This window comes from Thermus sp. KWY1, from assembly GCF_057547025.1.
In genome coordinates this window covers 1-182,391 of the sequence record NZ_BAAJPG010000017.1, presented here as the reverse complement: position 1 = coordinate 182,391, position 182,391 = coordinate 1, and the positions used below count along the sequence as shown (strand labels likewise).

The window sequence follows — 182,391 nt, the reverse complement described above, 5'->3', positions numbered from 1 at the left end:
TTTGGGTACGGGACGTTCTCCTCCACGAGGATGCCTGCCAGGTGCGGGGGGTGGGGGCACAGGTCTTGGCGGCCCTCCGGGCCTTTCTGGTCTCCATGCTTCACCGCCAAGGGGTCAGGGAGAAGAAGGCGGCCTTGGAGGCCTTCTCCTTCAACCCCCTCTCCGCCCTGCGCTTCCTGGGGCTCTATGCGGCATAGCGGTCAAGTCTGAATCGGTCAATACATCTGAGACTGGGGGACCGACTCCGCTTGCATTTTAGCCAAGAACTCCAGGGGCGCCAGCCCCCCCAGGGCCATGTGGGGCCTGCGGTGGTTGTAGTACGCCAGATAAGCGTCCAGCTCGGCCTGCAGGCGCACAAGCCCCCTTGGCAAGGGCAGGGTATAAAACTCGTCGCGGAAGGTGCGCTGCATCCGCTCCACGTGCCCGTTGAGCTTCGGGCTCCGTGGGGGCAGCACAAAGAGCCGGATTCCCAGGCTCCGGCAGGCTTCCTCAAACTCGGCCATGAACTCGCTCCCCCCGTCCACCTGGACGGCCCGGATGGGGAAGGGGGCCTTGGTCACGAGGGCGGAGAGGAATCCCGCCGCCAGGTTGGCCGTGGCCCTGGTGTGCACCTGGGCCAGGGAGAAGCGCGTGACCAGGTCCAGGGCCGAGAAGTGCTTGACCACCTCCCCGGGCCCTAGGGTCACGGTGAGGGTGTCCAACTGCACCAGGTCCCCGGGCGCCCTGGCCTCGTATCCCCGGGGCTTCCTCTGGGCGTAGGGCCTCTGGGGTCTTGGCCTCCCCTTGCCCCGCCTCGCCCGGGCCAGGAAGGCGGCCACCCTTTCCACCCGCCCCCTGGCTTCCAGATGGGCGAGGATGCGGCCCACGGTGCGCTCGCTGACCTCAAAACCTCCCTTCCTCAAGCTCCACCAGATGGGCCAGCGGCCCCAGGTGGGGTTTTGTCTCCGCAAGTCCTCGGTGGCGATGAGGAGTTCGGAGGTCCAGTGCACCTTCCGCCGTAGGCGTTTGGGGCGTTTGGGTTTCGGAAGAAGGCCTTTAAGTCCTTCGTCCTTGAGCCTGCTCCGCCAGCGGTGATAGGTGGCCCGGCTGATCCCCACCAGGGCCTGGATCTCGGGCCAGCTCACCCCGTGCTTCCTGAACGCCTCCACCTGCTTGAGCTTGCGCAGCCGTTCCTGGACCAGGGGGTCGCCGGCCCCCGCCATCTCCAGCTCCTGGGCCTTCCTCGCTCCTCGCCAGATCGCTTTGCCAACCGTGGTAAGCTGCACTCGGGGGGCCTCCTTCCGGAGTCGGTCCCCCTCTTTTTATCCCAGCCCAGAGTCTCACATGTGTTTGTCCGGGTTCAGGATCGGGATGGGAATGTGCATAGACCCCCTTTACTCTCACTCGCTCAAGGGTATCTTGTGGGCGGGAGGTGAGGTATGGGCTACGCGCATCCCGAGGTTCTGGTGAGCACGGACTGGGTCCAGGAGCACTTGGAGGATCCCAAGGTGAGGATCCTCGAGGTGGACGAGGACATCCTGCTCTACGAAACCGGCCACATTCCCGGGGCACAGAAGGTGGACTGGCAACGGGATTTCTGGGATCCGGTGGTGCGGGACTTTGTGGACGAGGAAGGGTTTGCCAACCTCATGGAAAGGCTTGGGATCTCCAACGACACCACCGTGGTCCTTTACGGGGACAAGAACAACTGGTGGGCCGCCTATGCTTTCTGGTTCTTCAAATATAACGGCCACCAGGACGTGCGCCTCATGAACGGGGGGCGGCAAAAGTGGGTGGAGGAAGGCCGTCCCCTTTCCACCGAGGTTCCAACCTACCCCAAGGGGAGCTACCGGGTACCCTACCGGGACGAGTCCATCCGCGCCTACCGGGATGAGGTCCTCAAGCACATCCTCAAGGTTAAGGAGGGCAGGGGTGCCCTGGTGGACGTGCGGAGCCCTGAGGAGTACCGGGGGGAGCTCACCCACATGCCCAACTACCCTCAGGAGGGCGCCCTGCGGGCTGGCCACATCCCCGGGGCCAAAAACATCCCCTGGGCCAAGGCGGTGAACCCCGATGGCACCTTCAAAACGGCAGAAGAACTTCAGGCTCTTTACCAGTCCTTGGGCATCACCCCGGATAAGGACGTGGTGGTCTACTGCCGCATCGCCGAGCGCTCCAGCCACTCCTGGTTTGTCCTCAAGTACCTCCTCGGCTACCCCCACGTGAAGAACTACGACGGCTCCTGGACGGAGTGGGGCAACCTGGTGGGGGTTCCGGTAGCCAAAGGGGAGGAATAGCTCAATCCTCGGAAGCCTCCCCCAGGGCCTGGGCGGCCAGCCGACGCCCCGTGGGGGTGTCCGCCAACCCCCCCAGGCCTGTTTCCTTGAGCTCCAAGGGCAGGAGGCGGCCGATGCCCGCCATGGCCAGGATCACCTCGTCGGGGGGGATCACGCTCCTTATCCCCGCTAAGGCCATGGAGGCGGCGCTCACCGCATGCACCGCATAAAAACCATTGCGCATCACGCAGGGGACCTCCACAAACCCCCCCACGGGATCGCAAACCAGGCCCAGGGTGTTCTGCAGGGCCAAGGCCGCCGCATGGGCAGAGGCCTCCGCACTCCCCCCGAGAAGCTCGGTAACGGCGGCCGCCGCCATGGCCGCCGAGGAACCGATTTCCGCCTGGCACCCCCCGCTGGCCCCGGCGATGTAGATCTGGCGGTTGATGATCTTGGCCACGCCGGCGGCCAGGACCATGGGCATGAGGAGGTCCTCATCGGGGATGCCCAGGTGATCCGCCACTCCCAGCAAGGCCCCAGGAAGCGTTCCGGCGCTGCCCGCAGTGGGCGCGGCTACGATCCGGCCCATGCGGGCATTTTCCTCGTTGACCGCCATGGCGTAGGCCTGGACCCGCTTTAAAAGCGGATCCCGCAAGGGATCCGGGGCTTCCCACAAGGTCTTGGCATTCTTCCCCACCATTCCCGCCACGCTGGGGGCATCCGAGGCGAGACCCCTCCGGATGGAATCCCGCATGATGCCAAGGCGCTCCCGAAGCTTATCCAGGATGGTCTCGGGAGCCAGCCCGGTTTCCTCCACCTCCTCGCGGAGCAGGGCCTCCGACGCCCGGCCGGGAAGGGCGGCAAGGTCGTTCAGGGTCAAGGGCATAGCCTAAGTATAGGCTTTGGCCTCGTTTTCACACCGCAGGCCTATGCTAAAGGCCAGGATGGGCAACCCTGGATCCCGCCTCCGCGTGCTGATCGCCGACGACCACCCCCTCTTCCGCCTGGGGCTTAGGGCGGGCCTCGAGGGGGAAGGGCTCGTGGTGGTGGCCGAGGCCCAGGATGGAAAGGAGGCCTTGGAAAAGACCCTGGCCCTGAACCCGGAGGCAGTCCTCCTGGACCTGAGGATGCCCGTATTGGATGGGCTAGAGTGCACCCGTATGCTCCGGAAGAAGGGGTATTCCGGTCTCGTCGCCCTCCTCACCACCTACCAGGAGCCCGCCCTGGTGCGGGAAGCGTTTTTGGCCGGGGCTGACGCCTACTTTTCCAAGGAGCTCTCCGCTCCCGAGCTCAAAAGGCGCCTTCTCCGCGTGGCCCAGGGGGAGGAAAAACTGAAGCCCCCCGACCTGCCCAGCCTCACCTCGAGGGAGGAGGAAGTCCTCCGCCTCCTGGCCCAAGGGCTTTCCGTGAAGGAGATGGCCAAGGCCCTGGGCCTTTCCCCGGACACGGTGAAGGACCACCTGGAAAGCCTCTACGGCAAGCTTCTGGCCCGAAACCGGGTGGAAGCCCTGGAAAAGGCAAGGTCCCTGGGATTCCTGGCGAAGAAATAAGGAAGGGCGGGCAAACCCACCCTTCCCATAGCCCCCGGTTTACTCGGCGGAGGGTTCCCCTTCGGAAGCCGCCTCTGTAGCGCCCTGGGCAGCTTCCGCCTCCTCCTTGGCCACCCGGGCCCTTTCCTGGTCCTGGCCGATGCGCTTGCGGTCGGCGCGGAGCTTGCGGCGGATCTCCCTTTCGGAAAGCTCGCGGATGAAGTAGAGCTTGGCCCGCCGGGCCCGGCCCCGCTGGACGATCTCGATCTTCTCGATGAGGGGGGAGTTCAGGGGGAAGATGCGCTCCACCCCCACGCCGTAGCTCACCTTGCGCACGGTGAAGCTGGTGTTGTACCCGTTCCGCTTGATCTTGATGACGATGCCCTCAAAGTTCTGCACCCGGGTGCGGTTGCCTTCCTTTACCCGGTAGGCCACCCGCACGGTGTCGCCGGGCCGGAACTCCGGGAGATCGGTGCGGGTATACTTGGCCTCCACTACCTTAAGCAGCGCTCCTCGGTTCATGTTCTCCTCCCTCCCAGAGGAACCCCGAGGGGTTCATGGGCAACAGACCTAAGTCTAGCCCTCGCGGTCCATTTCCGCAAGCCAGGCCACCTCGAGGGGCCCAAGCCTGGCCTCCCGCACCAGCTCCGGCCTCACGGCAAGGGTCTTCCTCAAGGCTTCCTGCCTGCGCCACCGGTCCACCTCCGGGTGGTTCCCCGAAAGGAGAACCTCCGGCACCCGAAGCCCGCGGAACTCCGGGGGGCGGGTGTAGTGGGGGTGGTCCAGGAGCCCGCGGACAAAGGAATCCTTCCGGTGACTTTCCGGATCCCCGATCACCCCCGGAATAAGCCGGGCGGTGGCCTCCAGCACCGCCAAGGTCGCCACCTCCCCCCCCATGAGCACGTAATCCCCGATGGAAAGGGAGCGGGTCACAAAGGCCTCCACCCGGGCGTCAAACCCCTCGTAGCGCCCGGAAAGAAGGACCAGGTGATCCCTTTGGGCCAGCTCCTCCGCCACCCGTTGGGTGAAGGGTTCCCCCGCCGGGGAAAGGAGGATCACCTCATCCGCAGGCAAAACGGCCTCCAAGGCCGCCACCGCCACATCCGGGCGGATCACCATCCCCGCCCCGCCGCCATAGGGAGTGTCGTCCACGGTGCGGTGCCGCCCCAGGCCATAGGCCCTGAGGTCCACCACCTCCACCTGGATGAGACCCCGCTCCTGGGCCTTCTTCAGGAGGGATTCCGAAAGCCAGGGGCGTATGAGACCGGGGAAAAGGGTGAGGATAGTGTAGCGCATTCAGTCAAAGAGGCCGGGGATGGGCTCCACGTGGATGCCCTCCTCCTCCACCCGCACGTAGGGCGCCTGCAGGGGTACCAGGCGTTCCGTCTGGTCGCGAAGCCTTTCCCCCACGCCCCTGATCACCAGGACATCCTGGGCTCCTGCGTCCAGGATGTCCACCACCTCCCCCATCTTCAAGCCCCCCACGTAAACGGGTAGGCCAATCAGGGCAAAGTAGTAGTACCGGCCCTCCTCGAGGGGGGGAAGTTCCTCCACCTCGGCATACACCCGGAGGCCCACCAAGGGCTCGGCCAGCTCCCGGCTGGAAACCCCCGCCAGGTGAACCACCAGGTCATCCCCCACCTGGTAGAGATCCTCCACCGCCCGCCAGCCATGCCCTTCCACGTAGACCCGCTCCAGGTGAGCCACCACCGGCTCACCCCGGAACTTCAGACCCCCGCGCAGGGCATAGGGGGCACCGAACCGACCGATTTCCACCAGGCGCATCCCTAATCCATTATGCCAAAGCCCCACGGGCCTAGCGCACCTCCACCCCCACCTTGCGCTTGGCGTAGGCCCTTACCAAGGTGCGGATGGACTCAATGACCCGACCCTGCTTGCCGATGAGCCGACCCTTATCCTCCGGGGCCACCTCCACCACGTAAAGGGGACCTTCCCGGGTACGCCTTTCCTGCACCCGGACCCGCTCCGGCTGGTCCACCACGCTCTTGGCCAAATATTCCACCAAGTCCTTCATGGCCCCATGTTAAGGCAAAGGCGCCGGGTGGGTACACCCACCGGCGCCCTCAGGGGCCCTAACCCCTAGCCTTCCTTCCGGAAAACCCCCGCCTGCCGGAGAAGCCTCCGGGCGGTGTCCGTGGGCTGGGCCCCCACGGAAAGCCAGTACTTGGCCCGCTCCACGTCCACCTTCAGCCACTCGGGAGTGGTCTTGCGGGGATCGTAGTACCCGATCTTTTCGATGTAGGCGCCGTCGCGCTTTCTGCGGCTATCGGTGACCACGATGCGGTAGTGAGGGTTGTGCTTGGAGCCGAAACGAGAAAGTCGGATCTTTACCATTCTTTCCTACCTCCTGAACATTCCCATGAGTCCCCGGCCCTTGTTCTTCTCCAGGGACTTCATTAGGGCCTTGGTTTCCTCGAAGGCCTTGATGAAGCGGTTGATCTCCTGCACGCTGGTGCCGCTTCCCCTGGCGATGCGCTTGCGCCGGGAGGCGTTTAGGATGCGGGGGTCCTTTCGCTCCTCGGGGGTCATGGAAAGAACGATGGCCTCCAGGCGCTTGATGGCCTTATCGTCCACCTGGACCCCAGCGGGCAAGGCCTTACCCACCCCGGGAAGCATGGCGAGGATCTCCGAGAAGGAGCCCAGGCGCTTCAAGTTCTGCATCTGCTTGAGGAAGTCCTCCAGGGTGAGCTCCTTGGCGGACTTGGGGGTTTCGGCCTCGAGGCCCGCAGCCCGAACCTTCTCCGCCAGGGTGGCCACATCCCCCATGCCCAGGATGCGGCTCGCCAGCCGGTCGGGGTAGAAGAGTTCCAGGCCCTCGGGGCGCTCGGAAACCCCGGCGAAGTAGATGGGCTTCCCCGTCACGTGCCGGGCAGAGAGGGCCGCCCCACCCCGGGCATCCCCATCCAGCTTGGTGAGGATGAGCCCCGTGACCCCCACCCGCTCGTCGAAGGCCTTGGCCACCGAAAGGGCCTCCTGGCCCGTCATGGCATCCAGGACCAGGAGCACCTCGTCAGGGTTCATGGCCTCCTTGAGGCGGGCAAGCTCCGCCATCAAAGGCTCGTCGATCTGCAGGCGCCCGGCGGTGTCCACCAGGATGAGGTCGCGAACCTCCTGCCTGGCCCTCTCCTCCACCCGGCGGCGGATGGACTCGGGGCTCTCCCCATCCTGCACCTCCAGGACCGGGACCCCGATCTTTTCCCCCAGGATGCGAAGCTGCTCCCGGGCTGCCGGGCGCTGGGTGTCGGCCGCCACCAGCAGGGGCCTCCTTCCCTTCCCCTTGTAGAAAAGAGCCAGCTTGGCCGCGGTGGTGGTTTTGCCGGAGCCCTGGAGGCCCACCAGGAACCACAGGTTCTGGTTCTTCAGGGTGGGGAAGCGGGGTTCCCCGCCCAAGGCCTCCTTCAGGGCCTCGTAGACCGTGGCCAGCACCACTTCGGCCGGGGTAAGACTTTCCAGGACCTTCTGGCCCAGGGCCTTCTCCCGGACGCTTTCCACAAAGGCCCTCGCCACCTCCAGGTTCACGTCAGCGTCCATCAGGGCCCGACGGATCTCCCTCAGGGTGGCCTTCAGGTCCTCCTCGGTGATACGGCCCCGTCCCCTTAAGCGGTCTATGGCCTCCTGCAGTCTTCCCGCCAGCTTCGCAAACATGAGCCTCCCGGCCGCCAGGCCGGGCTTTAGAATAGGCCAGACCCCTTGAGCGTGTCAACCTCAATTTTTCCCACATTTCTAGTGGGCACGGTTGACGGCCCCGACCGGGAACCCTAGGCTAAGGAAGGTATGCTAGGGGCTTTGCCCTCGAGTCCTAGGCCCTGAAGGCCGCCCAGCAGGCGGCCTTCGGGTGAAAGGAGGCCGCCTGTGGAGACGACCCTTTCCCCTCTGCGCCAAGCCCTGCAAGAAGGCGACACCCTGAAGCTACAGAGGCTCCTGGAGGAAACCCATCCCCAGGACCTTTTGGCCGTGTGGGATGACCTCGAGGGGGAGCACCGCTACGTGGTCCTCACCCTCCTTCCCAAGGACCGGGCCGCGGAGGTCTTCGCCAACCTCCCTGCGGAGGAGCAGGCGGAGTACTTGAAGACCCTTCCCCCCTGGCGGGTGCGGGAGCTCTTGGAGGAGCTCTCCCTGGACGACCTAGCCGACGCCCTCCAGGCGGTGGAGGAGGAAAACCCCGACCTGGCCCGCCGCCTTAAGGAGGCCCTGGACCCCGAGACCCGGGCCGAGGTGGAGGAGCTCACCCAGTACGAGGAGGACGAGGCGGGCGGCCTCATGACCCCCGAGTACGTGGCGGTGCGGGAGGGCATGACCGTGGAGGAGGTCATCCGCTTCCTGCGCCGGGCCGCCCCCGATGCGGAAACCATTTACTACATTTACGTGGTGGACGAGGCGGGCCGCCTCAAGGGGGTCCTGTCCTTAAGAGACCTCATCGTGGCCGACCCGAAGACCAAGGTGGCGGAGATCATGAACCCCAAGGTGGTCTTCGCCCGCACGGACACCGACCAGGAAGAGGTAGCCCGCCTCATGGCCGACTACGACTTCACCGTCTTGCCCGTGGTGGACGAGGACGGGGTGCTGGTGGGCATCGTCACGGTGGACGACGTGCTGGATGTTTTAGAAGAGGAAGCCACCGAGGACATCCACCGCATGGCGGCGGTGGACGTGCCGGACTTGGTATACAGCCAAGCCTCCCCCATCGCCCTCTGGATGGCCCGGGTGCGCTGGCTGGTGATCCTCATCCTCACGGGCATGGTGACCAGTTCCATCCTCCAGGGGTTTGAAAACCTCCTGGAGGCCGCCACCGCCTTGGCCTTCTATGTGCCTGTACTCCTGGGCACGGGGGGCAATACCGGCAACCAGTCCGCCACCCTCATCATCCGGGCCCTGGCCACCCGGGACCTGGACCTCAGGGACTGGCGCCGGGTAATGGCCAAGGAAACCCTGGTGGGTAGCCTTCTCGGCCTCACCCTGGCCACTTTGCTCCTGGGCAAGGTTTTTCTGGACGGGCACGCCGCCTTGGCCCCGGCGGTGGGTTTGGCCCTTTTCCTCCTGGTGCTCTTCGCCAACCTGGTGGGGGCCATGCTCCCCGTGGTGTTAAGGCGCCTTGGCGTGGACCCGGCCTTGGTTTCCAACCCCCTGGTGGCCACCCTTTCCGATATCTCGGGCCTCCTCATCTACCTCTCGGTGGCCCGGCTCCTCTTGGATCTGGGATGATGCGGCTTCGCATGGTGGTGGAGTGGAGCAAAGGGAGCCCCTTCCGCTATGCCTGGAAGGAAGGGCACCTGGCCCTGGTGGCCGTGGACCAGCCGGCGCCGGTGAACTATGGCCTCATCCCTGGCCTCATCAACCCCGCCGACGGGGAAGAGGTGGATGCGGTTTTCCTGGGACCTCCCCTTTCCCCGGGAACCGAGGTGGAGGGGGAAGTGGTGGGCATGGTGTGGCTGGCGGATGGGGACCACAAGATCCTCCTCGAGGCCCAGGGGCAAGGGCCAAGCCAAAGGGAAGCCCAAGAACTCCTCGCCTGGTTCCACCGAAGTCGCAAACCCCTTGTCCTTGGCCCACAGGAGGCCAGGGACTGGCTGAAGGCGTTGCTCAGAGGATAAGCATAGCGTCCCCCAAAGAGTAAAACCGGTACCGCTCCGCCACCGCAAGCCGGTACGCCTCCATGGTCTTTTCGTAGCCCAGGAAGGCGGCCACCAGCATGAGCAGGGTGGAACGGGGCAGGTGGAAGTTGGTGAAAAGAGCGTCTATGACCTGGAAGGCATAGGGCGGGCGGATGAAAAGCCGGGTCTCCCCCATCCCCGGCACCACCCCTATCCCCTCCCGGAAGGCGCTCTCCAGGGCCCGGACCACGGTGGTGCCCACCGCCACCACCCTCCGGCCCTCCTTCTTGGCCCGGTTGATGGCTTCTGCGGTTTCCTCAGGGATTTCGTAGGGCTCAGGGTGCATCTCGTGCTTCTCGGGATCCCCCTTCACCGGGCGGAAGGTGCCGGGGCCCACGTGCAGGGTCAGGAAGCGGAGCTCCACCCCCATGCCCCTCAGGCGGGCCAGAAGCTCCGGGGTGAAGTGGAGCCCAGCAGTGGGGGCGGCCACGGAGCCCGGGCGCCTGGCGTACACGGTCTGGTAGCGTTCCGGAGGGATTTTGGCCTTGATGTAGGGGGGCAGGGGCACCTCCCCCACCTCCTCCAGGTGGGCCATCAGATCCCCCTGGAAGCGGAGAAGCCGCACCCCATCCTCCTCCACCCCCACCACCTCCGCCTCGAGGTCCGGAACCACGCGGAGGTCCCGGGGAGATAGAAAGCGGAGCCTGGTGCCGGGCTTGGCCTTGCGGCCAGGCCCCACCAGGGCTTCCCAAAGCCCCGGAGCCCGCTCCCGCACCAAGAGCACCTCCACCCTTCCCCCCATGGGCCTTTGGGCCAAGAGCCGGGCGGGGATCACCTTGCTCTCGTTAAACACCAGTACATCCCCGGGGTGAAGGTATTCGGGAAGGTCCCTGACCTGGCGGTGCTCGGCACGAAAAGGCCCTTTCCGATGGACCACCAGCATCCGGGCCCTATCCCGGGGTTCCACCCCCTCCTGGGCGATGAGTTCTTGGGGCAGGAAGTAGTCGTAGGCCTCGAGGCTCATCGCTCGGTGTTCTTGGGCTCCATGAAGGCATTGGGGATATCGGGAAGGTGCACGAAGCGGTCCACGGCATCGATGAGCTTCTGGGCGGTGGTCTCCCGGAAGGCGATCACCTCCACCCGGATGCCCCGTTCCATGAGGACCTCGAGGATCTCCACAAAGTCCCCATCCCCGCTTCCCAGGACCACCACGTCCAGGTGAGGCATAAGCCTCACCATGTCCGCGGCGATGCCCATGTCCCAGTTCCCCTCGTAGATGGGCTTGCCGCCCTCACCCAGCTCCTTCACCGTGAGGTACATGCGCCGCACCCGGTAGCCGATGGTGGAAAGCTTGTAGATGAAGGGCCAGGCGGAGGTGTCCCCTTCCTTTTCCACCACGTAGGCGGTGGCCCGCACCAGACGCCTCCCCCCCACGGCAAAGCGCAGGAGGCTTTCAAAGTTCACGTTGCGCTCGTAGTAGTCCCGAGCGGAGTGGTAAAGGTTCTGGGTGTCCACGAAAACGCCCACCCGCTGGTCAGGATGCTGGCCAAGCTCCATCGGCCTCCATCTTAACCCGCATTTCTAAGGCCCGCCGCCACCCCCAGGATGGAGAGGAGAAGGGCCTTCTTCAAGGCTTCATCCTCCCGGCCCCCAGGAGCGCGGTAGCGGCGGAGAAGCTCCACCTGCACGAAGTTGATGGGGTCCACGTAGGGGTTGCGCAAGGCGATCTGCCTTTCCAAGGTCCTCTGGTTGTGAAGGAGGGGGGCCTGGAAGATGCTTTCCAGAAGCGTCACCGTCTTTTGGTACTCCTGGGCAAGGCCGTGGAAGAGGGAGTGTAGCTTTTCCGGAACCAGGCGCAGGTAAAGCTCCGCCACCCCCAGGTCCGCCTTGGCCAAGGCCATGGCGGCATTCTCCAAGGTGGTGGCGAAGAAGGGCCACTCCCGGTACATCCGCCTGAGAAGATCCAGGGGCAAGGCCTCCAGGGCCGTAAGCCCGTACCAGCCAGGCAAAAGCAAGCGCACCTGGGTCCAGGCCATCACCCAGGGAATGGCCCTGAGGTCGCGGATCTCCCGCACCCGGCCGTGGCGGTACACAGGGCGGCTAGCGATGGGGAGTTCCCCGATCTCCCGGATGGGGGTGAAGGCCTCGAAAAAGGGGAAGAAACCCTCCTGGGCCAAAAGGGCCCGGTAGCGGCGCATGCTTTCCTCCCCCGCCTGCCACAAAGCCTCCCGCCACTCAGGTCTGGGCTCCACCCCCTCGCCCAAGGCCGCCTGGGCGAAGTGAAAGAGAAGTTGCTCCAGGTGGCGCACGGCCAGCTCAGGATGGCTGTAGCGGTCCGCCAGAGCCTCCCCCTGCTCCGTGAGGCGGATGCGGTGCCCCACGCTCCTGGGAGGCAGGCTGGCGATGGCCCGGCCCGCAGGCCCCCCGCCCCGGGCGGTGGAGGTACCCCGGCCGTGGAAGAAGAAAACCGGCAGGCCGAAGCTCTGCCCCACCTTGGCCAAGGCCTCCTGGGCCTCGTAAAGGGCCAGGTTGGCGGCCAGGAAGCCAGCATCCTTATTGGAGTCGGAGTAGCCGATCATGATCTCCACCCCGCCCCGGCCCCGGGCGTGGGCCAGGAAGACGGGGTTTTGCAGAAGGCGGGTGAGCACCTCCGGGGCCCGGTGCAGGTCCTCGAGGGTCTCAAAGAGGGGCACCACATCCAGGGGCAAAGGGGCTCCCGGCCGGTAAAGCCCCACCTCCCGGGCGAGAAGGAACACGGCAAGGAGATCCCCGGGGTGGTGGGTCATGGACACCACGTGGGCCCCCTTGTCCCGCCAGGCCCGAAAGGCCCCTAGCGCCACCCGCAGGGCCTCCCCCTGGGGCTCATGGCCCACGGGCAGGAGGGGACGGGCGCTTCTCAGCTCCTCGGTGAGGAGGGCCTCCTGGGCCTCGGGGGGCAAGGAAAGGAAATCGGGGTGGCCCCCCCCAACCCTGAGGAGTTCCGCCGCTGCCTCCAGGAGTTTCCCGGACTCCTCCCTCAGGTCCAAGGGTGCAAGCTCCAGGCCGAAGGCGAAAAGGCGGGCCTCGAGGGGACGGAGGAAGGAGGCCGCCACCTGTTCCAGGCCCACGGAGGCCAGGCCCTCCTCCGCCACCCTCAGGGCCCGCAAAAGCTCCTCCGTGCTCGCCTCACCCTTCTCCAGGCGGGTATAAAGCCTGGCGAAGAACCGCCGGTAGGGCTCCCCGGGGAAGCGCTCCGTTCCCTCCCCTCCCTCCCGCACCCCCCTGGGCACGGGAACTTTAGTTTCGGAAAGGGAAAGGTCCCGCACCAGGTTTTCCAGTTCCAGCAAAAATCGCTCCCGGGCCACCTGGCGGGCATACCGGGCGGCAAAGGCGGTCACCTCAGGGGTGACGAAGGGGTTGCCATCCCGGTCCCCTCCGATCCAGCTCCTGAAGCGCACCGGGCTCTTCAGGCGGGGCCGCCTGCCATAGACCTTCTCCAGGGCGGCCTCGAGGCCCTCCACCACCCGGGGTACCGCCTGCCAGAGGGTGGTAGGCAGGTAGTAAAGCCCGCCCTTAATCTCGTCCTCCACCGTGGGCCTGGCCTTGCGCACCTCCTCGGTGGCATAGAGCAGGGCCACCCTAGCCGCCAAGCGGGAACGGTCTTGGGCCTCCAGCTCCTCCTGTAACTTTTCCAGATGGTGCCTTAGGGTTCGCCTGCGGGTCTCTGTAGGATGGGCAGTAAAGGTGAGCCATAGCTCCAGGCGGTTCAGGTGGGCCTCCACCTCCTCCAGGGAAAGCCCCCTTTCCTTCAAGGCCCTGGCCAGGGCCAAGAAGCCCTCGGGCCTCGGGCTCTCCGGGGTTTCCGCCTGGGCCCTAAGGCGGTTCACCCGTACCCGGTGCCTCTCCTCCGCCAGGTTCACCAGGTGGAAGTAATGGGTAAAGGCCCGCACCAGGGCCTCGGCCTCCTCGAGGGAAAGCCCCTCCACCCGCTTCAAAAGGGTGGCCCTCGCTCCTTCGTCCCCCTGTCGTCGGGCCTTGGATAGGAGGCGCACCTCCTCCACCAAGGCGAAAAAACGCTCCCCCGAAACCGCCCGGATGGCCTCGCCCAGAAGGCGGCCTAAAAGGTCCACCTCCGCCCGCAAAAGGTCAAAGGTATCCTCCTTCGCAGGCTTCACGGCTCCTCCCACACGTAAGGGCCTATGGAAACCCCTTTGCCGCCCTCCACAACCAGCTCGGTGGCGTGGAAGCGCGCCCTTCCCTGGGCAGCCCGAAAAGGCTGGGGCCTGCCCGTAAGGAAGCGGGCCAGGAAGGTCTCCACCTCCCCGCCGATGATGGATGCATACGTGCCGGTCATGCCCACGTCGGTCTGGTACAGGGTGCCCTTCGGCAGGCGCATGGCATCCAGGGTGGGCACATGGGTGTGGGTGCCCAGCACGGCCGTGACCCGCCCATCCAGGTAGTGGGCCAGGGCCATCTTCTCGCTGGTGGCCTCGGCATGCACCTCCACCAGAATGTAATCCGCCTTCTCCTGGGCTAAAAGGGCATCCAGGGTGCGGAAGGGATCGTCCAGGGGATCCATGAAGATCCGGCCCATCACCTGCACGAAGAGAAGGCTCTCCCCACCTGCGCTAAGCCGCCACCACCCCCGCCCTGGGGTGCCAGGAGGGTAGTTGAGGGCCCGCACCACGGGCTCCCGTTCCAAGAGCTCGTAGACCTCCTTGTGATCCCAAGCGTGGTTTCCCAGGGACACCAGGTCCACCCCCGCCTCGCGTAGGAGGCGGTAGGAACGCCGGTCCAGACCCTTACCCCGGGCGGCGTTCTCCCCGTTGGCTATGACCAGGTCGTACTGGTCCCGGATGTCCGGCAGGTGGAGGCTCACCGCCCTCAGGCCGGGCTCGGCCATCACGTCGCCGATGAAGAGAACCCGCATGGGGGCATTATACGCACCCATGCAGGTCCTTTCAGGTTCAGCCTACCTTGATGTACGCGTACCCCTTGGCCTGAAGTTCTCCCAAAGCCCCCACCCCGGAAGGCACCCACTTGAGGAACTCATCCGGACGAAGTTTGTCCTTGGGAATGTTGTTCCGGCTAAAGGTGATCTCGCAGAGGTAGTACTCCACTCCAAGCTGGGCAAGTTGCTTCACCCGGCTGAACAGGGCCTCCCGGTCGTACTGGGCCGAGGCCCAGGGGGTACCCTCAAGATCCTTGAGGAAAAACTGCACCCCGGCTCCATGGGCCACCACCACGATCTTGATCTTGAAGGGGTCGTTGTCGTACACGGACAGGTGGTTGCTGATATTGGTCAACATCTGTCCAAAGCGGTTGGGATCCCCGAAGTCCAGGTGGTAAACCACAGCCACAGGGGTTTCCTTCTTGAAGTCCTTGTAGGCCACCCGCTCGTTGGCCCGGGCCCCCAGCAGGGAACCCGCCCCCAGAAAAGCTCCTAACCTCAGCAGAAACCTGCGGTCCATGCTCCCTCCCTTCTATTGGGGGAAAGCCTACACCCCCCACATCTCCTCCGTCAAGGGTATAAAACACCCTAAGGATAAGCCCAGCCCCTTAAACGGAGGCTGGGCGCTTATTCCAGGTTATCCCCAGGCTTTCCTCGAGCCGCTACCCTATGCGGTGCGCTTCTGCAATAGATAAACCACCCCGTAGCCGATGGCCGCCAGGATCAGCAAGGGGATGGCGAACCGCAAAAGCTCCCAGATGAGGCCGGAAAGGGCCAGAAGCACCCGGCCCAAGAAGGTGAAGACCCATCCCCCCACCCAGAGGGCCAAAAGCACCCCCACCACCACCAAGAGGCCCAAAACCACCCATTCCAGGATGTCGCGCAGGCTCCGTTCCATACTCTCAGCATACACTGGAATGGTGGAGCGGTACCGCCTGGAGGAAGGCATTGTGGTGGGCCGGAAGACCCTGCTTCAAGGGGACCTCCTTCTACGGTTCCTTACTCCCAAAGGAAGCCTCGAGGCCGTGGCCCGCAAGGGGGTGCGCCCTTCGGGGCGCTCGGGCAGGCTCTCCCTGTTCCACCATGTGCGCTTCCAGCTTTACACCAAGGGGGAGGGCCTTCCCACCCTTACCCAGGCGGAGCTCCTCGGGAGGCTACACGGCCTGGAGGAACCCCAGCGCTTCCTTCTGGCCTCTTTTCTGGCGGAGCTCTCCTACCGCCTGGCCTCCCCGGAGGCCGCCCCCAGGATCTACCCGGTCTTCATCTCCGGCCTGAGGGGCATCGCCAAGCACCCCAGGCCCCTTCTGCCCCTGGTATGGGCGGGATGGCGGGTGGTGAAGGCGGGGGGCTTAAGCCCAAACCTTCTGGGGCCTGGCCTCTACCTGAAGGCAGGCCGCCTGGTTCACGGGTCCGGCCCGTACGGGGAGGAGGGCATCTACCTGGGGGAAAAGGGCGTGGAGGCCCTCAGGGCCATCCTCCATCTCCCGGGTAGCGAGGCCCTTCCCTACCTGGAAGACGCTCCCCTGGAAAGGCTATTCCTCGCCTTGAAACACCATGCGGAAGAGGCCCTAGGCCCCCTCAAGGCCACACCTGGGCTCACCGCCGAACTATAGGGGCTTGATCTCCAGGATGGTGTAGACCTGGGCTCCCTTCTTGCCCCTTATCTCCACCACGTCCCCCACCTTCTTACCCAAAAGGGCCTGGCCCAGGGGGGACTCGTCCGAGATCTTGCCGCTGAAGATATCCGCCTCGTGGCTACCCACGATGGCCAAGGAAAGCCTTTCCCCGGATTCGGTTTCCAGCTCCACCTGGCAGCCCAGGGCCACCTGGTCGTAGGAGCCATTCCCCTCCACCACCACCGCCCGGGCCAAGAGGTCTTCCAGCTGGGCGATGCGGGCCTCGTTCTGCCACATGGCCCGGCGCGCCTCGTCGTAACCGGCGTTCTCCCTTAAATCCCCTTCCTCCAGGGCCTGTTCAAAGTCGGCGGAAATCTCCTGCCGCTTGGTGGTCTTCAGGTGATGCAGCTCCTCCTGAAGGCGCCTAAAGCCTTCTGGGGTGAGGTAAACCGGCTTCTTCATTCCTTCCCTCCGTGTAAAAAGGGCACCAGCCCATGGCCATGGGCTGGAGGTACCGCTATTCAGTATAGCAGGCGGGAAGGAAACGCTCCACCAGGGGAAGGAGCTCCTTGGGGGCCGGCCCCACGGGCAAAAGCCCCACCCCGCTTCCCGCCAGGAGCAACACCCCCTTCGCTCCCTCCCGCTCCCCTCCCCGGCGGCGCACGGCCTGGTGGGGGGGAAGAGGAGGGGGCGCAGCCAGGGGAAGCTCCCAGGGGTAAAGCCGGGCCCGCTCCACCCGAAGGCCCAGCTCCCGGGCTGCTTGGGCCACCATTTCCCGGGTGATGCCCTCGAGGCCCCCCTCCAGCAGGAAGAGCGCTCCCTCCCGGTAAAGAAGGGGGCTGGTGCGGCTTCCATCCACCACGTACCCCTCGCTGTCCTGCAAAAGCCCTTCAAAGGCTCCCTGTCCTTCCGCTTCCTTCTGGGCCAGGCGGTAGGGCAGGTAGTTTCCGGTCTTGAAGCGGCCAAGGTCCGGATGCACCCGGTAAGGGGTGAGGAGAACCCGAACCCCCTCCTCGTAAGCGGTCAAGGGAGGTGGCGAGTAGGGACGGGCCTCGGAAAGCCACACCCCCTCCCCCACGGTGAAGCGGAGGCGGAAACAGGGAAGGTGGGCGAACTCCTTGGCCAGGGCCTCGAGGTCCTTTAAAAACACTTCATTCCCTGGGTAGGGAAGCCCCAAGGCCAAAGCATGCCGGCGCAGGCGAAAAAGATGCTCTTCCAGCCAAAGGGGTCGGCCCCTTTCCACCCGCAAGGTGGTGAAGACGCTCATCCCGTGGTACAAAAAGCCCTCGGGCAAGGGTTCGCGGAAGGGCTCCCCCTTCAGGAGCACCTGCCTCATGCTTCCTCCAAGAACCGGGCCAGAAGCTCCATCCCCCATGGGGAAAGGATACTCTCCGGATGGAACTGCACGCCGTAGGCCCGCCTGCCATCCCAGATGGCCATGGGCACCCCATCCCCCGTCCAGGCCAGGAGGCGCACCCCTCTGGGAAGGTTCCGTATGGCCAAGGAGTGGTAGCGGGCAAAGGGAAGGGGGTTGGGCAGGCCCCGAAAGAGGCCTTCTCCCCGGTGGTGGATGGCATGGGCCTCCCCGTGCACGGGGGCTTCCCGGTAGAGTTCAGCCCCCAAGGCCACCCCCAGGGCCTGGTGGCCCAGGCAAACCCCGAGGAAGGGAACGCCCTCCTCCAGGGCCCTTCGGGTCCACTCCAAGACCCTTCCCGCCGTAAAGGGGTCCTTGGGCCCTGGCCCCACCACCAGGTGGCTGAATCCCCGGAGGTTCGGAGGCTCCTCCTGGTCTACCACGGCCACCTCCGCCCCCAGGGCCCGCAGGTAGTCCACCAGGTTGTAGCTGAAGGAATCGCGGTTTTCCAGGAAAAGCACCCGGGCCCTCACCCTCCTTGGAGGAGGGGGCGGGACCCAGGAAGCCATGGACTTGGGAGGCAAGGGCTTGACCCCAGGCCGGCCCCGGTTCAGGGCCAGAAGGAGGCTTTCCGCCTTGTAGAGGGTTTCCTGGTACTCCGCTTCCGCTTCCGAGGCGATGACGATGCCCGCCCCCGCAGAGAAATACACCTCCTCCCCCACCCTCTGGAAGGAGCGGATGAGGATGTTGAAATCCACCCCTCGGCCCGACACGTACCCCAGGCTTCCCGTGTAAGCCCCCCTTGGTACAGGCTCCAGCTCCCGAATGGCCTCCATCACCGTTCCCTTGGGAGCCCCGGTGACGGTGCCTCCCGGGAATAGGCTGGCAAAGACCTGACCCAGGGAGGCCCGGGTGTAGCCTTCCACCTGGGAAACCAAGTGCATCACGTGGGCGTAGCGCTCCACGGTGAAAAGCTCCTGCACCCTCACCGTGCCCGGCAGGGCCACCCTGGCCAGGTCGTTGCGGAGAAGATCCACCAGCATGGCGTGCTCGGCCCGCTCCTTGGGGGAGGCAAGGAGGTCCTTTTCCAAAGCCAGGTCCTCCGCCTCCGTCCGCCCCCGAGGCCGGGTTCCCGCAATGGGCCGGGCCAGGACCCGGCTACCCACCTTCTTAAAAAGCCTCTCCGGGCTACCCGAGACCACCGCCCAACCCTCCCCCTCCACAAGCCCCATAAAGGGGGAAGGGTTCAAGGAGCGGAGACGGGCGTAGAGGAGGAGGGGATCCACACTCCCGAGGAGCCGGAAACGATGGGAGAGGTTCACCTGGTAGACCACCCCGGCCCGGATCCTCTCCTGGACTGAAAAAACCCCCTCTAGGAAAGCCTCCCTAGGGAAGTCGGACGCCAAAGGGTGGTGGGGCAAGGGAGGGGGGTTGTAGGGAAGGGGCCTCAAGGGGAAGGAAGGGGTTTCCAGAAGCCGCCCCTCGAGGAGGGCGAATCCCTCGGGGTAGTAGAAAAAAGCGGCCTCGGGAAGGCCAGGAAGGGGCTTGTGGGTGGAGAGGCCCAGGTGCCGGGCAAACTCGTAGGCGAAAAACCCTATCCAGGCAGGAAAATACCCTCTCCCTAGGCCTTTCTCCAGGTAGGCGAAGATGTCCAGGGCCTCTCCCACCCGCCTCCCATCCAGGTAAAGCCAGCCCTCCCACACCTCGAGGCGGTGCGCTGGCCTTAAGCCCAAAAGGGAAAGCCGGGAAAAGGGCGCCCTTATCCCCAAGGACTCCAGCAGGGCTGGCCGTAGGCCCAGGCTCCTGGCGGCGTGGTAAAGGCCCAGCACGGGGCCAAGTATACCGGGCTTGGGGGGATGGCCAGATTCCGCTTCCCCAGGGAGGCCTACCTCAAGGCCGGGAGCAGGCTCTCCTTTAATCCACGTTGAAATACCGCGCCTCCGGGTGGTGGACCACGATGGCGCTGGTGGCGTGTTCGGGATCCAGCTGGAAGTTCTCCGTGAGGCGCACCCCAACCCTGCTGAAGTCCATGAGCCGGTCCAGCTTGGCCTGGTCCGCCAGGTCCGGGCAGGCGGGATAACCAAAGGAGTAGCGGGCTCCCTGGTAGCCCTGCTGGAAGAGCTTGCGGATCTCCGTGGCATCCTTCCCGGCGATGCCCCACATCTGGCGCATCCTTTTGTGCCAGTACTCCGCCAGGGCCTCGGTCATCTCCACGCTGAAGCCATGCACGAAAAGGTAATCCTGGTAGGCCCCAGCCTCAAAAAGCGCCTTGGCCTTCCTGGAAGGCTCCTCCCCCATGGTTACGAGCTGCACCCCCAGGACATCCCTGGCCCCCGCTTCATAAGCGGGAAGCCACCTTTCTTCATCTCCCAAAGGAGGAGCGAAGCGGGGACGGAAGTAGTCCACCAGGCTGAGGCCCCCGCCCTTCTGCCGGGGGAAGGCAAAGCGTTCCAAAACCTCCCCGGTCTTGGGGGAGAACACCAAAAGCTCCCCCCCTTCCCGGGCCACGGGAAAGAAGCCGTAGAGGACCTTGGGCCTGAGCCACCCTTCCTCTATGGCCTCCCTAAGAAGCTTCCGGAAGACCGGCTCAGCTTCCCGCTCCACCAAAGCCTGCCACTCTTCCCGGGTGAGGCCCCTGCGGCTATACCCCCACTGGCCGCGGAAAAGGGCCAGCTTGTTCACATAGTGGGCGATGGTGGCCAGGTCCAGGTTCTCCTCCACCCGCACCCCGAAGAAGGGGGGGCGGGGAACGGAAGGAGCCTCCCCCACAGGCTTAGCCTTGGGTACCGCCTTGGGAGCCTCCACCCTGGGCTTTTGGGCCTCCTTCCTCACCGAGGTGGCCTCCCCGCTGGTGAGGGCTTCCATGAGCCTAAGGCCTTCGAAGGCATCCTCCGCGTAGTAGACGTTGGGGTAGATGGCCTTAAGCTCCTCCACATAGGAGCGGGTGAGGGCCGCCCCCCCCAGGATCACCGGCAGGGTATACCCCCTATCCCGCATGTACTCCAGGTTCTCCTTCATGACCACGGTGCTCTTAACCAGGAGGCCGGACATGCCCACCGCATGGGGCTTGTGCTCCTCCACCGCCTTCAGGATCTCCTCGATGGGCACCTTGATGCCCAGGTTGATCACCTGGTAGCCGTTGTTGGTGAGGATGATATCCACCAGGTTCTTGCCGATATCGTGCACATCCCCCTTCACCGTGGCCAAGACCATCTTGCCCCGGCCCTCACCCCGCCGTTCCATGTGGGGTTCGAGGTGGGCCACCGCCCGCTTCATCACCTCGGCAGCCTGGAGGACAAAGGGAAGCTGCATCTTTCCTGCCCCGAAAAGCTCCCCCACCTCCTTCATGCCCGAAAGAAGAGGGCCGTTGATGAGGTCCAGGGGTTTATGGCCTTCCCGCAAGGCCTCGTCCAGATCCGCCTCGAGGCCCCCTTTCCTTCCCTCCACCACCCGGCGCTTCAGCCTCTCCAGAACGGGCAGGGCCTGGAAGGCATCCTCCTTGAGGGCCGGGTCCTCCCGGTGGGTTTCAAAGTAGCCCATGAAGGCCAAGAGGGGGTCGAACCCCTCCCGCCTCCGGTCATAGATCAGGTCCAGGGCCAGGGCATAGGCCTCCTCGGGAATCTGGCTTATGGGAAGGATCTTGCCCGCATCCACAATGGCGGCGGTGAGACCCTTTTTGCGGGCTTCGTCCAGGAAGACCGAGTTGAGAACCCGCCTGGCCCGGGGCTTCAGGCCAAAGGACACGTTGGACACCCCCAGGACGAACCCCACCCCGGGAAGCCTCTCCCGTAGCTCCTCCATGGCCAAAAGGGTTTCCCTGGCCAAAGGGCGGCTTTCCTCGTCCCCTTGGGTGATGGGGAAGGTGAGGAGGTCGAAAAGGAGGTCCTCCGGGCGGAAACCGTGGTGCTCGGTGAGGCGCTCGTACATGCGCAAGGCCACCCGCACCTTCTCCTCCTGGGTTTTGGCCATGCCCTTTTCGTCGATGGTGAGGACCACCAAGGCCGCCCCGTGGGCCTTGGCCAGGGAGGCCACCCGGTCAAACTTCTCCAGGCCGTCTTCCAGGTTAGCGGAGTTCAAAAGGGCCCGGCCCGGAAGGTGTTTAAGGGCAAACTCCATGGCCAAAGGGGAGGTGGAGTCCACCATGAAGGGCACGGTGACCGCGGTGGCCAAGTGAGGAAGGAGCCAGGCGAGATCCTGAAGCTCATCCCTTCCCGTCCAGGCCACGGAAAGGTCCAGGGCGTGGGCCCCCTCCTCCACTTGCTCCCGGGCCAGGGCCAGGATGCCCTCGAGGTCCCGGGCAAAGAGCATCTCGCGAAACCGTTTGCTCCCCGTGGCGTTCAAGCGCTCCCCCACCAGGAAAACGCTTGCCTCCTGGCGCAGGGGAACCGCCTGGTAGAGGGAGGCCACCTGAGGGGGGAAGGCTTCCTTCCGCTTGGGAGCAGGTTTTCCCTTCACCACCTCCGCCACCTTGCGGATGTGCTCCGGCCCCGTGCCGCAACACCCCCCCACGGCGTTCACTCCGTACTCGGTCACGAACTTGAGGTGCCACTTGGCCAGCTCCTCCGGGGTGAGGTCGTAGACCACCTTCCCCCCCTCGTTCCGGGGCAGGCCGGCGTTGGGCAGGCAGCTCACGAAGCGGGTGGCGTTCTCGGCGAAGTAGCGGATCTTGGCGTCCATGAGATCGGGGCCCGTGGCGCAGTTCATGCCCACCACGTCGATGGGCAGGCTCTCCAACGCCGCCAGGGCCGCCTGCTCGTCCGTGCCCACCAGCATGGTGCCCGTGGCCTCCATGGTCACCTGGACCTGCAAGGGCACTTCCCTGCCCACCTCGGCCATGGCCTCCCGGGCTGCCAGGACCGCACAGCGCACCTGCAGGATGTCCTGGGCGGTTTCCAGAAGGATCAGGTCCACCCCGCCCCGAAGAAGCCCCCGCACCGCCTCCTTATAGGCGGTAAAAAGCTCATCCCAGGAGATCTGTCCCAGGGAGATGAGCTTGGTGCCCGGCCCCAAGGCCCCTGCCACGAAGGCCCCGTAGGGCTCGGCCACCTCCTTGGCGATCCTGGCCCCCAGGTAGGCCAGCTCCTCCGCCTTCTCGCCCAAACCGTACTCGGCCAGCACATGGCGCAGAGCACCGAAGGTGTTGGTCTCGATCACCTCCGCCCCGGCCTCGAGGTACGCCCGGTGGATCTCCTGGATCACCTCGGGGCGGGTTAGGTTCAGCACCTCGGGGCAACCGTAGTAGGCCTCTCCCCCGTAGTCCTCCGGGGTGAGGTGGCGCTTTTGCAGCTCGGTACCCATGGCCCCGTCAAAGACCAGGGGTCTCTGCAAGAGGGCCTTGAGGTAAGGGAACTTCTCCGCCCGGGCCTCCTTGTTGTAACCCAGCCGCACCAAGGGGGCATCCCCAAACCCCGCCCCTCCGAGGTGGTGGCGGCAACCAGGGCTACAGGTGTGGACCTCCACCATATCCCGCTAGTGTAGCGAAAAAAGGCGGGCTATGCTAGGCCCATGGACCCCTTCGGCATCCTCTACACGGACCTTTACCAGCTCACCATGGGCCAGGTTTACTTTAGGCTTGGCCTTCACGAGAAGGAGGCCCTCTTTGAAGCCTTCTACCGCAAGAACCCCGACTACGGAGCCCACCAGGCGGGTTACACCATCTTCGCCGGGCTAGATCCCCTCCTGACCTGGATGGAGGAAGCCCGCTTCGGCGAGGAGGAGCTCGCCGCCCTGAGCGCCCTGAAAAGCCGGAGCGGGAAACCCCTTTTCGCCGAAGACTACCTGCGCTACCTAAAGGGGATAGGGGGCTTCCAGGGCCTGACCCTTAGGGCCCTTCCCGAGGGCCGGGTGGCCCACCCCCAGGTGCCCCTCATCAGCGTGGAAGGCCCCCTCCTGCAGGCCCAGCTCCTGGAAACCGCCCTCTTAAACCGCATCAACTACGAAACCCTCATCGCCACCAAGGCGAGCCGGGTGCGGGAAGCCGCGGGGGAGGCCCTGGTGCTGGAATTCGGCCTCCGCCGCGCCCCCGCCAAGGGAGGGGAGGCCGCCACCCGGGCGAGCCTCATCGGGGGGGCCAACCGGTCCAGCGCCGTGAGCCTTTCCCACCTCCTCGGGCTTCCCTCCTCGGGTACCCATGCCCACAGCATGGTCCAGGCCTTCCTGGCCCTGGGCCACTCCGAGGAGGAGGCCTTCCAGGCCTTCGCCGAGGTCTTCCCCGACGACACCATCCTCCTTTTGGATACCGTGGACACCTTGGACTCGGGTCTTCCCAACGCCGTCCGGGTCTTTGAGCGGTTGCGGCGCAAGGGGCACAAACCGGTGGGGGTGCGCATAGACTCCGGGGACCTCGCTTACCTGGCCATACAGGTGGCCAGGGAGCTGGACAAGGCGGGCTTCCCCGACACCCTCATCGTCCTTTCCGGGGACCTGGACGAGCTGGTCATCTGGCAGATCAAAAGCCAGATTCAGGAGGAGGCCCCCCGCTACGGGGTGGACCCGGACCGCCTCCTCAAGCGCCTGGTCTACGGGGTGGGGACCCGGATGGTGGTTTCCTGGGGTTATCCGGCCCTGGGAGGAGTCTACAAACTGGTGGCCATCCGGGAAAACGGCACCTGGGCCCCGGCCATCAAGATCTCCGATTCCCTGGAGAAGGTGCTGAACCCCGGGCACAAGAAGGTCTACCGGGTATACGATCACCGGGGCCTGGCCACCGCTGACCTTTTGACGGCCCACGATGAGGAGGTACGGGAGAACCAGGCCCTTTGCCTACGCCACCCCACGGACCCCACCAAGCGCCGCACCCTCCGCCCGGGGGAGTTCACCCTCGAGCCCCTATTGGAGGAAGCCTATCGGGGCAAGCGCCTCTTTCCACCGTTACCCCTGGAAGTGCTACAGGAAAGGCGGCGAAGGGACGTGGAACGCCTGGACCCCGGGGTGCGCCGCCTGGTAAACCCCCACGTCTACCATGTCTCCCTCAGCGAGAGGCTCTTCGCCCTGAAGGAGGAGCTGGTGGCCCGCCTGGGCCAGGGGTAGCTCCCTAGGAGGCCTGGCGGAGTTTGGCCTCCTCGAGGGCCTTCAGGGGCTGGTCCAGGTGGGGAAGGTCGATCACCAGCTCGCGGACCCCGCTTCCCGGGGCCTCAAACATGAGGTCCACCATGGTCTTCTCCAGGATGGCCCTAAGACCCCGGGCCCCCGTGCCCCGCTTCAGCGCCCGGCGGGCGATCTCCTTCAGGGCCGCCTGGGTAAAGCGAAGCTCGATCCCCTCCAGGCGCATGAGTTCCTGGTACTGCTTCACCAAGGCGTTCTTCGGCTCGGTGAGGATGCGCACCAGGTCGTCTTCCGTAAGGGGATGAAGCTGGACGATGAGGGGGGCCCGCCCCACAAACTCTGGAATCATGCCGAACTTCACCAGGTCCTCGGGGATGACCTCTAAGGGCTCCTCGTGGGCTTCCTTGGCCTTGCCACGGGTAAAGCCAATGGTGGTGCGCTCGGTGCGGGCCTTGACGATGTTCTCCAGCCCCTCAAAGGCCCCGCCCAGGATGAAGAGGATGTTCTTGGTGTTCACGGGAATGAACTCCTGGTGCGGGTGCTTGCGCCCTCCCTGAGGAGGCACGTTGGCGATGGTACCCTCAATGATCTTCAACAGAGCCTGCTGCACCCCTTCCCCGGAAACATCCCGGGTCAAGGAGGGGTTTTCCGACTTGCGGGCGATCTTGTCGATCTCGTCAATGTAGACGATGCCCATCTCCGCCCGCTCCACATCAAAGTCGGCGTTCTGCAGAAGGCGGAGGATGACGTTTTCCACGTCCTCCCCCACGTACCCCGCCTCGGTCAGGGTGGTGGCGTCGGCGATGGCAAAGGGCACATCCAGGAAACGGGCCAGGGTTTCCGCCAGGAGGGTCTTACCCGTACCCGTGGGGCCGATGAGGAGGATATTGGACTTACCGATCTCCGCCTCCGGATGGAGGAGGCGCTTGTAGTGGTTGTAGACGGCCACGCTCAAGGCCCTCTTGGCCGCCTCCTGCCCCACCACGTACTGGTCCAGGTGGGCCTTGATCTCCTGGGGTTTGGGAAGGCGTGTTGGCCCCTTGGGCCCCCGCTTCTCCTGGCGCAAGAGCTCCTGGGCCCGCTCCACGCAGTCCTCGCAGATGTAGACCTCGGCGATGGGGCTTTCCAGAAGCCGCCCCGTTTCCGGCGGACGCAGGCCGCAAAAGTTGCAGTAGGGTCTAGGCTTCCTCACGGGTCACCACCTGGTCGATCAGGCCGTACTCCAGGGCCTCCTGGGCGGAAAGGTAATAGTCCCGGTCGGTGTCCTTCTCCACCTTCTCCAGGGGTTGGCCGGTGTGCTTGGCCAGGATCTCGTTCAAAAGCTTCTTGGCCTTGAGGATCTCCTGGGCCTGGATGGCGATGTCGCTGGCCGTGCCCCGGACCCCGCCCCAGGGCTGGTGGATCATCACCTTGGAGTGGGGCAGGGCGTAGCGCCGGCCCTTCTCCCCGGCGGCCAGGATCACCGCGGCCATGCTGGCCGCCATGCCGATGACGATGGTGGAAACCGGGGCCCGGACGAACTGCATGGTGTCGTAGATGGCAAGCCCAGCATCCACCTCGCCCCCGGGGGAGTTGATGTAGAGGCGGATCTCCTGATTGGGATTCTGGGCATCCAGGAAAAGTAGCTGGGCCACGATGATGTTGGCCACCTGGGAGTCTATGGGGGTGCCCAGGAAGATGATGCGATCCTTGAGAAGCCGGGAGTAAATGTCGTAGACCCGCTCGCCGCGGGCGGTCTGCTCTATGACGTAGGGTATGACCATACCAGTCCCCATTGTAGCGGCAAGCCCAGGGGGAAAAGCCCCCTGGGCCACCATGACGCTCCTACAGGAGCTTGGCCAAGGCCTCCTTCACGGCCTTATCCTGGATGTAGGCCGCCCGCAAGCGGGCAAGGCCCCTCTCCCCAAACTCCCGCCTCAGCTCCTGCAAGGAGATTCCGTAGGAGCGGGCCACCGCCTGCAGGTAGGCCTGCCACTCCTCCTCGCTCACCTCCGGCTTGAGCTCCTCCGCCAGGCGCTCCTCGGCCAAGGACCGCTTCACCCGCTTCAAGGCCTCCTGCCTCAGCTCCTCCCGGAACTTCTCAAACTCCCCCTTCTCCTCCAGGGCCTTGAGGTAGGCCTCGAGGGGAATCCCCTGCCGGGCAAGGTCCTCCGCCAGGTGCTCCAGGAGGTGGCGCTCCTCCGCCTCCAGCATGGAAGGGGGTATTTCCGCCTCCAACCCCTCGGCGAGCTTCTCCAGGAAGGCCCGCTCCCGCGCCTCCTGGTACCGGGCTTCCGCCTGGCGCTTTAGGCTTTCCCGCACCTTCTCCCTCAGTTCCTCCAGGCTCTCCGCCTCGAGGGTCTTGGCAAACTCCTCATCCAGCTCGGGAAGCTCGAGGGTCTTCACCTCCAGGATCTCGGTGCGCACCTCCCGCACCTTCTCCCCCTTCTCGTTCAAGACGGGGACCATGACCACCTCCCCTGCCCGCTTGCCCAAAAGGGCCTCCCGCACGTGGGGAAGGGCCTTGGAGAGGTCAATGGGGAACTCCGCCCCCTCCTCGGTGCGCACGAAGACGTGGTCCTTCTCCTGGGCCTCCCGGTCCACAGGCACCAGCTCGGCGTAGCGATGGCGGAGCTCCTCCAAGGCCTTGTCCACCATCTCTTCCGTGACCTCCTCCTGGGCCACCTGGAGGTCAAAGCTCCGCCAGTCGGGAAGCTGCACCTCGGGGTAGTTCTCCACCTCGGCCACGTAGCGAAAACCCTCCCCCTCGCTCAGCTCCTCCTCCACCACCCTCGCCGCCACGGGCAAGAGGCCCAGCTCCTGCACCGCAAGGGGATAGGTCTCCTCCACCAGGCGCTCCTTGAGGTCGGACAGGAGCTCCTCCCGCCCGATGCGGGCCTCCACCACCTTCAAGGGGGCCTTTCCCGGGCGGAACCCCGGGATCCTCACCCGCTTGGCCACGTCCCTAAGGAGGGCCTGGTACCTTTCCTCCACCTTCTCCTTAGGTACCTCCACCCGGACCTTTACCAGATAGCCGGAACGTTCCAGGATTTCCGCCACGCCTCACCTCGCGCTTCAAAAAGGGGCCCCGCCCTTGTGGTGCGAGGAGCGGGACTTGAACCCGCACGGGTTACCCCACCGGATCCTAAGTCCGGCGCGTCTACCGGTTCCGCCATCCTCGCAAAAGGAGGGCGAGGCCCCCCTTTAAAATACCACCCCTTGCGGGGTGGCGGGATTGGGGTGAGCGATGGGACTTGAACCCACGACCCCCGGATCCACAGTCCGGTGCTCTAACCAGCTGAGCTACGCTCACCACGCTCAGCATCCGCCATTCTAAGGGCCTAACTACCCTCCGTCAAGGCCTGCAACCCGCCCTCCAGGCTCATGGCCTCGTACCCTTCCGCCTCCAGATACAGGGCCGCCACCTGGCTGATGAGCCCCTTTTCGCACACCAAGAGCAAGGGAACCTTGGGCAGGTGGTGCTCCCCCGCCTGGATTTTCTCCAGGGGCACCCACTCCGCGGGAAAGGGCAAGGGGGTATGGCGCTTGTCCGCCGGGCGGACGTCCACCACCTTCACCCCCTGGTTCAGGAGGGCCGGGAGTTCCTCGGGTTTGACCCTGCGCATACCCTTGATTGTACCAGGCGAAGGCAGGGCCTCTGCGCAAAGTTATGCAGTTAAGCCCGGGTACTTTGCATAAGAAGTGGCATTCTCCTTGGACAACCCGGGCCAAGTATGTTATCCTCGCCCATTGGGTACGCGATGCCGCCGAGAAGAGACCTCAAGAAAATCCTCATCATCGGTTCCGGGCCCATCACCATCGGCCAGGCTGCGGAGTTCGACTACTCGGGCACCCAGGCGGTGAAGGCCCTCAGGGGGGCGGGGTACGAGGCCATCCTGGTGAACTCCAACCCCGCCACCATCATGACCGATCCCGAGCTGGCCGAACGCACCTACCTGGAGCCCCTCACCCTGGAGTACCTGGAAAGGGTGATCGCCAAGGAGCGCCCGGATGCCCTTCTCCCCACCTTGGGGGGGCAGACGGCCTTGAACCTCTCCATGGCCCTTCACGAGGAAGGGGTACTTGCCCGCTACGGGGTGGAGCTCATCGGGGCCAAGGCCGAGGCCATCAAAAAGGGAGAGGACCGGGAGGAGTTCCAAAAGGCCATGCGCAAGATCGGCCTCGAGGTGCCTCGAGGCCAGATGGTGTCCAGCGTGGAGGAGGGCCTCCACTTCGCCCGCGAGGTGGGCTACCCGGTGGTGGTCCGCCCCTCCTTTACCCTGGGGGGCACCGGGGGCGGTATCGCCCGGAACGAGGCCGAGCTGAGGGAGGTCCTCGGCCGGGGCCTTCTCCTCTCCCCGGTGCACACCGCCTTGGTGGAGGAATCGGTTTTGGGCTGGAAGGAGTTTGAGCTGGAGGTGATGCGGGACCATGCGGACACCGTGGTCATCATCACCAGCATCGAAAACGTGGACCCCATGGGGGTCCACACCGGGGACTCCATCACCGTGGCCCCTGCTCAAACCCTCTCCGATGCGGAGTACCAGCGAATGCGGGACGCCGCCAAGGCGGTGATCCGGGAGATCGGGGTGGACACCGGGGGTTCCAACATCCAGTTCGCCGTGGACCCCAAGACGGGCCGCCAGGTGGTCATCGAGATGAACCCCCGGGTCTCCCGTTCCAGCGCCCTCGCCTCCAAGGCCACGGGCTTCCCCATCGCCAAGATCGCGGCCCTTCTGGCGGTGGGCTACCGCCTGGACGAGCTTCCCAACGACATCACCCGCAAGACCCCGGCCTCCTTTGAGCCCACCATCGACTACGTGGTGGTGAAAATCCCCCGCTTCGCCTTTGAGAAGTTCAAGGACCTCCCCAACACCCTGGGGGAGCTTAAGGACGAGCTCGGCACCCAGATGAAGTCCGTGGGGGAGGTGATGGCCATCGGCCGCACCTTCAAGGAAGCCCTCATGAAGGCCCTGAGGGGTCTGGAACGGGACGTCAGGGCCCTGGCCCAGGTGCGCACGGAGGACCTGGAGAAGAAGCTCTACCCCAACCCCGACCGCATCTATGCGGTCATGGAGCTCCTGCGGCGGGGGATGCCCATAGAGGATCTGTACCAGGCCACCCGCATCGACCCGTGGTTCCTGTACCAAATACAGGAAATCGTCCAGGCCGAGGGGTGGCTCCAGCTTCATCCCCCCAAGGACCGGGAGGACTGGCGCTTCTATAAGGGCCTGGGGCTCACCGATGCCCGCATGGGCGAGCTCCTGGGCAAGGGGGAAAAGGAGGTCCGCCAGGAGCGGAAGGCCCTGGGGGTGGTGCCCGTGTACAAGACCGTGGACACCTGCGCCGCGGAGTTCGAGGCCTACACCCCCTACCACTACTCCACCTACGAGGTGGAGGACGAGGTCTGGCCCTCCAGCAAACCCAAGGTGGTGATCCTGGGCTCAGGGCCCATAAGGATCGGCCAGGGGGTGGAGTTTGACTACGCCACGGTGCATGCCGTCTGGGCCCTACGGGAGGCAGGGTACGAAACCATCATGGTGAACTCCAACCCCGAAACGGTGTCCACCGATTACGACACCGCCGACCGCCTTTACTTTGAACCCCTGACCCTCGAGGATGTCCTGAACCTGGTGGAGCATGAGAAGCCCATCGGGGTCATCGCCACCCTGGGCGGCCAAACCCCCCTGAAGCTGGCCAAGGGCCTCGAGGAAGCCGGGGTAAAGCTCCTCGGCACTCCCTTCGCCGCCATCCACAAGGCGGAGGACCGCCACGAGTTCAACCGGCTTTGCCGGGAGCTGGGTATCCCTCAGCCTGAGGGCCGGGTGGCGGCCACCCCCGGGGAAGCCCTGGAGCTTGCCGAGGAAGTGGGCTACCCCCTCCTGGCCCGGCCCAGCTACGTCCTGGGGGGGCGGGCCATGCGGGTACTCCAGAGCCGTGAGGAGCTAAAGCACTACCTGGAGGAGGTCTACGAGCCCCTTCAGGACAAGCCCTCCATCCTCCTGGACCGGTACCTGGAAGGGGCCTTGGAGCTGGATGTGGACGCCCTTTCCGACGGGGAGGAGGTGATGATCGCCGGGGTGATGGAGCATGTGGAGCGCGCTGGAGTGCACTCGGGAGACTCCGCCACGGTGCTGCCCCCGGTGCACCTTTCCCCGGGTGCTCTGGACAAGGTCAGGGCCTACACCCGGAAGCTGGCCTTGGCCCTGGGGGTGAAGGGCCTTTTGAACGTGCAGTATGCCGTTTTGGGGGAGGAGGTGTACATCCTCGAGGCCAACCCCCGGGCAAGCCGCACCGTCCCCTTCGTTTCCAAAGCCATCGGGATACCCCTGGCCAAGCTGGCCGCCCTCATCGCCGTGGGGAAAACCCTGAGGGACCTGGGGATCCGGGACCTGGACCCCATACCCCCCTACTACGCGGTGAAAGAGGTGGTCATCCCCTGGCTCAAGTTCCCCGGGGTCATCCCGGTTTTGGGTCCCGAGATGCGCTCCACCGGGGAAAGCATGGGCCTGGACGAGGACCCTTACCTGGCCTACTACAAGGCAGAGCTGGGCGCAGGCCAGAGGCTTCCCCTAGAGGGGCGGGTGCGCTTCATCCAAGAAGGGCTTCCCCCCAAGGAAGCCCGTCGGCTGGAAGAACTCCGGCAAGCCTACCTCGAGGCGGGCTTTACCCTCTCCGAAGGGGAATATGACCTCCTTATCAGCCCTGTCCCCCACCCCGAGTTGAGGCGGGCGGTGGAAAAGGGCCTTCCCTTCATCACCACCTTAGAGGGTGCTTGGTGGAGCTTAAAGGCCATTCTGAAGGCCAGGGAAAAAGGCCCCGAGGCCAGAAGCCTGCAGGAATGGCACGGCATCTTGCAGAAAGCCTGAGGGCAAGGAGGCCCAGCAGTGTACAATGAAGGCCAATGAAGCTCATCGTGGCCATCGTGCAGGATACCGACGCCCCCGGGCTCACCAAAGCCCTGTTGGAGCGGGGCTTGCAGTCCACCAAGCTGGCCTCCACCGGCGGCTTTCTGCGGGAGGGGAACACCACCTTGCTGATCGGGGTAGAGGACGAAAGGGTCCAAGAAGTGCTGGAGCTGATCCGGGAAAAATGCCGCACCCGCACCCGCCTGGTCACCCGGGGCTTTCCCCTTTCCGAGGCCCCCGACCCGTTCCTGGCCCAGCCGGTGGAGGTGCAGGTGGGCGGGGCGGTGGTCTTCGTCCTGCCGGTGGAAGGGTTTTTCAAGGTGTGAGGGGCTAGGCCCTGCGCTTGGGCCTCTGGGTACCCTTCGTACCTTTGCGGGATCCCAGAGGGCTCCCAACCCCTGTGAGCTGGAGAGGGTCCTGGACTCCAGGGCCCTGGCCCGCTAAAGTGTTTGGGATGGAAGGTGAGCTCTTTCTTCTCAAGGACGCCAAAGGCCGAGCCTTCCTGATTCGCCTTAAGGAGGGTGGAGTCTTCCACCACCACCGGGGCACCGTGCCTCACGAGGAAATCCGCAAGGCCGGCCCGGGGGGAAGGGTGTGGACCCACCTGGGGGAGGAGCTTTCCGTCCACCACCCCACCCTGGAGGAGTACCTCCTCCACATGCGACGTAGCGCCACCCCCACGTACCCCAAGGACGCCAGCGCCATGGTGACCCTTTTGGATCTGGCCCCGGGGATGCGGGTCCTCGAGGCGGGCACGGGCTCCGGGGGACTCACCCTCTTCCTGGCCCGGGCAGTGGGGCCCACGGGGCTCGTGGAAAGCTACGAGAAACGGCCCCAGCACCTGGCCCAGGCAGAGGCCAATGTGAAGGCCTTCTGGCAGGTGGAAAACGTGCGCTTCCACTTGGGCAACCTGGAGGAAGCCTCCTTGGAGCCGGAAAGCGTTCACGGGGTGGCCCTGGACCTCATGGAACCCTGGAAGGTCCTGGCCAAGGCCACGGGGGCTCTTAGGCCCGATCGTTTCCTGGTGGCCTACCTCCCCAACATCACCCAGGTGCTGGAGCTGGTACAGAGGGCTGAGGGCCTGCCCCTCACGTTGGAGCGGGTCCTGGAGGTAGCCTGGCGGGAGTGGGAGATCCGGCTTCCCGTGGCCCATCCTCGCTTCCAGCAGGTGGGGCATACCGCCTTTCTGGTGGTCTTTAGAAAATGGAAGGATTGCTGATCCACGCCTTCCTGCGGGAGCTACGAAAGGAGCTTCCCGCTTTAAACCTGGGCCTGGCCTTTCCCGAGGAAGGTAGCCTGGCCATCCTCCTCAAGGGTCAATCGGGCCGCATCTTCAACCTGGTGGCCCGCTACCGCCCCCCGTCTCCCAGCCTGGCCCTGGAGGAGGGAACCCTCTTGGGAGAGCCCAAGACCCCTTTCCAGCGGCAGGTCCAGGCCCGGGTAAAGGGCCCCCTGCTGGAGGCGGAACAGATCAAGCTGGACCGGGTGGTCCTCTTCCGCTTTGCCGGGGAAAAGGGGTTCGTGGATACCCCACCCGCCACCTTGGTCCTCGAGGCCACAGGGCGGAACGCCAACCTCATCCTTTTGGATGAAGAAGGCGTTATCCTCGGGGTGGATCGCCCCATCACCCGCGAGGTGAACCGCTACCGCCAGGTGAAGCCCGGCCTGCCTTACGTGCCCCCACCCCCTTACGAGAAGCTGGATCCCAGGACCCTGACCCTGGAGGAACTCCGGGTCCTTCTGGAAAAACCCCTTAAGGAAGTGGTGCGCCACGTGGATGGGATAGGGCTGGAACTCCTGCGGGAGCTGGCCAAAAGGGCTGCCCTCACCCCGGAAACCCCCTTGGACGAGGCTGGCCTGGCCAGGGTTTTCGAGGCGCTAAAGGCCCTTGTGGAGAATCCCTCCCTGGGCACCGCTCTTTCCCAGGAGCTCCGGGAAAAGTGGGCCGAGGAGGAGAAAGAGGCCTTGAGGAAGCCGCTCCTCGAGGCTCTAAAGCAGGAGCAGAAGACCCTTTCGGCAAGGCTTTCCGACTACCACCGGGCCCTCGAGCGCCTGGAGGAAGCGGAAAGCTTGCGGCAGAAAGCCGATCTCCTCCTGGCCCGGCTTAAGGAGGTACCCCGGGGTGCGGAAAAGGCGGTTCTGGAAGGGTTTGACGGCAAGCCGGTGGAGATCCCCTTGGATCCCACCCTATCCCCCCAGGAAAACGCCAGGAAGCTTTACGACCGGGCCCGCCGCCTGGAGGAGCTGGCGGAAAGGGCCCTAGAGCTCATCCCGCAAACGGAGGAGAAGCTAAAGGCCCTGGAGAGGGAGATGGAGCGGGTCAGGCAGGCGGACCTCCAGGAGCTCTTGGACCTTTCCCGAAAACCCAAGGAGGGAAAGGGGCCTAGGCTTGGCCTCAGGTACACCTCCCCCTCGGGCTACCCCGTCCTGGTGGGCAGAAACGCCAAGGAAAACGACCTCCTCACCCGCATGGCCCACTCCGAGGACCTGTGGTTCCACGCCCAAGGGGTGCCGGGAAGCCACGTGATCCTTAAGGCGGAGGGGAAAAATCCCCCCCTGGACGACCTCCTCTTTGCCGCCAGGCTCGCCGCCTACTACTCCAAGGCCAGGGGGGAAACCCAGGTCCCCGTGGACTACACCCGCAAAAAGCACGTGTGGCGCCCCAGGAAGGCGGCACCCGGCCAGGTGCTCTACACCCACGCCAAGACCCTCTTCGTGGAGGGGACGCTTCCTCAGGAAGGAGGCGAAGGGTAAACTTGACCTTTGTGAAAAGGGTCATGTTCCACGCCAAGATCCACCGGGCCACGGTAACCCACGCAGACCTGCACTATGTGGGCTCGGTCACCGTGGACCAGGATCTTTTGGATGTCGCCGGCATCCTGCCCTACGAACAGGTGGACATCTACGACATCACCAACGGGGCCCGGCTCACCACCTACGCCCTACCCGGGGCGAGGGGGTCAGGGGTGGTGCAGATCAACGGGGCCGCCGCCCATTTGGTGCGCCCAGGGGACCTGGTGATCCTGGTGGCCTACGGGATCTTTGAGGAGGAGGAGGCAAGGAACCTCAAACCCACCGTGGTCCTGGTGGACGATACAAACCGGATTCTTGAGGTGCGACGGGGATGAGGCGGCTTCGGCTTTATCTAGACCTAATCCGCTTCGAGCACACCCTCTTCGCCCTTCCCTTTGCCTACGGGGGGATGCTTCTTGCGGCGGGGGGCTGGCCGGGCCTTCGCACCTTCCTCCTGGTCACCCTGGCCATGGTGGGGGCCCGGACCATGGCCATGGCCTTAAACCGCCTCATAGACTGGAAGATCGACGCCTTAAACCCCAGGACCCAGAACCGGCATCTGCCCAAAGGGCTGGTCAAACCCTGGGAAACCCTTTTTTTGGCCCTGGTGGGCCTCCTCCTTCTGACCCTCGCCGGGCTATCCCTTAATCCCCTCACCGCCCGTCTCCTTCCGGTGGCGGTCTTCTTCCTCACCATCTACAGCTACACCAAGCGCTTCACCTGGCTTTGCCACTACGTGCTGGGCCTCACCATCGGGGCTGCCGCCGCAGGTGGCTGGATCGCCGTCACGGGAAGCTTCCACCCCACCGCCTACTGGCTCTGGGCGGCGGTGGGGCTTTGGATCGCTGGGTTCGACATCCTCTACGCCACGCAGGACTACACCTTCGACCGCGCTTACGGGGTAAAGAGCATCCCGGCCCGCTTCGGCATCCCCTTGGCCCTCTGGATTGCCCGGGCCACGCACCTTACCGCCTGGCTGGCCTTCCTCCTGGCCGGCCTTAGCTACGGGGCGGGAAGCCTCTACTTTTTAGGTCTCCTCTTGGTGGGAGGGCTCCTCTTCTACGAGCACCGCCTGGTGAGCCCCAAGGATCTAAGCCGGGTGGACCTGGCCTTCTTCCAGGCCAACGTGGGGGTGAGCCTGGGGATGTTCCTCTTTATCGTGCTGGATCTTCTTTGGGGTTAAGGGAAATTGACGGCCAAGGCCTGGGCGCCTATCCTGGTACCATCTGGCCTAAGCCTGGGCTTGGAGGCGAAGCAACCCTGGACGCAAAGGCCCACGCTTGGAACGGGCCATACCCCTAGCCTACCTTGGAATCTCCTTGGCCCCCTGGAAAGGCTAGGGGGACTAGGGGTGAAGGGAGCTAAAGGAGGAAAGGGCAAGTGAACGACAGGGAGGAGGCCCTCTTACACTGCCAGCTCCTACGCATGGCCCGTGGAGAAGAAGAAGCGTTAGAGGCCCTGTATCAGACCCTCGCTCCCTGGGTGTTCGCCTTGATCCATAGAATTCTGAAAAATCCGGAAGTGGCAAAAGAGGTTTTACAGGATACTTTCTTGAGGGTCTACCAGCAGGCCTGGCGCTACGACCCCAAGCGGGGCAAGCCCACAACCTTTGTCTATGCCATAGCCCGCAATCTCGCCCTCTCCCGCCTGCGGGGAGAACGGCGGCAACCCCTTAAAGACCCCACCCTGGATCCCCACGACCCCGAGGGGGATCGGGAGGCCACCTGGGGAACCGAGCGGGAAGACCGGGAGGACAGGGTCCGGGTGGTGCAAGCTCTAGAAGACCTCTCCCCTCAAGAGCGCCTCCTTTTGGAAGAGGCCTTCTACCTTGGACTAACCCACCGGGAACTGGCGGAACGCCACGGGTTGCCCCTGGGAACCGTTAAGGCCCGCATCCGCCGGGCTCTGGCCAAGCTAAGGGGAAAGCTGGGGGAGGCGTAGATGGAACACGTGGAGGAACTGCTGACCGACTACCTTACGGGGAGCCTCGAGGCGAAGGACCGAGCCCAGGTGGAGGCCCACCTCCGAACGTGCCGCCGTTGCCAAGAGGAATTGCGGGCCTTGGAGGAAACCTTCTACGCCTTGACCCACACCCTAATCCCGGTTCCACCGCCCCCGGAAAGCCTAGATCGGATCAGGTCGCAGCTCCGCTGGAACAGGCGGAAGCGAGACGCCATCCGGACCCTTTTCCTTGCCGCCGCCCTGGGAGTGGCCTTCGCCCTGGGGATCTACTTGGGCGGGAAAACGCCCATCCAGGAAACAGCCTTGGAAAAAGTGGCGTATTGGGCCAGCGATCCAGGGGCCCATTGGCGCCTACTTCGTACTGAGGAAGAAAGCCTGGGCCTCCTCCTGTGGCGGGAAGACGGACGCTGCCTGGTGCTGTTCCGGGAACCCCCTCCCCGTGGCACGGTTTACCAGCTTTGGGGAGAAGAAGGCGGTCAGCTTTTTCCCTTGGCTGGGGGGCCAACGCGCATCCTGGAAGCCGACTACGGCCACTTCCGTACCCTAGTCCTCAGCCTGGAGTCCCGGCCGGAAAATGCGGTCTCCGGAAAGCCCAGGCCATCCCCCCCAGCCCGCTTCCTTACCCGCTTGAACCTGCCCTGAGGCCAGGCCCCTTTTTGCCCGGCGAGAACAAGTCCCCTGAAGATCTACCGCATCACCTAACCTCAATCTCCCCCTGCATGCCAGGATGGATGCGGCAGAAATAGGGGTAGGTTCCTGGCTGATTCAAAACGATGCGGGCAGAGGTCTGGCCCTGGCTCAGGGTGCCCGTGTCAAAGGCCCCACCCTCGGCGGTGGCGGTGTGGGGTGCGGCATCCTGGTTCTCAAAGCTCAGGCTACCCCCCGAGGCCACGAAGCACCGGGCCGGATGAAAGGCAAAGCCTTGAATCCGGATGACCGAAGGACAGGGCTCCACACCCCCACCCCCTCCCGTCCGGGGGTAGCATCCCGCCAGCGTCAGGGCGGCCAGCATGCCTATCCACATGGAACGCATGCCCACCTCCTCAGTAGCGAACCTCGGTGGCCTGAAGATCGCCGCAGGCCAGGGTTCCACCCACCGGTGTCGGGGTGTTGGCATGAACGTTCACATAGGTGCTACCCCCCGGCAAAGAGGCGGCGGGCAACCGGGTATAGGCCACCGCACGGCCGTTGGCATCCGCCACCAGGGAGGTTAAGCCCAGGATCTGATCCCCGTTCTGCTCCTTACACGTGGCGTTACCCCCGCGGTTGAAGTGGATGTGGTTGGCATAGGCCCCGGATCCCGGCCTCAGGCCCTCCAAATAGACAAAGACCTCCAGCCCCCCTTGGGAACCAACCAAAACCACCGCCCGCCCTTTGAGCCCCTGCCCCGCCAGCTCTGCCAGGTAAACCTCCGGCTTCTTCCCACCCTGGCCCAAGGCCAAGACCACCCAAGCCACCAACGATAAAACCCCCAACCCGAACGCCAACCGCCAGCGCATACCACACACCTCCCCTCACCCCTTACTACGCTCACCTGGATCCAAATGGATGCAGCGCTCCTGCGGGGAGGAGTAGGCTTGAGGTATGGAGGGCATCCGCAAGGCGGCGGAAAAAGCGATTTTGGAGTTTCTGGACCTCTTCCCCATGCCCAGGGGAAGCCTCTTCGTCCTGGGGGGGTCCACCAGCGAGGTCTTGGGGGAAAAGGTGGGAACGAAGCCCAGCCTCGAGGTGGCCGAGGCCATCCTCGAGGGGCTCCTTCCCCCTCTCCTCGAACGGGGGATATGGGTAGCCGTCCAGGGATGCGAGCACCTGAACCGGGCCCTGGTGGTGGAAAGGGAGGCAGCCCGGACCTACAGCCTGGAGGAGGTCACCGTCTTTCCCCATCCCAAGGCGGGAGGAAGCCTGGCCATGGCCGCCTTTCTCCGCCTCCAGGACCCCGTGATGGTGGAATCCCTAAAGGCCCAAGCCCACGGGGGAATGGACATCGGGGGCGTTCTCATCGGCATGCACCTGCGGCCCGTGGCCGTACCCCTCAGGCTTTCCCTGCGCAGGATTGGCGAGGCAGTACTCATCGCCGCCAAAACCCGCCCCAAGCTGGTGGGCGGGGCCAGGGCGGTCTACACCCGGGAGGAGATGCTCAGGAAGCTGGAAGAATATCGGCAAAAGCTTCCCTGAAAAGGGCCGCCACCCCGAGGGCCTCGTAGCGGTTGTAATAACCCATGAGGGAAAGGCGGAATACCCTGCCCTTCAAGGGCCCCTGGCCCCCGGCGATCACCGCCTGCCTTCGGGCAAAGGCCTCCTTCACCGCCCGGTAGGAAACCCCTTCGGGCAGGTAAAAGGCGGCCACCGCCGGGCTTGGCACCTCGGGCACAGGGCTTAACCCCAGCTCCGCCCCAACCCGGTACAGAAGGTCGTTCTGCCAGGCCTTTAAGGCCAGGTGTTCGGGAAGCTTGGGCAACACCTTCTCCAGCACCGCCGCCACCGCCCCCACCAGGTTGATGGCCGGGGTCCAGGCGCTTTCCCCTTCCCTCTGGGCTTTGAGCTCCCGGGAGAGGTTCAGGTAGTAGCCCCGGGGGCGCAAACGTTCCAAGGCCCAGGGGCTTAGGGCCACAAAACCCAGCCCCGGGGGGCACATGAGACCCTTCTGGCTACCGGAGGCCGCGGCATCCACTCCCCAGGCCTCGAGGGCCACCTCCCGTACCAGCAAGCTGGTCACCATGTCGGCCCCCACCAGACCTTTGGGATTGGCCTCCTTAAAGGCTCTCGCCAGGGCGGGAAGGTCCACCATGGCCCCGGTGGAGGTCTCCGAGTGAACCAGCAGTAGCCCTTGGTAACCGGGCCTTGCCACCTGGTCCGGGCTTGGTACCCGCCCGTAAGGGAGCTCCAACCGGTCCACCTCGAGGCCCGCGCTTTCCGCAATCTCGGCGAAGCGCTCGGAGAACTTGCCGTAAACCGGCACCAAAACCCTTTCCCCGGGGGCGAAGAGATTCCACACCAGGGCCTCCATGGCCAGGGTGCCGCTTCCCGTGAGGATGAGCACCTCGCCCTGGGTGCGGAAGGCTTCCCGAAGAAGGCTTCGGGCCTTAAGGAAAAGTGCCCTGGCGGGCTCAGTCCGGTGGTGAAGCTGAGGGCGGGAAAAAGCCTCTAGCGCCTTGGGATGAAGCCGCACAGGACCCGGAGTGAGGAGCCAGTCCATGGCAAGAGCTTAGCGCAAAACCCCCCCTACCAGCCGCTGGGTCATGCGGCCCACCAAAAGCATCAAGCCGTGGAGGATGGCTCCGGGCCTCGGTGGATCCCCAGGCACGTACACGTCCACAGGTACCACTTGGTCCACGCCGGACAGAACCTGGGGACTTCCCGCAAACACCCCACCCGAAATGGCCTCGTTCCCCACAGCCACCACCCCTTTGGGCTCCGGCATGGCCTCGTAGGTGCGCCTTAGGGCCTCGGCCATGTTGCGGCTCACGGGGCCCGTGACCAGAAGGGCGTCCGCGTGCCGGGGCGAAGCCACCACCTGGAACCCGAAGCGGCCCATGTCGTTAAAAGGATTGCCAAGAAGGGCGATCTCCGAGTCGGCAAGGCCCGTGTCCCCGGCGCTCACCTCGCGAAAGGCCAGGGTGGGCAGGCGAAGCTCTGTCCGAGGGGAAGGGGGAGGGCCCGGGTCCAGAAACCCTCCCCTTTCCAGGTCCACCCGCTGGACCAGGTCCTCCTTGCGGGTCACGGCCACCTCCAGGGACCTCATCTCCCCCACGGCCTCCGGGTATGCCAGGGCACACCGCCCGCATCCCACGCACCGGGCGAGGTCCAGGCTGAAAACCCCCTCCGTCTCGGCAAAAGCCCCGCTGGGGCAAAGATGGATAAGCCCCTCGCGAACCCTTGGGGTCAAGCCCGCCGGCTTCAGCAAGGGGTAGCCAAAAGCGTGCTGGGGAACCTTCAGGATCTCCTCCAGCTTGCGCGCCAACCTTCCCACCTTAAGCGTGTGCATCAAGCTCATGGCACCCCCTAGAGGTCGCTTCCCGCATAGGAGAGGTCAAAGGACTTGTTGCAAAGGGGGAAATCCGGCAAGCCTTCCCCCCGGACCGCAAGCTCCAAAGCCCGCCAGTTCTTGAAGCTCGGGTCCACCCCCTCGGCCATGACCACCTTCCCAGCCTCCACCCGGACGAACCACACCACCTCACCCCTTCCCGCCTCCACCCGGGCCAAGGCCTCACCCTCCCCCAGAGGGGGGTCCAGGGCCAGAGGCCCGGCGGGAAGATGGCGAAGGAAGAAAAGGGCGTAATCCAGGGCCTTAAGGCTCTCCTCGGCATACACCTGGGCCCGGGACAGCACATCCCCTCCCTGGCGCACCACGGGGGTAAAGTCGGGGTAAAGGGGGTCGTCCTGCCTGAGGTCCCTCCCCACCCCGCTGGCCCGGGCCGTGGGGCCCACGAAGCCCAGGGCCAAGGCTTCGGCCCGGCGCACCTCCCCCACATAGCGCATGCGGTCCAGCACCTGGGGATTTTTGAGAAGCCTGGGTAGCAGGCGGGCCAGCTCCTCCCGGTAGGCGGCGATGGCCTCGAGGTCCGGCTGGCCCTCCCGCCACACCCCCCCAACCCTTAGGAAGTTTCTCCCGTAGCGGTGGCCGGTTAACCGGTCCAGTTCCCCCTGCAGAAGAGCCCGTATCCGCCCCACCTGGGTGGCCCCGTAGGCGTAGCCGATATCGGTGAAGAGCCCGGCCAGATGACCCAGATGGCCAAAGGCCCGCTCCAACTCCAGGGCTGCCCGGCGAAGGTACTGCGCCCGAGAAGGGGCCTCCCAGCCCAAGGCCCTTTCCCAGGCCTCGGCGAAGGCCATGGCGTGGGCCACGGGCTCACTCCCCGCCCGCTCCACCAGAAGGAGCGCAGCCTCAGCCCCTTTGCCCGGCATGAGGGAGAGCAAGCCCCGGTGCTGGTAGCCCAGGCGGATCTCCAGGTTCACGATCCGCTCGCCCAAAACGCTAAACCGGAAGTGCCCGGGTTCGATGATCCCTGCATGCACGGGTCCCACAGGCACCTCATGGAAGAGGGGAAACTCCCGGAAGGTGTAGGGAAGGTCGTGGCGCCTGAGGGGTTTCAACCCGGGGTGCCCCACCGGCTCAAAACCCCTCTCCCAAAGGGCCCGTTCAAACCAATCCAGAGCGGGAAACTCGGCAGCCAGGCTGGGAAAGCGCCTCCTCTCACCGAAGAGGAAGGCTTCGGTGAGGCCTAACGCACCCTTCTGGCCCCCCGGATGCTCTACCCACAGAAGCACCCGGTCTCCATAAGGAAAAAGCGCCACAGGCCTCCCCTCGCGCAGGGCCTCCATCACTTTCTCCACAGCACCACCTCCAACCCCTTAAACACGTCCACCCCCGGGAACACGCCGAGGATCACCAGGATGCCCAGGAGCAACCACAAAATCCAGAGATCCAGGCCCTGCCCCCTAAGGGGTTTCCCCCTGCCGAAGCCCATCTGGGCCATGGGAGGAAGGAGGCCAGCAAACGCCATACCCAGACCCAAAAGGTAGAGCCCCGCCAGCCCAGGCCAGCGCATGGCCGCCTCCACCGCCTTAAACTCGGCGAAGAAGAGGGGGAAAGGAGGCAGGCCCCCCAGGGCCGCCAAGGCCAGGACGTAGGGGATCCCCAAGGCTGGCAGGTGGAAGACCAGCCCGCCCACCCGCCCCACCTCCTTGGCGTGCGTGAGGGACAGGATACCGCTGGCCCCCAAAAAGGCCAAGGTTTTGGCCAGGGAGTGGGCCAGGGTATGGTAAAGGGCCAGCCAGGGCAATCCCAGGCCCAGGGCGAAGACCGCAAGACCCATGTGCTCCATGCTGGAGTAGGCGAGAAGCCTCTTGTATTCCTTCTGTCCAAAGAGAAAGAGGGCCGCAAACAAAAGGGTAAGCAGGCCAAAGGTAAGGAGCAGGCTGGAGGCAAAGGCGAAAAGCCCCGCCGCCTGCATGATGGCGGCGTAGCGGAGAAGGGCGTAAAAGGCCACGTTGAGGAGGGTTCCCGAAAGCAAGGCCGAAGCCGGCCCCGGGGCCTCGGCGTGGGCATCGGGAAGCCAGGCCTGCAAGGGGAATAGCCCCACCTTGGTCCCAAAGCCCACCAAAAGAAGGGCGAAGGCCACCTTAAGCCCCTCGGGATCGGCCTCCCCCACCAGGGACCGAACCTCTCCCCAGTCCAGGGTGGCCCCGCCCACCAGGGCGTAGACCAGGATGACCCCGATGAGCCCCATGGCGATGCCCACGCTGCCCAGCATGAGGTATTTCCAGGTGGCCTCGAGGGGACGGGCTCCACCCTTGTGGTAGACCAGAAGGGCCGAGGCCAGGGTGCTACCCTCCACGAAAACCCAGAGCATGCCCAGGTTGTGGGCCAGGTAGGCCCCATGGGCCGAGGCCAGGAAAAGGGCACCCGCCCAGTAGAAGCGCCAGGCTTCCTCCCGGGCAAAGTAGCCCCGGGCAAAAAGCGCCACCAGGGCGTAGATCAGGTCGGTCAGAAGGAGATAAAAAAGCCCCACCCCATCCAACCGGAAAGGACCCGCTGCCGTACCCAGCAGAAACGGAGCCAGAAGAAAGCTGAAAAGGGGCACCAAAACGGAAAGCCGCACCAGCCGACCGGCCTCCTTGCGGGCCAGGAAGACCACCAAGGGTAAGAGGACCAGAAGATACAGCACCGTTACCCCCTTAGAGAGCGCATCCTCGCGGTATCCACATGCCCCATTTCCCCCTTGATGCGGAAGATGAGGATTCCCGCCAAGAACACGGCGGCGAAGGCATCCAAGGCCACCCCCAACTCCACGAAGAGGGGCAAGCCGTGGCTCTCGGAAAGGGCCATGAGGAAAACCCCGTTCTCCAGCGCCAGGAAGCCCAGAACCTGGCTTATTGCCTTTTTGCGGCTCACCATGGAAAGGATTCCCAGAAGCACCAAGGAGAGGGCCACGGGCACCCCCTGGGGCAAGGGGGCCTCGGGAAGCACAAAGGCCTTCCCCACCCGGAAGGCCAAGGCGGTGAGGAGCCCTGCCAGAAGGAGGGAGAGGGAAACGGACAGGTACCCCTCCACCTCGTGGCTCACCTCGAGGCGGTCGATCAGCCAGAACAGGTACCAGGGTATGAGCACCCCCTTAACCGCGAAGAGGGCCAGGCCGGCCAGCACGAAGTGCAACTCCCCTCCCGCAAGCCCGAAGGAAACCAGGGCCAAAAGGATGTTCTGCAGGGCGTAGAGCCGGATGATGGCGTCCAGGCTGCGGCGGCTCACCATCAGGAAACCTGTGGCCAGAATGGCCAGGACCAAGGTGTTTAAAAGCGCCATATCGCCCCCAAAAGCGCCAGCACCCCGAAAAGGGTGTTGTACGAAAGAAAGTCCGGAAGCCTCAGGTAGCGGAGCTTTACCCCGTAGGTTTCCAGGTAGGCCAGCGCCAAAACCCAGGCCGCCCCCACCCCCAGGAAGACCAGGGGCTTGAACCCCGGCAACAACAAGGCCATCAACCCCGCATAGAAGAGCATCTTGAGCGACCCGGCAAGCTCGTACAGGGCCAGAAGAGGGCCGCTATGGTCCAGAATCTGCGCCTCGTGGATCATGGTGAGCTCCAGGTGGGTGGTGGGATCGTCCACCGGCATCCTGGCTCCCTCGGCCAGAAGGCCAAGGGCGAGGGAGGCCAGGGCCAGCAACAGCACCAAGCTGTTCTCCACCCCAAGCTCGGGGAGACCGCTCAGGGAAAACCCTTCCCCCAGGAGGACTGCCCCGGCCAAGGCCATAAGGGTACCGGGCTCCGCCAACACCGTGACCACACCCTCCCGGTAACTTCCCTGAGCCCCAAAACTGCTACCCGCATCCAGGGCCGCCAGCATTTGAACAAAGCGCCCGAGGCCCAGGAGGTAAAGGGCGAGGAGAAAGTCCCCCTTGAAGGTTGGGCCAGGGAGGATGGGCAAGAGGGCCAAGGCTCCCAGGGTTCCCAAAAGAGCCAGGATGGGCCCGAGGAGGAAAAGGGGGGTGGTGGGATGGGGCACTATCCAGACCTTCCGCCAGAGCTTGAACGGGTTTCGGTATTCCACCAGCGGGCTAAGCCCCTGCCGGTGGGTAAGCCTAGCCTTCAGCCACTTGACGCTTCCCGAAAAAAGCGGAGCCAACACCAGGGCCAAGAGCGCCGTCATAGCAAGACCACCCCCAGAACCACCACCAAGGTGAGGAGTTGCAGGAGAAGGTAAAGGTGCAGGCTTCCTGACTGCAGGGTTTGCACCCAAGCCGCAAGGCGGGCGTAGATCCGCCCCACCCCGGGGTACACCTCGGCCAAGGGTTCCTCCAGACGGGGATGCTCCCCCACCTGGAGGCGAAGGAAGGGGAAAAGGCGAAGGGCCGGTTCGGCGAAGCCCAGGCCGTTGGGTTGCATCCTGGGGGTGAGGGGCTGGAAACCGCAGTCCCAGGTACCGTAGGCCCGCATGGGCATCCGGAGAAGGCCCCGGTAAAACACCCCAGCCAGAACCCCAAGAAGGATCAAGAGTAGCCAGTTGGGGTAGGTGCGAACCCCAAGGGGGTCCAGGACCAACCCGGGCACCAAGGCCAGAAGGAGGAGGAGCCCCGCCAGCACCCCAAGACTGAGGCGCATCCCCTGGGTCCAGTGCAGGGCAGCCTCGCCTCGAGGCAGGCCCAAGAAGGCTAGCCCGAATAGGCGCACGTAGAAGTAGAGGGCCAAGGCCCCCACCAGGGCCAAGGCCCCGGCGGCCAGGGGCACCAGGAAAGGCCCCTGCAAAAAGCCTTGGTAAAGCTGCCACTCCGCAAGAAACACCGGGCCAGGAGGGAGGCCCGCCCCCACCCCCATTCCCCACAAGGCGAGGGCTCCAAGTCCGGGAGCCTTGCGGAAAAGCCCACCCAGGTGGGAAATCCGCCGCTCCTCCAGGGCTCCTGCCCCCAGGAAAAGGAGCCCCTTGAACAGGGCATGGGCCACCTGATGGAGGAAAAAGGCCCCCAGGAGCAAGGGCATGGGCTTCAGGAAATAGGCCCCCAAGGCGGCAAGCATAAGGCCCAGGTTCTCCACGCTGGAATAGGCCAAAGCCCCCTTTAGGTCCTCTTCCCCAAGGCCCCGCACCAGGGCGTACACCGCACCCAGAAGGCCCAGGAGGAGCAAAACCCACCCCACCCAGGGCGGGGGTGGACCGAACCAGTACTGGGACTGGTACAGGCCAAGAAGGCCCAGCTTGGTCATGGCCCCGGAAAGCAGGGCCGAAACCGGGCTTATGGCCACCGGGTGGGCCTGGGGCAACCAGGCGTGGAAGGGGAAGAGGGCTGCCTTCACCCCAAAGCCCAAAAGAAGCCCGGCCCAGACCCAGTCAGCTCCCACATGTCCGTGCCCCAGGAAGGCCAGGTAAAGCCCAGCCCCCGAAAGGCGGCTCGCCAGGAAAAAGGCCCGGGCCCCTGCCAGGGCGTTTGGCCCCTCGAGGGCGATGAGAAAATAGCCCAAAAGGGCCATGCCCTCCCACAAAAAGAGGAAGCCAAGCCCAGGGGAAGCCAAGGCTACCCCCGCCATGCTGGCCAAGAAAAGGGGAAGCAGAAGGCCGTAAAGGTGCGCCTCACGGGGGTGATGGGCCAGGTAGGCAGGAAGGTAGGGAGCAAGGCCCAGGGTCAAGGCTCCGAGGAGAAAGAGGTAAAGGTACGGAGCACCCAAACCCGAAGCCCAGCCCATACCCCCCAGCACCCCCCAAGCCAGGCCCGCCATGCCCAGGAAGAGGGAAAGCCCCCGGAAACGCCAGGGGGTCCCGGCGGATAGAAGCGCCAGGGCCAAGGGCAAAAAGGTCCAAAGGGGGCTCATTCCTCCTCCCTCAGGGCTTCCAGGCGCTCCCTTTCCGCCTCGAGGTGCCGCTCAAAGATCCGCCGCCCCAGGTCCAGGAAGGCGTAGACCTCCGGGTCCCGGGTGCGGTAGTAGACCATCTGCCCTTCCCTTCTGGCCTCCACCAGGCCCCGCTCCCGCAGGAGGGAAAGCTGCCTGGAAAGCACCGACTGTTCCACCCCGAGCTCCCGTTGCAGGGCGGAAACCGAGCGCTCTCCCCCCCGCAGGGCATCCAGGATGGCCAGGCGCAAGGGATGGCCCAGGGCCTTGAAGAACTCCGCCTTGTAGCGGTGGAGGGTGCTAGGCATACTTCCTCCTTTGGCTATATGCATATAGCCACATACTTTCAACGTTAGGCCTCTTCGCCCCCCCTGTCAACATCCCCACGTGGTATCATGTCCCGCCGGCGGCCCCTTTATGCCAGAGCCCATGTTTCGCCTCCGCTACCGAAGCCCAGGGCAGGAAACCCTCCTGCTTCCCCTGCCCCAAAGCCTTCCCGGGCAGAAAGTGGGGGACCTCTTCCTCTCCCGGCGGCCCGAGGAGGTGTACGAGGCCCAGGGGAACCTCCTGGCCCGCTTTTCCCTCTCCGAGGGGGAGATCCTCGAGGTGCGCTTTCCCCTGAAAACCGAACCCCTGAAGCACCTCCCCCCCTGGGGGAAAACCCTGCTCTTTGAACCCCCGGAGGCCTGGCCCGGCATCCTAGCCCACAAGGGACACAAGGTGGAAAGGGCCTTTGGCTTTCTCCTCTCCGGCCAGCCCCACGCCTGGTACCTGGTGGACGGGCTTCCCCTGGACCCCCTCCTCTACCAAACCCTTCAGGAAAACCCCACCCACCTCCTCCCCCTAGGGGTAGCCCCTGAGCCCCACCTCTACCTGGGGGGGCACGAGGGGAAAAGGCTTCTCCTTTTAAGAACCCCCTGGCCAGGAGGGGAGGAACCCCTGTGGCAACAGCTCCACCCCCTGGGGTTCCAACCCCTGCCCTTCCTTCGGGGCCTGGCCTTCGCCAGCCTGGGGGTTTCCGCCCTGGGTCTGGCCACCGGCCCTTGGTTCTACCTTCCCTACCTGGGGGCGCTGATCCTACAGCAGGGGCCTGCCCTCAAAAAGCTTTTCCTGCGTACCCCGCGCCACGTTTTGGAAAGCCTTTTCTTCCACGCCTTCGCCCTTTCCGTAACGGTAAACCCCAGGCCGGAGCTCGGCCTGGGGTACCTGGCGCTCTTCCTCTGGAACCGGCTTAGGCCTTCCGCCGCAACTCCGAAAGAATCTCCCGAAGAAGCTTGACCTCCTCTGGTGGCTCGGGAGGAGGGGGCGGGGCCGCCTCCTCCGCCTTCTTGCGCCGCTTTTCAATCTCCTGCATGGGCACCACGATCAAGAAGTAGATGGCCGCCCCCACCACCAGGAAGTTCACCACGGTGTTGATAAACTTCCCCAAGGCGATGGGCCCCAGCTTGATGGCGGAAAAATCCGGCGCCCCTCCCAAAGCCCCGATCAAGGGGGTGAGGACATCCGCCACCAAGGAGTTCACCACCTGGCCGAAGGCCCCACCGATGACCACGGCCACCGCCAGGTCCACCACGTTGCCCCGCATGATGAAATCCCTAAAACCCTTCAACATACGTACCTCCTTGCACGTTACCTAACGCCAAACCCGGTCCGAGTTCCTGGACCGATGGTCAGCCTACCCGCTCCCTTTGAAAATCTTGTGAAAAGAACCCCCGCCTGAAAGGCCAACCCCGCCCTCCCCCTGCATTCCAGACCTGGCCCGCTTTGGGAAAGATCCTCCCCGAAGGGAGTAGCCCAGGCGGTATATAATGCCCCCGAACCCCCGATGGGCCAAGGTCAGCCCAAAGGGCTACCTTGCGGGCTCAAAGCGCGGGGCCTAGGAGGTAAAGCATGGCCAAGGTTAGGCTGGAGCACGTTTGGAAGCGCTTCGGCAAGGTGGTGGCGGTCAAGGACTTCAACCTGGAAACCGAGGACGGGGAGTTCGTGGTCTTCGTGGGGCCTTCGGGCTGCGGCAAGACCACCACCCTGCGGATGATCGCTGGCCTCGAGGAGGTTTCCGAGGGCCGCATCTACATCGGCGACCGCCTGGTGAACGACGTGCCTCCCAAGGACCGGGACATCGCCATGGTCTTCCAGAACTACGCCCTATACCCCCACATGAACGTCTACGAGAACATGGCCTTCGGCCTGCGCTTAAGGCGCTACCCCAAGGACGAGATTGACCGCCGGGTGAAGGAGGCCGCCCGCATCCTCAAGATCGAACACCTTCTAAACCGCAAGCCCCGGGAGCTTTCCGGCGGCCAGCGCCAGCGGGTGGCCATGGGCCGGGCCATCGTGCGGGAGCCCAAGGTCTTCCTCATGGACGAGCCCCTTTCCAACCTGGACGCCAAGCTCAGGGTGGAGATGCGGGCGGAGATCGCCAAGCTGCAAAGGCGGCTTGGGGTCACCACCATCTACGTGACCCACGACCAGGTGGAGGCCATGACCCTGGGCCACCGCATCGTGGTCATGAAGGATGGGGAGATCCAGCAGGTGGACACTCCCCTAAACCTCTACGACTTCCCCGCCAACCGGTTCGTGGCGGGCTTCATCGGTAGCCCCTCCATGAACTTCATCCGGGCTGGGGTGGAAGCGCAGGGGGAAAAGGTATACCTGGTGGCCCCGGGCTTCCGGGTCCGGGCCAACCCCATCCTGGCCCAGGCCCTGAGGCCCTATGCGGGCAAGGAGGTTTGGATGGGCATCCGCCCCGAGCACCTGGGCCTGAAGGGCTACACGGTGATTCCCGAGGAGGAAAACGTCATCCGGGGCGAGGTGGAGGTGGCCGAGCCCCTGGGGGCGGAAACCGAGATCCACGTGAGCGTGGACGGCACGGTCCTGGTGGCCAAGGTGGACGGCCACGCTCCGGTGAAGCCCGGGGATAGGGTGGAGCTTCTGGCCGACACCTCCCGCCTCCATGCCTTTGACGTGGAAAGCGACCAGACCATCGGCCACGCCCAGGAACGGGAAGCGGTGGCCCGCTAGGAATAGGCCTTTGGGCGGGGGATGCCCTCCCCCGCCCTTATCATGGAAGGGTGAGCCGGCGGGATAAGCCCTTCATCATAGGTATCGCTGGGGGAAGCGCCAGCGGCAAAACCACCCTGGCCCGCTCCCTGGCCAAGGCCTTGGGGGAGCGGGTGGCCCTGCTCCCCATGGACCACTACTACCGGGATCTTTCCCACGTGGCCTTCCCGGAGCGCCTCCAAGCCAACTACGACCACCCGGAGGCCTTTGACCTTCCCCTCTATCTTGAGCACGTGCACGCCCTCCTTTCCGGGCAGGCGGTGGAAATGCCCCTTTACGACTTCCGGGCCTATACCCGAAGCCCGAAGACGGAAAGGGTCCTGCCCGCTCCCGTGGTGATCCTCGAGGGCATCCTGGTCCTCTACCCCGAGCCCCTCAGGGCCCTTATGGACCTCAAGGTCTTCGTGGATGCGGACGCCGACGAGCGTTTCATCCGGCGGTTGGAGCGGGACGTCCAGGAACGAGGGCGTAGCCTGGAAAGCGTGGTGCGCCAGTACTTGGAAAAGGTAAAACCCATGCACCTGGCCTTCGTGGAACCCACCAAGCGGCATGCGGACGTGATCCTGCCCGGTGGCGGGCAAAACCCGGTGGCCTTGGAGATGCTCAAGGCCAAAGCCTTGGCCCGCCTGGCGGAGATGGGGGTGGCATGAAAAGGTTCCTCCACCTTCTCCTCCTCCTGGCCCTGGTGCCCTCCCTCCTGGCCCTTCCACCCCGCCTGCGGGCGGAGCGGCCAGGTCCCGTGGTGCTCCTCCTGGATGCGGAGGCCCTGCGGGAGGAGGCCCAAAGCCAAGGGAAAAGCCTTTTAGAGGTGCTGGAGTCCTACCGCCCCCTGGGGGTCAGAGGGGTGGCCTTCCCGGAACGGCTTGTGAAGGACTGGGTGGGGCAAGGGGAGCTTCTTTACCGGAGCGGGAGGGAGCTTTTGGAAGCGGGGCTACCCGCCAAACCCAGCTGGTACTACCTCCGGGGCAACCGGGAGCTTCTGGAGCTCTTACAGACGGCCTATGACCTTCCCCACGAATGGGTGGGTCCCTGGCTGGGCTTCCCCCTGGATGTCCAGGCCTTCCCTGCCTTTTATCCCCTGGAGGAGGTCCGGGCCGCCAAGGAAGCTGGCTTTTTCGTGGCGGTCCGCCCCATCAACCAGCGTTACCGCCGCCTGGATGCTTCCCTGCCCATCGTTCCCAAGGAGGCGGACGCCGTGGTCTTCGCTGGCCTCGAGGCCCTGGGTTACCCCTACCGCCTGGAGGAAGCCCAAGAGCGGGTCCCGGTACCCGTGGCCCTCATTGAGGGCACGCCCCAGCCCGGGCTTGCCGCCTACCGGGAAAAGGGCATCCTGAGGCTTTTTAGCCTGCGGTACGAGTGGCAGCTCACCCTGACCCCCGAGGAAGCCGCGGACAAGTATGTGCTGGCCGCCCGGGAACGGGGCCACCAGCTCCTCTACCTCCGGCCCTATCCTTACCGCCAGGACACGGAACACCTCCTTAGGCGGATCCAGGAGGGCCTAGAGGCCAGCCACATTCCCCTGGGCCACCCCGTGGTCCGGGAGTTCACGCCAAGCTCCCTCCGCCTGGCCGCCTGGGTGGGGGTGGTATCGGGGCTAGGGCTTTTGGCCCTGGGGCTATCCGTGTACGGGCCGGGGGTGGCCTTCCTCCTTCTTCTCCTGGCCCTGGGGTATGCGGGAAGCCAGGCGGGAGCCCTTCTAGCTGCTTTGGTCTTTCCCGTGCTGGGCTTCCTGGGTCCCAGGAATGGCCTCTGGATGTGGCTTCGCACCCTGGGCTACGCCCTGGCCGGGACGGTTTTCCTCTCGGCCCTGGGCTCCACCCCGGAGACCATCCTGGGGCTTCAGGCCTTCAAGGGCGTTTCCCTCACCCTCCTGGTGCCTCCCCTCCTGGTGGCCCTCAGCTTCCTGGACAGGAACTACAAGGAAACCCTGACCCGGCTTTTCCTGCACCCCCTGCGCCTGGGGGAGGTGGCCCTGGCAGGGATGGCCCTCGCCCTTCTCCTCCTGGCCCTGCTGCGCCGGGGCAACGAGGCCCCCTTGGTCCCGGATCTGGAGCTGAAGCTTAGGAGCTTCCTCCAGGACCTCATGGTGCGCCCCCGCTTCAAGGAGGTCTTCGGCCACGCCCTCTTCCCCCTGGCCCTCCTCCTTCCCTGGCCGAGGTGGGTGCAAAACAGCCTCCTCTTCCTTGCCGCTCTCGGGGTGGCCTCCATCCTGAACACCTTCAGCCACTTCCACACCCCCCTTCCCATCTCCTTCTTCCGGGTGGTGAACGGGGCGCTTTTGGGCGTTTCCCTCGGGTTTCTCGGGGTTATGCTGGTAAGGAGGCTTCGGGCATGGTGGTTGGGGTAGCGGGGTACTACGGGTTTAAAAACGCCGGGGACGAGGCCATCCTCGAGGCCATCGCCCGGGAGCTGAAGGCCCGGGGGCACCAGGTTCTCGCCCTTTCCGGCGATCCCAGGCAGACCGCTAAGGAGCACGGGATCCGGGCCGCCCATCGCCTAAACCCCTTGGCCCTTCTCCAGGCGGACCTCTGGCTTTTGGGGGGCGGAGGGCTTTTGCAGGACGCCACCAGCTCCCTAAGCCTTCTTTACTACCTGTCCGTGCTCCGGGCTGCCCGCTTCTTCCGCAAGAGGGTGGTGGTATTCAACCAGTCCCTCGGCCCCCTCACCCCCTGGGGGGAAAAGCAGGTGAAACGGGCCTTGCGGAGCGTGCCCATAATCCTTCGCGACCAGGATTCCTGGGAGTACGCCAAGAATCTGGGCCTTTCCCCCGCCTTGGGTGCCGACCCTGCCCTCCTCCTCACCCCGCCCCCCGTAAAGCGGGAAGAGGACCTGGTTCTCGTCATTCCCCGGGCTGGGGTGGACCAGGAAGCCCTCACCAACCTCTACATCACCGCCAACCACCTGGTGCACGAGGGAAGAAGGGTGCTGGTCCTCCTCCTCCAGCCGGGATACGACGACGAGGTCATCGAGATCTTCCGCCTGCACCGGGTGGAGAAGACCGCCGATCCCAGGCGGGTCCTCTACCTGGCCGCCCAGGCGGGATACGTGATCTCCATGCGCCTGCACGGCCTCATCCTGGCCGCGGCCGCCGGCACCCCCTTCGCCGCCCTTTCCTACGACCCTAAGGTGGCCGCCTTCGCCAAGGAAACCGGGGCCTACTACCAGGAACTCCCCGGCGACCCCATCAAGCTTTCCAAGGCCGCCATGTACGGCCGCTACCCCGACTGGGAAAAGGTGGCGGCCCTGAAGGAGAGGGCCCGGCAGAGCTTTGACCTGGCCCTGGGGGAGGCCAGCCTGGTCAAAAAGACCCACGGACGCGGCTCAAGCGGCTCCTAAGTCCCTGGGCGAAGGCCTCGAGGTCGGAAAGGGCTTCCTCCACCCCCTGCCTCAAGAGGAACTCCCCTGGGGAAAGGCGCTTGAGCACGAGGAAGGGAGGCTGGGAGAGCACCTCCACCCCCTGGCGCACCACCTCGGGGATGAGGCCTTCCTCCAAGGCCTCCGCCTCCAGATCCGCCAGCAAAAACACCTCCCCCATGGACTTGCGGGAAAGCAAGAGGAGGAAGGCGGCGAAGGCCCCGCGCTCGGAAAGCTCGGCCACCAGCCGGTCCTCCAGGGACTCCACCGCCTCGAGGTCCACAAAACCTTCCCGAAGAAGGTCCTCCAGGTCCAAAGGCGAAAGGGGAAAGCGGGCCTTAAGGCGCACCAGGCGGCTCACCGCCTCCGGGGAAAGGTATCCCACTCCCTCCGGCACCCCTTCCTTCTGGGATTCCGGCGCCAGGATGGCCACGTACGCCCCTTGCTGGCGGTAGGACTTGAGCAGGCTGGGCTCCCCTTCCCCCGGACGCAGCAACACCAAAAGCACTTGGCGGCGCCCCAAGGGGGCTTTGTACACCCACGGCGGGCCGCCTTCCAGGAGGAAGCCAAGCCGCCTCAAGTCCTCGGTAACCCCGGGGGGCTCCAAGGCCCTTTGCGGCTCGTTGGGGAAAAGCACCTCCTTGGGATAGGGTGTCACCCGTACCCGCCGCTTCTCCGGCCTGGGATCCCCTGCCTCCTTGGATTCCTTCCCGGAAGCAGCCGGCCTCGCCTCCCGCCTCTCGGGCTGGACAGGCTCCCTGGACTCCGCCTGCCCAAGCCGGGGGAGGCCCCTAGGGGTGGCCTTAAGCTCCACTTCCTCCCCACGGAAGTGGAGAAGGATGGTCTCGTTCACGGCAAGGCGGCGCTTTTGATAGTAGGGCAGAAGCCCCCGCACCACCCCCTGTTTCCAGTCCACCTCCACCTCGTACACCTCCCCATCCTCGTCCACGAAGCGCACCCGCTCCTTGCCGAGGAGATGCTGGCGGAGGGAGACGGTTAAGGTCATGGTTCCCGTTTGAATACAGGTGCTGGTCAGCACATAGCGTGCGGTCATATCACCTCCCGAGGTCCACCAAGGGACGGGGAATCCCTGAAGTGAGCATATAATACACCTCGTAGGCCACGGCAAGGGTACGCTCCACATCCCCAAGGGCCCGGTGGGCTTCCCTGGGAGGAAGCTCCAGGACCTGGGAAAGAGCGTCCAGGCCGTAGCGCCTGAGGCCAGGCATGGCCCTTTTGGCCAGGCGGAGGGTGTCCACCACCGGGTTCTCCAGGGAATAGCCCATGCCCTCCAGGGCGGGCCGCAGGAACCCCAGGTCAAAGCTGGCGTTTTGGATGACCAAGGTGGCCCCCCGCAAGAGGGGGTAGGCCTTCTCCAGAACCTCCTCGAGGGAAGGAGCCTCCTCCAGCTCCCAAGCGCGAATCCCCGTAAGCCTCTCGATAAAGGGGCTGGGAGGGCGGCTCGGGCGCACCAGGCTCTGAAAGCTCCTGCGCTCTCCTTGCTCCAGCCGCACCAAGCCCACTTCGATCACCTCGTTGAGGCCGGGGGAAAGCCCGGTGGTCTCCAGGTCCAAGACCACCACCGCCTCCCCGGGATAGGGGAAAGGGTAGTGCCACTCCCAAAGCCCCACCTCCTCCCCCAAGCGGAAGCGCCCGTCCAAGAGGGGCCGCACCACGGGCTCCACCGGACCCCTTAGCCCCAGGGCCTCCCCCAGGGCGGGAAGGGGCAAGGGCCTGCCCTCGGCCCTAAGCCTTCGGGCCAGGCGGGTGGCCAGGCGGTGGCGGAAAAAGGCCTCCACTACAAAGCCTCGCCCAAGGGGGTACGAAGGAAAGCCCGGTCGGTAGCCTCCTCAAAAGCCAAGGCCGCCTGCAGGAGGAGTTCATCCCTCGCCCAGGGAGCGAAAAGCTGAAGGCCCACGGGAAGGCCATCCTCAAAGCCGGCGGGGAAGGATAGGGCGGGAAGGCCCGCCAGGTTCGCCCCCACGGTGTAGAGGTCCTCCCGGTACATGGCCAAGGGATCGGGCCTGCCTCCCAGGGGAAAGGCGGGATGGGGGGTGGTGGGGAGGAGGAGGAGGTCCACCTCCTGGAAAAGGGCCTGGGCCTCCGCCTTAAGCCGCCTGCGGAAGGCTTGGGCCCGGCCGTAATAGGCCTCGTAGTACCCGCTGGAAAGCACAAAGGTGCCCACCAGGATGCGGCGCTTCACCTCGAGGCCAAATCGGGCCCGCGTCTCCTCCACCACCCGCCACAGCTCCTCCCCTTCGGCCCGATAGCCGAAAAGGGTCCCGTCGTAACGGGCCAGGTTGGAGCTGGCCTCCGCAGGGGCCAGGATGTAGTAGGCGTTTAGGGCCAGGGGCAGGGAAGGCCAGGACACCTCCTTCACCTGAAGGCCAAGCCCCCGGAAAACCTCCAAGGCCTGCCGCAAAGCCTCCTCCACCCCGGGGCTATTCCCGGAAAGGGCCTCCCGCACCACCCCAAGCCGCAAGGAGGGCAGGGGCTCCGCCAGGGCCTCCTGAAACCGGGGCTTCAGGTCCAGGCTAGTGGCGTCCAGGGGATCGGGACCGGAGATGGCATCCATGATCAGGGCGAGATCCCGCACCGAGCGGGCCATGGGGCCGATCTGGTCCAGGCTCGAGGCGTAGGCGATAAGGCCATAGCGGCTTATCCGGCCATAGGTGGGCTTAAGGCCATAGATCCCGCAGAAGGTCGCAGGCTGCCGCACGCTTCCCCCGGTATCCGACCCCAAGGCCAAAGGCGCTAGATCCGCCGCCACCGCCACCGCGCTTCCCCCGCTGGACCCCCCGGGCACCCGGGTGGGGTCAAAGGGATTCCGGCTGGGGAAAAAGGCGGAGTGCTCGGTGGAGGAACCCATCCCGAACTCGTCCAGGTTGGTCTTGCCTATGACCAGGGCGCCAAGGGCCTTTAGCCGGGCCACCGCCGTGGCCTCGTAAGGGGGCAGGAAACCCTCCAGAAGCCGGCTTCCCGCCGTGGTAGGGATTCCCTTGGTGACGATGTTGTCCTTAACGGCCACGACAAGCCCCGCAAGGGGAAGGGTAGGGTCCAGGGAACGGGCCTCCTCCAGCACCCCCTCGTTTACCGTGAGGAAGGCTCCAAGGCCTGGGTCCAAGGAGCGGATCCGCTCCAGGTAAACCTGGGCCACCTCCAGGGGAGATACCTCCCCTTGCGCCACCTTGGCGCGGATCTCGTGGGCCAACATGCCCCTACTATAGCCCGAAGTGGAGATCAAGCCAGTCCCGAAAGCCCCAGTAAGCCTCCTCGCCTCCCCTCGGCAAATAGGTGACGTCCCCGGGTTCGTGGCGGAACCAGGTGTACTGCCTTTTGGCGTAGGCCTTCACCGCCCGGATATCCCGGGCCAGCGCTTCCTCCAGGCTGTACGCACCCTGGAGGTATCCCACCACCTCCTTGTAGCCGATGGCCTGAAGGGCGGTCGGCATGGCGGGGTACCGCTCCAACAGGCGCTTCACCTCCTCCACCAGACCCCGGGCGAACTGGCTCCTGGCCCTTTCCTCCAGCTTGGGGAAAAGCCAGGTGCGCTCAGGCCAGAGAACCAGTTTCCTGTAGGCGAACCGGGGTGGGCGAAGGGGAAAGCGGGCAGGGGGCGTTCCCGTGCGCCTTACCACCTCCAAAGCCCGCACCAGCCGCCTGGGGTTCCTATCCACCCGTAGGGCATCCTCCGGGCTGACCCGGGAAAGCTCGGCCACCAAGGCCTCAAGACCCCTTTCCTCGAGCTCCCGCCAAAGGGCCTCCTGGACCTCTGGATCAGGTGGGGGCAGGGTGGGAAGCCCCTGGGAAAGAGCCCGGATGTAGTACCCCGTCCCCCCGACCACCAAAGGCACCTTTCCCCGGGCCAGGATATCGGCGATGGCCGCCTCCGCCAGCTCCACCCAGCGCACCACGCTCAGGGCCTCGGAGGGCTCCAGGATGTCCACCAGGTGGTGGGGAACCCTTTGCCTTTCCTCCGGACTGGGCTTGTCCGTGCCGATGTCCAGGCCCCGATAGACCATGGTGGCGTCGGCGGAAACCACCTCGAGGGGAAGCTCCTCCCCAAGCCTCAAGGCCAGGAGGGTCTTCCCGCTCCCCGTGGGGCCCGCCAGGACCGGGATCGCCTTCACATCCCTTATGCTAAGGGCATGCTGGAGCGCTTAGACCGCCTGGAGACCTTGCGCAAGCTGAAAGAGCTACAGGAGCGCATCGCCGAGCTGGCCTACCAGCTCACAGGGGAGGAACCCGCCGCCTGGACCCCCAAGGTGGACCTCCTCGAGGACGAGGACCACTACGTCCTCCTCGTGGACCTCCCCGGGGTGCGCCCCGAGGATTTGGAGCTTCTGGAGGAGGGAAGCCGCATCACCCTGGCCGGGATCCGCCATCCCCTGCCCGGGGTCTACCTCCTGGAGGAACGGCCCATGGGCACCTTCCGCCGCACCCTGGACCTGCCCGGCCCCATCGAGGAGGGCACCGCCCAGGCAAGCCTGCGCCAGGGGGTACTGGAGGTACGGTTCAAGAAGCGCAAAGGGGCTCCCCTGCCCCTCTCTCAGTAGCGCACCTGGTGGCAGGCCCGGCAACGGGGCTCGTAGTGCTCCTTGGCTCCCACCAGGATCACGGGGTCCGTGTAGCGGGCAGGCTTTCCGTTCACCAGGCGCTGGGTGCGGGTGGCAGGGGCCCCGCACTGGGCGCAGATGGCCGTAAGCTTCTCCACGAACTCCGCCCGGGCCAAAAGCTCGGGCATGAGGCCGAAGGGCTCACCCCGGAAGTCCAAATCCAGCCCTGCCAGGATCACCCGTACGCCCTGGCGGGCCAGATCCTCCGCCAGGGAGAGAAGGCCGGCATCCAAAAACTGGACCTCGTCCACCGCCACCACCTGGGGCAAGGGGGATAGGTACGCCTCGATTTCCCTGGCCTCGCCCACGGGGATGGCCTCCACCCGCTGGCCGTCGTGGCTCACCACCTGGCTTTCGTGGTAGCGGGTGTCCAGCCGGGGCTTGAACACCAAAACCCGCTGCCGGGCGATGAGGGCCCGCTTGACCCTGCGGATGAGTTCCTCGCTCTTGCCCGAGAACATGGGACCGGTGATAACCTCAATCCAACCCTGACGATGCAGTACCGGGGGCATCCTGGCCCAGATTCTACCCGGGCATAGGGTATACTTTCTCCAAAATGGGGGCCTTGGACCGGGTTCGGAGGATGTTGGAGGAAGGCTCTGAGGGGAAGGCCCTGGTCTTTCTTTGCCAACTCCCCTCAACCCCCACGAAGAGGCCCTGGCCCGCGCTTATGACGGGTAGCTAGCGGAGGGAGCGATCTTGGGGAAGAGGGGACAATAAAAGCACACCTGCCCCACTCCCCATAGAAGTGCTGGGAATAAGCCGAAGGGAGCCGCCACGGGAAACCCTGTTCCTGACCCTAACCACAGAAGCGGCGAGGCCCTTTAAGGCCTCGCCGGAGACCAAAAACCTGCCCTTACCGTCCCTTGCGGTAGGAATCCCCGTAGCGGCGTTGGAAGCGCTCCACGCGGCCTTCCGTGTCCACGAAGCGCTGCTGCCCCGTGTAGAAGGGGTGGCAGTTGCTGCACACTTCCACGTGGATCTCCGGGCGGGTGGAATAGGTGTGGATGACGTTGCCGCAACCGCAGATGATGCGGGCGGGAACCAGCTTGGGGTGGATGCCTTCCTTCACGTTTCGCCTCCTTTCGCACGGTCTTGGCCGTGCGCAAAACCATCTCCTACTCTACCAGGACCCCGGGGCATCCCGCAACCTCAAGGCGGGGGCAGGCGACGCCACCTGGGGCCGAAGAGGCGGCGGCGTAGCCGCTCCCAGGCCATCCAGAACACCCCTACCCCCACGCCCAAAACCGCCAGGAGCCAGAGAATCCCCAAAACCCCAAGCCCCACCAGGGCGAAAAAGAGGAGGAGAAGGGGCAGGTACCAGGGAAGCCTCACGCCTTCACTTTACTCCCTAGCTGGACTAGAATAAAGGATGCCCCAGGACAGGGGGGCGGTCGCGCCCGGGAGCCGAACCTCCCGGGTGAGGAAAGTCCGGGCACCATAGGGCAGGGTGCCAGCTAACGGCTGGGCGGGGTAACCCGACGGAAAGTGCCACAGAGAAAAGACCGCCAGCGGCCAGGCCAAGGCCTGGTGCGGGCAAGGGTGAAACGGTGGGGTAAGAGCCCACCGCGCCTCCTGGAAACAGGGGCGGCACGGCAAACCCCACCCGGTGCAAGGCCCAGTAGAGGGGAAGGGCTTGCCCGGCCCGCCACAACCCCTGGGATGGGCCGCTTGAGGCCGGCGGCGACGCCGGCCCCAGAGAGATGACCGCCAAAAACAGAACCCGGCTTACGCCCTGTCCTGGGGCTCCCCAAGCTTCGGCTTGGGGTTTTTCTTTGCATCAGGGGTGGGAACTGGGTGGGACAGAGGTGGGAGGTAGTGGAAAACTGTGGGGAATCCGTGCTATACTCCTGGGCAAGAACTCCTCTGCGGGTAAGGCTCCAAACCGGACGCCCAGGCCCAGCCAGCCCCAGAGGGTGGGACCAGGTGGGAAATGCCCTTCGGCGAGTATCAGTACAGCCTGGACGACAAGGGGAGGGTGGTGATCCCCGGCCCCTTCCGGGATTTCCTCGAGGACGGCCTGGTGCTCACCCGCGGAATGGAGGGCTGCCTCTACGTCTTTCCCTCGGACCGCTGGCGCAAGATTGAGGAGCAGCTGGTCAACCTCCCCCTCACCGACGCCCAGGCCCGGGCCTTCGTGCGCTTCTTCTACTCCGGGGCCCACAAAACCCGCATGGACAACGCCTCCCGGGTCCTGATTCCCCCACCCCTCCGCCAGTTCGCTGGTCTTCAGGAAGGTGGGGAGGTGGTGATCGCCGGCGCCCCGGGACGGCTGGAGATCTGGAGCCAGGAACGCTGGTGGAAGACCATTGAGGAGATCATGCAAAACCCCCCGGCCCCCGAGGCCCTCAAGGGGCTTATCGGATAGGAGACTATGGACGCCATTACCGAGCACATTCCCGTTCTTTACGAAGAAGTTCTAAACCTCCTGCAAGTCCGCCCGGGGCAGGTGTACGTGGACGCCACCTTGGGGGGGGCTGGGCACACCAAGGGCATCCTGGAACGCGGAGGCCTGGTCATCGGCCTGGACCAGGACCCCGAGGCCGTGGCCCGGGCAAGGGCCCTGGGACTCCCTGGGCTTAGGGTTTTTCAGCGGAACTTTCGCCATCTAAAGGAAGTCCTCCAGGAGGCCGGGGTTAGCCAGGTGGCGGGCATCCTGGCGGATCTAGGGGTGAGCAGCTTCCACCTGGAGGATCCCAAGCGGGGCTTCAGCTACCAGAGGGAAGGCCCCCTGGACATGCGCATGGGGGAGGAGGGCCCCACCGCCTACGAGGTGGTGAACACCCTTCCCTTGGAAGACCTCCGGCGGATCCTGTTGGACCTGGGGGAGGAGAAGCAGGCCCATCGCATCGCCAAGGCCATCGTGGAGAGAAGGCAGAAAGCCCCCATCCGCACCACCCTGGAGCTGGCCGAGGTGGTGCGGCGGGCGGTGGGCTTCCGGAAGGCAGGACACCCCGCCCGTAAAACCTTCCAGGCCATCCGGATGTACGTGAACAACGAGCTGGGTGCCCTGGAGGAGTTCCTCAGGCAAGCCGAGGAGGTTTTGGCCCCTGGAGGAAGGCTTCTGGTCATCACCTTCCACTCCCTGGAAGACCGGGTGGTGAAGCGCTTCCTGAAGGAAAGCAGCCTCAAGATACTCACCAAAAAGCCCATCACCCCAAGCCCAGAGGAGGTAGCGAAGAACCCCAGGTCCCGTAGCGCCAAGCTCAGGGCGGCGGAGAAGGAGGTGGCCTGATGCACCGCCAGGGAAGCCTGGGCACAACCCTTCGCTTCGGCCTCCTCTACCTCCTAGCCCTCCTTCTGGTCTTCGCCGTGGGCCACCGCAACCAAGTGGAGAAGGCGCACCTGGCCAAGATGGAAGAGGAGCTCGCCAGGTTCAAAGCCCGGGAGGAAGCCTTGCTCAAGGAGAGGTGGCAGGCCAACGAGCCCCACCGGGTGCTCTCCTGGGCCAAGGAAAAGGGCTTCGTGCCCATGAGCCAAGGGAGGTGGGGGGAGTGACCGTAGGGGTAAGCCGGGTCTCCTGGGTTTTTCTGGGATTCGCCCTCTGGGTGGCCCTCTTCGGCTTGGGCCTTTACAGCCTGATCGCCCGCCCTCCAAGGCTCTCCGCTCCCTTGCCTCCCGCCGCTCCCCCTCGAGGCACCCTGTATGCCCAGGATGGCACCCCCTTGGCCCTGGATCTCAAGGAAGGGCGCTACTACCCCTTGGGGAAAAGCGCCAGTCAGCTCCTGGGCTTCGGGGAACGGGGCACGGGGAAGGGGCTTGAGGGGCTGGAACGGGATTTGAACGGGGCCCTGGAGGCGGGCCGCTCCTTCACACTCACCCTGGACCCCTGGATCCAGGCCCTTGCGGAGAAGGCCCTCTGGGAGGGCCTGGCGGGAAGCCGGGGAACCTTTGGCACCCTGCTGGTCATGGACCGGGAGGGCAACCTCAGGGCCGTGGCCAACGGGCCAGCCTTTGATCCCCTAGCCCCCAGGGGGGATCCCAACCGGGACATCTCCTGGCGGAACCACGCCTTTCTGGTACCCCTGGAGCCTGGCTCCACCATGAAGGCCCTCACCGCCGCCATGCTCATAGAGGAAGGAGCGGCCAGCCTCACCACCCGCGTGGAAGCCCCCATGCAACGAGTGGTGGATGAATGGACCATCCGGGACGTGATTCCCCACCCTTCCGTCCTCACCCTGGCCGAGGTGCTTCGCTACTCCTCCAACGTGGGCATCAGCTTGCTGGCCGAGGCCCTGCCCAAGCAGGTGTTTTACCGTTATATGGAACGCCTACACCTCACCGATCCCACCCCCCTGCCCGGGGTCAGGGTGGCTAGCCCAATCGTTACCCCTCCCCGTACCTGGAGCCCCGCCGCCTACGCCAACCACACCTTCGGCCAGGGTTTCCTTATCACTCCCCTTCACCTCACCGCTGCCTTCAACACCCTGGTGGACGGCCTCTACCGCCCACCCAGGCTCTTCGCCCAGCAAGAAGGCCAGCCTGAGCGGGTCTTCTCCCCCGCCACCGCCAGGGCCATCCGCCAGGCCCTGCAGGAAGGCCTTGCTCCCCGTGCCTCCCTGGCAGGGTACCCCTTGGCGGGCAAGACCGGAACCGCCCAGGTGGTGGTAAACGGAAGATATTCCAAGGAAGTTTTTACCGCTTGGTTCGCCGGCTTCGTGCCCGGGGATGAACCCCTCTACACCGTGGTGGTGGCCGTCCACCATCCCAAAGGAGAGATCCACGGTAGCCTGGTGGCCGCCCCCATCTTCCGGGAGGTGGCCGCCGGGCTCTTGGCGTACCGGGGCGTACCCCCCTATGCTGAAGGGCGGTGAGTGGCTTGTGTATCTTCATCATGTTAGGGAAGTAACGCCGGAGTGGGTGGCCAGGGCCACCGGGGGAAGGCTTCACCCCGGGGGGAAACCCGTGCGCGACCTCCACTGGGATAGCCGCGAGACCACCCCCGGCAGCCTCTTCGTGGCCTTGCCCGGGAAACGGGCCCACGGACGGGAGTACGTGGACGAAGCCCGGGCCAAAGGAGCCCACCTGGTCCTCTCCGACCGTCCGGGACCCGCCACGGTGGAGGTGGTGGACACCCACCAAGCCCTTCTCCGCCTGGGAAGGGCCTTGCGGGAGCTTTTCCCCGGCCAGGTGGTGGCGGTGGGAGGCAGCTCGGGTAAAACCACCACCAAGGAAGCCCTGGCCCAAGGCCTGGGATTCCCCGCTCCTCCGGGCAACCAGAACACGGCTCCGCCTCTCGCCCGCTTTCTCCTGAGGCTGGATCCCCAGGCCCTGGGCTGCGTGGTGGAGCTCGGGGTGGATCGGGTGGGCGAGATGGCCGAGCTCATGGGCCTGGCCAGGCCGCACCTTGCGGTGCTTACCGCCTTGGGAGAGGAACACCTGGAAGCCTTCGGCAGCCTCGAGGGAGTGGTGGAGGAGGAAGCCGGCCTGCTCTCCGCCCCCCAGGCCCTGGTGAGCCTCCAGGCGGCGGAGGTCCTGGAGCGCTTTGGCCTGGGCCGGGGCCTCCCCACTTACGGCTTTGGCGAGGCCACCTTCCGGGGAGAGGACCTGAGGCTTCTCCTTCACGAAAGCCGCTTCCGCTACGGGGCCCTCGAGGTCCATATCCCCTACCCCGGCATGGGCCCGGCCCTGGCCGCCTTGGCCGCCTTGGGGGTGGCGGAGATGCTGGGCCTGGATCCCAAGGAAGTGGCGGAGAGGCTAGCCCACCTGGTGCTTCCCCCGGGGCGGATGGAGCGGCGGGAAAAGGATGGGGTGGTGTTCTTGAACGACGCGTACAACGCCAACCCCCTTTCGGTTAAAGCGGGCCTGGCCTGGCTGGCCCTGCAACCCGGCAGGAAGTGGGTGGTCCTGGGGGAGATGCGGGAACTGGGGGAGGAAGCCCTAAGGCTTCACCTGGAAGTGGCCCAGGAAGCAGCCCGGCTGGGCCTTAAGCCCCTGTACCTGGGTCCCTACGCCAAGGACCAGGCCTCCTTAGACGGGGAAGCAGCAGAGGGCCTCGAGGAAGCCGTAGGTTGGCTCAAGGAACGGGTTCAGCCTGGGGACCTGGTCTACCTGAAGGCCTCGAGGAGCGTGGGCCTGGAAAGGATTCTGGAGCTATGGGACGCCTGAACGCCCTGGCCCTTCTCGCCCTCCTCAGCGCCTGTGCTCCCCTCCAGGCCACTGCCCCTGTGCTTTCCTACCCAGGCGGCTTTGCTGAGGGAGGATGGGTGACGGGCCGCTTCTTTGTGGCCCTGCCAGGACCTCCCCTCTTGCTGGATGCTGACCAGCAAAGCCTCTACGCCGCCTACCCGTACCAGCTTCTCATCTACCGGGACGGCCATTGGCAAAGCCTTCCCCTGCCGGGCATCCCACGATTTCTTAGGGCCTCTTCAGGGAAAGTGGTCGTGGGGCTAGGAGAAGGCGTGTACATGGGGGAAGAATTTCTCCCCTACCCTGCCCGGGACGCCACCTGGGGCCAAGAAGGGCTCTTCTGGGTAGGAGAAAAGGGGCTTTACCGGGAAGCCACCCTTCTCCGCCCGGGGGCTTTCTCCCAGGTGGTGGCCTTGGACACCGGGGTGGTGGCCCTGGGCCAGGAAGCCTACTTCTACCCGGAAGGCCTCCTCCTCCCCCTGCCCCACGTTGTCCGCAAAGCCCAGGCCGGGGCGTGCGGGGTGGTGGCCCTCATGGAGGGCTGGGTCTACTTGGTGCGGCCCGAGGGAGCCAAACCGGTGGCGGAGGCCCAGGACTTTGCCGCCTGGGGAGAAACCCTTTACCTCATCCCGGGCAGGCGGGTGGTTTCCTGCAAGGAGGTGGTATGGCCCTAGCCCTTCTCCTCTCCTGGTTCCTCACCGCAGTCTGGATCGTGTTCATGAGAAGCCTGGGCCTGGGCAAAAAGGTGCGTACCGACGGGCCTCAAAGCCACCTGGCCAAGCAGGGTACCCCCAGCATGGGGGGTGTGGCCTTCCTCCTGGCGGGCTTTCTGGCCTACAGCCTGATAGGGCGGGACGGGTTCGCCGGCCTTTGGCTCCTGGGCCTGGGCTTCGCCCTCCTGGGGCTTTTGGACGACCTAGCGGGAAGCCTCGCCCGGCCCCTAAGGGCCCGCGAGAAACTCGCCCTGCAGACCCTCATGGCCCTGATCTTTGCCCTTTGGGCGGTGCGGGAGGTGGCCTACACTCCCTGGCCCCTTGCGGATGTGCTCCTCATCCTCGTGGCGGTGGTGGGCGCGGCCAATGCCTTCAACTTCACGGATGGCCTGGATGGGCTTTTAGCCAGCATCGCCGCCGTGCTCCTCCTTCCCTTTTACCCTTACCCCTTTGCCCAAACCCTCCTGGGCGCCCTCCTGGGATTCCTCTGGCACAACGCCCCCCGGGCCAAGGTCTTCATGGGGGACACGGGAAGCCAAGCCCTGGGGGCCATGCTGGCCGGGCTTTTCACCCTTACGGGAAAGCTTTGGCTTCTGCCCTTGGCGGGCATCATCCCCGTACTGGAGGTGCTCTCCGTGGTGGTTCAGGTCCTCTACTTCCGGAGGACGGGGAAGCGCCTTCTGCGCATGAGCCCCCTGCACCACCACCTGGAGCTTTCCGGATGGGAAGAAAGCAAGATCGTCTTCCGCTTCACCGTCCTCACCGCCTTGGCCACGGCCTTGGCCTTCAGCCTGGGGGGAGGAGCATGATCCTGGTCTATGGGCTGGGACGAAGCGGACTTGGGGTTCTGCGCTTCTTGAGGAAGCGGGGACTCCCCGCCCGCTTCTACGACGACCGTCCCAAGGAAATAGAGGTGCAGGAGGCTTTGAGCCTGGGCTTTACTCCGGACTGGAACCTGGAGGGGGACTACCCGGAGGTGGTGGCCGCCCCTGGGGTACCCCTCTCCCACCCCCACCTCGAGGCCCTGAAGGCCCGCGGGGCCCTGATCCTTGGGGAAGCCGAGCTGGCCTATCGTCTCTCCTCCACCCCCATCATCGGCATCACCGGCACCGCCGGCAAAACCTCCACCACCCTCTTCACCGCCCATCTCCTTAAGGGGCAGGGGCTTAAGGCCCTCGAGGGGGGCAATGTGGATCCCCCCTTGGTGAGCGTGGTGGACGAGGCTGAGGTGGCGGTGGCCGAGCTTTCCAGCTTCCAACTGGAAAGGATCCACACCTTCCACCCCCGGGTGGCGGTCCTCCTCAACCTGGGGGTGGACCACCTGGACCGGCACGGGAGCGTGGAGGCCTACCACCAGGCCAAGCTGAACCTCCTCAAGAACCTCACCCACGAGGACGCCCTGGTCTACAACGAAGGGGACCCCAAGGTGCGGCGGGCGGCCCTGGCCTCCCCCGCCCGGCTCTACCCCTTTACCCCGGGGAACTCCCCCAGGGAAACCAACCTGAGGGCGGCCCTCGAGGCGACCCGGGCCTACCTGGAACTCCTGGGCCGCCCCTTGAACACCGATCTTCTTCAAGAAAGCTTAAAAACCCTCCCCTCCCCTCCCCATCGCTTCCAGATCTTTGCCCGCAAGGGGGAGGTGGTTTTCATCGATGATTCCATCGCCACCCGCACTCCCTCGGTGGCCGCTGCCCTGGAGGCCGCCCCAGCCCCCATCGCCTGGATCCTGGGCGGGGAGGACAAGGGAGCCGACCTCGAGGCCCTACGCCCTCTCCTTTCCCGGGTACGGGTGGTTTTGGCCATCGGCCGGGATGGCCCCAAGATGGCCGAGGCCTTAGGGGGTGGGGTGGAGGTGGTGGTCCTCCCCCAGACCGACGGGCGGGCCGCCCTACGGCAGGCGGTGGCCGAGGCCTTAAAGCGCCTGGAACGGGGAAGCGTCCTCCTGGCTCCCCTGGCCGCCAGCTTCGATCAGTTCAGGGACTACCAGGACCGCGCCCAAGCCTTCCGGGAAGCGGTCTACGCCCTAGGAGGTGAGCCATGGATCCCATCCTCCTCCTAAGCGCCCTTCTCCTCATGGCCTTCGGCCTCCTGGGGGTGGGGGTGGCCGAGCCAACCCTCCTTCCCAACCATCTCCTTCGCATCAGCGTGGCGCTTGGGGCCATGATCCTGGGCCTTCTCCTGGCTCCCGCAAGGCTCCTTCGCCACGCCCGCTTCCTGCTTGCCGCCACCTTCGTTCTCCTCGCGTTGGTCCTCCTGGTGGGAAGCGGCCCGGGAGGGGTGCGGCGGTGGTTTTACCTGGGGCCCTTAGCCTTCCAACCCTCGGAACTCGCCAAGGTGGTGCTGGTTTATTACCTGGCTTCCTTCGTGGGGCGGAAGGGAAACGACTACCCCATCGTGGGGGCCGCAGCCCTGGTGGGCCTCACCGCAGGGCTGGTGCTGGTGGAACCCGACTTCGCCACCGCCCTCTTCCTGGTAACCCTGGCCGGCCTCCTCTTCATCCTGGCGGGGGTACCCTGGCGGAGGCTCATCATGGTGAGCCTGGCAGGGACCATGGTCCTAGCCCCCTTTTCCGGGATCTACTTCGCCCGCTTCCGCTATGTGTCCGAGCGCTTTACGGGCTTTCTGGATTACCTTCAAGGTGAAGCCAGCCCCTCCCAGACCGCCTACCAGGTTCTCCAGGCCCAGAAGGCCTTGATCCTGGCCGGTCCCCTTGGCCAGGGTCCTTCGGGCAACCTGCCGCACCTGCCCGAGGCCCACAACGACATGGTCTTTGCCAGCGTGGTCTTCGCCACCGGCTGGCTGGGAGGGTTCATGGTGCTCTTGCTCTATTTTCTGATCTTCGCCCGGGGGCTCTCCCTGGCCCTCAGGCTCCCTGGACCCTTGGGGTTGGTGGCCCTGGGCCTTACCCTTTACCTCACCCTGCAGGCTGCCCTGAACATCGGGGTGACCGTGGGGTTCCTGCCGGTCACGGGGGTACCCCTTCCCCTGGTTTCCTATGGGGGAAGCTCCCTTTTGGTTTCCGGCTTCGCCGTAGGCGCCCTGATGCGCCTGGCCCGGGAAGCGTCCAGGAAGGGGGTGGAGCCATGGTCCTCCTGACTGGGGGCGGAACCGGGGGGCACCTTTTTCCCGCCTTGGCGGTGGCGGAGGAGCTCAGGAAGCGGGGCCTCGAGGTCTTCTACCTGGGAAGCCAAGGGGGCCTCGAGGCCCGCCTCCTCCCCGAGACCTCCATTCCCCACGCCTTGATCCCCGCAGGCAAGCTGGACCGGAGTGCCTTCAAACCAAAGGAAGCCCAGAAACTCCTCCTAGGCCTTAGGGCCGCCTGGCGCCTTCTTGTTGGGACAAGGCCCAGGGCCATCCTCTCCACGGGAGGGTATGCCGGGTTTCCCGGGGCCATGGTGGGGGAACTCAAGGGGATTCCCGTCCTCCTCCACGAGCAAAACGCCAAGCTGGGTCTGGCCATAAGGCTCCTCGCCCCCATGGCCCGGGGTCTCGCCCTCTCCGTGCCGGTAACCCTTTCCCCTGGGCTTGCCCGCAAGGCCCGGGTCACCGGTTACCCCGTGCGGGAGGTACGCTACCCCAAGGCCGAGGCCAAGGCCAGGCTGGGCTTCCCCCCGGACAAGCCCTTGCTCCTCATTCTCGGGGGAAGCCAGGGCAGCCTGGAACTCAACGAGAAGCTCCCTCCCCTGCTGAAACCCCTACGCCTCCCTGTCCTTCACCAGGTGGGGGAGCGCTGGCTGGAACGCTACCGGCATCTGGAGGAAGAGGACTACCGGGTTGCGGGGTTCGTGGACGCCCCCCTGGCCATGAGCGCCGCGGATCTCCTCCTCGCCCGGGCCGGGGCGGGCACCCTGGCGGAAGCCGCCTACCACCGCCTGCCCGCCTTGCTGTTTCCCCTTTCCCCCAGCCTGGACGGAGGTGCCCAGGCGGCCAACGCCCAAGCCTACCGGCAGGCAGGCGGAGCGGAGCTTGGGGATCTGGCGAGGCTTGCCAAGCAGGTGGAAGGGATCCTGGCCCACCCCGAGCCCTACCGGGAGGGTATGGCCCGCCTTTCCCCTGAGGGCGCCGCGGGCAGGCTGGCGGATTGGCTGGAGGAATTCCTATGACACGGGTACACATCATGGGCCTCGAGGGAGTGGGCATGAGCGCCTTGGCCCGCCTCCTACTGGGAGCAGGAATAGAGGTAACCGGGTGCGACCTAGCCCCTGGCCGGCGGGCGGAAAGCCTGGGGGTCCCGGTCCATAGGGGCCATGATCCCGCCCATCTCCAGGAGGAGGACACCCTGGTGGTTCCCACCCCCATCCCCCTGGACCACCCCGAGGTGGAGGAAGCCAGGCGCAAGGGGATGCGGGTGCTGAGGAGGATGGAGCTTCTTGCCCATCTGCTAAGGCAAAGACCCTCCTTGGGGGTTACCGGTACCCACGGCAAGACCACCACCACGGGGATGCTGGCCAGCATCCTCCTGGCCGCGGGCCTGGATCCCTGGGTGCTCCTCGGGGGCGAGCTTTCCCTCCTACCTGGAAACGCCCGCTTCGGCCTCGGCCCCCGCCTGGCGGAGGTGGACGAGTCCGATCCCCTCTTCCAGGAGGTGGAGGTGGAGGTGGCGGTGGCCACCAACCTCGAGGCGGACCACATCGCCCCCGCCGGGCAAAGGGCCCCCAACTACCATGCGAGCCTGGAGGAGTTGGAAAAAGCCATGCGGGGCTTTTTGAGCAGGGCCAAGACGGTGGTGGTGCCCACCTTCGACCCCAGGCTTCTAAGGCTTTCCCAGGGACTCCCCAGGAAGCTTTTCGGGGAGGGAGGGGACCTTTGGGCCGAGGAAACCGAGCTTGGACCCACGGGAAGCCGTTTCCAACTCGTGTACCAAGGCCGGACCCTGGGGGAGGCCAGGCTCCAGGTCCCGGGCGCTCACAACGTGCAAAACGCCCTGGCTGCCGCCTTAGCCGCCCTAAGCTTCGGGGTGGAACCCAAGGCCATCCTCGAGGGCCTGGCCCGTTTCCCGGGGGTGGGGCGCCGGTTCCAAAAAATCGGGGAAGTGCGGGGTGCGTGGGTGGTGGACGATTACGCCCACCACCCCACGGAGGTGAAGGCCACCCTGGCCACCGCCAAGCTCCTGGGCCGCCGGGTTCGGGTGCTCTTCCAGCCCCACCGCCTCCTCCGTACCCAGGAGCTTTGGGAAGGCTTTGCCGAGGCCCTAGCCTCCGCACACGAGGTGGTGGTTCTTCCCGTGTACACCGCAGGGGAAAAGGCGGGTATCTCCCCCGAAGCCCTTTCCCGAAGGATCGCCGAACGGCTTCTGGCCCTGGGAAAACCTGCCCGTTTTCTCGACAAGGAGGAGGCCTTGGCCTACGCCAGGGCCTCCGCCGCCCCAGAGGACCTCTGGCTCACCCTGGGGGCCGGGGACGTGACGGAGCTCGCCTGGAGGCTCGTCCATGAGGGTTGAGCGGGTGCTTCTCAAGGACTACACCACCTTAGGGGTGGGAGGCCCGGCGGAGCTTTGGACCGTGGAAACCCAGGAGGACCTCCTTAAGGCCACGGAGGCTCCTTACCGGGTCCTGGGAAATGGCTCCAACCTTCTGGTAATGGACGAGGGGGTGCCCGAAAGGGTGATCCGCCTTGCAGGAGAGTTCGCCACCTATGACCTAAGGGGCTGGGTGGGAGCGGGGGTCCTCCTTCCCCTCTTGGTACAGGAGGCTGCCCGCCAAGGGCTTTCCGGCCTCGAGGGCCTCCTCGGCATCCCCGCCCAGGTGGGAGGTGCGGTCAAGATGAATGCGGGCACCCGGTTCGGGGAGATGGCGGATGCCCTCGAGGCGGTGGAGATCTTCCACGAGGGCCGTTTTCACATCTACCTCCCCCAGGAACTGGGCTTCGGCTACCGCCAAAGCCGCCTCCCCCCCGGGGGCATCGTGACCCGGGTCCGCCTGAAGCTGAAAGAGCGCCCCCTGGAGGAAATCCGCCGGCGCATGGCCGAGGTGGACGCCGCCAGGAAGGGCCAGCCCAAGCGGAAAAGCGCCGGCTGCGCCTTCAAAAACCCCCCGGGCCACTCCGCGGGAAGGCTCATAGACGAACGGGGCCTCAAGGGCCTCAGGGTGGGCGACGCCATGGTATCCCTAGAACATGGAAACTTTATCGTTAATCTGGGACAGGCCACGGCCAAGGACGTGCTGGAACTCCTAAAGCGGATCCAGGAAGAACTGCCCCTGGAGCTGGAGTGGGAGGTGTGGCCTTGAGGTTTAGTCGCTTTTTCACAGGTGGGGATTAAGATGTGGGGGATGAGGCTTCTGCTGGCCTTGCTCCTCGCCGCCACCTTATATGTGGCCAGCCTGGTGCTCTTCCCCGTGGAACACATCGTGGTGATGGGCAACCAGCATCTGAAAACCGAGGAGATCCTCGCCCGCACCCAGCTCTATGCGGGTGAGCCCTGGCTTTGGATTCGCTCCGACCGCCTCCAAGGCCTTCTGCGGGATCCCTGGGTGGCGGAAGCCCGGCTGGAGAAGCCCCGAGTAGGAGAGGTTCGCCTGATCCTGAGGGAACGGGAGCCCTTCCTTCCCCTGGCGGACGGCAACGCCTTGGCCACCGACGGGACCGTGCTTCCCGGAGGGGCCCCCATGGCCAAGGGCCCCCGGGTGGAGGGCGAAGGTCCCCTGCCGATCCAAGACCTCCTGGCCTTAGCCCGCGCCTACCCCGAGGCCACCCGGCTTCGCTACACGCCCGCCGGGTTCTGGGTGGAAACACCCCAGGGCGTGGCCTTTGCCCCGGAAGCCCAGCTTCTAGTAAAGTATGCCCAGGCGGGCGTACCAAAGGGCAGGGTTTACCTGTATTCTTGGGGGGTGAGTGTAAGCCCATGATTATCGCTGGATTGGACGTCGGCACCAGCAAGGTCACCACCGTGATCGGGGAACTGGCCCCCGATGGCGTGCTGGATATCATCGGCGAGGGCAGCGTGCCCTCCCAGGGCTTGAAGCGGGGCGTGGTGGTCAACCTGGAGCGCACCACGGAGGCCATCCGCCAAAGTGTCCACCAGGCGGAGAGGGTGGCCGGGGTGAAGGTGGAGCGGGTCATCCTGGGGGTGGGAGGACCCCATCTCAAGAGCGTGACCAGCCATGGCCTGGCCGCCATCCGCCGGGGCCAGAGCATCAGCGCCGCCGACGTGGAGCGGGCCATCGAGCAGGCCAAGGCCTACCCCTTTGATGCCGACCTGGAGCTCCTGCACGCCCTGCCTCTGGAGTTCAAGGTGGACGGCCAGGAGGGCATCCGCGATCCCGTGGGCATGGCGGGAGTGCGCCTCGAGGTGGACGTGCACCTGGTGGCCGCAGGCCGTGGGCCTTTGGCCAACCTGCGCCGGGCGGTGGGGGAAGCGGGTCTGGAGATCGAGGCCCTGGTGGCCCAACCCCTGGCCAGCGGTCTCGGCGTGCTGTCCCCCGAGGAGGAACACATGACCGTACTCCTCCTGGACGTGGGTGGGGGCACCACCGAGGTGGCGGTCTTCCGGGAAGGCCGTCTGGCCCACTCCTCCGTTCTGCCCTTGGGTGGGGATCACGTGACCCAGGACATCGCCCAGCTCCTCAAGATCCCCTTCGAGGAGGCAGAAAGGGTGAAGCGCAAGTACGGGGCAGCCTTGCCGGAGCTGGCGGATCCCGAGCTGGTTCTGGAGATCAACCAGGAAGGAGGGTCCTTGGGCGAGGTGCCCGCCCCCGAGCTCGCCCGCATCATCCGCCCCCGCCTGCGGGAGATCCTGCACCTGGCCCGCCAGTCGGTGGACGAGGCCCTAGGACCCTTGGAGATCAAGGTCAATCGGGTCATCCTCACCGGGGGAAGCGCCCTTCTTAAGGGCTTTGACCTCCTGGCAAGGCAGCAGTACGGCCTTCCCGTGCGGGTGGGTAAGCCCCATGGGGTTTCCGGGCTCACCGACGTGGTGGCCACCCCCGCCCACGCCACCGCCGTGGGCTTGGTCCGGTACGCCACCACCTTGCCCCTCACCGCACCCGAGCCCCGGAGGGCCCGGGAAAGGAGGGAACGGCGTGAGGAAAAGGCTAAGGGTGAGGGTCTTTGGGCGAGGATCAAGGAGATTCTGAATAACCTGTTCTAGTTCTGGATCTATTTGGGGAGAGGAGGCAGAGATGGAGGGAGCGGTTATCAAGGTCATCGGTCTCGGGGGAGCGGGGAACAACGCGGTGAACCGCATGATTGAGGCGGGGCTTTTGGGGGTGGAGTTCATCGCCGCCAACACCGACGCCCAGGTGCTGGCCAAGAGCCTGGCCGACCAGCGCATTCAGCTTGGGGAGAAGCTCACCCGGGGCCTTGGGGCCGGGGCCAACCCCGAGATCGGGGAGAAGGCGGCCCTCGAGGCCGAGGACCTCATCGCCGAAGCCTTGGACGGGGCCGACCTGGTCTTTATCACCGCCGGCATGGGGGGAGGTACCGGAACGGGAAGCGCCCCGGTGGTGGCGGATATCGCCAAGCGGCTTGGAGCCCTCACCGTGGCCGTGGTGACCCGCCCCTTCAGCTTCGAAGGCCCGAAACGCCTCAAGGCGGCGGAAGAGGGTATCAAGCGCCTTAAGGAGCGGGTGGACGCCATGGTGGTGGTGCAAAACGACCGCCTCCTCTCTGCCGTGGACAAGAAGGTAAGCCTCAAGGATGCCTTCCTCATCGCCGACCGGGTCCTCTACCACGGGGTCAAGGGCATCACCGACGTCATCAATCTCCCGGGCCTCATCAACGTGGACTTCGCCGACGTGAAAACCCTTTTGGAGGGGGCAGGCCAGGTGCTCATGGGCATCGGGGCGGGACGGGGGGAAAACCGGGTGGAGGAAGCCGCCAAGACCGCCACCCACAGCCCCCTCCTGGAACGCTCCATTGAGGGAGCCAAGCGGCTTCTCCTCAACGTGGTGGGCTCCGAGGACCTCTCCCTTATGGAGGCGGCGGAGGTGGTGGAGCGGGTGCGGGAGGCCACGGGCAACGAGGATGTGGACATCCTCTACGGGGTCACCTACGATGAACGGGCCCAGGATGAACTGCGGGTGATCCTCATCGCCGCAGGTTTCGGCGAGAGTACCGTGGTCCCCAAGCCCCTGCGCCCTGTGGATTTCCCGACCCACGCCGATCCCTATAACTTCGACATCCCCGCCTTTATCCGCTACGGGGATGCGGACTACCCCCCTAGAAAGGGAAACTAGGAACCTCGAGGCATGGTGGTTTTGGGCATAGACCCCGGCATCACCCACATGGGCCTGGGGGTGGTGGAGGTGGAGCCCAAGGGCACCCTAAAAGCCCGCCTCCTCCACGGGGAGGTGGTGAGGACCTCCCGCAAGGAACCCGCCCAGGAACGGGTGGGGCGCATCCACGCCCGGGTAAAGGAGGCCCTTGCCCGCTTCCACCCCGAGGCCCTGGCGGTGGAGGAGCAGTTCTTCTACCGGCAGAACGAACTGGCCTACAAGGTGGGCTGGGCCCTGGGGGCGGTGCTGGTGGCGGCCTTTGAGGCCGGGGTTCCCGTTTACGCCTACGGCCCCATGCAGGTGAAGCAGGCCCTGGCCGGGCACGGGCACGCCGGTAAGGAAGAGGTGGCCTTGATGGTCCGGGGCATCCTGGGTTTGAAGGAGGCTCCCAAGCCCAGCCACCTGGCCGATGCCCTGGCCATCGCCTTGACCCACGCCTTTTACGCCAAAATGCAAGCCGCCAAACCCCTCTAGCCTCCCATGGCCGCTTCATCGGAGAGGAGGCCAAGAGGTGCTTGCAAGAGCCGCCGCTTCGGGCAGAAGCTGGGTTGTCGCCGCCAGCATGCCGTCACCCACATCGCAGGGTAGATACGCATAAAGCAAACCCTTGGGTTAGCCCCGTAGCCAACCCCTCTTGACCGCATATCTCAGAAGGTCGCTGCGGCTTTTCAGCCCCAGCTTCTCCATACCCCGCTCCCGGTAAGTGGCCACGGTTTTTTCCGATATGGAAAGGTGCTCCGCCACCTCCTTGTGGGAAAGACCCTTGGCCAAAAGGCGAAGTACCTCCTCCTCCCGCGGGGAGAGGGGTTCTTCTTCCCCTTCCTCTCGGACGATCTCCATGGCCAGGCGCATGGCCAGGGCCGGATTCAGGTACCGTTCCCCCCGGGCTAGGGCCAAAACCGCATCCAAGAGCTCCTGATCCACCGCTGCCTTGCTCACGTAACCCTGGCCTCCCGCTTGCAGGAAACCCCGCACATACTCCAGGTCCTCGTGCATGGAAAGGGCGAGAAGCCTAAGCTTGGGAAAGCGCTCCCGCAGGGTGCGGCAGAGTTCAATCCCCGTGCAGTCGGGAAGGGAAACGTCCAGTATGGCCACATCCGCCTCCACGGCCTCTAGCAGGGCCAAGGCCTCCTGCCCGGTACCCACTTCCCCCACCACCTGGATGGGCCCTCGAGCCTCTAGAAGATGCCGTAGCCCCGACCGCACCAACCCATGGTCCTCCACCAGCACCACCCGGATCACCCCGGCACCTCCAAGGGAAGCCGTACTTGGATACGGGTACCCTCCCCGAGAGCGCTCTCCAGAATAAGTCTACCTCCCACCAGCTCCACCCGCTCCCGCATGCCCAATAGCCCCTGATGCCCTAGACCCACCGACCTGGGATCAAAACCCCTGCCTTCGTCCTCCACGAAAACCCTTACCTCCCTGTCCATCTCCAGCACCCCCACCGCCGCCCTGGGGCTACCGGAATGGCGGGCCACGTTGGTCAAGGCCTCCTGAACCACACGGTAAATGACGATTTCCAGCTCAGGGGAAAGGGAACTGCGCAGGTGGAAGGAAAGATCCACCTCAATTCCCGTACGCTCACTGAACTCCCGCACATACCGGCGTAAGGCCGCCTCCAGACCCAGGTGATCCAAAACGCTTGGTCGGAGATCCAAGGCCAGCCGCCTCACCTCCGCAAGGGTGTGGCGAGCAAGCTCCTTTAGGGCCAGGGCCTTCTCCCCCGCAAAGCCCTCGAGGCCCAGGATAAGACCGGTAAGGGCCTGGCCTACCTCGTCATGGAGCTCCCGGGCGATGCGTTTCCGCTCTTCCTCCTGGGTCCTTAGCCAAGCCCTTAATAGCTCCGCCCGCTGCCTGTCCTTCTCCTCCAAAAGCTCGTAAAGCCGGGCGTTTTCCAAAGCGGTGGAAAGGGGCCCAGAAAGAGCGCTCAATAATCCCTGCAGCCAAATCGGCTCCACCTTGGGTTGACCATAGAGCACAAGGGCTCCCCCGGGGGGCACGGGTACCGCCAAGATCCCGTCCGTGCCCACCGGGTGCCCCAGCCTCCAGGCCTCTTCGACAAAACGCCTAACCTCACCCAGCGGACATGCTCCCCGATCACCCAGTTGCTTGACCACCTGCTCCTCCAACCAAAACTCCCCGCAGGTAAAGGAGAGTTCACGCACCAATAGAGAAAGAACCCTTTCCAGGAGCTCCTCCACTCGGAGGGCATGGCTTTCCGCCAGGATTCGGTTGAGAAGGATGAGCTCCCGCTGCCGCCTTCTCACCTCCTCTCCCATACGGTTCAGGGCCCGGCCCAGCAAACCCAGCTCACCCCCAGGCTCGGGGAAACGGACCATCTCACCCCTACCCAGGCGCGCTGCCCCTTCCGCCATTTGGTAGAGGGGCTCGAGGGACCGGGTAAGCAGGAAATATCCAAGGCCCACCCCCAACCCCACCGCCCAAAGGAGGCCAAAAAACCCCGTTCGCACCACCCGCCCCACCTCAGCCCACAGAGGAGCCTGGTATAACCCGAGACGCACCCATCCCGCCTCCCCGCTATAGATGGGAGCCTCGGCCTGGTAAACCACCTGCCCCCCCAACCGCAACACCCCTTCCCCACCCAGGGAAACCAGGGCCTGGGGAACTCCTTCCGCCAAGGTGTGGGCCACCACCTGCCCTTGGGAATCCAGGACATAGGCATAGGCAAAGCCCGGGTATCTCTCCCGAGCAAGGTCAAGCTTCTGCCGGACAGCAAGCAGGTCGCGCAGAAGAACATCGTCAGTGACCAAGGCCGCCAGATCCCGGGCACCAAGCCGCACCTCCTGCCACAAGGCCCTTTCTCCTTCCGCATAAAGGAAGGCACTCCCTCCCAGGATCAAGACCCCACCGGTAGCCGTGGCCGCCAGGAGCACGGTGAGGAAGAGCTGGACGCTGAGCCTCATGGCAAGACTTCCTTGGCCCTAAGGTAGACGCCCCGGTACGACTGGGCCTCCGCCCTGCGGAATCCCCTAAGCCCAAGCGCCCGTAACGCCTTTTTCCCCTCCTCCGTGGCCGCATACCGCAGGAGGGACTCCACCCAGCGCTCCCTTTCCACCGGGGAAAGCCCCACGGGAACCACCACGGGCGGTGCGGGGTCCTCGGGGCCCTGGGCCAGCACCCTAAGACCGCCCAAGCCTAGGGCTTCATAGACCACCCGGTCCACCGCAGCCCCTTCCGCCAGGCCCTGCAAGACCGCCCTGAGGGCCCGGTCATGGCCGTAGGTGAAAAAGGCCCGCTGGAAGAAATCCTCGCCCAATCCCGAAGCCAGGATTCTCGGCCATGCGTGGCCGGTATTGGATAGAGGGTCGGTAAAGGCAAAGGGCAACCCCTTAAGGTCCCGTAAAGAGGTGTAAGGGGCCTCCTCCCGAACCACAACGACGCTTTGGTAGGGGAACAGGGTTTCACTTTCCAGAACGGGCTCCAGGAAACCCTCCTCCACCCCCAAGCCTGCGGCCAACGTACATAAAAACCCCAACTGGGCCTCCCCCTTGCGCAGGACCTCGAGGACCTCCGCATAGGTACGCCGTCCGAATACCTCCACTCTGACTCCCAAAGCTTTTCCCCAACCCTGCAGGAAAACCCGGTAAGGCTCTTGCTCTTGGGGTGAGCGCATCCCAGCCACCACCACCCGCACCTCCGCCTCCTGGACCTCCAGGGCGTAAGGAGGACTTAGGGGCACATCGGGAATCGCATGGCATCCCGCAAGCAACAGGAGTCCCAACCCGACTGGCCTCACCCACCCCAGAATAGAAGGGACTAAAGGGTATAGATGTCCCCGGAGCTGTAGGAAAGTTGCCCGACATTGGTGTCCGGCCATCCACCTCTACCTGGCCCTTCCAGGCCCACCTACCCTTAGGACGAGAGGAGGTGAAGGATGGAACGGGAGATCCAGATAAGCCCGGGAGATGTCCACCGGGACCGGCGCCAGTTCCTGGCCAAAATGGCCAGCGCCGTTTTCGCCTCTATGGTGGCGCCCGGCCTAGCCCAAGGTGTACCCCAGGCTCCAGCCACGCCCCTTACCCCGCAGGAGGAGGACGCCCTCCTCCGCATGCAGAAAGAGCTTGAGCGGGCCCTCAAGAACCCCAACCGCCGCTGGGGCATGGTCATTGACCTGAGGAAATGCGTGGGCTGCCATGCTTGCACGGTGAGCTGCATGGCGGAAAACCGCCTGCCGCCAGGTGTGGTCTACCGGCCCGTGAGCGAAGAAGAGGTGGGTACCTTCCCCCACGTCACCTACCGCTTCGTGCCCAGACCCTGCATGCAGTGCGACGAGCCCCCGTGCGTTCCCGCTTGTCCTTACGATGCCACTTGGAAAAGGAAGGACGGAATCGTCGAGATCGACTATGAGCTTTGCGTGGGGTGCGAAAAGTGCATCCCCCCCTGCCCCTACAACTCCCGTCACAAGGACGACGGCTACTTCTGGACGGAGAACACCCCGGGCCAAGGGCAGATGCCCTATGAGGAACTCCCCGTCTACGAGTGGGGCAAGAAGGTGAACCGGGACGACGAGGCAGGCCCCATGGACAAGGTGCGCAAATGCCACTTCTGCCTGCACCGCATTGAACGGGGCCTTTTGCCCCAGTGCGTGGTCACCTGCATCGGCCGGGCCACCTACTTCGGGGACCTCGAGGATCCCTCCTCCTTGGTTTCCGAGCTCATCAAGAAGCCCAACGTGATGCGCCTAAAGGAAGAGGTGGGCACCAAGCCCCGCGTTTACTACCTGGTTTAGGAGGTGAGCATGGAAAAGCTTTCCCGGCGCAACCTGTTAAAGCTTTCGGGCACAGGCGTTCTGCTGGGACCCCTCGGCCTTGCCCTGCAGGAGAGAGGTGCCCAGGGCATGGGGGCCTACGAGATCCAGCTTCCGGAGAACACCATCTACTCCAGCTGCCTCCAGTGCAACACCGGCTGCCCCATCAAGGTGAAGCTCTACGAGGGCGTGGCCAGCAAGATTGACGGCAACCCCGTTTCCCCCTGGACCTTCCGCCCCCACCTGCCCCTCAACACCGATATCCACACCCTGGCCAAGGTGGACGGGGCCCTCTGCCCCAAGGGCCAGGCAGGGATCCAGACCGCCTATGACCCCTACCGTATCCGCAAGGTGCTCAAGCGGGCGGGCCCCAGGGGAAGCGGCAAGTGGGAGGAGATCCCCTTCCACCAGGCGGTGAAGGAAATCGTGGAAGGGGGCAAGCTCTTTGCCCACCTGGGCGACGACCGGGTCTATCCCGGGCTGAAAGACCTCTGGGCCCTCAAGGACCCCGCCGTTATGACCCGCATGGCCCAGGCGGTGAGGGCCATCTGGGCGGAAAAGGATCGGGAGAAGAAAAAGGCCCTGGTAGAGAAGTTCAAGGAGGACTTCAAGGAATATCTCCACACCCTCATCAATCCCGACCACCCCGACCTCGGTCCCAAGAACAACCAGGTGGTCTTCGCCTGGGGCCGGCTCAAGGCGGGCCGCTCGGACTTCATCCGCTGGTTCTTCTCCCAAAGCTTCGGCACCGTTAACCTTCACGGCCACACCACTGTTTGCCAGGGCTCCTTGTACTTCACGGGCAAGGCCATGAGCGAACAGCCCACCTTTGACGCCTCAGGAAAGCTTTCCTGGTCGGGTGGGGCTAAGTTCTACTGGCAGGCGGACCTCTCCAAGGCCCGCTTCGTGGTGTTCGTGGGGGCCAACGTCTTTGAGGGGAACTACGGCCCCCCCTTAAGGGTGGGCTGGATCACGGAAAGGGCCAGCAAGGGGGAACTGGAATACGCCGTGGTGGACCCGCGGGCGCAGAAGGCGGTGAAGGGCGCAAGCCGCTGGATTGCCCCCAAACCCGGCCACGACGCCGCCATCGCCATGGGGGTGATCCGGCTTCTCCTGGAATGGGGCAAAATTGACGCCAAGTTCCTCTCTGCCGCCAACAGGGGAGCCGCCAAGGCCATCGGCGAGAGCAGCTGGACCAACGCCACCTGGCTGGTGAAGCTCAAAGACGGCAAGCCGGAAAGGCTTCTTAGGGCCAGCGACCTGGGCCTGCCCAAACCCAAGGCCAAGGTGGGGGACAAGGAGGTGGAGCTGGACGCCCCCGTGGTTCTTCAGGAAGACCGGCCCGTGGCCTTCAACCCCAACGACGAAGCTCAGCCGGTCTTTGGCGAGCTTTGGGTGAACACCACCTTAAACGGCATCCCGGTAAAGAGCGCCCTCCAGCTCATCAAGGAAGAAGCCTTCCGGCATCAGGTGAGGACCTGGGCGGCCTTCGCCGGGGTGGAGGAACCGGACATCCGCTTCCTGGCGGAGAAGCTGGCCCAGTACGGCAAGAAAGCTGTGGTAGACGTGCACCGCGGAGCTAGCCAGCACACCAACGGCTTCTACAACGCCTTTGCTTGGTTTACGGTTAACGCCCTTCTCGGCAACATTGACCACCAAGGCGGATTCGTGCAGGCCAGCACCTACGACATCACTGGGGGTAAGGCGGGAGGACCTTTCCCCATGGCCAAGCTCCACCCCAAACCCCTTTCGCCCTTTGGCATCAGCCTCATCCGCCATGAGGTCAAATACGAGGACACCACCCTCTTTGAGGGCTTTCCCGCCAAGCGGCCTTGGTACCCCCATGCCTCCGACGTCTACCAGGAGATCCTGCCCTCGGCGGCCCAGGGCTACCCCTATCCCATCAAAATCCTCTTCCACTACATGGGCTCCCCCGCCTACGCCCTGCCAGGAGGCGGCGAACAGATCAGGGCCATGCTGGACCCCGACAAAATCCCCCTCATCGTGGCCTTTGACATCGTGGTGGGGGATACCTACCTCTTCGCCGACTACATCATCCCCGACCTCTCCTATCTGGAGCGCTGGGAGTTCCAGGGGAGCCATCCCTCCATTATTTGGAAGGTCCAGCCAGTCCGCCAGCCTGCCATTGCCCCCATACCCGAAGAGGTGGAGGTCTTCGGTCAAAAGATGCCCATCTCCCTCGAGAGCTTCCTCCTCGCTCTGGCAGAGCACCTGGGCCTGCCGGGCTTCGGCGAAAAAGGGTTCGCCAACGGGATGCCTTTCACCCATCCCGACCACTTCTACCTGAAGCTGGCCGCCAACCTGGCCTTTGGGGAAAAGGCGGATGGCTCCGATGCCCTTCCCGAGGCCAGCGAGGAGGAGGTGGAGGTCTTCCGCAAGGCCCGCCGCCACCTTCCCTCCTCGGTATTTGACGAGGAGCGCTGGCGGAAAGCCATCGGCGACGAGGGCCTTTTCCGCCGGACCGTCTACCTCCTGAACCGGGGCGGGCGGTTCCAGGAGTTCGGCAAAGCCTACGCCCCGGGCGACCTGGTGGCCAACCGCTACGGGAAACAGGTCAACCTCTTCCTGGAAAAACAGGCCCTTTCTCTCCATCCCATGACGGGGAAACCCTACTGGCCCTTGCCCGCCTACTTCCCTCCGTACCAAGACGTTCTTGGCAACCAGCTCCGCGACCCTGGATACGGCCTTGTCCTTCTCACCCACCGGGACATCCTCCAGACCAAGAGCCGCACCATAAGCAACTACTGGCTCCTGGCCATCAAACCCGAAAACGAAATCCTGATAAACGCCCAAGATGCAGCACGCCTGGGGCTCCGGGATGGCCAGCTCGTCAGGGTGGTTTCCGCCACCAACCCTAAAGGGGAATGGGACCTGGGACCTTTCGGCAAGAAGCCCATGGTGGGCAAGGTCAAGGTGGTGCAGGGCCTGAGGCCGGGATGCGTTACCTTCCCCTTAGGTTGGGGCCACTGGACCTATGGCGCCAGCGACATGGTGATCAACGGCCAGGTGATCAAGGGAGACCCCAGGCGGGCCACGGGCATCCACGCCAACGCCGCCATGCGCCTGGACCCGTACCTTAAGGACATGGCCCTCACCGACGTGGTAGGGGGAAGCGTGGTCTTCTACGAAACCCGGGTGAACTTGATACCGGTCTAAGGATGTCCCCCGGGGTACCCCGGGGGACATCCTTCCTACAATACCCGTGTTAGGCTCTTTGCAGGGGTAGGAGGTGAACGGTGATACCTGCCTTCAGAAGCGCCCAAACCCAAACCCAGTGGGCCCTGGAGTTCATCCGCCTGGTCATGCTTCTTCTGTGCTTGGTGGGATGGGTGATGTATCCGGTGGAGCTCCTCCTCCTGGACCACTGGACGGAAAGCTGGCAGAGTAAGATCCCCTTCTTTGTAGCCATCCCGGGGTTCATTTTCACCCTGTGGGTGCTCTTTGACCGGAAAACCCCCTGGGTGAGGTGGGCCTTCATCCTCACCATGTGGGCTTCGGTGTTCACCGGTGTGCTCGGAGCCTACTTCCACTTGCTCTGGAACTTTGAGGGGGAGGTGGCCTGGGAGTTTGAGGCTGCCATGGAGGCCATGGCGGGAAGCCGCCCCGTCCTGGCGGCCCTGGCCTTTACCCACATAGGGGTAACGGGGCTTCTGGCCATCTACCGGGCCAAGTAGGAGGTGAGGTATGATCGAAGCCCTCATCAAAGCCCAAACCGAGGAGGAAAGGCTTTTGGAGTTCTTGCGCTCCATCTTCCTCCTCATCGCCCTGGTGGGGTTTGTCTTCTACGGCATGGAGCACTGGATCCTGGACCACTGGACGGAAAGCTGGCAAAGCCGCATCCCCTTCTTCGTGTCCCTGGTGGGGTTTCCCTTGACCCTTCTCATGTTCTTCCACCGGGGCAGGTGGGTTCGCTACCCCTTCCTACTCTGGATGCTGGTAACCGTGGCCACAGGCATCCTGGGGGCTTACTATCACCTACTTTGGAATGCCCAGGATGCCGAGGTAAGCCTTTGGAGCCTCAAGGGGTTTCTGGAAGCCTTTGAAGGAAGCCGCCCTGTGCTGGCAGCCCTGGCGCACACGCATGTGGGGGCGGTGGCCTTCGTGGTGGGCATAACCATAAGGGACTAACGGGAGGTAAGAGGTATGAGAAAGGGCATCGTCTGGCTTCTGGTTCTGGTCCTGAGTGGGGCGCTGGCCCAGGCACCCAAGGTGGATGGGAGGATCGCCAGCGGGGAGTACGCCAAAACCTACAAGCACGAGAAAAGCGGCATCACCCTGCACTGGAGCATCGTGGGGGACACCCTGTATCTGGCCCTCGAGGGCAAGAGCAAGGGCTGGATCGGCATGGGCTTCCTGCCGGAGAAGACCGACAAGAAGAAGGGGGCGGACCAGTACCTCTTCTACATGGAAGGGGGCAAGCTGGTGGCCCTGGACATGTACCAGATGAAGCGCACGGGAGCCCCGGTAACCGACGAGAAGGAGGGAGGGAAAAACTCCATCCTGGCTGCTGCGGCCACCTACGAGGGCGATACCTGGGTGGTGGAGTTCAGCCGCAAGCTGAAAACCGGGGAAGCCACCGACGTGGAGATCACCCCGGGGAAAAAGCTCATCGTCCTCCTGGCCCACGCGGAAAAGATGGACCCCAAGGAGGAGCATAAGAAGACCGAGCGCTGGTACCTCGAGGACTTCGTCTTCTAAGGGCTTCCACCCCTCGGGCCTGGAACCCCCATCCAGGCCCATTGTCTTATCACGGGATAGATACCCTTGACTTTTGCAGACTCATAGGTACCATAAAAGGCATGAACCGGCCGCAGCCCATCCAACCCCTTTATCTCGGTCTTTTTCTCCTGGCGACCCTAGGTCTTTCCTACGCTGTTTGGCTGGCTTCCGGTGTCAGGCTGGTCCTGGCCTTCTGGGTAGCCATCCTCCTAGGACTAGCCCTTTTCCACGCCAAGTTTGGCTTCGCCTCGGGGTTCCGGCGTTTCCTCCTCACGGGAGAAAGCCGCTTATTGAGGGCCCACTTTCTCCTCTTTACCCTCGCCAGCCTGCTTTTCTTCCCCTTCCTGGTCCAAGGGGAGGCCTTTGGCCAGGCGGTGCAGGGGTTTGTGGTGCCCATCGGGATCGCCCTCGCCGTGGGGGCTTTCCTTTTCGGTATCGGCATGCAGCTTGGGGACGGGTGCGCCTCCGGTACCCTCTACCACACGGGAAGCGGGGACAGCCGGGGGATTTTGGTCCTCCTGGGCTTCATGGTGGGTTCTTTGCTGGGGGTCTACCACCTTCCTTACTGGCAAGCCCTTCCCGCCTGGAACCCAGGTAGTGCCCTTACCTGGTTTCCCTCCCCCTACATGGGCCTTCTCCTCTGGATAGGCCTTTTGGCCTTCCTCTACCTTCTGGTTTCCCGGGTGGAAAAAAGGCGCACGGGCCAGGTGGTACCTCTCTGGCAACGGGAAGCCACCCACCCCCTCTTCGGCCCTTGGAGCCTGGTGGGAGGTGCCGCAGTCCTAGCCTTAGGAAGCCTCTTTATCCTCCTATTATTGGGCCGCCCCTGGGGGGTAACGGCGGCCTTCGCCCTTTGGGGAGGCAAGCTGGCCCAACTTCTGGGGATCCCGGTGATGGATTGGGCCCTCTTCAACAACCCGGCCTTCGCCGAAAAACTAGAGCAGAGCATCCTGAAAGACCCCACCAGCGTGACCAACTTCGGGGTCTTCCTGGGAGCTTTCCTGGGAGCCACCCTGGGTGGCGCCTTTAGGCTTCAGGACCTGCGCCGCATCCCCTGGACCACCCACCTAGGGGTCTTCCTGGGAGGGGTGCTCATGGGCTACGGAGCCCGGCTGGCAGGGGGTTGCAACATCGGGGCCTACCTGGGGGGCACTGCCTCCTTCAGCCTCCACGGTCCCCTCTGGGGGGTCTTCGCCCTCCTGGGCACCGCCCTGGGGGTGCGGCTTAGGCCCGCCTGCCGCCTGGAAAACGAAGGCAGGACGGGAAAGAGCCTGCCTAGCACTTGAGGTAGGTGGGGAGGACCTCCTCCAGGGCCTTGGGCGCCGGGAGGAGGTCCTTTAGGGCTTCGGGAAAGGGAGCGGTGTTCCCCTCCTTCAGCATGAGGTACTGGTCCTGGGTGATGGGGGCGAAGGGCAGGCGGGATAGGAGGGGTACGGCCAGGTCCGTCAGCCAAAGGGGTATGGGGAGAAAGGGTTTCCTCCGGCCCACAACCCTCATGCAAAGCCCTAAAAGCTCCCGGAAGGTGTACTCCTTGGGCCCCACCAGGTCAAAGGTGCCCTCGAGGCCCCTTTCCAAAGCCCCAGCAAAGGCTTCGGCCACATCCTCCACGTAGACGGGGCGAAAGCGGAAGCTTCCATCCCCGATGAGGGGCACGAAGGGCCAGGGCCCACAGACCAAGCCCCTCAGGACTTGGCCAAAGAACTCGTCCCCGGGGCCGAAGATGAGGCTGGGGCGGAAAATGGCGTAGCTTAAGCCGCTTTCCTGCACCAACTCCTCGGCCTCCGCCTTGGTTTCGTGGTAGCGGCTTCCCGACCCCCGCCTGGCCCCCAGGGCGGACATGTGAAGAAGCCGGCCCACCCTAGCCCGCTTTAGGGCCACAAGAAGGTTCCTGACCCCTTCCACGTGCACCTGGCGGAAGGTCTGGTCCTTCTCCCGGATGATCCCCGCCAGGTAGATGGCGGCCTCCACCCCCTCGAGGGTCGGTACCTCCCGGGTAATGTCCCCGGGGATGTGGACCGCCCCCTTGGGAAGGTCCCTGGGGGTGCGGGAAAGGACCAAGGGGGTGTGGCCCCCTTGCACAATCCGGGCCACCAGGTGCCGGCCCACAAAGCCCGTCCCGCCAACGACCAGAACCCTCATCCCAAGCGTCCCAAGGCTCTCTTCGTCCTCCTTTGCACCTAGAGAGCTAACGGTAGACTGCCCCAACCTGCCTTCCACCGCCCAGCTCCAAGGCCGGGGAGGACTTTAGGCATTCTCCCAGAAAGACCAACCCAAGGGTGTTACCCCAGCCACAAAGGAGGCCCCCGCCCCCTTTGGGGGCGGGGCTAGGCGAGCGTCAGGACTTAGTCAAACTTGTTCTGTTGCAGGAGGCTAGCCGTCTGCTGCACGGAAGGGATAGCCCCTGCCACCTTGCGGAGGTTAGCCCGGGTGCCCTTGTACCACGGAATGGTGGTCTTGGGATCGGTGTAGCCCGAAACCAAGGAGTTGGAAGTGCCCCGCCAGTGGTACATGACCAGGAAGAGCATCCCTGGCTTCACCGCATCGGTCACGTAAACCATGAAGGTGCCGTTTCCTTCTTCGTTGTAGACCTCCACCAGGTCCCCCGACTGGAGGCCAAGCCGCTTGGCATCCTGCGGGTTGACCTCCACATAGGGCAAGGGGAGGGCCATTGCCTTTTCCGGCAGGTGACGGTCGTGGTAGGCGGTCTGCCAGATGGTCTGGGCCCGCCCCGTGGTGACCCAGAAGGGATACTGTCGGGCCCTTTCCCCTTCCAGGTACTTGGCCACCTCCGGAGGGTAGCCCTCCCAGTCGTCGGTGCCGTACCACTTGAACTTGCCGTCGGAGGTGCCGAACTTGTGGGTGTAACGGCGCACGGTACCCACCAGCTTCCCGGTCTTGGGATCCCGGCGCACAGGTGTTTGTATGCCTTGCTGGCCCACCTCCTTGAGGAACTTATAGGTGACCCCCTTGTAGTTCTCGGGCTCCAGCTTGGCCTCGTCCTCCTCGCTCACCCGGTTGTCGCTGAACTCCTCCGCCCCGGCCAGGAAGACATCCTCATCGGTGTTCCAGTTCTTGCCGAACTCAAACTTGGCGGCCTCCTGGTGCTTGCCCTCGGCCCGGTAGAGCTCGGCGATTCGCAGGCCCACCCACTTGAAGATCTCCCAGTCGGGCTTGGCCTCACCGGGGGGATCCATGAACTTCTCGTACAGGCGGAGCAGACGGCTATTGCAGTTGATGGAGGTGTCGTTGGCCTCACCCCAGGCGGCCGCAGGCAGGATCAGGTGGGCGTCGCGGGCGGTTTCCGTCATGTAAATGTCCTGGACCACCATGAAAAGGGCATCCGGGTCGGAGTAGAGCACGTCCAGGATTTTCTTCACCCGTTCCTGGATGGTCCCAGGCTCCCCACCAGCACCCAGGGCCTTGGTGAGCTTCTCCGTACGCTCGTGGATGCGCTTGCGGAAGACCTGGGCGTTTGGCGTGGACAAATAAGGATCGGTGGCGATCACCCAGTAGAACTTGCCCTTGCCGTCCGTGAGGAACTTGTCCACGTTGACAGGGGGGCCACCCCGGTAGATGGAGCCTGGGGTGGGGGCAGGAGGCCGCACGTACCCCTCCTGGTGCCCGCCCTGACGGCCGCAGCCCGTGCCGGGGCGGCCGATGTTGTGGGTGAGGACCGCCAGCTGCACGATGGCCGCCACCTGATCGTAGTTCTTCATGTTCCAGATGATGCCCTTCTCGTAGATGGTGAGGGTGCGGCGCTTGAACTTGCCCGCCTTGGGCTTGGCAATCCAGTCCGCAGCCTTCTCAATCTGGGCCCTGGGCACGCCGGTGATCCTTTCCACCTCGGCCATGAACTCGGCATAGGGCACCTGAAGCTTGAGGCTCTTCTGCTTGTACTCCTCGAAAAGCTTCATGTCGGTGCGGGCCTCGAGGTAGGCCATGTCGTAGTAGCCCCGCTCCCAGATCACCCGGGCGATGGCATTGGCCAGGATGTAGTCCGTGCCCAAGTTGGGCTGAAGGAGAAGGACCCGGTCCTTGGCCACGGTTTCGGCAATGGTATAGGAGGAGGTCTTCCGCGGGTCAATCACGATCAGGTACCCGGGTTCCGCAGGCTCCCCTCGGTCAAAGACCTTCTGCTTTTCCGCCACCGTGTTTCCCTGGATGTTGGGGAGCATGTGCTCGGCGTAGAACACCGTGGCGGTTTCGTACGGGTTAGCCCCCCAGAGAACGATGGTGTCGGCCAGCCGGGCGTCCTCATAGGTGTAGTTGAGCTCGTGCACCCCCCGCTCGCGGCTACCCCAGACCTCGGAGTTATAGGCGGGCCGGTTGTGAATGGCGATGTGCTTCACGGAGAGGGCGGTAAAGAAGAGCTTGCCCGCCCCGTAGTTGTCCTCAAACCCCTGGCCCGAGCCCCCGTGGTCGTAGCACTTCACGGCGATGTTGTCGTCGCTGCCATCCCGGTCCCGGATACCTTTGATCAACCCGGCCATGAGGGTCAGGGCATCCTGCCAGGTGATGGCCTGGAACTGGTCCCCCACCCGCAAGAGGGGATAGAGGAGGCGGTCCTGGGTACCCCGGTCCAGGCTCCACACGGTAAGGGCGTTGGTGCCACCCCGGATAGAGTAGTTGCCCCGGTTGATGGGACTGTCCTTGGCGGGCACGATCACCACGTGGTACTGGCGGCCGTCCTTGCCCACGGTAATCCCGTGCATGGTCTCCGTGTAGCTCTGACCAGCCAGGGGAGGCTGGGCCCGGGAAAGATCCAGGCCGAAAGCGTTCTGGTCAGGCTTCAAGCCGCCCTGCTCGCCCACCGGCCAAACGTACACCTTGTAGCCGCAACCCACGTTGCAGTACTGGCACACCGTGTTGTGCACCCGAGCGTTCTTGGGAGGAATGGGAAGCTGGTCCCTTCTAGGAATAAGCGCCATACCCTACACCTCCTACACGTTCTTAACCCGGCCCCAGATGAGACCGGCCACGGCCACCGCGTAAATATCACCCTTGCCGTCTATGCGCAAAGGAATCTGGGGAAGCCAGGAGCTGGCCAGGCCCTGGTAGGTCTGCCCGGCCTTGGCGGGGTCGAACATGGAGTAGTGGCACCGGCAGATGAACCTCCCCCCCTCGTATTGGATAGGGCAACCCATATGGGTGCAAAGGCCCGAGAAGGCCACGATGTCCCGCCCAGGCCCCACGCCTCCAATGGCCGGCTTGCCCAGCTTAACCAGGATGGCCGGGGCGGAGGCATCGGGGTAGTTGAAGGTGATGGGCTGGCCCGTTTTCACCTGGGCAACGTTGGCCACCTTCACCGCCGGGTACGTAAGGCTGGGTGCATATCCCAACTGGGCCTTCCCCCCTGCGGTGAAGAGGGCGGTGGCCGCCGCCGTCAGCTTGACAAACCGCCTACGCGACAAGGTTTGCGTCATAGCCACACACCTCCTTGGGTGCAGTTGAAGGCTATCAAACACAAGGGACTTTTGTCAATCCCTTTTGATATCGGTCCATATACCCCAAAAGGGTATTGGGTTGTTTCCGCCCTCCCGATGGGCCCTCAAAGGCATCAGGAATCTCGCGTTTGGCATAAGCATCCTTTCCCAAACGAGGGACCTTTGCTAAAGTATAGCCTGATGGCTTGTGATCCAGCGCCCGGCCGCCCCAATGTGGCCCTTAAGTTGACCGAAGCCCTGGCGCATCCCGCCAGGCTGACCATCGTCCGCCTCCTAGCGGAGCTTCCCGACGAGCACACCGCCTTTGACCCCCGCTGCGGCACCGCTTACGGGGTGTGCTTTTGCCATCTGAAGGAGAAGACCGGGCTTTCGGGCCCCACGGTAAGCCACCACCTCAAGATCCTTCGGGAAGCCGGGCTGGTGGAGGGCGTGCGGGTGGGGCGTTGGACCTATTTCCGCCTTAAGCCAGGGGGCCTCGAGGCCCTAGCCCACGAGCTCCTTCACCTGGCCCGCCAAGCGGAGAGGGCCGCCGCCAAGGCGGGGTAAGCGCTTGTCTAAAAACCCCACCCCTGCCACCATGAGGGCATGGGAGAGATCCGGGTGGGTACCGCCAGCTGGACGGACGAAACCCTCCTCGCCTCCGGGTGGTATCCTCCCGAGGTACGCCACCATCCCGAGAAGCGCCTCCGCTACTATGCGGAGCACTTTGACACCGTGGAGGTGGACAGCACCTTCTACGCCCTACCCCGGCGGGAGGTGGTGGCGAAATGGGCAGAGAGGACCCCAGCGGGCTTTCTCTTCCACGTGAAGGCTTTTTCCGCCTTTACCGGACATGGCCTCGAGGCCGCCACCCTTCCCAAGGACCTTCGCTCCCTTCTCCCCAAAACCGAAGGCCACCTGGCCCAGCGGGAAATCCCCCAAGAGGTTCTAGAGGAAGCCTGGAACCGCTTCTTCGCCGCCATCACCCCCTTAAGGGAGGCGGGCAAGCTGGGGTACCTGCACTTCAGCCTTCCGCCCTGGACCGAACCCAAGCCCCGAAGCTTTCGCTACCTGGAGCACCTGGCAGAGAGGACCCAAGGCTACTGGGTGGCGGTGGAGTTTCGCAACCCCAGGTGGTACGTGGCCTGGGGATTCGTGAGGAAGGAACTGGAGCGGCTCGGCCTCATCCACGTGAGCGTGGATGCCCCACCCCATCCCGAGGCCCCACCCCGGGTCCTGGAACCCACCCACCCCGTGGCGGTGCTCCGATGCCACGGAAGGAACGCAGAGTCCTGGAAAGGCCCCCACCAGAAGCCCTACGAGCGCTTCAACTGGCGTTACTCGGAAGAGGAGCTTCAGGACCTGGCCCAGGCTACCCTGACCCTTGCGGAGAAGGCCGAGACGGTTTTCGTCATCTTCAACAACAACTACGGCACCCAGGGCGTGGAGGCAGCCCTGGGGCTTAAAGGCCTCCTGGGCCTAGGGCCTCCCTCCTGGGCCAAGAAGCTCCTTTAACCCCTAGGGTTTCATGCTACCTTGAGGGGGATGGCGCGCCCTCCCCTGTCCGAGGCCCAGGAGGACTACCTTAAGCAGCTTTTCCTCCTGGAGGCGGAGCGGCAAGGCCCGGTGCCCACCCAGGCGCTTGCCGAGCGCTTGGGGGTTAAACCCCCCTCGGTGACGGAGATGCTCAAGAAGCTCACCGCCTTGGGCCTGGTGGAGCATGCCCCCTACCAGGGGGCCCGGCTCACCGAGGCCGGGCGGCGGATCGCCCTGGAGGTCCTAAGGCACCACCGGCTCCTCGAGGCCTACCTGCACCAGGCCCTCGGCTACGGTTGGGAAGAGGTCCACCAGGAGGCGGAACGGCTAGAGCACGTGATCAGCGAGGCCTTTGAGGAAAGGATCGCCGAGTTGTTAGGCCACCCTCCCTTTGACCCCCACGGGGACCCCATCCCCACCAAGGACCTGGCCCTGCCGGAAGCCCCAGCCCTCCCCCTCTCCCAGGCCCCCTTGGGGAAGGCCCGGGTGGTGCGGGCCCTGGCCCAGGACCGGGGCACCCTCAACCTCCTGGCCAAGCTGGGCCTGGTTCCTGGAAAGGTCCTTAGGGTGGTGGAGAAAGGTGACGGGGTGGGCATCGAAATGGCAGGGGAGGTATTGCGCCTTCCCGAGGAGCTGGCCCAGGCCATTGGGGTAGAGGCCCTTCAGGAAAGGGCCCCGTAAACCAGGGTGCGGAAGGCCAGGCCAAGCCGCTGCCCAAGCCGGGAGTGAAGAGCCTTTTCCGGCTCCAGCACGGAAAGGAGATTGGGGGCCTGGGTGAAAAGCAAGGCGCTCAGTTCCAGGGGGGGATCCACCAGGAAATACGTGCCGGCAAACCCCCACCAGTAGAAGTCGCCGGGGCTTCCCGGAGCCAGACCCCCATGGCCCAAACGCACCGCCACCCCCAGGCCAAAGCCGTAACCCGGACCTGGGGTGTACTCCAAGCCCCGCCGCAACCCGGCTTCGTAAAGGGGACCCAGGTGGTCGTGGGTCATGAGGCGGCACAGGCTCGGGTGCAACACACCCCGGCCCGTGCGCAGGGCCTCCAGGAACCGCAGGTAGTCCCAGGCCGTGCTCACCCCGCCCAGGCCCCCCGCATACCGGGGGGGCTCCGCCTCCACGGGGATCAGGCGGATGGACCTGCCCGTTTCCGGGTCTTGGGGGAAGGGCTTTGCCAAACGGGTGGGATCCCTGGCCAGAAAACCCGAGTCCCGCATCCCCAAGGAGGCGAACACCCGTTCCTCCAAGAGCTCCGCTAAGCTTTTCCCCGAAAGCACCTCCAAAAGATGTCCAAGCACATCGGTGGAAAGCCCGTACTCAAAGGCCGCTCCCGGCTGAAAGCGCAGGGGCAAAGCGGCCAGGCGCCCAAGAAACTCCTCCCGGGAAAGGTCAAACCGGTCCACCCCCGCCTCCAGGTAGAGCCGCTTCACCGGGGAGCGGAAGAAGACCCCATAGGTAAAGCCCGCCGTGTGCCGCAGGAGGTCGTAGACGGTGAGGGGCCGCCTCAGGGCCTCGAGGGCCACCTCCTCCCCCACTTCCCGCCCCACCTTGACCCCGGCGAACCCCGGCAGGTACTTTTCCACAGGGTCCAGAAGGGAAAGGCTGCCCTCCTCCACGAAGGTGAGGGCTAGGGCGGAAACCCATGGCTTGGTCATGGAGTAGATGCGGAAAAGAGCGTCTTCCCGCATGGGAAGAGCCCTTTCCGGATCCAGATACCCCCCCACTCCCTGGTAGATCACCTCTCCCCCCCGGGCCACCAGGGCCACGTACCCGGGAAGAAGCCCCTCAGCCACCTGCCTCTTCAAAAAACCATCCAGCCGGGAAAAATCCATGGTTCCCCCTTGGGGACCTAGCCTCCCTACCCTCAGGCGGGAGCAGCCCCCACCGTTCTACCCCCGTCCACGAAGAGGACCTGGCCGGTGATGAAGCTGGATTCATCCGAAACCAGGAAAAGGGCGGCGTAGGCCACCTCTATGGGCTGGCCGGCCCGGCCCAAGGGTGTGGCGGCGATGGCCTTCTCCCGCACCTTCTCCGGCACCTTAGCCGTCATCCGGGTCTCGATGAACCCGGGGGCCAGGGCGTTCACCCGGATCCCGTACCGCCCCAGCTCCAGGGCTAGGGTGCGGGTAAGCCCCACCACCCCCGCCTTGGAAGCCGCATAGTTGGCCTGCCCCAGGTTACCCAGGTACACCCGGGAACTGGTGAGCACAATGGAACCAGGGTTCCGCTCCCGCATGGCCTCGGAGGCCGCTTTGGCCACCAGGAAGCTTCCCGTAAGGTTCACCCTCAACACCGCCTCCCAGTCCTCCAGGGGCATCTTCCAGTGGAAGTTGTCCCGGGTGATGCCGGCATAGTGCACCACCCCGTCCAGGTGGCCCATGGCCTGAAGGGCCTCCTGGAATCCCCTCTCCACGGAAAGCGGGTCGGCCACGTTCATGGGAAGGGCCAAGGCCCCCGTGGCCGCCGCCGCCTCCCTTAGGGGCTCCTCCTCCAGATCGCAGGCCACCAACCTGGCCCCCTCCTGGGCAAAGAGCTCCAGGGTAGCCCGGCCGATCCCGTGGGCCGCTCCCGTGATCAGCACCACCTTGTCCTTTAGCCGCATCCGCCACCTCCTGTGTCTGGCGACCGAACGGTCGGTAAGTTCACCCTACCCCGTGGCGGGGTTTCCGTCAAGGGCTTCTTGGCCTCACCCCAGCCGCCAGGCGTAGTAAGGGGTTTCCACAAAGGCCGGGGGCCCTCCCAGATACACCCTGAGCCCCGGAAGGATCAGGGTCTCCCCCTCCCACTCAAAGGCCAGGGGGTCCACCGGCAAAGGGTAGTGGAGAACCCCTTCCCGGGGCAGGCCAAGCCGCAGGCGCTCGGGCAGGGAAAGCTTACCCACCAGGAGGTAACGGGCCCTCTTGGGTCCGGATTCCGTGTAAAAGGCCACCTCCTCCCCTAGGTCCAGGAGGAAAGCCCGGCCACGGATGTAGAGCCTGGCCCTATCCGTCCAGGTAGACATGGGGCCTCCCCATGAGGTGGGCCACCCGCACCCCTGGGCCGTAGAGGTTTTGCAGAAGGGCTTCCGTGAGCACCGCCTCCGGCCTCCCTTCCGCCAAAAGCCGTCCCCCTTTCAACACCGCCACCCGTCCGGCCAAAGCCGCCTGGTTGGGGTCGTGAAGGACGGAAAGAATCCCCATCCCCTTGGCAACCAGGTTTTGGAAGAGAGCAAGAAGCCCACCCTGGTATTCCAGGTCCAGGAAGGTGGTGGGCTCGTCCAGAAGGAGGTAGCGGGGCCTCGCCGCCAGGGCCCGGGCCAGAAGAACCCGCTGGCGTTCCCCGCCGGAAAGGCTACCCAGGTACCGGCCCCGGAAACGGGAAGCCCCCGTAACCTCCAAAGCCCACTCCACCGCTTCCACATCCTCCCACCCCTCGCGCCCCCAAAGGCCCAGGTGGGGAAGCCTTCCTAAGCGCACCACCTCCTCCACCAAGAGCCCCTCCGGGTAGGGGCCTCCCTGGGGCAGGTAGGCGAGGAGCCGGCCCCGGGCATAGCTTCCATAACCCCGAAGGGGCTTTCCCTCCAGAAAGACCCCCCCTGCCCTGGGCCGGAGGAGCCCCGCCATAACCCTCAGAAGGGTGCTCTTCCCCGATCCATTGGGGCCCAAAAGGGCCACCCACTCCCCCGGCCTTACGGCCAGGTCCACCCCTAAGAGGGCATAGGGCCCCACGATCCCCTTGGCCTCAAGCCCTTCCACGCCGCCTCCACATCAGGTACAGGAAGAATGGCCCCCCAAGAAGAGTGGTCACCACCCCCACGGGAAGCTCCGCCGGCCGGGTAAGGGTGCGGGCCAGGAGGTCCGCCAGCGTTAGGAGAACCGCCCCGCCTAGGGCAGAAGCAGGCAGAAGCAACCGGTAATCCTCGCCCAAGAGGCGCCGGAGGAGATGGGGGGTAATCAGGCCCACGAAGCCGATGATCCCCGCCTGGGCCACGGCAGCAGCCACCAACAGGCTTGCGGCAAGGAGGAGGAGGAGTTTCAGGCCCTCGAGGGGTAGCCCCATGCTCCGGGCCACCTCCTCCCCCAGCTGGAGGGCGTTCAACACCCGCCCCAAAAGCAACAGCGGGGGAAGCGCCAGAAGGAAAAAGAGGACCATGGCCTTCACCGAAGGCCAGCCCATGAAGGCCAGGTTGCCCAGGGTGTAGGCGAAGACCGCCCGCACTCGGTCGGCGTCCTGCATCATCAGGTAGGTGGTGGCCCCGGTCAAAACGCTCCCCACCACCACCCCCGCCAGGACCAGCTCCCCCGTCCGGGCCGCGCCCCCTGCCAGAACCAGGGTGAGGAAGGTGGCGGAGAGGGCCCCGAGGAACCCGAAGAGGGTGGCGGAAAGGGGAAGGCTTTGGAAGATGGCCTGCTGGGCAAAGGCGGGGGCCAGGCCCCCCAGCAAGCTGGCCAGAAGGGTCACGGCGAAGGCTGCTCCCGCCGCCGAGCCCATGAGGTAGGGGTCGGCCAGGGGATTGCGGAAAAGCCCCTGGAAGCTGGCCCCCGCCACCCCCAAGGCCGCCCCCACCAGCATCCCCCCCAGAACCCTGGGGAGCCGCATCTCCGTGACGATGGGATTCTCCTTTAGGCCCAAAAGGGCTTGGAGCACCTCGCCCGGCGGTAGGCTCACCGCCCCCATGGCTACCCCCAGCACCAGGGCCAGGAGGAGCAGGAGGAGGAGCCAGAAAAAGACCAGGCTCCGCCTAAGGGCCAGGGGGAGGGCCCGGGTCATGGCCTAGCGCCCGTGGAAGCAATCCACCAGAAGCCTAAGCCCCTGGGCCACCCGGGGGCCTGGACGGGAGAGGAGGCTATCCTGACCCCCGGTAAACACGCAGATGCGCCCTGTCTGCACCGCCTTCACCCGGCTCCAGCCAGGCCTGGCCCGGATGGTTTCCAGGGCACCCGGGTAGGTGGCCACGATCACCTCGGGGTTCTTCTCCACCACGAACTCGGGGGCGATCTTGGGGAAAAGGCCCAGCTCCTTGGGGATGATGTTCACCCCCCGGGCCTTTTGGATCAGGACCCCGATGAAGCTCTCCGGACCCACGGTGTAGGGGGTGGGGTCGATCTCGTAGTAAACCCGGGGCCGGGTCGGGGCCTTGGCCGCCCGGGACTCCTCCTGGTACACCTCCCGCTGAATCTGGGCCACCAGGCGCTCCGCCTGGGCCTCGAGGCCAAGAAGCCTCCCCAGGGTGCGGGTGGTGCGGAAGATGTCCTCGTAGGTCTCGGTGCGCACCGCATACACCGTTAGGCCCGCCCGCTCCAGGGTTTCGTACAAACGCCCGTACTTGGAAACCAGAACCAGATCCGGCTTCAGGGAGACGATGAACTCGGGGTTGGGATTGTAAAGCCCCCCCGCCTTGGGCAGGGCCTTCACCCTCTCGGGCCAGTCGGAGTAGTCGTCGGTGGCCACGATGCGGTCGCAAGCCCCTAGGGCGCAGACCGTTTCCGTCACCGAGGGCAACATGGTGACGATCCGTTTGGGCGGTGCCTTGACGGTAACCGTGCGCCCAAGGTCGTCGGTGACCGTCAAGGGGAAAGCCAAGGCCAAGGCCCAAAGAGCTGCCAGGAAGACCAGTATCCTTCTCATACCTACCTCCCTAAGGCCGCTAGGGCCAGGCCCGGGGGAGGTAGGGAAAACCCCTGCCGGAAAGCGGCAGGGGCGCAAATGGCTTTGCAAACCCCCATCGCTCCCCCATCCGCGTGAGGTGCCCGCCTCGGGGTCTGGCGGGCGGCCCTGGCAGGTATTCGGGCTTCCGGCCTGCGAAGCTTAAGCCCAAAGCGTGGCCGGTTACCGTTGCGGGACAGCGCCGGACTTGCACCGGACTTCCCCACTTTAAGCCTGGACTACGCGCCCAGGCACCAGGGCAACGGACCTGGCTTTGAGGCCCTAGCGGGCCTTAAGGCCAGGCTAAGCCTAACGGGGCAAAAAGGCAAGGGCTTGACACATCCGGGGACGGGTGATTTACTTAGTCCCGAGAACGAACTAAAGGGCCAAGGGAAAGGAACTGGGATGCGCAAAGGGGACACGCAGGAAATCCGCAGGCTCAACCGCCGGGCCATCCTGGCCCACCTGAGGCGGGGCCCCCTTACCCGGGCGGACCTTTCCCGGCTTACCGGTTTGGCTAAAAGCGCGGTAAGCCGCCTGGTGGATGAGCTTTTACAGGAGGGCCTTCTGGAGGAAGGGGCCTTTACCTCTCCCCCCGTGGGCCGGCCCGGCACCCTCTTGCACCTGCGCCCTGGCGTCCGCTTTGCCCTAGGCGCGGAACTGGGGGTGGAGGAGACCGTCCTTCTGGCCCTGGACTGGCGGGGAGAGGTTCTATGGGCCAGGGAATGGAGCCACCCCCGGGAGGCCGGTCCCAGGGAACGCCTGGAACGGCTTCTGCAGGAAATTCTTCCCCATGTACCGGGGCCCTTGGGCCTGGGGTTCACCCTGCCTGGGGTGGTGGTGGAGGACCGGCTCCTCCTGGCCCCCAACCTGGGCTGGAAAAACCTGGACCTGCGGCCCCTGCTCTCCCACTTTCCCCTGCCCACGGCCTTGGAAAACGATGCCAAGGCCTCGGCCCTGTCCGAGGTCTTCTTTCACGGCGAGGCTAACCTCGCCTACCTGGTGCTCAGCACGGGCTTGGGAATCGGGGTGGTATCGGATAGCCGGATCCTGCGGGGAGCGGGTGGGGCCGCTGGGGAGCTGGGCCACTGGCTCGGCCAGGGGCACAAGCCCTGCGCCTGCGGCCGGGTGGGATGCTTGGAAACCGAACTGGGCCTCGGTGCCCTCTTGGAGCACTACCGGTCCCTGGGCGGAAAGGCAGGGGACCTCGAGGCCCTGCTCCAGCAGGCCAAGCAGGGGGAGGCTTTGGCCCTCGAGGCCATCCACCACTTGGGTGAGGCCTTGGGACGCTTCCTGGCCAACCTGGCTGTGGCCTACGACCCGGCCCGGGTGGTCATAGGGGGCAAGGCGGCCGAGTTCTTCCCCTACCTGGAGCAATCCTTGCGCCAGTCCTTGGCGGCCCATGCCTTCCTGGAAGCCCATCGTTCCTTGCCCGTGCAACCTTCCCTTTATGGTCACCTGGCCCCGGCGGTGGGTGGGGCCAGCCTCTTTTTGGTGAGGTTTTTCGAGCTGGGCGGCCTGTGGGCGGAAAGCCCACGTCGCAATGGAGGTAGGTATGAGGAAGTGGCTTTTGGCGATCGGCGTGGCCTTGGGGCTTAGCGCCCTGGCCCAGACGGGCAAGCTGGAGATCTTCTCCTGGTGGGCGGGAGACGAAGGCCCGGCCCTCGAGGCCCTCATCCGGCTTTATAAGCAAAAGTATCCCGGTGTGGAGGTCATCAACGCCACGGTTACCGGCGGGGCAGGGGTGAACGCCAAGGCGGTCCTGAAGACCCGCATGCTGGGCGGTGACCCGCCCGACACCTTCCAGGTGCACGCCGGGCAGGAACTCATCGGCACCTGGGTGGTGGCCGACCGCATGGAGGACCTCACCAGCCTCTTCCGGCAGGAGGGTTGGCTCCAAGCCTTCCCCAAGGGCCTCATCGACCTCCTCTCCTACAAGGGAGGCATCTGGAGCGTGCCCGTCAACATCCACCGCTCCAACGTCATGTGGTACATCCCCGCCAAGCTGAAGGAATGGGGGGTGACCCCGCCCAAGACCTGGGCGGAGTTCCTCGCCACCTGCCAGACCTTGAAGCGGAAGGGCCTTGAAGCACCCTTGGCCTTGGGCGAGAACTGGACCCAGCAGCACCTTTGGGAAAGCGTGGCCCTGGCCACCCTGGGAGCCGACGGCTGGAATAACCTCTGGAGCGGCAAGCTAAAGTTCACCGACCCCAAGGCGGTGGCCGTATGGGAAACCTTTGGCAAGGTGCTGGATTGCGCCAACAAGGACGCCGCGGGGCTTTCCTGGCAACAGGCGGTGGACCGGGTAGTCCAGGGCAAGGCCGCTTTCAACATCATGGGCGACTGGGCCGCCGGCTACATGAGCACCACCTTGAAGCTCAAGCCCGGCACCGACTTCGCCTGGACCCCGTCCCCTGGCACCTCCGGGATCTTCATGATGCTCTCCGACTCCTTTGGCCTGCCCAAGGGAGCCAAGAACCGGCAAAACGCCATCAACTGGCTCAAGCTAGTGGGCTCCAAGGAGGGCCAGGACACCTTTAACCCCCTGAAGGGCTCCATCGCCGCCCGGCTGGACTCCGACCCCGCCAAGTACAACGCCTACGGCCAGTCGGCCATGAAGGACTGGAAGTCCAACCGCATCGTGGGCTCTTTGGTGCACGGGGCGGTGGCACCCGAAAGCTTCATGAGCCAGTTCGGCACGGTGATGGAGATCTTCTTGCAAAGCAGGAACCCACAAGCGGCGGCCAACGCCGCCCAGGCCATCGCCAACCAGGTGGGCTTGGGCCGCTAGAACCCCTCGGCCCGTGGGGGCAAAAGCCCCCACGGGCTTTTCCCGGAGGCCTCATGCGCGACCGGATCACGGCCTTTTTGGTCCTCCTTCCCTCCTTGGCGGCGGTGGCCATCTTCGTCTATGGCTTCATCGGGCAAAACCTCTGGGTTTCCCTCACCGACTGGGGAAAGAACCCAGCCCAGGCCCTGGCCCTGAGGCCAGAGCTCCACTTCGTGGGCCTGGAAAACTACCGTGAGCTCTTCACCGGCTTCGTGGACGTGCGTTTCCGCCAAAGCGTGGTCAACCTCATCTTCTTCACCCTCTTTTTCATGGGGGGAAGCCTGGGCCTAGGCCTCCTCCTGGCCATGGCCCTGGACCGCGGGCCCAAGGGAGAAGGCTTTTTCCGCACCGTCTTCCTCTTTCCCATGGCCCTCTCCTTCGTGGTCACCGGCACCATCTGGCGCTGGCTCTTGCAGCCCCAAGGCGGGGTCAACGTCCTGCCCACCCTCTTTGGCCTACCCCCCTTCCACTTCCCCTGGCTCACCACCAGGCAGCAGACCTGGGTCTTTGACTGGAACCAACTGCCCTTTTACACCGCCTTGGCGGTGGGCCTAACCCTCTTGTACGTGGCTTGGAAAGCCCACCGGGAAGGGGAAAGGAAGCGGCTTTTCTGGAGCCTGTTGTCCAGCGGGGTCCTCCTGGTTTGGGCCTTCACCCTGGGCAGAACCACCCACCTTCTCCCCTATCCCGAGCCCCACGGCTTCAGCCTGGCCCTGGTGGGGGTGATTCTGGCGGCGGTCTGGCAGATGTCCGGCTACACCATGGCCCTTTATCTGGCGGGTCTAAGGGGAATCCCCGTGGAGGTGCTGGAAGCGGCCAAGGTGGACGGGGCCAGCGAGTGGCAGACCTACCGGCACGTCATCCTTCCCCTCCTCGCCCCCATTACCCTTTCCGCCATGATCGTCCTGGGGCACATCGCCCTGAAGATCTTCGACCTTATCTTCGCCATGGCCGGGTTGGATTACGCCCCCACCGATGTACCTGCCATCTACATGTACCTCCTCGCCTTCCGCGGCAACCAGTTCGCCAAGGGGGCGGCCATCGGCATACTCCTCTTGCTTTTGGTGGCCTTGGTGGTCATCCCCTACCTGGTAAGCCAGCTTCGGAAGGAGGTCAGGCGCTGATGGGCCGGTTCTTCCTGTACGCCTTCTTACTCCTCGCCACCCTCTTCTTCCTTCTCCCCGTCTATCTGGTGATCCTCACCGCCCTGAAGGAACCCGCCAAGATTACCCTAGACACGGTTTGGCGCTGGCCGGACCCCGTGTACTGGGAAAGCTTCAAAATCGCCTGGGATGCCTTCCGGCCCAAGTTCCAAAACAGCATGGTCCTGGCCCTTTCCGCCACGGCGCTGTCCGCCCTGGTGGGAGCCCTCAACGGCTACGTCCTGGCCAAGTGGCCCTTTAGGGGTTCCAACCTCCTGTTTGCCCTCATGCTCTTCGGGATGTTCATCCCCTACCAGAGCATCCTCATCCCCCTTTTCCAGTTCGTAAAGGCCATAGGCCTTTACGGCACCCTATGGGGCCTTATCCTGGTCCACGTGGTCTACGGCATCCCCATCGTCACCCTTATCTTCAAGAACTACTACAGTGAAATCCCTGATGAGCTGGTGGAGGCTGCCCGCATAGATGGTGCAGGCTTCTTCGGCATCTTCCGCCACGTAATCCTGCCCCTTTCTGCTCCCGCCTTCGTGGTGGTGGCCATCTGGCAGTTCACCCAGATCTGGAACGAGTTCCTCTTCGCCGTGACCCTGACCCGGCCGGAAAGCCAGCCCATCACCGTGGCCCTGGCGCAACTGGCAGGCGGTGAGGCAGTGAAGTGGAACCTGCCCATGGCCGGGGCCATTCTGGCCGCTTTACCCACCCTTCTGGTCTACATCTTCCTGGGCCGGTACTTCCTTCGGGGGCTCCTGGCTGGCTCGGTAAAGGGGTAGACTCCTGCCATGCGCGCCTGGGTGCAAGAACGCCTTCAAGGCCCCATGACCTTTAAGGAGATCCCCGACCCCACGCCGGGCCCGGGAGAGGTAGTGCTGGAAGTGGAGGCGGTGGGCCTGAACTTCGCCGACCACCTCATGCGGCTTGGCGGATACCTCACCCGGATTCATCCGCCCTTCGTGCCGGGCATGGAGGTGGTGGGCCGGGTGGAGGGGCAGCGCTTTGCCGCCTTGGTAGGGCATGGGGCCCTGGCGGAGAAGGTAGCCGTGCCCAGGGAAGCCCTTCTACCCGTGCCCGAGGGGCTCTCCCCGGAGGAGGCCGCCGCCTACCCGGTTTCCTTCCTCACCGCCTACCTGGCCCTGAGGCAGGCGGGGGCCAAGCCCGGGGAAAAGGTCCTGGTGCAGGCAGCGGCGGGAGCTTTGGGAACAGCTTCGGTGCAGGTGGCAAAGGCCATGGGCCTAAAGGTGCTGGCCTCCGCCTCGAGGCCCGAGAAGCTGGATCTTCCCCAGGCCCTGGGGGCCGAGGCCGTCGCCACCTATGCGGAGCTCCCCGAAAAGGCCAGGGCATTCGGCGGGGTGGATATCCTTCTGGAGGTGCGGGGTAGCCAGTTGGAGGAAAGCCTTTCCCTTCTGAACCCGGGGGGAAGGCTGGTCTATATTGGGGCCGCCGAGGGAGAGGTGGCGCCCCTGAATCCCTTGCGCCTCATGCGGAGGAACCTCACGGTAATGGGCTTTTGGCTTGCTCCCCTCCTCAGGGAAAAAGCCCTGGTGCAGGAGGCCTTGCGGTTTCTCCTGCCCCGTTTGGGCCGGGAGCTCAAGCCCGTGGTGGGAAGGGTTTTCCCCTTCCCCGAGGCTGAAGCCGCCTTCCAAGCCCTCCTGGACCGGGGCCATGTGGGCAAGATCGTCGTCCGCCTTTAGTCCAAGCCCAGGAGGTGCCGCACCGCCGCCAGGTCAAAAAGGGCGTGGCCCACGCTCTTGAAAAGCACGGGGTCCCCTTCCGACCGCTTGCCCAAAAGGGCTTCCTTTAAGGTCACCACCGGCTTGGAAAGGCCCTGAAGCTCCCCGGCCTCCACCAGGGCATCCTCCGTATCGCAATAAACCGCCGCCCGCTCCACCAAGGCCCCTGGCACCTCGCGCATCTCCGGGCGGAAGCTCCCCACGGCGGCGATGAAGGTGCCCTCCGGCACCCTCTCGGGTAGGACGGGGGTGGAGCTCGAGGTGGCCGTGACGATGAAGGCCACCTCCTCAGGCACCTCGGGGGCGACCCACTCCTCCGCCTCGAGGCCCATACCCCTGGCCTTGGCCAAAAGGGCCTCGGTCCGCTCCCTGCTCCTTCCCCGGATCCACACCCGGCGCAGGGTAAATCCCTCGGCGAAGGCCTCGAGGTGGGCTTCCCCCTGAACCCCAGGCCCCACCAGGAGCAGGGCCCCCTCTTGCCTAGGGGCAAGGAGCCGGGCCGCGAGAAGGGAAAGGGCAGCGGTGCGCCTTTTCGTGATCTCCTCCCCCGGCAGGTGAACAACCTCCCCGGTATCCAGCCTCCTGACCCAGACCTCCGCCTGCACCGCAGGCTGGCGGTGGGCCTCAGGCTGTTCCCTTGGGGAAGCCTCCACCGTGACCAGCTTGCAAAGGGCCACCTCTTGGTCTGCGGCGGGCATCACCAAAAACTGCCCTCCCGGGATGGGAAGGACCTGCCTTCTCGGAACCTCCGCCTTCCGGAGGAGCACCCTCTCTATAGCCTTGGAAAGCGCCAGATAGCCTGCCATGCCCTTAGAATGCCTCACATGCAGGCCCTTCTCAACACGGTTCTTCCCGTGGCCCTGGTGGTCTTCTCCGGGTATCTGTTGGGAAAGCGCATCCCCATGGACCTCACCACCTTAAGCCGCCTCACCCTCTACCTCCTGGTGCCCGCCCTCATCTTCGACGCCATGTACCGGGCGGAGTACTCCCGGGAAGGCCTGGTGGGCCTTGCCTTGGGCTTTACCCTCACCTACCTTCTCCTCTTTCTGGCCATCACCGGGATGGCCAGACTCCTTGGCCTCTCCCCCGAGGCCGCCAAGTCCCTTCTCGTCTGCAGCCTGTTCCCCAACTCCGGCAACATGGGGCTTTCCCTGGTCTACTTCGCCCTGGGAGAAGAGGGACTGAGGCGGGCCGTGGTGTACTTTATCCTCTCCAGCGTGGTCATGTTCGGCCTGGGGCCGGCCTTCATAAGGGGAGGCGGCCTCAAGGAAGGGCTCTTTTTCACCCTGCGCCTGCCCCTCTTTTACGCCCTCCTTCTGGGCCTGCTGCTGAAGGCCCTGGGGGTAAGCCTTCCCTTCCGCCTGGACGAGGGCCTACGCCTCATGGGCCAGGCGGCCATCCCCGTTCTCCTCCTCACCCTGGGAATGCAGATGAGCCAGACCCGCTTCCAGGTGGGGGCCTTTGAGGGAGTGGCCAGCAGCCTGCGGCTCCTCATGGCCCCCCTTCTGGCCTACGGGGTGGGGTTCATCCTGGGCCTTCCCCGCCTGGAGCACCAGGTCCTGGTCCTGCAGTCGGCTACCCCTGTGGCGGTGAACGCCTTCCTCCTCACCCGGGAGTTTGGGGGGGAAGCCTTGCGGGTGGCCAGGAGCGTGGTGGTTTCCACCTTCCTAGCCTTCTTGACCATTCCCCTTTTTCTCCTCCTCATCGGGGTCCGGTAGCCTGGGCGTCCCCAGGTCCAGCTGGAAAAGAACCCCCTCCACCCAAAGCCCCACCAGGCGGTGGTAGCCCTGGCTCAAGGGAAAGGAAACCCGGTAGGAGCCCGGCTCCTCTAGAAAGAGGGTTTTCTCCTGGAGCAAGGCCTCCTCCCGGAACCACTTGAGGTGGAGGTAGCCCGGGGAAGGAAGGCGCTCCACCCTGAGGACCAGGATGGCCTCCTCCGCGCCCTTCTCCAGGCGAGCCACCACAAAAGGCCTTTCCGGGGGCAGGGGCTTGCCCGGGTCCAGGGGGAGGAAGGTGTAGCGGCAACCCGCAAGGAAGAGGAGGAGGACCACACCCCCAAGCCAGCCGAAGGTCCTCATCTCCCCTCCCCGGCGGTGCACAGGGCGAGGAGGGCAATGGCCGCCGTTTCCGCCCGCAGAATCCTCCGGCCCAGGAAGACCGGGGTAAAGCCTTTTTCCTGCAAAAGCTCCACCTCCTCCTCCGCAAATCCCCCTTCCGGTCCCACGGCCAAGGCCAGGGACTTCCCAAGGTCCAGCACCTCCCGAACCAGGCTTCTTGCTCCCACATGGGCCACCATCCCCTGCTCCACCCTCGGAAGGGCGTTCAGGGGAATGGGAGGCAGAACCTCGGGCACCCTTAGCCTCCCCGACTGCTTGGCTGCCTCCACGGCGATGGCCTGAAGCCTTTTCAGCTTCCCCTCCCCCATCTCCTTGGGCACGGAGTGCCGGGTGACGAGGGGTTGGATGCGGGTGGCCCCGAGCTCCGTGGCCGCGCGCACCACCTCAGCAAGCTTGTCCCCCTTTAAAAGGGCGGGGTAGAGGGCCACCTCCACCCCCACCTCCCGCTCCGGGTGCCGTTCCTCCAGGATGCGGTAGCGCACCGGCGGCCCCAGCTCCACCACCTCCGCCAGGGCCTCCCGGTCCGCGTCAAAGACGGTGAACCGGTCTCCCACCTTGGCCCGCAGCACCTCCAGGAGGTGCCGGCTTTCCCTTATGGGAAGCACCCCGGTAAGGCCTGGGCTATAGGCGCGGTGCGGGCGCATGGCTCAGATCCCGTAGGCCAGCAACACCCACTCCCCTTCCCTCTCCTCCTCCAGGAGGGAGAAGCCTTCCCTGGCCATGGCCTCCTTCACCAGGGAGGCCTTTTCCGCCAGGATCCCCGTGAGGAGAAGCCTCCCTCCTGGGGCCAAGGCCTTTGGATAAAGGGGGGCCAGCTCCCGGTGAAGCTCCGCAAACAGGTTGGCCACCAGGAGGTCAAAGGGCCCGTGAGGCAGGGCTTCCTCGAGGCTACCCGGGAGGAAGCGGACCCCGGCCCCGTTTCTTCTGGCGTTCTCCTCCGCCTGGGGAAGCACGGTTTCGTCAATATCCACCCCCAAGGCCTTGCCCCCCAGCTTGGCGGCGGCGATGGCCAGGATGCCCGAGCCCGTGCCCAGGTCCAGCACCCTTTCCCCAGAACGCAGGTGGCGGGCCAGGGCGGAGAGAGCCAGGCGGGTGGTCTCGTGGTGCCCGGTGCCGAAGGCCATGCCGGGCTCGATCACCAAAGGAATCCCCTCCCCCTCCCAGGGGTGCCAGGGAGCCAGCACCACGAAAGGCCCAGCCCACACGGGCTTAAGATCCCGTCGCCAGGCGGAAAGCCAGTCCTCGTCGGGGAGCTCCTCCCATACGCCCCCAAAGGGAAGGTCCAGGGGAGCAGGGAAATAGGCCCACACCTCCCCCTCCCGCTCCTCGAGGCCCCGGGCCCCTCGGTCAAAGAGATCGGGGATCAGGGGGTCCAGTTCCGCCGCCGTGCCCTTCAGGCGGTAAACCCACACCCCGCTATTCTACCCGGTACCGGCAACAGCTTCCCCCCTCCGCCAGCCTCTCCTCCCGCAGCAAGGGGAGGCCCAGCAACTCCTGGTAGGCGAGGAGTTCGCTCTGACAGAGGGCCTCGTGCTCCCGGGAGAGGGCCAGCTTGGGGCAGCGCTTCTGGCAGAGGTACAGCCTTCCCCCTTCCTCCACCACCTCCGCCTCATAGCCCTGCTCCCTCAGGAACTGGGCCAGGCGGGCCAGGCGTTCCCTGAGGGGAAGGGCCTCCAGGTTCAAGGGAGCAAACAGGTTGCGGTTCCTTTCCAAAAGGAGGCGCACCACCCCTTCCCGGCCCAGAACCCTCTCCACCTCCTTAAGCACATCCCCGCAAAGGGAAGCGTAGGGAGCCTCCCTGTCCTGGGCCATGTACAGGCGGTAGGGCCGGCCCCGGCCCAGGCACTTCCTCACCTCCGAGCGCACCAGACCCCGGGCCTCGAGGTCCTGCAGGTGCTTCAGAACCGCCACCCGGCTCACCCCCAGGGCTTCGGCCAGCTCCTTGGCGGTATAGGGCCTGAGCCTCAGGAGGTCCAGAACCCGTTCCTTGGTGCCTTCCAGAACTAGGGCCATATCAGGCCATGGGCAGGGCGATGAAGGCTTGCACGCTCAAGGCAGCGGCCAGCTCCCGGGCCGCCCTTCTGAAGGCCTCCGCCTCGGGACCCTCCGGGCTTTCCACCAGGATGGGCCTTCCCCGGTCCCCGCTTTCCCGCAAGGGTAGGGTGAGGGGAATCTCCCCAAGGAAACGGGTCTTGAGCCGTTCCGCAAGCCGCTTTCCGCCGCCTTCCCCGAAGATGGGGGTGGGCTTGCCGCAGTGGGGGCAGAGGAAGTGGCTCATGTTCTCCAAAACCCCCAGGACGGGCACCTGCACCTTCTTGAACATGTCCGCAGCCCTTTCCGCATCGATCAGGGCCACCTCCTGCGGGGTGGTCACGATCACCCCGCCGGAAACCTTGGTGAGCTGGGCCAGGCTGAGCTGCACATCCCCGGTACCTGGGGGTAGGTCCACCACCAGGTAGTCCAGCTCCCCCCAGTTCACCTCCTCCAGGAACTGCTTGATGGTGCCGTGGAGGATGGGCCCCCGCCAGATCATGGCCTGGCCAGGGGGAACGATGTTGGCGATGGAAAGGACCTTGAGGCCAAAGGCCTCGAGGGGAAGGATCTTCCGGTGCTGGTCCACCTTGAGCCTCTCCCCCTCCAGGCCGAACATCTTGGCCTGGCTGGGCCCGTAGAGGTCAGCGTCCAAGAGGCCCACCCGGGCCCCCTCCTGCAAGAGGGCCAGGGCCAGGTTGGCGGCCACGGTGCTCTTGCCCACCCCCCCCTTGCCGGAGCCCACCGCCACCACGTGCTTCACCCCGGGGATGGGGTACTGCTCGGGAGCCTTAACCCCACCGCCGAAACGCACCCGCACCTCCTCCACCCCCAAAGGATGAAGGGCCCGCTTGATGTCCGCTTCTATCTGGCCCTTTAAGGGACAGGCGGGGGTGGTGAGGTTGATCAGGAGGTCCACCCGGCTTCCCTCCAGCCTCACCTCCCCCACCATGCCCAAGGAAACCAGATCCTTGCCCAGCTCGGGGTCCATCACCGTGCGCAGGGCCTCGAGGACCCGCTCTTCCGTAAACGCCATACCGGGCTCAGGGTATACCCGGATATGGTTTTGGGCAAGGGGGGGACTCACAGTTTTCATCAAAACCCTCCCGAGGCCCGGGCTAATATGGATTCGCATGTACCCCGAGTGGCGGAAGCAACCCTTCTTTGAACTCCACCTGGCCTGGCTGGTTCAGGGACCCAGGGGCTACGACCTTCTCTTCAAGGTCAACCCCTATAGCCTTTACAAAACCCGTGAGGAAGCCCTGGAGGCCGCCAAAACCCTCCTTAAAGGGGAGAGGCTGGACCAGGATCCCAAGGTGGGAAGGAACAAGGCTCCCGTGCTCCTTTCCCCGGAGGACCGCACCCGCTTCCTGGTCCTTTTGGAAAGCGGCAAGGCCCTTTTGCCCCTGGACCGTTATGCCCTTTTGGGGGAGATCGCCTTGGTGGAGGAGCGCCTTCTCCACCGGGCTCCCTTCCGGGACCCCAGCAACGTCCTCCATAGCCTCGTGGGCCTTCCCGTCCGGCTCCTCCACACACCCATCAACGACCCCGAAGCGGATTCCAAGGAAGTATCCCAGGGAATCCTCCAGCTGGAACCGGAAGGGATCCGGGTGGGGGAAACCTTCCTGGCCATCCCTGGGGAAACCCCGATAGAGGGCCTGGCCTACGAGGATGCCTTCTTCGACCTGGGGGAGGGCCACTACTACCTCTATGCGCTTTCCAGCTCCACGCCCTCGTGAAGGGCCTCGAGGTCCAAGGTGCCCTCCGGGAAGGGCTACCTGGCCTCTCCTGCGCTAGCATCCCCTGAACGCACCCCACCCGGCTTGGGTAAACTATCGGGTAGCATGGACCTACCCAAGGCCTACGACCCCAAGACCGTGGAACCCAAGTGGGCGGAGAAGTGGGCGAACAATCCCTTCGTGGCCAACCCCAAAAGCGGCAAGACCCCCTTCGTCATCTTCATGCCACCCCCCAACGTGACGGGAAGCCTGCACATGGGCCACGCCCTGGACAACTCCCTACAGGATGCCCTCATCCGCTATAAGCGCATGCAAGGGTATGAAGCCGTGTGGCTTCCCGGAACCGACCATGCGGGCATCGCCACCCAGGTGGTGGTGGAAAGGCTTCTCCTGAAAGAGGGCAAGACCAGGCACGACCTGGGACGGGAGGCCTTTCTGAAGCGGGTTTGGGAGTGGAAGGAGGAATCGGGGGGTACCATCCTAAAGCAACTCAAACGCCTTGGGGCCAGCGCCGACTGGAGCCGGGAAGCCTTCACCATGGACGAAGCCCGCTCCAAGGCGGTGCGCTACGCCTTCAGCCGCTACTATCACGAGGGCCTGGCCTACCGGGCCCCCCGGCTGGTCAACTGGTGCCCCCGGTGCGAGACCACGCTTTCGGACCTGGAGGTGGAAACGGAGCCCACCCCGGGCAAGCTCTACACCCTGGCCTACGAGGTGGAAGGCGGCGAACGCATCGCCATCGCCACCGTAAGGCCGGAAACCGTCTTCGCTGACCAGGCCATCGCCGTCCACCCCGAGGACGAGCGCTACCGGCACCTTATCGGCAAAAAGGCCCGCATCCCCCTCACGGACATCTGGATCCCCATACTGGCGGACAGTGCCGTGGAGCGGGAGTTCGGCACCGGGGCCCTCAAGGTGACCCCAGCCCACGACCCCCTGGACTACGAGATCGGGGAACGGCACGGGCTGGAGGCGGTTTCCGTCATCAACCTGGAAGGGCGCATGGAAGGGGAAAGGGTGCCGGAGCCCTTGCGGGGCCTGGACCGGTTCGAAGCCCGGAAGAAGGCGGTGGAGCTCTTCCGGGAGGCAGGCCACCTCCTGAAGGAGGAGGACTACACCATCCAGATGGCCACCTGCTCCCGCTGCGGCACCCCCTTGGAGTACGCCATCTTCCCCCAGTGGTGGCTTTCCATGAAGCCCCTGGCGGAAAAGGTGATCAGGGGCCTGGAACGGGATGAGATCGCCTTCGTGCCCGAGCGCTGGAAGAAGGTAAACCTGGACTGGCTGAAGAACGTTCGGGACTGGAACATCTCCCGCCAGCTCTGGTGGGGGCACCAGATCCCTGCCTGGTACTGCCAGGACTGCCAGGCGGTGAACGTGCCCCACCCTGAGCGCTACCTGGAAGACCCCAGCACCTGCGAGGCCTGCGGAAGCCCAAACCTCAAGCGGGATGAGGACGTATTTGACACCTGGTTCTCCTCGGCCCTTTGGCCCCTTTCCACCCTGGGTTGGCCAGAGGAAACGGAGGACCTCGAGGCCTTCTACCCCGGGGACGTCCTGGTCACGGGCTACGACATCCTCTTCCTATGGGTGAGCCGCATGGAGGTCTCCGGTTACCACTTCCGGGGGGAAAGGCCCTTTAAGACCGTGCTCCTCCATGGCCTCGTCCTGGACGAGAAGGGGCAAAAGATGTCCAAATCCAAGGGGAACGTCATAGATCCCCTGGAAATGGTGGAGCGCTATGGAGCGGACGCCCTGCGCTTTGCCCTCACCTATCTGGCCACCGGAGGCCAGGACATCAGGCTGGACCTCCGCTGGCTGGAAATGGCCCGGAACTTCGCCAACAAGCTCTATAATGCCGCCCGCTTTGTGCTCCTGAGCCGGGAGGCCCTCCAGGCCAAGGCGGACGAGCCCACCCTGGCCGACCGCTTCATGCAAAGCCGTTTGAGCCGGGGCGTGGCGGAAATAACCCGCCTCTATGAGGCCCTGGACCTGGCCCAGGCGGCCCGGGAGGTGTACGAGCTGGTCTGGAGCGAGTTCTGCGACTGGTACCTGGAGGCCAGCAAGCCAGCCCTCAAGGCAGGAAACGCCTTTACCCTACGCACCCTCGAGGAAACCCTTGCCACCCTCCTGAAGCTCCTCCACCCCATCATGCCCTTCCTCACCAGCGAGCTCTACCAGGCCCTCACCGGCAAGGAGGAGCTCGCCCTCGAGGCCTGGCCCCAACCCAAGGCCACGGACGAGGAAGCCGAAGCCCGGTTTGAAGCCCTCAAGCAGGCGGTAACGGCGGTGCGGGCCCTGAAGGCCGAGGCCGGGCTTCCCTTGGCCCAGGAGGTGCGGGTCTACCTGGAAGGGGAAGCCACGCCGGTGGTGGAAAACCAGGAGGTCTTCCGCTTTCTGGCCCGGGCCGAGCTGTTACCCGAGCGGCCCAACAGGGCCCTGGTGAAGGCCATGCCCAAGGTGACGGTGCGCATGCCCTTGGAGGGCCTTCTCGACGTGGACGAGTGGAGGCGCCGGCAGGAGAAGCGCCTGCAAGAACTCCTGGCCCTGGCGGAAAGGAGCCAGAAAAAGCTTTCCGCCCCCGGCTTCCGGGAGAAGGCTCCCAAGGAGGTGGTGGAGGCCGAGGAGGAAAGGCTTAAGGAAAACCTGGCCCAGATCGAGCGCATCCGGGAGGCCCTCAGCCAAATAGGGTAAGCCGGGGGTCTTGGGCCTCCCCCGGAGCCTCGGCCACCGCCTCGGCCAGGCGCAGGTACACGGTCACGAAGGGGAAACGCTCCAAGGGCTCCAGCTCCACGATGGGACGGTCGGGGAGGAGGGGGTAAAGGCCCGCCTCCAGGAGGGTTTGGAAGGGCTTGGCCTGGGAAAGGAAGTCAGAAAGCCTGACTCCCCGGGGCAGGAGAAGCTCTCCGGCCAGGAGGTAGTCCCCAAAGAGGAGGGCCAGGCGCCTCTTCTCCAGGAGGGCGGGGCTGGTACGGGGCTCGCTGGGCTTCCCACCCACCACCCACTGGATCCGCTCCTTGCGCAAGGCCAGGAATCCGGTGCTGGCCTTGAGGTCCTTGGCCTCCGGGGGATGGGTGTAGCCCGGGGTGTAAAGGAGGGCGCCAGTGACCGGAAGATAGGGCTTCTCCTGGTTCAAAAGATCGGCGGTGCCCGCCCCGGGCACCAGGTAGATGAGCCCGTAGACCCGGTAAGCCTGGGTGTAGATCCTGGCCTCATGTACCTCTCGGGGCTGCTTGTACATCCTTCACCCCCTATTCGGCAATGCATCTGCCCTATCGGGCAAAGCCGCCCAGTAGGCCAACAAGGCCTCGCTGAAAAGGGGGGCATGCCCCCTCTGGTAAGCAAAAAGGAGTCTCTGGGCCACCAGGGCCCTAAGCCGCTCCTCGTCCATGGGGAGCGTGGGCGGAGCCAGGAGCCTGGCCCGGGCACCCGCCCCCAGGGCCACATACACCGGACCGCGGGGAATCCCCACGGGGGTGGGGGGTATCCCTAGCCAAAGCGTAGCTTCCCCAGGGCTTAATAGGCGAAACCCCGCCCCCTTCGCATACTCCAGGCCCTCGGGGTTATCCTCGGGAACGTATACCCCCTCCCCCATCCTGGCTCGGGCCAAGGCCTCGGGCAAAGGAATGGGATAGGCAAAGGGCTCCACCCCTCCCTCAAGCTCCCCGGGCTCGCGGAAGTCCAGGGCCTGGGCCTCATAGGACACGGTACCGTTCCAGCGGTTTTCCACCAGTAAGACGGCGGCTTCCAACTCCGAGGGCATAGCGGCCGCCCGCTCCCCCATGCGCCAGGCCACCACCCTAACCCCCTGCAGGCGGAAGGCGAGGTGCTTCCCCTCCCCCATGGACCGGGCCTCCTCCGGGGAGCCTTGGAGAAGGAAAAGGGGCTCGGGATTCCCTTCCCCAAAGGGCTCTAAGGCCAGCAAGGCTTGGTGAAGCTCCGGAAGTGACGTCAAAGGGGGTAAAAGCCCTACAAGGGGCACTTCCCGCACAGGGTCGGGGAAGGAGGCGGCAAAGGCCTCCACCCGCTCCTTAAACCGGGGGAAATGGGCCTCATCCACGGCAAAGCCCGCAGCCTCCCGGTGGCCTCCATAGCGGAGAAGAAGGTCCTCGGCACTCCTTAAGGCCTCCACGGCGCTGATGGGGGGGAGGCTTCGCACCGTGCCCTTCCCCTGAGCCACGATGAAGACCGGGCGCAAGGTGGCCTCGAGGATGCGGCTCGCCACGATGCCCATCACCCCCGGATGCCCCTCGGGATCGTGCAGAACGATGGCCTTGGCCTCGGGATCCGCCTGGGGAAGAAGCCTTTTAAGCATCTCCTCCTCTATGGCCTGGCGGCGGGCGTTCAGCCGGTTCAGCTCCTCCACCAAACCCTTGGCCTCCTCCTCGTCCTCCGTGAGGAGAAGCCTAAGGGCTTTCTCCGCCTCCCCCAGGCGGCTTGCCGCATTGATGCGGGGGGCGATGCGGAAGGCCACCTCCACCGCCTTCCCCGTGTAGCCCACACTTTCCGCAAGGAGGCGAAGCCCCAAGAGGCGGGAGTCCTTAAGGCGCTCAAGCCCTTCCCGCACCAAGGCCCGGTTCCACCCCCAAAGGGGGGCCACGTCGGCGATGGTGCCCACCGCCGCCAGGTCGGCGTACTCCAGGGGCGGGGGCAGGCCCAGCCGCTCATGGAGGGCCCAGAGGAGCAGGAAGGCCACCCCGGCCCCCGTGGGGTGCTCCTTAAGGTCCGGGGTGTAGGCGGGATGGAGAATGACACCCGGAGGAGGGGTATCGCGGGGCGTGTGGTGGTCGGTCACCAGAACCTCCACCCCGTTTTCCACCAGCTCCCGAAGCTCGGCATGGTTGGCGATGCCGCAGTCCACCGTCAGGAACAGATCGGCGGCTTCCAGGTGCTCGGGGATGCGCTTGGGGTGGACTCCATACCCTTCCTCGAGGCGATGGGGGATAAAGGGATGCACCTCCGCCCCCAAGGCCCTGAGGCCCCGCACCAGGATGGCGGTTCCGGTGAGGCCATCCGCATCGTAGTCCCCGTGGATGCGGATGCGCTTCCTCCCCTCTAGCGCCCAAAGGAGAAGCTCCACCGCCTCCTTCAGGCCCCTGAGGGGAAGAAGGCCCAGGGAAGGCTTCAGGTCCTCAGGGCGGCGCACCCCCCGGTGCCAGTAGGCCAAGGCAGCCTCCGGCCCCACCCCAAAGGCCTCCATCACCTCCCGCCACTCCTTCAAGGGCGGCAAGGGGAGAAGACGCCAGCGCACCCGGTCCTTCATATAACCCCTTAAGCCTCCCTTCCCTATCCCCCAGAGTGGGGATCGCTACACCTCTTCCCGATCGGGGATTCTGGGAATCTCCTCAATGCGCTCCCGCTTTAAGGCGTTGACCTCGCCCTGAAGCCGCCGCACCTCCCTGAGAAGGGCGCGCCTTTCCCCCACGCCCCAAAGCCAAAGAACCAGGGCATACACTCCCCCCACCAAAAACCCCAGGGCATAGGCCCCCGGAAGAAGGTAGTAAAGGGGCCAGGAACCCAAGGGCGTGGGCACCTCCAGGAAGGGGAAGGCCAGGTACAGGTAAAACCCCGCTCCCGCCACCCCCAGGGTGACGAGGAGAAACACCCAGTGGGCCAGCTTCATGGCCTTAGAATACCCCCTCTTTGTAGTCGGAAAGGCGCACGCGCCCCTCGTATAGGGCCTTGCCCAAAAGGGCACCCTCCACCCCCAGGCGCTTTAAACCTAAAAGGTCCTCCGGGCCAGCGATCCCCCCGCCCGCGATGAGCTCATGGGGCCAAGCCTCCCGCACCCGGGCCACCACCTCCAGGTCCAAGCCCTTCAGGGTCCCATCCCGCCGGACATCGGTGTAGATCACCGTGCGCACTCCCATGGCTTCCCAACGCCCAAGGAGGTCCAGGGCGGAAAGGGAAGCAGCCTCCTGCCAACCTGAGACCACCACCTCGAGGCCCCGGGCATCCAAGGCCACCGCTAGCCTTTCAGGCCCCACCTCCGCCAACATGGCTTCCAAGAGAGCAGGATGCTTCACCGCCACCGTGCCCACCACCACCCGGGAAGCCCCCAGCAGGAGGATCTCCCGGAGAACCTCCAGGGAACGCACCCCACCCCCCACCTCAAAGGGAATGCGTATCCCCTGGGCGATCCGCCGGAGGGCCTCGAGGTTATCCCCCTTTCCCAGGGCCCGGTCCAGGTCCACCAGGTGCAGGAGCCTGGCCCCCTCTTCCTGCCAGCGCAAGGCGGCCGCCACCGGATCCCCGTACGGGGTTTCCCGCCCCGGGTCCCCCTCGTAAAGCCGGACCGCCTTGCCCCCCTTCAGGTCCACGGCGGGAATCAGCAACATGGGGCTATCCTACCAGCGCCCTCAGGGCTTCCTCCAGATCAGGGCTTTTCATGAGGCTGGTGCCGATGAGCACGGCGTCGAAAAGCCCCTCCAGGGGCCTCAGCTCCTCCCGGCGGGAATAGCCCGACTCCGCCACCAAGACCCCGCCAAAGCCAGCCTCCCGGGCCAAGCGGCCAAGCCTCGGGGCCGTGGTGAGGTCTATCTGCAGGGTGGTGAGGTTCCGGTTGTTGATGCCCACCATCTCCGCCCCCGCCTCGAGGGCCAGCTCCAGCTCCCTTTCCGTGTGCACCTCCACCAGGGCATCCAGGCCAAGGCGCCTCGCCTCCTCCAGGTAGACCCCGGTGAGTTCCCCCAAAAGGGCCACGATGAGGAGAACCGCGCTGGCCCCGTAGGCCCTGGCCTCCTTGAGCATGAAGGGATCCACCACGAAGTCCTTGCGCAGCAGGGGTAGGTCCACCGCCTGGCGGACCCTAAGAAGGTCCTCGAGGCTGCCCCCAAAGTAATGGGGCTCGGTGAGGACGCTGATGGCCCGGGCCCCGCCCCGCTGGTAGGCCAGGGAAGCTGCCACGGGATCCAGCGCCCTTATGGCCCCTTCCGAGGGGCTCGACTTCTTCACCTCGGCGATCACGGAAAGCCCTGGCTGAAGCAGGGCCTCCCGGAAGGAAGGCACCGTCTCAGGCGCAGGGGGAAGGGGATAGGGAACCACCTCTTCCGCCCGCCTGCGGGCAATCTCCCCTAGCACACCGGGAACCCTACTCAAGTGGGGGCGCATGCCCTCGTTATACCATGCCTTCATAGGATGCCTTTTTACGTGTAGGGTAAGGATTGTGCGAGGGGTAGCCTTGGCCTTAGGAGGCGGCGGCGTTCGCGGGTACGCCCACCTGGGGGTGCTGGCGGTTTTGGAGGAGGCCGGAATACCCATCCGAGGCCTTGCGGGAAGCTCCGCCGGTGCCTTGGCGGCCGCCGCCTACGCCTTCGGCCACAAGGATCCCTGGAGGGTTCACGAGGCCATCTTTGACCAGGAGATCGCCGGGCTTCGCCAGGGAGGAAACCTCCGCACCCTGGCCAGGCTCTTCACCGCCTTCCGGCGCCCCCATCTTTTTGAAGCGGAAAGGATCGCCCTGGGGTTACAGCGCCTCTTCGGGGAGGCCCGCCTCGAGGCCAGCTCCATCCCCTTAGCCATCCAGGCGGCAGACCTCCTCACGGGGGAACGGGTAATCCTCCGCCAGGGCCCGGTGTGGAAGGCGGTTCTCGCCAGCATGGCCATTCCTGGCCTCTTCCCTCCCGTGCCCTGGGAGGGAAGGCTTTTGGTGGATGGGGACGTGGTGGAAAAGGTGCCGGTGCGGGCGGCTAAGGAGCTTTTCCCCAAGGTGGTGGCCGTGGATGTATCCAACCCTCCACCCAAGGAAGGGCCAAAAACGGCCCTGGAGGCAGCGCTTTTAGCCGGGGAGGCGAGCCGCAGGCGCCTGAAGGACCTGGCCCTGCAGGGGGCTGACCTGGTCATCGCCCTCAATCCCCCCATGGCCATCGGCACCTTCGACCACGAGGCCCTCCCCTTGGTCTACCAGCTCGGGCAGAAGCGGGCCAGGGAACACCTCGAGGGGATCAAGGCTCTTTCCCGGGTGCGCCTAAAGGATGTGGCCCGGGCCCTGAGGCTTTCCCAATAGAAACTACTTTCTGGCCAGCAAGGCCCGTTCCGAGCGGTACCAAAGGTACAAAAACCCAAGGGCCCCGAGGAGAAAAAGCAGAAAACCTCCTGGCCAAAGGAGGAGGCCCATCACCCCCAAAAAGAAGAAGAGGGCTCCCCCCAAACCCACCACCCGCAAGGGGGTGAGGGGCTCCTCCCCCTCCCGTTGCCAACTGGCCTCCGCCTGAAAAAGAAGCCATAAAGCGCCTCCCAGGGCCAAGGCCCAAAGCAGGGGGTGGGATGCCCGGGGCACCACCCAGGCCAGGAGAAGGAGCACCCCCCCTTGAAGAACCAGGAGGAAACCCGCATAAAGCCTAAGGCCACGAAGGCGCAAGGAAAAAGGGGCCTTCGGATCCAGGAGGGCTTCCAAAAGCCCCCAAAGACCTTCTTTGCGCTCGGGTGCAGGCATGGATCTAGTGGTGCAAGACCCGTTGCAGGAAGGCCCGGGTCCTCTCCTCCCTGGGGGAGGAGAAGATCCCCTCCGGCCTCCCCTCCTCCACAATCTGACCCCCGTCCATGAAGATCACCCGGTCCGCCACCTCCCGGGCAAACCCCATCTCGTGGGTCACCACCAGCATGGTCATACCCCCTCGGGCCAGGTCCCGCATCACGTCCAACACCTCCCCCACCATCTCCGGGTCCAACGCACTGGTGGGCTCGTCAAACAGCATCACCTTGGGCTCCATGGCCAAGGCCCGGGCTATGGCCACCCGCTGCTGCTGGCCCCCGGATAGCTGCCCCGGGTACTTCCTCGCCTGGTCCAGGATCCCCACCCGCTCCAAAAGCTCCAAGGCCTTCCGCTCCGCCCGCTCCCGGGACCAGCCCCTCACCCGCATGGGGGCCAGGGTGATGTTCTCCAGCACCGTCATGTGGGGGAAGAGGTTGAACTGCTGGAAGACCATCCCCACCTCCCGCCGCACCTCCTTGAGGGCCCGCTCCTCCTTCACGTTGTGGCCGTCCACCACCACCTCCCCCTCCTGGAAGTCCTCCAGGCGGTTGATGCAGCGGATCAGGGTGCTCTTCCCCGAGCCCGAGGGACCGATGATCACCAGCTTCTCCCCAGGGGCCACCTCCAAATGGATCCCCTTGAGCACGTGCAGGGTACCAAACCACTTGTGCAGGTTGTGGATGCGGATGATGGGGTCCACCGCCTTCATTTTCGCACCCGTTGCATGGCGTAGACCAGGAGGAAGAGGGCCAGACCGATGGCATCCGTGAGAAGGCCCGGTATCACCAAGGTGAGGGCCGCCGCCATGAGCAGGGCCCTCTCCAAGAGGGTGGTGCGCTTGTGCAGGAAGCCCACCAGGCTGGCGCTGAAGGCCGTCATGCCCAAGAGGGCGGAAAGAACGATCCACACCCCCTCCACCACGCTTTCCACTCCCAACAAGAGGAGCTTGGGGCTGAAGAAGAACATGTAGGCGAGGAGGGCGGTGCGAAGCTCGTACACGAAGCCCTGAACCGCCGTCTTCCAGAAATCGGACCTGGCGATGGCGCTGGCCGCGTAGGCGGCCAAGGCCACCGGGGGCGTGGAGTCCGCCATGATGCCGAAGTAGAAGACGAACATGTGGGCGGCCACGGGCGGCACCGCATAGCCCGCTTTCTCCGCCAGCTGAAGCACCACCGGCACCACCAAGGAGGCCATGACGATGTAGTTGGCGGTGGTGGGAAGACCCATGCCGAGAAGGAGGCTGGTGAACTGGGCCAGGATGAGGACCAGGATCAGATTCCCCCCCGATAAGCGTTCCACGATGTCCGTGAGGCCAAAGCCAATCCCGGTCATGGTGACGATGCCCACGATGACCCCGGCGCTGGCCGTGGCCAAGGCGATGCCCACCATGCCCCGGGCACCCGCCTCGAGGCCCTCCAGAATGAGCCTTCCCCCCCTAAGAAGGCCGAAGCCGAGCCCGGTTCCCGCCCGATAGGCCCGCCACACCTCCTGGACCAGGATGAGGACCAGCATGAGGAAGATGGTGTTCAAGGCTGCCCGCTCGGGGGTCAGGCGCAGGGCCACCAGGGCGTAGATCAGGTAGACAAGGGGCAGAAGGTAGTGAAGGCCCGAGCGCAGAATAGGACCCACGGGGGGTAGCTCCGACCTGGGTACCCCCTTGAGACCCAGCTGCAGGGCCTCGAGGTGCACGGTGATGAAAAGGGTGGCGTAGGCCAGAATGGCGGGGATGACCGCGATCAGGATGAGCTGGCTATAGGGGATGCCCAGGAACTCCGCCATGATGAAGGCCGCAGCCCCCATGACCGGAGGCATGAGCTGCCCGTTGGAGGAGGAGGCCACCTCCACTGCCCCGGCTTTCTCCGGCGGATACCCCACCCGCTTCATCAAGGGGATGGTGAAGGTGCCCGTGGTGACCACGTTGGAAACGGAACTGCCCGAAACCACCCCCGTGAGGGCGCTGGCCACCACCGCCGCCTTGGCGGGCCCCCCGCGGAAGTGGCCCAACAGGGCGTAGGCCACCTGGATGAAGAAATGCCCCGCCCCGGCTTTTTCCAAGAGGGCGCCAAAGAGGACGAAGAGAAACACAAAGGTGGCGGAAACCCCCAAGGGTACCCCCCAGATGCCCTCGGCGGTGGTGTAGAGCTGCCCCATGAGCTGCCCCCACTGGCTGCCCGCATGGAGCTGGAGCCAGGAGGGAAGGGTAAAGGGCAGAAGCCCCTTGGGCCCGGTAAGGGCGTAGAGGACGAACACCGAGGCAATGATGGGCAGCGCAGGCCCCACCACCCGCCAGGCAGCCAGGAAGAGAACCCCAAGGGTCAGGGTCCCCATGAAGACATCCCGCTGGCTGGGGATACCCCCCCGGAGCTGGGTGATCCCGTAGTAATCCCAGACCACGTAGAGAGCCCCGGCTACTCCCAAGAGGGCCATACCCCAGTCCAGGAGGGGAATGCGCTCCCGTGGTCCCCGCCTCCCCGGGTAGGCCAAAAAGGCTAGGGCCAAGGCGAAGGCCAGGTGGACCGCCCTGAGCCGCATGGGGTCCAGGGTACCCAGCTCGGTGGCCCAAAGCTGAAAGAGGCTCCAGGCCACCCCCAGGCCGAAGAGCACATATCGGCCCGCCCCCTTGAGCCTTCGCCCCCCTAGCTCGGTTTCCTCCACCAAAAGCGAGGCGTCCTTCTCCATACTTCCTCCAGGCAAAGGGGGCCCCAGGCGGGGCCCCCTGGGCTCAGCCAGGAGCCTACTTGAGGACTCCTACCTCCTTATAGAACCGCTCCGCACCAGGGTGCAGGGGAATGGGCAGGCCCTTCACCGCCTTCTGCAGGCTGAAGAAGCGCTCCAGGTTGGGGTGGATCTTCTTGAAGACCTCCTGGTTGCCGAACACCGCCTTCATGAACTTGTACACGGTATCGGCGGATAGCTTCTCCGAGGCGATCAGCATGGCCTGCACCGCCACCGTGGGCGTGGTGACCTCCACTCCCTTGTAGGTACCCCCGGGGATGTTGAAGCCCACGTAGAAGGGGTACTTCTTGGCGATGGCCTGGATCTTACCCAGGTCCACCGCCACCAGGGTGATGGGGGTGGTGAGGGCCAGTTGCTGGATGGCGCTGGCCCCCAGGCCCACCGTGTAGAAGAGGGCATCCGCCCGCTTATCCTGCATGAGCTGGATGCCCTGGGTGGCGCTCACCCGGATAGCCTGGCCCAGGTCCTCAAACCGGAGGCCGTAGGCCTCGAGGATCTGCCGGGCATTTTGCTCGGTACCCGAACCCACATCGCCCACCACCACCCGCTTGCCCTTGAGGTCCGCCACGGTGCGGATGCCCGCATCCGCCCGGGCCACGATATGGATGACCTCCGGGTAAAGGGCCGCCAAAGCGCGGATGCCCTTCACGGGCTTCCCATCGAAGGCAGCGATGCAACATCCCTGATAAGCGTAGTAAGCGATGTCGTTTTGCGCCAAAGCCATCTCGAACTCCCCGGCGGCGATGGCGTTGATGTTGGCCACGCTACCCCCGGTGGAGCGGGCGTTAGCCCGAATGCCTACACCCGCATCGTTCACCAGCTTGGCCATACCCGTGGCCACGGGAAAGTAGACCCCCGTGGTGGAACCCGAGCCGATGGTGACGAACTCCTGGGCTAGGCTCAAGCCCAGGAAGGCGATCCCTGCCAATAACATATTCCTTAGCCGCATAACCTTACACCTCCTTTATGCCGCAGGCAGTATACCCGTAGCCCCTTCCCCTCCACAAGCCCTACCTCCCCGCCACCTGGAGCCTCCGCTCCAAAAGATTTGTGAAGAAGGTGAGCACGGTGGTCAGGAGGAGGTAAATGGCCGCCACCGCCAGGTAGACCTCCACGGGCCGGAAGGTGGCCGAGATGATGCGCTGCCCGGAGAGGGCCAGCTCGGTAAGGGCGATGACGCTGGCCAGGGAGGAATCCTTGAGAAGGGCCACCACGTTGTTGACCAAGGGAGGTACCACGATGCGCAAGGCCTGGGGCAGGATCACGAAGCGCATGGTGTCCGCCGGGGAAAGCCCGAGGGACCAGGCGGCCTCCCACTGCCCCTTGGGAATGGCCTGGATGCCCGCCCGGACCACCTCGGCGTTATACGCCCCCACGTTGAAGGAAAGGGCGATAAAGGCCGCCCAGTAGGGGGTGAGAACCTGCTGGGCCTCGGGCCAGAGGGGCTGAAGCAGGAGGGGCAAGGCATTGTAGGCAAAGAGGATCTGCACCAAAAGGGGCGTGCCCCGGGTAACCCAGATGTAAAAGCTGGCGGGAAGCCGCACCCACAAACGCCGGGATAGGCGGAACATCCCGGCGAACACCCCGATGACCAGCCCTGCCAGGCTGGAGATCAAGGTGAGCTTTAAGGTGATCTCCGCACCCAAGGCCATGGCCTGGCCTGCGGAAGCCGCCCGGTCAGGTCCAAAGCCAGTAAGAAGGAAGTAGCGCTCTAGCACCACGCCCAACAGGGCGAACAAGCCGAAATACCCCCCAAGGAGGAGGGCCAGGAGCAAGAAGACCCGCAACCAAGATGGCATCTTCGCGGCAGGAAAAGGGCCCAGGGCAACCCCTTCACCCCGGGCCCGGGACTGGCCTACTTACAGCGCACGTCCTCGCCGAACCACTTCTTGCTGATCTGGGCGTAGGTACCGTCCTTCATCAGGTCGGCCAGGGCCTGGTTAAGAGCCTGGAGCACGCTCTTATTGCCCTTGGCCACGGCCATGGCCACCCTTTCCTGGAAGACCAGCTCCCCAAGCTGGAGGGTATTCTCCAGCTTCCGCTCCTTGATGGCCTCCTTGGCCACGAACCGGTCGGTGATCCAGGCGTCCAGGCGGCCCGAGAGGAGGTCCTGAAGGGCATCGGGGTCCTTCTGGTAGGTACGCACCTGCTTGATGCCGGGAATCTTCTGAGCAGCTTCCATATAGGTGGTGCCGATCTGCACCCCCACCACCTTGCCCTGAAGCTCCTTGGCCGTCTTGGGGCCTCCCTTCTTGCTCACGATGATGCCGCCCGTGCAGTAATGGGGGTTGGTGAAGTCCACGGCCTTGGCCCGTTCCTCAGTGATGCCGTGGGAGGCGATCACGAAGTCAAACCGGCCCTGGTTCAGCTGGATGAGAAGGCTATCAAAGGCCTGGGTGATCCACACGGGCTTCAGCCCCAGTTTTTGGGCTATGGCGTTGCCCAGGTCGATCTCAAACCCCACCAGCTGGTTCTTCTCGTCAAAGTAGTTGAAAGGGGGGAAAGCCCCTTCCGTGCCGATGCGGATCTCGCCCGAGCGCTTGATCTGATCCAAGGTCCGCACCTGAGCGAAGGCCACGGCTAACCCTAGTACCCCAAGCAGCAAGAGAATCCTTTTCATGCTCACCCTCCCTGATGCACGGGCCGATTATACCGGGTGCGCCCTGGGGGTCAAGGGAAAAGGGAAAACCACCCGGATGCGAGGCTTCCTTAAGCAGGGTGCTAGGTTATGGGAGAGCTGGAGGAGCGCTTAGGACATAAGTCCCATGGGATCGGTGCCATACTTTAAGTGCCCCACCATGGGGGAAAGGAGGTAGGATATGCGCGGGTTCTGGTTTGTAGCCCTTTTATTGGGGAGCCTGTTGTTGGCGGCGCAGGGGCAAACGGGCATCGATCCCTGGAGGATTCAGCGGGGCGGGCAACTCTACGATCACTGGATCAAGGCCAAAGGCGTGCAAACCCCGGCGGGTGACCACCCCCTTTGGGCCCTCCAGACCACCAATACCCGGAAGGGCACCGACACCTGGCGGTGCAAGGAGTGCCACGGCTGGGACTATCTGGGTAAGGATGGAGCTTATGGCTCTGGATCCCACTACACGGGATTCGTGGGGGTGCTCCAGGTCCGGGGCAAGACCCTCGAGGAAATCGTTGCCCTCCTGAAGGGTGCCAGCAACCCCAAGCACGACTTCAGCCCCTACTTAAGCCAGGAGGACCTCGAGGACCTTGCCCTTTTCCTCAAGTACGGCACCCTGGACATGCGTACCTTGATCGACTACAAGGCCAAAAAGCCTCTCCGCGGGGATCTCGTGGCGGGGAAGGCGGTGTACCGGGTCTGTGCCTCCTGCCATGGCCAGGATGGCCGGGCCGTCAACTTCAGCACCCCGGAAAACCCTGAATACGTGGGTACCTTGGCCAAGGAGAACCTGCAGGAAGTCCTCCACAAGGTCCTGAACGGCCAACCCGGGAACTTTGTCATGCCCGGGTTCTCCTTCCTGAGCCCTGCCCAGCTCCAAGACCTCCTCTCCTACCTGCAGACCCTACCCGAGAAATAAGGCAACCGCCAGAGCCCCCGCCCTGGCTTTGCCAGGGTGGGGTGGCCTTAAGCCCACCGCACCCACTCCACCCGGCCCGTCACGGGATGCCTGAGGGCCATGCGCACCCCGTAGGCGTAGCTTCCCGGCCGGGAAGGGCGGTAGGCCACCTCGAACCATCCCGATGCCTCCTCCATGGGCACCACTTCCAGCCCCCCGCCTGCGCGGCGCACCACCAGCTGGACCTCGAGGAAAGGCCTTAGGGACTCCGGCACCTTCCCCTCCAGGTAAGCCCGCGCCCGCAAGGGCTCCCCATTCAAGGTCAGGTCCCCTGGAACCTCCACCCGGAGGGCCAAACCATAAAAAGCAGGCAAGGCCTGGTGGAAGGCGCGCAGCACCTCCTCTTCCCCTCTGGCCTTCCCCGCCCACTCCTGCCCCCTTTGGTAAAGGGCCAGGTACTCCCGCACCATACGGGCGGCGCTGAACCTCGGGCCCACGGTGCGGAGGCTTTCGTGGACCATGGAAAGCCACCCCGAGGAGTAGCCCTCGGGCCCCTTGGCGTAGAAAAGGGGGAGCACCTCCCCCTCCAGCACGTCGTACAGGGCCTGGGCGTCGGCCATGTCCTGGGCCTCCTCGTTCTCGTAGACCCGTTCGTCGCCGATGGCAAAACCGTTTTTTCCGTTGTAGGCCTCAGCCCACCAGCCGTCCAGGACGCTTAAGTTCAAGACCCCGTTCAACGCCGCCTTCATCCCGCTGGTGCCCGAGGCCTCCATGGGCCTCCGGGGGGTGTTGAGCCAGACATCGCAGCCGTGAACCAAAACCCGGGCCAGGTACATGTCGTAGTCCTCCAGGACCACCATGCGGTCCTCGAGGCCGTACTCCTTGATCTTGGCCACCAGCTCCTGGAGGTAAGCCTTGCCGGGCTCGTCCTTGGGATGAGCCTTGCCTGCAAAGACAAACTGCACGGGATAAGGCCCCTGGAGGATGCGGAGGAGGCGCTCGGGATCCTTGAACAGCAACACGGCCCGCTTGTAGGTGGCGAAGCGGCGGGCGAAGCCGATGGTGAGGGCCTCGGGGTCCAGGATGCGCTCCGCCTGGCGGAGGCGGCTTGGGCTTTCCCCGTTCCGGCGGCGTTGCTCGTAGAGGCGGGAGCGCACCTCCCGCACCAGCTCAGCCCTGAGGTCCCGGTGGATGCGCCAAAACTCCTCCCCCAACCCCTCCACCCTCCAGGTGGCGGGGTCCTCAGGATGCCGCAGCCAGTCAGGACCAAACACCTCCGCGTAATGGCGGCGTAGCCTGGGGTGGAGGAAGGTCCAGGTGTGGACCCCATTGGTGATGTGGCCGATGGGCACCTCCTCCCGCAAAAGCTCCGGCCAGAGGTGGTGGAACATCTCCCGGGAAACCTCCCCGTGGAGGCGGGAAACCCCACCCGCCTGGGCGCTGGTCCTAAGGGCCAGGTTGGACATGGAAAAGACCTTGCCCCAAGGCTTCTCCTCGAGGCCCAGGGCGAAAAAGCCCTCCTTGTCCACGCCCAGCTTTTCCCAGAAACCCAAGAGATACCGTTCCACAAGCTCCAGGGGGAAGGCGTCGTGCCCCGCGGGTACCGGGGTATGGGTGGTGAAAAGAGCCCCGGCCCGGGCCAGTTCCAAAGCCACCGGGAAGGTATACCCCTCGGCCACCAGCTCCCGCACCCTCTCCAGGCCCAGGAAGGCCGAGTGCCCTTCGTTCATGTGGAAGACCTGGGGGTTAAGCCCCAAGGCCCGTAGCAGCCTGATCCCCCCGATCCCCAAGACCATCTCCTGCTGGATGCGCATCTCCAGACCGGGAGCATAAAGCCTGGCGGTGATGGCCCGATCCTCCGGGGCATTTTCCGGAAGATCGGCAGTGAGGAGGTATACGGGCACGGCACCCACCTGCACCCGAAAGGCTCCAAGCCAGACCTTACGCCCCGGAAACTCCACCCCCACCCTTAAGGGATGACCCTCCCGGTCCTGCACGGGCAGAAGGGGTAGCTCTTCCGGATGCAGGGTTTCGTACACCTCCACCTGGGCTCCCTCCGGGGAAAGGCGCTGGTGGAAGTAGCCCTCGTGGTAGAAGATCCCCACCCCCACCAGGTTCAAGCCCAGGTCGCTGGCCGCCTTGATGTGATCCCCGGCCAGCACGCCAAGCCCCCCCGCATAGATGGGCAAGGAGCTATGGAAGCCGTATTCCGCGGAGAAATACGCGCTGAGAGGCCCTTCCTTCACTTCCCGTTCCTTGAGGTAAGCCTCCAAAGCCGCCACCACCGCCTGGACCCGGGCGGGATAGGTGCTCCCCGCCAGGGCCTCGAGGCGGGCGGGGTCCACTTCCAAGAGCAACTTGACCGGGTTGCCGCGGAAACGCTTCCAAAGCAAGGAATCTATCTCCTGGAAAAGCTCTGCCGCCTCCGGATTCCAACTCCACCAAAGGTTATAGGCCAGCTTCCTCAAACCCCTAAGGGCCTCGGGAAGCTCGGGCATGGCGGTAAGACGCCCCAGTACCTTCATGGGGTGGATTATACCCTTCACCGAAGCCGCCGCCAGAGCTCCGGGCTGAAGAGGAGGACCACGGGAAGGATCTCTATCCGCCCCGCCCACATCTGGAAGATGAGGACCACCTTGGAAACAGGATGGAGTTCCGCATAGGAACCCATGGGGCCCACCGTCCCCAGCCCCGGCCCGATGTTGCCGATGGCCTGGGCGCTGGCGGTAAAGGCCTCCACAAAACTCCCCTCCAAAAGGGCCAGGGTCAGGGTGCCGAAGCCAAAGAGAAGGGTGTAAAGGAAGATGAAAACGGAAACCTGCCGCAAGGCCTCCTCGGAAACCACCCGCTGTCCCAGGCGCAGGGGAAGGACCGCCCTGGGGTGCAGGGTGCGGGTGATCTCCCGCCTGAGAAGCCCGAAAAGCAAAAGCCAGCGCACCACCTTGATGCCCCCCGCCCCCGAGCCCGCGCTTCCCCCCACGAACATGAGGAGCACCAGGATGGCCTGGGCCGGCACCACCCACTGGGCGAAGTCCACGCTGGCAAAACCCGTGGTGGTCACGATGGAGATCACCTGGAAGAAGGCATGGCGGAGGCTGGCCTCGAGGCTGTACATGTGGTGGGTGTAGAGGTAAAGGGAAAGCAGTAAACCCGCAAGGAGCACCAGCAGGGCATAGGCCCGGAACTCCGCATCCCTGAAGAGGGGTTTGACCTCCCGTCCGAAGAACAGCCGGTACTGGAGAAGGAAGTTCACCCCCGCCAGGAACATGAAGAGGCTACCCAGCCACTGGGCCAGGAGGGGGTAGGCGGCAAAGCTTTGCGGGTTGGGGCTGAACCCTCCCGCCGGGGTGGTGGTGAGGGCGTTGGCCAAGGCCTCAAAGACGGGTACGCCCGCCCACCAGTAGGCCAGGAAGGCCAAGGCGGTCAGGGTCAGGTACACCCGCAAGACCGCCTGGGCGGTGTGCCGTAGCCTGGGCGTAAGCTTCTCCTTCTCCACCCCCGTGCTCTCGGCGAAAAAGGCCTGGCGGCCCGCCACCTGAAGCTGGGGAAAGACCACCAGGAAGAGCACCACGATGCCGATACCCCCCATCCACTGGGTGAAGCTTCTCCAGAGAAAAAGGCTCTTGCCAAACTGCCCGAAATCCGAAAGCACCGTGGCCCCGGTGGTGGTAAAGCCGGAAACCGCCTCAAAAAGAGCGTCCAGGTAGTCCAGCCCCCCCGAGATCCAGTAGGGTATCGCCCCCAAGGCGGGCACCAAAAGCCAAAGCAGGGCCACGGCGGCAAAGACCTCGGCCCGGTGCGGCTGGGCCTCCGCATGCCCCACCCCCTGCAGGGCCTTGCCCAACCCCACCCCCAGCACCGTCCCCAAAAGAAACCCCCGGGCGTCCTCCCCCCAGCCCAGGGCCAGGAGGGCGAAGGCCAGCATGAGAAGGCCAAAGCCCTGGTAGGTAAGGCCCAGGAGGTAGAGGCTGGAGCGAAACCCCTGCCTAGCCGACGACACGGGCCACGGCTTCATCCGCCACCTCCCGGGCCACCACCAAAAAGAGCCGGTCGTTGGGCAGGGCCTCGAGGTCCTCGCGGTAGAGCATCACCCGATGGTCCCGCTCCAGGGCCACCGGGGCCACCTGGGGCGTGGCCAGGGTGCTCAGGTACCGGGGCCTGAAGTTCTCCGGAAGCTCCACCTCCAGCAGCTCGATGTTCTCGTCCATGGTGGACACATGCTCCACGTTCTCGGGTCCCAGGTAGTCCAAGACCGCCCGCACCGCCGCCTGGCGGGGCGTGAGGGGCAGGTCTATGCCCACCTGCTCAAAGAGCCTTCGGGTTTCCGAGCGGGACACCCGGGTGATCACCTTACCCACCCCAAGCTGCTTGGCCAGGAGGGAGGCCAGGAGGTTCTTCTCGTCGTTGTCGGTCACCGCCACCACCGCATCGGCTTCCTGCAATCCCTCCGCCTCCAGAAGCTCCAGGTCGGTACCATCCCCTTGGATGATGAGGGCACCGGGAAGCTCCTGGGAAAGCCACTCGCACCGTTCGCGGCTGGGCTCGATGATCACCACCTCGAGGCGCCGCCTTAGAAGCTCCTGGGCCACCATGAAACCCACGTTTCCCCCACCGATGACCATTACCCTGCGCACGCCCCGCCCCGTGGCGAAGTAGGCCTCCAGCTCAGGGAAAGCCCTTAGGGTGGTGACGAAAAGGATCTTGTCCCCGGGCTCCAGGATGACCTCGGGATACTCCGGGTGGGCGAAGCTCCAAAAGGTTCCATCCCGCACCAACCCCACCACCAGGACCCCCTCCGGCCAGGGAAGCTCGGATAGAAGCCGGTGGGCGTAGGGCCCTCCTTCCTTCACCCGGTACTCCACGAAGCGGAGCCGCCCCTCCGCCAGCACCTCGGTGTCCACGGCCCCGGGAACCAGGATCACCTCCACGATCTCCCTGGCCATGGCCCTTTGCGGCCAGAGGACCTTATCGATGCGGGTACCCAGGATCTCGGCGGTGCGGGGATCGGTGAGCACCTCCACGTACCCTCCCTTGCCCACGAAGCACAGGGTTTCCTTGGCCCCAAGGCCCTTGGCCAGAAGGGAGGCCAGCAGGTTCACCTCATCGGAATCCGTGCTGGCGATGAAGAGGTCCGCCCGGTCCACCCCCGCCTCCCTAAGGGCGTCGGGGTCGGTGGCCCCGCCCACCACCACCTTCACGTCCAGATGGGCGAAGCGCTCCTTGGCCTGAGGGTTGCGGTCCAGAACCACCACCTCATGGGCTTTTTCCAGGGTGCGGGCCAGCTCCCCGCCCACCTCCCCGCCCCCGGCGATGACGATGTACATACCGCTCCTATCCTAAACCTGGACCCCGTAAAGGTCGTAGGTATCCGCCCGGGTTATCCGAACCGGGATCCTCTCCCCCACCCGGGTCGTGCCGTCGGTTTCCACGTAGACCAGCCCGTCTATGCCCGGGGAATCCCGATAGCTCCGGCCCACGGCCAAGCCGGGCTCCGGAAGCTCGTCCACCAGGACCTCGAGGGTCTTCCCCACGAAGCTTTGGTTCTTTCGCAGGCTGATTTCCGCCTGCACCTCCATGAGCCTGGCCTTCCGTTCCTCCTTGACCTCCTCGGGGACATGGCCCGAAAGGGCGTTGGCCTCGGCTCCCTCCACCGGGGAATAGGTGAAGACCCCCACCCGGTCCAGCTCCGCCTCCTGCAAAAAGTCCAGGAGGATCTGGAAGTCCTCCTCCGTCTCCCCCGGGAAGCCCACGATGAAGCTGGAGCGGATGGCGAGCTCCGGCACCACCTCCCGCCAGGCCTTTAGGGTCTTCAGGTGGCTTTGGTACCCCCCCGGACGGCGCATGAGGCGGAGGATCCGCTCCGAAGCATGCTGTAGGGGCACATCCAAGTAGGGAAGCACCTTGCCCTCGGCCATGAGGGGCAGAAGCTCCCGCACGTGGGGGTAGGGGTAAACGTAGTGAAGCCGTATCCAGGCTCCAAGCTCCGCCATGTGGGAAAGAAGGTCCTTAAGCTCCGCCTTCACCAGGCGGTCACCCCAGAAGCTTTCCCGGTGGCGGAGGTCCACCCCGTAGGCGGAGAGATCCTGGGCGATGAGGAGGAGTTCCCGGGTGCCCGTGGCCACCAGCCGGGCGGCCTCCGCTAGGACCTCCCCGGCGTCGCGGGAGCGCAAGCCTCCCCTCAGCTTGGGGATGATGCAGAAGCTACAGCGGTGGTCGCATCCCTCGGAAAGCTTCAGGTAAGCGTAGTGCCGGGGAGTGAGCTTCACCTGGGGCGGGATGAGGTCCAAAAGAGGGTTGCGGGGTGCGGGAAGCACCTCCTGCACGGCCTGCAAAACCCGCTCCACCTCCCCGGGGCCGGTGACTTCCAGCACATTGGGGTACCTTTCCCGGATCACCTCGGGCCTGGCCCCCAGGCATCCCGTCACCACCACCTTGCCGTTTTCCCGCAAGGCCTCCCCGATGGCCTCGAGGCTCTCCTCAATGGCCGGGGTAATGAAGCCGCAGGTGTTCACCACTACCAGCTCCGCCTCCTCGTAGGTGGCACTGGTTTCGTAGCCGAGGGCCTTCAGCCGGGAAAGGATCTGTTCCGAGTCCACCAGGGCCTTGGGGCAGCCCAGGCTCACAAAGCCGATCTTCGCCATAGACCTCCAGGAGCCCCATCAGCCCAAAGGGCCATCCTCGGGGCTCCAACGAACCAGTATAGCCCCCTTCCAAGCTTCCGCATCAAGGCGCCTCAAAGCGGCGGGTAAGGGGCTTCCCCGGCTCCCCCAAGGGCCCAAGGTCCTTGCCATCCAGGAAAACCCGCACCGCCCCGGGATTCCCCGAGCGCACCTCCACCGGAAGGTCAAAGCTGAGCTCCGCACCCACCTCGGGGATGCCCTCGTACAGGCGCTTCTCCCCCTGGGTCACCCTGAGCCAGCTCCGGCCCTCGAGGCGAAGCACCAGCTTCCCCGGGGAAACTTCCACTTGGGGATTGGTAGAAGTAGGTGCAGGGAAAGGCTTGGGAACCAGGCGGTAACTTAAGGAGAGGTTCCGGTCCAGGTTCACCTCCTCCTCCACCGGCTCGTACCCCGGAAGCTCCAGCCTGAGAAGGCGCCTACCTCCTTCCAGGGGTGGCGAGGCCAAGGGCGTCTGGCCCAGGTAGAAGCCATCCAGGTACACCCGGGCTCCCGGGGGCTCGCTCACCACCCGAAGCCCATAGCGCTCCGGAGGCTTGGGCGGGGGCTCGGGGGGCAGGCTTACCGTCTGCACGGGCGCTGGACGCAAAACCAGGTAGGCCCCATACCCTAAGGCTCCCAAGAGGGCCAAGGCCAGCAAAAGCAACCAGGGGAAAGGGCGCCGGGAAGCCGGCGGGGGTGGGGGAGGAAGGGTGGGGGCCAGGGGATAAAGGGCCAAAAGGGGCTCGGGATCCAGCCCCAGGAGAAGGGCGTAGCGCCGGAGGTATCCCCGGGTTAAGGCTGGCTCGGGAAGCTCCTCAAAACGGCAGGCCTCGAGGGCCTCCAGCACCTTGGCCTTCAAGGCCAACCGCGCCGCCGCCTCCTTAAGGGAAAGCCCCTTCTCCTCCCGGGCCCGCCTTAACCTTTCCCCCAGTTCGCACACAAGGCTATTCTAGCCCGGCAAAGGCCAGGGCCACCCGGGCCGCCAGGCGGGCGTTTTCCAGGAGAAGCCTCTCGTTGACCCGGTCGGTCTCCCCTTGGGAAAGCTCGGAAAGGCGCCTCAGGAGGTAAGGGGTGAGGGCCTTGCCAAACACCCCTTCCCTGGCCGCTTGGTGGTTGGCCTCCTCCACCCAAAGGGCCACCTCCTCGTAGGGAAGGCCCTGGGACACCGGGTTTACCAGGAGGACTGCCCCTAAGCCCAGCTCCCGGGACTTGCGGAGGATCAAGGCGGCCTCGAGGGGGGTTTCCACCCGGGCGGGCACGGGGAAAGGGGAAGAAGGGGAAAAGAAGGCGGGCAGGCGGTCCGTGCGGTAGCCCACCACGGAAACCCCCAGGGTTTCCAGGCGCTCCAGGGTGGCCCTCAGGTCCAAGATGGCCTTGGGCCCGGAGGAAACCACCAGGATGGGGGTGCGGGCAAGGGCCAAGAGATCGGCGCTCTCGTCAAAGGGCTCGGGATGGACTCCCCCGATCCCCCCGGTGGCGAAGACCGCTATCCCGTGGCGGTGGGCCAGGTGGACCGTGGCCGCCACCGTGGTCCCGGCGCTTTTCTTCTGGACCAAGAGGGCGGGAAGGTTCCAGAGACTCGCCTTCTCCGCACCCCCCTGGGCCAGGGCCTCCATCTCCTCCGGGGAAAGGCCGAGGCGCACCTCTCCCCCCACCAGGGCGATGGTCTTGGGGATGGCCCCTTCGGCCCGTACCGCTTCCTCCAGGGCTTTAGCGGTGCGCAGGTTCAGGGGGTAGGGCAACCCATGGGTCAGTAGCGCGGACTCCAGGGCCACCAACGCTTCCGCCATGGGGGAAGGATACCATGCCTCACACTTCCGGCCACACCAAGACCTCCTCCCCCACCTGAAGCCCGTGGAAGAGAAGCAGTTCCGGCGCAAGGCGGATCTCCACCCCTACGCCCTCCGCGCCTTCCACCGAAAGGAGTACCTCCTTCTGGGCCTTTACCCTTACCCGCTGAAAGGGACCGTAATGCTCCCGCCAAGCGGAAAGCAGCAGGGCATCCACCTGCGCCCCCTGTCGCCCCAGGGCCACCCGAAGCCGGGCCGTGCGCGGCACCCGGGGGAACACCTCCGCCAGGCGCAGCCGGGCCAGGTGGCCCAGGCGCCTCAGGACCTCCCCCAGGGGCAGGGCCAGGCGGGAGGCCAGGTCCAGGGGGCTTTGGCCACTGCCCAGGGCCAGGAGGAGGGAAAGCTCCACGGGGTCCAGGGTGCTTTGAACCGCCTGGGCCCGGGACCCCGGCCGCACCAGGTCAAAGGGACCCACCTCCACCCGCTCGTCCAGGAGGCGGATCGCTTGCAAGAGGTAGGCCTCGAGGGGGCCTTCCAGGGAACTCAAGGGGGGTCGCACGGCAAGCAGGAAGCGAAAGCGCCCCTCCTTCAACGCCAGCACCTCCAGCAAGGCCTCCCGCCCCACCTTCTCCCCGAACACCGCATGGACGGGCCGGCCCTGCTCCAGGTAAACCTCCCCCCTTCCACCCCCTGCCTCCACGGTAAAAACCCCGGTCTTCCCCCCCTGGGCGAGGAGTTGCAGCCAGTCAATGGGACCTAAGAGGCGGAAATCGCCTTCCATAGGGAACCGAGGTAGCCCTTGCCGAAGAAGTGCACGTGGGCCAGGAGGTAGTAGACCTGGTACCGGGGCAGGGCCTCCTCCACCTCCTCCGGAATGGGGTATAGTGCCTGGTAAGCCTGCCAGAAAGCCTTGGGAAACCCTCCGAATAGGCGCATCATGGCCAGGTCCACCCCCCGCTCCCCCACGAAAAAGGAGGGATCCAAGAGGGCAGGCCCCTCCGGGGTAAACCGAAGGTTGCCGTGCCAAAGATCCCCGTGCAGGGGTGCAGGCCCCTCGGCGGGCAGGGGCCTTTGAAAGAGGGCTTCCACCCTGGGACCAAGGCCCTCGAGGCGGTCCCAAGTGGCCTGCAAGAGAGGCTCTATGCACCGCGAAAAGAAGAACTCCGTCCACTCCCTCCCCTCCCCGCCCGGCAGGGGAAAGGTGCCCAAAAACCCCGCCTCGGCCCAATAGACAGCTTCGCGCTGGCGGTGTAGCCCCGCCAGCATGCGGGCCAGGCCCTCCCAATCGGGTGGTCCTTCCGGCAGATATTCCAGGACCAATCCCTCTTCCGAGGCAAAGAATACCCGGGGCACCCGCACCCCCCGCTCGGCCAGGGCCCTAAGCCCCCGGGCTTCCGCGGGGAAGAAGCCTAAAGGTGGGTTCGGCGCAAGCTTCACCACATAGGCCCCCAGGCGGTACACCCGGGAAATATCCCCGCCGTAGAGGGGCTGAGGCACACCCTTGGCCTCAAGCCCCGCCCGTTCAAGAAGTTTCCTGGGGTCCATCCTCCCCCAAAAGGCGGTCCAGGAAAGCCCTGGCAGCCGCTTCCACCATCCAGTAGACCTCTTGGCAGTCCTCCAGGTCCCCGTAGTACGGGTCCGGCACCTCCCCCCCGCCCAGGTAGTCCAGGAGGAGGCGCACCTTCCCCCTAGCCTCGGGGAAACGCCTTTGCACCTCCACCAGGTTCTCCCGGTCCATCACCAGGATGTGGTCGTAGTGGAGGGCATCCTCCCGGGTCATCTGCCGGGCCACATGGGGGAAGTAGGCCCCTTCCCGCTCCAGCACCTTGCGGGCCCGGGGATCCATGGGCTCCCCGGCGTGCCAAGCCCCCGTGCCGGCGGAATCCACCTCAAACCGGGCCTCGAGGCCCCTCTCCCGGATGAGTTTGCGGAACGCTCCTTCCGCCAGGGGGCTTCGGCAGATATTCCCCAAGCAGACAAAAAGCACCCGTACGGGACGGTCCATGCCTCCCATGATAAGCAGGTCCTCAGTAAGGAACCTCCGCCACCACCTCCGTGCCCTTTCCCGGCTCCGAACGCACCTGGAAACGCCCACCCCGGGCCTCCACCCTCTCCCGCATCTGGGTGAGGCCAAACCCACCTAAGCCCTGGGCCTCGGCGTTTTGGAACCCCCTCCCGTTGTCCCGGACCACCAGCCGCGCCCCCCGCTCCCCCAAGGGGAGGAGTTCCACCTCCACCCGGCTGGGCTTGCCGTGCTTGGCGGCATTGGTGAGGGCCTCCTGCAGAACCCGGAAGAGGACCAGCTCGCTGGCCTGGGAAAGCCCCACTCCCTCCGGTAGGGAAAGCTGCACGCGAAAGCCCGCCTGCTCGGCGAAGGCCTGGGCGTAGCGGCGCACGGATTCCAGGAAGCCGTAGCGCTCCAGGTCGATGGGCCTTAGGGCGAAGATGCTCCGGCGCACCTCCCGGATCTGCGCCCTCAGGGTCTCCTTCACCTCGGCCAAGGCCTTCAGGGCCGCCTCCTGGTCCTTGGCAAGAAGCCTCTCCGCCAGATCCAGCTTCAAGGCCATGAAGGCCAGGCTCTGGGCGATGCCGTCGTGGATCTCCCGGGCGATGCGGGTGCGCTCCTCGTTGATGGCCAGCTCCTCCGCCCTCAGGTACGCCTGGGCGTTGCGCACCGCCAAGGCCACTTGGGAAGCCAGGAAGGAGAGGAAAGGAATCCGCCGGGAAAGGCCCTTGCCCTTGAGGACCAGCACCCCCACCGTCTCCCTGGCCTTTAGGGGCAGGGCCAGGGTTTCCTCATCCACGAACACCGGCCCCTCGAGGCTCCCCTTCCAAACGCCATCCGGCAGGAAGGGATGGGAGGGCAGGGCCAGGTTCCGCACCACCCGGGGTACTAAAAACCCCTCCTCGTCCATCAGGAGAACCCCACCCCCCTCCGCCTCCGCCCAGGCCTGGATGCGCTCCAGAAGCCCTTCCAGGAGGCGGTCCAGGTTGGCCTCCGCCTTGAGGGCCTGGTCCACCTCAAAGAGGGTAAGGCGGTCCCGGCTTCGGGCCACCACGGATTGCAGGGCCCCCGCCACCTCGTGGGCCAGCACCTCCAAAAACACCCGTTCCGGCTCCGGAGGGCAGGCTTCCAGGTACCCTTTCAAACCCGGAAGCTCCACCCGCATCCCCCCGCATTCCTCCCCGGCATGGACCCCCTCGGCCTCGAGGGCCACAGGGTACCCCAAAGTCTCCCCCAAAGCCCGGGCGATGCGGGAGACCGCCTCCTCGAGGTTCTCGCTCTCCAAGGCCTCGCGGAACACCCGCCCTGCCGCCAAAAGGCGGCGGTTCGCCTCCTCCAAGGCCCTTTCCGCCCGCACCTTCTCCAGGGTTTCCTGGGCGATCCACTCCAGCACCGCATAGGTGACCAGAGGCCCCACCAAGCCGTAAAAGCCAAGCCGTAGCCAGAGGAGGCTATCCACGTGCCGGTAGGGCAGAAGGGCCAGCTCAAAGACCACCACCACCGAAGCGATCAGGGGCGGTAAAAGCCGCTGGGCCAAGCGCACCAATCGGTAAAGGCTGTGGCTAGCCATCCTTCCCCTTCGTACCCTCCTTTTTCAGGGCGGAGGCTACCGCATACCGGCTTTGATGCAGAAGCCCCCTGAGAAGCTGCACCTCCCCCGGGGAAAGCCGGGCCTTGTGGAAGATGCGGCGCAGGCGGCGCATGGCGTAAGGGTGGCGGTGTTGGTCGGTGAACCCGATCTCCAGCACATACCGCCCCAAATCGGCGAAGAATCCCTCGAGGGCCGCCACATCCGCCAGTTCCTCCTGGGATACCGTACTGCCCTGCTGCAACCAGGCCTGGTAAAGCTCGTAGGCAAAGACCACCACCGCCTGGGCCAGGTTCAAGGAAGGCTGCTCGGGAGCGGTGGGGATGGTGCCGATGAGGTGGGCCAGGTCCAGCTCCTCGTTGGTGAGGCCAAAGGTTTCCCGGCCAAAGACCAGGGCAACCTCTCCCTTTACGGAAAGCACGTGGGCCGGCACCTCCCGGGCCGTCACCACCGGGGCCGGGTAAAGCTCCCGGGGTCTTCCCGTGGTGGCCACCACGAAGCTCACCCCCTCGAGGGCCTCCCCGAGGCTTTCCACCGCCACCGCCCGGTCCAGCACCTCCTCGGCATGCACCGCCAGCCAGTAGGCCTCCCGGGCCCACGGAGGGCCCACCCGGGGCGAGGGATTCACCAGGTAAAGCCGCGAAAGGCCAAAGTTCCGCATGGCCCGGGCCACCGCCCCCACGTTCATGGGCTCCTGGGGTTCCACCAAGACGATGCGCACGCGTTCCAGCACAGCCTCCTCCTCGAGGTCCTCACTGCCCGGGTGGGGGAGTAGGGGAAGCCTCCTCGTTAGAACCCGGAGGGTAGTCCGTAGGCCCCACCCCAGCCGGGGGGGCTTCCTGAAGAAGCCCAGTTCCCTCCGAGGGCGAAGCCTGCAAGGGGAGCACGGGTACCTTCCCCTGGGGGAACCAGACCTTTACCCCTTCCTGGGAAGGCTGGCCCGAGAGGAGATCCATCCCCACCTGCACCAGGCCCGCAGGCGGGGGGAAATCCCCTCCAGGCCTTCCCCTCAGGGCCCCCGCCACGAACTCCCGCCAGATGGGGGGATTGACCACGGAGCTGGAAGGCTCCCTCCCTCCCATGCGCAAGGGCTTGTTGTCATCCCGGCCCACCCAGACCACTGCGGAAAGCCCTCGGGTCACCCCGGCAAACCAAAGGTCCCGGGCCTCGTTGGTGGTGCCGGTCTTTCCCCCCACCACCCGCCCGGGGATGCGGGCCCCTTTGGCCAGACCCTTTTCCCCCAGGTCGTAGACATATCCCTTCAGGAGGTCCCACCCCTGGTAGGCCACCTGGGGATCAAAGAGGCGCCGCCGTTCCGGGAGAGCCTGGTAAAGCACCTGCCCCTGGGCATCCTCCACCCGCTTCACGTAGATGGGAGTAACCCGGTAACCCCCGTTGGCAAAGGCGGCATAGGCTGCCGCCAGGTCCACCGGGGTGATGGAGGCTCCCCCGATGGCGATGGCCAGGGTGGGATACTTCACCGCAAAACCCGCCTGGGACAGTTTTCTCGCCACCTTCTCCACCCCTATGGCCTGGGCGGTGTAGATGGCGGGCAGGTTGAGGGAGAGGTCCAAGGCATAGCGCACGGTGATCTCCCGGTTAAGGAAGGTGCCGGAGAAGTTCTTGGGCCGCCATACCCCTCCCTTCTGGCTGGGATCGGGAAACTCCAGGGGGCGGTCGGGAACCAAGGTGGCCTGGGTCCAGCCCTCCTCCAAGGCGGTGGCGTAGACAAAGGGTTTCACCGCACTCCCGGGGTTGCGCAGGGCCCGGGTGGCCCGGTTGTACTCATCCCCCTCCCGCCTTACCCCCCCCACCAGGGCCAGCACCTCCCCCGTTTCGGGATCCAGGCCCACGATGGCCAGCTCCGCCCCCTCCGGCAGCCTGGCTCCCTTGGCCGCGGCCTCCGCCGCCCGTTGCATGGCTGGGTCCAAGGTGGTGTACACCTTAAGCCCCCCCTCGCCGTAGACCTTTTCCTTCCCGAAGCGGGCCTCGAGGAAGCGGCGCACCTCGAGGACGAAATGGGGGGCCATCCGGTAGTCCAGCTGCCTGAGGATGCGGGCCTCGGGATCCATCAGCCTGGCCTCCTGGAGGTTCCCCTCCCCGTCGTAGCGCACCTCCCACCCCTTGGGGACAAGGGGCTCCCGCCAGGCAGCCTCGGCCACCTCAGGGCTCACCCAGCCCTCGGCCACCATCTGGTCCAGAAGCAGGCGCATCCGCTCCCGCACCCCCTTGAGGTCCTGGTAGCGGGCGTTGGGAGCCGGGATCAGGGAGGCCAAATAGAGGCCTTCCGCCAGGGTCAAGGCAGCAGGGTCCTTACCGAAATAGGCTTCCGCCGCCCCCTTGATGCCCACGGCGTTGCCTCCCCAGGGCACCACGTTCAGGTACATCTCCAGGATCTCCTCCTTGGTGTAGCGCCTCTCCAGCTCGAGGGCCAGGGCCCACTCCTTGAACTTGCGCTCCAGGGAACGGGCCTGGGCCAGCTCCTTGAGGAGGGTGTTTTTGATCACCTGGGTGGTGATGGTGCTCCCCCCCTGAAGATCCCCCCGAAGGATGGCGTAGAGAGCCCCTAGAAGGCGCACGAAATCCACCCCATAGTGCTGGAAATACCGGCGGTCCTCCGAAAAAACCACCGCCGCCACCGCCGCCGGGGAAACCTCAGAAAGCCGCACCAGGCTCCGGTGGATGGCCCTTCCCTCCTCCACGCTGGCAATCTGGGCCAAGGGGGTGCCGTCCCGAGCGTAGAGGGTGGAGGTGGCGGTGAGGCGCAGCCGATCAAACTGGGAGAGGTCGGGAAGGTCACGGGTGTAGGCGTAGGCCAGATAGCCTAAAGCCAGGACCGCTCCCGCCAAAAGGCCGGCCAGGGACAGGAGGAGGAAGCGGAACACCCGCACGGCCCTCAGTTTACATGGGCCTACCCCAAACCCAAAAAGCGGAATAGCTTGTCCCGGGTGAGGGGTTTTTCTATGGCCATCACCCGCACCACCTCGGCGGTAGTCCTAAGCTTTTCGGTGGGCTCTATGAGCACCGCCAAGGGCACTTCCTTAAGCCGGCGCACATGCCGGATGCGCGCGGCCACGGCAAAGGGATCCACGTCCAGATCCTGGTCCAAAAGCACATACCTGGGCGTGTGGTCCAACAGCCAAAAGAGGCCTTCCCGGGCCAGGTCAAAGTGGCGGACGGGGATGCCCCGCTCGGAAAGCACCAGGTCCACATAGGCCCGCAGGGCATCGTTGCGGCTTAATAGGAGAAGCCCCGGATAATCCGTCGCCACGGGGCCAGTTTATCTAAGGGTTGCGAAAAGGATGTGAAAAAATCTGGCTGGGGCGCGTGGACTCGAACCACGACCGGCGGATCCAAAGTCCGCTGTCCTGCCATTAGACGACGCCCCAGCGCACAAGATGTCTGCCCTAAGGGGCAAAGCCACCCAGATTGTAGGGCAAAGAGGACCTCCCGTCAAATCCCCATTAGGTTGGCCTCGGCCAAGCCCGGATGGGATCACACGTTGAAGAGGACGTAGAGGACATCCCCATCCTGGACCTCGTACTCCTTGCCCTCGAGGCGCACCCAACCCCTTTCCTTGGCCTTGGCCCATCCCCCAGCCTCCACCAGCTTGTCCCAGGGAATGACCTCAGCCCGGATGAAGCCCTTTTCCATGTCGGAGTGGATCTCCCCCGCCGCCTCCGGGGCCTTGGTTCCCCGGCGCACCGTCCAGGCCCGCACCTCCTTCTCCCCGGCGGTAAAGAAGGTGATGAGGCCAAGGGCTCTATACCCCGCCTGGGCCAGGCGCTGGAGGCCGCTTTCCCTTAAGCCGTAGGCGGCAAGAAGCTCTCGTGCTTCCTCTGGGGAAAGCTCGGCCAGCTCCGCCTCCAGCCGGGCGGAAACCACCACCACCTCGGCCCCCTCGGCCTTGGCCCTTTCCCGCACCGCCTGCACGTGGGGGTTGCCCTCCCCCTCGGGTAGGTCCTCCTCGCCCACGTTGGCCACGTAGATCACCGGCTTGGCGGTAAGGAGGGGGGTTTCCTTAAGCAGGCGGCGAAGCTCGGCATCCTCTCCCTGCTCTCCGTTTAAGAGGAAGGTGCGGGCGGGCTTTCCCCCTTGCAGGTGGGTGTAAAGGGCTTCCGCCGCCTCGAGGGTGGGGACCAGATCCCGGTTGGCCCGGGCTTCCTTCCTAAGCCGCTCAAGCCGCTTTTCCCAGGTGGCGAGATCGGCCAGGAGAAGCTCGGTTTCCACCACCTCCGCATCCTCCAGGGGATCCACCCGGCCCATCACGTGCACCACATCGGGATCGGGAAAGCACCGGAGCACGTGGGCGATGGCCGCCACCTCGCGGATGTGGGCCAGAAACTGGTTGCCGAGGCCTTCCCCCCTGTGGGCCCCCTTGACCAAGCCCGCGATGTCCACGAACTCCACGTGGGTAGGGACGACGGGAGGCTTCCGATCCCCCTTGGCGAAGACCCTCTGCAGGGCGTAAAGCCTTTCGTCCTCCAGGGATACCACGCCCACGTTCTTGTCAATGGTGGCGAAGGGGTAGTTGGCCGCCAAAGCCTGTGCCCGGGTTAGGGCGTTAAAGAGGGTGGACTTGCCCACGTTGGGTAGACCGACGATTCCCACAGCCAGCATCTCGACCTCAAAAAAAGCCCCAGCTAGGGGCCTCTTTTCATCCTATCACATCCCTTGCGTATGATGGCAGGGTATGGACCTGGCCGCCCACATTGACCACACCCTCTTAAAACCCACCGCCACCCCGGAGGAAATCCTGAAGGTGGCGGAGGAAGCCCTGGAACACGGGTTTTTCGGCCTCTGCATTCCTCCATCCTATGTTCCCCTGGTGCGGGAGCGTTACCCCCATGCTCCCTTTCGCCTGGTAACCGTGGTGGGCTTTCCCCTGGGCTACCAGGCCCAGGAAGTCAAGGCCCTCGAGGCAGCCTTGGCCATCGCCCAGGGAGCCGATGAGGTCGATATGGTGATCCACCTGGGCCGGGCCTCGGCCGGGGATTACGCCTATATCGAGGAAGAAGTCCGCACCGTGCGCCAGGCAGCACCCAAGGCGGTGCTCAAGGTGATCCTGGAAACAGGCTACTTCACCCCTGAAGCCCAGGGTCAGCCCCGTAGGGGCTATCTTGAAAACCTGGCCGAGGCGGCCATCCAGGGCGGGGCCGACTTCCTGAAAACCTCCACCGGCTTTGGACCCCGGGGGGCCAGCCTGGAGGACGTGGAACTCCTGGTAAGGGTGGCCCGGGGCCGGGCCCAGGTCAAGGCCGCAGGCGGCATCCGCAACCGGGAAACCGCCATCAAGCTCCTCGAGGCGGGGGCCACCCGGCTGGGTACCTCCAGTGGGGTGGCCCTGGTGAAGGGGGAAGATGGGGATGGGTACTAAAAGGCGGCGGAAAAAGCCCACCCTGGCCGGGGTTCCCGGCTATTTAATACTCCTGGTCATCCTCCTCCTTTGGCTTTTCCAGGAGCTCCGTCCAGGCCTCCCCCCACCTCCCCCACAGGTGGAAGCAGGGGGCGTGGAGGTCTACTTCATGCCCCGGGAAGGGGAGGCTGCCAAGGCCCGGCTCATCGCCCTCATGGACGGAGCCAAGGAAAGCCTGGATGGGGCCTTCTACGAGTTTCGCGACCTGGAGATCGCCAAGGCCTTGCTCAGGGCTGAGAAACGAGGGGTGAGGGTGAGGCTCTACGGGGAAAGCGATTACCGAAACGACTTCCGCCGCTACCTGGTGGGTGGGGCCCTGGGCCAGCAAGGGGAAACCCCCCGCGTGCCCCAGGCGGCCCTCCGGGAGCGCATCCGACCTTTGTCCCTGGACTGCGAGGAGATCGTGGGGATTCCCGTGTGCTTTGACGAACGGGAAGGCTTCATGCACCACAAGTTCTTGGTGGTGGACGGGCAGGCGGTCTGGACGGGAAGCACCAACATGACCTGGAATGCCTTCGCCCGGAACAACGAAAACAGCCTCCTCCTGCCTTCTTCCACCCTGGCCCAAGGCTATGCCGGGGAGTTCGCCGCCCTCTTCGAGGGCACCAAGGAAGGCCTGGGAAAACCGGTTACCTTCCACCTTTCCCCGGAAAAGGGCATTCCGGCCGAGGGCACCGCCTACTTCAGCCCCAAAGGGGGTGCGCTGGGCCGGGAGGCTCTTCTGGAACGGCTCAGGGCTGCCAGGAAAGAAATCCTGGTGGCGGCCTTCGTGCTCACGGACCGGGAGGTGGTGGAAGCCCTGGTCCAGGCCCAGCGGAGGGGAGTGGGGGTCCAGGTCCTCCTGGAAACCCGCAACCTTGGGGATAGCCGGGAAGACGACCTCCTGCGGAGCGGGGTGGCGGTACGGAAGGACGGCAACCCTTACACCCTCCACCACAAGGTGATGGTGATCGACGGTACCTTTGTGATCACGGGAAGCTACAACTTCACCGCCAGGGCCTGGCAGGTGAACAACGAGAACCTTCTGATCCTGCAAAGCCCCGCCCTGGCGGAACGCTACCGGGAGGAGATCCTAAGGTTATGGCGGGAAGGGCAACCCCTTTAGTGCTGACCCTGGCCTCGGGAAGCCCCAGGCGCAGGGCTCTCCTCGAGGCCCTGGGCTTCCCCCTTAAGGTGGTCCCCCCAAGGGTGGAGGAAGCTGGGGAAGACCTTCCCCAAGACCCCAGGGAGCTGGCCCTAGTCCTGGCCCGGCGCAAGGGGGAGGAGGTACCGGGGGAGTGGGTGCTGGCGGCGGACACCGTGGTGGACCTGGACGGTCGGGTCCTCGGCAAGCCCAGGGATCGGGTGGAAAACCACCTCTTCCTCCGCCTCCTTTCCGGCAGAACCCACCAGGTCCACACCGCCATCTACCTGCGCACCCCTCAGGATTTGGTGGTGGAGGTGCACACCACCCGGGTCCGCTTCCGCAACCTTTCCGAAGAAGAAATCGCCTGGTACGTGCAGAGCGGCGAAGGCCTGGACAAGGCAGGGGGCTACGGGGCCCAAGGCCTGGGAATGGCCCTCCTGGAGGGAATCGAGGGGGATTTCTACACGGTGGTGGGCCTGCCCGTGGCCCGGGTCTTCGCCCTCCTCTGGGAAAGGGGGTTCAGGCCGTGAGGGAAGTGGCCTTGCGACGGGGGATCTTCCTCCTCCTCCTGGCCTTGGGCCTGGCGATGGCGGCCCTAACGCGCCCCCTTGCCCCCCGCCTTTCCCTCACCCTTTCCCCCCTCACCGCTCCCCTGCCCGCCCTGGGCCACCGCCTAGGGCAGAACTTGAGGGCTGCCTCCGCCATTCTGCTGAACCGCCAGGACCTCTACGGGGAAAACCGCTCCCTGAAGGCCCAGCTCGCCCAGCTGGAAAGCGAGAATCGAAGGCTTCGCCTCGAGGTGGAACGCCTTTCCCGGGCTCTCAAGGTGCAGGCCTCGCAGGCCCCCGGGGTGGTGGCGGTGGCCCCGGTGGTGGGGGAGGACCTCTCCGGCCTTTACCGCCGCCTGATCCTGGGCCTAGGGGAGCGGGATGGCCTCCGGATGGGCATGCCGGTGACCGCCCCGGAAGGGCTGGTGGGGCTCATCGTGGAGGTGGAGGAACGCCGGGCCCTGGTGCGCACTCTCCTGGACCCGGAAAGCCAGGTGGGCGTGCGGCCGGAAAAGGCCCCGGGGCGGGGAGTGGCCCGGGGGGTTCCCCCTGACCACCTGGTGGCGGAGTTTCCCCCCACGGTCCAGGTGGCTCCGGGAGACCTCCTGCTCACCGGAGCTCCCTTGGGCCTTTTCCCGGACGGCATCCCCGTGGGCCGGGTGGAACGGGTGGAACGCATCCAAGGAGGCCTTAAGCAACGGGCGTGGGTTAAGCCCTTGGTGGAGCTCTCCCTTCTGGAGGAGGTCATCGTGCTGAGGCCCTTATGATCTGGCTTCTCCTCTTCTTGACTCTTTTTTTATCGGGGCTCTTGGGAGCGCTGTGGCCTGCGGGGCTCATGGCCCCGGACCTCTTCCTGGTCCTGGCCCTCCTTTATGCCCGTAGCCTTCCCTATTACCTGGGCCTCCCTTGGGCCTTTTTCCTTGGGCTTGTGCAGGACCTCTTGGGCTACGGGCTGTTGGGCCTCCATGCGGTGGGGCTCCTGAGCGCCAGCTACGCCTTCTATGCGGCAAGCCGCCGCCTGGCCCCGGGAGAGACCCCTGGGGTTCTCTTTTCCTTTCTGTGGGCCTTTTTGGCCAAGTGGGCGGGCTACTTCCTGGTGGCCTACTGGCTCCGCCTGGAACTGCCTTCCCTCTTGCCCCTGGACCTCCTCCTCGAGGGCCTCTTCACCCTTCCCCTGCTCCTCCTGGCCTGGCGCCTTCTGCCCTCCTCCCGACGATCATGACCAGCCGGCTTTACGCCCTCATGCTCTTCTTCCTCCTGGCCTTCGGCCTCCTGGCCTTAAGGGCCTGGCACCTCCAGGTGTTGGAGCACGAGCGGTACGCCCTAAGAAGCCAGGGCAACTACCTGAAGACCGAGGGCATCCCCGCCCCCCGGGGCCGCATCCTGGACCGCAAGGGGCGGGTGATCGCCCAGGACCGGCTGGTGGTGGACCTGGTGTACGAGGGAGGCGAGGTGGCCTTCAAGGAAAGGCTCCTCCCCCTCCTGGGCTTGAAGGAACTCCCCAAGGTCCAAGGCCCCACGGTCCTCAAGGCAGGGGTACCCGAACACCTCCTGCCCACCCTGGCGGAGATCACCGCTGGGCAGAAGAACCTCAAGCTGGTGGAGCGCATCGAGCGCTCCTACCCTAACCCCATCTCGGGCCCCGTCCTGGGGTATGTGCTTCAGGCCAATGCCGAGCAGGTGAAGCGGGGATATAGCCCCGACGAGCAAGTGGGCCAGGCAGGCCTCGAGGCTGCCCTCGAGGCCTACCTCCGGGGTAAGCGCGGGGTGAAGGCGGTGGAGGTCAACGTCCGGGGCGAGCGCCTCAGGGAAACCATCCTGGAGGAACCCACCCCGGGGCAGGATGTGGTCCTCACCCTGGACCTGGACCTCCAGCGAGCGGCGGAAAAGGCCCTGGAGGAAGCCCTGGCCGACATCAACGCCGGGCGGAGGTCCAAGGGTCTTCCCCCCGCCACCCGGGTCAAGGGAGCCATCGTGGCCGTGAATCCCAAAACGGGAGAGGTTCTGGCCATGGCCAGCGCCCCATCCTTCGATCCGAGCCTTTTCGCCAAGCGGCCCGTACCCCAGGAGGTCCAGGCCCTTCTTAAGGACAAGGACCTTCCCCTCCTGAACCGGGCGGTGCAACCCTACACCCCAGGATCCACCTTCAAGCTGGCCACCAGCTACACCCTTCTGGAAGAGGGGTACGTGAGCCCCTCCACCACCTTCCGGTGCAGCCCCTACATCGTCTTTGGAGGCCAGGTGCGCCGCAACTGGGCCGCCCGGGATATGGGCCCCATGACGGTCAAGGAGGCCATCGCCTGGAGCTGCAACACCTGGTACTACCAGGCGGTGGCCCAGGACCCCCTGGGGGTGGTGGACCGCCTGGCGGCGAGGGCCCGCCTTCTGGGCCTAGGGGAAGCTACCGGGCTGGAAATCGCCGAGCGAACGGGGCTTCTCCCCACCCGGGCATGGAAGCGGCAGGCCTTCAAAGAACCCTGGTACCCGGGGGAAACCCTTTCCCTGGCCATCGGGCAGGGCCCCGTCCTCACCACCCCAGCCCAGGTGGCCCGGATGCTCTCCACCATCGTCAACAGCGGAGAGAAACCCACCCTCCACCTGGTCAAACGCCTCGGCCCAAGGGAGGTGAAACCCCGTCTTGAACCGATTCCCGGACGTTTCTGGACAATCCTTCAAGAGGGCCTACGAAAGACCGTGAAGGAGGGTACCGCCCGCCATATCCTCGGGAGCTTTCCCGTGCCCACCGGCGGCAAAACCGGCACCGCGGAAACCCCAGGCAAGCGGGCGGGCCTCGAGCACGCCTGGTACATGGGTTACGGCCCCGCTGAACCTGGCTCCCCCTACCCTCCCCTGGTGGTGGTGGCCTTCTTTGAAAACGGCGGGGAGGGAAGCCGCGTGGCCCTTCCTGCGGTGCGCAAGGTCATGGCCGCCTACTGGCAGGTGGAGGAAGCCCAGGCCAGGTAGAATAGCCCCATGCGCCTCCGCGCCACCCCCAAAGCCTTAGCCCTGCGCCTGGATGGGGGGGAAACCCCGGAAGAAATCCAGAACCTCAAGCTGCCCGAAGACCTTCCCCTCGAGGTGGAGGTGGCCGGGCCTGTATCCGGAAAGGTGCTGGAAGCCCTCCTGGAGCTAGGCCGGCCCCTTACCCTGATCCCTCCCAGAAACCGCCTTCCCGCCGGCACCCTGGTCCTCAGCAAGACCCTGCGTTCCGGCGAACGGGTGGAGCACCCCGGCACCGTGGTGGTTCTGGGCGACGTGAACCCGGGAGCCGAGGTGGTGGCGGGAGGGGATGTGATCGTGGTGGGCAAGCTGCGTGGCCTCGCCCACGCCGGGGCTGGCGGGGACGAGGAGCGCTTCATCTTCGCCCTGGAGCTGGCCGCCAAGCAGGTGCGCATCGGCCCCCACTTGGCCCAGGCGCCAGAAGAACAGGAAACCCAGGGCCCCGAGATCGCTCGGGTTCAGGATGGAAAGATTGTGGTGGAGCCCGCTAGAAAGCGATAGTTCCCGTTTCCACCCCGTAGCGCTTCAACACCAGGTAAATAACCCAACCCGACACGGCCACATACAGCCAAATGGGCACCAGCACCCTGGCCCAACGCTTGTGCAGGATGAACTCCCCCCTAAAAGCCCTCCAGATCACGTAAAGGGCCAAGGGGCCGTTGATGGCGGCCAAAAGGGTGTGGGTGATGAGGAGGAAGTAGTAAGCCCCCCGCCAGGCCTCCGGCCCCCCGTAGGCGGTGGTACCGTGAAGGGCCCACTTGGCAAGATAGAACACCAGGAAAAGGAGGGCCAAGGAAGTGGCCGTCAACATGGCCCGATGGTGGGCTACTCTGTTCCCCTTCTTGATCAGGACGACCCCCGTCACCAGGGCCAACCCGGAAAGCACGATGCTCCACACCGCCAGCAAACCCAAAAGCTCCTTCACCGCTTTCCCTCCCCTAGCCGCTCACCCATAAGCCGGACGGGCTCCAGCTTCGCCGTGCGCGCATAGCTGTAACCCCTGAGGAAATCCTCCTCCTGGCCCAATAGCTGGTACAGCCTAAGGTAGGCCACGGCCAAAAGTCCATCCCGCTCCCGCCCTGGGGGAAGCCGGTGGAGAAGCCTGACGATCTCGCGGAATCTAGGAACCTGGCTGGCCTCGAGGGGAGTTCCCCTCAACGCTCGGGCCAAGTCCGCCAAGGTGTCGCCGTTAGGCCTCATAGCCCCCAGGAGTGTACCACACCCTGCCCCTAGGGAATGCGCCGGCTGGTGCGGTTTCCAGCGGCGTCCACCGCAAGCAGCACAGCCCCGGCCGGCACCTCCGCGGAAAAGGCCACCGTGGCCTCCTTGGGAAGGGAAAGGGGATTAAAACGACCGCCTACCCGCACCACCACCCGGTCCACCTGGACGTTGTCCTCCACCCTTCCATAAACCCGGTACAAGCTCCCCTCCCGTTCCACCCGCTCCACCACGATGCGGGGAGGCGCTGCATCCAGCACCAGGGGGACCCGCTTTTCCCCCCGGTTTCCCCGGGCATCCTCCGCTTCCAGGAGAAGCTCCACCTTCCCGGAGGCCGGGGCCTGCAGGCGGAAGCGAAACTGAGCCAGCCGCTTACCCACCTCCCCAGAGGAAAGGACCTCTTGTCCGTTCGCCCGGACGCTTACCACCCCCGAGGGATCGAAGGCATAGCCCTGCACCCTAACCTCCCTCCCCGGGGCCACCGCTCCGCCCAAGGGCTCCACGAACCCTATTTCGGGAGAAGCGGTATCCGGCCGAGCGCAGGAGGCAAGGAGCACCAAAAGAAAGAGGGGATGCCCGCGCATCCCCTCTATTCTACCTGCTTCCCTCAGAAGCCGTAGTTAGCACCTATTTTCAGATAATAAACAAATGCACCACCTCCACCAAGGGCATATGTAGGTTGAGCTTCCAAGAATGCCGTTACCGGGGTTCCAGAAATGGGGTACTTCACCCCTAAAGTTGCGTGCACGCCGAAGTCAGTGCCCCCGGGAAGAAGCCAGATGTTACCACCCAAGCCCCCGTATGGAAGGACCGGGGAGCCCGGCATGCTCAGGTTCATCAAGAAATCTGCGCTAACGCCGGGAATGAGGACCCCCAAGATGGAAGTAATATCAACCCCACCCCGCACCTCGAGGCCCCCCTGCAGGGCAACCCCAGCGTGGAGCCCTCCGTTAAAGAGGTTCACACCAGAGCCGCCAAAAAGTCCCGCATGCGCTCCCACATAAGGTGCCTGGGCCAGTGCTAAACCCGCAGCTACGACAACTCCTAGGATAAGCTTCTTCATTCGCTCCTCCTTTCTAACCGATCGGACCTCCTGTTATGGCTTGGCCCGATCACTATCAACTTTAGAATATGGATGCTAAAACGTCAAGGGAACACCTATGTGGGAACAATTATCTATGTTGTATAAAGTGCGTTAATCCTCACATACCCTTCTGTCAGGTCACAGCCCCAGGCCATCCCTTCCCAAGGGCCTTCTCCCAGGTCTACCCAAACTTCCACCTCTTCGGCCCGCATGGCCTGGCTCGCCGCCTCCCGGTCAAAGGGAAGAGCGCCCCCGGCATAGAGGGGAATCCCCTGCACCTGGATCCTCACCCTCAGGGGATTAAACCGGGCCCCAGAGTTCCCCAAAGCCGCCAGAATCCGGCCCCAGTTGGGATCGTTTCCGTAAAGGGCGCTCTTCCAAAGAGCGCTTCCCGCTATGGTCCTTGCCGCCTGCCTGGCCTCTTCCTCCGTGGCTGCCCCCACCACCCGCACGGTCATGAGCTTGGTGGCTCCCTCCCCATCCCGGGCGATCTTTCTCGCCAGCTCCCGGGCCACTGCCTCGAGGGCCGGGAAAAAAGCCTCGAGGGGCACCGCGCCATAAGCCCCGTTCGCCATCACCAGGGCGAGATCGTTGGTAGAGGTATCCCCGTCCACGGTCACCTGGTTGAAGGTGCGGTCCACGATGCCCCGCCAGGCCTCCCCCAAGGCCTCCTGGGGTAAAGCGGCATCCGTCACCACGAAAGCCAGCATGGTGGCCATGTTGGGATGGATCATCCCGCTGCCCTTGGCGATACCCACGATCCTCGCCCCCTCCACCTCGGCCTCCGCTACCTTAGGAACTAAGTCCGTGGTGAGGATGGCCTCGGCAAAGGCATCGGCATAGGGGGTGAGTTCTATCTGGGGCAGACCCGCCTCCACCTTTTCCACGGGAAGGGGAACCCCGATGACCCCCGTGGAAGCAGTCAAGACTTCCTCCGCAGGCACTCCAAGGCGCAGGGCAGCAACCTCGGCCATGCGCCGATCATCCAAAAAGCCCCGCTCCCCGGTGGCGCAGTTGGCGTTGCCCGCGTTGACCACCACTGCCCGCAAGGTCCCACCCTGGGCATAAAGGGCCCTACCCCGGTGAATGGAGGGGGCCGCAGCCCGGTTCTGCGTGGCCACATAGGCCCAGGAAGCAGGAAGACCGGAAACCAACAAGGCCAGATCGGGCTTGCCGGAAGGCTTGATGCCCGCCCGGGTAGCCCCGGCGCGAAAACCCCGGGGAAGCCTCACGGCCATAGGCCCTCCTTGGGAAGTGCGGTCTCCTCAGGCAGACCCAGCATCAGGTTCAGGTTCTGCACCGCCTGCCCCGCCATCCCTTTCACCAGGTTGTCCAAGGCGGCAAACACCATAACACGCCCCGTTCTCGCTTCATAAAGAGGCTTCACATCCACCCGGTTGGAAGCATAGGTGCCCTTGGTTTCCGGCAAAGCCTCGGTGATCCGCACAAAAGGTTCCTGGGCGTAGAAGTCCTGGTAAAGCTCGTCCAGGGCCTTTTGGTTCCAGTTCCCTTCCACCTCCGCCTCCACCGTGACCAAGATACCCCGGGTCATGGGCACCAGGTGGGGGACGAAGGAAAGGCGCACCTCCCCCAGGGGCCCATGGGTGCGCACCGGGCGCCCCTGGGCCAAAAGGCGGCCCAGGTTCCTTTCCATCTCCGGTATATGGCGATGGACACCCCCCACCTTGTAGGGCTTAAGGTTCTCGTTCACCTCGGCAAAAAAGGTACCCTCCCCTTCCCTGCCCGCCCCGGAGACCCCACTTAAACCCACCACAAAGGCACCCCGCAGGACACCTTCCGCCGCCAGAGGGGCCAAAGCCAAGGTGGTGGCCGTCACGTAACACCCCGGGTTGGCCACCAGGCGCGCCCCCCCAAGCTCCTTCCGATGCAGCTCGGGAAGGCCATAGACTGCCTCCCGGTAAAGCCCTGGGCTCTTATGAGGGATCCCGTACCAGGATTCGTAAACCTCCGGAGGAAGCCGGTAGTCCCCGGAGAGGTCTATGACCCGTTTGCCCTCCTTCAAGGCCCTGGGAGCAAGCTCCATGGCAAGCCCGTTGGGCAAGGCCAAAAAGACCACATCCGCCCTCTCCAGTACTTCCTCCAGGGTGGCAAAAAGCCCCTCATCCCACAGCTGGGGCCAGGCGGAGGAAAGGGGTTTTCCCTCGTGTTTACGGCTGCTAAACCCCACCAGCTCCACCCCGGGGTGAGCCTTAAGAAGGCGAATCAGCTCCCCTCCCCCATACCCCGAGGCCCCGATGATCCCCACCCTTACCACGGCACCTCCAAAGGAATGTCAGGGAAGGCCAAGGGAGCCAGTTTTTCCCCAGGGGAAAGCCAAAGCTGCTCCCGGTAGTGGTCGCCCGCAGGACCCCGGAAGACCAAGAGGCGGCCCTGAGTTAAATCCTGTACCCAAACCTCCAGAACCCCTCCCTGGGCGTAAAGGGGAACCTTTCTTCCTAAGTCGTATTCCAAGCTGGTGTCCGCGACCTCTATTGCCAAGAGCACCTCATCGGGAACAGGATAGCGCTCCCGGTAATCCTTCAACTGGCACAGAAGGAGATCAGGTTCCAGATAGGTGTCTGGCGGAATAGCGAAAGGACCTTGTATCCGCACCCGGGCCCTGCCCGAAAAGGTGCGAAGGAGCACTTCTGCCCACCGATCCACCAAATCCGCATGACGGGATCCAATAGGTGCCATCTGGTATATCTCCCCCCTCAAAAGCTCCACACCCCGCTCGGGCAGGGGAAGCCGTAGAAACTCCTCGAGGGAGAAGCGGTAAGGCCGGACCATACCCCTAGCTTAGCAGGCGCAGGAGGACGGCCTTAGCGGTGTGAAGACGGTTTTCCGCCTGGTCAAAGACCCGGCTACGGGGCCCGTGCACCGCCTCCTCGGTGGTTTCCTCACCATAGTGGGCCGGAAGGCAGTGGAGAAAGATGCCCTGGGGCCGTAGCAGCTGCAAAAGCTCCCCGTTTACCTGGAATCCATTGAAGTCCCTGAGCCGCCTTTCCCGCTCCGCTTCCTGGCCCATGCTGGTCCAGACATCGGTGTAAAGGGCATGGGCTCCCAAGGCGGCTTCCTTGGGATCATGGGTAAAGAAGGCCCCCGCTTTCTGCAAAAGGCCAGGATCCGGCTCATACCCCCTTGGCGTGGCCACCCGCATCCTAAGGCCCACCAGGGGAGCCACCTCAAGAAGGGAGTTCAACACGTTGTTGCCATCCCCCACCCAGGCCACCTCGAGGCCCTCCCATCCCCCGAAGGCCTCCTTCAAGGTGAGGAGGTCCGCCAGAGCCTGCAAGGGATGGGCCCGGTCGGAAAGGGCATTGATCACCGGGATGCGGGCGTGGCGGGCGAGTTCCTCCACGGTCTCGTGCCGGTATACGCGGGCGGCGATCCCTTCCACGAAGCGCTCCAGGTTCTTGGCGATGTCCCTCACGGGCTCCCTCTCCCCGATCCCCACCTGCTTCTGGTCCAGGTAAACCGCATGCCCCCCAAGGTGGAGCATGGCCACCTCGAGGGTCGTCCTCGTGCGCAGGGAGGGCTTTTCAAAGAGGAGGGCCAGGACCTTGCCTTTCAGGTCCTCCCCCCGGTAGCGCTCCCGCTTCAGGGCCTCCGCGAGGTTCAGAAGTGCCCAAAGCTCCTGGGGTCCGTAGCCGGAAAAGTCCAGTAGGTCCTTAGGCCGGGGCAGGGCTTCTCCCGCCATAAGGCTTATAGGATAGCGCAGGGTTGCAAACTTATGCAAGAGGTGGAGCCGCAGCGGGGTGGGATGATAGAATGCCCCCGCCTCCGAGCCCAGAAGACCCCAAGGGCCTTCTGGGCCGGGCTCTCGGGCCCCGGGGTGGCGGGGGTAACCCTGCCGCCTGCCGTGGTAGCAAAGGAGGTAGCGTGAGAAGGGTAAGCGTTCTAATCCTCTTGTTCGGTTTATTCGGCTTAGGGCTGGCGCAGAAGGTGCGGGTGGTGGCGGCCTCGGACCTGCAGTACGCCCTCCAGGAGATCGCCCGGGCCTTTGAGGCCAAAAACCCGGGGGTGAAGGTGGAGCTCATCTTCGGCTCCTCGGGCAAGTTTTACACCCAGCTCACCCAGGGCCTCGAGGCCGACCTCTTCTTCTCCGCCGAGAAGGTCTACCCGGAACTCCTGGAGCAAAAGGGGCTGGCCGAGCCCAAAACCCGCAAGCCCTACGCCTTGGGGCGCATGGTCATCTGGATGAGCAAAAGGCTCGGCCTAAAGCCCAGCCCCCAAGCCCTCCTGGACCCCAGGGTGACCCAGGTGACCGTGGCCAACCCGGTCCACGCCCCTTACGGCCGGGCCGCCGTAACCCTCTTGGAGCACCTCGGCCTCCTCAAGCGCCGCCCCCTCTCCCTCCCCGGGCTCTCCAAGCCCTTCCCCCAGCTCTCCTGGGAGGAGATCCCTTGGGAAAAGCTCAGCGGGGGGGTAGAGGCCTACTGGGATGCCAGTCCTTTGCGCCAGGGCAAGAGGGACTTCGCCTTCGTCTACGGGGAGAACATCGCCCTGACGGCCCAGCTCGCCCTCACCACCACCCAGGTGGGGATTCTGGCCCTTTCCCTGGCCATTCACCCGAGCCTTTCGGAACCCGGGGAATACTGGCTCGCTCCCCTGGGAAGCCACCTCACCCTGGAGCAGGACTACGTGATTCTCAAAGGGCGCGGGCGCCCCGAAGTCCTGGCCTTCTACAACTTCATAGGAAGTCCGGAGGCCCGGGGGATCTTCCGGCGCTACGGCTTCCTCTTGCCGGGGGAGTAGGGTGGATCCGCTCTTCTGGGCCGCTTTAGAGCTCTCCCTAAAGGTGGCCCTTTGGGCCTCGGGCATCCTCCTCCTCTTGGGAATTCCCTTGGCCTGGCTCCTGGCCTTCCGCTCCTTCCCGGGCAAGGCCTTCCTGGAGGCAGTCTTCCTCCTGCCCCTGGTTCTTCCCCCCACGGTCCTAGGCTTTTACCTCCTGATCTTCCTGGGGCCGGAAGGCCCCTGGCACCGCCTCACCGGGCTCTCCTGGGCCTTCCGCCTGGAAGGCCTCGTCTTCGCCAGCGTCCTCTTCAGCCTGCCCTTCGCCCTCACCGCCTACCGGGAGGCCTTCTTGGCCCTGGACCGGATCCTCCTGGAAGTGGCCCGCACCCTGGGGGTTCCCCGGTGGCGGGTCTGGACCCGGGTGGTCCTGCCCCTCACCTGGCCCGGCCTCCTCTCGGGGACCCTCCTGGGCTTCGCCCATACCCTCGGGGAGTTCGGGGTGGTGCTCATGGTGGGGGGCTCCATCCCGGGGAAGACGCAGATGGTGAGCATCTATCTCTACGACCTGGTCCAGGCCCTGCGCTTCCGTGAGGCGGCGGAGGCCGCCCTGGCCCTCCTCTTCATAAGCCTTCTCCTCCTGGTCCTGGCACGCGTTTTGGAGGCCAAAGGACGGGCATGGAAGTCCACTACCGCATAAGAAAACCCATTGCCCTCGAGGCCCGGTTCCACATCCAGGGCTTCACCGTGCTCCTCGGGGAAAGCGGCGTAGGCAAGACCACGCTTCTCAAGGCCCTGGCAGGCCTGGTGCCCGCTGAGGGCAGGCCCTATGGGGGCCTTCCCCCCGAAAGACGGCCCGTGGGCTACCTGCCCCAGGACCTGGCCCTCTTCCCCCACATGACCGCCTGGGAGAACGTGGCCTTTCCCCTGGCGGGAGGAAACCGGAAGGCTAGGGCCCTGGCCCTCCTGGAGCGGGTTGGCCTCGAGGAGCACGCCCACAAACGCCCGAGCCAGCTTTCCGGCGGCCAGAAGCAACGGGTGGCCCTCGCCCGGGCTTTGGCCAGGAACCCGGAGATTCTCCTTCTGGACGAGCCCACCAGCGCCCTGGACCCCCTCACCAAGGACCAGGTTCTGGGGGAGCTGGTGGAACTCATCCGTCGGGAAGGAATCCCCACCCTGGCGGTGAGCCACGACCCCATCCTGGCCCGCATGGCCGACTGGCTTGTGGTGATGGGGTCGGGAACCATCCTGCAAGAAGGCCCGCCCGAGGAAGTGTACTCCGCCCCAAGCCAGCTCCTGGTGGCCAGGCTGCTGGGCTACGAAAACCTATTCCCGGCCCGCATAGAACCTGGGGGCGTGGAGGTCAACGGGGTCCATCTCCGCCTTTCCCTCCCCCCCTGGGCCCGGCCCGGGGATACCGCCTGGGTGGGCATCCGGGCCGAGGAGGTCATCGTGGTGCGCCAGGACCGGCCTCCACCCCCGGAAAACATCCTAGAGGGCGTGCTGGTAAGCCTTCATCCGGAAGGCCTCGCCTACCGGGGCGTGTTCCAGGGATCCATCCGCTTGCAGATCCTGCTTCCCAGGCACGTCCAGGCCCGTTTGAACCTGCGCCCCGGGCAAAGACTCCAGGTGGTCCTTAAGCCCCATTACCTTCACCTGATGCCGGGCCAGGTGGACTAACGCTTCCTGCCCCAGGCCAAACTTGTTGGTAACCCCCTTCAGGAAAAAGCGGGCCCGGTCCCGGGAAAACCCCAGGGCCTGGGCCAAGGCCCCCACCCTCGGGGGAACTCCGTTTCCCACCGCCCACAACACTGCCTTTTCTCCTGGAAGAAGCCGCAGGCCCACCCGTCCCTCAAGGCCTGAAGCCAAGGTCCTGGGATCGTCCCGACGGGTGAGAAAGATCATGCCCCAAGGGTCATAGGCCCTAAGCCCCCAAGGGGTGGCCCAAAGGAGCACCTCGCCCTTTTCCATCTGGTCCAGCCCCGCCAGGGCCAGGCCACGGCCTTCCTTCCAGTACACCTTCCAACCGGCTGGGCCAAGCGCCCCGTGCACCAGGGCATAAAGCTGCAAACTTTCCGTGTACACCACTGCTTCCAAGATTCTCCCCTCCTTTTGCCCAAAGAGCCTTTGTCCAACTCAAGCGGCGATCTTCAGGGCAAAAGGAGGGGAGCGGGGAGAAAAAGCCCTTCCCTGGGGTTCCGGATAGCCGGGCACGGGGGCAACCCTGGCCCGGAGCACCCGCACCAGCGCAGGAGGCGCCACCTCCCCTATGGGGGGTAGACCTGGAGAGACCTGCAGGCCACAGAAGAGGGAGTGGTCCACCTCCCTCTCCTCCCCAGGGGCCTGGCAGAGATCCGTCCGGAGGCCGGGGTTCTGCACCTGCATGAGGTACATCTGCAGGGCCACCCCAGTGGAGGCGGTGAGGGTGAGGAGGAGGTAGAGGAATACCAGAAACCCCCGTACGGAACCCTTCGAGGGCATGGCTGCAGTATAGCCTTCGCCCTCGGGTAAAGTGAAGGGGTATGGCCGTGCGCGGCACCAAGGATCTTTTCGGCAAAGAGCTAAGGCTCCACCAGCACATCGTGGCCACCGCCCGCCGGGTGCTGGAGGGGGCGGGGGCCCTGGAACTCATCACCCCGGTGTTTGAGGAAACCCAGGTCTTCGAGAAGGGGGTAGGGATCTCCACCGACATCGTCAGGAAGGAGATGTTCACCTTCCAGGACCGGGGGGGACGCTCCCTCACCCTCCGCCCCGAGGGCACGGCGGCCATGGTGCGGGCCTACCTGGAGCACGGGATGAAGGTCTGGCCAAAGCCCGTGAGGCTCTGGATGGCGGGGCCCATGTTCCGGGCAGAACGGCCGCAAAAGGGGCGCTACCGCCAGTTCCACCAGGTGGACTACGAGGCCCTGGGCTCGGAGGACCCTTTGGTGGACGCGGAGGCCATCGCCCTTCTCTGGACGGTTCTAAAGGAGCTTGGGCTTAGGGGCCTTTTGGTGAAGCTCTCCTCCGTGGGCGACCCCGAGGACCGGGCCCGCTACAACGCCTACCTAAGGGAGGTCTTAGGCCCCTACCGGGAAGAGCTCTCCGAGGACTCCAAGGAAAGGCTTCTCCTCAACCCCATGCGCATCCTGGACTCCAAGAGCGAAAAGGACCAGGCCCTCCTAAGGGAGCTTGGGGTGAAGCCCATGCTGGACTTCCTTGGGGAGGAGGCCCGGGCGCACCTTTTGGCGGTGGAAAGGCACTTGGAAAAGCTCGGCATCCCCTACGAGCTGGACCCGGCCTTGGTGCGGGGCCTGGACTACTACGTGCGCACCGCCTTTGAGGTCCACCACCAAAAGATCGGGGCCCAGTCCGCCTTAGGGGGCGGGGGGCGGTACGACGGGCTTTCCGAGCTCCTGGGGGGGCCCAGGGTGCCGGGGGTGGGCTTCGCCTTCGGGGTGGAGCGGGTGGCCCTGGCCCTGCAGGCGGAAGGGGTGGCCCTCCCCCCGGAGCGGGGCCCCGACCTCTACCTCATCCCCCTGGTGGAAGAAGGGGTGGAGGCGGCCTTCCACCTGGCCCAGCGCCTAAGGCCCCGGGTGCGGGTGGAGTTCAGCCTAAGCCCCAAGAAGCCCGCCAAGGGGCTGGAGGAGGCCCTGAAGCGAAGGGCGGCCTTCGTGGGGTTTTTGGGGGAGGAGGAGCTACGGCTTAAGGAGGTAACCCTCAAGCACCTGGCCACCGGGGAGCAGGTGCGCCTGAGGGAAGAGGAGGTCCTGGGGCATCTCCTTAGGGCTTTGGGGTAATCTTGGGAAGATTATGCGCCGTACCCACTACGCCGGGCTTTTAAGGGAAGAGGATATCGGAAAGGAGGTGGTCCTGGAGGGCTGGGTGAACCGCCGCCGGGACCTGGGGGGGCTCATCTTCCTGGACCTCCGGGACCGGGAAGGGCTGGTGCAGCTGGTGGCCCACCCCGAAAGCCCGGCCTACCGGGAGGCGGAAAAGGTCCGGGGGGAGTGGGTGGTGCGGGCCAAGGGGGTGGTGCGCCGCCGCCCGGAGCCCAACCCCAAGCTCCCCACGGGAAGCCTGGAGGTGGAGCTTTCCGAGCTCACCGTCCTGGCCCAGGCTAAGACCCCCCCCTTCCCCGTGGACGCCGGCTGGCGGGGGGAGGAGGAGAAGGAGGCCTCGGAGGAGCTCCGCCTGAAGTACCGCTATTTGGACCTCAGGCGGAAGCGCATGCAGGAAAACCTCCGCCTCCGCCACCGGGTCATCAAGGCCATCTGGGACTTTCTGGACCGGGAGGGCTTCGTCCAGGTGGAAACCCCCTTCCTCACCAAGAGCACCCCGGAAGGGGCGCGGGACTTCCTGGTGCCCTACCGGCATGAGCCCGGCCTCTTCTACGCCCTCCCCCAGTCCCCCCAGCTCTTCAAGCAGATGCTCATGGTGGCGGGGCTGGACCGCTACTTCCAGATCGCCCGCTGCTTCCGGGACGAGGACCTAAGGGCCGACCGCCAGCCCGACTTCACCCAGCTGGACCTGGAGATGAGCTTCGTGGAGGTGGAGGACATCCTCTCCCTGAACGAGCGCCTCATGGCCCACGTCTTCCGCGAGGCCCTGGGGGTGGAGCTTTCCCTCCCCTTTCCCCGCCTCCCCTACCGGGAGGCCATGGAGCGTTTCGGCTCGGACAAGCCCGACACCCGCTTCGGCCTCGAGCTCAAGGAGGTGGGGGGGCTCTTCCGGGAAAGCCCCTTCGCCCTCTTCCGCGAGGCGGAGAGCGTGAAGGCCCTGGCCGTCCCCAAGGCCCTCTCCCGTAAGGAGATCGCGGAGCTTGAGGAGGTGGCCAAGCGCCACGGGGCCGGGGGCCTGGCCTGGGCCCGGGTGGAGGAAGGGGGCCTTTCCGGAGGGGTGGCCAAGCACCTGGAAGCCCAAAGGGAGGCCCTCCTGGAGGCCACGGGGGCAGGGGTGGGGGACACCCTCCTCTTCGCCGCGGGGGACCTGAGAAGGGCGCAGGAGGCCATGGGGGCGGTGCGCCTCCAGCTAGCCGACCTCCTCGGCCTTAAGCGGGAGGGCTTCGCCTTCCTCTGGGTGGTGGACTTCCCCCTCCTGGAGTGGGACGAAGCGCGGGGGGGCTGGACCTACATGCACCACCCCTTCACCAGCCCCCACCCCGAGGACCTGCCCCTTCTGGAGGAGGACCCGGGGCGGGTGCGGGCCCTGGCCTACGACCTGGTGCTGAACGGGGTGGAGGTGGGCGGGGGGTCCATCCGCATCCACGACCCCGAGCTCCAGGCCCGGATGTTCCGCCTCCTCGGCATCGGGGAGGAGGAGCAAAAGGAGAAGTTCGGCTTCTTCCTCGAGGCCCTCACCTACGGGGCCCCGCCCCACGGGGGCATCGCCTGGGGCCTGGACCGCCTCCTCGCCCTCATGACGGGAAGCCCCTCCATCCGCGAGGTCATCGCCTTCCCCAAGAACAAGGAGGGCAAGGACCCCCTCACGGGGGCCCCGAGCCCCGTCTCGGAGGAGCAGCTCCGGGAGCTTGGCCTGATGGTGATCCGGCATGGCTAGGATTCCCTACGCCTTGGTGGACGCCTTCACCCCCACCCCGGGGGCGGGGAACCGGGTGGCCCTGGTGCTGGACGCCCGGGGCCTGGACGCGGAGGCCCTCCGGGCCCTTGCCCAAAGGACGGGCACCCCGGAGACGGCCTTCGTCCTGGAACGGGAAGGGGTGGTGTACGGGGTGCGCTTCTTCACCCCCGAGGGGGAGGTGGAGTTCTCCGGCCACGCGGCCATCGCCCTGGGCCTCACCCTGGTGCGGCTGGGCCTGGCCCCGGAAGGGGTGGAGCGGATCTACCTGGAAACCCCGGGGGAAACCCTCCCCGTGGAGATCGCCTACGAGGCGGGCACGCCCCAGAAGGCCTGGGTGCGGGGGCCCAGGCCCCGCTTCCGCGACCTCCCCCCCTACCAGACCCTGAAGGAGGTCCTGGAGGCCCTGGGCACGGACGAGCGCTACCTCCACCGGGGGCTTCCCTACGGCATCGCCTACACCGGCATCTGGAGCCTCTTCGTCCCCCTGGTGGCCCCCGGGGTGGTGGACGCCCTGGAGCCGGAGATGGCCGCCCTCAGGAGGGTTTCCCAAAAGCTCGGCCTGGGCACGGTGCACGCCTACGCCCCCATGGGCCCGCGGAGCTTCTACGCCCGGAGCTTCGCCCCGCTCCTCGGGATCCCCGAGGACCCGGTGACGGGCTCGGCCAACGCCGCCTTAGGGGCCCTTTTGGCCCGGGCGGGGGTGGTGCCGAGGCGCGAGGGGGAGGTCCGCCTCACCTTCTACCAGGGGCACCGGCTGGGGAACCCGGGCACGGTGGAGGTGCGGGTGGCCTACAGCCCCTCGGGGGAGCCCTACGGGGTGGAGATCGGGGGGGAGGCCGCCCTCGTGGAGGTGGGGGAGCTTTGAGGCTCGTCTTCCTGGACGTGGACGGCACCCTGGTGGGGCCCAGGGGGGTGCCGGCGTGCGCCTGGGAGGCCATAGAGGAGGCCAAGGCCGAGGGGGTTCGCTTCAGCCTGGTCACGGGGCGGCCCGGGCGGGGGGCGGCCCTCCGCTACGCCCGGAGGCTGGACCCCACGGGCCTCCACATCTTTGAGTCCGGGGCGGTGGTCCTGGCCCTGGGCCAAGACCTCCATACCCCCCCGGCCCTCCCCTTCCACGTGGAGGCCCTGCCGGAAGGGGCGGCGAAGGAGGCGGTGCGGCTTGGGCGGAGGCTTGGGCTTCTCCTCGAGGCCTACACCGCGGACGGGGGGTTCTACGTGGAGGGGGAAGACCCCATCCTCGATGCCCACCAAGCCCTTCTGGACCTAAAGGCGGAAGAGGAAGACCTCCTCTCCCTCACCGGCCTGGTCCGGCTCCAGGTCCTCCTGAGGCCTGAAGACCCCGTGGAAGATTTCCTGGAAGCCCTCCCGGAAGAGCTCGCCCCCCACCTGGCGGAAAGCCCCAAGATGCCCGGGGTACGCTTCCTCTCCCTCACCAAGCGGGGGGTGAGCAAGCGCACCGCGGCGGAGCGGGTGGCCCAGGCCTACGGGGTTTCCCTGGAGGAGGCGGCCATGGTGGGGGACGGGGAGAACGACCTGGAGCTCATCCGGGCCGTGGGCCTGGGCGTGGCCATGGGGAACGCGCCCCTATCGGTGCAGAAGGCGGCCCGCTGGGTGGCCCCCCCGGTGGAGGCCTGCGGGCTTAGGGAGGCCCTAAGGTGGATAGGGGGTAAAATCCCCTAGGTATGCGGGTTTTCATAGAGGACATCGCCCAGCACGAGGGCCAGGAGGTGGAGCTCAGGGGCTGGCTCTACGGGAAAAGGAGCAAGGGGAAGATCCACTTCCTCATCCTCCGGGACGGCACCGGCTTCCTCCAGGCCACGGTGGTGAAGGGGGAGGTGCCGGAGGCGGCCTTCCGGGAGGCGGACCACCTCCCCCAGGAGACGGCCCTCATCCTAAGGGGCGTGGTGCGCAAGGACGAGCGGGCCCCCGGGGGGTACGAGCTGGCCGTGCGGGACCTCGAGGTGGTGAGCCGCCCAAAGGAGGAGTACCCCATCGGGCCCAAGGAGCACGGTATAGACTTCCTCCTGGACCACCGCCACCTCTGGCTCCGCCACCGCAGGCCCTTCGCGGTGCTGCGCATCCGGGACGAGCTGGAACGGGCCATCCACGAGTTCTTCGGGGCGAGGGGCTTCCTCCGCTTTGACGCCCCCATCCTCACCCCGAGCGCGGTGGAGGGCACCACGGAGCTCTTTGAGGTGGAGCTCTTTGACGGGGAGAAGGCCTACCTCTCCCAGTCGGGCCAGCTCTACGCGGAGGCCGGCGCTTTGGCCTTCGGCAAGGTCTACACCTTCGGCCCCACCTTCCGCGCGGAAAGGAGCAAGACCCGGCGGCACCTCCTGGAGTTCTGGATGGTGGAGCCCGAGGTGGCCTTCATGACCCACGAGGAGAACATGGCCCTCCAGGAGGAACTGGTGGCCTTCCTGGTGGGCCGGGTCCTGGAACGGCGGGCCCGGGAGCTGGAGATGCTGGAGCGGGATCCAAAGGCGCTGGAACCCGCGGCGGAGGGGAACTACCCCCGCCTCACCTACAAGGAGGCCGTGGCCCTGGTGAACCGCCTGGCGGAGGAGGACCCCGAGGTGCCCCCCATGGCCTACGGGGAGGACTTCGGCGCCCCCCAGGAGGCCGCCTTAAGCCGACGGTTTGACCGGCCGGTCTTCGTGGAGCGCTACCCCGCCAAGGTGAAGGCCTTCTACATGGAGCCCGACCCCGAGGACCCCGAGCTCGTCCTCAACGACGACCTCCTGGCCCCTGAGGGCTACGGGGAGATCATCGGGGGCAGCCAAAGGATCCACGACCTCGAGCTCCTTAAGCAGAAGATCCGGGAGTTCGGCCTCCCCGAGGAGGTCTACGGCTGGTACCTGGACCTGAGGCGCTTCGGGAGCGTGCCCCACTCGGGGTTTGGGCTGGGCCTCGAGCGCACCGTGGCCTGGATCTGTGGCCTTAACCACGTGCGGGAGGCCATCCCCTTCCCCAGGATGTACACCCGGATGCGGCCCTAGAGGCCTGCCAGCTCCAGGAAGTACCGGTGAAGCCTGGGGTCCTGGGTGAGCTCGGGGTGGAAGGCGCTGGCGAGGATCTTGCCCTGGCGTACCAGGACGGGAAGACCATTCAGCTCCGCCAGCACCTCCACTCCCTCCCCCAATTTGCGGAAGGCTGGGGCTCTAATGAAAACCCCGTGGAAGGGACCCAAACCCCGGACCTCGAGGTCCTCCTCAAAGCTTTCCACCTGCCTGCCAAAGGCGTTGCGTTCCACCCATGCCTCCAACACCCCCAAACGGGGTTGCTCGGGGTAGCCCACGATCTCCTTGGCCAACCAGATGGCCCCGGCGCAGGTGCCGAAGAGGGCCAGGGAACCCTCTTCCACCCGCTTGCGCACCTCGTCCTCGATTCCGTATTCCCGGGCCAGCTTGCCGATGGTGGTGGACTCCCCGCCAGGCACGATGAGGGCCTTGAGCCCCTCCAGGTGCTCCTTCTTCCGCACCTCCTTGGCCTCTATCCCCAGGCGCTTAAGCGCCTCCTTGTGCTCGCGGAAATCCCCTTGCAGGGCTAGGACGCCGACCACGCCCCTCATCCTGGACCTAGGCTTCGGACCTGTCAAGGGAAGCTCGCACCAAAAGAACACCCACTAACCCGGCCACTAGAGAAGCGGAGAGTACCCCCACCTTGGCTTGGTCCAGCATCCCCCCTTCAAAGGCCAAGCCAGCAATGAAAAGGGCCATGGTAAAGCCAATGCCTGCCAAAAAGCCCACACCCACAATGGACTTTAGGTTCACCCCTTCGGGCAAGGCGCCCAAACCCAACCGCAACGCTAGCCAGGAAGCAAAGAAGATTCCCAAAGGTTTCCCCAAGAGAAGACCCAAGCTTATCCCCCAGGCCACGGAACCAAACCCCAGCCCCTGCAAGGCAACCCCAGCATTAAAAAATGCAAAAACCGGCAACACCCCAAAGGCTACCCAAGGGTGAAGGGTGTGTTCCAGACGGTGCAAGGGGCTTTGCGCTTCCTCCACCTGCTCCTCGAGGCCTTCCAACTCCCCCTCCAGCTCCTCGGGGTCCTGGGCAGAGGTAGCCCCCTGGAAAGCCCTAGCCCGCCGCAGAGGGACAGCCAAAGCCAAAAGCACCCCGGCCAAGGTAGCATGAAGACCTGACTGGAGGACAAAATACCACAGAAGTAACCCCAGAAGCATGTAGGGCCAAAGATGCCACACCCCTAGGCGATTGAGCAGAAGAGCAAAACCCAGGATCAGGACCGCCAGGATCAAGGGAAGGGATTCTAAGCCCCCGGTGTAGAAGAGGGCAATCACCAAAACCGCCCCCAGGTCATCTACTATGGCTAAGGCAGTGAGAAAGAGCTTAAGTCCCAGAGGCACCCGAGGTACCAGAGCCAAAACCCCCAAGGCAAAGGCGATGTCCGTGGCCATGGGTACTCCCCAGCCACGAGCCTCGGGCAGACTGGGATTGATTGCCAGGTACAAAAAGGCCGGCAGGATCATCCCCCCTACCGCCCCTGCCAAGGCTAGCCCAGCCCTCCTGGGATTCTTAAGCTCGCCAGAAACAAGTTCACGCTTAAGCTCCAGTCCCACCAGTAGGAAGAAAAACGCCATGAGGAGGTCGTTGACCCAAAGAAGCAGCGGCTTTTCCAATGAAAACTCGCCAAAACGAACACCCACCAGAACTTCTCGTAGCCCAAAATAGACCGTGGCCGCCGGAGTGTTGGCCAGTATAAATGCCAGAAGAGCCGCCAAGAAGAGGACCAGCCCTCCTTTGGCCTCACTTTCAAGAAACTGCTCTAGTAGCCTGGGATACCTGCGCACGGGCATGGGATTACTATACCCGGCGCCACAAAAGACGCAGACTGTTGGCCGTCACCAACACGAGTGCTCCATTGTCCGCCAGCACTGCGGTCCAAAGCCCCGTGTAACCCATGAGGGTGGTGAAGAGGAAAAGCCCCTTGAGCCCCACCGCCAAGGCCACGTTCTGGCGGACCACGCCCAGGGTCAGGCGGCTTAGCCGGAAGGCCCGGGGCAAGGCGGCAAGGCTCAGAAGCCCCACGTCTGCACTCTGCAGGGCCGCTTCCGTGCCCTCGGCCACGGCAAGCCCTACCGTGGCCTTGGCCAGGGCTGGGGCGTCGTTCACCCCATCCCCCACCATGGCCACGCCACCCCTACCTGCCAACTCCTCCACCAGGCGGAGCTTGTCCACGGGAGAAAGGCCAGCCCGGATTTCCTCAGGAAAAAGCCCTATGGCCGTGCCCAAAGCCAAAGCAGAGGTCTCCCGGTCGCCGGTAAGCAGGAGGGGCTTAAGGCCCAGTCGGCGCAGTTCGGCCAAGACTTCCCGGGCCTCGAGGCGGGGGGTATCCTGGAAGGCCAAGAGGGCCAAGGGAACCCCCTCCCTAACCAAGAGGGAAAGGCTGAAGCCTTCCTCCGTCAAGGCCTTCACCTGGGCCTCTACTTCCGGGGGCAGGTCCCAGGCCTCGGGCCGCACCAAACCCACCTCCTTCCCCTCCACCCGAGCGAAGGCCCCGAGGCCCGGCACCGCCCGATGCTCCTCCGAGGGCAAGGCCTTGGGGCCCGAAGCCTCCCGCACCGCCCGGGCTAAGGGGTGGGAGGAACCCTCCGCCACCCCCTTCGCCAGGGCCAAGGCCTCCTCCGTCGAAACCCCAAAGGTAACCACCCGCACCAGCGTGGGCTTTCCCAGGGTCAGGGTTCCCGTCTTGTCCAAAGCCACGTAGCGAACCCCAGCCAAGCGCTCCAGGGCCGCCCCGCTCTTAAAGAGCACCCCCGCCCTGGCTCCCCGGGCCACCCCTGCGGCGATGGCCGCAGGCACCGACACCACCAGAGCGCAGGGACAGGCGATGAGGAGAAGGCCCAAGGCCTTGTAGACATGCCCCAGGAAATCCCCCCGGAAAAGGGGAAGGACCAGGGCCACGAAGCCTGCCAGGGCCAGGACCGCCGGGGTGTAGCGGCGGCTAAAGGCATCCACCACCCGCTCCGCCTGGCTCTTCTTAAGCAAGGCCCCCTCCGCCAGGCGTTCCATCTCCGCCAGGAAGCCCTCCTCGGGAAGGCGCTCCACCTTTACCACCAAGCTCCCCTCCTGCACCAGACTGCCCCCGTAAACCCGGTCCCCTATCCCCTTGGGCCTAGGCAAGGGCTCCCCGGTGAAGGCGGCCTCCTCCACGGAAGCCTGTCCAGACACCACCACCCCGTCGGCCGGTACCCGCTCCCCCGGGGGCACCCTCACCAGGTCCCCCACCCTCAAGGCCTTAAGGGGCACCTCCTCCACCCCACCCTCCTTCAGGCGGTAGGCCCGCCTGGGAAGAAGCTCGGAAAGGGCGTAAAGGGACCTGCGGGCCTGGGCCACGCTATAAGCCTCCAGCACCTCCCCCACCAGGAAGAGGAAGACCACCACCGCCGCCTCGGCCTCCGCCCCGATGGCCAAGGCCCCAAGGGTGGCCAGCGTGACCAGACTCTGCATGCTAAAGGGGTTTTGCCGGAACGCAGCCACCGCACGACGAGCCAGGGGGAAAACCCCCACCAAGGCCGCCAGCCGATAGCCCCAAGGGGCTAGGCCGGGGAGGAAGAGCGAAGCCAAAAAGGCCGCCAGGAGAAGCCCTCCGGAAGCCAAGGCCCAGCGCCAGGGTCCCAAAACCCCCCTGGTCGTGTCCCCTTCAGGCTTCAAACGGTAGCCCAGGGCGGAAACCACCCTTTCCGCCTCCTTCTCCGCCCCGGGAACCTCGAGGTGCAGATACGCCTTACCGCTGGCAAAGCTGACCTGGGCCTGCACCACTCCAGGCACCTCGGAAAGGGCTTTCTCCACCTTTAAGGCGCAGTCGGCGCAGTCCAAACCCTCCACCCGGAACACGCGAACCCTGTGAGCCTCCATGCCCCCATGGTAGCATCATTTGAGTAGCTAGTCAAGTGTTCTCTTCCGCGTGCTCCAAAGCCCCCTCAAGAAGCCGTTCCACGTGCTCGTCCGCCAAGCGGTAGTAGACCCACTTTCCCTCTCTCCGGAAGGCCACCAGCCTTGCCTGGCGCAGAAGCCTGAGCTGATGGCTCACCGCAGAAACCGAAACCCCAGCGAGGAGGGCTAGATCGCACACGCAAAGCTCCCCCGCCGTCTTCAAAGCCAGAAGAAGGCGCATCCGGGTGGGGTCGGCCAGGGCCTTAAGGAGGAGGGCGGCTTCCCCCAGCACCGCCTCCTCGGGCAAGGCCGCGCGCGCCTTCTCCACCCGCTCAGGGTGGATCTCGTAAACCCCACAGACCGCCCGGGCCATGGCCTTACCCCAGGCTTCCCTTACCAGCCTCGCTTGGCCAGGCGCTCCTCTTCCCTCAGTTGATCCAGGTTGATACCCACCATGGGCTCCCCCAGGTCCTCGGAAACCTCAGCCAGCACCTCGGGATCGTTGTAGTGGGTCACCGCCCGCACGATGGCCCGGGCCCGCTTCTTGGGGTCCCCGGACTTGAAGATGCCGCTTCCCACGAAGACCCCATCCATCCCCAGGTGCATCATCAAGGCGGCATCGGCCGGGGTGGCGATGCCCCCGGCGGCGAAGTTCACCACGGGAAGGCGGCCGTGGTCGTGGACCCACCGGACCAGCTCCAAGGGGGCCCCGATCTCCTTGGCGTAGGCCACGAGTTCGTCCTCCCGGAGGGACTGGACGTAGCGGATCTGCTTCCACATGGTGCGGGCGTGGCGGACCGCCTCCACCACGTTGCCCGTGCCCGCCTCCCCCTTGGTGCGGATCATGGCCGCTCCCTCAGCGATGCGCCTTAAGGCCTCCCCCAGGTCCCGGGCCCCGTTGACGAAGGGCACCTTGAACTTCCATTTGTCGATGTGGTGCTCCTCATCCGCAGGGGTGAGGACCTCGGACTCGTCGATGAAGTCCACCCCCAGGGCCTCGAGGATCATGGCCTCCACGAAGTGGCCGATCCGCACCTTGGCCATCACGGGAATGGACACCGCGGCCATGATCTCCTTGATGACCTTGGGGTCGGACATGCGGGCCACGCCCCCCTGGGCCCGGATGTCGGCGGGAACCCTCTCCAGGGCCATCACCGCCACCGCCCCCGCCTCCTCGGCGATCACCGCCTGCTCGGGGGTGGTCACGTCCATGATCACCCCGCCCTTGAACATCTCGGCAAAGCCGGTCTTGATCTGGAAGGTACCCTTCTCCATCCCGTCCTCCATCCTCCAGCTTACCGCCCACCGGGTCAAGCCCAAGGGAACACAAACCCCAGAAGCCCAAGGGCTTCTGGGCGGGGAAATAACCCCTTAGGGCAAATACGCCAGAGGATTGCGGACCACCCCACCCACCCTCACCTCAAAGTGCAGGTGGGGCCCGGTGGACCAGCCGGTGGAGCCCACGTACCCGATCACCTGCCCGGCTTCCACCCAATGGCCTGCCCGCACAGCGATGCGCGACATGTGGGCGTAAAGGGTTTCCACCCCGCCCCCGTGGTCCAGCACCACATGGAAGCCATAGCCCACGGAGCTCCAACCCGCCACCTCCACCTGCCCCGCCTTGGCCGCCACGATGGGGGTGCCGTAAGGAGCAGCCAGGTCGATCCCCGTGTGGTAGCGCTGGAAGGCTCCCCTCTGGCCGAAGTAGGTGGTGATGCGGAAACCGGAAAGAGGCCAGCGCATGGCCCCTTCCTGGTAGCTCACCCGGCGCACCTGGGGCCGCTGGGTCTGGGCCTGCTGCACCTGCCGGGTACGTTGCTGGGCCAAGGCCTGCTGCCTCCTCCTCTCCTCCGCCAGGCGCCTAAGCTCCTCCTGGCGGCGCCGCTCGGCCTCGAGGCGGGCTTGGCGCTCCGCCTCCTGTTTGGCCAGAAGGCGTTGGTACGTGGTTTTGGCCTGGATACCGGGCAGGAGGACCAGGTCCCCTGGCTTCAAGTCCAAGGGATCCTTCACCCCGTTGGCCCGGGCCACCGCCACCGGGGAGAGGCCGAAACGAGCCGCCAGGTCCACCAGGGTCTGCCCCTCGGGCAGGGATACCACCAAGCCCTTAGCCTTTCTTGGAATGTACAGGACGCTCCCCGCCACCAGCCGGTCCAAGCTCTCTAAGGAAGGGTTGGCGGAAACCAGGTCCAGAACGCTTACACCATAACGGCTCGCCACTCCCTGCAGGGTATCCCCCGGGCGCACGCGGTACACCTCCACCCCCGGGGGTACCCGGGGGGAACGGTCCTCCACGGCCACCAAGGGGATAAGAAGCCTTTGCCCCACCTGCAAGCGATCGCCTTGCAGGTTGCTGGACCACATGATGTGCCGGGGATCCACCCCGTAACGAGCGGCAATCCCCGCCAGGGTATCCCCGGGCTTCACCTCATAGACCACCCATCCCTTTTTGACCGCCTGGCCCACCTCCACCGTGTTCTCGGGAAGAGGAAGGGGGCTAAGAGCAGGCAGCTTGGCGAAGGCCAAAGAGGAAACCAAGAGCCATAAACTTCCCCATACTCCCCGCAATGCTCACCTCCCAAACCCCGCCAAAACCTCGCGGGGATTATACCAGGACCAAGCGGGGAAAAGGCAAGGGGCAAAAGGCCTTGGGGGGCGGGCTTTCCGCCCCCCAAGGGAAAATCCCGCCTAACGGGCGGCCAAGGACGCCAGAAACTCCTTGTTGTTCTTGGTGCGCCCCAGGCGGGCAAGGAGCATCTCCATGGCCTCCGCCGGGTCCATATCCGCCAGGACCTTGCGCAGAAGCCACATCTTGTGCACCACCTCCTCGCCCAAGAGGAGCTCCTCCCGACGGGTCCCGGACTTCAGGATGTCGATGGCCGGGAAGATGCGGCGCTCCTCGAGGCGGCGGGAAAGGTGGAGCTCCATGTTGCCCGTCCCCTTGAACTCCTCAAAGATCACGTCGTCCATGCGGCTTCCCGTTTCCACCAAGGCGGTGGCCAGGATGGTGAGGCTACCTCCACCCCGGATGTTGCGGGCCGCTCCCAGGAAGCGCTTGGGGAAGTACAGGGCAGCGGAGTCCAAACCGCCCGACAGGGTACGGCCCGTGGGTGGGGTCACCAGGTTGTTGGCCCGGGCCAGGCGGGTGATGGAGTCCAGGAGGATCATCACGTGCCCCCCCTCCTCCACGATGCGCTTGGCCCTCTCATGGACGAACTCCGCCACCCGGATATGGTTCTGGGGAGGTTCGTCAAAGGTGCTGGCGATGACCTCGGCTCCCTGGACGCTTTCCCGGAAGTCCGTGACCTCCTCGGGGCGCTCGTCTATGAGCAAAACGATCACCTTGATGTCGGGTTCGTTCTTCAGGACCGCATTGGCGATCTTCTTGAGGAGGGTGGTCTTGCCCGCCTTGGGCGGGGCCACGATGAGCCCCCGCTGCCCCCGGCCGATGGGGGCCAGCAGGTCGATCACCCGGGTGGAAAGCTCATCGGGGGTGGTTTCCAGCTTGATCTGCCGGTCGGGGAACTGGGGGATGAGCTCGTCAAAGCGGGGCCGGTTCTTGGCGGCCTCGGGATCCAGGTCGTTCACCGCCTCCACCTTGAGGAGGGTTCCGTAGCGCTCGTTCTCCCGCGGAGGTCGCACCCGGCCCACGATGTAGTCCCCGCTCCTCAAGGCATACTGCCGGATGAGACCCGCAGAGACGATGGCCACACGGGATTCCAGGTTGTACAGGTTCTCGGTAATGAACCCGTACCCATCCGGGCTGATCTCCAGGTACCCCTTGACCAGCTGCAGGCCCTCACCCTGGGTCTGCCGCTCCAGGAGGGCCATGATGAGCTGGTCCTTCTTCATGCGCTTGTAGTTCTCTATGCCCGCTTCCTGGGCCAGGAGGTGCAGCTCCGGCAGAATCTTGGCCGAAAGCTCCTGGTAGGTGAGGGGCGCTTCTTGTTGGGTATCCGCTTTTCTCCTCATGGCTTGACCTTCTCCCAGTCCTCCATAAAGCGTCTAAGCCCTATGTCCGTCAAAGGATGCTTAAGAAGCTGCTTGAAAACCGTATAGGGCATGGTGGCGATGTCCGCCCCCAGAAGGGCGGCCTCCGTCACATGGCGGGGGTGACGGATGGAGGCAGCGATGACCTTGACCGGCAGGTTCTGGACCTGGATCAGCTCCACGATCTCCCGCAAAAGCTCTCCCCCGTCCCAGGAGATATCGTCCACCCGGCCCAGGAAGGGGGAAACATAGGCTGCCCCTGCCCGGGCTGCCAGAAGAGCCTGGTTGGCGGAAAAGATCAAGGTCATGTTCACCTTCACCCCCTGGGTGGAAAGGCGCTTGCAGGCCTTCAGGCCCTCCTCGGTGGTGGGCAGCTTGACCACGATGTGGGGGTGGATGGCGGCAAGCCGCAGGCCCTCCTCCACCATGGCCCCTGCCTCCAGCGCGGTCACCTCCGCCGACACAGGTCCCTTCGCCACCTCACATATGGCCCGTAGGTGAGCGAACAGAACCTCCTCGGTCAGCTTTGCTCCTCGGCCCGCATACTCCTTAGCCACCAGGGTGGGGTTGGTGGTCACCCCAGAGAGCACCCCCCAGGCAGCGATCTCCCGTATCTCCTCCAAGTTGGCGGTATCCAAGTACAGCTCCATGGACGCTCCTTTTGCGCGGAAGGGGAACCGGCTTAGCCTGAGTCTAGCAGACCCGATGGGGGCGTTGTCAAGCCAGGGGAAAGGCTGCTAGCATGGGCTTAGCCGCCAACGGGGGATTTTACCCCAGGAGGCGGGAGCTGTAAAGGCGAGGATGGGGAGAGTACCCCTTTCCAATAGCCTAGAGCGAGCCGGGGAGGGTGGAAGCCCGGTGGTGAGGAAAGGCGGGAAGATCACCCCGGAGCCGCGGGAGGAAAGGGGCTAGGAGCCTCGAGTAATGCCCGCCGGGTGCGCCCGTGATCGCGCGGAAATGAGGGCCTGGAGGCTATCTCCAGGAAGCGCGGTGGTACCGCGGAAGCCCTTGCGCTTTCGTCCGCGCCCCAAGGGCGCGGGCGTTTCTTTAGGGAGGAGCGTATGTTCAAGGAGGTCGGCGAACCCAACTTTCCCAGGCTGGAAGAGGAGGTTCTGGAGTTCTGGAAGCGGGAGAGGATCTTTGAGAAAAGCGTGGAAAACCGTAAAGGCGGGCCCCGCTACACCATTTACGAAGGCCCCCCCACCGCCAACGGCATGCCCCACGTGGGCCATGCCCAGGCCCGAAGCTACAAGGACCTTTTCCCCCGGTACAAGACCATGCGGGGCTACTACGTGCCCCGCCGGGCCGGCTGGGACACCCACGGCCTGCCGGTGGAACTGGAGGTGGAGAAGAAGCTGGGGCTAAAGAGCAAACGGGAGATCGAGGCCTACGGCATCGAGCGCTTCAACCAGGCCTGCCGGGAGTCGGTGTTCACCTACGAGAAGGAGTGGGAGGCCTTCACCGAGCGCATCGCCTACTGGGTGGATCTCAAGAACGCCTACGCCACCCTGCACCCCACCTATGTGGAAAGCATCTGGTGGAGCCTGAAGAACCTCTTCCACCGGGGGCTCCTCTACCGGGACCACAAGGTGGTGCCCTACTGCCCCCGGTGCGGCACGCCTCTTTCCTCCCACGAGCTCTCCTTGGGGTACAAGGAGATCACCGATCCCTCGGTTTATGTACGCCTTCCCCTTAAGGAACCGGAAAAACTGGGCCTGAAGCAGGCTAGCCTCCTCATCTGGACCACCACCCCCTGGACCCTCCCCGGGAACGTGGCCGCGGCGGTGCACCCCGAGTACACCTATGGAGCCTTTGCCGTGGGGGAGGAGGTGGTGATCCTCGAGGAAACCCTGGGGCGCAGGCTCCTCGGCGAGGAAACCCCCATTCTCAGGACCTTTTCCGGGAAGGAACTGGAGGGCCTGGCCTACGACCCCCCCTACCCCCAGGCCCTGGAGAAGGGGTACCTCGTGGTCCTGGCCGAGTACGTGAGCCGGGAGGACGGCACGGGCATCGTCCACCAGGCCCCCGCCTTCGGGGCCGAGGACCTGGACACGGCCAGGGCCTACGGTCTTCCCCTCCTCAAGACGGTGGACGAGGAGGGGAAACTCCTGGTGGAGCCCTTTAAGGGCCTCTTCTTCCGCGAGGCCAACCGGGCCATTCTGAAAGACCTCCGTTCCCGGGGGCTTCTTTTCAAGGAGGAAAGCTACCTCCACAGCTACCCCCACTGCTGGCGGTGTTCCACTCCCCTCATGTACTACGCCACGGAAACCTGGTTCATCAAAAACACCCTCTTCAAAGAGGAACTCATCCGCAAAAACCAGGAGATCAACTGGGTCCCGCCCCACATCAAGGAGGGACGCTACGGGGAGTGGCTCCGGAACCTGGTGGACTGGGCCCTAAGCCGCAACCGCTACTGGGGCACGCCCCTTCCCATCTGGGTCTGTGGCTCTTGCGGAAAGGAAGAGGCCATCGGCAGCTTCCGGGAGCTGAAGGAAAGGGCCATTCAACCCCTTCCCGAACCCTTTGATCCCCATCGTCCCTACGTGGACGGGGTGGAACTCCAGTGCACCTGCGGGGGCACCATGCGCCGGGTTCCCTACGTGATCGATGTCTGGTACGACTCCGGGGCCATGCCCTTTGCCTCCTTGCACTACCCCTTCGAGAACGGGGAGGAGTTTAAGCAGGCCTTCCCCGCGGACTTCATTGCGGAAGGCATCGACCAGACCCGGGGCTGGTTCAACTCCCTGCACCAGCTTGGGGTGATGCTCTTCGGCTCCATCGCCTTCAAAAACGTCATCTGCCACGGCCTCATCCTGGACGAAAAGGGCCAGAAGATGAGCAAGTCCAAGGGGAACGTGGTGGACCCCTGGGACATCATCCGGGAGTTTGGGGCGGATGCCCTCAGGTGGTACATCTACATCTCCGCTCCCCCGGAGGCGGACCGCCGCTTCGGACCCAACCTGGTGCGGGAAACGGTGCGGGACTACTTCCTCACCCTCTGGAATGTGTATAGCTTCTTCGTCACCTACGCCAACCTGGACCGGCCGGACCTTAAGAACCCGCCTCCCGTGGAGAAGCGGCCCGAGCTGGACCGCTGGCTTCTTGCCCGGCTCCAGGATCTGATTCAAAGGGTGACGGAGGCCCTCGAGGCCTACGACCCCACCCAAAGCAGCCGGGCCCTGCGGGACTTCGTGGTGGAGGACCTCTCCCAGTGGTACGTGCGCCGGGGCCGCAGGCGCTACTGGAAAAACGAGGATCGCCTGGACCGGGAGTCCGCCTACGCCACCTTGTACCAGGCCCTGGTCACCATCAGCCAGCTCTCCGCCCCCTTCACCCCCTTCCTGGCTGAGGTGCTTTGGCAGAACCTGGTGCGCTCGGTAAGCCCCGAGGCCCCCCTTTCCGTGCACCTTTCCGACTGGCCCGAGGTGGACCCCCATCTGGTGGACGAGGAGCTGGTGGCCAAGATGCGGGCGGTGCTCAAGGTGGTGGACCTGGCCCGTTCGGTGCGGGCTAGAAGCGGGATCAAGACCCGCATCCCCCTTCCCCTTCTCCTCATCACCGCTCCCACCGCCCTCGAGCGGGAGGGCCTGAGGCACTTCGCCCCCGAGATCGCCGAGGAGCTCAACGTGAAGGAAGTGCGGGTCTTGGAACCAGGGGAAGAGGTGCTCCGCTACCGGGTCCTGCCCAACCTGAAGCTCCTCGGCAAGAAGTACGGCAAGCTCCTTCCCAAAATCCGCGAGGCCCTGGAAAGGGAGGCCTCGAGGGTGGCTGGCCTGGTCCTGAAGGGGGAGAGGGTGCCCCTGCGTTTGGAGGACCAGGAGGTGGTCCTGGAGCCGGAGGAAGTGCTCCTCGAGGCCCAAGCCCCCGAGGGATACCAGGCCCTGGAAAAGGAGGGGTACGTGGCCGCCCTGGAGGTGCGGGTCACGGAGGAGCTGAGGCTTGAGGGCCTGGCCCGGGACCTGATCCGCCACCTGCAACAGACCCGCAAGGAGATGGGCCTCAAGGTTTCCGACCGCATCCGGGTGGGCCACGAGGCGGAGGGCGCCTACCTGGAAGCCCTGAAACGGCACGGCAGCTGGATCGCCGAGGAGGTCCTGGCCTTAGAGTTTGCTGAAGGCCTCTTCCCCGGCCACACCACCCTCCTGGAGGACGAGGAAGGCCGGGTGCGCTTCAGCTTGGCCAAGGTAGAATAGAGCCATGGGCCAGCCCGCCCGAAAGGCCCTCAGCCTCGAGGCCTACCTCCAGCTGGAGGAAAAAAGCCCCATCCGCCATCACCTGGTGGAGGGAAACCAGTGGACCTACCTCCGCCTGGGGCCAGGGGAGAAGCTTCCTCTCCCCTGCCCCACCCTGGAGTTGGCCGTGGACGACCTCTACCGGGGCGTGAACCTAGAAGAGGGTTAACGGGTGGTATAGTAGGCCCCGTGCTGGACCCGAAGACCCTCCTCGAGCCCCTAGGGCTGGACGCCCTTTACGTGACCCGTCCCGAGAACGTGCGCTACCTATCGGGCTTTCCCCACCCCGAAGACGCCCAGGTCCTCGTTACCCACGAAGGAGCCTTCCTCCTCACGGATCCCCGCTACCCCGAGGCGGAGCAGGAAAGCCGCATCCCCGCCAGGGTGCTGAAGCGGGAGGAAAAAGAGGAGGTCTTCAAGGGCTTGAAGGGCCGGGTGGGCTTTGAGGCGGAACACCTCCCCTACGCCGCCCTGGAACGCCTGCGGGAGCTTGCCCCCGCGGAGTGGGTGCCCACCAAGGGGGTTATCGAGCGGCTCCGGCTCAAAAAGACACCGGAGGAAGTGGAAAGGATCCGCAAGGCCCAGGCCCTGGCGGAGGAAGCCCTGGCCCACGCCCTTACCCTGCTCAAGCCAGGGGTGTTGGAACGGGATGTCGCCTTGGAAATAGAGTTCTTCCTGAAACGGCGGGGGGCCGAGGTGACCTTCCCCCCCATCGTGGCCTCGGGGGTGCGGGGAGCCTTGCCCCACGCCAGGGCCTCGGAAAAAGCCCTCGAGGCAGGGGAGCTTGTCACCCTGGACCTGGGAGCCAGGGTGGAGGGGTACCACTCGGACATGACCCGCACCCTGGCCTTGGGAAGGGTGGACGGGGAACTCAAGCGGGCCTTTGAGGCCACCCTGGCCGCCTTGGAACGGGTTCTAGAAGTTCTGGGCCCAGGGAAGAGCACCAAGGAGATGGACGCCCTGGCCCGGGAGGAGCTTAAGCGCTTTGACCTGGACCGCTACTTCGTCCACTCCCTGGGACACGGGGTGGGGCTTGCGGTGCACGAGGGGCCGGGGCTTTCCCCCTACACGGAGGAGACCCTCGAGGCGGGCATGGTGGTCACCGTGGAACCCGGGGTCTACCTGCCGGGTATAGGCGGGGTGCGGATTGAGGAGCTCGTCCTCATCCGGGACACAGGGATTGAGCTTCTCTCCCGCTTCCCCCGGGGCTGGCAGGAGGTTTAGGTGCGCGCCCTTATTCTAGCCCTCCTCCTCTCCAGCGCCCTGGCCCAGACCTACACGGTAAAGAAGGGGGATACCCTCTTCCGCATCGCCAAAGCCCACGGCATGAGCGTGAGGGAACTGAAGGAGCTTAACGGCCTCACCTCGGACCTGATCCATCCCGGCCAGGTCCTGAGGCTTACGGAAAAGGAGCCCCTCGCCAAAACCCGCTTCCTGCAGGAGGGGCTTGCGGTCTGGTACGGCCCCGGCTTCCACGGCAGGCGCACGGCCAGCGGGGAACGCTACGACATGCACGCCCTTACCGCCGCCCATCCCTCCCTGCCCTTCGGCACCCGGGTGCGGGTCACCAACCTGAAAAACGGCAAGAGCGTGGTGGTGCGCATCAACGACCGGGGGCCCTTTGGGGGAAGGTACATCATCGACCTCTCCTACGCCGCCGCCAAAACCATCGGGGCCCTCTCCGCCACCCGGGTACGGGTGGAGGTTGTGGAGGAGGAGTAGCATGGTTCGCTACGGCTTCCACCTCTCCATCGCCGGAAAAAAGGGGGTGGCCGGGGCCGTGGAGGAAGCCCAGGCCCTGGGTCTTTCCGCCTTCCAGATCTTCGCCAAAAGCCCGAGAAGCTGGAAAACCCGAGCCCTCTCCCCAAGCGAGGTGGAGACGTTTCGCGCCCTGCGGGAGATGGCCGGGGAGCTTCCCGGGGTTATCCATGCCTCCTACCTGGTAAACCTGGGAGCGGAAGGGGAGCTTTGGGAAAAGAGCGTGATGAGCCTGGCGGACGACCTGGAAAAAGCCCGCCTACTGGGCCTGGAGTACGTGGTGGTCCATCCGGGCTCTGGAGACCCCAAGCGGGTCAAGGAAGGGCTCCTGAAGGCCCTGCACCTGGCCGGGGTCAGGGAGCGCCCCACCCTCCTGGTGGAGAACACCGCCGGCGGCGGGGAAAAGGTGGGGGCTCGCTTTGAGGAGCTGGCCTGGCTCATAGAGGACACGCCCTTAGGGGTCTGCCTGGACACCTGCCACGCCTATGCCGCCGGGTACGACGTGAAGGGGGATCCCAAGGGAGTTTTGAGCGAGCTTAACCGCCTCGTGGGGCTCGAGCGGGTGCCTGTGGTCCACCTGAACGACTCCGTGGGGGGCTTGGCTAGCCGCATCGACCACCACGCCCACCTCCTCCAGGGCCAGATCGGGGAAGGGCTTAAGGGCGTGCTCCTCGACCCCCGGCTGAGGGACCGGGTCTTCATCTTGGAAACCCCAAGGAGCCCGGAGGAGGACGCCTGGAACCTGAGGATCCTGCGCACTTGGCTAGAGGAAGCCTCCCCCTAGAATAAGGCGCAAGGCGGAAACCACCATCAGCAGAAGCCCGAGCTTAAAGGCCCGCTCCTCTCCCGAAAGCAGGCCGAGCCCTGCGGCCAGAAGGGCCAGGGGCAGGACCACCCAGTTGAGCCAGCCCAAAAGGGGCAGGAGGGCGGGGAGGAGGAGCAGGAGGGCCACCACGGCCAGCACCAGGCTCAGGGTGCGCATGGCCCCAGTCTAGCCGAAGAAAAAGCCAAAGAACACCCGCCGGGCCAAGCGCAACACCTCCTGGATAGGCCCCCGCAACACGGTAAGGATCAGAAGAAAGGAAAGCCAGGCGTACTGCTCCAACCGCCACAAAAGGGGTTGCCAGGAAAGGGGAAGAAGGCTCTGCAGGATCTTGGAACCATCCAAGGGGGGGATGGGCAGGAGGTTGAAGACCGCCAGGACCAGGTTAATGGAACTGGCGAAAAAGGCCGCCAGGGCCAGCAGGCCAAGCCCAGTCTGCCCCTCCCCCCTTAGGGTCATCACCACTCCCACGGGATCCAGGGCAAATAGCCCCCGAACCAGGAGGGCAAAGAGCACGGCCAAAACCAGGTTGATGACGATCCCGGCGATGGAAACCACGAAAAGCCCCAGGCGGTAGTGGCGGAAGGCCGGGGGGTAGATGGGCACGGGTTTGGCCCAGCCGAAGCCCACCAGGAGGAGAAGCACCGTTCCCAGGGGGTCCAGGTGCCGCAAGGGGTTAAGGGTAAGCCTCCCCTGGCGCTTGGCGGTGGCGTCCCCGAAGAGGTAGGCCGCGTAGGCGTGGCCCAGCTCGTGAAGGACCAGGCTGAACACCAAGATGGCAAAGGTCAAAAGAAAGGCCAGGGGATCCCGCTGCAAAAGGGCGATCATAGCCCGATGACCCGGTATAGCGTGGCTAAGAAGCCCGCAAGCCCTTGGACCACCGCCCCAGTAACCCCCGTATAGGAGAGAACCAGAAAGATCAGGATGAAACCCAGGGGTCCGTAGGCCGCAAGCTGCTCCAGAAAGCGCCGGGCCTCATACCCGCCCACGGCGTAGAGGGCCTTGGCCCCATCCAAGGGAGGCACGGGGAAAAGGTAGATGGCGGCGTGAAGGAGCATGAGCCTTTGGGCCAGCAAAAGCCCTTCGCCGAAGGGATAGGGCAGAAAGCGGGCGAGAAGGCCATAGAGGAAGGCCGCCACAAAGAACCCTAAAGGCCCCATGAGGGCCACCGTGGCCCCCTTCCTCCCGGGAAGATTCGTGAGCACGGTTCTCGGCCATCCGAAACCCAAAAGGAGCAAAAAGACCAGGCCTAAGGGTTCCAGGTGGACCTTTAGGTCCAAGGAGAGGAAACCGTAGCGGCGGGGAGCCGTATCCCCATAACGGTCCGCCAGGTAGGCCTGGAACAGGTTGTGGACCACCAGGCCAAAAACGGCAAAGGCGAAGGCCACCAGGAAGACCGGGGGGTCATTGAGGTACGGAAAAAGACCCATCGCCTATCAGTCTACGGGCTAAGGCCAGTTCCTCCTCGAAGGTCCTTACCTCCCCCCGGGCCCGCGCCTCGGCCACCTGGCGCAGGATCTCCCCCACCCTGGGACCCGGCTTCAGGCCCAGCTGCAAGAGATCCCGCCCCATGAGGACCCGCCTCTTTTCCGTAAGCCAGCCCTCCTTCTCGGGGAAGAGGGCCAGAAAAACCCCGCGCAAGGGCTCTTTCCCCAAAGCCTCCTTGTCCGCCTCTTCCCAGGAGCCTTTGAGAAGCAGGGCCAAAGCCTCCTGCAACCGCTTGGGAAGCCCCAGGGCCAAGGCCTTTTCCAGGAGGTTTTCCTGGAAGTAGAGGAGAAGGAGGAGGCGGGCTTCCACCCTCGCCCGCCCAGGCGGAAACCCCTCGTCTTCCAGAGGCCCCCACCTAAGCCGTACAAAGGGGTCCCTGGGTGGAAGCTTTAGCCCGTAGAGGGGACCCAAGGCCCCAAGCTCCTCCAAAAGGGAAAGGGCCTCGAGGAAGGTGTCCTCCTCCAGGGTCAAGAAGAGTTCGTCGCGCAGGCGGCTCTTGCTGGCACCCTTGAGCACCTCGGGAAGGAGGGCTGGGGGCAAGGCCTTTAAGGCCTCCTCGGAAAAACGGAAGGCCAACCGGGCGGCCAGGCGCGCCCCCCGGACGATGCGGCTCGGGTCCTCCACGAAGGAAAGGGGATGAAGGGGACGGAGGAGCCGGTTCCTTAGATCCTCGAGGCCCCCATAGGGATCCAAAAGCTCTAAGGTGGCCAAGGACAGAGCCATGGCGTTCACCGTGTAATCCCGCCTCTCCAGGTCCTTGGCGATGGGGGCTGGACGCACCTGGGGCAAGGCGCCGGGATAGGGGTAGACCTCCTCCCGGCTTTCCGCCAGGTCCACGGTAAGGCCAAAACTCACGCGCACCCGGGCGGTGCCAAAGGCATAGTGGAGGCCAAAGCTGCCCCCGAAGCGCTCCACCAGAAAGCGGGCCACCTCCCCCACCCTGACCCCTGGTTCCAGAACCAGGTCCAGGTCGGGGCCCGACCGGTCCAAAAGGGCATCCCGCACCGCCCCCCCCACCAGGTAGATCCCTTGCGGAAACGCCTTCCTAAGGGCCAGGACCACCCGCCTGGCCCCTTCGGGTAAGGCTTCCAGGATCCGCTCCCCCAGAGGCTTCTCCAAAGCGGGCTTCTTGCGGTAGAGGTCGGTACGGGTGAAGATCCCAAGAAGCTTAACGCCCTCCCCCAACCTCTCCCCCACCAGAACCCTTCCCCCTCCCGCCTTCAAGTGGGGCTCCACCTCGGAAAGGGGGGTCTCCGGGGGAAGGACAAGGGCCCGGGCCAAAAAGCCGTCCACGGGATACTCCGCCAGGCCAAGTCTTTCCGCCTTCCTAAGATCCCTTCTCCGGGCCAGGCCCAAGACCCGCACCCTTCCTCCCTCCAGGGGCTCCACCACCGGCATGGCCCCGTACCCCCGCTCCTCCAGGATCCGCAGGGCTTCCCGCACGGTGGTGGGGCGCAGGGTTTCCACAGGCGCGGACATGACCTCGGCTAGGGTGGACTCGGGCTCCAGGTACTGGGGAAGGCTTTCCAGAAGGCGCCGCACCGCATTGCGTACCCCCCGCACCCGGGCAAAGGCCGCCCGGGGGTGCCCCCCACCTCCCACCTGGGAAAGCCAGCGGCCCACATCCAACCGCTCCCGGCTCCGGGCGATGAGGAGGACCTCCCGGGCAAGCCGAAGCACCAGCAACACCCCATGGGCCTCGTGCAGGTCCAAAAGAGCATGGGCGAGGGGGGCCAAGGCCGGCACATAGCCCTCCTCCTGAGCCCGGGCGAGGAGGAGCCGGAACCCCTGCCGTTCCACCACCTTGGCGGTGCGGATAAGGCTCTTCAGGACCTCCCGGGCCTCCTCCCCCAGCTGGGGCCGTACCCACTCCCGCACCCGGGGGATCTCCGCTCCTTGCTGGGCTAAAAAGTAAGCGGCCTCGAGGTCCTGGGGCGTGGTGGAGGGAAAGCTGAACCCCCCGGTATCCTCCCAGATCCCCGCATAGGCCAAGGTGGCCTCCAAGGGTGTGAGGGTCAGGCCCCGCTCCCGGATCAGGGGAATCAGGAGGCTCACCGTGGCCCCTACCTGGGCCACCCTCCCCCCCACCGCAGGCACATCCCCCGGTGCCCGGGGGTGGTGGTCGAAGACCAAAAAGGGCACCCGGCCCACCAGGGCCTTAAAGGGACCGATGCGCTCAGGCCGGGCGTTGTCCACCAGCACCACTTCGGTAACCCTTTCCACGGGGATCTCCGCAGCCGGGACCAGATCCAGACGATCCTCCAAAAGGGGGGCGATCTCCTTCAAGGGCCCCTCGAGGCCCCCAATCAAGGCCAGAACGCTTCCCGGAAAGAGCCTTCCCGCCAGGACCATGGAACCCAGGGCGTCAAAGTCTAGGTTCTCGTGAGCCACCACCACCCGCACACCTTCAGCTTACTTGACGATAAAAACGGGCCTTGTTAAACTCAGGCTTGGCACTTGGAGAGGTGCCCGAGTGGCTGAAGGGACACGACTGGAAATCGTGTAGGCGGGCTTAAACCTGCCTCGCGGGTTCGAATCCCGCCCTCTCCGCCAAAGATCCCCTGCCCTTCAGGGCAGGGGATTGTCTACTTGAACCACCCTCCCCTCCCTCCTGGCCTCCTCCGCTAAGAAGGTGAGCCGGTGGGCCTGCACCGCCTCAGAAAAAGGCTCCACAAGGCTTTCGTCCTCCCGGGTTAGGGCCTCCAGGAAGGCCCGCACCAAACCCAGGTCCCCACCCCCGTGCCCGCTTCGGACGGAGCCCTCCCGTTCCGTCTCCAGGTCAAAGACCCTCTCCCCCTCCCCGAACCGGTAGAGCCTCAGGTACCTCCCGTCCCCAAAGAGCTCCCCCCGGGTGCCGAAGATCCGGGTTTCCCGAAACCGCATCCGGCTTAGGCCCTCCACGTGCAAGCTGGCCGTGCGTCCGTCCCGGTATTCCAGCATCACCGCCTGGTGGTCCGCCACGTGGTTTTTCCCCAGGTACACGCACTCCCCGTAGGGGCCTTCCGCCAGGGCCTTTACCAGGTTCTCCCAGGCCACCGGGTAGGCCACCACGTCCAGGGGCCAGCCCCTCTCCCCCTTCTCGTAGGCTTCCAGGTAGATGCGCCTGGCGGAGAAGGGGCAGTTCCTCTCCACCTCCTCCGGGCATTCCAGGCATCGGGAGGCCGCCTTATTAGGTCGGTTCTCCGGGCGGAAGTGGAAAAGCCCCCCGAAGGAAGCCACCCGGTTCACCTCCCCCGGCATCACGAAAAGCAGCCAGTCCAGGTCGTGCACGCTCTTGGCCAGGAGAAAGGGGCTGGACTCCTCTTCCTTCCGCCAGTTTCCCCGCACGAAGCTGTGGGCGTAGTGCCAGTGGCCCACGGGTTCCAGGTGTTGGACCGACACCACCTCCCCCACGGCCCCTTCCCTTAAGAGAGCCTTCAGGGCCCGGGCGTAAGGGGTGTAGCGAAGCACGTGGGCCACGGCCACCAGGCGTCCGGTGCGTTCCTTGGCCTGGGCCACCCGTTCCACCTCGGCCCAGGTGGGGGCGATGGGTTTCTCCAGGAGGAGGTGGTAGCCCTTTTCCACCAGGGCCACCGCCGCCTCGGCGTGGAGCCGGTCGGGCAGGGCGATGACCGCCGCCTCCCCCAGAAGGGGGGCCTCCAGAACCTCCCGCCAGTCGGCAAAGGTCCGCTCCACGGAGAAGGCTTCCCGGAAGGCCTGGAGGCGCTCGGGGCGGGGGTCCGCCACCGCCGCGATGCGGGCACCTAGGGCGTGGGCGTAACGGGCGTAGGCGAAGCCCCGGTTCCCGGCTCCAAGAACCACCAAACGGGGCCTCATGGTTCTATCCTGCCATTCCCTCCCTTGCCCCAGGCCTCCGCTTTGGAAGGGGTCACCGTAAAACCGACCCCCCAGCCACGCCACCGGGGGGTAAGGCTTTGCCTCCTAAGTGCCCGCGCTTAGGAGGCTAGAGGTGGGGCTTGGGAAAGGCCCTTTTGGAGCCCCCGCCGCGGCGGAAGCCGCGGTGGGGTATTTAGAGCTGGTGGAGCGGCGGGGATTTGAACCCCGGACCTCCCGCTTGCAAGAAGGTCAAATAGCGTTCTTTCCAATGCTATTGTTTCCTGTAGTTTCCGTCCTCATGGGCGTTCTTGGGCACCCCCGTCCACCGGGGTCTCCCCCGATTGCAGTCAAATTGCAGTAGACTGATTGGAGTTTTTGCGCTTTTCTGCCCTTTGGATTCGTTTCTGACACCTGTACGCGCCACACGTTTTTGCATCCCGTCGTGAAGGGACAAATGGCACCCCACACCCCGGGCAAATCCGCATGCCCGCGGTCGTAAAGGCCCGGGCCAGCTCTAGCATCGCCCAAACCCTCACCCCCACCCGGGCCCGGTAAGGGGGAAACCCCTCGAGGGCCACATGAGGAAAGAGTTGGGGCAAAACCCCCATCCAAAGCCGCTTCCCGGCCTCTTTAATCGTGGGGGGGAGTGAGCCCCCACCAGACCACAGCTCAGCCTCAACGCGGCGAACGGCCCTCTGGTAGGCCTCTTTGACCTTAGGCGCGGCGCCCTTGGGGTACTCTCCCAGATGGCTCAAAACCTCCCCCAGCGTTCCGAGATCGGCGTGGGCGGGGAGGTCTAGCCAAACCAAAACCTCAAGGGCGAAGCACCACCAGCCCTCGAGGGTGTCCCCTGGCCCGTAGGGGTCCAGGAGCCCCACCGTGGAGGCCGCCTCCACCACGGCCTCCCCCCACGCCTTCGATGAGGGGGCGAGCTTTAGTGCTTTCTCACCCAATTTCCGCAATGTAGGAAGGGCGCGTTGCAGCGGGGGGCGGTAATGCAGATGGGGGGCCGCCCGTACGAGGCGGGGGAACTGCAACCCTAGGGACCCGGACGACCCCAACCAACCCTCATCCCTCAAGCGGACCCCTAAAAACCTGACCTGAGCAAGGCGAAGACGCGCCTCAGATAATCCCTCCGGGGCAGCGAGATCAACCCCGCCCTGTGTCAGAAAGGGGGAGGGGTTTTCCCACGGGCTGAGCCCCCCTGTCCAGTCCCACGGGGGAACCTCCTCAGGGCTCCACGCTATCCGAAGAGGGGGGCGGGCCGGGTCATAGCGAAGGACGAGGGGGACCTCGAGGGTATGTCCATCCTCTTGTCCAGGATAAGAGCCTTTCATCCTGGACAATCGTAGCACACCATAAGACCTGGGAGGCGATGATGAGGCCCGAAGACCTTTGGAGGCTTGCAAAAGAACAGGGTTTGCCTGTGAAAGCGGCTTACACCGCGAGCCAGGCGGCGAGGCTTCTTGGCGTGGGAAAAATGGCGGTATACGAGGCCGTGCGTAGCGGGCGCGTCAAAGCGCTGCGGGTGGGGCGGGTGCGTTACATCCCTGTCGCCGAGCTGGTGAAGCTCCTCGAGGGGGGCGCATAGGTTTGGCCCCCCGGGGGGCGGGGGGCCTCTCCATGCGCGTGTGGAAGCACCGCAACTCGATTTTAGCACACGAACCCCCCCCTCCCCCAACACAGCCTGACGGCACCCGGAACTAGGGTTTGGCGCGGAGGTTAGGCATGGCCGGACTGATGACGGTGCGGGAGGCGGCGCGGGTCCTGAAACGCGCGGGGATTGGCCTCGAGGCCACCTACGCCCTGGCCCGCCGGCACGGGGTGCGGATTGGGAAGCGTTTTTACCTTCCCCGCGCCCTGGTGGAGGGGCTGGTGGCGGGGGACCTCGAGGCCATCCGCACGGTGCGGGAGGGGGGGAACGATGCGTAGGGCCCTCGATGCGATTTTGCTGGCCGCCATCCGCCTCCTCCTCAGAGTGCTCACGCCCGGGGGCCGCGTTGACGCGCTGTACGCGGTCAACCGCGCGGTGGATTGGGATTTGTACCGCGAGGAGCAGGGGGCGAAAAAAACCGCCCCCGCCCTCGAGGGACGGGGGGTGTGATGGACCCGGTGCCCGCCGGTACACACACCCTAGGCCCCGAGGGGGTCCTCGAGCACATCCTCTGGGCCACCCGGGCCCGCCCCTCGGGCCGGGACCAATGGACCGGGCATTGCCCGGCCCACGAGGACCGGGATCCCAGCCTCTCCATCCGTCTAACCCCTGAAGGGAAAGTGCTTCTCCATTGCTTTGCGGGTTGCCCCGTGGAGGCGGTCCTCGAGGCCCTAGGCCTTGCGTGGCGCGACCTGTTTCCCGACTCCCACGAGCCCGGGAGGGTTTTCCGGCGCGTCCGTCCCGCGCCCCCTCCCCGCCCCGAGCCCCGACCGGACGAGGGGCGGCGGAGGCTCCTCGAGGACCTCTGGGCCCGGGCCGTGCCCCTCGACCGCCCCGGCGCGGAACTGGGGCGGCGCTACCTCGAGGCCCGGGGCCTTGCCCTCGAAGCCGTCCTCCCCGGCCTCCAGGACCTTCGCCTCCACCCCGGCCTGGAGTACCGCGAGGGGGGGAAGGTCCTGGGGCTCTTCCCCGCCCTCCTCGCCCGGGTGGAGCACCCCAGGCACGGCCTGGTGGCCCTCCACCGCACCTATTTGGCCCCGGACGGCAGGGGGAAGGCTCCGGTGGGGAGCCCCAAAAAACTCACCAAGGCGGTCCTCGAGGGCGGTTTGAGGGGGGCGGCCATCCGCCTCTACGCCTCTGAGGGCGGGGTCCTGGCCGTGGCCGAGGGAGTGGAGACCGCCCTCGCGGTGCGCGAGGCCACGGGCCTCCCCGCCTGGGCCGCCGTGAGCGCGGGGGGCCTCGAGGCGTGGGAGCCCCCGCCTGGGGTGGGGGAGGTGCTGATCGCGGCAGACGGGGACGAGAGGGGGGTGGAAGCGGGAAAAAAACTGGCGCGGAGGCTATTGGCGTTAGGGGTTGCGGTACGGCTGGCCGTGCCCCCCGAGGGCGCGGACTGGTTGGACGTGTTGCTGGCGAAAAAGCGCGCGGGGCGGGTAGGGACCGCCCCGGGAGAGGAGGAAACCGATGCTCAAAAAACACTCTAAGGCGCTGAACGGTGTTTCGCAACCGGCTAATGGTTTTGACCCCGAGAAGGCCCTCGAGGCGCTTCGCAACGCGCCCTACGTTCGGCCCGAGGACGTGGCGGACGAGGAGGAGCCCTCCTCCCCCCACCCCCTCGAGGGCCTGGCCTCCAGGGAGGCCCTGGATGGGCACCCCCGCTACCGGGTGCGGGGTGGCCGCCTCGAGGCGGCCCGGG

General features: G+C 65.1%; 186 protein-coding genes, 4 tRNA genes, 1 other RNA gene, 1 pseudogene, 2 riboswitches and 1 other annotated feature. Of the genes and pseudogenes, 84 read left to right on the top strand and 108 right to left on the bottom strand.

The features are described 5' to 3' along the window. Window positions 1-197, top strand: a pseudogene (locus AC27GT_RS05595) (transposase); the annotation flags it as partial. Window positions 198-215: 18 nt separating this feature from the next. Here AC27GT_RS05595 and AC27GT_RS05590 read toward each other — a convergent pair. After that, the gene (locus tag AC27GT_RS05590) at window positions 216-1,265 is read right to left on the bottom strand and encodes an IS481 family transposase (protein ID WP_026175045.1); all 1,050 of its coding nucleotides are present in this window, start codon (window positions 1,263-1,265) and stop codon (window positions 216-218) included. A 153-nt stretch (window positions 1,266-1,418) separates the two neighbouring features. Here AC27GT_RS05590 and AC27GT_RS05585 point away from each other — a divergent pair, with 153 nt between their 5' ends. Next, on the top strand, window positions 1,419-2,276 hold the full coding sequence (locus AC27GT_RS05585) for a sulfurtransferase (protein WP_015717272.1): 858 nt from the start codon (window positions 1,419-1,421) through the stop codon (window positions 2,274-2,276). A 1-nt stretch (window position 2,277) separates the two neighbouring features. Here AC27GT_RS05585 and sdaAA read toward each other — a convergent pair whose 3' ends face one another. Continuing rightward, window positions 2,278-3,141 (bottom strand): L-serine ammonia-lyase, iron-sulfur-dependent, subunit alpha, encoded by an 864-nt coding sequence (gene sdaAA / locus AC27GT_RS05580; RefSeq protein ID WP_015717273.1) that lies wholly within the window; start codon window positions 3,139-3,141, stop codon window positions 2,278-2,280. Between the two features lie 43 nt (window positions 3,142-3,184). On the opposite strand from sdaAA, the gene AC27GT_RS05575 reads away from it, so the two are divergent. Then, window positions 3,185-3,805, top strand: a complete 621-nt coding sequence (locus AC27GT_RS05575) for a response regulator (protein ID WP_015717274.1) — start codon at window positions 3,185-3,187, stop codon at window positions 3,803-3,805. Between the two features lie 39 nt (window positions 3,806-3,844). On the opposite strand, the gene rplS is transcribed toward AC27GT_RS05575, so the two are convergent. The 6 genes from rplS to ffh all read right to left on the bottom strand — a co-directional run bounded on the left by rplS (window position 3,845) and on the right by ffh (window position 7,450). After that, window positions 3,845-4,306 (bottom strand): 50S ribosomal protein L19, encoded by a 462-nt coding sequence (rplS, locus tag AC27GT_RS05570; protein WP_015717275.1) that lies wholly within the window; start codon window positions 4,304-4,306, stop codon window positions 3,845-3,847. A 54-nt stretch (window positions 4,307-4,360) separates the two neighbouring features. Further along, window positions 4,361-5,080 (bottom strand): tRNA (guanosine(37)-N1)-methyltransferase TrmD, encoded by a 720-nt coding sequence (trmD, locus tag AC27GT_RS05565; protein WP_015717276.1) that lies wholly within the window; start codon window positions 5,078-5,080, stop codon window positions 4,361-4,363. After that, window positions 5,081-5,569 (bottom strand): ribosome maturation factor RimM, encoded by a 489-nt coding sequence (gene rimM, locus AC27GT_RS05560; RefSeq protein ID WP_041438412.1) that lies wholly within the window; start codon window positions 5,567-5,569, stop codon window positions 5,081-5,083. A gap of 31 nt (window positions 5,570-5,600) precedes the next feature. After that, on the bottom strand, window positions 5,601-5,819 hold the full coding sequence (locus tag AC27GT_RS05555) for a KH domain-containing protein (protein ID WP_015717278.1): 219 nt from the start codon (window positions 5,817-5,819) through the stop codon (window positions 5,601-5,603). 65 nt (window positions 5,820-5,884) lie between these two features. Further along, the gene (gene rpsP / locus AC27GT_RS05550; RefSeq protein WP_015717279.1) at window positions 5,885-6,139 is read right to left on the bottom strand and encodes a 30S ribosomal protein S16; all 255 of its coding nucleotides are present in this window, start codon (window positions 6,137-6,139) and stop codon (window positions 5,885-5,887) included. A gap of 6 nt (window positions 6,140-6,145) precedes the next feature. Continuing rightward, window positions 6,146-7,450, bottom strand: coding sequence for a signal recognition particle protein (ffh, locus tag AC27GT_RS05545; RefSeq protein ID WP_015717280.1), 1,305 nt, complete (start codon window positions 7,448-7,450; stop codon window positions 6,146-6,148). Window positions 7,451-7,657: 207 nt separating this feature from the next. Here ffh and mgtE point away from each other — a divergent pair, with 207 nt between their 5' ends. Both mgtE and AC27GT_RS05535 read left to right on the top strand, forming a co-directional pair. Beyond that, a complete protein-coding gene (mgtE, locus tag AC27GT_RS05540; protein ID WP_487223670.1) occupies window positions 7,658-9,007 on the top strand; it encodes a magnesium transporter in 1,350 nt (449 codons plus the stop codon). Further along, complete coding sequence (locus AC27GT_RS05535; protein ID WP_234944414.1) at window positions 9,007-9,396, top strand: inorganic diphosphatase; 390 nt, start codon at window positions 9,007-9,009, stop codon at window positions 9,394-9,396. The genes mgtE and AC27GT_RS05535 overlap by 1 nt, the downstream gene beginning before the upstream one ends. Here AC27GT_RS05535 and queA read toward each other — a convergent pair. The 6 genes from queA to AC27GT_RS05505 all read right to left on the bottom strand — a co-directional run bounded on the left by queA (window position 9,386) and on the right by AC27GT_RS05505 (window position 15,224). After that, window positions 9,386-10,420, bottom strand: a complete 1,035-nt coding sequence (queA, locus tag AC27GT_RS05530) for a tRNA preQ1(34) S-adenosylmethionine ribosyltransferase-isomerase QueA (RefSeq protein WP_015717283.1) — start codon at window positions 10,418-10,420, stop codon at window positions 9,386-9,388. The two genes, AC27GT_RS05535 and queA, sit on opposite strands and share 11 nt — an antisense overlap. Next, window positions 10,417-10,953 carry a LabA-like NYN domain-containing protein gene (locus AC27GT_RS05525; RefSeq protein ID WP_015717284.1) on the bottom strand — a complete coding sequence of 179 codons (537 nt, stop codon included), beginning with the start codon at window positions 10,951-10,953 and terminating at the stop codon, window positions 10,417-10,419. The genes queA and AC27GT_RS05525 overlap by 4 nt, the downstream gene beginning before the upstream one ends. An 11-nt stretch (window positions 10,954-10,964) precedes the next feature. Beyond that, entirely contained in the window at window positions 10,965-13,550 is a 2,586-nt protein-coding gene (locus AC27GT_RS05520; RefSeq protein WP_015717285.1) for a phosphoenolpyruvate carboxylase, read from the bottom strand. Beyond that, window positions 13,547-14,305: a TIGR00282 family metallophosphoesterase gene (locus tag AC27GT_RS05515; RefSeq protein ID WP_015717286.1), complete on the bottom strand. Its 759-nt coding sequence runs from the start codon at window positions 14,303-14,305 to the stop codon at window positions 13,547-13,549. The genes AC27GT_RS05520 and AC27GT_RS05515 overlap by 4 nt, the downstream gene beginning before the upstream one ends. Before the next feature lie 37 nt (window positions 14,306-14,342). After that, the gene (locus tag AC27GT_RS05510) at window positions 14,343-14,846 is read right to left on the bottom strand and encodes a DsrE family protein (protein WP_038031477.1); all 504 of its coding nucleotides are present in this window, start codon (window positions 14,844-14,846) and stop codon (window positions 14,343-14,345) included. A gap of 147 nt (window positions 14,847-14,993) precedes the next feature. After that, window positions 14,994-15,224 (bottom strand): hypothetical protein, encoded by a 231-nt coding sequence (locus tag AC27GT_RS05505; protein ID WP_267261146.1) that lies wholly within the window; start codon window positions 15,222-15,224, stop codon window positions 14,994-14,996. A 19-nt stretch (window positions 15,225-15,243) separates the two neighbouring features. Here AC27GT_RS05505 and recO point away from each other — a divergent pair, with 19 nt between their 5' ends. Next, the gene (recO, locus tag AC27GT_RS05500) at window positions 15,244-15,939 is read left to right on the top strand and encodes a DNA repair protein RecO (protein WP_487223669.1); all 696 of its coding nucleotides are present in this window, start codon (window positions 15,244-15,246) and stop codon (window positions 15,937-15,939) included. Here recO and greA read toward each other — a convergent pair. The 4 genes from greA to metH form a co-directional block, all read right to left on the bottom strand. Then, on the bottom strand, window positions 15,934-16,404 hold the full coding sequence (gene greA, locus AC27GT_RS05495; protein WP_015717289.1) for a transcription elongation factor GreA: 471 nt from the start codon (window positions 16,402-16,404) through the stop codon (window positions 15,934-15,936). The genes recO and greA overlap by 6 nt on opposite strands. Window positions 16,405-16,459: 55 nt before the next feature. Next, window positions 16,460-17,278, bottom strand: a complete 819-nt coding sequence (locus AC27GT_RS05490; protein ID WP_487223668.1) for an aminotransferase class IV — start codon at window positions 17,276-17,278, stop codon at window positions 16,460-16,462. Then, window positions 17,275-19,125 carry a chorismate-binding protein gene (locus AC27GT_RS05485; protein WP_487223667.1) on the bottom strand — a complete coding sequence of 617 codons (1,851 nt, stop codon included), beginning with the start codon at window positions 19,123-19,125 and terminating at the stop codon, window positions 17,275-17,277. Before AC27GT_RS05485 ends, AC27GT_RS05490 begins: the two co-directional genes overlap by 4 nt. 85 nt (window positions 19,126-19,210) lie before the next feature. Beyond that, window positions 19,211-22,759, bottom strand: a complete 3,549-nt coding sequence (gene metH / locus AC27GT_RS05480) for a methionine synthase (RefSeq protein WP_487223666.1) — start codon at window positions 22,757-22,759, stop codon at window positions 19,211-19,213. Between the two features lie 42 nt (window positions 22,760-22,801). Here metH and AC27GT_RS05475 point away from each other — a divergent pair, with 42 nt between their 5' ends. Then, window positions 22,802-24,325, top strand: a complete 1,524-nt coding sequence (locus AC27GT_RS05475) for a nicotinate phosphoribosyltransferase (RefSeq protein ID WP_015717293.1) — start codon at window positions 22,802-22,804, stop codon at window positions 24,323-24,325. Between the two features lie 4 nt (window positions 24,326-24,329). On the opposite strand, the gene clpX is transcribed toward AC27GT_RS05475, so the two are convergent. From clpX to AC27GT_RS05445, 6 genes are all read right to left on the bottom strand, one after another. Next, window positions 24,330-25,532, bottom strand: a complete 1,203-nt coding sequence (clpX, locus tag AC27GT_RS05470) for an ATP-dependent Clp protease ATP-binding subunit ClpX (RefSeq protein ID WP_038069479.1) — start codon at window positions 25,530-25,532, stop codon at window positions 24,330-24,332. Next, a complete protein-coding gene (clpP, locus tag AC27GT_RS05465) occupies window positions 25,519-26,103 on the bottom strand; it encodes an ATP-dependent Clp endopeptidase proteolytic subunit ClpP (protein ID WP_038031487.1) in 585 nt (194 codons plus the stop codon). The genes clpX and clpP overlap by 14 nt, the downstream gene beginning before the upstream one ends. Before the next feature lie 61 nt (window positions 26,104-26,164). After that, complete coding sequence (tig, locus tag AC27GT_RS05460) at window positions 26,165-27,379, bottom strand: trigger factor (protein ID WP_487223665.1); 1,215 nt, start codon at window positions 27,377-27,379, stop codon at window positions 26,165-26,167. A 37-nt stretch (window positions 27,380-27,416) separates the two neighbouring features. After that, window positions 27,417-27,501, bottom strand: a tRNA-Leu gene (locus AC27GT_RS05455). 54 nt (window positions 27,502-27,555) lie between these two features. Then, a tRNA-His gene (locus AC27GT_RS05450) sits at window positions 27,556-27,632 on the bottom strand. Window positions 27,633-27,660: 28 nt separating this feature from the next. Then, the gene (locus tag AC27GT_RS05445) at window positions 27,661-27,945 is read right to left on the bottom strand and encodes a rhodanese-like domain-containing protein (protein ID WP_019550132.1); all 285 of its coding nucleotides are present in this window, start codon (window positions 27,943-27,945) and stop codon (window positions 27,661-27,663) included. A gap of 135 nt (window positions 27,946-28,080) precedes the next feature. Here AC27GT_RS05445 and carB point away from each other — a divergent pair, with 135 nt between their 5' ends. The 8 genes from carB to AC27GT_RS05405 all read left to right on the top strand — a co-directional run bounded on the left by carB (window position 28,081) and on the right by AC27GT_RS05405 (window position 36,624). Then, window positions 28,081-31,188 carry a carbamoyl-phosphate synthase large subunit gene (carB, locus tag AC27GT_RS05440; protein WP_487223664.1) on the top strand — a complete coding sequence of 1,036 codons (3,108 nt, stop codon included), beginning with the start codon at window positions 28,081-28,083 and terminating at the stop codon, window positions 31,186-31,188. A 35-nt stretch (window positions 31,189-31,223) separates the two neighbouring features. Then, window positions 31,224-31,553 (top strand): cyclic-di-AMP receptor, encoded by a 330-nt coding sequence (locus AC27GT_RS05435; protein WP_015717299.1) that lies wholly within the window; start codon window positions 31,224-31,226, stop codon window positions 31,551-31,553. 128 nt (window positions 31,554-31,681) lie between these two features. Next, window positions 31,682-32,446: a tRNA (adenine-N1)-methyltransferase gene (locus AC27GT_RS05430; RefSeq protein ID WP_038031493.1), complete on the top strand. Its 765-nt coding sequence runs from the start codon at window positions 31,682-31,684 to the stop codon at window positions 32,444-32,446. After that, window positions 32,431-33,981: an Rqc2 family fibronectin-binding protein gene (locus tag AC27GT_RS05425; protein ID WP_038031495.1), complete on the top strand. Its 1,551-nt coding sequence runs from the start codon at window positions 32,431-32,433 to the stop codon at window positions 33,979-33,981. The genes AC27GT_RS05430 and AC27GT_RS05425 overlap by 16 nt, the downstream gene beginning before the upstream one ends. Before the next feature lie 23 nt (window positions 33,982-34,004). Further along, on the top strand, window positions 34,005-34,355 hold the full coding sequence (gene panD / locus AC27GT_RS05420) for an aspartate 1-decarboxylase (protein WP_126165489.1): 351 nt from the start codon (window positions 34,005-34,007) through the stop codon (window positions 34,353-34,355). Beyond that, the gene (gene mqnP / locus AC27GT_RS05415; protein ID WP_126165479.1) at window positions 34,352-35,203 is read left to right on the top strand and encodes a menaquinone biosynthesis prenyltransferase MqnP; all 852 of its coding nucleotides are present in this window, start codon (window positions 34,352-34,354) and stop codon (window positions 35,201-35,203) included. The genes panD and mqnP overlap by 4 nt, the downstream gene beginning before the upstream one ends. A gap of 197 nt (window positions 35,204-35,400) precedes the next feature. Further along, window positions 35,401-35,961, top strand: a complete 561-nt coding sequence (locus AC27GT_RS05410; RefSeq protein WP_487223663.1) for an RNA polymerase sigma factor — start codon at window positions 35,401-35,403, stop codon at window positions 35,959-35,961. Further along, on the top strand, window positions 35,962-36,624 hold the full coding sequence (locus AC27GT_RS05405; RefSeq protein WP_126165480.1) for an anti-sigma factor: 663 nt from the start codon (window positions 35,962-35,964) through the stop codon (window positions 36,622-36,624). Between the two features lie 52 nt (window positions 36,625-36,676). Here the strand turns inward: AC27GT_RS05405 and AC27GT_RS05400 are convergent, their stop codons facing one another. Together AC27GT_RS05400 and AC27GT_RS05395 are read right to left on the bottom strand one after the other, a co-directional pair. Then, entirely contained in the window at window positions 36,677-37,015 is a 339-nt protein-coding gene (locus AC27GT_RS05400) for a cupredoxin domain-containing protein (RefSeq protein ID WP_172957244.1), read from the bottom strand. A gap of 10 nt (window positions 37,016-37,025) precedes the next feature. Then, window positions 37,026-37,481 (bottom strand): hypothetical protein, encoded by a 456-nt coding sequence (locus tag AC27GT_RS05395; protein WP_244922427.1) that lies wholly within the window; start codon window positions 37,479-37,481, stop codon window positions 37,026-37,028. An 85-nt stretch (window positions 37,482-37,566) separates the two neighbouring features. Between AC27GT_RS05395 and AC27GT_RS05390 the strand changes: the two genes are divergently transcribed. Beyond that, complete coding sequence (locus AC27GT_RS05390; RefSeq protein WP_126165482.1) at window positions 37,567-38,157, top strand: TIGR01440 family protein; 591 nt, start codon at window positions 37,567-37,569, stop codon at window positions 38,155-38,157. Here AC27GT_RS05390 and AC27GT_RS05385 read toward each other — a convergent pair. From AC27GT_RS05385 to AC27GT_RS05350, 8 genes are read right to left on the bottom strand one after another with little or no spacing between them, the layout of a single operon-like run. Continuing rightward, the gene (locus tag AC27GT_RS05385; protein WP_126165483.1) at window positions 38,120-39,178 is read right to left on the bottom strand and encodes a pyridoxal-phosphate-dependent aminotransferase family protein; all 1,059 of its coding nucleotides are present in this window, start codon (window positions 39,176-39,178) and stop codon (window positions 38,120-38,122) included. The two genes, AC27GT_RS05390 and AC27GT_RS05385, sit on opposite strands and share 38 nt — an antisense overlap. A gap of 9 nt (window positions 39,179-39,187) precedes the next feature. Continuing rightward, window positions 39,188-39,976, bottom strand: coding sequence for an NADH-quinone oxidoreductase subunit B family protein (locus AC27GT_RS05380; RefSeq protein WP_487223662.1), 789 nt, complete (start codon window positions 39,974-39,976; stop codon window positions 39,188-39,190). A gap of 8 nt (window positions 39,977-39,984) precedes the next feature. Next, complete coding sequence (locus AC27GT_RS05375) at window positions 39,985-41,316, bottom strand: hydrogenase large subunit (RefSeq protein WP_126165485.1); 1,332 nt, start codon at window positions 41,314-41,316, stop codon at window positions 39,985-39,987. Further along, window positions 41,304-42,650: a proton-conducting transporter transmembrane domain-containing protein gene (locus AC27GT_RS05370; protein ID WP_126165486.1), complete on the bottom strand. Its 1,347-nt coding sequence runs from the start codon at window positions 42,648-42,650 to the stop codon at window positions 41,304-41,306. The genes AC27GT_RS05375 and AC27GT_RS05370 overlap by 13 nt, the downstream gene beginning before the upstream one ends. A gap of 2 nt (window positions 42,651-42,652) precedes the next feature. Next, window positions 42,653-43,285: an NADH dehydrogenase gene (locus AC27GT_RS05365; protein WP_015717309.1), complete on the bottom strand. Its 633-nt coding sequence runs from the start codon at window positions 43,283-43,285 to the stop codon at window positions 42,653-42,655. Then, window positions 43,273-44,127, bottom strand: a complete 855-nt coding sequence (locus AC27GT_RS05360) for a respiratory chain complex I subunit 1 family protein (protein ID WP_015717310.1) — start codon at window positions 44,125-44,127, stop codon at window positions 43,273-43,275. The genes AC27GT_RS05365 and AC27GT_RS05360 overlap by 13 nt, the downstream gene beginning before the upstream one ends. Next, on the bottom strand, window positions 44,124-45,779 hold the full coding sequence (locus AC27GT_RS05355; RefSeq protein WP_015717311.1) for a proton-conducting transporter transmembrane domain-containing protein: 1,656 nt from the start codon (window positions 45,777-45,779) through the stop codon (window positions 44,124-44,126). The genes AC27GT_RS05360 and AC27GT_RS05355 overlap by 4 nt, the downstream gene beginning before the upstream one ends. Continuing rightward, window positions 45,776-46,105, bottom strand: a complete 330-nt coding sequence (locus tag AC27GT_RS05350; protein ID WP_015717312.1) for an ArsR/SmtB family transcription factor — start codon at window positions 46,103-46,105, stop codon at window positions 45,776-45,778. Before AC27GT_RS05350 ends, AC27GT_RS05355 begins: the two co-directional genes overlap by 4 nt. A 121-nt stretch (window positions 46,106-46,226) precedes the next feature. Here AC27GT_RS05350 and AC27GT_RS05345 point away from each other — a divergent pair, with 121 nt between their 5' ends. Further along, complete coding sequence (locus AC27GT_RS05345; protein ID WP_487223661.1) at window positions 46,227-47,075, top strand: hypothetical protein; 849 nt, start codon at window positions 46,227-46,229, stop codon at window positions 47,073-47,075. On the opposite strand, the gene mscL is transcribed toward AC27GT_RS05345, so the two are convergent. Next, window positions 47,029-47,409: a large conductance mechanosensitive channel protein MscL gene (mscL, locus tag AC27GT_RS05340; RefSeq protein ID WP_015717314.1), complete on the bottom strand. Its 381-nt coding sequence runs from the start codon at window positions 47,407-47,409 to the stop codon at window positions 47,029-47,031. The two genes, AC27GT_RS05345 and mscL, sit on opposite strands and share 47 nt — an antisense overlap. A gap of 278 nt (window positions 47,410-47,687) precedes the next feature. Between mscL and AC27GT_RS05335 the strand changes: the two genes are divergently transcribed. Genes AC27GT_RS05335 through csaB form a run of 4 tightly spaced genes read left to right on the top strand, consistent with a single transcriptional unit; the run spans window position 47,688 to window position 52,193 of the window. Continuing rightward, window positions 47,688-48,818, top strand: coding sequence for an ABC transporter ATP-binding protein (locus AC27GT_RS05335; RefSeq protein WP_015717315.1), 1,131 nt, complete (start codon window positions 47,688-47,690; stop codon window positions 48,816-48,818). Window positions 48,819-48,868: 50 nt separating this feature from the next. Further along, complete coding sequence (gene udk / locus AC27GT_RS05330) at window positions 48,869-49,507, top strand: uridine kinase (RefSeq protein WP_015717316.1); 639 nt, start codon at window positions 48,869-48,871, stop codon at window positions 49,505-49,507. Further along, a complete protein-coding gene (locus AC27GT_RS05325; protein WP_487223660.1) occupies window positions 49,504-51,204 on the top strand; it encodes a DUF5693 family protein in 1,701 nt (566 codons plus the stop codon). Before udk ends, AC27GT_RS05325 begins: the two co-directional genes overlap by 4 nt. After that, window positions 51,189-52,193, top strand: coding sequence for a polysaccharide pyruvyl transferase CsaB (gene csaB, locus AC27GT_RS05320; RefSeq protein ID WP_219759552.1), 1,005 nt, complete (start codon window positions 51,189-51,191; stop codon window positions 52,191-52,193). The genes AC27GT_RS05325 and csaB overlap by 16 nt, the downstream gene beginning before the upstream one ends. On the opposite strand, the gene AC27GT_RS05315 is transcribed toward csaB, so the two are convergent. The 4 genes from AC27GT_RS05315 to miaA are packed head-to-tail and all read right to left on the bottom strand — an operon-like array spanning window position 52,156 to window position 56,341. Further along, complete coding sequence (locus tag AC27GT_RS05315; RefSeq protein WP_487223659.1) at window positions 52,156-53,265, bottom strand: hypothetical protein; 1,110 nt, start codon at window positions 53,263-53,265, stop codon at window positions 52,156-52,158. The genes csaB and AC27GT_RS05315 overlap by 38 nt on opposite strands. A 1-nt stretch (window position 53,266) precedes the next feature. Continuing rightward, window positions 53,267-54,010 (bottom strand): 3'-5' exonuclease, encoded by a 744-nt coding sequence (locus tag AC27GT_RS05310; protein WP_370533982.1) that lies wholly within the window; start codon window positions 54,008-54,010, stop codon window positions 53,267-53,269. Next, the gene (gene gatA, locus AC27GT_RS05305; RefSeq protein ID WP_487223658.1) at window positions 54,010-55,425 is read right to left on the bottom strand and encodes an Asp-tRNA(Asn)/Glu-tRNA(Gln) amidotransferase subunit GatA; all 1,416 of its coding nucleotides are present in this window, start codon (window positions 55,423-55,425) and stop codon (window positions 54,010-54,012) included. Before gatA ends, AC27GT_RS05310 begins: the two co-directional genes overlap by 1 nt. Window positions 55,426-55,432: 7 nt before the next feature. Next, a complete protein-coding gene (gene miaA / locus AC27GT_RS05300) occupies window positions 55,433-56,341 on the bottom strand; it encodes a tRNA (adenosine(37)-N6)-dimethylallyltransferase MiaA (RefSeq protein ID WP_487223657.1) in 909 nt (302 codons plus the stop codon). An 18-nt stretch (window positions 56,342-56,359) separates the two neighbouring features. Here miaA and AC27GT_RS05295 point away from each other — a divergent pair, with 18 nt between their 5' ends. Next, window positions 56,360-56,767 (top strand): Hsp20/alpha crystallin family protein, encoded by a 408-nt coding sequence (locus AC27GT_RS05295; RefSeq protein WP_015717323.1) that lies wholly within the window; start codon window positions 56,360-56,362, stop codon window positions 56,765-56,767. Here AC27GT_RS05295 and AC27GT_RS05290 read toward each other — a convergent pair. From AC27GT_RS05290 to AC27GT_RS05280, 3 genes are all read right to left on the bottom strand, one after another. Further along, window positions 56,761-57,339 (bottom strand): thymidine kinase, encoded by a 579-nt coding sequence (locus AC27GT_RS05290; protein ID WP_041438428.1) that lies wholly within the window; start codon window positions 57,337-57,339, stop codon window positions 56,761-56,763. The two genes, AC27GT_RS05295 and AC27GT_RS05290, sit on opposite strands and share 7 nt — an antisense overlap. A 344-nt stretch (window positions 57,340-57,683) precedes the next feature. Next, the gene (gene rpmE / locus AC27GT_RS05285) at window positions 57,684-57,899 is read right to left on the bottom strand and encodes a 50S ribosomal protein L31 (protein ID WP_015717326.1); all 216 of its coding nucleotides are present in this window, start codon (window positions 57,897-57,899) and stop codon (window positions 57,684-57,686) included. Window positions 57,900-57,979: 80 nt separating this feature from the next. Continuing rightward, entirely contained in the window at window positions 57,980-58,162 is a 183-nt protein-coding gene (locus AC27GT_RS05280; protein WP_019551117.1) for a hypothetical protein, read from the bottom strand. Between the two features lie 43 nt (window positions 58,163-58,205). Between AC27GT_RS05280 and rnpB the strand changes: the two genes are divergently transcribed. From rnpB to ruvC, 17 genes are all read left to right on the top strand, one after another. Continuing rightward, window positions 58,206-58,574, top strand: an RNA gene (gene rnpB / locus AC27GT_RS05275) — RNase P RNA component class A. A gap of 186 nt (window positions 58,575-58,760) precedes the next feature. Continuing rightward, window positions 58,761-59,195 carry a division/cell wall cluster transcriptional repressor MraZ gene (gene mraZ / locus AC27GT_RS05270; protein ID WP_038028266.1) on the top strand — a complete coding sequence of 145 codons (435 nt, stop codon included), beginning with the start codon at window positions 58,761-58,763 and terminating at the stop codon, window positions 59,193-59,195. Window positions 59,196-59,201: 6 nt separating this feature from the next. After that, window positions 59,202-60,062, top strand: coding sequence for a 16S rRNA (cytosine(1402)-N(4))-methyltransferase RsmH (gene rsmH, locus AC27GT_RS05265; RefSeq protein ID WP_019551119.1), 861 nt, complete (start codon window positions 59,202-59,204; stop codon window positions 60,060-60,062). Continuing rightward, complete coding sequence (locus AC27GT_RS05260) at window positions 60,062-60,325, top strand: hypothetical protein (RefSeq protein ID WP_054391857.1); 264 nt, start codon at window positions 60,062-60,064, stop codon at window positions 60,323-60,325. Before rsmH ends, AC27GT_RS05260 begins: the two co-directional genes overlap by 1 nt. Then, window positions 60,322-61,641 carry a peptidoglycan D,D-transpeptidase FtsI family protein gene (locus AC27GT_RS05255; protein ID WP_487223656.1) on the top strand — a complete coding sequence of 440 codons (1,320 nt, stop codon included), beginning with the start codon at window positions 60,322-60,324 and terminating at the stop codon, window positions 61,639-61,641. The genes AC27GT_RS05260 and AC27GT_RS05255 overlap by 4 nt, the downstream gene beginning before the upstream one ends. Next, a complete protein-coding gene (locus tag AC27GT_RS05250; RefSeq protein WP_487223655.1) occupies window positions 61,625-62,935 on the top strand; it encodes a UDP-N-acetylmuramoyl-tripeptide--D-alanyl-D-alanine ligase in 1,311 nt (436 codons plus the stop codon). Before AC27GT_RS05255 ends, AC27GT_RS05250 begins: the two co-directional genes overlap by 17 nt. Continuing rightward, entirely contained in the window at window positions 62,923-63,630 is a 708-nt protein-coding gene (locus AC27GT_RS05245) for a hypothetical protein (RefSeq protein WP_487223654.1), read from the top strand. Before AC27GT_RS05250 ends, AC27GT_RS05245 begins: the two co-directional genes overlap by 13 nt. Then, a complete protein-coding gene (locus AC27GT_RS05240) occupies window positions 63,621-64,478 on the top strand; it encodes a phospho-N-acetylmuramoyl-pentapeptide-transferase (protein WP_487223653.1) in 858 nt (285 codons plus the stop codon). The genes AC27GT_RS05245 and AC27GT_RS05240 overlap by 10 nt, the downstream gene beginning before the upstream one ends. Next, window positions 64,475-65,728, top strand: a complete 1,254-nt coding sequence (locus tag AC27GT_RS05235) for a Mur ligase family protein (protein ID WP_487223652.1) — start codon at window positions 64,475-64,477, stop codon at window positions 65,726-65,728. Before AC27GT_RS05240 ends, AC27GT_RS05235 begins: the two co-directional genes overlap by 4 nt. Beyond that, complete coding sequence (locus AC27GT_RS05230; RefSeq protein WP_487223651.1) at window positions 65,707-66,765, top strand: FtsW/RodA/SpoVE family cell cycle protein; 1,059 nt, start codon at window positions 65,707-65,709, stop codon at window positions 66,763-66,765. The genes AC27GT_RS05235 and AC27GT_RS05230 overlap by 22 nt, the downstream gene beginning before the upstream one ends. Further along, window positions 66,753-67,772, top strand: a complete 1,020-nt coding sequence (locus AC27GT_RS05225) for a UDP-N-acetylglucosamine--N-acetylmuramyl-(pentapeptide) pyrophosphoryl-undecaprenol N-acetylglucosamine transferase (RefSeq protein ID WP_015717337.1) — start codon at window positions 66,753-66,755, stop codon at window positions 67,770-67,772. The genes AC27GT_RS05230 and AC27GT_RS05225 overlap by 13 nt, the downstream gene beginning before the upstream one ends. After that, entirely contained in the window at window positions 67,769-69,109 is a 1,341-nt protein-coding gene (murC, locus tag AC27GT_RS05220) for a UDP-N-acetylmuramate--L-alanine ligase (protein ID WP_487223650.1), read from the top strand. The genes AC27GT_RS05225 and murC overlap by 4 nt, the downstream gene beginning before the upstream one ends. Next, window positions 69,099-69,896 carry a UDP-N-acetylmuramate dehydrogenase gene (locus AC27GT_RS05215; protein WP_038069537.1) on the top strand — a complete coding sequence of 266 codons (798 nt, stop codon included), beginning with the start codon at window positions 69,099-69,101 and terminating at the stop codon, window positions 69,894-69,896. The genes murC and AC27GT_RS05215 overlap by 11 nt, the downstream gene beginning before the upstream one ends. Window positions 69,897-69,929: 33 nt before the next feature. Then, complete coding sequence (locus tag AC27GT_RS05210) at window positions 69,930-70,514, top strand: FtsQ-type POTRA domain-containing protein (protein WP_487223649.1); 585 nt, start codon at window positions 69,930-69,932, stop codon at window positions 70,512-70,514. Further along, window positions 70,511-71,755, top strand: coding sequence for a cell division protein FtsA (gene ftsA, locus AC27GT_RS05205; protein WP_487223648.1), 1,245 nt, complete (start codon window positions 70,511-70,513; stop codon window positions 71,753-71,755). The genes AC27GT_RS05210 and ftsA overlap by 4 nt, the downstream gene beginning before the upstream one ends. Window positions 71,756-71,786: 31 nt before the next feature. Next, window positions 71,787-72,842 carry a cell division protein FtsZ gene (ftsZ, locus tag AC27GT_RS05200; RefSeq protein WP_019551132.1) on the top strand — a complete coding sequence of 352 codons (1,056 nt, stop codon included), beginning with the start codon at window positions 71,787-71,789 and terminating at the stop codon, window positions 72,840-72,842. Between the two features lie 12 nt (window positions 72,843-72,854). Next, window positions 72,855-73,355 (top strand): crossover junction endodeoxyribonuclease RuvC, encoded by a 501-nt coding sequence (ruvC, locus tag AC27GT_RS05195; protein ID WP_487223647.1) that lies wholly within the window; start codon window positions 72,855-72,857, stop codon window positions 73,353-73,355. A 138-nt stretch (window positions 73,356-73,493) separates the two neighbouring features. Here the strand turns inward: ruvC and AC27GT_RS05190 are convergent, their stop codons facing one another. Genes AC27GT_RS05190 through AC27GT_RS05180 form a run of 3 tightly spaced genes read right to left on the bottom strand, consistent with a single transcriptional unit; the run spans window position 73,494 to window position 76,641 of the window. Beyond that, window positions 73,494-74,123, bottom strand: a complete 630-nt coding sequence (locus AC27GT_RS05190) for a response regulator transcription factor (protein WP_038028310.1) — start codon at window positions 74,121-74,123, stop codon at window positions 73,494-73,496. Next, window positions 74,120-75,808, bottom strand: a complete 1,689-nt coding sequence (locus AC27GT_RS05185; RefSeq protein WP_487223646.1) for a sensor histidine kinase — start codon at window positions 75,806-75,808, stop codon at window positions 74,120-74,122. The genes AC27GT_RS05190 and AC27GT_RS05185 overlap by 4 nt, the downstream gene beginning before the upstream one ends. Continuing rightward, entirely contained in the window at window positions 75,805-76,641 is an 837-nt protein-coding gene (locus AC27GT_RS05180) for a PhnD/SsuA/transferrin family substrate-binding protein (protein WP_148228656.1), read from the bottom strand. The genes AC27GT_RS05185 and AC27GT_RS05180 overlap by 4 nt, the downstream gene beginning before the upstream one ends. Before the next feature lie 138 nt (window positions 76,642-76,779). Here AC27GT_RS05180 and AC27GT_RS05175 point away from each other — a divergent pair, with 138 nt between their 5' ends. From AC27GT_RS05175 to AC27GT_RS05150, 6 genes are all read left to right on the top strand, one after another. Then, window positions 76,780-77,634, top strand: coding sequence for a 4Fe-4S dicluster domain-containing protein (locus AC27GT_RS05175; RefSeq protein ID WP_015717347.1), 855 nt, complete (start codon window positions 76,780-76,782; stop codon window positions 77,632-77,634). Between the two features lie 9 nt (window positions 77,635-77,643). Next, a complete protein-coding gene (locus tag AC27GT_RS05170; RefSeq protein ID WP_487223645.1) occupies window positions 77,644-80,829 on the top strand; it encodes a molybdopterin-dependent oxidoreductase in 3,186 nt (1,061 codons plus the stop codon). An 80-nt stretch (window positions 80,830-80,909) separates the two neighbouring features. Continuing rightward, window positions 80,910-81,347, top strand: coding sequence for a hypothetical protein (locus AC27GT_RS05165; RefSeq protein WP_038069548.1), 438 nt, complete (start codon window positions 80,910-80,912; stop codon window positions 81,345-81,347). Between the two features lie 10 nt (window positions 81,348-81,357). Continuing rightward, complete coding sequence (locus tag AC27GT_RS05160; RefSeq protein ID WP_015717350.1) at window positions 81,358-81,801, top strand: hypothetical protein; 444 nt, start codon at window positions 81,358-81,360, stop codon at window positions 81,799-81,801. A gap of 15 nt (window positions 81,802-81,816) precedes the next feature. Then, a complete protein-coding gene (locus AC27GT_RS05155; RefSeq protein WP_487223644.1) occupies window positions 81,817-82,371 on the top strand; it encodes a DOMON domain-containing protein in 555 nt (184 codons plus the stop codon). Between the two features lie 101 nt (window positions 82,372-82,472). Beyond that, window positions 82,473-83,678, top strand: a complete 1,206-nt coding sequence (locus tag AC27GT_RS05150) for a YeeE/YedE family protein (RefSeq protein ID WP_487223643.1) — start codon at window positions 82,473-82,475, stop codon at window positions 83,676-83,678. Here AC27GT_RS05150 and AC27GT_RS05145 read toward each other — a convergent pair. From AC27GT_RS05145 to AC27GT_RS05135, 3 genes are all read right to left on the bottom strand, one after another. Continuing rightward, complete coding sequence (locus tag AC27GT_RS05145; protein WP_487223642.1) at window positions 83,668-84,531, bottom strand: complex I NDUFA9 subunit family protein; 864 nt, start codon at window positions 84,529-84,531, stop codon at window positions 83,668-83,670. The two genes, AC27GT_RS05150 and AC27GT_RS05145, sit on opposite strands and share 11 nt — an antisense overlap. 203 nt (window positions 84,532-84,734) lie before the next feature. After that, a complete protein-coding gene (locus AC27GT_RS05140; RefSeq protein WP_015717354.1) occupies window positions 84,735-87,320 on the bottom strand; it encodes an arsenate reductase (azurin) large subunit in 2,586 nt (861 codons plus the stop codon). A gap of 12 nt (window positions 87,321-87,332) precedes the next feature. Continuing rightward, entirely contained in the window at window positions 87,333-87,815 is a 483-nt protein-coding gene (locus AC27GT_RS05135; protein WP_015717355.1) for an arsenate reductase (azurin) small subunit, read from the bottom strand. 246 nt (window positions 87,816-88,061) lie between these two features. Between AC27GT_RS05135 and AC27GT_RS05130 the strand changes: the two genes are divergently transcribed. From AC27GT_RS05130 to mntR, 3 genes are read left to right on the top strand one after another with little or no spacing between them, the layout of a single operon-like run. Next, a complete protein-coding gene (locus tag AC27GT_RS05130; RefSeq protein ID WP_234558123.1) occupies window positions 88,062-88,382 on the top strand; it encodes an ArsR/SmtB family transcription factor in 321 nt (106 codons plus the stop codon). A 39-nt stretch (window positions 88,383-88,421) separates the two neighbouring features. Further along, entirely contained in the window at window positions 88,422-89,330 is a 909-nt protein-coding gene (locus AC27GT_RS05125) for a DUF72 domain-containing protein (protein ID WP_487223641.1), read from the top strand. Window positions 89,331-89,360: 30 nt separating this feature from the next. Further along, a complete protein-coding gene (mntR, locus tag AC27GT_RS05120; protein WP_015717358.1) occupies window positions 89,361-90,032 on the top strand; it encodes a manganese-dependent transcriptional regulator MntR in 672 nt (223 codons plus the stop codon). On the opposite strand, the gene AC27GT_RS05115 is transcribed toward mntR, so the two are convergent. From AC27GT_RS05115 to AC27GT_RS05090, 6 genes are all read right to left on the bottom strand, one after another. Beyond that, a complete protein-coding gene (locus tag AC27GT_RS05115) occupies window positions 90,014-91,180 on the bottom strand; it encodes a serine hydrolase domain-containing protein (protein ID WP_015717359.1) in 1,167 nt (388 codons plus the stop codon). The genes mntR and AC27GT_RS05115 overlap by 19 nt on opposite strands. 32 nt (window positions 91,181-91,212) lie before the next feature. After that, window positions 91,213-91,950 (bottom strand): SDR family oxidoreductase, encoded by a 738-nt coding sequence (locus AC27GT_RS05110; RefSeq protein ID WP_015717360.1) that lies wholly within the window; start codon window positions 91,948-91,950, stop codon window positions 91,213-91,215. Between the two features lie 84 nt (window positions 91,951-92,034). Further along, window positions 92,035-92,349, bottom strand: a complete 315-nt coding sequence (locus AC27GT_RS05105; RefSeq protein ID WP_015717361.1) for a hypothetical protein — start codon at window positions 92,347-92,349, stop codon at window positions 92,035-92,037. Continuing rightward, complete coding sequence (locus AC27GT_RS05100) at window positions 92,330-93,082, bottom strand: ABC transporter ATP-binding protein (protein ID WP_487223640.1); 753 nt, start codon at window positions 93,080-93,082, stop codon at window positions 92,330-92,332. The genes AC27GT_RS05105 and AC27GT_RS05100 overlap by 20 nt, the downstream gene beginning before the upstream one ends. Beyond that, window positions 93,069-94,097 carry a FecCD family ABC transporter permease gene (locus AC27GT_RS05095; RefSeq protein ID WP_015717363.1) on the bottom strand — a complete coding sequence of 343 codons (1,029 nt, stop codon included), beginning with the start codon at window positions 94,095-94,097 and terminating at the stop codon, window positions 93,069-93,071. The genes AC27GT_RS05100 and AC27GT_RS05095 overlap by 14 nt, the downstream gene beginning before the upstream one ends. Before the next feature lie 3 nt (window positions 94,098-94,100). After that, window positions 94,101-94,955, bottom strand: coding sequence for an ABC transporter substrate-binding protein (locus AC27GT_RS05090; RefSeq protein WP_370534044.1), 855 nt, complete (start codon window positions 94,953-94,955; stop codon window positions 94,101-94,103). A gap of 132 nt (window positions 94,956-95,087) precedes the next feature. Continuing rightward, a riboswitch (cobalamin riboswitch) is annotated at window positions 95,088-95,247 on the bottom strand. 131 nt (window positions 95,248-95,378) lie between these two features. Here AC27GT_RS05090 and AC27GT_RS05085 point away from each other — a divergent pair. The 5 genes from AC27GT_RS05085 to AC27GT_RS05065 are packed head-to-tail and all read left to right on the top strand — an operon-like array spanning window position 95,379 to window position 100,651. Beyond that, entirely contained in the window at window positions 95,379-96,572 is a 1,194-nt protein-coding gene (locus AC27GT_RS05085; protein WP_487223639.1) for an ROK family transcriptional regulator, read from the top strand. Further along, the gene (locus AC27GT_RS05080) at window positions 96,529-97,764 is read left to right on the top strand and encodes an ABC transporter substrate-binding protein (protein ID WP_015717367.1); all 1,236 of its coding nucleotides are present in this window, start codon (window positions 96,529-96,531) and stop codon (window positions 97,762-97,764) included. Before AC27GT_RS05085 ends, AC27GT_RS05080 begins: the two co-directional genes overlap by 44 nt. Window positions 97,765-97,817: 53 nt before the next feature. After that, window positions 97,818-98,927 carry a carbohydrate ABC transporter permease gene (locus AC27GT_RS05075; RefSeq protein WP_015717368.1) on the top strand — a complete coding sequence of 370 codons (1,110 nt, stop codon included), beginning with the start codon at window positions 97,818-97,820 and terminating at the stop codon, window positions 98,925-98,927. Further along, window positions 98,927-99,733 carry a carbohydrate ABC transporter permease gene (locus AC27GT_RS05070; protein ID WP_015717369.1) on the top strand — a complete coding sequence of 269 codons (807 nt, stop codon included), beginning with the start codon at window positions 98,927-98,929 and terminating at the stop codon, window positions 99,731-99,733. The genes AC27GT_RS05075 and AC27GT_RS05070 overlap by 1 nt, the downstream gene beginning before the upstream one ends. Before the next feature lie 9 nt (window positions 99,734-99,742). Further along, a complete protein-coding gene (locus AC27GT_RS05065) occupies window positions 99,743-100,651 on the top strand; it encodes an NADPH:quinone oxidoreductase family protein (RefSeq protein WP_487223638.1) in 909 nt (302 codons plus the stop codon). Here AC27GT_RS05065 and AC27GT_RS05060 read toward each other — a convergent pair. Next, window positions 100,648-101,496, bottom strand: a complete 849-nt coding sequence (locus AC27GT_RS05060; RefSeq protein ID WP_487223637.1) for a Rossmann-fold NAD(P)-binding domain-containing protein — start codon at window positions 101,494-101,496, stop codon at window positions 100,648-100,650. The two genes, AC27GT_RS05065 and AC27GT_RS05060, sit on opposite strands and share 4 nt — an antisense overlap. Window positions 101,497-101,505: 9 nt before the next feature. Between AC27GT_RS05060 and AC27GT_RS05055 the strand changes: the two genes are divergently transcribed. Next, window positions 101,506-102,408, top strand: a complete 903-nt coding sequence (locus AC27GT_RS05055; protein WP_487223636.1) for an AEC family transporter — start codon at window positions 101,506-101,508, stop codon at window positions 102,406-102,408. Here AC27GT_RS05055 and AC27GT_RS05050 read toward each other — a convergent pair. From AC27GT_RS05050 to AC27GT_RS05030, 5 genes are read right to left on the bottom strand one after another with little or no spacing between them, the layout of a single operon-like run. Beyond that, window positions 102,358-102,768 carry a hypothetical protein gene (locus tag AC27GT_RS05050; protein ID WP_487223635.1) on the bottom strand — a complete coding sequence of 137 codons (411 nt, stop codon included), beginning with the start codon at window positions 102,766-102,768 and terminating at the stop codon, window positions 102,358-102,360. The two genes, AC27GT_RS05055 and AC27GT_RS05050, sit on opposite strands and share 51 nt — an antisense overlap. Then, entirely contained in the window at window positions 102,765-103,451 is a 687-nt protein-coding gene (locus AC27GT_RS05045) for a 16S rRNA (uracil(1498)-N(3))-methyltransferase (RefSeq protein WP_487223634.1), read from the bottom strand. Before AC27GT_RS05045 ends, AC27GT_RS05050 begins: the two co-directional genes overlap by 4 nt. Window positions 103,452-103,454: 3 nt before the next feature. Then, window positions 103,455-104,219: a 50S ribosomal protein L11 methyltransferase gene (locus tag AC27GT_RS05040; RefSeq protein ID WP_487223633.1), complete on the bottom strand. Its 765-nt coding sequence runs from the start codon at window positions 104,217-104,219 to the stop codon at window positions 103,455-103,457. Window positions 104,220-104,223: 4 nt separating this feature from the next. Continuing rightward, a complete protein-coding gene (locus AC27GT_RS05035; protein ID WP_015717375.1) occupies window positions 104,224-104,820 on the bottom strand; it encodes a helix-turn-helix transcriptional regulator in 597 nt (198 codons plus the stop codon). Window position 104,821: 1 nt separating this feature from the next. Continuing rightward, window positions 104,822-105,874 carry an Mrp/NBP35 family ATP-binding protein gene (locus AC27GT_RS05030; protein WP_487223632.1) on the bottom strand — a complete coding sequence of 351 codons (1,053 nt, stop codon included), beginning with the start codon at window positions 105,872-105,874 and terminating at the stop codon, window positions 104,822-104,824. A 97-nt stretch (window positions 105,875-105,971) separates the two neighbouring features. Here AC27GT_RS05030 and AC27GT_RS05025 point away from each other — a divergent pair, with 97 nt between their 5' ends. Both AC27GT_RS05025 and AC27GT_RS05020 read left to right on the top strand, forming a co-directional pair. Next, window positions 105,972-106,577 (top strand): hypothetical protein, encoded by a 606-nt coding sequence (locus tag AC27GT_RS05025; RefSeq protein WP_487223631.1) that lies wholly within the window; start codon window positions 105,972-105,974, stop codon window positions 106,575-106,577. Window positions 106,578-106,682: 105 nt separating this feature from the next. Further along, the gene (locus AC27GT_RS05020; RefSeq protein ID WP_487223630.1) at window positions 106,683-109,271 is read left to right on the top strand and encodes a valine--tRNA ligase; all 2,589 of its coding nucleotides are present in this window, start codon (window positions 106,683-106,685) and stop codon (window positions 109,269-109,271) included. On the opposite strand, the gene AC27GT_RS05015 is transcribed toward AC27GT_RS05020, so the two are convergent. Genes AC27GT_RS05015 through trpC form a run of 5 tightly spaced genes read right to left on the bottom strand, consistent with a single transcriptional unit; the run spans window position 109,255 to window position 113,687 of the window. Continuing rightward, window positions 109,255-109,818 (bottom strand): DUF6812 domain-containing protein, encoded by a 564-nt coding sequence (locus tag AC27GT_RS05015; RefSeq protein WP_487223629.1) that lies wholly within the window; start codon window positions 109,816-109,818, stop codon window positions 109,255-109,257. The two genes, AC27GT_RS05020 and AC27GT_RS05015, sit on opposite strands and share 17 nt — an antisense overlap. 3 nt (window positions 109,819-109,821) lie before the next feature. Continuing rightward, the gene (locus AC27GT_RS05010; RefSeq protein ID WP_487223628.1) at window positions 109,822-111,840 is read right to left on the bottom strand and encodes a single-stranded-DNA-specific exonuclease RecJ; all 2,019 of its coding nucleotides are present in this window, start codon (window positions 111,838-111,840) and stop codon (window positions 109,822-109,824) included. A gap of 45 nt (window positions 111,841-111,885) precedes the next feature. Continuing rightward, window positions 111,886-112,200, bottom strand: a complete 315-nt coding sequence (locus AC27GT_RS05005) for a LapA family protein (protein ID WP_015717381.1) — start codon at window positions 112,198-112,200, stop codon at window positions 111,886-111,888. 4 nt (window positions 112,201-112,204) lie between these two features. Continuing rightward, complete coding sequence (hisA, locus tag AC27GT_RS05000) at window positions 112,205-112,915, bottom strand: 1-(5-phosphoribosyl)-5-[(5-phosphoribosylamino)methylideneamino]imidazole-4-carboxamide isomerase (protein ID WP_015717382.1); 711 nt, start codon at window positions 112,913-112,915, stop codon at window positions 112,205-112,207. A 4-nt stretch (window positions 112,916-112,919) separates the two neighbouring features. Then, window positions 112,920-113,687, bottom strand: coding sequence for an indole-3-glycerol phosphate synthase TrpC (gene trpC / locus AC27GT_RS04995; RefSeq protein ID WP_038028949.1), 768 nt, complete (start codon window positions 113,685-113,687; stop codon window positions 112,920-112,922). Window positions 113,688-113,742: 55 nt separating this feature from the next. Between trpC and AC27GT_RS04990 the strand changes: the two genes are divergently transcribed. Then, window positions 113,743-114,582: a patatin-like phospholipase family protein gene (locus tag AC27GT_RS04990; protein ID WP_015717384.1), complete on the top strand. Its 840-nt coding sequence runs from the start codon at window positions 113,743-113,745 to the stop codon at window positions 114,580-114,582. Window positions 114,583-114,585: 3 nt separating this feature from the next. On the opposite strand, the gene AC27GT_RS04985 is transcribed toward AC27GT_RS04990, so the two are convergent. The 6 genes from AC27GT_RS04985 to AC27GT_RS04960 all read right to left on the bottom strand — a co-directional run bounded on the left by AC27GT_RS04985 (window position 114,586) and on the right by AC27GT_RS04960 (window position 120,406). Then, window positions 114,586-115,011 (bottom strand): hypothetical protein, encoded by a 426-nt coding sequence (locus AC27GT_RS04985; RefSeq protein ID WP_015717385.1) that lies wholly within the window; start codon window positions 115,009-115,011, stop codon window positions 114,586-114,588. A gap of 4 nt (window positions 115,012-115,015) precedes the next feature. Next, entirely contained in the window at window positions 115,016-115,759 is a 744-nt protein-coding gene (locus AC27GT_RS04980) for an amino acid ABC transporter ATP-binding protein (protein WP_015717386.1), read from the bottom strand. Beyond that, the gene (locus AC27GT_RS04975) at window positions 115,756-117,729 is read right to left on the bottom strand and encodes a TRAP transporter permease (RefSeq protein ID WP_487223627.1); all 1,974 of its coding nucleotides are present in this window, start codon (window positions 117,727-117,729) and stop codon (window positions 115,756-115,758) included. Before AC27GT_RS04975 ends, AC27GT_RS04980 begins: the two co-directional genes overlap by 4 nt. A gap of 55 nt (window positions 117,730-117,784) precedes the next feature. Then, window positions 117,785-118,735: a TAXI family TRAP transporter solute-binding subunit gene (locus tag AC27GT_RS04970; protein WP_219758482.1), complete on the bottom strand. Its 951-nt coding sequence runs from the start codon at window positions 118,733-118,735 to the stop codon at window positions 117,785-117,787. 61 nt (window positions 118,736-118,796) lie between these two features. Continuing rightward, window positions 118,797-119,585, bottom strand: coding sequence for an amino acid ABC transporter permease (locus AC27GT_RS04965; RefSeq protein WP_028493034.1), 789 nt, complete (start codon window positions 119,583-119,585; stop codon window positions 118,797-118,799). Between the two features lie 56 nt (window positions 119,586-119,641). Then, the gene (locus AC27GT_RS04960) at window positions 119,642-120,406 is read right to left on the bottom strand and encodes an ABC transporter substrate-binding protein (RefSeq protein ID WP_219758483.1); all 765 of its coding nucleotides are present in this window, start codon (window positions 120,404-120,406) and stop codon (window positions 119,642-119,644) included. Between the two features lie 199 nt (window positions 120,407-120,605). Between AC27GT_RS04960 and AC27GT_RS04955 the strand changes: the two genes are divergently transcribed. After that, window positions 120,606-121,337, top strand: coding sequence for a cytochrome c (locus tag AC27GT_RS04955; protein WP_267261259.1), 732 nt, complete (start codon window positions 120,606-120,608; stop codon window positions 121,335-121,337). A 47-nt stretch (window positions 121,338-121,384) separates the two neighbouring features. On the opposite strand, the gene glgP is transcribed toward AC27GT_RS04955, so the two are convergent. From glgP to ychF, 15 genes are all read right to left on the bottom strand, one after another. Further along, on the bottom strand, window positions 121,385-123,841 hold the full coding sequence (gene glgP, locus AC27GT_RS04950; RefSeq protein WP_219758485.1) for an alpha-glucan family phosphorylase: 2,457 nt from the start codon (window positions 123,839-123,841) through the stop codon (window positions 121,385-121,387). Between the two features lie 17 nt (window positions 123,842-123,858). Then, a complete protein-coding gene (locus AC27GT_RS04945) occupies window positions 123,859-125,331 on the bottom strand; it encodes a TrkH family potassium uptake protein (protein WP_015717392.1) in 1,473 nt (490 codons plus the stop codon). Beyond that, window positions 125,303-126,640, bottom strand: coding sequence for a Trk system potassium transporter TrkA (gene trkA / locus AC27GT_RS04940; RefSeq protein ID WP_015717393.1), 1,338 nt, complete (start codon window positions 126,638-126,640; stop codon window positions 125,303-125,305). The genes AC27GT_RS04945 and trkA overlap by 29 nt, the downstream gene beginning before the upstream one ends. 12 nt (window positions 126,641-126,652) lie before the next feature. Further along, the gene (gene rimO, locus AC27GT_RS04935; RefSeq protein WP_487223626.1) at window positions 126,653-127,957 is read right to left on the bottom strand and encodes a 30S ribosomal protein S12 methylthiotransferase RimO; all 1,305 of its coding nucleotides are present in this window, start codon (window positions 127,955-127,957) and stop codon (window positions 126,653-126,655) included. Window positions 127,958-128,039: 82 nt separating this feature from the next. Next, window positions 128,040-128,915 (bottom strand): RodZ domain-containing protein, encoded by an 876-nt coding sequence (locus AC27GT_RS04930; protein WP_487223625.1) that lies wholly within the window; start codon window positions 128,913-128,915, stop codon window positions 128,040-128,042. A 4-nt stretch (window positions 128,916-128,919) separates the two neighbouring features. Continuing rightward, entirely contained in the window at window positions 128,920-129,765 is an 846-nt protein-coding gene (locus AC27GT_RS04925) for a pseudouridine-5'-phosphate glycosidase (protein ID WP_487223624.1), read from the bottom strand. A 19-nt stretch (window positions 129,766-129,784) separates the two neighbouring features. Then, on the bottom strand, window positions 129,785-130,546 hold the full coding sequence (locus AC27GT_RS04920) for a DUF4388 domain-containing protein (protein ID WP_487223623.1): 762 nt from the start codon (window positions 130,544-130,546) through the stop codon (window positions 129,785-129,787). Beyond that, window positions 130,522-131,310: a fructosamine kinase family protein gene (locus AC27GT_RS04915; RefSeq protein WP_487223622.1), complete on the bottom strand. Its 789-nt coding sequence runs from the start codon at window positions 131,308-131,310 to the stop codon at window positions 130,522-130,524. The genes AC27GT_RS04920 and AC27GT_RS04915 overlap by 25 nt, the downstream gene beginning before the upstream one ends. After that, window positions 131,288-131,779 carry a low molecular weight protein-tyrosine-phosphatase gene (locus tag AC27GT_RS04910; RefSeq protein WP_487223621.1) on the bottom strand — a complete coding sequence of 164 codons (492 nt, stop codon included), beginning with the start codon at window positions 131,777-131,779 and terminating at the stop codon, window positions 131,288-131,290. Before AC27GT_RS04910 ends, AC27GT_RS04915 begins: the two co-directional genes overlap by 23 nt. 13 nt (window positions 131,780-131,792) lie before the next feature. After that, window positions 131,793-133,340 (bottom strand): sensor histidine kinase, encoded by a 1,548-nt coding sequence (locus AC27GT_RS04905; RefSeq protein ID WP_487223620.1) that lies wholly within the window; start codon window positions 133,338-133,340, stop codon window positions 131,793-131,795. Further along, complete coding sequence (locus tag AC27GT_RS04900) at window positions 133,333-134,088, bottom strand: RNA methyltransferase (RefSeq protein WP_156101135.1); 756 nt, start codon at window positions 134,086-134,088, stop codon at window positions 133,333-133,335. The genes AC27GT_RS04905 and AC27GT_RS04900 overlap by 8 nt, the downstream gene beginning before the upstream one ends. Window positions 134,089-134,110: 22 nt before the next feature. Further along, window positions 134,111-136,249 (bottom strand): transglycosylase domain-containing protein, encoded by a 2,139-nt coding sequence (locus AC27GT_RS04895; protein WP_041438457.1) that lies wholly within the window; start codon window positions 136,247-136,249, stop codon window positions 134,111-134,113. A gap of 20 nt (window positions 136,250-136,269) precedes the next feature. Next, a complete protein-coding gene (locus tag AC27GT_RS04890) occupies window positions 136,270-136,629 on the bottom strand; it encodes a response regulator (protein ID WP_015717404.1) in 360 nt (119 codons plus the stop codon). Window positions 136,630-136,673: 44 nt separating this feature from the next. Continuing rightward, window positions 136,674-136,747, bottom strand: a tRNA-Gln gene (locus tag AC27GT_RS04885). Window positions 136,748-136,853: 106 nt separating this feature from the next. Continuing rightward, complete coding sequence (gene ychF / locus AC27GT_RS04880; protein WP_015717405.1) at window positions 136,854-137,978, bottom strand: redox-regulated ATPase YchF; 1,125 nt, start codon at window positions 137,976-137,978, stop codon at window positions 136,854-136,856. A 73-nt stretch (window positions 137,979-138,051) separates the two neighbouring features. On the opposite strand from ychF, the gene deoC reads away from it, so the two are divergent. The 7 genes from deoC to minC are packed head-to-tail and all read left to right on the top strand — an operon-like array spanning window position 138,052 to window position 143,949. Continuing rightward, window positions 138,052-138,735: a deoxyribose-phosphate aldolase gene (gene deoC / locus AC27GT_RS04875; RefSeq protein ID WP_015717406.1), complete on the top strand. Its 684-nt coding sequence runs from the start codon at window positions 138,052-138,054 to the stop codon at window positions 138,733-138,735. Beyond that, complete coding sequence (locus AC27GT_RS04870) at window positions 138,725-139,879, top strand: phospholipase D-like domain-containing protein (protein ID WP_487223673.1); 1,155 nt, start codon at window positions 138,725-138,727, stop codon at window positions 139,877-139,879. Before deoC ends, AC27GT_RS04870 begins: the two co-directional genes overlap by 11 nt. Then, entirely contained in the window at window positions 139,855-140,430 is a 576-nt protein-coding gene (locus AC27GT_RS04865; protein WP_487223619.1) for a Maf family protein, read from the top strand. The genes AC27GT_RS04870 and AC27GT_RS04865 overlap by 25 nt, the downstream gene beginning before the upstream one ends. Beyond that, window positions 140,427-141,215, top strand: coding sequence for a rod shape-determining protein MreC (mreC, locus tag AC27GT_RS04860; RefSeq protein WP_487223618.1), 789 nt, complete (start codon window positions 140,427-140,429; stop codon window positions 141,213-141,215). The genes AC27GT_RS04865 and mreC overlap by 4 nt, the downstream gene beginning before the upstream one ends. Further along, complete coding sequence (gene mreD, locus AC27GT_RS04855; protein WP_487223617.1) at window positions 141,212-141,670, top strand: rod shape-determining protein MreD; 459 nt, start codon at window positions 141,212-141,214, stop codon at window positions 141,668-141,670. The genes mreC and mreD overlap by 4 nt, the downstream gene beginning before the upstream one ends. After that, a complete protein-coding gene (locus AC27GT_RS04850; RefSeq protein WP_487223616.1) occupies window positions 141,667-143,412 on the top strand; it encodes a penicillin-binding transpeptidase domain-containing protein in 1,746 nt (581 codons plus the stop codon). The genes mreD and AC27GT_RS04850 overlap by 4 nt, the downstream gene beginning before the upstream one ends. Window positions 143,413-143,421: 9 nt before the next feature. Then, complete coding sequence (minC, locus tag AC27GT_RS04845; RefSeq protein WP_487223615.1) at window positions 143,422-143,949, top strand: septum site-determining protein MinC; 528 nt, start codon at window positions 143,422-143,424, stop codon at window positions 143,947-143,949. Here the strand turns inward: minC and AC27GT_RS04840 are convergent. The 8 genes from AC27GT_RS04840 to argF form a co-directional block, all read right to left on the bottom strand. Beyond that, window positions 143,936-144,373, bottom strand: coding sequence for a DUF420 domain-containing protein (locus AC27GT_RS04840; RefSeq protein WP_038028931.1), 438 nt, complete (start codon window positions 144,371-144,373; stop codon window positions 143,936-143,938). The genes minC and AC27GT_RS04840 overlap by 14 nt on opposite strands. Continuing rightward, window positions 144,370-144,648 carry a hypothetical protein gene (locus AC27GT_RS04835; protein WP_487223614.1) on the bottom strand — a complete coding sequence of 93 codons (279 nt, stop codon included), beginning with the start codon at window positions 144,646-144,648 and terminating at the stop codon, window positions 144,370-144,372. Before AC27GT_RS04835 ends, AC27GT_RS04840 begins: the two co-directional genes overlap by 4 nt. Window positions 144,649-144,677: 29 nt before the next feature. Beyond that, window positions 144,678-145,250 carry a hypothetical protein gene (locus AC27GT_RS04830; protein WP_487223613.1) on the bottom strand — a complete coding sequence of 191 codons (573 nt, stop codon included), beginning with the start codon at window positions 145,248-145,250 and terminating at the stop codon, window positions 144,678-144,680. Window positions 145,251-145,273: 23 nt separating this feature from the next. Beyond that, on the bottom strand, window positions 145,274-145,729 hold the full coding sequence (locus AC27GT_RS04825) for a hypothetical protein (RefSeq protein WP_460361582.1): 456 nt from the start codon (window positions 145,727-145,729) through the stop codon (window positions 145,274-145,276). 113 nt (window positions 145,730-145,842) lie between these two features. Further along, the gene (gene argJ, locus AC27GT_RS04820) at window positions 145,843-146,988 is read right to left on the bottom strand and encodes a bifunctional glutamate N-acetyltransferase/amino-acid acetyltransferase ArgJ (protein ID WP_487223612.1); all 1,146 of its coding nucleotides are present in this window, start codon (window positions 146,986-146,988) and stop codon (window positions 145,843-145,845) included. Next, window positions 146,979-148,016, bottom strand: a complete 1,038-nt coding sequence (gene argC / locus AC27GT_RS04815; protein ID WP_487223672.1) for an N-acetyl-gamma-glutamyl-phosphate reductase — start codon at window positions 148,014-148,016, stop codon at window positions 146,979-146,981. Before argC ends, argJ begins: the two co-directional genes overlap by 10 nt. Window positions 148,017-148,018: 2 nt before the next feature. Further along, on the bottom strand, window positions 148,019-148,540 hold the full coding sequence (locus tag AC27GT_RS04810) for a Uma2 family endonuclease (RefSeq protein ID WP_015717419.1): 522 nt from the start codon (window positions 148,538-148,540) through the stop codon (window positions 148,019-148,021). Between the two features lie 4 nt (window positions 148,541-148,544). Next, on the bottom strand, window positions 148,545-149,450 hold the full coding sequence (argF, locus tag AC27GT_RS04805) for an ornithine carbamoyltransferase (RefSeq protein ID WP_487223611.1): 906 nt from the start codon (window positions 149,448-149,450) through the stop codon (window positions 148,545-148,547). A gap of 69 nt (window positions 149,451-149,519) precedes the next feature. After that, a riboswitch (molybdenum cofactor riboswitch) is annotated at window positions 149,520-149,643 on the top strand. On the opposite strand from argF, the gene modA reads away from it, so the two are divergent. The 3 genes from modA (at window position 149,633) to AC27GT_RS04790 (ending at window position 152,164) form a co-directional block, all read left to right on the top strand. Next, window positions 149,633-150,508, top strand: coding sequence for a molybdate ABC transporter substrate-binding protein (gene modA, locus AC27GT_RS04800; protein WP_487223610.1), 876 nt, complete (start codon window positions 149,633-149,635; stop codon window positions 150,506-150,508). It overlaps the preceding riboswitch by 11 nt. Before the next feature lies 1 nt (window position 150,509). Further along, a complete protein-coding gene (gene modB, locus AC27GT_RS04795; RefSeq protein WP_487223609.1) occupies window positions 150,510-151,184 on the top strand; it encodes a molybdate ABC transporter permease subunit in 675 nt (224 codons plus the stop codon). Then, window positions 151,163-152,164 (top strand): ABC transporter ATP-binding protein, encoded by a 1,002-nt coding sequence (locus AC27GT_RS04790; RefSeq protein ID WP_487223608.1) that lies wholly within the window; start codon window positions 151,163-151,165, stop codon window positions 152,162-152,164. The genes modB and AC27GT_RS04790 overlap by 22 nt, the downstream gene beginning before the upstream one ends. Window positions 152,165-152,620: 456 nt before the next feature. On the opposite strand, the gene AC27GT_RS04785 is transcribed toward AC27GT_RS04790, so the two are convergent. Continuing rightward, the gene (locus AC27GT_RS04785) at window positions 152,621-152,965 is read right to left on the bottom strand and encodes a hypothetical protein (protein WP_487223607.1); all 345 of its coding nucleotides are present in this window, start codon (window positions 152,963-152,965) and stop codon (window positions 152,621-152,623) included. A gap of 41 nt (window positions 152,966-153,006) precedes the next feature. Here AC27GT_RS04785 and hisS point away from each other — a divergent pair, with 41 nt between their 5' ends. From hisS to asnS, 5 genes are read left to right on the top strand one after another with little or no spacing between them, the layout of a single operon-like run. Continuing rightward, window positions 153,007-154,263, top strand: a complete 1,257-nt coding sequence (gene hisS, locus AC27GT_RS04780; RefSeq protein ID WP_487223606.1) for a histidine--tRNA ligase — start codon at window positions 153,007-153,009, stop codon at window positions 154,261-154,263. A 13-nt stretch (window positions 154,264-154,276) separates the two neighbouring features. Next, entirely contained in the window at window positions 154,277-156,022 is a 1,746-nt protein-coding gene (gene aspS / locus AC27GT_RS04775; protein ID WP_487223605.1) for an aspartate--tRNA ligase, read from the top strand. Then, window positions 156,015-156,908 carry a PhzF family phenazine biosynthesis protein gene (locus AC27GT_RS04770; RefSeq protein WP_018461961.1) on the top strand — a complete coding sequence of 298 codons (894 nt, stop codon included), beginning with the start codon at window positions 156,015-156,017 and terminating at the stop codon, window positions 156,906-156,908. Before aspS ends, AC27GT_RS04770 begins: the two co-directional genes overlap by 8 nt. Then, window positions 156,905-157,723, top strand: a complete 819-nt coding sequence (locus tag AC27GT_RS04765) for an HAD family hydrolase (RefSeq protein ID WP_487223604.1) — start codon at window positions 156,905-156,907, stop codon at window positions 157,721-157,723. The genes AC27GT_RS04770 and AC27GT_RS04765 overlap by 4 nt, the downstream gene beginning before the upstream one ends. 2 nt (window positions 157,724-157,725) lie before the next feature. Then, window positions 157,726-159,042 carry an asparagine--tRNA ligase gene (gene asnS / locus AC27GT_RS04760; protein ID WP_487223603.1) on the top strand — a complete coding sequence of 439 codons (1,317 nt, stop codon included), beginning with the start codon at window positions 157,726-157,728 and terminating at the stop codon, window positions 159,040-159,042. Here the strand turns inward: asnS and pdxT are convergent. From pdxT to fsa, 8 genes are all read right to left on the bottom strand, one after another. After that, window positions 159,039-159,614 (bottom strand): pyridoxal 5'-phosphate synthase glutaminase subunit PdxT, encoded by a 576-nt coding sequence (gene pdxT / locus AC27GT_RS04755; RefSeq protein ID WP_071676406.1) that lies wholly within the window; start codon window positions 159,612-159,614, stop codon window positions 159,039-159,041. The two genes, asnS and pdxT, sit on opposite strands and share 4 nt — an antisense overlap. A gap of 7 nt (window positions 159,615-159,621) precedes the next feature. After that, window positions 159,622-160,860 carry a Na+/H+ antiporter NhaA gene (gene nhaA / locus AC27GT_RS04750; RefSeq protein ID WP_038032361.1) on the bottom strand — a complete coding sequence of 413 codons (1,239 nt, stop codon included), beginning with the start codon at window positions 160,858-160,860 and terminating at the stop codon, window positions 159,622-159,624. 7 nt (window positions 160,861-160,867) lie between these two features. Continuing rightward, window positions 160,868-162,922, bottom strand: coding sequence for a heavy metal translocating P-type ATPase (locus tag AC27GT_RS04745; protein WP_487223602.1), 2,055 nt, complete (start codon window positions 162,920-162,922; stop codon window positions 160,868-160,870). A 31-nt stretch (window positions 162,923-162,953) separates the two neighbouring features. Continuing rightward, a complete protein-coding gene (locus tag AC27GT_RS04740) occupies window positions 162,954-163,313 on the bottom strand; it encodes an ArsR/SmtB family transcription factor (protein ID WP_487223601.1) in 360 nt (119 codons plus the stop codon). A 20-nt stretch (window positions 163,314-163,333) separates the two neighbouring features. After that, window positions 163,334-164,215 (bottom strand): pyridoxal 5'-phosphate synthase lyase subunit PdxS, encoded by an 882-nt coding sequence (gene pdxS, locus AC27GT_RS04735; protein ID WP_487223600.1) that lies wholly within the window; start codon window positions 164,213-164,215, stop codon window positions 163,334-163,336. 96 nt (window positions 164,216-164,311) lie between these two features. Then, a complete protein-coding gene (locus AC27GT_RS04730; RefSeq protein WP_487223599.1) occupies window positions 164,312-165,505 on the bottom strand; it encodes a LysM peptidoglycan-binding domain-containing M23 family metallopeptidase in 1,194 nt (397 codons plus the stop codon). Window positions 165,506-165,625: 120 nt separating this feature from the next. Continuing rightward, complete coding sequence (gene rho, locus AC27GT_RS04725; protein ID WP_015717442.1) at window positions 165,626-166,909, bottom strand: transcription termination factor Rho; 1,284 nt, start codon at window positions 166,907-166,909, stop codon at window positions 165,626-165,628. After that, window positions 166,906-167,577, bottom strand: coding sequence for a fructose-6-phosphate aldolase (fsa, locus tag AC27GT_RS04720; RefSeq protein ID WP_054391747.1), 672 nt, complete (start codon window positions 167,575-167,577; stop codon window positions 166,906-166,908). Before fsa ends, rho begins: the two co-directional genes overlap by 4 nt. 139 nt (window positions 167,578-167,716) lie before the next feature. Further along, window positions 167,717-167,954: a binding site (T-box leader), on the top strand. Between the two features lie 34 nt (window positions 167,955-167,988). On the opposite strand from fsa, the gene ileS reads away from it, so the two are divergent. Genes ileS through nfo form a run of 5 tightly spaced genes read left to right on the top strand, consistent with a single transcriptional unit; the run spans window position 167,989 to window position 173,701 of the window. Beyond that, entirely contained in the window at window positions 167,989-171,120 is a 3,132-nt protein-coding gene (gene ileS / locus AC27GT_RS04715) for an isoleucine--tRNA ligase (protein ID WP_487223598.1), read from the top strand. Window positions 171,121-171,124: 4 nt separating this feature from the next. Continuing rightward, window positions 171,125-171,328, top strand: coding sequence for a hypothetical protein (locus AC27GT_RS04710; RefSeq protein ID WP_487223597.1), 204 nt, complete (start codon window positions 171,125-171,127; stop codon window positions 171,326-171,328). A 23-nt stretch (window positions 171,329-171,351) separates the two neighbouring features. Further along, window positions 171,352-172,383: a M24 family metallopeptidase gene (locus tag AC27GT_RS04705; protein WP_487223671.1), complete on the top strand. Its 1,032-nt coding sequence runs from the start codon at window positions 171,352-171,354 to the stop codon at window positions 172,381-172,383. Continuing rightward, window positions 172,384-172,881, top strand: a complete 498-nt coding sequence (locus AC27GT_RS04700; protein ID WP_487223596.1) for a septal ring lytic transglycosylase RlpA family protein — start codon at window positions 172,384-172,386, stop codon at window positions 172,879-172,881. Window position 172,882: 1 nt separating this feature from the next. Next, window positions 172,883-173,701, top strand: a complete 819-nt coding sequence (gene nfo / locus AC27GT_RS04695; RefSeq protein WP_487223595.1) for an endonuclease IV — start codon at window positions 172,883-172,885, stop codon at window positions 173,699-173,701. Here nfo and AC27GT_RS04690 read toward each other — a convergent pair. From AC27GT_RS04690 to AC27GT_RS04675, 4 genes are read right to left on the bottom strand one after another with little or no spacing between them, the layout of a single operon-like run. Further along, window positions 173,681-173,899 carry a hypothetical protein gene (locus AC27GT_RS04690; protein ID WP_487223594.1) on the bottom strand — a complete coding sequence of 73 codons (219 nt, stop codon included), beginning with the start codon at window positions 173,897-173,899 and terminating at the stop codon, window positions 173,681-173,683. The two genes, nfo and AC27GT_RS04690, sit on opposite strands and share 21 nt — an antisense overlap. Window positions 173,900-173,908: 9 nt before the next feature. Further along, window positions 173,909-174,568, bottom strand: a complete 660-nt coding sequence (locus tag AC27GT_RS04685; protein ID WP_487223593.1) for a site-2 protease family protein — start codon at window positions 174,566-174,568, stop codon at window positions 173,909-173,911. Further along, window positions 174,565-175,170 (bottom strand): zinc metalloprotease, encoded by a 606-nt coding sequence (locus AC27GT_RS04680; RefSeq protein ID WP_487223592.1) that lies wholly within the window; start codon window positions 175,168-175,170, stop codon window positions 174,565-174,567. Before AC27GT_RS04680 ends, AC27GT_RS04685 begins: the two co-directional genes overlap by 4 nt. Continuing rightward, a complete protein-coding gene (locus AC27GT_RS04675; protein ID WP_487223591.1) occupies window positions 175,145-177,631 on the bottom strand; it encodes a CBS domain-containing protein in 2,487 nt (828 codons plus the stop codon). The genes AC27GT_RS04680 and AC27GT_RS04675 overlap by 26 nt, the downstream gene beginning before the upstream one ends. Window positions 177,632-177,687: 56 nt before the next feature. Here AC27GT_RS04675 and AC27GT_RS04670 point away from each other — a divergent pair. Continuing rightward, window positions 177,688-177,781: transfer RNA gene (locus AC27GT_RS04670), tRNA-Ser, on the top strand. 15 nt (window positions 177,782-177,796) lie between these two features. On the opposite strand, the gene AC27GT_RS04665 is transcribed toward AC27GT_RS04670, so the two are convergent. Then, window positions 177,797-179,044, bottom strand: coding sequence for a Gfo/Idh/MocA family protein (locus AC27GT_RS04665; RefSeq protein WP_487223590.1), 1,248 nt, complete (start codon window positions 179,042-179,044; stop codon window positions 177,797-177,799). Window positions 179,045-180,422: 1,378 nt separating this feature from the next. Here AC27GT_RS04665 and AC27GT_RS04660 point away from each other — a divergent pair. From AC27GT_RS04660 to AC27GT_RS04640, 5 genes are all read left to right on the top strand, one after another. Beyond that, complete coding sequence (locus AC27GT_RS04660) at window positions 180,423-180,635, top strand: helix-turn-helix domain-containing protein (RefSeq protein WP_460375537.1); 213 nt, start codon at window positions 180,423-180,425, stop codon at window positions 180,633-180,635. Between the two features lie 137 nt (window positions 180,636-180,772). Continuing rightward, complete coding sequence (locus AC27GT_RS04655; RefSeq protein ID WP_460375539.1) at window positions 180,773-180,976, top strand: hypothetical protein; 204 nt, start codon at window positions 180,773-180,775, stop codon at window positions 180,974-180,976. Further along, window positions 180,969-181,148 carry a hypothetical protein gene (locus AC27GT_RS04650; RefSeq protein ID WP_460375540.1) on the top strand — a complete coding sequence of 60 codons (180 nt, stop codon included), beginning with the start codon at window positions 180,969-180,971 and terminating at the stop codon, window positions 181,146-181,148. Before AC27GT_RS04655 ends, AC27GT_RS04650 begins: the two co-directional genes overlap by 8 nt. Next, on the top strand, window positions 181,148-182,179 hold the full coding sequence (locus AC27GT_RS04645; RefSeq protein ID WP_487223589.1) for a DUF7146 domain-containing protein: 1,032 nt from the start codon (window positions 181,148-181,150) through the stop codon (window positions 182,177-182,179). The genes AC27GT_RS04650 and AC27GT_RS04645 overlap by 1 nt, the downstream gene beginning before the upstream one ends. Beyond that, a partial coding sequence (locus tag AC27GT_RS04640) for a hypothetical protein (RefSeq protein ID WP_487223588.1) occupies window positions 182,160-182,391 on the top strand: 232 nt, incomplete at its 3' end. The genes AC27GT_RS04645 and AC27GT_RS04640, both read left to right, overlap by 20 nt.

Bases quoted from the DNA above. Each gene is read 5' to 3' on its own strand.
- AC27GT_RS04970 (WP_219758482.1), bottom strand. From the start codon at position 118,735: ATGCGGCTAAGGAATATGTTATTGGCAGGGATCGCCTTCCTGGGCTTG.
- AC27GT_RS05215 (WP_038069537.1), top strand. From the start codon at position 69,099: ATGAGGGTTGAGCGGGTGCTTCTCAAGGACTACACCACCTTAGGGGTG.
- AC27GT_RS05355 (WP_015717311.1), bottom strand. From the start codon at position 45,779: ATGAGCCCCCTTTGGACCTTTTTGCCCTTGGCCCTGGCGCTTCTATCC.
- hisA (WP_015717382.1), bottom strand. From the start codon at position 112,915: ATGTTGCTGATTCCCGCCGTGGACCTGAAGGGGGGCAAGGCGGTCCGG.
- AC27GT_RS05475 (WP_015717293.1), top strand. From the start codon at position 22,802: ATGGACCCCTTCGGCATCCTCTACACGGACCTTTACCAGCTCACCATG.
- AC27GT_RS05210 (WP_487223649.1), top strand. From the start codon at position 69,930: ATGTGGGGGATGAGGCTTCTGCTGGCCTTGCTCCTCGCCGCCACCTTA.
- AC27GT_RS05325 (WP_487223660.1), top strand. From the start codon at position 49,504: ATGAAAAGGTTCCTCCACCTTCTCCTCCTCCTGGCCCTGGTGCCCTCC.
- rho (WP_015717442.1), bottom strand. From the start codon at position 166,909: ATGAGGAGAAAAGCGGATACCCAACAAGAAGCGCCCCTCACCTACCAG.
- AC27GT_RS05070 (WP_015717369.1), top strand. From the start codon at position 98,927: ATGGGCCGGTTCTTCCTGTACGCCTTCTTACTCCTCGCCACCCTCTTC.
- AC27GT_RS05045 (WP_487223634.1), bottom strand. From the start codon at position 103,451: ATGCGCCCGCACCGCGCCTATAGCCCAGGCCTTACCGGGGTGCTTCCC.
- AC27GT_RS04965 (WP_028493034.1), bottom strand. From the start codon at position 119,585: ATGCCATCTTGGTTGCGGGTCTTCTTGCTCCTGGCCCTCCTCCTTGGG.
- mreD (WP_487223617.1), top strand. From the start codon at position 141,212: ATGATCTGGCTTCTCCTCTTCTTGACTCTTTTTTTATCGGGGCTCTTG.
- AC27GT_RS05135 (WP_015717355.1), bottom strand. From the start codon at position 87,815: ATGACGCAAACCTTGTCGCGTAGGCGGTTTGTCAAGCTGACGGCGGCG.
- AC27GT_RS05425 (WP_038031495.1), top strand. From the start codon at position 32,431: ATGGAAGGATTGCTGATCCACGCCTTCCTGCGGGAGCTACGAAAGGAG.
- AC27GT_RS05385 (WP_126165483.1), bottom strand. From the start codon at position 39,178: ATGGACTGGCTCCTCACTCCGGGTCCTGTGCGGCTTCATCCCAAGGCG.
- rimM (WP_041438412.1), bottom strand. From the start codon at position 5,569: ATGCGCCTGGTGGAAATCGGTCGGTTCGGTGCCCCCTATGCCCTGCGC.
- AC27GT_RS04665 (WP_487223590.1), bottom strand. From the start codon at position 179,044: ATGAGGCCCCGTTTGGTGGTTCTTGGAGCCGGGAACCGGGGCTTCGCC.
- AC27GT_RS05055 (WP_487223636.1), top strand. From the start codon at position 101,506: ATGCCTCACATGCAGGCCCTTCTCAACACGGTTCTTCCCGTGGCCCTG.
- AC27GT_RS05350 (WP_015717312.1), bottom strand. From the start codon at position 46,105: ATGCCTAGCACCCTCCACCGCTACAAGGCGGAGTTCTTCAAGGCCCTG.
- AC27GT_RS05225 (WP_015717337.1), top strand. From the start codon at position 66,753: ATGGTCCTCCTGACTGGGGGCGGAACCGGGGGGCACCTTTTTCCCGCC.
- AC27GT_RS05505 (WP_267261146.1), bottom strand. From the start codon at position 15,224: ATGGAACGGAGCCTGCGCGACATCCTGGAATGGGTGGTTTTGGGCCTC.
- AC27GT_RS05105 (WP_015717361.1), bottom strand. From the start codon at position 92,349: ATGTCTACCTGGACGGATAGGGCCAGGCTCTACATCCGTGGCCGGGCT.
- AC27GT_RS05160 (WP_015717350.1), top strand. From the start codon at position 81,358: ATGATCGAAGCCCTCATCAAAGCCCAAACCGAGGAGGAAAGGCTTTTG.
- glgP (WP_219758485.1), bottom strand. From the start codon at position 123,841: ATGAAGGTACTGGGGCGTCTTACCGCCATGCCCGAGCTTCCCGAGGCC.
- AC27GT_RS04810 (WP_015717419.1), bottom strand. From the start codon at position 148,540: ATGGTCCGGCCTTACCGCTTCTCCCTCGAGGAGTTTCTACGGCTTCCC.
- rplS (WP_015717275.1), bottom strand. From the start codon at position 4,306: ATGAACCGAGGAGCGCTGCTTAAGGTAGTGGAGGCCAAGTATACCCGC.
- metH (WP_487223666.1), bottom strand. From the start codon at position 22,759: ATGGTGGAGGTCCACACCTGTAGCCCTGGTTGCCGCCACCACCTCGGA.
- AC27GT_RS05515 (WP_015717286.1), bottom strand. From the start codon at position 14,305: ATGCGGGTTCTCTTCATCGGCGACGTGATGGCCGAGCCCGGCCTGAGG.
- AC27GT_RS04920 (WP_487223623.1), bottom strand. From the start codon at position 130,546: ATGGAAGGCGATTTCCGCCTCTTAGGTCCCATTGACTGGCTGCAACTC.
- AC27GT_RS04785 (WP_487223607.1), bottom strand. From the start codon at position 152,965: ATGCCCTCGAAGGGTTCCGTACGGGGGTTTCTGGTATTCCTCTACCTC.
- carB (WP_487223664.1), top strand. From the start codon at position 28,081: ATGCCGCCGAGAAGAGACCTCAAGAAAATCCTCATCATCGGTTCCGGG.
- ftsZ (WP_019551132.1), top strand. From the start codon at position 71,787: ATGGAGGGAGCGGTTATCAAGGTCATCGGTCTCGGGGGAGCGGGGAAC.
- AC27GT_RS05025 (WP_487223631.1), top strand. From the start codon at position 105,972: ATGTACCCCGAGTGGCGGAAGCAACCCTTCTTTGAACTCCACCTGGCC.
- AC27GT_RS05315 (WP_487223659.1), bottom strand. From the start codon at position 53,265: ATGACCGCACGCTATGTGCTGACCAGCACCTGTATTCAAACGGGAACC.
- AC27GT_RS05145 (WP_487223642.1), bottom strand. From the start codon at position 84,531: ATGAGGGTTCTGGTCGTTGGCGGGACGGGCTTTGTGGGCCGGCACCTG.
- AC27GT_RS05060 (WP_487223637.1), bottom strand. From the start codon at position 101,496: ATGGCAGGCTATCTGGCGCTTTCCAAGGCTATAGAGAGGGTGCTCCTC.
- AC27GT_RS04945 (WP_015717392.1), bottom strand. From the start codon at position 125,331: ATGAAGCCGTGGCCCGTGTCGTCGGCTAGGCAGGGGTTTCGCTCCAGC.
- AC27GT_RS04825 (WP_460361582.1), bottom strand. From the start codon at position 145,729: ATGAAGAAGCTTATCCTAGGAGTTGTCGTAGCTGCGGGTTTAGCACTG.
- AC27GT_RS04905 (WP_487223620.1), bottom strand. From the start codon at position 133,340: ATGGCTAGCCACAGCCTTTACCGATTGGTGCGCTTGGCCCAGCGGCTT.
- ffh (WP_015717280.1), bottom strand. From the start codon at position 7,450: ATGTTTGCGAAGCTGGCGGGAAGACTGCAGGAGGCCATAGACCGCTTA.
- AC27GT_RS05405 (WP_126165480.1), top strand. From the start codon at position 35,962: ATGGAACACGTGGAGGAACTGCTGACCGACTACCTTACGGGGAGCCTC.
- deoC (WP_015717406.1), top strand. From the start codon at position 138,052: ATGGACCTGGCCGCCCACATTGACCACACCCTCTTAAAACCCACCGCC.
- ruvC (WP_487223647.1), top strand. From the start codon at position 72,855: ATGGTGGTTTTGGGCATAGACCCCGGCATCACCCACATGGGCCTGGGG.
- AC27GT_RS05035 (WP_015717375.1), bottom strand. From the start codon at position 104,820: ATGGCCCTAGTTCTGGAAGGCACCAAGGAACGGGTTCTGGACCTCCTG.
- AC27GT_RS05090 (WP_370534044.1), bottom strand. From the start codon at position 94,955: ATGAGAAGGATACTGGTCTTCCTGGCAGCTCTTTGGGCCTTGGCCTTG.
- AC27GT_RS05140 (WP_015717354.1), bottom strand. From the start codon at position 87,320: ATGGCGCTTATTCCTAGAAGGGACCAGCTTCCCATTCCTCCCAAGAAC.
- AC27GT_RS05295 (WP_015717323.1), top strand. From the start codon at position 56,360: ATGCTGGAGCGCTTAGACCGCCTGGAGACCTTGCGCAAGCTGAAAGAG.
- AC27GT_RS04985 (WP_015717385.1), bottom strand. From the start codon at position 115,011: ATGCCTGCACCCGAGCGCAAAGAAGGTCTTTGGGGGCTTTTGGAAGCC.
- AC27GT_RS04655 (WP_460375539.1), top strand. From the start codon at position 180,773: ATGGCCGGACTGATGACGGTGCGGGAGGCGGCGCGGGTCCTGAAACGC.
- AC27GT_RS05010 (WP_487223628.1), bottom strand. From the start codon at position 111,840: ATGAAGGACCGGGTGCGCTGGCGTCTTCTCCCCTTGCCGCCCTTGAAG.
- fsa (WP_054391747.1), bottom strand. From the start codon at position 167,577: ATGGAGCTGTACTTGGATACCGCCAACTTGGAGGAGATACGGGAGATC.
- AC27GT_RS05170 (WP_487223645.1), top strand. From the start codon at position 77,644: ATGGAAAAGCTTTCCCGGCGCAACCTGTTAAAGCTTTCGGGCACAGGC.
- AC27GT_RS05125 (WP_487223641.1), top strand. From the start codon at position 88,422: ATGGGAGAGATCCGGGTGGGTACCGCCAGCTGGACGGACGAAACCCTC.
- AC27GT_RS05015 (WP_487223629.1), bottom strand. From the start codon at position 109,818: ATGTACAAGCAGCCCCGAGAGGTACATGAGGCCAGGATCTACACCCAG.
- AC27GT_RS05510 (WP_038031477.1), bottom strand. From the start codon at position 14,846: ATGGACCGCAGGTTTCTGCTGAGGTTAGGAGCTTTTCTGGGGGCGGGT.
- AC27GT_RS05435 (WP_015717299.1), top strand. From the start codon at position 31,224: ATGAAGCTCATCGTGGCCATCGTGCAGGATACCGACGCCCCCGGGCTC.
- AC27GT_RS04835 (WP_487223614.1), bottom strand. From the start codon at position 144,648: ATGAGGCCTAACGGCGACACCTTGGCGGACTTGGCCCGAGCGTTGAGG.
- AC27GT_RS05115 (WP_015717359.1), bottom strand. From the start codon at position 91,180: ATGGATTTTTCCCGGCTGGATGGTTTTTTGAAGAGGCAGGTGGCTGAG.
- AC27GT_RS04975 (WP_487223627.1), bottom strand. From the start codon at position 117,729: ATGGAGAAGGACGCCTCGCTTTTGGTGGAGGAAACCGAGCTAGGGGGG.
- AC27GT_RS05235 (WP_487223652.1), top strand. From the start codon at position 64,475: ATGATCCTGGTCTATGGGCTGGGACGAAGCGGACTTGGGGTTCTGCGC.
- ychF (WP_015717405.1), bottom strand. From the start codon at position 137,978: ATGCTGGCTGTGGGAATCGTCGGTCTACCCAACGTGGGCAAGTCCACC.
- ftsA (WP_487223648.1), top strand. From the start codon at position 70,511: ATGATTATCGCTGGATTGGACGTCGGCACCAGCAAGGTCACCACCGTG.
- AC27GT_RS04865 (WP_487223619.1), top strand. From the start codon at position 139,855: ATGGCGGGAAGGGCAACCCCTTTAGTGCTGACCCTGGCCTCGGGAAGC.
- AC27GT_RS04745 (WP_487223602.1), bottom strand. From the start codon at position 162,922: ATGGAGGCTCACAGGGTTCGCGTGTTCCGGGTGGAGGGTTTGGACTGC.
- pdxS (WP_487223600.1), bottom strand. From the start codon at position 164,215: ATGGAGAAGGGTACCTTCCAGATCAAGACCGGCTTTGCCGAGATGTTC.
- AC27GT_RS04960 (WP_219758483.1), bottom strand. From the start codon at position 120,406: ATGAAAAGGATTCTCTTGCTGCTTGGGGTACTAGGGTTAGCCGTGGCC.
- queA (WP_015717283.1), bottom strand. From the start codon at position 10,420: ATGAGCCTCGAGGCCTACGACTACTTCCTGCCCCAAGAACTCATCGCC.
- AC27GT_RS05230 (WP_487223651.1), top strand. From the start codon at position 65,707: ATGGATCCCATCCTCCTCCTAAGCGCCCTTCTCCTCATGGCCTTCGGC.
- rpsP (WP_015717279.1), bottom strand. From the start codon at position 6,139: ATGGTAAAGATCCGACTTTCTCGTTTCGGCTCCAAGCACAACCCTCAC.
- AC27GT_RS04850 (WP_487223616.1), top strand. From the start codon at position 141,667: ATGACCAGCCGGCTTTACGCCCTCATGCTCTTCTTCCTCCTGGCCTTC.
- AC27GT_RS05095 (WP_015717363.1), bottom strand. From the start codon at position 94,097: ATGACCCGGGCCCTCCCCCTGGCCCTTAGGCGGAGCCTGGTCTTTTTC.
- AC27GT_RS05290 (WP_041438428.1), bottom strand. From the start codon at position 57,339: ATGCCCCCGGTACTGCATCGTCAGGGTTGGATTGAGGTTATCACCGGT.
- AC27GT_RS05360 (WP_015717310.1), bottom strand. From the start codon at position 44,127: ATGACGGCGCTCTTGGCCCTGGTGTTGGCTCCGCTTTTTTCGGGAAGC.
- AC27GT_RS05525 (WP_015717284.1), bottom strand. From the start codon at position 10,953: ATGGAGCTTGGCCAGCATCCTGACCAGCGGGTGGGCGTTTTCGTGGAC.
- AC27GT_RS05575 (WP_015717274.1), top strand. From the start codon at position 3,185: ATGCTAAAGGCCAGGATGGGCAACCCTGGATCCCGCCTCCGCGTGCTG.
- clpP (WP_038031487.1), bottom strand. From the start codon at position 26,103: ATGGTCATACCCTACGTCATAGAGCAGACCGCCCGCGGCGAGCGGGTC.
- panD (WP_126165489.1), top strand. From the start codon at position 34,005: ATGTTCCACGCCAAGATCCACCGGGCCACGGTAACCCACGCAGACCTG.
- nhaA (WP_038032361.1), bottom strand. From the start codon at position 160,860: ATGCCCGTGCGCAGGTATCCCAGGCTACTAGAGCAGTTTCTTGAAAGT.
- AC27GT_RS05430 (WP_038031493.1), top strand. From the start codon at position 31,682: ATGGAAGGTGAGCTCTTTCTTCTCAAGGACGCCAAAGGCCGAGCCTTC.
- aspS (WP_487223605.1), top strand. From the start codon at position 154,277: ATGCGCCGTACCCACTACGCCGGGCTTTTAAGGGAAGAGGATATCGGA.
- AC27GT_RS05445 (WP_019550132.1), bottom strand. From the start codon at position 27,945: ATGCGCAGGGTCAAACCCGAGGAACTCCCGGCCCTCCTGAACCAGGGG.
- pdxT (WP_071676406.1), bottom strand. From the start codon at position 159,614: ATGAGGGGCGTGGTCGGCGTCCTAGCCCTGCAAGGGGATTTCCGCGAG.
- mraZ (WP_038028266.1), top strand. From the start codon at position 58,761: ATGCCCTTCGGCGAGTATCAGTACAGCCTGGACGACAAGGGGAGGGTG.
- AC27GT_RS05535 (WP_234944414.1), top strand. From the start codon at position 9,007: ATGCGGCTTCGCATGGTGGTGGAGTGGAGCAAAGGGAGCCCCTTCCGC.
- AC27GT_RS05585 (WP_015717272.1), top strand. From the start codon at position 1,419: ATGGGCTACGCGCATCCCGAGGTTCTGGTGAGCACGGACTGGGTCCAG.
- AC27GT_RS05240 (WP_487223653.1), top strand. From the start codon at position 63,621: ATGGCCCTAGCCCTTCTCCTCTCCTGGTTCCTCACCGCAGTCTGGATC.
- mscL (WP_015717314.1), bottom strand. From the start codon at position 47,409: ATGTTGAAGGGTTTTAGGGATTTCATCATGCGGGGCAACGTGGTGGAC.
- murC (WP_487223650.1), top strand. From the start codon at position 67,769: ATGACACGGGTACACATCATGGGCCTCGAGGGAGTGGGCATGAGCGCC.
- AC27GT_RS04955 (WP_267261259.1), top strand. From the start codon at position 120,606: ATGCGCGGGTTCTGGTTTGTAGCCCTTTTATTGGGGAGCCTGTTGTTG.
- AC27GT_RS05490 (WP_487223668.1), bottom strand. From the start codon at position 17,278: ATGAGGCAGGTGCTCCTGAAGGGGGAGCCCTTCCGCGAACCCTTGCCC.
- AC27GT_RS05030 (WP_487223632.1), bottom strand. From the start codon at position 105,874: ATGGCGTTTACGGAAGAGCGGGTCCTCGAGGCCCTGCGCACGGTGATG.
- AC27GT_RS05395 (WP_244922427.1), bottom strand. From the start codon at position 37,481: ATGCGCTGGCGGTTGGCGTTCGGGTTGGGGGTTTTATCGTTGGTGGCT.
- AC27GT_RS04685 (WP_487223593.1), bottom strand. From the start codon at position 174,568: ATGATCGCCCTTTTGCAGCGGGATCCCCTGGCCTTTCTTTTGACCTTT.
- AC27GT_RS05005 (WP_015717381.1), bottom strand. From the start codon at position 112,200: ATGAAGCTGGCCCACTGGGTGTTTCTCCTCGTCACCCTGGGGGTGGCG.
- argJ (WP_487223612.1), bottom strand. From the start codon at position 146,988: ATGGCCGTGAGGCTTCCCCGGGGTTTTCGCGCCGGGGCTACCCGGGCG.
- AC27GT_RS05150 (WP_487223643.1), top strand. From the start codon at position 82,473: ATGAACCGGCCGCAGCCCATCCAACCCCTTTATCTCGGTCTTTTTCTC.
- AC27GT_RS04680 (WP_487223592.1), bottom strand. From the start codon at position 175,170: ATGGGTCTTTTTCCGTACCTCAATGACCCCCCGGTCTTCCTGGTGGCC.
- rsmH (WP_019551119.1), top strand. From the start codon at position 59,202: ATGGACGCCATTACCGAGCACATTCCCGTTCTTTACGAAGAAGTTCTA.
- minC (WP_487223615.1), top strand. From the start codon at position 143,422: ATGCGCCTCCGCGCCACCCCCAAAGCCTTAGCCCTGCGCCTGGATGGG.
- csaB (WP_219759552.1), top strand. From the start codon at position 51,189: ATGGTGGTTGGGGTAGCGGGGTACTACGGGTTTAAAAACGCCGGGGAC.
- AC27GT_RS05065 (WP_487223638.1), top strand. From the start codon at position 99,743: ATGCGCGCCTGGGTGCAAGAACGCCTTCAAGGCCCCATGACCTTTAAG.
- AC27GT_RS05365 (WP_015717309.1), bottom strand. From the start codon at position 43,285: ATGGCGCTTTTAAACACCTTGGTCCTGGCCATTCTGGCCACAGGTTTC.
- AC27GT_RS04980 (WP_015717386.1), bottom strand. From the start codon at position 115,759: ATGAAGGCGGTGGACCCCATCATCCGCATCCACAACCTGCACAAGTGG.
- recO (WP_487223669.1), top strand. From the start codon at position 15,244: ATGGTGGAGCGGTACCGCCTGGAGGAAGGCATTGTGGTGGGCCGGAAG.
- argF (WP_487223611.1), bottom strand. From the start codon at position 149,450: ATGGCGGGAGAAGCCCTGCCCCGGCCTAAGGACCTACTGGACTTTTCC.
- AC27GT_RS04650 (WP_460375540.1), top strand. From the start codon at position 180,969: ATGCGTAGGGCCCTCGATGCGATTTTGCTGGCCGCCATCCGCCTCCTC.
- AC27GT_RS05250 (WP_487223655.1), top strand. From the start codon at position 61,625: ATGCTGAAGGGCGGTGAGTGGCTTGTGTATCTTCATCATGTTAGGGAA.
- mqnP (WP_126165479.1), top strand. From the start codon at position 34,352: ATGAGGCGGCTTCGGCTTTATCTAGACCTAATCCGCTTCGAGCACACC.
- AC27GT_RS05155 (WP_487223644.1), top strand. From the start codon at position 81,817: ATGAGAAAGGGCATCGTCTGGCTTCTGGTTCTGGTCCTGAGTGGGGCG.
- AC27GT_RS05400 (WP_172957244.1), bottom strand. From the start codon at position 37,015: ATGCGTTCCATGTGGATAGGCATGCTGGCCGCCCTGACGCTGGCGGGA.
- AC27GT_RS04690 (WP_487223594.1), bottom strand. From the start codon at position 173,899: ATGCGCACCCTGAGCCTGGTGCTGGCCGTGGTGGCCCTCCTGCTCCTC.
- AC27GT_RS04910 (WP_487223621.1), bottom strand. From the start codon at position 131,779: ATGGGAGGCATGGACCGTCCCGTACGGGTGCTTTTTGTCTGCTTGGGG.
- AC27GT_RS05020 (WP_487223630.1), top strand. From the start codon at position 106,683: ATGGACCTACCCAAGGCCTACGACCCCAAGACCGTGGAACCCAAGTGG.
- AC27GT_RS05175 (WP_015717347.1), top strand. From the start codon at position 76,780: ATGGAACGGGAGATCCAGATAAGCCCGGGAGATGTCCACCGGGACCGG.
- AC27GT_RS05345 (WP_487223661.1), top strand. From the start codon at position 46,227: ATGTTTCGCCTCCGCTACCGAAGCCCAGGGCAGGAAACCCTCCTGCTT.
- AC27GT_RS05380 (WP_487223662.1), bottom strand. From the start codon at position 39,976: ATGAGCTTGATGCACACGCTTAAGGTGGGAAGGTTGGCGCGCAAGCTG.
- hisS (WP_487223606.1), top strand. From the start codon at position 153,007: ATGGCCGTGCGCGGCACCAAGGATCTTTTCGGCAAAGAGCTAAGGCTC.
- AC27GT_RS04645 (WP_487223589.1), top strand. From the start codon at position 181,148: ATGGACCCGGTGCCCGCCGGTACACACACCCTAGGCCCCGAGGGGGTC.
- trpC (WP_038028949.1), bottom strand. From the start codon at position 113,687: ATGCGCCCCCACTTGAGTAGGGTTCCCGGTGTGCTAGGGGAGATTGCC.
- AC27GT_RS05390 (WP_126165482.1), top strand. From the start codon at position 37,567: ATGGAGGGCATCCGCAAGGCGGCGGAAAAAGCGATTTTGGAGTTTCTG.
- AC27GT_RS04870 (WP_487223673.1), top strand. From the start codon at position 138,725: ATGGGTACTAAAAGGCGGCGGAAAAAGCCCACCCTGGCCGGGGTTCCC.
- AC27GT_RS04790 (WP_487223608.1), top strand. From the start codon at position 151,163: ATGGAAGTCCACTACCGCATAAGAAAACCCATTGCCCTCGAGGCCCGG.
- asnS (WP_487223603.1), top strand. From the start codon at position 157,726: ATGCGGGTTTTCATAGAGGACATCGCCCAGCACGAGGGCCAGGAGGTG.
- greA (WP_015717289.1), bottom strand. From the start codon at position 16,404: ATGAAGAAGCCGGTTTACCTCACCCCAGAAGGCTTTAGGCGCCTTCAG.
- AC27GT_RS04915 (WP_487223622.1), bottom strand. From the start codon at position 131,310: ATGGACCCCAGGAAACTTCTTGAACGGGCGGGGCTTGAGGCCAAGGGT.
- gatA (WP_487223658.1), bottom strand. From the start codon at position 55,425: ATGTTGGCCCACGAGATCCGCGCCAAGGTGGCGCAAGGGGAGGTATCT.
- AC27GT_RS05555 (WP_015717278.1), bottom strand. From the start codon at position 5,819: ATGAAGGACTTGGTGGAATATTTGGCCAAGAGCGTGGTGGACCAGCCG.
- AC27GT_RS05185 (WP_487223646.1), bottom strand. From the start codon at position 75,808: ATGAGGCTCAGCGTCCAGCTCTTCCTCACCGTGCTCCTGGCGGCCACG.
- AC27GT_RS05110 (WP_015717360.1), bottom strand. From the start codon at position 91,950: ATGCGGCTAAAGGACAAGGTGGTGCTGATCACGGGAGCGGCCCACGGG.
- trmD (WP_015717276.1), bottom strand. From the start codon at position 5,080: ATGCGCTACACTATCCTCACCCTTTTCCCCGGTCTCATACGCCCCTGG.
- AC27GT_RS05335 (WP_015717315.1), top strand. From the start codon at position 47,688: ATGGCCAAGGTTAGGCTGGAGCACGTTTGGAAGCGCTTCGGCAAGGTG.
- nfo (WP_487223595.1), top strand. From the start codon at position 172,883: ATGGTTCGCTACGGCTTCCACCTCTCCATCGCCGGAAAAAAGGGGGTG.
- rimO (WP_487223626.1), bottom strand. From the start codon at position 127,957: ATGGCGAAGATCGGCTTTGTGAGCCTGGGCTGCCCCAAGGCCCTGGTG.
- AC27GT_RS05260 (WP_054391857.1), top strand. From the start codon at position 60,062: ATGCACCGCCAGGGAAGCCTGGGCACAACCCTTCGCTTCGGCCTCCTC.
- trkA (WP_015717393.1), bottom strand. From the start codon at position 126,640: ATGTACATCGTCATCGCCGGGGGCGGGGAGGTGGGCGGGGAGCTGGCC.
- AC27GT_RS05080 (WP_015717367.1), top strand. From the start codon at position 96,529: ATGAGGAAGTGGCTTTTGGCGATCGGCGTGGCCTTGGGGCTTAGCGCC.
- AC27GT_RS04925 (WP_487223624.1), bottom strand. From the start codon at position 129,765: ATGGCGGAAGCGTTGGTGGCCCTGGAGTCCGCGCTACTGACCCATGGG.
- AC27GT_RS04710 (WP_487223597.1), top strand. From the start codon at position 171,125: ATGGGCCAGCCCGCCCGAAAGGCCCTCAGCCTCGAGGCCTACCTCCAG.
- AC27GT_RS04740 (WP_487223601.1), bottom strand. From the start codon at position 163,313: ATGGCCCGGGCGGTCTGTGGGGTTTACGAGATCCACCCTGAGCGGGTG.
- ileS (WP_487223598.1), top strand. From the start codon at position 167,989: ATGTTCAAGGAGGTCGGCGAACCCAACTTTCCCAGGCTGGAAGAGGAG.
- AC27GT_RS05245 (WP_487223654.1), top strand. From the start codon at position 62,923: ATGGGACGCCTGAACGCCCTGGCCCTTCTCGCCCTCCTCAGCGCCTGT.
- AC27GT_RS04660 (WP_460375537.1), top strand. From the start codon at position 180,423: ATGAGGCCCGAAGACCTTTGGAGGCTTGCAAAAGAACAGGGTTTGCCT.
- AC27GT_RS04830 (WP_487223613.1), bottom strand. From the start codon at position 145,250: ATGCGCGGGCATCCCCTCTTTCTTTTGGTGCTCCTTGCCTCCTGCGCT.
- mntR (WP_015717358.1), top strand. From the start codon at position 89,361: ATGGCGCGCCCTCCCCTGTCCGAGGCCCAGGAGGACTACCTTAAGCAG.
- AC27GT_RS05085 (WP_487223639.1), top strand. From the start codon at position 95,379: ATGCGCAAAGGGGACACGCAGGAAATCCGCAGGCTCAACCGCCGGGCC.
- AC27GT_RS05075 (WP_015717368.1), top strand. From the start codon at position 97,818: ATGCGCGACCGGATCACGGCCTTTTTGGTCCTCCTTCCCTCCTTGGCG.
- AC27GT_RS05050 (WP_487223635.1), bottom strand. From the start codon at position 102,768: ATGAGGACCTTCGGCTGGCTTGGGGGTGTGGTCCTCCTCCTCTTCCTT.
- AC27GT_RS04770 (WP_018461961.1), top strand. From the start codon at position 156,015: ATGGCTAGGATTCCCTACGCCTTGGTGGACGCCTTCACCCCCACCCCG.
- sdaAA (WP_015717273.1), bottom strand. From the start codon at position 3,141: ATGCCCTTGACCCTGAACGACCTTGCCGCCCTTCCCGGCCGGGCGTCG.